The 228,249-nt window shown below is 62.3% G+C and carries 221 protein-coding genes and 2 tRNA genes (1 of these 223 cut by a window edge); 134 read left to right on the forward strand and 89 right to left on the reverse strand.

The window, feature by feature from the left end; all coding sequences use genetic code 11:
• Positions 1-119: 119 nt before the first annotated feature.
• Complete coding sequence (locus GJR96_RS11800) at positions 120-4,655, reverse strand: glycoside hydrolase family 15 protein (RefSeq protein ID WP_151163098.1); 4,536 nt, start codon at positions 4,653-4,655, stop codon at positions 120-122.
• A 173-nt stretch (positions 4,656-4,828) separates the two neighbouring features.
• Between GJR96_RS11800 and malA the strand changes: the two genes are divergently transcribed.
• From malA to GJR96_RS11815, 3 genes are all read left to right on the forward strand, one after another.
• Positions 4,829-6,847: an alpha-amylase MalA gene (gene malA, locus GJR96_RS11805; RefSeq protein WP_305037521.1), complete on the forward strand. Its 2,019-nt coding sequence runs from the start codon at positions 4,829-4,831 to the stop codon at positions 6,845-6,847.
• Between the two features lie 42 nt (positions 6,848-6,889).
• On the forward strand, positions 6,890-9,370 hold the full coding sequence (gghA, locus tag GJR96_RS11810) for a glucosylglycerol hydrolase (RefSeq protein ID WP_151163099.1): 2,481 nt from the start codon (positions 6,890-6,892) through the stop codon (positions 9,368-9,370).
• Positions 9,371-9,455: 85 nt separating this feature from the next.
• A complete protein-coding gene (locus GJR96_RS11815; RefSeq protein WP_151163100.1) occupies positions 9,456-9,953 on the forward strand; it encodes a redoxin domain-containing protein in 498 nt (165 codons plus the stop codon).
• 40 nt (positions 9,954-9,993) lie between these two features.
• On the opposite strand, the gene GJR96_RS11820 is transcribed toward GJR96_RS11815, so the two are convergent.
• From GJR96_RS11820 to GJR96_RS11860, 9 genes are all read right to left on the reverse strand, one after another.
• Positions 9,994-10,212, reverse strand: a complete 219-nt coding sequence (locus GJR96_RS11820; RefSeq protein ID WP_151163101.1) for a hypothetical protein — start codon at positions 10,210-10,212, stop codon at positions 9,994-9,996.
• 42 nt (positions 10,213-10,254) lie between these two features.
• Positions 10,255-10,422, reverse strand: coding sequence for a hypothetical protein (locus GJR96_RS11825; RefSeq protein WP_154326227.1), 168 nt, complete (start codon positions 10,420-10,422; stop codon positions 10,255-10,257).
• Positions 10,423-10,544: 122 nt separating this feature from the next.
• Positions 10,545-11,096: a fasciclin domain-containing protein gene (locus tag GJR96_RS11830; protein ID WP_154326228.1), complete on the reverse strand. Its 552-nt coding sequence runs from the start codon at positions 11,094-11,096 to the stop codon at positions 10,545-10,547.
• Between the two features lie 83 nt (positions 11,097-11,179).
• On the reverse strand, positions 11,180-13,468 hold the full coding sequence (locus GJR96_RS11835; RefSeq protein WP_151163102.1) for a DUF7846 domain-containing protein: 2,289 nt from the start codon (positions 13,466-13,468) through the stop codon (positions 11,180-11,182).
• A gap of 2 nt (positions 13,469-13,470) precedes the next feature.
• Entirely contained in the window at positions 13,471-14,628 is a 1,158-nt protein-coding gene (locus GJR96_RS11840; RefSeq protein ID WP_151163103.1) for an ABC transporter ATP-binding protein, read from the reverse strand.
• Positions 14,618-16,213, reverse strand: a complete 1,596-nt coding sequence (locus GJR96_RS11845) for an ABC transporter permease (RefSeq protein ID WP_151163104.1) — start codon at positions 16,211-16,213, stop codon at positions 14,618-14,620. Before GJR96_RS11845 ends, GJR96_RS11840 begins: the two co-directional genes overlap by 11 nt.
• Positions 16,214-16,227: 14 nt before the next feature.
• Positions 16,228-17,391, reverse strand: a complete 1,164-nt coding sequence (locus GJR96_RS11850) for an iron ABC transporter substrate-binding protein (protein WP_151163105.1) — start codon at positions 17,389-17,391, stop codon at positions 16,228-16,230.
• A 74-nt stretch (positions 17,392-17,465) separates the two neighbouring features.
• Positions 17,466-18,623: an alpha-1 4-glucan-protein synthase gene (locus GJR96_RS11855; protein ID WP_151163106.1), complete on the reverse strand. Its 1,158-nt coding sequence runs from the start codon at positions 18,621-18,623 to the stop codon at positions 17,466-17,468.
• A 120-nt stretch (positions 18,624-18,743) separates the two neighbouring features.
• Positions 18,744-21,095, reverse strand: a complete 2,352-nt coding sequence (locus tag GJR96_RS11860; protein WP_151163107.1) for a DEAD/DEAH box helicase — start codon at positions 21,093-21,095, stop codon at positions 18,744-18,746.
• 92 nt (positions 21,096-21,187) lie between these two features.
• On the opposite strand from GJR96_RS11860, the gene GJR96_RS11865 reads away from it, so the two are divergent.
• From GJR96_RS11865 to GJR96_RS11885, 5 genes are all read left to right on the forward strand, one after another.
• The gene (locus tag GJR96_RS11865) at positions 21,188-21,613 is read left to right on the forward strand and encodes a DCC1-like thiol-disulfide oxidoreductase family protein (RefSeq protein ID WP_151163108.1); all 426 of its coding nucleotides are present in this window, start codon (positions 21,188-21,190) and stop codon (positions 21,611-21,613) included.
• A 21-nt stretch (positions 21,614-21,634) separates the two neighbouring features.
• Positions 21,635-22,111: a GIY-YIG nuclease family protein gene (locus tag GJR96_RS11870; RefSeq protein ID WP_151163109.1), complete on the forward strand. Its 477-nt coding sequence runs from the start codon at positions 21,635-21,637 to the stop codon at positions 22,109-22,111.
• Between the two features lie 233 nt (positions 22,112-22,344).
• Complete coding sequence (locus GJR96_RS11875; protein WP_151163110.1) at positions 22,345-23,136, forward strand: helix-turn-helix transcriptional regulator; 792 nt, start codon at positions 22,345-22,347, stop codon at positions 23,134-23,136.
• A gap of 58 nt (positions 23,137-23,194) precedes the next feature.
• On the forward strand, positions 23,195-24,334 hold the full coding sequence (locus GJR96_RS11880) for a pyridoxal phosphate-dependent aminotransferase (protein WP_151163111.1): 1,140 nt from the start codon (positions 23,195-23,197) through the stop codon (positions 24,332-24,334).
• 254 nt (positions 24,335-24,588) lie between these two features.
• Positions 24,589-25,239 carry a hypothetical protein gene (locus tag GJR96_RS11885; RefSeq protein ID WP_225317736.1) on the forward strand — a complete coding sequence of 217 codons (651 nt, stop codon included), beginning with the start codon at positions 24,589-24,591 and terminating at the stop codon, positions 25,237-25,239.
• Positions 25,240-25,290: 51 nt separating this feature from the next.
• Here GJR96_RS11885 and GJR96_RS11890 read toward each other — a convergent pair whose 3' ends face one another.
• Together GJR96_RS11890 and GJR96_RS11895 are read right to left on the reverse strand one after the other, a co-directional pair.
• Positions 25,291-28,368 (reverse strand): FAD-binding and (Fe-S)-binding domain-containing protein, encoded by a 3,078-nt coding sequence (locus GJR96_RS11890; RefSeq protein ID WP_151163112.1) that lies wholly within the window; start codon positions 28,366-28,368, stop codon positions 25,291-25,293.
• A 105-nt stretch (positions 28,369-28,473) separates the two neighbouring features.
• The gene (locus tag GJR96_RS11895; RefSeq protein WP_151163113.1) at positions 28,474-30,219 is read right to left on the reverse strand and encodes an L-lactate permease; all 1,746 of its coding nucleotides are present in this window, start codon (positions 30,217-30,219) and stop codon (positions 28,474-28,476) included.
• A 373-nt stretch (positions 30,220-30,592) separates the two neighbouring features.
• Here GJR96_RS11895 and GJR96_RS11900 point away from each other — a divergent pair, with 373 nt between their 5' ends.
• The 5 genes from GJR96_RS11900 (at position 30,593) to GJR96_RS11920 (ending at position 36,386) form a co-directional block, all read left to right on the forward strand.
• On the forward strand, positions 30,593-31,237 hold the full coding sequence (locus GJR96_RS11900) for a helix-turn-helix transcriptional regulator (RefSeq protein WP_151163114.1): 645 nt from the start codon (positions 30,593-30,595) through the stop codon (positions 31,235-31,237).
• A gap of 122 nt (positions 31,238-31,359) precedes the next feature.
• The gene (locus GJR96_RS11905; protein ID WP_151163115.1) at positions 31,360-33,180 is read left to right on the forward strand and encodes an Nramp family divalent metal transporter; all 1,821 of its coding nucleotides are present in this window, start codon (positions 31,360-31,362) and stop codon (positions 33,178-33,180) included.
• Between the two features lie 104 nt (positions 33,181-33,284).
• On the forward strand, positions 33,285-33,788 hold the full coding sequence (locus GJR96_RS11910; RefSeq protein ID WP_151163116.1) for an LUD domain-containing protein: 504 nt from the start codon (positions 33,285-33,287) through the stop codon (positions 33,786-33,788).
• The gene (locus GJR96_RS11915; protein WP_151163117.1) at positions 33,781-35,982 is read left to right on the forward strand and encodes an LUD domain-containing protein; all 2,202 of its coding nucleotides are present in this window, start codon (positions 33,781-33,783) and stop codon (positions 35,980-35,982) included. The genes GJR96_RS11910 and GJR96_RS11915 overlap by 8 nt, the downstream gene beginning before the upstream one ends.
• Positions 35,983-36,092: 110 nt before the next feature.
• Entirely contained in the window at positions 36,093-36,386 is a 294-nt protein-coding gene (locus GJR96_RS11920; protein ID WP_058570725.1) for a PRC-barrel domain-containing protein, read from the forward strand.
• Between the two features lie 3 nt (positions 36,387-36,389).
• On the opposite strand, the gene GJR96_RS11925 is transcribed toward GJR96_RS11920, so the two are convergent.
• On the reverse strand, positions 36,390-37,847 hold the full coding sequence (locus GJR96_RS11925; protein ID WP_151163118.1) for a DHH family phosphoesterase: 1,458 nt from the start codon (positions 37,845-37,847) through the stop codon (positions 36,390-36,392).
• A 133-nt stretch (positions 37,848-37,980) separates the two neighbouring features.
• Here GJR96_RS11925 and GJR96_RS11930 point away from each other — a divergent pair.
• Positions 37,981-38,054 (forward strand) — tRNA-Lys (locus tag GJR96_RS11930).
• 96 nt (positions 38,055-38,150) lie between these two features.
• Entirely contained in the window at positions 38,151-38,381 is a 231-nt protein-coding gene (locus GJR96_RS11935; RefSeq protein ID WP_151163119.1) for a hypothetical protein, read from the forward strand.
• Here GJR96_RS11935 and GJR96_RS11940 read toward each other — a convergent pair.
• Positions 38,378-38,629: a hypothetical protein gene (locus tag GJR96_RS11940; RefSeq protein WP_151163120.1), complete on the reverse strand. Its 252-nt coding sequence runs from the start codon at positions 38,627-38,629 to the stop codon at positions 38,378-38,380. The two genes, GJR96_RS11935 and GJR96_RS11940, sit on opposite strands and share 4 nt — an antisense overlap.
• Positions 38,630-38,824: 195 nt before the next feature.
• Between GJR96_RS11940 and GJR96_RS11945 the strand changes: the two genes are divergently transcribed.
• The 3 genes from GJR96_RS11945 (at position 38,825) to GJR96_RS11955 (ending at position 42,814) form a co-directional block, all read left to right on the forward strand.
• Positions 38,825-40,132, forward strand: a complete 1,308-nt coding sequence (locus GJR96_RS11945; RefSeq protein WP_151163121.1) for an MFS transporter — start codon at positions 38,825-38,827, stop codon at positions 40,130-40,132.
• A gap of 159 nt (positions 40,133-40,291) precedes the next feature.
• A complete protein-coding gene (locus GJR96_RS11950) occupies positions 40,292-41,179 on the forward strand; it encodes a dihydrodipicolinate synthase family protein (RefSeq protein ID WP_151163122.1) in 888 nt (295 codons plus the stop codon).
• Between the two features lie 198 nt (positions 41,180-41,377).
• Entirely contained in the window at positions 41,378-42,814 is a 1,437-nt protein-coding gene (locus GJR96_RS11955) for an alpha/beta hydrolase (protein ID WP_151163123.1), read from the forward strand.
• Between the two features lie 18 nt (positions 42,815-42,832).
• On the opposite strand, the gene thrS is transcribed toward GJR96_RS11955, so the two are convergent.
• Entirely contained in the window at positions 42,833-44,761 is a 1,929-nt protein-coding gene (thrS, locus tag GJR96_RS11960) for a threonine--tRNA ligase (protein ID WP_151163124.1), read from the reverse strand.
• A 138-nt stretch (positions 44,762-44,899) separates the two neighbouring features.
• The gene (locus GJR96_RS11965; protein ID WP_191965856.1) at positions 44,900-46,429 is read right to left on the reverse strand and encodes a methyl-accepting chemotaxis protein; all 1,530 of its coding nucleotides are present in this window, start codon (positions 46,427-46,429) and stop codon (positions 44,900-44,902) included.
• Positions 46,430-46,538: 109 nt separating this feature from the next.
• Between GJR96_RS11965 and malQ the strand changes: the two genes are divergently transcribed.
• The 5 genes from malQ (at position 46,539) to GJR96_RS11990 (ending at position 51,028) form a co-directional block, all read left to right on the forward strand.
• Positions 46,539-48,029 (forward strand): 4-alpha-glucanotransferase, encoded by a 1,491-nt coding sequence (malQ, locus tag GJR96_RS11970; protein WP_151163126.1) that lies wholly within the window; start codon positions 46,539-46,541, stop codon positions 48,027-48,029.
• An 88-nt stretch (positions 48,030-48,117) separates the two neighbouring features.
• Positions 48,118-48,513 (forward strand): spore germination protein GerW family protein, encoded by a 396-nt coding sequence (locus tag GJR96_RS11975; protein WP_151163127.1) that lies wholly within the window; start codon positions 48,118-48,120, stop codon positions 48,511-48,513.
• Between the two features lie 48 nt (positions 48,514-48,561).
• The gene (locus GJR96_RS11980) at positions 48,562-49,506 is read left to right on the forward strand and encodes a mechanosensitive ion channel family protein (RefSeq protein ID WP_151163128.1); all 945 of its coding nucleotides are present in this window, start codon (positions 48,562-48,564) and stop codon (positions 49,504-49,506) included.
• Positions 49,507-49,587: 81 nt separating this feature from the next.
• Positions 49,588-50,502 (forward strand): DNA-3-methyladenine glycosylase family protein, encoded by a 915-nt coding sequence (locus tag GJR96_RS11985; protein WP_151163129.1) that lies wholly within the window; start codon positions 49,588-49,590, stop codon positions 50,500-50,502.
• A 112-nt stretch (positions 50,503-50,614) separates the two neighbouring features.
• Positions 50,615-51,028 (forward strand): DUF555 domain-containing protein, encoded by a 414-nt coding sequence (locus GJR96_RS11990; RefSeq protein WP_151163130.1) that lies wholly within the window; start codon positions 50,615-50,617, stop codon positions 51,026-51,028.
• 135 nt (positions 51,029-51,163) lie between these two features.
• On the opposite strand, the gene GJR96_RS11995 is transcribed toward GJR96_RS11990, so the two are convergent.
• Positions 51,164-51,400: a UPF0058 family protein gene (locus GJR96_RS11995; protein ID WP_058570713.1), complete on the reverse strand. Its 237-nt coding sequence runs from the start codon at positions 51,398-51,400 to the stop codon at positions 51,164-51,166.
• A gap of 251 nt (positions 51,401-51,651) precedes the next feature.
• On the opposite strand from GJR96_RS11995, the gene GJR96_RS12000 reads away from it, so the two are divergent.
• Entirely contained in the window at positions 51,652-52,059 is a 408-nt protein-coding gene (locus GJR96_RS12000; protein WP_151163131.1) for a translation initiation factor IF-2 subunit beta, read from the forward strand.
• 26 nt (positions 52,060-52,085) lie between these two features.
• Here GJR96_RS12000 and GJR96_RS12005 read toward each other — a convergent pair whose 3' ends face one another.
• From GJR96_RS12005 to GJR96_RS18540, 8 genes are all read right to left on the reverse strand, one after another.
• Positions 52,086-52,265 carry a DUF7836 family putative zinc-binding protein gene (locus GJR96_RS12005; RefSeq protein ID WP_082682085.1) on the reverse strand — a complete coding sequence of 60 codons (180 nt, stop codon included), beginning with the start codon at positions 52,263-52,265 and terminating at the stop codon, positions 52,086-52,088.
• 125 nt (positions 52,266-52,390) lie between these two features.
• On the reverse strand, positions 52,391-53,389 hold the full coding sequence (locus tag GJR96_RS12010; protein WP_151163132.1) for a transcription initiation factor IIB: 999 nt from the start codon (positions 53,387-53,389) through the stop codon (positions 52,391-52,393).
• A 217-nt stretch (positions 53,390-53,606) separates the two neighbouring features.
• Positions 53,607-54,590: a magnesium/cobalt transporter CorA gene (gene corA, locus GJR96_RS12015; protein ID WP_151163133.1), complete on the reverse strand. Its 984-nt coding sequence runs from the start codon at positions 54,588-54,590 to the stop codon at positions 53,607-53,609.
• Positions 54,587-54,739, reverse strand: a complete 153-nt coding sequence (locus GJR96_RS18150; RefSeq protein ID WP_191965857.1) for a hypothetical protein — start codon at positions 54,737-54,739, stop codon at positions 54,587-54,589. Before GJR96_RS18150 ends, corA begins: the two co-directional genes overlap by 4 nt.
• 85 nt (positions 54,740-54,824) lie before the next feature.
• Positions 54,825-55,475 (reverse strand): DUF6517 family protein, encoded by a 651-nt coding sequence (locus tag GJR96_RS12020; protein WP_151163134.1) that lies wholly within the window; start codon positions 55,473-55,475, stop codon positions 54,825-54,827.
• Positions 55,476-55,543: 68 nt separating this feature from the next.
• Positions 55,544-55,915 (reverse strand): hypothetical protein, encoded by a 372-nt coding sequence (locus tag GJR96_RS12025; RefSeq protein WP_151163135.1) that lies wholly within the window; start codon positions 55,913-55,915, stop codon positions 55,544-55,546.
• A 53-nt stretch (positions 55,916-55,968) separates the two neighbouring features.
• Positions 55,969-56,415 (reverse strand): hypothetical protein, encoded by a 447-nt coding sequence (locus GJR96_RS12030; protein WP_151163136.1) that lies wholly within the window; start codon positions 56,413-56,415, stop codon positions 55,969-55,971.
• Entirely contained in the window at positions 56,412-56,546 is a 135-nt protein-coding gene (locus GJR96_RS18540) for a rubrerythrin-like domain-containing protein (protein WP_151163137.1), read from the reverse strand. The genes GJR96_RS12030 and GJR96_RS18540 overlap by 4 nt, the downstream gene beginning before the upstream one ends.
• A 118-nt stretch (positions 56,547-56,664) precedes the next feature.
• On the opposite strand from GJR96_RS18540, the gene GJR96_RS12040 reads away from it, so the two are divergent.
• The 6 genes from GJR96_RS12040 (at position 56,665) to GJR96_RS12065 (ending at position 60,685) form a co-directional block, all read left to right on the forward strand.
• The gene (locus GJR96_RS12040; protein WP_151163138.1) at positions 56,665-57,504 is read left to right on the forward strand and encodes an NOP5/NOP56 family protein; all 840 of its coding nucleotides are present in this window, start codon (positions 56,665-56,667) and stop codon (positions 57,502-57,504) included.
• Positions 57,501-58,157: a fibrillarin-like rRNA/tRNA 2'-O-methyltransferase gene (locus tag GJR96_RS12045; RefSeq protein WP_151163139.1), complete on the forward strand. Its 657-nt coding sequence runs from the start codon at positions 57,501-57,503 to the stop codon at positions 58,155-58,157. Before GJR96_RS12040 ends, GJR96_RS12045 begins: the two co-directional genes overlap by 4 nt.
• 83 nt (positions 58,158-58,240) lie before the next feature.
• A complete protein-coding gene (locus GJR96_RS12050) occupies positions 58,241-59,317 on the forward strand; it encodes a glutamate--cysteine ligase (RefSeq protein ID WP_151163140.1) in 1,077 nt (358 codons plus the stop codon).
• A 69-nt stretch (positions 59,318-59,386) separates the two neighbouring features.
• Entirely contained in the window at positions 59,387-59,851 is a 465-nt protein-coding gene (locus GJR96_RS12055) for a winged helix-turn-helix domain-containing protein (RefSeq protein ID WP_151163141.1), read from the forward strand.
• A gap of 91 nt (positions 59,852-59,942) precedes the next feature.
• Positions 59,943-60,446, forward strand: coding sequence for a phosphopantetheine adenylyltransferase (locus GJR96_RS12060; RefSeq protein ID WP_151163142.1), 504 nt, complete (start codon positions 59,943-59,945; stop codon positions 60,444-60,446).
• Between the two features lie 29 nt (positions 60,447-60,475).
• Positions 60,476-60,685 carry a hypothetical protein gene (locus GJR96_RS12065; protein ID WP_151163143.1) on the forward strand — a complete coding sequence of 70 codons (210 nt, stop codon included), beginning with the start codon at positions 60,476-60,478 and terminating at the stop codon, positions 60,683-60,685.
• Here the strand turns inward: GJR96_RS12065 and GJR96_RS12070 are convergent, their stop codons facing one another.
• Complete coding sequence (locus tag GJR96_RS12070) at positions 60,686-60,994, reverse strand: cyclin (protein WP_058570703.1); 309 nt, start codon at positions 60,992-60,994, stop codon at positions 60,686-60,688. It lies immediately after the preceding gene.
• A gap of 76 nt (positions 60,995-61,070) precedes the next feature.
• Here GJR96_RS12070 and GJR96_RS12075 point away from each other — a divergent pair, with 76 nt between their 5' ends.
• The 6 genes from GJR96_RS12075 to GJR96_RS12100 all read left to right on the forward strand — a co-directional run bounded on the left by GJR96_RS12075 (position 61,071) and on the right by GJR96_RS12100 (position 66,341).
• Entirely contained in the window at positions 61,071-62,315 is a 1,245-nt protein-coding gene (locus GJR96_RS12075) for a PQQ-like beta-propeller repeat protein (protein ID WP_151163144.1), read from the forward strand.
• Between the two features lie 54 nt (positions 62,316-62,369).
• A tRNA-Leu gene (locus GJR96_RS12080) sits at positions 62,370-62,452 on the forward strand.
• A gap of 367 nt (positions 62,453-62,819) precedes the next feature.
• Entirely contained in the window at positions 62,820-63,629 is an 810-nt protein-coding gene (dacZ, locus tag GJR96_RS12085; protein WP_151163145.1) for a diadenylate cyclase, read from the forward strand.
• Position 63,630: 1 nt separating this feature from the next.
• Positions 63,631-64,443 carry a mechanosensitive ion channel domain-containing protein gene (locus GJR96_RS12090; protein WP_151163146.1) on the forward strand — a complete coding sequence of 271 codons (813 nt, stop codon included), beginning with the start codon at positions 63,631-63,633 and terminating at the stop codon, positions 64,441-64,443.
• Between the two features lie 98 nt (positions 64,444-64,541).
• Entirely contained in the window at positions 64,542-65,249 is a 708-nt protein-coding gene (locus GJR96_RS12095) for a hypothetical protein (RefSeq protein WP_225317737.1), read from the forward strand.
• Between the two features lie 66 nt (positions 65,250-65,315).
• Entirely contained in the window at positions 65,316-66,341 is a 1,026-nt protein-coding gene (locus GJR96_RS12100) for a sensor histidine kinase (RefSeq protein WP_151163147.1), read from the forward strand.
• Between the two features lie 36 nt (positions 66,342-66,377).
• Here GJR96_RS12100 and GJR96_RS12105 read toward each other — a convergent pair whose 3' ends face one another.
• Entirely contained in the window at positions 66,378-66,887 is a 510-nt protein-coding gene (locus tag GJR96_RS12105) for an acyltransferase (protein ID WP_151163148.1), read from the reverse strand.
• 93 nt (positions 66,888-66,980) lie between these two features.
• On the reverse strand, positions 66,981-68,267 hold the full coding sequence (gene purD / locus GJR96_RS12110) for a phosphoribosylamine--glycine ligase (protein ID WP_151163149.1): 1,287 nt from the start codon (positions 68,265-68,267) through the stop codon (positions 66,981-66,983).
• Between the two features lie 148 nt (positions 68,268-68,415).
• Between purD and GJR96_RS12115 the strand changes: the two genes are divergently transcribed.
• On the forward strand, positions 68,416-70,533 hold the full coding sequence (locus GJR96_RS12115; RefSeq protein ID WP_151163150.1) for a thioredoxin domain-containing protein: 2,118 nt from the start codon (positions 68,416-68,418) through the stop codon (positions 70,531-70,533).
• A gap of 24 nt (positions 70,534-70,557) precedes the next feature.
• On the opposite strand, the gene GJR96_RS12120 is transcribed toward GJR96_RS12115, so the two are convergent.
• A complete protein-coding gene (locus tag GJR96_RS12120) occupies positions 70,558-70,935 on the reverse strand; it encodes a thioredoxin family protein (RefSeq protein ID WP_151163151.1) in 378 nt (125 codons plus the stop codon).
• Between the two features lie 154 nt (positions 70,936-71,089).
• On the opposite strand from GJR96_RS12120, the gene GJR96_RS12125 reads away from it, so the two are divergent.
• The gene (locus GJR96_RS12125; RefSeq protein ID WP_151163152.1) at positions 71,090-72,010 is read left to right on the forward strand and encodes a PLP-dependent cysteine synthase family protein; all 921 of its coding nucleotides are present in this window, start codon (positions 71,090-71,092) and stop codon (positions 72,008-72,010) included.
• A gap of 27 nt (positions 72,011-72,037) precedes the next feature.
• Here GJR96_RS12125 and GJR96_RS12130 read toward each other — a convergent pair whose 3' ends face one another.
• The 3 genes from GJR96_RS12130 to thiI form a co-directional block, all read right to left on the reverse strand.
• Complete coding sequence (locus tag GJR96_RS12130; RefSeq protein ID WP_151163153.1) at positions 72,038-72,490, reverse strand: DUF5804 family protein; 453 nt, start codon at positions 72,488-72,490, stop codon at positions 72,038-72,040.
• Between the two features lie 42 nt (positions 72,491-72,532).
• On the reverse strand, positions 72,533-72,787 hold the full coding sequence (locus GJR96_RS12135; protein WP_151163154.1) for a hypothetical protein: 255 nt from the start codon (positions 72,785-72,787) through the stop codon (positions 72,533-72,535).
• A gap of 181 nt (positions 72,788-72,968) precedes the next feature.
• On the reverse strand, positions 72,969-74,144 hold the full coding sequence (thiI, locus tag GJR96_RS12140) for a tRNA uracil 4-sulfurtransferase ThiI (protein WP_151164033.1): 1,176 nt from the start codon (positions 74,142-74,144) through the stop codon (positions 72,969-72,971).
• 242 nt (positions 74,145-74,386) lie between these two features.
• Between thiI and ppk1 the strand changes: the two genes are divergently transcribed.
• The gene (gene ppk1, locus GJR96_RS12145) at positions 74,387-76,897 is read left to right on the forward strand and encodes a polyphosphate kinase 1 (protein WP_151163155.1); all 2,511 of its coding nucleotides are present in this window, start codon (positions 74,387-74,389) and stop codon (positions 76,895-76,897) included.
• On the opposite strand, the gene GJR96_RS12150 is transcribed toward ppk1, so the two are convergent.
• From GJR96_RS12150 to cyaB, 3 genes are all read right to left on the reverse strand, one after another.
• Complete coding sequence (locus GJR96_RS12150; RefSeq protein ID WP_191965858.1) at positions 76,898-78,961, reverse strand: hybrid sensor histidine kinase/response regulator; 2,064 nt, start codon at positions 78,959-78,961, stop codon at positions 76,898-76,900.
• 184 nt (positions 78,962-79,145) lie between these two features.
• A complete protein-coding gene (locus GJR96_RS12155; protein ID WP_151163157.1) occupies positions 79,146-80,354 on the reverse strand; it encodes a methionine adenosyltransferase in 1,209 nt (402 codons plus the stop codon).
• A 108-nt stretch (positions 80,355-80,462) separates the two neighbouring features.
• Entirely contained in the window at positions 80,463-81,020 is a 558-nt protein-coding gene (cyaB, locus tag GJR96_RS12160; RefSeq protein ID WP_151163158.1) for a class IV adenylate cyclase, read from the reverse strand.
• Between the two features lie 151 nt (positions 81,021-81,171).
• Here cyaB and GJR96_RS12165 point away from each other — a divergent pair, with 151 nt between their 5' ends.
• From GJR96_RS12165 to GJR96_RS12190, 6 genes are all read left to right on the forward strand, one after another.
• Positions 81,172-81,690 (forward strand): DUF6789 family protein, encoded by a 519-nt coding sequence (locus GJR96_RS12165; protein WP_151163159.1) that lies wholly within the window; start codon positions 81,172-81,174, stop codon positions 81,688-81,690.
• Between the two features lie 137 nt (positions 81,691-81,827).
• Positions 81,828-82,559, forward strand: coding sequence for a cytochrome c oxidase subunit II (gene coxB, locus GJR96_RS12170; RefSeq protein ID WP_151163160.1), 732 nt, complete (start codon positions 81,828-81,830; stop codon positions 82,557-82,559).
• The gene (locus GJR96_RS12175; protein WP_151163161.1) at positions 82,556-85,129 is read left to right on the forward strand and encodes a cbb3-type cytochrome c oxidase subunit I; all 2,574 of its coding nucleotides are present in this window, start codon (positions 82,556-82,558) and stop codon (positions 85,127-85,129) included. The genes coxB and GJR96_RS12175 overlap by 4 nt, the downstream gene beginning before the upstream one ends.
• Positions 85,130-85,139: 10 nt before the next feature.
• Complete coding sequence (locus GJR96_RS12180; RefSeq protein ID WP_151163162.1) at positions 85,140-85,400, forward strand: cytochrome C oxidase subunit IV family protein; 261 nt, start codon at positions 85,140-85,142, stop codon at positions 85,398-85,400.
• Positions 85,401-85,402: 2 nt separating this feature from the next.
• Entirely contained in the window at positions 85,403-85,633 is a 231-nt protein-coding gene (locus tag GJR96_RS12185; RefSeq protein ID WP_151163163.1) for a hypothetical protein, read from the forward strand.
• A gap of 81 nt (positions 85,634-85,714) precedes the next feature.
• Complete coding sequence (locus tag GJR96_RS12190; protein WP_151163164.1) at positions 85,715-85,918, forward strand: hypothetical protein; 204 nt, start codon at positions 85,715-85,717, stop codon at positions 85,916-85,918.
• A 36-nt stretch (positions 85,919-85,954) separates the two neighbouring features.
• Here GJR96_RS12190 and GJR96_RS12195 read toward each other — a convergent pair whose 3' ends face one another.
• Genes GJR96_RS12195 through GJR96_RS12210 form a run of 4 tightly spaced genes read right to left on the reverse strand, consistent with a single transcriptional unit; the run spans position 85,955 to position 88,848 of the window.
• The gene (locus GJR96_RS12195; protein WP_151164035.1) at positions 85,955-86,242 is read right to left on the reverse strand and encodes a DUF7410 domain-containing protein; all 288 of its coding nucleotides are present in this window, start codon (positions 86,240-86,242) and stop codon (positions 85,955-85,957) included.
• A gap of 59 nt (positions 86,243-86,301) precedes the next feature.
• On the reverse strand, positions 86,302-87,699 hold the full coding sequence (locus tag GJR96_RS12200; protein WP_151163165.1) for a hypothetical protein: 1,398 nt from the start codon (positions 87,697-87,699) through the stop codon (positions 86,302-86,304).
• Entirely contained in the window at positions 87,696-88,403 is a 708-nt protein-coding gene (locus GJR96_RS12205; RefSeq protein WP_151163166.1) for a DUF7546 family protein, read from the reverse strand. The genes GJR96_RS12200 and GJR96_RS12205 overlap by 4 nt, the downstream gene beginning before the upstream one ends.
• Position 88,404: 1 nt before the next feature.
• Positions 88,405-88,848 carry a hypothetical protein gene (locus GJR96_RS12210; RefSeq protein WP_151163167.1) on the reverse strand — a complete coding sequence of 148 codons (444 nt, stop codon included), beginning with the start codon at positions 88,846-88,848 and terminating at the stop codon, positions 88,405-88,407.
• A 153-nt stretch (positions 88,849-89,001) separates the two neighbouring features.
• On the opposite strand from GJR96_RS12210, the gene GJR96_RS12215 reads away from it, so the two are divergent.
• Both GJR96_RS12215 and GJR96_RS12220 read left to right on the forward strand, forming a co-directional pair.
• Positions 89,002-89,937, forward strand: coding sequence for an FKBP-type peptidyl-prolyl cis-trans isomerase (locus GJR96_RS12215; protein WP_151163168.1), 936 nt, complete (start codon positions 89,002-89,004; stop codon positions 89,935-89,937).
• Positions 89,938-90,006: 69 nt separating this feature from the next.
• The gene (locus tag GJR96_RS12220; protein ID WP_151163169.1) at positions 90,007-90,270 is read left to right on the forward strand and encodes a hypothetical protein; all 264 of its coding nucleotides are present in this window, start codon (positions 90,007-90,009) and stop codon (positions 90,268-90,270) included.
• 30 nt (positions 90,271-90,300) lie between these two features.
• Here the strand turns inward: GJR96_RS12220 and GJR96_RS12225 are convergent, their stop codons facing one another.
• From GJR96_RS12225 to GJR96_RS12245, 5 genes are all read right to left on the reverse strand, one after another.
• The gene (locus tag GJR96_RS12225; RefSeq protein ID WP_151163170.1) at positions 90,301-90,924 is read right to left on the reverse strand and encodes an RAD55 family ATPase; all 624 of its coding nucleotides are present in this window, start codon (positions 90,922-90,924) and stop codon (positions 90,301-90,303) included.
• 29 nt (positions 90,925-90,953) lie between these two features.
• Positions 90,954-91,547: a MinD/ParA family ATP-binding protein gene (locus GJR96_RS12230; protein ID WP_151163171.1), complete on the reverse strand. Its 594-nt coding sequence runs from the start codon at positions 91,545-91,547 to the stop codon at positions 90,954-90,956.
• A 111-nt stretch (positions 91,548-91,658) separates the two neighbouring features.
• Positions 91,659-92,033, reverse strand: a complete 375-nt coding sequence (locus GJR96_RS12235; RefSeq protein WP_151163172.1) for a YlbF family regulator — start codon at positions 92,031-92,033, stop codon at positions 91,659-91,661.
• 58 nt (positions 92,034-92,091) lie between these two features.
• A complete protein-coding gene (locus tag GJR96_RS12240; RefSeq protein ID WP_151163173.1) occupies positions 92,092-92,745 on the reverse strand; it encodes an alpha/beta hydrolase in 654 nt (217 codons plus the stop codon).
• A gap of 125 nt (positions 92,746-92,870) precedes the next feature.
• Complete coding sequence (locus GJR96_RS12245; RefSeq protein WP_151163174.1) at positions 92,871-93,116, reverse strand: hypothetical protein; 246 nt, start codon at positions 93,114-93,116, stop codon at positions 92,871-92,873.
• A gap of 191 nt (positions 93,117-93,307) precedes the next feature.
• On the opposite strand from GJR96_RS12245, the gene dph2 reads away from it, so the two are divergent.
• The 3 genes from dph2 (at position 93,308) to GJR96_RS12260 (ending at position 96,733) form a co-directional block, all read left to right on the forward strand.
• Positions 93,308-94,342, forward strand: a complete 1,035-nt coding sequence (gene dph2 / locus GJR96_RS12250; RefSeq protein WP_151163175.1) for a diphthamide biosynthesis enzyme Dph2 — start codon at positions 93,308-93,310, stop codon at positions 94,340-94,342.
• Between the two features lie 157 nt (positions 94,343-94,499).
• On the forward strand, positions 94,500-95,072 hold the full coding sequence (locus GJR96_RS12255; protein WP_151163176.1) for a hypothetical protein: 573 nt from the start codon (positions 94,500-94,502) through the stop codon (positions 95,070-95,072).
• A gap of 80 nt (positions 95,073-95,152) precedes the next feature.
• A complete protein-coding gene (locus GJR96_RS12260; RefSeq protein ID WP_151163177.1) occupies positions 95,153-96,733 on the forward strand; it encodes a hypothetical protein in 1,581 nt (526 codons plus the stop codon).
• 41 nt (positions 96,734-96,774) lie between these two features.
• On the opposite strand, the gene GJR96_RS12265 is transcribed toward GJR96_RS12260, so the two are convergent.
• Complete coding sequence (locus tag GJR96_RS12265; RefSeq protein ID WP_151163178.1) at positions 96,775-97,224, reverse strand: TIGR00725 family protein; 450 nt, start codon at positions 97,222-97,224, stop codon at positions 96,775-96,777.
• Between the two features lie 447 nt (positions 97,225-97,671).
• Here GJR96_RS12265 and GJR96_RS12270 point away from each other — a divergent pair, with 447 nt between their 5' ends.
• From GJR96_RS12270 to GJR96_RS12280, 3 genes are all read left to right on the forward strand, one after another.
• Entirely contained in the window at positions 97,672-98,505 is an 834-nt protein-coding gene (locus GJR96_RS12270; protein WP_151163179.1) for an MBL fold metallo-hydrolase, read from the forward strand.
• A 128-nt stretch (positions 98,506-98,633) separates the two neighbouring features.
• Positions 98,634-100,592 carry a hypothetical protein gene (locus tag GJR96_RS12275; RefSeq protein ID WP_151163180.1) on the forward strand — a complete coding sequence of 653 codons (1,959 nt, stop codon included), beginning with the start codon at positions 98,634-98,636 and terminating at the stop codon, positions 100,590-100,592.
• 82 nt (positions 100,593-100,674) lie between these two features.
• Positions 100,675-101,571, forward strand: a complete 897-nt coding sequence (locus GJR96_RS12280; protein ID WP_151163181.1) for a hypothetical protein — start codon at positions 100,675-100,677, stop codon at positions 101,569-101,571.
• Here the strand turns inward: GJR96_RS12280 and GJR96_RS12285 are convergent.
• The 5 genes from GJR96_RS12285 to GJR96_RS12305 form a co-directional block, all read right to left on the reverse strand.
• Positions 101,568-102,500 (reverse strand): hypothetical protein, encoded by a 933-nt coding sequence (locus GJR96_RS12285; RefSeq protein WP_151163182.1) that lies wholly within the window; start codon positions 102,498-102,500, stop codon positions 101,568-101,570. The two genes, GJR96_RS12280 and GJR96_RS12285, sit on opposite strands and share 4 nt — an antisense overlap.
• Positions 102,501-102,542: 42 nt before the next feature.
• Entirely contained in the window at positions 102,543-103,151 is a 609-nt protein-coding gene (locus GJR96_RS12290; RefSeq protein WP_151163183.1) for an ArsR/SmtB family transcription factor, read from the reverse strand.
• 185 nt (positions 103,152-103,336) lie between these two features.
• A complete protein-coding gene (locus GJR96_RS12295; protein ID WP_151163184.1) occupies positions 103,337-104,386 on the reverse strand; it encodes a tyrosine-type recombinase/integrase in 1,050 nt (349 codons plus the stop codon).
• Positions 104,376-104,822 (reverse strand): DUF5805 domain-containing protein, encoded by a 447-nt coding sequence (locus tag GJR96_RS12300; protein ID WP_151163185.1) that lies wholly within the window; start codon positions 104,820-104,822, stop codon positions 104,376-104,378. Before GJR96_RS12300 ends, GJR96_RS12295 begins: the two co-directional genes overlap by 11 nt.
• 1,306 nt (positions 104,823-106,128) lie before the next feature.
• Positions 106,129-106,836: an SOS response-associated peptidase gene (locus tag GJR96_RS12305; RefSeq protein WP_151163186.1), complete on the reverse strand. Its 708-nt coding sequence runs from the start codon at positions 106,834-106,836 to the stop codon at positions 106,129-106,131.
• 88 nt (positions 106,837-106,924) lie between these two features.
• Between GJR96_RS12305 and GJR96_RS12310 the strand changes: the two genes are divergently transcribed.
• From GJR96_RS12310 to GJR96_RS12330, 5 genes are all read left to right on the forward strand, one after another.
• Positions 106,925-107,680 (forward strand): ribonuclease H-like domain-containing protein, encoded by a 756-nt coding sequence (locus tag GJR96_RS12310; RefSeq protein ID WP_151163187.1) that lies wholly within the window; start codon positions 106,925-106,927, stop codon positions 107,678-107,680.
• Between the two features lie 90 nt (positions 107,681-107,770).
• Complete coding sequence (locus GJR96_RS12315; protein WP_151163188.1) at positions 107,771-108,094, forward strand: hypothetical protein; 324 nt, start codon at positions 107,771-107,773, stop codon at positions 108,092-108,094.
• Positions 108,095-108,162: 68 nt separating this feature from the next.
• A complete protein-coding gene (locus tag GJR96_RS12320; RefSeq protein WP_151163189.1) occupies positions 108,163-108,849 on the forward strand; it encodes a dolichyl-phosphate hexose transferase in 687 nt (228 codons plus the stop codon).
• 86 nt (positions 108,850-108,935) lie between these two features.
• Positions 108,936-110,069 (forward strand): DUF3179 domain-containing protein, encoded by a 1,134-nt coding sequence (locus GJR96_RS12325; protein WP_151163190.1) that lies wholly within the window; start codon positions 108,936-108,938, stop codon positions 110,067-110,069.
• Positions 110,070-110,149: 80 nt separating this feature from the next.
• Positions 110,150-110,956 (forward strand): hypothetical protein, encoded by an 807-nt coding sequence (locus GJR96_RS12330; protein WP_151163191.1) that lies wholly within the window; start codon positions 110,150-110,152, stop codon positions 110,954-110,956.
• A 9-nt stretch (positions 110,957-110,965) separates the two neighbouring features.
• Here GJR96_RS12330 and GJR96_RS12335 read toward each other — a convergent pair whose 3' ends face one another.
• Positions 110,966-111,169 (reverse strand): DUF5800 family protein, encoded by a 204-nt coding sequence (locus GJR96_RS12335; protein WP_151163192.1) that lies wholly within the window; start codon positions 111,167-111,169, stop codon positions 110,966-110,968.
• A gap of 123 nt (positions 111,170-111,292) precedes the next feature.
• Between GJR96_RS12335 and GJR96_RS12340 the strand changes: the two genes are divergently transcribed.
• The 6 genes from GJR96_RS12340 (at position 111,293) to GJR96_RS12365 (ending at position 117,007) form a co-directional block, all read left to right on the forward strand.
• Positions 111,293-112,144, forward strand: coding sequence for a polymer-forming cytoskeletal protein (locus tag GJR96_RS12340; RefSeq protein WP_151163193.1), 852 nt, complete (start codon positions 111,293-111,295; stop codon positions 112,142-112,144).
• A gap of 93 nt (positions 112,145-112,237) precedes the next feature.
• The gene (locus tag GJR96_RS12345; RefSeq protein ID WP_151163194.1) at positions 112,238-113,110 is read left to right on the forward strand and encodes a DUF4349 domain-containing protein; all 873 of its coding nucleotides are present in this window, start codon (positions 112,238-112,240) and stop codon (positions 113,108-113,110) included.
• 83 nt (positions 113,111-113,193) lie between these two features.
• Positions 113,194-114,369, forward strand: a complete 1,176-nt coding sequence (locus GJR96_RS12350) for a redox-regulated ATPase YchF (protein WP_151163195.1) — start codon at positions 113,194-113,196, stop codon at positions 114,367-114,369.
• Between the two features lie 282 nt (positions 114,370-114,651).
• Positions 114,652-115,656: a CapA family protein gene (locus tag GJR96_RS12355; RefSeq protein WP_151163196.1), complete on the forward strand. Its 1,005-nt coding sequence runs from the start codon at positions 114,652-114,654 to the stop codon at positions 115,654-115,656.
• An 88-nt stretch (positions 115,657-115,744) separates the two neighbouring features.
• Positions 115,745-116,158, forward strand: coding sequence for a DUF5367 family protein (locus GJR96_RS12360; protein ID WP_151163197.1), 414 nt, complete (start codon positions 115,745-115,747; stop codon positions 116,156-116,158).
• Between the two features lie 81 nt (positions 116,159-116,239).
• The gene (locus GJR96_RS12365; protein WP_151163198.1) at positions 116,240-117,007 is read left to right on the forward strand and encodes an Lrp/AsnC family transcriptional regulator; all 768 of its coding nucleotides are present in this window, start codon (positions 116,240-116,242) and stop codon (positions 117,005-117,007) included.
• A 45-nt stretch (positions 117,008-117,052) separates the two neighbouring features.
• On the opposite strand, the gene GJR96_RS12370 is transcribed toward GJR96_RS12365, so the two are convergent.
• Complete coding sequence (locus GJR96_RS12370) at positions 117,053-118,174, reverse strand: pyridoxal phosphate-dependent aminotransferase (protein ID WP_151163199.1); 1,122 nt, start codon at positions 118,172-118,174, stop codon at positions 117,053-117,055.
• 255 nt (positions 118,175-118,429) lie between these two features.
• On the opposite strand from GJR96_RS12370, the gene GJR96_RS12375 reads away from it, so the two are divergent.
• The 3 genes from GJR96_RS12375 to GJR96_RS12385 are packed head-to-tail and all read left to right on the forward strand — an operon-like array spanning position 118,430 to position 121,097.
• Positions 118,430-119,476: an ABC transporter substrate-binding protein gene (locus GJR96_RS12375; protein ID WP_151163200.1), complete on the forward strand. Its 1,047-nt coding sequence runs from the start codon at positions 118,430-118,432 to the stop codon at positions 119,474-119,476.
• Complete coding sequence (locus GJR96_RS12380) at positions 119,473-120,336, forward strand: ABC transporter permease (RefSeq protein WP_151163201.1); 864 nt, start codon at positions 119,473-119,475, stop codon at positions 120,334-120,336. Before GJR96_RS12375 ends, GJR96_RS12380 begins: the two co-directional genes overlap by 4 nt.
• The gene (locus tag GJR96_RS12385) at positions 120,333-121,097 is read left to right on the forward strand and encodes an ABC transporter ATP-binding protein (RefSeq protein ID WP_151163202.1); all 765 of its coding nucleotides are present in this window, start codon (positions 120,333-120,335) and stop codon (positions 121,095-121,097) included. The genes GJR96_RS12380 and GJR96_RS12385 overlap by 4 nt, the downstream gene beginning before the upstream one ends.
• A 6-nt stretch (positions 121,098-121,103) precedes the next feature.
• Here the strand turns inward: GJR96_RS12385 and GJR96_RS18155 are convergent, their stop codons facing one another.
• A complete protein-coding gene (locus tag GJR96_RS18155; RefSeq protein WP_191965859.1) occupies positions 121,104-121,253 on the reverse strand; it encodes a hypothetical protein in 150 nt (49 codons plus the stop codon).
• A gap of 120 nt (positions 121,254-121,373) precedes the next feature.
• On the opposite strand from GJR96_RS18155, the gene GJR96_RS12390 reads away from it, so the two are divergent.
• Positions 121,374-122,726: a DEAD/DEAH box helicase family protein gene (locus tag GJR96_RS12390; protein ID WP_151163203.1), complete on the forward strand. Its 1,353-nt coding sequence runs from the start codon at positions 121,374-121,376 to the stop codon at positions 122,724-122,726.
• A 35-nt stretch (positions 122,727-122,761) separates the two neighbouring features.
• Here the strand turns inward: GJR96_RS12390 and GJR96_RS12395 are convergent, their stop codons facing one another.
• Entirely contained in the window at positions 122,762-123,154 is a 393-nt protein-coding gene (locus tag GJR96_RS12395; RefSeq protein ID WP_151163204.1) for a transcriptional initiation protein Tat, read from the reverse strand.
• Positions 123,155-123,280: 126 nt separating this feature from the next.
• On the opposite strand from GJR96_RS12395, the gene GJR96_RS12400 reads away from it, so the two are divergent.
• Positions 123,281-124,783: a DUF790 family protein gene (locus GJR96_RS12400; RefSeq protein WP_151163205.1), complete on the forward strand. Its 1,503-nt coding sequence runs from the start codon at positions 123,281-123,283 to the stop codon at positions 124,781-124,783.
• Between the two features lie 21 nt (positions 124,784-124,804).
• On the opposite strand, the gene GJR96_RS12405 is transcribed toward GJR96_RS12400, so the two are convergent.
• Positions 124,805-125,341: a DUF7122 family protein gene (locus GJR96_RS12405; protein ID WP_151163206.1), complete on the reverse strand. Its 537-nt coding sequence runs from the start codon at positions 125,339-125,341 to the stop codon at positions 124,805-124,807.
• A complete protein-coding gene (locus GJR96_RS12410) occupies positions 125,338-126,279 on the reverse strand; it encodes an RsmB/NOP family class I SAM-dependent RNA methyltransferase (protein WP_151163207.1) in 942 nt (313 codons plus the stop codon). Before GJR96_RS12410 ends, GJR96_RS12405 begins: the two co-directional genes overlap by 4 nt.
• Positions 126,280-126,493: 214 nt before the next feature.
• Here GJR96_RS12410 and GJR96_RS12415 point away from each other — a divergent pair, with 214 nt between their 5' ends.
• The 10 genes from GJR96_RS12415 to GJR96_RS12460 all read left to right on the forward strand — a co-directional run bounded on the left by GJR96_RS12415 (position 126,494) and on the right by GJR96_RS12460 (position 137,047).
• Positions 126,494-128,080 carry a globin-coupled sensor protein gene (locus GJR96_RS12415; RefSeq protein WP_151163208.1) on the forward strand — a complete coding sequence of 529 codons (1,587 nt, stop codon included), beginning with the start codon at positions 126,494-126,496 and terminating at the stop codon, positions 128,078-128,080.
• An 84-nt stretch (positions 128,081-128,164) separates the two neighbouring features.
• A complete protein-coding gene (locus GJR96_RS12420; RefSeq protein WP_151163209.1) occupies positions 128,165-128,911 on the forward strand; it encodes a proteasome assembly chaperone family protein in 747 nt (248 codons plus the stop codon).
• Positions 128,912-129,050: 139 nt separating this feature from the next.
• Entirely contained in the window at positions 129,051-129,773 is a 723-nt protein-coding gene (gene grpE / locus GJR96_RS12425; RefSeq protein WP_151163210.1) for a nucleotide exchange factor GrpE, read from the forward strand.
• A gap of 89 nt (positions 129,774-129,862) precedes the next feature.
• Positions 129,863-130,639: an alpha/beta hydrolase gene (locus GJR96_RS12430; protein WP_151163211.1), complete on the forward strand. Its 777-nt coding sequence runs from the start codon at positions 129,863-129,865 to the stop codon at positions 130,637-130,639.
• A gap of 247 nt (positions 130,640-130,886) precedes the next feature.
• Positions 130,887-132,746, forward strand: a complete 1,860-nt coding sequence (gene dnaK, locus GJR96_RS12435; protein ID WP_151163212.1) for a molecular chaperone DnaK — start codon at positions 130,887-130,889, stop codon at positions 132,744-132,746.
• A gap of 167 nt (positions 132,747-132,913) precedes the next feature.
• Positions 132,914-134,062 (forward strand): molecular chaperone DnaJ, encoded by a 1,149-nt coding sequence (gene dnaJ / locus GJR96_RS12440; RefSeq protein WP_151163213.1) that lies wholly within the window; start codon positions 132,914-132,916, stop codon positions 134,060-134,062.
• A 135-nt stretch (positions 134,063-134,197) separates the two neighbouring features.
• On the forward strand, positions 134,198-135,286 hold the full coding sequence (locus GJR96_RS12445; RefSeq protein WP_225317738.1) for a phosphotransferase family protein: 1,089 nt from the start codon (positions 134,198-134,200) through the stop codon (positions 135,284-135,286).
• 69 nt (positions 135,287-135,355) lie between these two features.
• Positions 135,356-135,676: a cupin domain-containing protein gene (locus GJR96_RS12450; protein ID WP_151164039.1), complete on the forward strand. Its 321-nt coding sequence runs from the start codon at positions 135,356-135,358 to the stop codon at positions 135,674-135,676.
• A gap of 81 nt (positions 135,677-135,757) precedes the next feature.
• Complete coding sequence (locus tag GJR96_RS12455; RefSeq protein WP_151163214.1) at positions 135,758-136,471, forward strand: AMP-binding protein; 714 nt, start codon at positions 135,758-135,760, stop codon at positions 136,469-136,471.
• A gap of 39 nt (positions 136,472-136,510) precedes the next feature.
• Positions 136,511-137,047 (forward strand): GNAT family N-acetyltransferase, encoded by a 537-nt coding sequence (locus GJR96_RS12460; RefSeq protein ID WP_151163215.1) that lies wholly within the window; start codon positions 136,511-136,513, stop codon positions 137,045-137,047.
• 39 nt (positions 137,048-137,086) lie between these two features.
• Here GJR96_RS12460 and GJR96_RS12465 read toward each other — a convergent pair whose 3' ends face one another.
• Positions 137,087-139,081: an AMP-binding protein gene (locus GJR96_RS12465; RefSeq protein WP_151163216.1), complete on the reverse strand. Its 1,995-nt coding sequence runs from the start codon at positions 139,079-139,081 to the stop codon at positions 137,087-137,089.
• 144 nt (positions 139,082-139,225) lie between these two features.
• Between GJR96_RS12465 and GJR96_RS12470 the strand changes: the two genes are divergently transcribed.
• On the forward strand, positions 139,226-139,810 hold the full coding sequence (locus tag GJR96_RS12470) for a GNAT family N-acetyltransferase (protein WP_151163217.1): 585 nt from the start codon (positions 139,226-139,228) through the stop codon (positions 139,808-139,810).
• A gap of 8 nt (positions 139,811-139,818) precedes the next feature.
• Here the strand turns inward: GJR96_RS12470 and GJR96_RS12475 are convergent, their stop codons facing one another.
• Together GJR96_RS12475 and GJR96_RS12480 are read right to left on the reverse strand one after the other, a co-directional pair.
• Entirely contained in the window at positions 139,819-140,085 is a 267-nt protein-coding gene (locus tag GJR96_RS12475; RefSeq protein ID WP_151163218.1) for a hypothetical protein, read from the reverse strand.
• A gap of 65 nt (positions 140,086-140,150) precedes the next feature.
• Complete coding sequence (locus GJR96_RS12480; RefSeq protein ID WP_151163219.1) at positions 140,151-140,402, reverse strand: DUF7520 family protein; 252 nt, start codon at positions 140,400-140,402, stop codon at positions 140,151-140,153.
• A 191-nt stretch (positions 140,403-140,593) separates the two neighbouring features.
• Between GJR96_RS12480 and cdd the strand changes: the two genes are divergently transcribed.
• The 4 genes from cdd to GJR96_RS12500 all read left to right on the forward strand — a co-directional run bounded on the left by cdd (position 140,594) and on the right by GJR96_RS12500 (position 144,284).
• A complete protein-coding gene (cdd, locus tag GJR96_RS12485) occupies positions 140,594-141,016 on the forward strand; it encodes a cytidine deaminase (RefSeq protein WP_151163220.1) in 423 nt (140 codons plus the stop codon).
• Position 141,017: 1 nt separating this feature from the next.
• Entirely contained in the window at positions 141,018-142,106 is a 1,089-nt protein-coding gene (locus tag GJR96_RS12490) for a hypothetical protein (RefSeq protein WP_225317739.1), read from the forward strand.
• Between the two features lie 51 nt (positions 142,107-142,157).
• Positions 142,158-142,976 carry a nucleoside phosphorylase gene (locus GJR96_RS12495; protein ID WP_151163221.1) on the forward strand — a complete coding sequence of 273 codons (819 nt, stop codon included), beginning with the start codon at positions 142,158-142,160 and terminating at the stop codon, positions 142,974-142,976.
• 114 nt (positions 142,977-143,090) lie between these two features.
• Positions 143,091-144,284, forward strand: coding sequence for an NAD(P)/FAD-dependent oxidoreductase (locus tag GJR96_RS12500; RefSeq protein ID WP_151163222.1), 1,194 nt, complete (start codon positions 143,091-143,093; stop codon positions 144,282-144,284).
• 186 nt (positions 144,285-144,470) lie between these two features.
• On the opposite strand, the gene GJR96_RS12505 is transcribed toward GJR96_RS12500, so the two are convergent.
• Entirely contained in the window at positions 144,471-145,004 is a 534-nt protein-coding gene (locus tag GJR96_RS12505) for an Rrf2 family transcriptional regulator (protein WP_151163223.1), read from the reverse strand.
• Positions 145,005-145,169: 165 nt separating this feature from the next.
• On the opposite strand from GJR96_RS12505, the gene GJR96_RS12510 reads away from it, so the two are divergent.
• Entirely contained in the window at positions 145,170-146,090 is a 921-nt protein-coding gene (locus GJR96_RS12510) for an NAD-dependent epimerase/dehydratase family protein (RefSeq protein WP_151163224.1), read from the forward strand.
• Here GJR96_RS12510 and GJR96_RS12515 read toward each other — a convergent pair.
• A complete protein-coding gene (locus tag GJR96_RS12515) occupies positions 146,087-147,418 on the reverse strand; it encodes a TIGR00341 family protein (RefSeq protein ID WP_151163225.1) in 1,332 nt (443 codons plus the stop codon). The genes GJR96_RS12510 and GJR96_RS12515 overlap by 4 nt on opposite strands.
• A gap of 134 nt (positions 147,419-147,552) precedes the next feature.
• On the opposite strand from GJR96_RS12515, the gene rocF reads away from it, so the two are divergent.
• On the forward strand, positions 147,553-148,452 hold the full coding sequence (gene rocF / locus GJR96_RS12520) for an arginase (RefSeq protein ID WP_151163226.1): 900 nt from the start codon (positions 147,553-147,555) through the stop codon (positions 148,450-148,452).
• The gene (locus tag GJR96_RS12525; RefSeq protein WP_151163227.1) at positions 148,452-148,919 is read left to right on the forward strand and encodes an NUDIX domain-containing protein; all 468 of its coding nucleotides are present in this window, start codon (positions 148,452-148,454) and stop codon (positions 148,917-148,919) included. Before rocF ends, GJR96_RS12525 begins: the two co-directional genes overlap by 1 nt.
• 57 nt (positions 148,920-148,976) lie before the next feature.
• On the opposite strand, the gene gyrA is transcribed toward GJR96_RS12525, so the two are convergent.
• Both gyrA and gyrB read right to left on the reverse strand, forming a co-directional pair.
• On the reverse strand, positions 148,977-151,592 hold the full coding sequence (gyrA, locus tag GJR96_RS12530; RefSeq protein WP_151163228.1) for a DNA gyrase subunit A: 2,616 nt from the start codon (positions 151,590-151,592) through the stop codon (positions 148,977-148,979).
• Position 151,593: 1 nt separating this feature from the next.
• On the reverse strand, positions 151,594-153,513 hold the full coding sequence (gyrB, locus tag GJR96_RS12535) for a DNA topoisomerase (ATP-hydrolyzing) subunit B (protein ID WP_151163229.1): 1,920 nt from the start codon (positions 153,511-153,513) through the stop codon (positions 151,594-151,596).
• A gap of 216 nt (positions 153,514-153,729) precedes the next feature.
• Between gyrB and GJR96_RS12540 the strand changes: the two genes are divergently transcribed.
• Together GJR96_RS12540 and GJR96_RS12545 are read left to right on the forward strand one after the other, a co-directional pair.
• On the forward strand, positions 153,730-156,126 hold the full coding sequence (locus GJR96_RS12540) for a DNA topoisomerase VI subunit B (RefSeq protein WP_151163230.1): 2,397 nt from the start codon (positions 153,730-153,732) through the stop codon (positions 156,124-156,126).
• Positions 156,126-157,226 (forward strand): DNA topoisomerase IV subunit A, encoded by a 1,101-nt coding sequence (locus GJR96_RS12545; protein ID WP_151163231.1) that lies wholly within the window; start codon positions 156,126-156,128, stop codon positions 157,224-157,226. The genes GJR96_RS12540 and GJR96_RS12545 overlap by 1 nt, the downstream gene beginning before the upstream one ends.
• A 45-nt stretch (positions 157,227-157,271) precedes the next feature.
• Here GJR96_RS12545 and GJR96_RS12550 read toward each other — a convergent pair whose 3' ends face one another.
• The 3 genes from GJR96_RS12550 to ligA form a co-directional block, all read right to left on the reverse strand.
• Positions 157,272-158,105, reverse strand: a complete 834-nt coding sequence (locus GJR96_RS12550) for an alpha/beta fold hydrolase (RefSeq protein WP_151163232.1) — start codon at positions 158,103-158,105, stop codon at positions 157,272-157,274.
• A 52-nt stretch (positions 158,106-158,157) separates the two neighbouring features.
• The gene (locus tag GJR96_RS12555; protein WP_151163233.1) at positions 158,158-158,868 is read right to left on the reverse strand and encodes an MBL fold metallo-hydrolase; all 711 of its coding nucleotides are present in this window, start codon (positions 158,866-158,868) and stop codon (positions 158,158-158,160) included.
• A 72-nt stretch (positions 158,869-158,940) separates the two neighbouring features.
• Entirely contained in the window at positions 158,941-160,704 is a 1,764-nt protein-coding gene (gene ligA, locus GJR96_RS12560; RefSeq protein ID WP_151163234.1) for an ATP-dependent DNA ligase LigA, read from the reverse strand.
• Positions 160,705-160,822: 118 nt separating this feature from the next.
• On the opposite strand from ligA, the gene GJR96_RS12565 reads away from it, so the two are divergent.
• Complete coding sequence (locus tag GJR96_RS12565) at positions 160,823-162,352, forward strand: hypothetical protein (protein ID WP_151163235.1); 1,530 nt, start codon at positions 160,823-160,825, stop codon at positions 162,350-162,352.
• Between the two features lie 312 nt (positions 162,353-162,664).
• Here GJR96_RS12565 and psmB read toward each other — a convergent pair whose 3' ends face one another.
• On the reverse strand, positions 162,665-163,396 hold the full coding sequence (psmB, locus tag GJR96_RS12570; protein WP_151163236.1) for an archaeal proteasome endopeptidase complex subunit beta: 732 nt from the start codon (positions 163,394-163,396) through the stop codon (positions 162,665-162,667).
• A gap of 139 nt (positions 163,397-163,535) precedes the next feature.
• On the reverse strand, positions 163,536-163,709 hold the full coding sequence (locus GJR96_RS18160) for a hypothetical protein (protein ID WP_191965860.1): 174 nt from the start codon (positions 163,707-163,709) through the stop codon (positions 163,536-163,538).
• Between the two features lie 334 nt (positions 163,710-164,043).
• On the opposite strand from GJR96_RS18160, the gene GJR96_RS12575 reads away from it, so the two are divergent.
• Together GJR96_RS12575 and GJR96_RS12580 are read left to right on the forward strand one after the other, a co-directional pair.
• A complete protein-coding gene (locus GJR96_RS12575) occupies positions 164,044-164,400 on the forward strand; it encodes a DUF555 domain-containing protein (protein ID WP_058570622.1) in 357 nt (118 codons plus the stop codon).
• Positions 164,401-164,442: 42 nt separating this feature from the next.
• Complete coding sequence (locus GJR96_RS12580) at positions 164,443-164,982, forward strand: CBS domain-containing protein (protein WP_058570621.1); 540 nt, start codon at positions 164,443-164,445, stop codon at positions 164,980-164,982.
• 63 nt (positions 164,983-165,045) lie between these two features.
• Here GJR96_RS12580 and GJR96_RS12585 read toward each other — a convergent pair whose 3' ends face one another.
• Both GJR96_RS12585 and purM read right to left on the reverse strand, forming a co-directional pair.
• A complete protein-coding gene (locus GJR96_RS12585) occupies positions 165,046-166,347 on the reverse strand; it encodes a cytochrome P450 (protein ID WP_151163237.1) in 1,302 nt (433 codons plus the stop codon).
• A 42-nt stretch (positions 166,348-166,389) separates the two neighbouring features.
• Entirely contained in the window at positions 166,390-167,364 is a 975-nt protein-coding gene (purM, locus tag GJR96_RS12590; protein ID WP_151163238.1) for a phosphoribosylformylglycinamidine cyclo-ligase, read from the reverse strand.
• A gap of 415 nt (positions 167,365-167,779) precedes the next feature.
• Between purM and GJR96_RS12595 the strand changes: the two genes are divergently transcribed.
• Positions 167,780-168,016 (forward strand): hypothetical protein, encoded by a 237-nt coding sequence (locus tag GJR96_RS12595; protein ID WP_191965900.1) that lies wholly within the window; start codon positions 167,780-167,782, stop codon positions 168,014-168,016.
• A 240-nt stretch (positions 168,017-168,256) separates the two neighbouring features.
• Here GJR96_RS12595 and GJR96_RS12600 read toward each other — a convergent pair whose 3' ends face one another.
• Positions 168,257-168,880: a metalloprotease gene (locus tag GJR96_RS12600; protein ID WP_151163240.1), complete on the reverse strand. Its 624-nt coding sequence runs from the start codon at positions 168,878-168,880 to the stop codon at positions 168,257-168,259.
• Positions 168,877-170,553: a TraB/GumN family protein gene (locus GJR96_RS12605; RefSeq protein WP_151163241.1), complete on the reverse strand. Its 1,677-nt coding sequence runs from the start codon at positions 170,551-170,553 to the stop codon at positions 168,877-168,879. The genes GJR96_RS12600 and GJR96_RS12605 overlap by 4 nt, the downstream gene beginning before the upstream one ends.
• Before the next feature lie 53 nt (positions 170,554-170,606).
• Here GJR96_RS12605 and GJR96_RS12610 point away from each other — a divergent pair, with 53 nt between their 5' ends.
• From GJR96_RS12610 to dhaM, 13 genes are all read left to right on the forward strand, one after another.
• Entirely contained in the window at positions 170,607-171,929 is a 1,323-nt protein-coding gene (locus GJR96_RS12610; RefSeq protein WP_151163242.1) for a glycerate kinase type-2 family protein, read from the forward strand.
• A 69-nt stretch (positions 171,930-171,998) separates the two neighbouring features.
• A complete protein-coding gene (locus GJR96_RS12615; RefSeq protein ID WP_151163243.1) occupies positions 171,999-172,616 on the forward strand; it encodes an ArsR/SmtB family transcription factor in 618 nt (205 codons plus the stop codon).
• A gap of 105 nt (positions 172,617-172,721) precedes the next feature.
• Positions 172,722-173,165 (forward strand): bifunctional nuclease family protein, encoded by a 444-nt coding sequence (locus GJR96_RS12620; RefSeq protein WP_151163244.1) that lies wholly within the window; start codon positions 172,722-172,724, stop codon positions 173,163-173,165.
• A 55-nt stretch (positions 173,166-173,220) separates the two neighbouring features.
• The gene (locus tag GJR96_RS12625; RefSeq protein ID WP_151163245.1) at positions 173,221-173,706 is read left to right on the forward strand and encodes an acyl-CoA thioesterase; all 486 of its coding nucleotides are present in this window, start codon (positions 173,221-173,223) and stop codon (positions 173,704-173,706) included.
• Positions 173,707-173,780: 74 nt separating this feature from the next.
• Positions 173,781-174,236 carry a hypothetical protein gene (locus GJR96_RS12630; RefSeq protein WP_151163246.1) on the forward strand — a complete coding sequence of 152 codons (456 nt, stop codon included), beginning with the start codon at positions 173,781-173,783 and terminating at the stop codon, positions 174,234-174,236.
• Between the two features lie 202 nt (positions 174,237-174,438).
• Entirely contained in the window at positions 174,439-175,845 is a 1,407-nt protein-coding gene (locus GJR96_RS12635) for a DUF4397 domain-containing protein (RefSeq protein ID WP_151163247.1), read from the forward strand.
• 93 nt (positions 175,846-175,938) lie between these two features.
• The gene (locus GJR96_RS12640; protein ID WP_151163248.1) at positions 175,939-176,217 is read left to right on the forward strand and encodes an ArsR/SmtB family transcription factor; all 279 of its coding nucleotides are present in this window, start codon (positions 175,939-175,941) and stop codon (positions 176,215-176,217) included.
• Positions 176,218-176,263: 46 nt separating this feature from the next.
• Entirely contained in the window at positions 176,264-176,569 is a 306-nt protein-coding gene (locus GJR96_RS12645; protein WP_151163249.1) for a hypothetical protein, read from the forward strand.
• 30 nt (positions 176,570-176,599) lie between these two features.
• The gene (locus GJR96_RS12650) at positions 176,600-177,190 is read left to right on the forward strand and encodes a hypothetical protein (RefSeq protein WP_151163250.1); all 591 of its coding nucleotides are present in this window, start codon (positions 176,600-176,602) and stop codon (positions 177,188-177,190) included.
• A 440-nt stretch (positions 177,191-177,630) separates the two neighbouring features.
• Positions 177,631-180,762 carry an isoleucine--tRNA ligase gene (ileS, locus tag GJR96_RS12655; RefSeq protein WP_151163251.1) on the forward strand — a complete coding sequence of 1,044 codons (3,132 nt, stop codon included), beginning with the start codon at positions 177,631-177,633 and terminating at the stop codon, positions 180,760-180,762.
• A 105-nt stretch (positions 180,763-180,867) separates the two neighbouring features.
• Positions 180,868-181,869 carry a dihydroxyacetone kinase subunit DhaK gene (gene dhaK, locus GJR96_RS12660; protein ID WP_151163252.1) on the forward strand — a complete coding sequence of 334 codons (1,002 nt, stop codon included), beginning with the start codon at positions 180,868-180,870 and terminating at the stop codon, positions 181,867-181,869.
• A gap of 118 nt (positions 181,870-181,987) precedes the next feature.
• Entirely contained in the window at positions 181,988-182,686 is a 699-nt protein-coding gene (gene dhaL, locus GJR96_RS12665) for a dihydroxyacetone kinase subunit DhaL (RefSeq protein ID WP_151163253.1), read from the forward strand.
• Positions 182,683-183,069, forward strand: a complete 387-nt coding sequence (dhaM, locus tag GJR96_RS12670; protein WP_151163254.1) for a dihydroxyacetone kinase phosphoryl donor subunit DhaM — start codon at positions 182,683-182,685, stop codon at positions 183,067-183,069. Before dhaL ends, dhaM begins: the two co-directional genes overlap by 4 nt.
• Positions 183,070-183,087: 18 nt before the next feature.
• On the opposite strand, the gene ptsH1 (GJR96_RS12675) is transcribed toward dhaM, so the two are convergent.
• The 6 genes from ptsH1 (GJR96_RS12675) to glpA form a co-directional block, all read right to left on the reverse strand.
• The gene (ptsH1, locus tag GJR96_RS12675) at positions 183,088-183,363 is read right to left on the reverse strand and encodes a phosphocarrier protein HPr (RefSeq protein WP_151163255.1); all 276 of its coding nucleotides are present in this window, start codon (positions 183,361-183,363) and stop codon (positions 183,088-183,090) included.
• Between the two features lie 89 nt (positions 183,364-183,452).
• Positions 183,453-184,469, reverse strand: a complete 1,017-nt coding sequence (locus GJR96_RS12680; protein ID WP_151163256.1) for a hypothetical protein — start codon at positions 184,467-184,469, stop codon at positions 183,453-183,455.
• 11 nt (positions 184,470-184,480) lie between these two features.
• Positions 184,481-186,019, reverse strand: a complete 1,539-nt coding sequence (gene glpK, locus GJR96_RS12685; RefSeq protein ID WP_151163257.1) for a glycerol kinase GlpK — start codon at positions 186,017-186,019, stop codon at positions 184,481-184,483.
• A gap of 265 nt (positions 186,020-186,284) precedes the next feature.
• A complete protein-coding gene (locus GJR96_RS12690) occupies positions 186,285-187,595 on the reverse strand; it encodes an anaerobic glycerol-3-phosphate dehydrogenase subunit C (RefSeq protein WP_151163258.1) in 1,311 nt (436 codons plus the stop codon).
• Positions 187,592-188,860 carry a glycerol-3-phosphate dehydrogenase subunit GlpB gene (gene glpB, locus GJR96_RS12695; protein ID WP_151164041.1) on the reverse strand — a complete coding sequence of 423 codons (1,269 nt, stop codon included), beginning with the start codon at positions 188,858-188,860 and terminating at the stop codon, positions 187,592-187,594. The genes GJR96_RS12690 and glpB overlap by 4 nt, the downstream gene beginning before the upstream one ends.
• Positions 188,847-190,628, reverse strand: a complete 1,782-nt coding sequence (glpA, locus tag GJR96_RS12700; protein ID WP_151163259.1) for an anaerobic glycerol-3-phosphate dehydrogenase subunit GlpA — start codon at positions 190,626-190,628, stop codon at positions 188,847-188,849. The genes glpB and glpA overlap by 14 nt, the downstream gene beginning before the upstream one ends.
• A 357-nt stretch (positions 190,629-190,985) precedes the next feature.
• Here glpA and GJR96_RS12705 point away from each other — a divergent pair, with 357 nt between their 5' ends.
• Together GJR96_RS12705 and GJR96_RS12710 are read left to right on the forward strand one after the other, a co-directional pair.
• Positions 190,986-192,152: a Cdc6/Cdc18 family protein gene (locus GJR96_RS12705; protein WP_151163260.1), complete on the forward strand. Its 1,167-nt coding sequence runs from the start codon at positions 190,986-190,988 to the stop codon at positions 192,150-192,152.
• A gap of 30 nt (positions 192,153-192,182) precedes the next feature.
• Positions 192,183-192,854: a phosphoglycolate phosphatase gene (locus GJR96_RS12710; RefSeq protein WP_151163261.1), complete on the forward strand. Its 672-nt coding sequence runs from the start codon at positions 192,183-192,185 to the stop codon at positions 192,852-192,854.
• Positions 192,855-192,894: 40 nt separating this feature from the next.
• Here the strand turns inward: GJR96_RS12710 and cutA are convergent, their stop codons facing one another.
• Both cutA and GJR96_RS12720 read right to left on the reverse strand, forming a co-directional pair.
• Positions 192,895-193,197, reverse strand: coding sequence for a divalent-cation tolerance protein CutA (gene cutA / locus GJR96_RS12715; protein WP_151163262.1), 303 nt, complete (start codon positions 193,195-193,197; stop codon positions 192,895-192,897).
• Positions 193,198-193,222: 25 nt separating this feature from the next.
• Positions 193,223-193,411: an HEWD family protein gene (locus GJR96_RS12720; protein WP_058570585.1), complete on the reverse strand. Its 189-nt coding sequence runs from the start codon at positions 193,409-193,411 to the stop codon at positions 193,223-193,225.
• A 129-nt stretch (positions 193,412-193,540) separates the two neighbouring features.
• Between GJR96_RS12720 and GJR96_RS12725 the strand changes: the two genes are divergently transcribed.
• Together GJR96_RS12725 and GJR96_RS12730 are read left to right on the forward strand one after the other, a co-directional pair.
• Positions 193,541-194,095 carry a class I SAM-dependent methyltransferase gene (locus tag GJR96_RS12725; protein WP_151163263.1) on the forward strand — a complete coding sequence of 185 codons (555 nt, stop codon included), beginning with the start codon at positions 193,541-193,543 and terminating at the stop codon, positions 194,093-194,095.
• Positions 194,096-194,242: 147 nt separating this feature from the next.
• Positions 194,243-194,398: a rubrerythrin-like domain-containing protein gene (locus GJR96_RS12730; protein WP_151163264.1), complete on the forward strand. Its 156-nt coding sequence runs from the start codon at positions 194,243-194,245 to the stop codon at positions 194,396-194,398.
• A 44-nt stretch (positions 194,399-194,442) separates the two neighbouring features.
• Here the strand turns inward: GJR96_RS12730 and GJR96_RS12735 are convergent, their stop codons facing one another.
• The gene (locus GJR96_RS12735) at positions 194,443-195,411 is read right to left on the reverse strand and encodes a DUF368 domain-containing protein (protein ID WP_151164043.1); all 969 of its coding nucleotides are present in this window, start codon (positions 195,409-195,411) and stop codon (positions 194,443-194,445) included.
• A gap of 112 nt (positions 195,412-195,523) precedes the next feature.
• Here GJR96_RS12735 and aglM point away from each other — a divergent pair, with 112 nt between their 5' ends.
• Positions 195,524-196,816, forward strand: coding sequence for a UDP-glucose 6-dehydrogenase AglM (aglM, locus tag GJR96_RS12740; RefSeq protein WP_151163265.1), 1,293 nt, complete (start codon positions 195,524-195,526; stop codon positions 196,814-196,816).
• Between the two features lie 45 nt (positions 196,817-196,861).
• Here aglM and aglF read toward each other — a convergent pair whose 3' ends face one another.
• The gene (aglF, locus tag GJR96_RS12745) at positions 196,862-197,602 is read right to left on the reverse strand and encodes a UTP--glucose-1-phosphate uridylyltransferase AglF (RefSeq protein ID WP_151163266.1); all 741 of its coding nucleotides are present in this window, start codon (positions 197,600-197,602) and stop codon (positions 196,862-196,864) included.
• 133 nt (positions 197,603-197,735) lie between these two features.
• Positions 197,736-200,858: an oligosaccharyl transferase, archaeosortase A system-associated gene (locus GJR96_RS12750; RefSeq protein ID WP_151163267.1), complete on the reverse strand. Its 3,123-nt coding sequence runs from the start codon at positions 200,856-200,858 to the stop codon at positions 197,736-197,738.
• Positions 200,859-201,138: 280 nt separating this feature from the next.
• Between GJR96_RS12750 and GJR96_RS12755 the strand changes: the two genes are divergently transcribed.
• Positions 201,139-202,299, forward strand: a complete 1,161-nt coding sequence (locus GJR96_RS12755) for a DegT/DnrJ/EryC1/StrS family aminotransferase (RefSeq protein WP_191965861.1) — start codon at positions 201,139-201,141, stop codon at positions 202,297-202,299.
• Between the two features lies 1 nt (position 202,300).
• Here the strand turns inward: GJR96_RS12755 and GJR96_RS18165 are convergent, their stop codons facing one another.
• Positions 202,301-203,260 carry a hypothetical protein gene (locus GJR96_RS18165; protein WP_228717085.1) on the reverse strand — a complete coding sequence of 320 codons (960 nt, stop codon included), beginning with the start codon at positions 203,258-203,260 and terminating at the stop codon, positions 202,301-202,303.
• A gap of 223 nt (positions 203,261-203,483) precedes the next feature.
• Between GJR96_RS18165 and GJR96_RS12765 the strand changes: the two genes are divergently transcribed.
• Genes GJR96_RS12765 through GJR96_RS12790 form a run of 6 tightly spaced genes read left to right on the forward strand, consistent with a single transcriptional unit; the run spans position 203,484 to position 210,416 of the window.
• A complete protein-coding gene (locus GJR96_RS12765; RefSeq protein WP_191965863.1) occupies positions 203,484-204,476 on the forward strand; it encodes an NAD-dependent epimerase/dehydratase family protein in 993 nt (330 codons plus the stop codon).
• A 1-nt stretch (position 204,477) separates the two neighbouring features.
• Positions 204,478-205,545, forward strand: coding sequence for a GNAT family N-acetyltransferase (locus GJR96_RS12770; RefSeq protein ID WP_151163270.1), 1,068 nt, complete (start codon positions 204,478-204,480; stop codon positions 205,543-205,545).
• Complete coding sequence (locus GJR96_RS12775) at positions 205,545-206,585, forward strand: DegT/DnrJ/EryC1/StrS family aminotransferase (protein WP_151163271.1); 1,041 nt, start codon at positions 205,545-205,547, stop codon at positions 206,583-206,585. Before GJR96_RS12770 ends, GJR96_RS12775 begins: the two co-directional genes overlap by 1 nt.
• 40 nt (positions 206,586-206,625) lie before the next feature.
• Entirely contained in the window at positions 206,626-207,888 is a 1,263-nt protein-coding gene (locus tag GJR96_RS12780; RefSeq protein WP_151163272.1) for a sulfatase-like hydrolase/transferase, read from the forward strand.
• Positions 207,885-208,994, forward strand: coding sequence for a glycosyltransferase (locus GJR96_RS12785; protein ID WP_151163273.1), 1,110 nt, complete (start codon positions 207,885-207,887; stop codon positions 208,992-208,994). Before GJR96_RS12780 ends, GJR96_RS12785 begins: the two co-directional genes overlap by 4 nt.
• Positions 208,995-209,015: 21 nt before the next feature.
• Entirely contained in the window at positions 209,016-210,416 is a 1,401-nt protein-coding gene (locus GJR96_RS12790) for an oligosaccharide flippase family protein (protein WP_151163274.1), read from the forward strand.
• A 196-nt stretch (positions 210,417-210,612) separates the two neighbouring features.
• Here GJR96_RS12790 and GJR96_RS12795 read toward each other — a convergent pair whose 3' ends face one another.
• Positions 210,613-211,767, reverse strand: coding sequence for a glycosyltransferase (locus GJR96_RS12795; protein WP_151163275.1), 1,155 nt, complete (start codon positions 211,765-211,767; stop codon positions 210,613-210,615).
• A gap of 107 nt (positions 211,768-211,874) precedes the next feature.
• Here GJR96_RS12795 and aglJ point away from each other — a divergent pair, with 107 nt between their 5' ends.
• The gene (aglJ, locus tag GJR96_RS12800; RefSeq protein ID WP_151163276.1) at positions 211,875-212,783 is read left to right on the forward strand and encodes an S-layer glycoprotein N-glycosyltransferase AglJ; all 909 of its coding nucleotides are present in this window, start codon (positions 211,875-211,877) and stop codon (positions 212,781-212,783) included.
• A gap of 70 nt (positions 212,784-212,853) precedes the next feature.
• Here the strand turns inward: aglJ and GJR96_RS12805 are convergent, their stop codons facing one another.
• Complete coding sequence (locus GJR96_RS12805) at positions 212,854-213,180, reverse strand: hypothetical protein (protein WP_151163277.1); 327 nt, start codon at positions 213,178-213,180, stop codon at positions 212,854-212,856.
• Between the two features lie 132 nt (positions 213,181-213,312).
• On the opposite strand from GJR96_RS12805, the gene GJR96_RS12810 reads away from it, so the two are divergent.
• Positions 213,313-213,525, forward strand: a complete 213-nt coding sequence (locus tag GJR96_RS12810; protein WP_151138164.1) for a ribbon-helix-helix domain-containing protein — start codon at positions 213,313-213,315, stop codon at positions 213,523-213,525.
• A gap of 76 nt (positions 213,526-213,601) precedes the next feature.
• On the opposite strand, the gene GJR96_RS12815 is transcribed toward GJR96_RS12810, so the two are convergent.
• The 3 genes from GJR96_RS12815 to GJR96_RS12825 form a co-directional block, all read right to left on the reverse strand.
• Complete coding sequence (locus tag GJR96_RS12815) at positions 213,602-214,120, reverse strand: hypothetical protein (RefSeq protein WP_225317740.1); 519 nt, start codon at positions 214,118-214,120, stop codon at positions 213,602-213,604.
• On the reverse strand, positions 214,120-214,806 hold the full coding sequence (locus GJR96_RS12820) for a hypothetical protein (RefSeq protein WP_191965901.1): 687 nt from the start codon (positions 214,804-214,806) through the stop codon (positions 214,120-214,122). Before GJR96_RS12820 ends, GJR96_RS12815 begins: the two co-directional genes overlap by 1 nt.
• Before the next feature lie 199 nt (positions 214,807-215,005).
• Positions 215,006-215,293 (reverse strand): DUF5779 family protein, encoded by a 288-nt coding sequence (locus GJR96_RS12825; RefSeq protein WP_151163279.1) that lies wholly within the window; start codon positions 215,291-215,293, stop codon positions 215,006-215,008.
• Positions 215,294-215,732: 439 nt separating this feature from the next.
• On the opposite strand from GJR96_RS12825, the gene GJR96_RS12830 reads away from it, so the two are divergent.
• The 14 genes from GJR96_RS12830 to ptsP form a co-directional block, all read left to right on the forward strand.
• Positions 215,733-216,980: a LeuA family protein gene (locus GJR96_RS12830; protein WP_154326233.1), complete on the forward strand. Its 1,248-nt coding sequence runs from the start codon at positions 215,733-215,735 to the stop codon at positions 216,978-216,980.
• 364 nt (positions 216,981-217,344) lie between these two features.
• Positions 217,345-219,105, forward strand: a complete 1,761-nt coding sequence (gene ilvB / locus GJR96_RS12835; protein ID WP_151163281.1) for a biosynthetic-type acetolactate synthase large subunit — start codon at positions 217,345-217,347, stop codon at positions 219,103-219,105.
• Complete coding sequence (ilvN, locus tag GJR96_RS12840; RefSeq protein WP_151163282.1) at positions 219,102-219,758, forward strand: acetolactate synthase small subunit; 657 nt, start codon at positions 219,102-219,104, stop codon at positions 219,756-219,758. Before ilvB ends, ilvN begins: the two co-directional genes overlap by 4 nt.
• Positions 219,755-220,798 carry a ketol-acid reductoisomerase gene (gene ilvC, locus GJR96_RS12845; RefSeq protein WP_151163283.1) on the forward strand — a complete coding sequence of 348 codons (1,044 nt, stop codon included), beginning with the start codon at positions 219,755-219,757 and terminating at the stop codon, positions 220,796-220,798. The genes ilvN and ilvC overlap by 4 nt, the downstream gene beginning before the upstream one ends.
• Before the next feature lie 21 nt (positions 220,799-220,819).
• Positions 220,820-221,101, forward strand: coding sequence for a hypothetical protein (locus GJR96_RS12850; protein ID WP_151163284.1), 282 nt, complete (start codon positions 220,820-220,822; stop codon positions 221,099-221,101).
• On the forward strand, positions 221,094-222,515 hold the full coding sequence (gene leuC, locus GJR96_RS12855; RefSeq protein ID WP_151163285.1) for a 3-isopropylmalate dehydratase large subunit: 1,422 nt from the start codon (positions 221,094-221,096) through the stop codon (positions 222,513-222,515). Before GJR96_RS12850 ends, leuC begins: the two co-directional genes overlap by 8 nt.
• Positions 222,512-223,120: a 3-isopropylmalate dehydratase small subunit gene (gene leuD / locus GJR96_RS12860; RefSeq protein ID WP_151163286.1), complete on the forward strand. Its 609-nt coding sequence runs from the start codon at positions 222,512-222,514 to the stop codon at positions 223,118-223,120. Before leuC ends, leuD begins: the two co-directional genes overlap by 4 nt.
• The gene (leuB, locus tag GJR96_RS12865; protein WP_151163287.1) at positions 223,113-224,087 is read left to right on the forward strand and encodes a 3-isopropylmalate dehydrogenase; all 975 of its coding nucleotides are present in this window, start codon (positions 223,113-223,115) and stop codon (positions 224,085-224,087) included. Before leuD ends, leuB begins: the two co-directional genes overlap by 8 nt.
• A 250-nt stretch (positions 224,088-224,337) precedes the next feature.
• Entirely contained in the window at positions 224,338-225,105 is a 768-nt protein-coding gene (gene glpR, locus GJR96_RS12870) for an HTH-type transcriptional regulator GlpR (protein WP_151163288.1), read from the forward strand.
• On the forward strand, positions 225,102-226,019 hold the full coding sequence (gene pfkB / locus GJR96_RS12875) for a 1-phosphofructokinase (RefSeq protein ID WP_151163289.1): 918 nt from the start codon (positions 225,102-225,104) through the stop codon (positions 226,017-226,019). Before glpR ends, pfkB begins: the two co-directional genes overlap by 4 nt.
• A 105-nt stretch (positions 226,020-226,124) precedes the next feature.
• Positions 226,125-227,255 carry a fructose PTS transporter subunit IIC gene (gene ptfC / locus GJR96_RS12880; RefSeq protein ID WP_151163290.1) on the forward strand — a complete coding sequence of 377 codons (1,131 nt, stop codon included), beginning with the start codon at positions 226,125-226,127 and terminating at the stop codon, positions 227,253-227,255.
• 42 nt (positions 227,256-227,297) lie between these two features.
• Entirely contained in the window at positions 227,298-227,762 is a 465-nt protein-coding gene (gene ptfA / locus GJR96_RS12885) for a fructose PTS transporter subunit IIA (RefSeq protein ID WP_151163291.1), read from the forward strand.
• Positions 227,762-228,031 carry a phosphocarrier protein HPr gene (gene ptsH1 / locus GJR96_RS12890; protein WP_151163292.1) on the forward strand — a complete coding sequence of 90 codons (270 nt, stop codon included), beginning with the start codon at positions 227,762-227,764 and terminating at the stop codon, positions 228,029-228,031. Before ptfA ends, ptsH1 (GJR96_RS12890) begins: the two co-directional genes overlap by 1 nt.
• Positions 228,032-228,033: 2 nt before the next feature.
• A protein-coding gene (ptsP, locus tag GJR96_RS12895) for a phosphoenolpyruvate--protein phosphotransferase (protein ID WP_151163293.1) crosses the window boundary here: on the forward strand, positions 228,034-228,249 show its 5' end (the start). The gene runs 1,482 nt beyond the window's last position; the window shows 216 of its 1,698 coding nt (coding positions 1-216); it begins with the start codon at positions 228,034-228,036; its stop codon lies off the right edge, out of view.

The raw sequence follows: 228,249 nt of genomic DNA on the forward strand, positions 1-228,249 counted from the left end.
GCCGTGGACTGTGTGAAGAGAGGAAATCCAGTGATGCCCACGGGTCACCGCCAGACACGACTACCCGACCGATTGCACCTTACTGGAGACGTTGGAAAATACTCGCCCGAAGTGTATGCTTAGAGCGTGAACCGCGAGACGGTCGTTCCGGCCTTCGTCAGGTCGGTGTGTGTCGCGGCGGCGACGGTGACTTGATTCTCGCCGTACTCGATGGCGACTTCGACTTCGAACGACTCGTCTTCGGGTTCGACGAGCGTCGTCTCACCGGGCGTCTTCACCGCGGCGACGGCGGCGTCAGTCTGCCCGGAGACGACGAGTTTGTCGCCTTTGAAGCGGGTGCTCACGCGGAGACTCGGCCCGGACGGGCGGTCACGTTCGACGTAGCGTTCACGGACGAACGCCGGCGTCTCGACCGGTTCGCCGGCGTCGACACCGTGTGCGAGGCGAACGAACTGTGCCATCGACCACGCGAGTGGTGTCGCACTGCCGGTCCCTTCGCCGAACTCCCAGTTGAAGGCCGTCGAGTGTTCACGGTCCCAGACCTGTTCGGCCAACATTCGACCGGAGTTGGAGAACGCTGCCATCGTCCGGAGGAGGTTCTTCGGCGCGAGTTTGCCCGCTTCGGTTCCGGCGATGAGTTCGTACTCACCACGCTCGCCGGTGAAGATTGGCCAGAGGCGACCCTTGCCTTTGGCGTCGATAGACCACGGGGCACCTTCTTCGTCGCGTTCGCGCTCACCGTAGCCGTCACCGTTGTAGCGGTAGAACGCCGGACCGTGTGGCGTATCGACGCGAATCGTCTCGTCCGTCTCTTCGATGGAGTTGCGAATTATCTCGTCGTCGGCCGGTTTGATGCCGAGGCGTGTCAGTTCGAGGAACCCGCCGTCGATAATCTCGCGTTCGTCCAGCGTCGGGCCGTTGTTCGCCAGCGTCCGGAGGTGTCCGGCGTCGGGTTCGCCATCACGGGTGATGCGGACGTAGTACGGCGTGTGCGTGTGGCGGTCGGTGCCCGTGCGGGTCGCGGTCCAGTCGTCCACGCGCTCGGCCCAATCGTCCGCGAGGGCGAGCCAGACCAAGGCGTCCTCGTCGTGGCCCTCATCGAGTGCGACGGCGGCCGCGCAGGCGAGCCCTGCGATTTCGGCCGCGATAGACGACGGCGAGTATCCGGCTTCTTCTTCCCATCGTTCCTGTGCAGTCGGCGGTCCGTTTCGAGCGACGTAGTCCGCAGACCGTTTGACGTTGACGTAGTCGTAGTCCACGTCGTCGAAGGTCACACCGTGTTCTGTGAGCATGTACGCCATCACCTGCGGGAAGGAGATGTTGTCCATCTGCTCGCCGCCCCAGCGGGTCCGGCCGTTGAGGTAGGTGTTCTGCGGGATGAATCCCCGGTCGTCCTGCTGGTGCGTGTAGATGTATTCCAGCGCGTCGATGGACGTCTCGATGTCGCCGACAGCCTCGAAGACGGTGAAGACCTGATAGAGGTCACGCGACCAGACGAAGTTGTACCCGTACCCCTTCGATTCCTCCGCAGGGACGACTTCGCCCCACGGAACCGACGGTGACGCGATGCCTGCGCCGAGGTAGGTCTTGTCCTCGACTGCCCGGAGACTCATCAGACAGGTCTTGTACTGTGCCGTGAGGTCAGGGTCGCTCGCGACCGAATCTGGGAGGTCTTTGTCCGAGAGGAACTCCTCCCACGAGTCGGTGTACGCTCCGCGAACCGTCTCGTAGCCACGAGTGAGCGCACCGGCGGCCTCGCCGAGCGCGGCGGCGGTGTCGGCGTGTTCGGCCAAGCCGAGTGCGAGCGTCTCCGAGAGGTCGTCGCCGGTCCCGATTCGTCCGACGAGGACGACGTTCTCGTCGTCGACGCGTTCTTGTGCGGTCGGCAGTTCGCCCTTGGAGAAGAACTCCGCGAGGTACTTCGACCCGGCGACGCCGACGGTGGCCCACTCGAATCGTCCGGCAGTAGTCAGTGCGATGGCGACGCTGTACTCCTGACCGTTCTCGTCGATGAGGAGCGTATCGCGTCCTTCACCGGCATCGAACGCGCCGGCGTCGCGTGCGACGAGGTGGTAACTTCCGAGTTGGCCGAGACGGATACCCCGGTCTTTCGTTCCGGTGTTGGCCAGTGCCGTGTCGGCGACGGTGTACAGTTCGTACTCGCCGCCGTCGAAGGATTCGAACTGCACGTCCGCGAGCATCGCGTCGTGTTCGGGGTCGATGGTGTACTCGACGGTGAGTTCCCACTCGTGACCGCGGCCATCACCAGTCTCGGTGATGACGTGCCGGAACACGAGTGCGTCTTCGTCGACGATTTCGGCGCGTCGTTCGACGGTATCTGCGTGGTCGTCGCGTCGGGTCTCGTTGTGGGTCCGCGCCGTGTACTCGGCCTTCGGGTCGGCGTCGACGACGAGGAAGTCCAGCGTCCGGAGGTTCATCAAGTCGACACGCGGGAAGCGAACCTCGGTGAGTGCACCTTCGGTGAGCGTGTACCAGAGTCGCGAGGGGTCTTCGGACCCGTGGTCGGCGACGGTGCCGATTCCGTACTTCTCACCGGTCGTCCACCGGGGTCGGTTCTCCGGGCCAGTCGGCGCGGGTTTCGGTGCCGGGAGCGCGTCGATTTCTGCGAGGATGGCTGTCGTCTCCATCCGAATCGCGTGTGGCCACCCGAGCGGTGTCGCACTGTCTGGCGTCCCGTCGTCGAACACTTGTTCGGCGAGGTAGCCTGCGTCCGTCGAGAATGGGCCGTCGGGTTGGAGCAGTTCGTAGAGGTTCGTCGCACGTTCGACGAACCGGCGTCCGTCCTTGCCGAGTCGGTCACAGAGGACGCCGAACTTCGCGGCGGCGTTGGCACCCCACGAGGTGGCGACAGACCAAACTTTCTCGCCGTCTTGTCCACCGGCACGCCAGTAGTCGTCTTCGAATCGGACCAACCCGGCCACGTCGCCGCGGGGGTTCCGGTACAGTCCTTTCAGCGTCGCCGCCATGTGCTTGACGAGGCGGTTCGCCGTCTCGGAGTCCACCTCTTCGATGTCGGCGTAGGCGTCCACGGCGTCGACGAGTGCGAAGGTGGCGGAGTCGAGTCTGTCGTCGCGTTCGCCGTTTCGGTCGAGGCGGAGCGCGTACACCTCTCTGTCTTCGTCCCACAGTTTGTCCAGTCCCTCGTACACGAGGGCCGCTTGTTCGGCGGCGTGTTCGCGCAACTCCTCGTTGAGTGGCGCGGTGGCGATGGTTGCGTACGCCTGCAAGAACGTCGCGGCCGTGTGTGTGAACCGACCGGCCATGTTCTCCCACGCGTTCTGGCACGCCATCGGGAGGCCGTCGTCTTCCAGACTGCTGTCGAGTCCGGAGATGCCCGCCGCGATGGTCGAGCGGATGCGGCCGACGAGTTCGTCGTCGAGTTCGTCACGACGCTCCGTGAGGACAGTCGCGAGGTAGGTCAGCACACTCGCCGTCTGGTCGGCCTGATACTCCCCGTCGCCGGCACCTTCGACACGGCCGTGTGCCCATCCGGGCGCGATGCTCCCGTCGACGGCCCAGACGCGGTGTGGCCACGTCCCGTCTTCGAGTTGCGTACGACAGTAGAACTCGGCGCTGGTCGCGAGGCGGTCTGCGAGGCCGAGTTCGAACGCGTCGTCAGCGTGCGCGAGTGCGCGCGAGATTTCTGCGTCGTCTCGGAACCACGTGTACCCGTACCCACCCGAGTGGGCGTAGAACGGGTCGAACTCGGGGCCTGCGATGCGGGCGCCGCTGGGTGCAGTCAGGAGCGAGAGCGCACGGAGGTCTGACCGGACGATTCGTTCGCGGGGCGTCCCCTCGGGCACGTACACTTCTGCTTGTTCGCGTGCGGCCGCACGGAGTTCGTCGGCCGTCGCGTGTTGGAGTGCGCAGTGCTGGAGGTCCGCGAGTGCGTCAACCCGGTCCATCTCGCTGTGGTCGGAGAGTTGGGTGACGAGTGTCGTTCGTGCTGCCCGCCCATTCTGTTCGAGTGGGGCGCTGACGACCACGTCACCGGAGAGGTGCGTGTCTTCGTAGCTATTGAGGACTGCCTCACGGGGGAAGTCGAACACGTCGTCGGAGAGCATCTCGTCGAAGCGTTCGGGAATCTGGCCGCGAACGTCGTCGAGACCGGTCGATGCGGTGACGTAGTCGTGTTCGTCGCGATGGAACACCTCGACGGCTTGCGTCCCGTTGGGTCCGCCGTCCTGATGGATGAGTCGCCCGACTTGCGTCTCGCGCCCTTCGGGTGCGAGGGTGAGAAACGCGGTCAGGTGGGCGTCGGTCGGAATCGCACCGCGCAGTTCGACGTGTGTCACGTGCGCGCGACCGAGTGTCAGGTCGTACTGGTGGACGGTGTACTCGCCGGCGTCGTACTCGGTTTCGACGAGACTCGTCTCTCGATAGTAGTGCTGCCGGACGGATTCGAGTTCGTCGAACCAGTGTGTTTCGCCGTCTGTCTCGATACCGAACCGAGAGCGGTCGATTCCATAGAGGCCGGAGAGCGCAGACGAGTAATCGCGGAGAGACCCGTTGAGACCGACGAAGACGAGTCGGTCCCCATGGCCCGAGAACGCGCCATCCGAGGTCTGACACTCCTCTGGGAAGCGCCCACCCCGGTCACGCTTGAATTCGTTTAACGCGGTCCGAAGTCGCATAGAGGTAGACGTTGGTCTCGAACCATAAGTATTGGCCGCTCGTCGCCCATCTTACCTCTATTCTTAGTAAACTTTCGTACCCTTTCTGACGACGGGGTAGGGGCCGTCTGCCGACTAAACAAGTATTCTCACGGGAGTAAATACAAAGTCACCCGGTACGTTCTACTGTACATATGCATCACCCAGGACCGCCGCAGTTCATGGCTGTCGGTGAGTCAGTCCAACTTGCACCGCGCGACCCAGCACCCGACGCCGAGTACGCGTGGCGCGTTCGAAGCGCGCCCGTCGCCAGCAGCCTCGAACTCGCCGAAGACGAGGCGGTCGTCCAGTTCGACCCCGACGCCGCGGGAACCTACGTCCTCGAACTCGACGCCCCGGATGGCACCCACACGCTGACCATCCGTGTCTTCCCCGGTTCGTACCTTCCCGCGGGGTCGGTCCGAAGCGGGGCCAGCGGGATGAGCGGAATGAGCGGTTACAGCGGCCAGAGCGGGTCTGCCCGGCCGACGCAGGTCAGCGGTGGCGCGTCAGGGTCCGGAAGCGGTGCCGATGAGGCCCAGCGTGGCGACGGGGGGCGCCCACGCATCCGTCTCGATGCCACCGTCGAAGACGACGTGGTCGTCGTTCGTGCCGACCCACAACCGAACCCGAACAGTGAGACCGACCGCGACGACCTGGTTGTCGAGTTCGTCGTCGACGACCGGGACGAAGTAGACGAGACTGCCGTCGAGACCGACGGCTGGGAACTCCGTGTTCCGCTCTCGGCTATCGGTGACAGACTTCGCGTCCACGCCGTCGCCATCGACGAGACGTACAGCGTCCCCGACACCGTCACCGTCGAACGCGATGCGCTGACCGACGGTGGCGTCGCGGAGACCGAAGTTGAAGCGAAGAGTCAAGCCGACGGCTCTGGCGCGCAGTCAGCGTCCGTCTCCCGCCCCAACGACCCACCAAAGTGGGCACAGGAGGTGACCCTCTACGAGATTTACGTCCGGGGCTACGCCTCTGACGACGACGAGGCCGACAACACCTTCGAGGCACTCGAAAAGCGACTCGACTACCTCGAATCGCTCGGCGTCGACTGCCTGTGGTTGACTCCTGTCCTCCAGAACGACCACGCGCCCCACGGCTACAACATCGTGGACTTCTACTCCATCGCGGAGGACCTCGGCACCCGAGAAGACTACGAGCAGTTCGTCGAGGCCGCCCACGACCACGGGATGAAGGTCCTCTTCGACCTCGTTTTGAATCACTCGGCGCGCGACCACCCGTTCTTCGAGGACGCGTACAAGAACCCCGACTCCGACTACTACGACTGGTACGAGTGGCAGGACAACGGTGAACCGGGCACCTACTTCGACTGGGAGTTCATCGCAAACTTCGACCACCGGAACCTCGACGTTCGACGCTACCTCCTCGACGCCGTGGACATGTGGGCCGACGTGGCCGACGGATTCCGCTGCGACATGGCGTGGGCCGTCCCCGACACCTTCTGGCAGGAGATTCGTGAACGCGTCAAGTCGAAAGACCCCGAGTTCCTCCTTCTCGACGAGACCATTCCGTACATCGCCGACTTCCACGAGGGGATGTTCGACATGCACTTCGACACGACGCTGTACTTCACGCTCCGGCAGGTCGGCCGCGGCGACGAACCCGCCGAGCGCATCCTCGACGCCATCGACCAGCGTGCCGAAGTCGGCTTTCCCGACCACGCGGCGTTCATGCTCTACCTCGAAAACCACGACGAGACGCGCTACATCGTCGAGTGCGGTGAGTCCGAAGCGATGGCCGCCGCGGGCGCACTCTTCACGCTCCCCGGCGTCCCGATGGTCTACGGCGGCCAAGAGATTGGTCAGCGCGGACGCCGCGACGCCCTCGCGTGGAAGCACGCCCGCGACGACATCCGCGACCACTACGAGCGACTCATCGAGGTCCGCGACGAGACGCCTGCACTCCGATACAATGGGTCGTTCCGGCGCATCGACTACGAGGCTGACTCCGACCGCGTCGTCGCGTTCGTCCGCGACCACGACGACGGGTCGTATCTCTGCGCGCTGAACTTCAGCGACGACCCGGTCACGGTCGACGTCGGTGACCTCGCAGTCGACGCCACGGACATCGTCTCCGGCGACTCCATCGCCGCCGAAGGTGGCCTTCGCGTCGACGACGTTGCAATCTGCCCCCTCGCCTGAGTACCTCTCGACAACCCTCTGTCAGCTGTTCACCCATTCACGATGAGCACGAAATACGGCACCCCGACGCTCCTATCCGACCGTACGGACGACCTCGTCTCGTGGTACGAGACGGTCGTTGCGAACTACGACGACACTTTCGAGGCCGCGAAAGAACTCTCGACACGACTCGGTGCGCACGTCAGCGACGACGCCGTCGAGTTCGGCTTCTGGACGCCCGAACTCGTCGAAGACGGCGTTCCTACCGACGCCGTCGAACTCGAGATACTGACGCCGCCTGCGGACCTCGACCCCGGCGAGACTGACCACCGTCAGGTCTCCTTCCAGCGTGACCGCATCTCGATGGAACGCGCCGGCGATTACCACTGGGCAGTCGTCGAAGGCGTCCGCGCGGGGACACGCGACACGCTCGGGTCACTTTACCAACTCGTCTACGAGGACGACGACGGTGAGGAACACACGATTCAGGACCCTGTCTCCTACTCCGTCCCGTTCGGTGCGTTCGCGCCCGCAGAGGTGTACGACCTGACCGTTCTCGACGAGACGCGCGCCGACCGAGAATACTTCGAGGCCCTCGGTACCGACGACGAACGCGTTTCGACCACCGAAGACGACGGCCTCCCGCGCATCGGCCCCGCGACGAGCATGCTGGAGATTCACCCCGGAACCGCCACCGAACGCGGGTCGCTCGCCGGCCTCGCCGAGGTGTACGAAGACATCGCCGCCAAACAGCGCGCCGGCGACGACCTCGACCCGTGGGAACGCGCCTTCGCCGGGTACGACGGCATTCAGGTGATGCCCGTCGAACCGCTGACCGAGAACGAAGAAGAACACGACTTCTGGTCGGTCGAATCCACGTCCGACGACGCACTCGACGTCGAAGTCGCACGCCCCGAGATGATAAACTGGGGCTACGACATCGTCGTCAGCGCCTTTTCTGCGCCGAACCCGGCCATCCTCGAAACCGGCCGCCCGGACGAACTCGTGGACTTCATCGCCGCGTGCCACGACCTGCCGCGACCCATCAAAGTCGTCTTCGACGTGGCACTCGGCCACGCCGACGACAGAGGTGCGGAACTCCTCTCCGACCGATACATCCTCGGCCCGGGGATGTACGGCAAGCACCTCGACTACACCGAACCGACAGCGCGTGCCGTCTTCCTCGAGATGCAGCGCCGGAAGATGGACTTCGGCGCCGACGGGATTCGCGTCGACGGCGCGCAGGACTTCACCTCCTACGACCCCGAAACCAGCGAAATGTACCACGACGACGACTTCCTCGCCGAGATGGACCGCGTCACACAGGAAGTCGCCGGCACAGAGTACCGGCCGTGGATGGTTTACGAGGACGGCCGTCCGTGGCCACGCGAAGACTGGGAACTCGCCTCGTCGTACCGTGCGCTCATCGAACAGCACCCCCACTCGTTCCAGTGGTCGCCCATCACGTTCGCGCACAACACGCCCGCACTGCTCACGTTCTGGGCGACGAAGTGGTGGCGTGTTCGCGAAGTCGGCGAGTTCGGCGGCAACTGGTTGACGGGCGTCGCCAACCACGACACTGTCCGCCGCGGGACGCAAATCGACCCGACGGTGGAGTTCAACCAGTCGCCGGTCAACCCCTACCTCGGTGAGGACTACCCCGAGACGCTCGACGAAGCGTACGACAACGCCGCGTCGTCGATGCTGTTCCACTGCTTCCTCCCGGGCGTTCCGATGGACTTCGTCCACGCCAACATGCGCGCCCCGTGGGGTTTCATGCGCGACACCGACCCGACGTGGAACGTCAAAGTCGTCTCCGACGAGTCGAAGTTCCTCTACTGGCAGGTGCGCGACGAGGACTTCGAAGACGACCGGTTCTTCCCCCGTGTGAAGAACCTCGGATTCGAGTCGCGTGAGGAACTCCTGACGTTCATGAACGCCCTCTCGTCTGCCGTCGGTGCGACCGACTACGACCTCGACGTGATGGCCGACATGCTCTCGGCGATGGACCAACCGCTCGGTGACGACCTTTCTGCGTCAGACCTCGAAGCCTACGGTTACGCGTGGATGCGCGACATCCACGAGTTCGCCAACCTGAGCCACTGGCACGACGCCCAGGACGACGAGCGCTCGGCGTACCGCCTCCAGACGAGAGAATTCCGCCACGACCGCCCGTGGCTACTGGCCGACCTCGACGAAGACGAGGACTACTTCACCTACCGTCACCCGACCGACGGGACGGTCCTCTACTACGGATTCCGGAACTCCCCGGACGGGGTCTCCGCAAGCGAAGCGAGCGGAGGCTCGTCGGACTCGCTCCGCTCGTCCGACGGTGACGAACAACTCCTGTTCGCCGCGAACATGGAGGGCGTCCCGGTCGAAGTCTCACCCGAGTACCTCGCCGCCGACGCCGCCGAAGACGACAACGCACCCGAGATTCCGACCGACGGATGGGAACCGGCCCTCGTCGCGCCCGGCGTGGACGAGTCTACGGAAGTCGAAATCGCGAACGGGCAGGCAATCGTCTGGCGGCGCGAACCGTAGGTAGGCGCTCCGGCCCGTTCTCGGGTCGCTAGTGACGAAATCCACCGGGCGAACGGTTTACTCGCTGCGGTTGCAACTGCTCTCTATGCTCGACGTTGGCGACAGCGCGCCCGATTTCTCCGTCCCCATCGCAGGCGGCGAGGTGTACAACGACATCAGTTCGTTCACGCTCAGTGATGCACTCGGCGACGGGCCCATCGTCTTGGCGTTCATCCCGGCGGCGTTCACCAGCGGATGTACGACGGAGATGTGTACGTTCCGGGATTCGATGCACCGGTTCGACGCCCTCGACGCACAGGTCTACGGCATTAGCGTCGACCTCCCGCCGGCATTGAATATCTTCATCCAGCAAGAGGAACTCAACTTCCCCATGCTCTCTGACTGGAGACACGAGGTCATCCACGACTACGGCGTCGTCCTCCCCGACATGTACGACCTCTTCGAAGTCGCCAAACGGAGCATCTTCGTGCTCGATTCGACGGGGACCGTGACGTATCGGTGGGTCGAGGGCGAGGGCAAGACCGACTACGGCGCGGCTATCGACGCGGTGTACGACGCCGTCGCCGAGACTGTTTCCTCGTAACGCTCACCGACAGCGGCGCATACGTGGATGGCTCGCGCTCTCAGGAGAATCTGTGTGCGTTCCGCTCGGTGAATTCGTCCATCAGCAACTCGATGCGGCGAAAGAGGACGAGAACGTTCGCGACGAGCAAGTACAGGAGCACAACGGGACCGAGGTCGAAGGAAACCCGCCATCGAACCACGAAGAAGAAGGTAAACCCGACGACTGAGACCAGACCACTTTCTCCGAGGTACAGAACGGCGTGGCGGAGGTAGCCCATACAAAATGATACTGGGTTGTCAATATTGAGTCTACTGCCCCGTCACTGCCGTCGTTCCATCACTCGACCGACCCAGAGCCCGAGTGCCACCGCCCCGACGAGAATCGGAATCGAGTACGCTGGACCTGACGGCGCGACGAAAAACAGCGATTCGGCGACGACGATTGCGACGAGTAGACCGAGAACTCGAGCGCGAGTGACTGTGCTCACGAACTCACCCCGAAGCCGTGTCTCCCCGTCGCGTTCACCTCAGCAGAGACGTACGGGAAACGCTTGGCTGTAGCGACTCGCTCGGGCAAGACGACGATTCAGAAAAGAGTGGGACTGGGGCACTACGGCTGGAGCACACCGTTTATGACGTGGATGACGCCGTTCGAGGCCACGAGGTCCGTGCCGACGATGTTCGCTTGCCCGTCGTTCAGTTCGGGTCCGTCGACGCCGATTTTCGCGCCGTTCAGCGTGGGCAGTTTCGACACGGGCAGGACTGACTGCGCTGTGCGCCGACCGGGGACGACGTGGTAGAGGAGGATGTTCACCACGTCAGCGAGAGTCAAGCCACCGGGAAGGTTTCCGCTTTCGATTGCGTCGAGGACATCATCTTCGTCCAGGTCGTCCTCGGCGAGTTCGCTAAACAGGGTAACGAACGAATCGTCAGTCGGCGCGAACACCGTTAGCTGTCGGTTGCCGCTGAGTGCGCCGTCGAGTTCGGCGGCGACGACTGCCGCGACGAGAATATCGAACCGGTCGTCACCTGACGCGATATTCACGATAGTGGGCCCGTCACGAGGTGGTTTCGCACTCGCCACACCCGCCCCGCCTGCGAGGAGAAGTCCTGCGCCACCAATCGTCTTCAGCACCGCCCGTCGGTCAGGATTGAACGTCATTACGTCTCTCTTGACGGTTCTTCGAATCATATCCGCAGTACCTGACTAGTTAGGAACGAACCGAACTGATGTGAGACGGGGTTTCAGACGACTGTTGCATTCGTCTCGACCGACACGCCCGGCAGGTACTCGCCGTCAGGGCCGACCCACTCGCCTTCGGTTCCGCAGTCGGTGGTCAGTCGGCAGACGCGCGTCTCCGGTGGCCAGACGACGCGAACGTCGCCACCCGACCGTTCGACGGAGACGGTCTGTCGATACGTCACCGTCTCTCCGAAGTCGCCGACGTAGGTCACGAGGAGTGCGACTTCGCTCGCACCGGAGGGTATCGAGACTCGCTCGGGACCGGCCGCCTGCGGGTAGTTCGTCACGCGGACACCGTCAGTCGTGATATCCCACTCGATGGTGTGGGTCTCGCCCATCGGAACGTCGTACCGCGCGTACTCGTCGCCCGCTTCGACGCGGACGGAGACGGTGTTGCTTCCGGCGGGCGTGCCGAGCGTCGTCGTCGCATCGACGCGGTCACCCGAGAGAACATCCAGACGGGTCAACTCCGGTTCGACGGGGTCCACTGCCCCGGTCCACGCTCCTCGATACGTAAAGCGGTACGGCGTCCGATTCGTCGCGTCCACGACGGTGAAGTCCTGTTCGGCACCGTCGTCGATGGCGTAGACGACAGGTCCGTCGAATCCGGGGTCGTTACGGAGGGTCTGGAACGGATGGGCCGACCAGTCGCCGTACGGGTCGGGGTGGAAGACGAGTGCCTTCGTCTCGTCGTTACCGTCGCTCGCTCCACCTGTCCCGACTGCCGGAACCGACGGCGTCAGCGGTGGGTCTTCGAACCCTGCGTCGAGGAGTGGTTCGTACGTCGCTGCGAGGTTCTCAGTTCGGAGGCGATTCTCGTCGTACGGGTCGCCTGCGGCATCGAGAGTGACGCCGCCGGCGACGAGTGCCGAGACGAGCAGGACGGAGAAAACGACGCCACGCGCCTCAGAAGCCGAAAATCGGCGGTGTGCGAGGCGTCGCAGGACGCGAGCGAATCCGAGGATTCCGGCCGCACCGAAGGCGGCGAGTGGGACGAGGGCGTCGAAGTGGTAGAACGGCCCGAGGAGGTCGATGAGGCCGTTTCGGAGGCCGTTGTGCGTCCCCCAGAAGAAGGCGTTGCCGACGAACACCGAGACGAAGACGCCGAGCAGAATCGCCGCCAGTGCGTCGTCGGACAACTCAGCGAACGCCCTCTTGCGTCCGCCGAGGCCGTGGTAGCGCCGCCTGTCACTTCCCCGAAGGCTTCGGCCGGTCCGGTGTCGCCACCATCGCTGGGCCGTGAGGCCGAGGCCGACGACGGCGGCGACGGTTCCGAGCCACCCCATCGGTCCCCAGCGAGTCACGAGCAACCGGAGTGCCTCGATAGCAGTTTGGACACCCAGCGTGGGCGTGAACACGATGTCGTAGCCGAGTATCGCTCGCCGACCGAACCCGATGCCGTCGAGAGGGGCGAAGGCGATGTACGGGAACCTGAGGGGGTCGCCGGTCACGACGGCGTTGTACGCGAGGGTCAGGCCGACGAAGGCGAGTCCGGGGAGAGCGATGGCGACGTAGCGGCGGAAGACGGGCCACCCGGTTCCGGCCTGCCACGCACTGGCGAGTGCCCACAGCGAGTGCGCGATGAACGGAAGCGCGAACAAGACGGCTGTGTACGGGCGTGCGAAGAACGCGAGGCCGACGAGTGCGCCGGCGACGACGGCGTACCCCGACGAGTCGCGTCGGGCGGCCCTGACGTAGCAGACGGCGAACGCGAGGTTGAGCATCGTCGCCGGTGCGTACGCGAGGAACGTCGCCGACGTGAGGAGAAACAGCGGCGAGAGGACGAGCAGGGCCGCGGCGACGACGCCAGTTTCGCGGTCGAATACGTCTGCGGTAAGCGTGTAGACGAGACCGGCGTTCGCGGCAGCGACAGCACCCAAGACGAGGTTCGGCAGACCGACAGCCAACCCGAGTGCGAACATCGCTGGGACCACGGGCGAGTACTTCGAGTACATCTGCACGCCGCCGGGTGCACTCGTCGTCGCTTCGACGACGAAGAACCACGGCCTGACCGCGTCGGCGAGCGCACCGGGGTAGAGGAACACCTTCCCGTCCAAGAGCATTGCTGCCTGTGTGAGGTAGACGCCTTCGTCGTCGTTGACCGAGTGGAAGGGAAAGAGGTCCACTGCGAGCCACGTCACGAAGAGACCGACGACGAGCGAGACGACGAGCGCGACTGCTCGATGGCGCGTTCGCTCGCGGTCGAAATCGAACGAGAAGGGGTGGTCGAAACTGACGTCGAAGCCCAAATCGAGGTCGATGTCTGGAATACGGGACCCGCGCCGACCCATCCTCAGTCCGAGTAGAGACCGGTCTCAGGGCGCTGTTCGCGCGGGAACCACGCGAGTTCGTGGCCCGCGTCGAGGGTCACTTCGACGCGGCCGTCGGTCGGGACCGTCTCGTCGTGGTTGTGCATACACAGCAGGTTGTCGCCGCCGTCGAGGGCGACTTCGTAGAGAATCGTCGGTCCGAGGTAGCGCTTGCCGACGACTTCTCCGTGGCCCGCACCGTCGCAGGCGTGGGCGGACACGTCGTCCGGGCGGACGAGGATGTCGATGTCCGTCTCGTCGTACTCCGGGGCGAGGCCGTGAATCTGGTCGCGAGCGACCGGGCCGAGTTCGGTCTCGACCACGCCGCCGGAGATGCGACCGGGGAGGAAGCCAGCGTAGCCGAGGAAGCCGGCGACGAACCGCGACTCGGGGTGCTGGAAGACCTGTTCGGGTTCGCCAATCTGTTCGAGGTCACCGTCGTTCATCACGGCGACGCGGTCCGAGATGGACATCGCCTCTTCCTGGTCGTGCGTGACGGAGATAGCCGTCACCCCCGCTTCCTTGAGGATACGACGGACTTCTTCGCGCATCTGGACGCGGAGGTCGACGTCGAGGTTCGAGAAGGGTTCGTCGAGGAGCAAAATCGCGGGTTCGGGCGCGAGCGACCGGGCGAGGGCGACACGCTGCTGTTGGCCGCCGGAGAGTTCGTCCGGGTAGCTTCCGCCCTGCGCTTCGAGGCCCACGAGGTCGAGCAGTTCCTCGACACGGGCGTCACGCTCGGTCTCGCTCAGGTCCTTCAGGCCGAAGGCGATGTTCTCCGCGGCGGTGAGGTGCGGGAACAGCGCGAACTCTTGGAACACGACGCCGACACCTCGCTCTTCGGGTGCGACGAACGAACCGTTGCCCGACACGGGACTGCCGTTCAGGCGAATCTCGCCGCCGTTGGGCCGGTCGAGGCCCGCGATGAGGCGCAATGTCGTGGTCTTGCCGCACCCGGACGGACCGAGGAGTGTGAGAAGTTCGCCCTCTTCGACGGCGAGCGAGAGGTCTTCGATGACCGTCTCTGTCCCGTAGGACTTCGCGACGCCGTCCAGTTCGAGGACGGCACTGGTGTCGGTGTCTGTGTGCGACATCTGTTGGGTGTCGGAGTGTTCGGTGGTCGAAAGTGTACTATTTGACATCGTATCCCTCTTGCGTGATGATGACGAGCATCGAGAGCCCGGAGACGAACAGCAGGATGAGTGCGGGCACAGCGGCCTGCCCGAAGTAGCCTGCCGCGTAGGCCGTCCAGATGTGCGTCACGAGCGTCTTGAACCCCGCAGGACGCAGGAGGAGCGTCGCCGGGAGTTCTTTCATGGTGGTCAGGAAGACCAGCGCCGCGCCTCCGAGGAGGCCGGGCGCGACGAGGGGGAGCGTCACGTGACGGAACGCTCCCGACGGCGTCTCTCCGAGCGTCCGCGCCGCCTCCGGCAGTGCGGGGTCGACGCGAAGGAACGACGCGCGGAGCGACCCGACCGCTTGCGGGAGGAAGCGAATGACGTAGGCGAAGACGAGGAGATAGAGCGTCTGGTAGATGGGCGTCGCGTAGGAACTGCCGAAGAAGACCAGCGCGAGGCCGAGGACGACGCCGGGAACCGCATAGCCGACGTAGGTGGCGCGCTCGAACACCGAACTCACCCGAGATGGGTGGCGTGCGGCGAGGTACGCGACGGGGAGGCCCACCAGCGTCGCCGCGCCCGCCGTCGCAGCAGCGACGAGAACGGAGTTGAACGCGTATTCCGGTTGGAACGCGAGCGACTGACTCGTCTCGGCGACACCCTGTGCGAACCACGTGAGCAGGATGCCCAGCGGGACGACGAGCGCAACCGCCGCGACGAGGGCGGCGAACCCGATTGCCGGATACTTCCAGCGACCGAGGCGCATCACGCTGCCCGACCGGCCGCCTGTCGTCGTCCGCTCGTCGCCACGAATCTGCGATTCGAGCGTGAGGATGAGGAGCGTCACAGCGACGAGTTGCAGCGACAGGAGCGTCGCAGTGTCGCGGCCGAACGACCCGAACTCCACGTAGATGACGCGGGTGAACGCGTCGAACTTCATGATGGCGGGCGTCCCGAAGTCCGAGAGTGCGTAGAGTGCCGCGAGGAGCGCTCCGGCGGCGACTGCGGGCCGAATCTGCGGGATGGTGACCCGCTTGAATGCCTCTCCACGGGTGTGGTTCAGCGTCCGCGCGGCGTCGATGAGCGTGGTGTCCATCGACTTCAGCGCGGCCCGGGTGGTGATGAACACGTACGGGTACGTGTAGAGCGTCAACACTAAAACGGCTCCGGGAAGCCCGTAGATTTCGGGGAGCGATTCGACCCCGAACGGTTCGAGCAGGCGCTGGAAGACGCCTTGCGGACCGAACGCCGACACGAACGCGAACGCGCCGATGTAACTCGGGATGACGAGTGGGAGCGCGATGACGATAGTCCAGAAGCGCTTGAACGGCAGGTCGGTCCGGACGGTGAGATACGCCAGTGGGACGCCGAGTGCGACACACGCCGCCGTCACGAGGACGACGAGGACCGTACTGTTCAGGAAGACTTCGACTGTCGTCGGTCGGGTGACGAGCGCAAGTGCGTCCGAGAACCCGACGTCGAGCGCCGATTTGACCAGCCACAACAGCGGGACGATGACGGCGGCAGCGACAGCACCGCTCGCGATAGTCAGACCGAGCGGTTGCTCGTCTTCGCCGTCGCCGGTCTGCGTCTGCTGTTCGGTGGCCATCGTCTTGTCTTACCTCAGAGCACGCCCACCTCACGCAAGAGTCGCACGGTTCCCTCCAGGTCCGACAGTTGGGTCAAATCCAGCCCTTCTGGTGGGCTGAGTTCGTCGATACTCGGGAGTTCGCCGATTGGGTCCACGCCCGAGACGAGCGGGTACTCGAACGTCGTCCGCGCGAAGTAGTCCTGTGCTTCCGCGGAGAGCAGGTGGCGAACGAAGTTCGCACCGAGGTCCGCGTCGTCAGCGGTGTCGAGGACGAGTGCACCGGCGACGTTGAAGATAGACCCGGCGTCGCCGGAGGTGAAGGCGGTCCCGAGCGGGGCGTCTGGTCGCCCGGCGAGGATACGCTGGATGTAGTAGTGGTTCGCAAAGCCCGCACCGATTTCGCCGTCGGCGACGGCCTGCGAGACGAGGAACTCGTCGTTGAACTCGGTGACACCGAGGTCCTGCATCCCCTGGAGCCACTCCTTCGTCGCGTCGTCACCTTCGAGGACGCGCATCGCGGTGATGAACGCCTGGAACGACGAGTACGTGGGTGCCCACCCGATGTTGTCACGGAACGCTTCCGTCTCCGGGAACGCCATGATGTCGTCGGGAATGTCCGAGTCGTCGAACTGGTCGGTGTTGAACGGGACGGTCCGCGCGCGACCCGAGGTGCCGGTCCACTGGCCGTCTGGGTCGTGGAACTCGTCGCGGACGAGGTCCAGCACGTCGGTCGGAAGCGACTGCGTCCGGCCTTCGTCTTTCAGGGCACCGAGGGACCCCGCGTTCACGGAGAAGAACACGTCTGCGGGGCTGTTTTCGCCTTCCGTCAGAATCTGGTTGACGAGTTCGGTCGCGGAGTTGTACCGCGGGCGGACGGTGAAGTCGTCGTAGTAGTCTTCGAAGAACGAGATGAGTTCACCGACGAGTGCCTCGCCGCGCCCGGAGTAGAGCGTCAGTTCGCCCGAGAGGTCGGGCATCTCCGCTATCGAGACACCGCCAGTAATCTCGCGGTCGCCGAAGGGTGAGCGACCAGACCCGATTTGCTGGACAGAGTCGCCACCGCTGGTGTCGGTCTCCGTCTCGCTTTCGCCGCCGAGCCCGGTACAACCGGCGAGAGAGCCGAGACCGACTGCCGCCGCCGCCGTGATGAACCGGCGACGACCGTGGCCGCGAAGCTCCCGGTCGTGGTCTTGCATACATAGATTTAGGTCGCCCTAAATCATTTATATCTACCGGTTCAGCGGGCGACGAAGGACCGAAAAAGCAGGAGTCAGTCGTCCGCCGGGGCGGCGGCGCGGGGTGCTGCGAGGTGGTCCAGACAGTCCAGCCACGATTGCATATGCGCTCCGACGTAGTTGAAGAACTCGCCGTTTCGATAGTCGGACCAGTCGCCGTCGGCGAGTTCGTCGGCCATCGCTTGGAACACGCCGGCGTAGGAGTCGGCGTCACCGCCCACGGTGTCGACGATTTCCCAGAGGTGTTCGTTGAGTTCGAGACCCGGAACCTCGTTGTTCAGGTCGTCGAACGTCGGGCGCGCGGCCTTGTTGTGCTCACAGAGCGGATAGCCGGTGAGGATGTCCTTTTCGAGCACGTCGGCGGCCCGCTTGAGGAAGACGCCCGACCAGATGTCGTCGAACCGGCCGACTTCCCACTCGTTGTCGTCCATCGGCAACTGGTAGAACGCCGGGATGACTTCTCGCTCGAACGCGAGGTTCATCGAACAGACGGTGAGGTACTGGCCGGGTTCGGCGACGAAGTCGCCATCGAAGTCGCCGAAGTCGGTTCGGGTCTGTGCTTGTCCCTGCAGGTCGCCGTCCATCAGGATACGGACGGCGTCGAGGTCGGGGACGTTGGTCCACAGGCCCTGCGAGGCGACCACGTCTCGGAGTTCGCGGGTGTCGGTTTCGACTGTCTCGCCCATCGCCGAGTAGGGGTACCCGCGGGGGTACAGACCGTGTTCGTCGGCGTTCTGGTAGAGGACGTTCACCCACTGTTCGTCGCTCGAAACGGACTCCACCTCGTCGGTTCGGTGGAGGTTGTCCATGTGTCGGCCGAAGAAGTCCCACTCGTCGTGCGGAAGCGTGTCGTCGTCGATGAAGACGCCGTAGTCGAACTCGGGGTGTGCCCACATGTAGAGCAGGCCGAAACTCGTCTGGGCGTGACTCGCCGCGGGGACGAGGTGCGAGAACTCCTCGATTTCGTGCTCGTCGTACCACTCGTGCCGGGCCGTCTCGTCGAAGACAGCGCCGTCGACGCCCTCGTCGTCGAGCATCGCCGCCATCCCCTCGGTGTCACAGAAGTCCTCGGTCACGAGGAGGACGAACAGACGGTCGAGGTCGAAGTCGTGTGCGCGGGCGTTGTCGAAGTAAGACCGCATGCACTCGTACTCACGGATGGTGGGTACGACGACGCAGATGTCCGGTTCCATCGTCTGTATGAATTTAGGCCGACCAAAAATAGCTGTTGGTCCGCGACAGAACGCATCAAGCAGCCAATAACTTCGAGACGTGTTGGGCCTCACTGCTGAACGTTCTGGGCCTCGCCGGAGTCATTCTTGGGCCCCTGTCAACGACTCCAGCAACGTCACCGCCGTGTCTTTCGACAGTGGGTCGTTCGCGTTTCCGCACTGCGGTGACTGGACGCACGATGGACACCCGTCGTCGCAGTCGCAGTCGTGGATGAGCGCTGCTGTCTGTCGCATCAGACGTTCCACGATGTCGTATCCGGCGCGGGTCAACCCGACGCCACCGGGATGCCCGTCGTAGATGAAGATGGTCGATTGCTCGGTGTGTGGGTGATACGGCGTCGAGAGGCCGCCGATGTCGCCGCGGTCACACAGGAGCGTCAGCGGGAAGAGCGAAATCATCCCGTGTTCGGCGGCGTGGATACCGCCGTTGAACCCGTAGTCGCTGCCTTTCTCGTGGCCGCGACGCATCTCGCGCATCTCCGACTCGACGTCGCCGGGGACGGTGAAGTACAGCGCTTTCGTCCGCAGACTCGTCTCTGGCAGGTCCAGCAACTGTTGGCCGAGCGTCGTCCCGCGCTTCGGGTCGCGACGCTCGAACCCCGTAATCTGCTTTCGCATCGTCACCTCGGCGAACCTGACTTCCACGTCGGGGCGTGCAGACAGCGGTTTCGAGAGGATGTCCCGTTCGACGGTGATGTGTTTGTCGTGGAGGACGCGGGTGTAGTAATCTGCCCACGTCGGTTGCAGACGGGCCACGTCGCGGTCCAAATCGAGGTCCGCGACTTCGTACGTCTGGCCCTGATGGTGATACACTGCGCCGGGGTGAGCGTCGCGGAGGGCGTCGTCGAAGGCGAGTTTCGCGATGGTCTCGTTGTTCCGTGAGTCCATCAACTGAACCTCTCTGTCGGTGATGGTTCGGAGACTCATGGTGTGCTGCGGACTATTGTCGCCGTCGTGGGTCCAGCGGATTCCGTCGTTCGTCTCCCGGCGGGCCAGCGTTCCCGCGTCTTCGAGGTCTGAGACGACACTCGGGAACGTCTGTCCGAAGTAGGTGTCGTCTGCTGCTGAGAGCCAATTTTCGGCCGCCGCGCACGCGACGTGACTCGGGAGCAGATGGTCGTTTTCGGGGTCCGACACCGCCCGTTCCGGGTCGCCGTCGAAGAACTCCGCGGGGTGTGTCATCAGGTACTGGTCGAGTTGGTCCTCGCCGCCGACGAGGACGACAAGCGCGGGTCTATCGCCCCTGCCTGCACGCCCTGCCTGTTGCCACGCGGACATCCGCGTGCCCGGATAGCCGTCGATGAGGACCACGTCGAGGCCGCCGACGTCGACACCGAGTTCGAGCGCGTTGGTGCTCCAGACACCGCTGATGTCGCCGTCGTGGAGGCCTGCTTCTATCTCTCGCCGCCGGTCGTGCGTGAGGGCGGCCTGATAGGCGGCGACTGCGCCTGCCAGTCCGTGTTCGCCCCGCTTTCGCAGGTCGCTCGCACTCTCCGAGGCGTAGCGTTCGGCGGCCTGCCGGGCACGGGTGAACGCGAGCGTCTGATGGCCGCGGGCAACGAGGTCCACGAACAGGTTCTTCGTCTCGACGTGGCCGGACCGTCTGCGTCCTGACCCGCCCGCGTCGGGGTTCTCGTACTCGGGGGGATTCCAGAGCACCCAGTGCGTCTCGCCGGTGCCACTCGTGTCCTCGTCGACGAGTGCGAACGAGGTTTCGTCTTCCCCAGTGATTCGGGCGGCGTGTTCGACCGGATTGCCGATGGTCGCCGAACAGCAGACGAACTGCGGGTCGGACCCGAATCGTTCGCAGACGCGTTTGAGTCGGCGCAGTAAGAGTGCCACGTGGCTTCCGAAGACGCCGCGGTAACCGTGAACCTCGTCGATGACGACCGTCTCCAGTGACGAGAAGAACCACTCCCACAGGCGGTGTGCGTGCGGGAGCAGTGCGTAGTGGAGCATGTCGGGATTCGACAGGAGGACCGTCGGCCGCCGTTTTCGAACGTCGCGCTTCTCGGATTTCGACAGACGACCGGTGTACTGGTCGACCGAGACGCGACTCCCGAAGCCTAAGCCGTGTGCGAGGTCCGAGAGCGTGTCGAGTTGGTCGGCGACGAGGGCGTTCTGCGGGCCGAGGTAGAGCGTTCGACCGCCGTGGTCCATCGCTCGTTCGAACGCGGGAACCGTGTACGCCAGACTCTTTCCGCTCGCGGTCCGCGTGGCGAGGACCACGTTCTCGCCGTCGCGGACTGCTTCGACTGCCTGTGCCTGATGTCGGTAGAGACGGTCGATACCACGGTCCGAGAGCGCCGACGCCAACCGAGGTTCGAGGTCGATGTCGGCGAACGCGGGGTCCCGCGCGTCGAACTGGCGGTGTGCCCGAATCTGCCCCTCGTAGTACGGGCGGTTCCCAAGCCACTCGATGAGGTCGTCCACACGCCCTCTGCGGACTTCGGGACCCTAACGCTGTCGCCGGGGGCAGTCAACCCGCCGTGTACCTTTTGTCCGTCGCGTCCCGACAGAATCGTATGGACGTGGACGCCGTGCTCATCTACGACGGTGAGTGCCCCTATTGCTCCGTGGCCGCGACTGCGCTGAAACGTCTCGACGACGTGGAAGCAATCTCGTGGTACGACGACGCCGCGCAAGCGTTCCTCGCCGACCAGTTCGACGAGGTTCCCTTCGCGATGGTCCTCGCAGACCGGCGAGAAGAACGTGTGTACGCGGGTCGCGCCGCCGCGAAGGAACTCGCCGACAGGGCTGGTATGCCCGGCCTCGTCGGCAGTCTCGTCCGCGACAACTACGAGACGATTGCCCGTGTCGTCGGCGTCGCGAGTGGTCGTGGCCGCGACGCGGACGACGTTCACAGTCGCTACCGTATGCAACCCGAAGCACTCGCTCGCTTCGATGCACTCGTCGAACACGCTGAACCGCGCCCCGCCGGACTTTCGTAGTCCTCACAGCAACCCTCACTCGTGACCGTCTACTCGCTCGAACCCGACGTCCTCGCCACCGGCGACGACCCACTCGAACTCGACACGGAAGCACCGCGCGGAACCTACGCACTGGTTTTCGCGGTTCCCGAGACGACTATCGAGGTCGGTGCCCTCGGCGACTGTCAGTTCGACGCTGGCGGATACGTCTACGTCGGAAGCGCGTTCGGAACGGGAGGCCTCCGCCGCGTCCTCAGGCACCGACGCGTCGCCTCTGGAGAACACGACGCCCGCCACTGGCACGTCGATTATCTCGGTGGCACCCCCGACGTCGAACTCGCGCACGTGGTCTGTGTGACCGAACAGAACGTCGAATGTGCCGTGTCGTCTGCACTCGATGCGTCGGCACTCGACGGGTTCGGTTCGTCCGACTGTGATTGCGATGCACACCTCGCAGTGTTCGAAAATACGGAGACGGCGACATCGCTCGCGGTAGCAGCGTTCGAAAGCAAAGTGTGAAGGGGGGTCCCACCCCCTTCGTCCGCCCGAACCGGACCGGGCACCCCGGTTGAGGCGGTTTAGCCGGTTGTCAGAGGCACCCCGGCACGTAGAGATACACAGTGAAGACACTTTACCTCACCTCTTGCGGATACCGTGCACGACTTGAATACTGCTATATAAACATTTTTATCATTTATATGCTTCCTCCCGCTGCACGAGTCATTTAAGTGTCATAACGGCAAACGACAGGCATGGTTGGGTTCGACCCCGGTGAGGTATTCGACGTACTCACGTCGCGTAGGGAGGTGCTCGTCTCGCTCTCCGAAGGCGGGAAGAAACCGGCCGACCTGACCACCGAACTCGGCGTCTCTCGGTCGACCATCGACCGGAGCATACGTGAACTCGAAGGCGTCGGTTTCGTCGACGTGGTCGACGGCGTCGCTCACACGACGCTCTCGGGCCGGATGGCGCTCAGCACGTACAATCGGTTCGTCGCGCAGTTGGACGATATCGGCGAGGCCGCCAGCGCACTCGAATCACTGCCACCCGATGCGCCCTTCGACTCGGTGATGCTCGATGGGTGCGACGTCGTCGTCGCGTCTGATTCGGACGGCGAACAACCGCTCGAGAGACTCACGTCGCTCCTCGAGGACGCAGTGTCGGTGAGAGGGTGTGTCGTCGCCGCGCTCCCATCCCAAGTCGAGGTGTACTATCGCCGCATCGTCGACGACGACGTCTCGGCCGAACTCGTCGCCACAGAAGACGTGGTAGAGCGACTCGTCACGGCGTATCGACCCCAACTCGTCGAACTCTGTGCGACGGACTCGTTCTCGCTTCGCTCGATAGCGTCGCTCCCGTACAGTCTCCTCGTGGTCGAACGGCCGACCGGACCGGTTGCTATCGTCGAAACCTACTCTTCCCGCACGCTCGTCGGCGTCGTCTCCAACGACAGACCAGACGCCGTCGCGTGGGCACGCTCACAAATCGACCGCTGGGCGGCGGCCTCTACGCCGCTTCCTTTCTCCACAGCGCGTGAAGAGTAGACCAGGCGCCGGCCTCGCAACCCCAACGACTTACGAGGGGCACATCGAAGGGGTTCCAATGACGACGTTTCCCGCGATTCCGTATCTAGAGTGGATTGTCGGGCGCGCCGACGAGGCGACGTTCGACCTCGCGACGAGTGACCTCCGCGTCGCAGCAGACGACGGCGGAGTCGTGCCGCCGATTCTCGCCGGCCTCCCCGACCCCGTGGACGAGACACTCGTGTCCCAACTCGCGGCCCGATACGATGTGCCGGAATCGTGGGTGCTCGTCACGGCGGGCGCGTCGAGTGCGAACTTCCTCGCGTCGTGCGCCTTACTCGACCATCCGGGCCACCCCGGCGAAGCAGACGACGACCGCGGAGACGACTCTGAAGACCATCCACGGCCACAGGTCCTCGTCGAGAAACCGGGGTATCAACCACTTGCTGCGGTTCCGGAGGCATTGGGTGCGCGCGTCGACCGATTCGTCCGCCCACCGGAGTACGACTACGACATCGAACCGCCCCGTATCGACGGTGCGAAATCGGATACGTTCACGTACGCCGTCGTCACGAACCGGCACAACCCATCGGGGAGACTCGCCTCGCGCGCCGAACTCGCCGAGTTGGCGCACGTCGTGGGCGACGCCGGCGGGTCGCTCCTCGTCGACGAGGTGTACGCCCCCTTCGTCGACCCCGCTCACGACGGCCCATTTGGTGGTGAAACTGCGGCGGGCCTGCCGAACGTCGTCACCACGGGGTCGTTGACGAAGTTCTACGGTCTCGGCGGCCTTCGAATCGGCTGGATAATCGCCGACCCGGAAGTCGTCGAACGCGCACGCTCGGCGTCACTGTACCTGCCGTCGGTGGCCGACCCCAGTCGGAAACTCGCCCGCCGCGCCCTCCACCACAGTGACCGCCTCGAATCGACCGCCCGTGAGCACTTCTCTGCGAACCACGAACGACTGGCGTCGTTCGTCGCAGACCGGTCGAACCTCTCGGGTCGTATCCACGCCGGCGGCACGTTCGCGTTCCTCTCGCACGACGACTACGACGGCGACGAGGTGGCCGACGCCGCGTGGGAACGCGGCGTTCTCGTCGTCCCCGGCCGGTTCTTCGGTGCACCAGCGGCGTTCCGAGTCGCACTCGGCGGCACGCCAGACGAGATGGCCGCCGCACTCGACGTGTTCGGCGAGGTTCTCGACGACCTAGCGAATTGAGATGGGTGGCCCGGTGGAAGTGGCCGCTGGACTGTCGGAAGTGGCCGAGACGGGACGGGCGGGACGTCACGAACCGACGAATTTCTCTGCTTCCAGACAATCGTGGGGCATAGGTCTCAGCACACGGGAATTTGCGTACTCGGCTAAGTAGTTTCTTCGCATCGATTCAGGTAGTGGTGAACACCGTGTCAGTCCCATCTACAGAACGACACCGAGCGGAACCGACCCCTGAACCGACCACAAAGACGTCGCGGATGCGACGCGTTCGACGACTTGCGGGTCTCGCACTCGTCGGCGCAGCGTACTGGACCGTCGTCAGACCCCGGATGTTGAACTGGGGTGCGACGCCGACTGAGGTCCGACGCCCCTTGGCCGGCGACGCCCTCCTCCCAGAACCAGACGGGGAGTCCACGATGGCTCTCACCATCGACGCGCCCCCGGAAGACATCTGGCCGTGGCTTCGGCAACTCGGACAGGGACGCGGCGGATTCTACAGTTACGAGTGGGCGGAGAATCTCGTCGGTCTCGACATCCACAACGCCGACGAAATCATCCCCGAGTACCAGGATATCGCCCTCGGCGACGAGGTTCGACTCGGCAATCCCGAGCGGTACCCCGACACCAAACTCGAAGTCGCCGCAATCAGTCCCGAGCGAGCCCTCGTCCTCCAGAGTCCAGAAGACCCGCCGTGGTGGGTCTGGTCGTTCGTCCTCGACCCGGTCACAGAGACGGAGACGCGCCTCGTCGTCCGGTCACGGATTAGCCTGCCAGACAACCCGGCGCTTCGCGTCGCCAGTCAGTTGGTACTCGACCCGGTGACGTTCATGATGACTCGCGGGATGTTGCTCGGAATCAAGTCGCGGGTCGAAGCACCCGTCCGCGAGGAACCGTTACTCGACGTGTGAAAAATCGGTGTGTGACGGTGTTTCGCTCGTCTATTCGGCGCTTCGGTGCGCTTACACCTCGATGGCGCGGGCGAGCATCTCGACTGGGTGTGGCGGTTCTTCGTCCACACCCATGTCTTCGAGTTGCGACCGGCAGGACGCGCCGGGAGCGACGACGACGTCGCCCGGACTGTCCGCAACCTGCCCTTCGAGGATGTTCCCAATCGCCTTCGACATCGAGTAGTGTTCGGCCTCGTACCCGAACGACCCGGACATGCCACAGCACGTCGAGTCGAGTGGGTCCACGTCGAACCCGGCGCGGCGGAGGACGCCCACCGCGTGGTGGTCCTTCTTCGTGGACTTCTGGTGACAGTGGCCGTGGTAGGTCAGGTAGTCGTTCTGCGGGAGGAACGAGAGCGACTCGTCCAGTCGGAACGTGTCGACGTACTCCATGACGCCGTAGGAGTTGGCCGCGACGGCCTCCACGTCGTCGCCGGAGAGTAAGTCGAGGTAGTCAGACTGGAACATTACCGCGTCCGAGGGTTCACAGAGGACGATGTCCCACCCCTCTTCGACGAAGGGTGCGAGTACCTCGACGTTCTGTTTCGCGTCGGCCCGCGCTTTGTCGAGGAAGCCCTTCGAGTGCGGCGGTCTGCCGGACCCGGCAACTCCCTCGGGGATGCGAACGTGGACGTTCGCCGCTTCGAGTGCCTCGACGGCCGCTTTCCCCACTTCGGGGTGGTTGTAGTTCGTGTAGGTATCGGGGAACAACAGCACCTTTCGGTCGGCCTGCGCTTCGGCGATTGCCGCCGACCCGCGCGACGTGAACCACCCCTCGAAGCTCTGTGAGTGGAATTTCGGCAGTGACCGCTCTTTGGCGATGCCGATGGTCTTCTCCATCACCCAGCGCGCGCCGGGAACCTTCGTCGCGGCGTTGCTGACCGGTGCGAACTTCGACCCGAGTTCGGACAGCGAGTCGATGTTGGCGAATATTCGGTCGCGGAGACTGGAGCCATTGCGCTGGTGGTACTCGTGCATCACCTCGGCTTTCATCTTCGCCATGTCGACTTCGCTCGGGCAGTCTTTCGAACACCCCTTACACCCGACACAGAGGTCCAGCACCTCGTGGACGAACTCGTCTTCGAACATCTCGTCTTCCGGGAGGCCACCGCTCATGGCCTGCCGAAGCATGTTCGCTCGCCCGCGAGTCGCCTGAATCTCCTCTTCGGCGGCGCGGAACGTCGGACACATGACGCCACCGACGGTGGACTGCTGGCCGCGACACCCAGCACACCCGTGACAGAGTTCGACCATGCCCTCGAATCCGTTGTCGTTGTCCCAGTTCAGCGTCGTCTCGAATCCGGCGTCGAAGTCGTAGTCCGGTGAGAACCGGAGGTTCTCGGTCAGGTCGTAGTCGCCGCAGATGTTCCCCGGATTGAGCAACCAGTCGGGGTCGAACTCGCTCTTCAGGTCGCGGAAGACGTTCCAGAGGTGGTCCCCGTACAGTTTCCGGTTCCACTGGGTTCGTGCCCTGCCATCGCCGTGTTCGCCGGAGACGGACCCGCCGTACTTGACGACGAGGTCCGTCACTTCGTCGGCGATTTCTTCGAACGTCTCGACGCCTTCGACCGTCTTCGTGTTGACGAGAGGTCGAATGTGGAGGACGCCCGGCCCCGCGTGTGCGTAGTAGGACGCGAAGGTGTCGTGTTCGTCGAGGATATCCTGGAAGTCGGAGACGTAGTCCGGGAGGTTCTCCGCCGGGATAGCGGTGTCTTCGATGTACGCGATGTGTTTCTCGTCGGTCGTCCGCGAGAGGAGAATCGGGAGGCCCGACTTACGCATCTTCCAGAACTTCGCGCGGGTGTCGGCGTCGTGCGCCTCCATGAAGTCGGTCGCGCGACGGTCTTTGGTGGTCACCGAGGCGGACCCGCCGTTGGGTTCGAACGCAGTCCCGTCGGGGTCGATGACCCTGTCTTCGATGAGGTCTGCGACCTTCTGCTTGCCTGCTTCGTCGGAGTCGGCGTAGAACTCGACGAGGAGTGTCGAATCCGTGCCCTCGGGAAGCATCCCGACCACGTCGGCGAATTCGGCCGTGTCACGCGCCAAGTCGAGAAGCACGTCGTCCATGACCTCGACCGCCGCGGGTTCGTGTTCGAGGATGGGTGCCACGTCGTGCATCGCGTCGATGACGTCGTCGTACGTGAGGAGTGCGACGGACGCCGTCTCTGGGATGGGTTCGAGCGAGACAGTCGCCTTCGTGACGAGTGCCAGCGTCCCTTCGCTCCCGGCGATGAGACGGCCGAGGTTGACGGTGCCCGCGTCCCACTCGTCGTCGATGCCGGTGTCGTCGGGGGTCCGACGCTCACCGCGCATCTCGTCGACGAGCATGTCGAGGTTGTACCCCGAGACGTTGCGCTTCAGGTCTGGGTAGCGCTCGGAAATCTCGTCTGCCTCGTCGTCGAGCACCTGTGCGACTTTCGCGTAGATTCGCTGTTCGAGCGAGCCCTGGGGGTCGCCCTTCTCCCGGAGTTCGTCGACGCTCATCTCACCGAACGTCGTCACCGTGCCATCCGCGAGGACGACTTCGAGTTCTTCGATGTAGTAGTCGGTTTTGCCGTACTTCAGCGAGTGCGCCCCAGTCGAGTTGTTGCCGATTGCGCCGCCGAGGGCGGAGCGGTCACCCCACGCCGGGTCGGGAGCGAACTTCAGGCCGTGCGGGGCCAACTGTTCGTTGAGTTCACCGAGTCGAACGCCAACTTCGGCAGTCGCCGTCCGCGTGTCGGGGTCGACATCTGTGACCTCGCCCATGTGTCGGACGAAGTCGAGGACGACAGCCTCGTTGACCGTCTGGCCTGCGAGACTCGTGCCACCGCCTCGCGGGAGGACGGGTATCTCGCGCTCGGCGCAGTACTCCATCACCGCCGCCACGTCTGCCGTCGACTTCGGCATGACGACGCCGATGGGCATCTTCTCGTACGCCGAGGCGTCCGTGGCGTACAGCGTTCTTGTGTAGGTGTCGAATCGCACGTCGCCCTCGACGATGGATTCGAGGTCTTCGACCAGCCCTGGCCGCTCTACGTCGTCGTTGACGTAGTCGTAGTTACCCTCCAGTGAGGGGTCGGCGGCCGCTTCGTGCGTGTTAGATGCCATTGATTGGTCTCTCTAGTAGTGGATTTGTGTGAAACAATAAAGACACCCGGAAGAGGGTGTGTGTATTTTCATTCGTGAACGATTCTCCGTCCGAACGTCCACCGTTTAGAACACGCCGGGGAACAGCACGTAGCTGAACAGGAGCGTGAGGATGCCGGTGGCCGTCCCGTAGTAGACGAGCGGGATGAGTTCGAGGCGGATGACGCGTCCCTCTTCGCCGACGAGGCCGACGACTGCGAGCGCAGCGACGACGTTGTGGACGGCGATGAGGTTCCCGATGGCGCCACCGACTGCCTGCGCACCCAGCATGATGGTCTTCGGCGTGCCAATCTGGTCTGCAACACCGTACTGGAAGGTGCCGAACAGGATGTCGGAGACGGTGTTCGACCCCGCGAGGAACGCACCGAATGCGCCCACGTACGCGGCGAAGAACGGGTACGCCGAGCCAGCGATGCCCGCCATGCCCTCGGAGAGGACGATGAGCATACTGTCACTGCCCGTCGCTGCGCCGGACTGGAGCATAATCTGCACCGTGGCGACGGCGAACAGCAGTGCGACGACTGCGGGTCCGACCTTCTCGACGGTCTCTGTCCACGACGCCTTGATATCTTCACTCCGCATTCCGTGAATCGGAATCGTCACGAGGTGCACTGCGATGAACACTGCACCGGGCAGGTAGAGGAACGCGAAGTCGTTTCCGAGGCCCGTTCCGAGGATGTTGCTCCACCCGACGACGAACAGGTCACTGGTGATGAAGGCCTTGACAGGGTCCGCGACGCGGGTCACGACGAGCAGGAGCGCGACGAGCGCGTACGGCGTCCACGCCTTCAGCAGCGACATCTGACCAGCCGATGCCGGCATGGTGGACTGAACCGACCCACCGTCGGCGGCGACAGAGACGTTGTCGGTCGTCGATTCGCCCGGCTCGATGTCACCGACCCAGTGGTCGGGCCACGCCGACTCGGGCGCGAAGTCCCACTCTTCGTCGGGGTGGAAGAGGCCAGCCTTGAGCGCGCTAACGGTCACGGCCAGACCGACCATCGACCCGAGGAGACCCGGGAACTCCGGTCCGAGGAAGTACGCGGTCAGGAAGTACGGAACCGAGAACGACGCCCACGCGAACAGCGTGAGAGGCAGCACTTCGAGTGCCGGTTTGATGGACCGCTCTTCGCCGAAGAAGCGCGTCATCATGGCGACACCGATGAACGGAAGCGCGATGCCGACGACGACGTGGTGCATGGCAGCGAAGACGGCGATTTCGCTGACCCACGCGGCGATGGATTCGAAGTTTCCGGCACCGAGGACTTCGGTACTAATCGACTCGACGCCCTCGAAGATGTCGATCATCCCGATGATGAGCGGCGTCCCGACGGCACCGAACGTAATTGCCATGAGGTTACCCGTGAGGGCAACCACGACGGCGGCCAGTGGCGGGAAGCCGAGACCGACGAGAAGCGGACCGACGATTGCGGCCGGGGTACCGAACCCGGCGGCCGACTCGATGAACGAGCCCATGAGGAAGACGAGCAGGACGACCTGCACGCGACGGTCCTCACTGATGGACGCGAACCCGTTGTTGATGGAGTCGAACGCGCCCGTCTGCTTGAGCGTGTACAGGAGCAGGATGGCACCGAAGACGATGTAGAGGATGTTCGCTGCCGTGATGAATCCGTTAATCGTCGCGGCGGCAATCCACGTCGGGGTCATGCCCCACCCGACAACCCCTGCGCCGATGGCGACCAGCCATGCGACCGGCATCGCCCGCGTCGCGGGCCAATACCGGCCAACCATGAGGTACGCGATAGTCAGCAGCGGGAGCAGCGCAATGAGTGCGTTGGTCGCACTAACCATGCTGCTCACCTCCACAGCTCGTTCCAGCCGTTTCCATTCCAGATTCGTGCCTGATGCGGTACATCGTGGCATCTGCTACACAACCTTTGTGATAAATACCTATCGTTCGTTGCTATTCGTGACATATCCTCTGTCGATCCGGCCCCGGTGCTCGGAACCCAGTACACTCGTGTGCATATTTTCAATTTGGCCGTTTAAACGTCGAAATTCGGGGTTTCAGGGATTCGTGCCGGTGTTTCGTCGTTTGGGGTGTTCTTCACGAAAAGTGCCGTCGACCACCCTTTCCACACGTGTGAGTCGGCCACTACACACAAGTACAGTGGAATTTCACTCGTGTGCAAAGGCTTATGCCTTCGTGTATAGAGGGTGAACCATGGAGGACGAGTCTGGTGCGCGCGCTCGAAACGAGCACGGACAGTACGTGGGACGCATCTCACTGGACGCCGTGTTGGACGTATTCCGCGCCCGGGACGACGCTGCTCGTCCACTCACCGCAACGGACGTTTTGGAGGAACTCGATTGCTCTCGTCGGACTGCCCACAACAAACTGAACGAACTCGAAGAACGCGGTGACCTCGCCACGAGAAAGGTCGGTGCCCGAAGTCGCGTCTGGTGGATTCCGCTGACCGGGGACGCTAGCGTGGCGACTACGTCCGCAGAGACGAGTGGCGAGCGTCCGTCCACGAGAGAGTCACCCCACAGAGGGGCGGGGGCCGAGGGCGGACACGGCCTCGACCACCCGCCTGCAGTCTCGAACGCCATCGAACAGGCCGACTTGCCGGGAAGTGGGCCGATGCTCGACGCCCGACGCGAGGCACTCTCTGCCGCGTACGAGTATCTCACCGACCATCCCGAAGCCAAGAAAGCAGACTTCCTCCGCGACGTGTACTACGAGTACCCGGCGGGATTCGAGTCGGCGGAAGGATGGTGGAACGCCATCCAACCCGCGCTCAAGCAACTCCCCGGTGTGGACCCGCCCGAAGAACGTGGTCACATCTGGCACTTCCTCGGGGGATAACCCCGCTCGAAACAGGTTCCTGCACCCTACGAATTTATACGGCATCAGGCCACAGTCTCGGCCAACGTACCGATGTCAATCGATTCGCCGGCAGATAGAATCATCGCGGAGAGGGTCACTCGATGAGCGATGGTCGCGTCGGCCCAGACCCTGACGACCCGTCACGGGTGGAATCGACTGACGAAGACGGCACACGAGACGAACGACTCGAACCGAAGCAGGGTGTCACCGGTGGCGACGACGTGTACGCTTCGGAAGTCGAAGGAAAACAGTATCGCGGCACGTGGTACCTTCCGCTTCGCTACAGCGATTTACGAGAGGCTACCGAGTCCGACGAGTATCCCGAAGCGGGCACGGGTGGGTCGTTCCGCCTCGCCGACCTTCCGCGCGTCCCACGTGTCGGACACGTCGTTGGCCCATCTGCCATCATGCTCGGTGCCTCTCTCGGAAGCGGTGAGACGCTCTTTTGGCCCGTGTTGACCGCCCAATTCGGGTGGATGGTCTTCTGGGCGTTCGTCGTCGGCGTCTTCACGCAGTTCGTCATCAACACCGAACTTCAGCGCTGGACGCTCGCGACGGGAGAAAGCATCTTTCGCGCGTTCGCCCGCGTGGGAACATACTGGCCGTGGGCGTTCCTGTTCGGTGGCCTCGTCAGCCTCGGATGGCCCGGATGGGCCGCCGGGGCCGCACAGGTTGGCGCGACAGCACTGGGATTGAGCGGGTCACTCACCGTCCTCGGACTCGACGTCGCCACGTGGAAACTCATCGCAGTCGGCCTGATGGCGCTCATCTGGCTCTCGTACCAGACGTCGTCGGTCATGTACAACGCCGTCGAAGTGTTCCAAATCGGACTCTTGTTCGTCGCCATCGGCGCGACGCTGATGCTCGTCGGCGTCACCGGGTCGTGGGTGGAGTTCAGTAGCATCCCCGACGCCGCGCAATCTGTCGGGAGTCTCCCGGACGGTATCGACATCGCCGTCTTCCTCGGTGGTCTGGCCTTCGCCGGCGCGGGCGGCTATCTCAACCTCTCGCAGAGTCTCTGGATGCGCGAGAAAGGCTACGGGATGGGGAACTATCAGGGCCGCGTCAAGAACCCACTCCGGGGCGACGACCCAGAACCAATCGAGCGCGATGGGTTCACCTTCCGACCGACGGTGACGAACCTCCGCCGGTGGCGTGGGTGGTGGCGCGTCGTCCAACTCGAACACCTCCTGACGTTCGTCGTCGGACTCCTCGTCGTCGCACCGGCCCTGATGAGCGTCGCTATCCGCTACGCGCCCGGGACGACAACCGATGCCATCCAGATGTGGCTTGGCGACGTCGTCCCACTCCTCGGCCCCATCGGGTCGTTCCTCGTCTTCGCCATCCTGTTCGTCGCACTCTTCACCACCGAGTACGCCATCGTCGAGTCGTTCGTCCGCAACAGCGCCGACGCACTCTACGAATCGTACGGCCGTGAGGCGGGGTGGGACCTCCCGAAACTGTTCTGGCGACTGCTCACCGCGTTCTGCGTCTGGGGAATCGTCATCATCCTCGTGTTCACCTCGCCGTTCGAAGGGCGCGAACCGTTCTTCTTCCTCGTCGTCGGTGCTGCGATGTCGGGCGTCATGATGTGGCCCTACACTGCCCTCGTCCTCGTGATGAACACGACGCGACTCCCAGAGCACGTCCAACCGGGATGGGGCCGCGTCGCCGCCATGTGGTGGGCTTCCGGGTTCTACGGGTACTTCAGCGTCCTCCTCGTCGGGACGACGCTGGCCGAGTTCGGCATCGCGGCGTTCGAGACGGCACCAACGATTCTCGGAAGCGGTATCGGCGGGTATGGCCTCTGGGCAGTCTACTTCGTCGTACAAGCGTATGCAGTCGGGAAATCCGCGGCAGGAAAGCGTGACGCCGCCGGAACCGTCCCCGATGCAGACGAGGCGAGTGGCTGGTTCTCGTAACTCTCCACTGTGGGTTCTCGTGAACGCTCGAATCTTTCATCATTAACCGTATCAGGGCTGTAGGAACCCGAAGAACGATTATGCAGAACACGTAAGCCGTGAATATGTCAACCGGCACGGTTGCGACGTTCGAGGACTCACTCGAACGACTCGAAGTAGGCTGGACACACGCGTCGCCGGGAGAGGTGGCTACAGTCCTCCGTGAGGTCTGTGACGACCCTGCCGTCGGCGTCGAACTCCCTTACGACGGTGTGGAACTGCCGTCGTGGGTGAACACTGACCCGACACCTGCCGACCTCCGGGACGCGAACGCCGGAATCACGGCGGCGGGAATCGGCATCGCGGACTACGGGAGCGTCGTCGTGCAGGGCACGCCCGACGGCGTCGAACCCGTGAGTCTGTTCGGTGACCTCCACGTCGCCGTCCTCCGCGAATCGGACATCGTCTCGGGAATGCCCGAGGCGTTCGAATGGCTGGGCGAGGAGTTCCGAACCGGGCACGATTCGGCCATTATCGCCACCGGACCGAGTGCGACCGCCGACATGGGTGCACTCGTGAAGGGTGCGCACGGCCCCAAAGACGTCCACGTGGTGATTCTCGATGAGTAAGGCGCGCGAGGCGAAGGCGGCGAAGATTCGCCAGTTGATGGAGACGGAAGGCGACGCCGTCGGAACGAGTACCCGCGGGTTCAATCAGGGGCGCTACGACTCCGTCCAGACGCTCGACGACTACGAGGGCCTGAAAGCCGAGGCACGAGAGATAAAAGAAGACGCCATCGAGCGACTCCCCGAACTCCTCGGCCGACTCCGCGAGACCATCGAGGAAAACGGCGGGACGATGTACATCGCCGACGACGCCGCCGACGCGAACCGCTACATCCGTGAGGTCTGCGAAGACGAGGAGGCCGAACGAGTCGTCAAGTCGAAGTCGATGACTTCCGAGGAGATAGAGGTCAACGACGAACTCGAAGCGGCAGACGTGGACGTCGTGGAGACGGACCTCGGCGAGTGGGTACTCCAAGTCGCCGACGAGACACCGTCGCACATCGTCGCGCCCGCCATCCACAAGTCGCGCGAGGCCATCGCCGACCTGTTCAACGAGACGTTCGAACCCGCGGAACCGCTGGAGACGGCGGAAGAACTCACCATGTTCGCCCGCGAGCAACTCGGCGAACTCATCGAAGGTGCCGACGTGGGAATGACTGGTGCGAACTTCATCACCGCCGACACGGGGACGATGGCGCTCGTCACCTCCGAGGGCAACGCGCGTAAGACGGCCGTCGTGCCGGATACACACGTCGCCGTCGCCGGTGTCGAGAAAGTCGTCCCGACCGTCGAAGACCTCCAACCGTTCATCGAACTCATCGGCAAGTCGGGAACCGGACAGGACATCACCTCCTACATCTCGCTTCTCACGCCACCCGTCGAGTCCCCGACGGTCGATTTCGACGACCCCGACACCCCCATCACCGAAACCGAGACCGACCGCGACTTCCACCTCGTCCTCATCGACAACGGTCGACTCGACATGCGCGACGACGAGCAGTTGCGCGAGACGCTCTACTGCATCCGGTGTTCGGCGTGTTCGAACGTCTGCGCCAACTTCCAGCACGTCGGCGGTCACGCCTTCGGCGGCGAGACGTACTCCGGTGGCATCGGGACCGGGTGGGAAGCAGGCGTCGAAGGCCTCGACTCGGCCGCCGAGTTCAACGACCTCTGTACCGGGTGTAGCCGCTGTACGACTGCCTGCCCGGTCAACATCGACATCCCGTGGATAAACACGGTCGTCCGCGACCGGGTCAACCGCGGCGACGTGTCGGAAGTCGATTGGCTCGTCGAGGGCCTCACGCCCGACGAAGAACCCGGCGGTGTCAGCCTCCAGAAGCGCTTCTTCGGCAACTTCGAGACGGCCGCGAAGGTCGGTAGTCTCTTCGCCCCAGTCTCCAACTGGGCCGCCCAATCGTCTGTCTCGCGTGACCTCATGGAGCGCTTCCTCGGAATCGACGCGCGGCGTGAACTCCCGTCGTTCCAGCGCGAGACACTGAAAGACTGGTTCGACGCGCGGGACTCCCGCGTGCAGGACGCGACGCGAACTGCCGTCCTCTACCCGGACGTGTACACGAACCACGTACAAGTCGAACGCGGGAAGGCCGCGGTTCGCGCACTCGAAGCACTCGGTGTCGACGTCGTCGTCCCCGACGTTCGCTCGTCGGGTCGGGCACCGCTCTCGCAAGGGATGATTGCCACGGCCGAAGACCACGCGCACGACGTGTACGCCGGCCTCGCCGAGTATATCGACGAGGGGAGAGACATCGTCGTCATCGAACCTTCGGACCTCGCGATGTTCGACAGCGAGTACGAGAAGTTCCTCCCCGAGAAGTCGTTCCAGCGTCTCTCGGAGAACAGTTACGAGGTGATGGAGTACATCTTTGGACTGCTCGAAAACGGTGCACCTGCCGACGCGCTACAGACGGTCGACGGAGCGGAAGTCGCCTATCACAGTCACTGTCAGCAGCGAACTCTCGGCCTCGAAGGCCACACCGAAGCCGTCCTCTCGGACCTCGGGTACGACGTGGCCACGTCCGACGTGGAGTGCTGTGGGATGGCCGGGTCGTTCGGCTACAAATCCGAATACTACGAACTGAGCATGGACGTCGGGTCCGAACTGCGAGAGCAGTTCCAGACGGACGAGACGCGCGACCGAACCGTCGTCGCGAGCGGGACGTCCTGTCTCGAACAACTCGACTCGCTGTTGCGCAGACCGTCTCGCCATCCGGTCGAACTCGTCGCGCCGCGACGGTAGGTCCCCTCACCTGCCAGTTTTCGCCGTTGTCCGACGCCCGTCAGCCACGTGTCTGCGACGTGACCGGTGGGCTACGAACTATTAAGACCCGGCATCCCAATTTGGCGGATATGGACGGGACGCCCGAAGAGATTACGACGCTCGTAGGCCGTGAGGTCTACTCGAACAACGGCGTGTTCGTCGGCGAAGTCGAAGACGTCCGCCTCGACTTAGACCACGAGACGGTCACTGGACTCGCGCTGACGGCGCTGAACAACGAACTGTTCCGGAATCAAATCGAGCCTGGCAAGGGCGTACTCATTCCGTACCGGTGGGTTCGTGCAGTCGGCGACGTCATCCTCATCAACGACGTCATCGAGCGCCTGAAGAACCCCGAAGAAGACGAAGAGTCGCTTCTCGCGTAGGTTCTAACTCCCGTTTCCGCTCTCGCCGCTCTCCACTCCCATTGCACGGAAGAGCTTGCGCTTTACCGCTTCTTCAGTCAGTTGCAAGAGCGTATCGCGGTTGTCGTCGCTCGACTCGATACCGGTGAAGATGCCGAGCGGAATCTCGACAGAGCCCTGCGTGGAGTGGCCACCGGCTTCGCCGATACCCGTGAAGGCGTCGCTCAGAATCTTCCCGATGTTCATCCGGATGTCCTTCGAGCGAGCAGCGAGGTAGATGGTGTCGTCGGCGATGCCGAAGACGGCCGTGGTGGTGATACCTTCCAAATTCAGCAGGTGTTGGGCCGCCTGCGTCAGGGCGTCTCGGTCACGGATGAACCCTGCGTTCGAGACGAGGTGGGACCCCTGTACCTCCCGATTCTGGATGGCTTCGGCGAGCACGTCCAACGTCTCGGGTGACATGGACGGCGACTCGACTTTCTCCAGTGTGTCGTGGTCCGCGAACGGGTAGAGGTACGCCGCAGCGGTCAAGTCTGCGGGCGTCGTGTCGCGCTTGAAGTCGAGCGTCTCGGCACGGATGCCGTACAGGAGCGCCGTCGCGACCGCTTTCGAGGGGCTGAGGTCGAACTCTTGGATGTACTTCGTGAGGATAGTCGACGTCGACGAGACGTTCGGGCGAATGTCGGTGAAACGCGCGTCGATACCCTCGTCGGGTTCGAAGTGGTCGATGAACACCGTAATCTCGGCGTCGCCGAGGTCCGGCATCCCGGACTTCATGTGGTCGACGAGGGCGACGGCACCGTACTCTTCGAGTGGTTTCGCGTCCGACCGCGGCGTGAGTTCGATGCCGAGGATGTTCACGAACGCCCGGTTCTCCTGGTGGCCCATGTCGCCCGAGTAGAGGATGTCGGCTTCGATGTCGTACTCGAGGGCGATGGCCTGTAACGCGATTGCCGAGGCGAGTGAGTCGGGGTCTGGGTTGTCGTGTGTGAGGATGGCCAGTCCGTGGTCCGTCTCACGCAGGATATCGGCGAGTTGTCGGGCTTTGTATTCGAGTTCGCCGGACTCGACGCTTCGGAGTGCGGAGTCGGCGATGACCTCGGAGGGGTTGATGACCACGTCGGCACCAAGTTTCGTGAGTTCGTCTTCGGAGACGGGGTCAGACGCGCGGACGACGACGAACTTGTCGTCTTCTCGCTCACGGATGGTCGACACGGCGGCCTTGTTCGCTTCGACGTCCGACGAGAGGATGAGGACCACGTCGCGGTCGGCGACGACGTCGGCGAGTTCCGGTTCGGCGATATCGGTCGTCTGCGCGTTCAGGTCCTGGTCGCGCAGGGCTTCAACGCGACTCTCGTCCTTGTCGAGGATGAGGACATCCTTGCCCTCGTCCGCGAGTTCCTCGGCCACGGCGTGCCCGACGCTCCCACATCCGAGAATCGCATACGTGGACATCGAAGAGACACTGACCCCTGCACTCATTGTTGCCCGCAACTCCGGTCGGCCGACACTTAACACCACCCGTTTGCCGCCTCTCGGAGGGTGTGTGCGTCCCTGTCGTCGTCGTACAGAAAGGAAAGTCATTTTACCTACCACGGGTTACGGGAGATTGCAAGGGCCGGTAGCTCAGTTAGGCAGAGCGTCTGACTCTTAATCAGACGGTCGCGTGTTCAAATCGCGTCCGGCCCACTACCTTCCTTCCCGAAGCTAATTCCTCCGGTAGAGAGTTTTCTGTCGGTCAGACTGTCCGACCAACTTATCCTGCCCCACAGAGAGCACACCAGTATGAACCAGAGCGACCGAACCGAGATTACGCTCGTCTTCATCACACTCCTCGTCTCGGTAGTGTTCGGACTCGCTATCGGGGTCAGAGACCACCTCAGTGTCGACCGGTTCGTCGCCGCGCTCACACCTGACCTCGGTGTGTTGTTCGGTTCCGACGTCGTCGCGGCGACTGTACTCGTCGTTCTGTTCGGCGTCCTCTTCACCGGCGTAAAAATCCTGCTCGGACCTTAGTTTCGCAGGACGACCCACGAGTTGCCACGACCCGGGGCCGGTGCGATACGAAGTGGCATTTCGGTCCCTCTCCGTGCATCTTCGAGTCGGTCTCGAAGGCGCGGTGACTCGTACTCGACCACCGTGCGTAGTTCACCTGTCTGCACGACGCGAACCGTCATCGCACCGTGGTCGTTCATCTCTCGTTCGATTCTCACTAACCGTGTTTCGGCACCCCCCACCACAGGGCCACCACCGAGCTGTGCCATGTTGGCACATGGTACTGGAGCCGCTAAAATCGAATCCCTCGTATGATTGGTTCTTTATGTCGTTCGGTTCCCCGAACGTGGGCTATTCAGGGCGATTCAGTCCTTCGGTAGGCCGCCCCCGTCGTTCGAATCGTGGATTTTCCGAGTGGCACCTCGTTTCGGAACTTCTTTTCGGCGGTTGCCCACAGTCTCCCTATGGACCGCACCCGTCTGAGGTTCTGGGCGTTGTACCTCACCCGATTCGCCGGTGGATTCGGGTTCATCACGCTCGTGACTCTCCTTCCGAAGTACATCAACGAACTCGACCCGACGGCGGTGGTGCTGCCCGAAGTCGCACTCGGTGGCCTCGTCCTCGGGGGTCTCACCCTCTCGAAAGGGTTCGTCATCGGGATGTACACCACTGGGTTCACGCTTGCGCAGACCGTCGCTGTCGTCCCGCTCGCGTGGGCGGGCGATAGATACGACAAACGCCTCGTTCTCGCGGGAACCGTCGGCTTGGGTGCGCTCGTCTACGCCATGTTCCCGCTCGTCGATTCCAGCCTTTCGTTCGTCGTCGCCCGCGCAGCACAGGGAATCGCCGTCACCGGGGCCGGGTTGATGTCACTCGCGTTAGTCGGTGAACTCGCCCGCGAGGGAACGCGTGCGAATCACATCGGGAAGGCGAACGCCGCACGGTTCGCGGCGTCTATCCTCGGCAGTCTCAGCGCCGGATTCCTCTACGACGCGTTCGGGTTCACGCCCATCTTCGTCGTCATCACGGTTCTCCTGACTATCGCTACCGTCGCCATCTGGGTGTTCCTCCCGCCGGACGAGACGACAGTTCACGGCTTTCCGTTCACCAATCTCGCGCTCAACGAGCGAATTCTGACCATGGCGACGTTCCGCGTGCAGTACGCCGTCGCCGTCACGCTCGTCAGAACGTGGGTACCCATCTACGCCGGAGTGTCGGCCGCATCGGGTGGACTCGCCTACGGCGGCATCGCCGTCGCCGCAACCGTCGTCGCAGAGAAGTTCACCAACATGCTCTGCCAACCGTACACCGGGCGTATCTCCGACCAGTACGGCCGCGCGCGATTCGTCTTCGTCGGCGGCGGCCTCTACGGACTCGTCGCGCTCGCTGTCCCCTTCTCGCCTGCAATCGGTCAGGCACTCGCGCTTCCCGCGGTGTTCCCGGTTCTCGGACCACTCTCACCCGCGTTCCTCCCACTCGTCGGCTTTGCCGGACTCCTCGGAATTGCAGATAGCCTTCGGGAACCCGCCAGTATGGCCCTCTTTGCCGACGAGGGAACTGGCGGTTCGGGTGTCGCCAGCAGTTTCGGCATCCGTGAACTCCTCTGGCGTCCGGGAAGCGTCGTCGCACCGCTTCTCGGTGGCTACCTCATGGCCGACGTTGGGATGCAGTGGGTGTTCTACGTCGGTGGCGCGTCCGCTCTCACTGGGGTCCTCGCGTTCCTCGGCGTCCTCGTGTGGTCGCACGGGACGGGCGCGCTGACGCAGTGGTGAGTGGGCGCTCTTCGCTCGTCCGATGATTCTGGCCCCGGTTTCGTACGTAATCCTTCACACCCGCACATGCCAGAGGATTCAGCACAGCCGCTCGTCCGCGACTGACAGCCGAGTGGCACACAGAAAGTACCAACACCCCGCCGTGAGACGGTACACCATATGTCAGTATCCACCCTACGAGGCGTCCTCTGTCCGCTCGTCACACCATTCGAAGACGGAACAGTAGACGAGGCGAGTCTCACAGCGCTCGTCGACTGGGTCATCGAACGCGACATCGACGGTGTCGTCCCGTGCGGAACGACGGGCGAGTTCGCAAGTCTCTCTCCCGACGAGTTCCGAACGGTTGTCGAGACGACTGTCGAGGCCACTGACGGCCGAGTGCCCGTCGTCGCCGGCGTCGCAGGGACGGACAGTTCCACCGTCACTGACCGTATCGAGTTCGCCGCCAGCGTCGGCGCTGACGCGGTGCTTCTGACACAACCGTACTTCCACACTGCACCCACCCCCGAAGGAAATCAACAGTTCTTCGAGACCATCGCTGCGTCGAGTCCGCTTCCCCTCGTCCTCTACAACATCCCAGCGTGTACCGGACAGGCTATCGCGCCGGAGACTGTCGCCGCACTCGCAGACCACGACGGAATCGTGGGCCTCAAAGACTCCAGCGGCGACTTCGACTACTTCCTCGAACTACTTCGCGTGACAGACGACGACTTCTCCCTCCTCGAAGGGTACGACCAGCACTACGTCTCGGGCGTTCACGCAGGGAGTGACGGCGGCATCAACGCCCTCTCGAACGTCGTCCCCGAGGTGTTCGCGTCGATTCGCGACGAGGCGTTCGCGGGCGAGACGGAAGCAGCGCTCGGACGCGAACAAGCGGCCCTCCCGGACCTCTTCGGCTACTGCATGGAGTACGGATTCGCGTCGGTTGCGAAAGTTGGCCTCGAACACCGTGGCGTTATCGCGTCGAGCGAGGTTCGCCCGCCGCTCACCCCAGTTCCGGACGACGCTGTCGCTGAGATTGTGGAACTGACCGAGCGCCTCGCATAGTCCGTCACCGAGTGTCAGCGGCAACTCTGACTTCGCGACCCCTCTCTTGTATCACGTCGTGAACCGTAGGTACCGCAGTGTAACGTCTACCGGCCCATTTCATATAGCTGTATTTGGTATATCTGTCGCATTTCACCCGATTCCCACGCACTGACAGACCGGGGTAGGGTCAATATGGTGTCAGTCGTATCACAGACTATGGACTACCTCCAGACACCGGCCGTCCATCGGATTATGACGTCTCCCGCCGGGCGACTGCTCACATCTCGCGTCTTCGAGACCATCAAGACGCGCTCGATACCTCGCGAATTCGGCGTCGTCCGCGCCCGTGCGGCCGCCGACGTGGCTCTCGGTGAGGGACCGGAAGCGTACCTCCGAGAAGTTGGCGCACCGCCTGCCCCCCACCTCCACGACCGAATCGAGCGTGCACTGGCCGAGTACGCGCAGATTCGAGAGGAGTACGACGAGACGATGGAGCGGTGGAATAGCGTGTTCTGGGGCGGGTACGAGTCCCTCCCGGACGAACGTGTCGCCATCGAACGCGACCGGCGAGAAATCTCGCAGCGTCGGGCCAAGCCGAGCGACGTCTTCGGGTTCCTGGCGAAAGAACACCTCGTCCCACCGGTGAAGTTCTCGACGCCGAACCCCGACGACGCACTGACTCGCTGGCACCACGAACTGGCAGAACCCGAGCGACTCTATGGATTCGCGGAATCGCGTGCCTCCGAAGAGTTCCCCCGCGTCGAACGCTCTGCAACCGTTCGTGGGCCGGGGACGGTCGAGTTCCTCCTTCGGTTTACGTCGCCATCGCCCCACCTCAGCGACAAAGCGACTGCTCGGGTGTACGAACCGGCAGACGCAGATGGCGACCTGCCGACGATTGTCTTCCACTCTGGATGGGGAATGTTCGACGACCAACTCGCCTACTGGCCGGAAGAGGAGTACCTCGCACGTGCGCTCGCACCCGAGGGGTACCGGGTCATCCTCCCCGACGCGCCGTGGCACGGCCGACGCGAACTCCTCGGTCACTATAGCGGCGAACCATACATCGCCCGTGCACCAGTCGGATTGTTCACGCTCTACTCGGCGGCGGCGCTCGAAACCGGCGTTCTCGTCGATTGGGCGCGAACCGAAGGCTCCCCTGTCGTCGGTGTCGGTGGCATCAGCCTCGGCGGGACAATCGCGCTCCACGTCGGCGGGCGGTGCGGTGACTGGCCCGAGTCGATGCGTCCGGACCTCCTGTTCCCCGTCGGCATGCCGGGTGCGATAGACCAGACGCTCCTTTCGTCCGACCTCTCTGACCTCCTGGACATCGAGAACGCTCTCGACGCTGCTGGATGGACCGGCGACGTCCTTCACGAGTTTGCCCCACTTCTCAACCCCCCGAAGACGCCGTGTCTCTCGCCAGACCGCGTCTTCCCGTTCGTCGGCACGCGAGACACGATGGCCCCGACGCAAACCGCACGGGCACTCTTGGACGAGTGGGGCGTGCCCCGACCAAACCGCCGCGAGTGGGACTGTGGACACTTCGGTGTCTTGGCCAACGTGATTCGCGGCGACGAGTTCCGCCACACGGTCAGACGCGAACTCGACAGGGCGACACGCGACGAACGTCGAAAAACAGTCTCGGTCTAACCGAGTCGAACAGACGGGTTATCGGTCGTCGAGGAAGTCGGGTTCGACGCGCTTTTCGTCGTATTCGGCGCGGAGGTGGTCGCGGAACTCCTCGACACTCACGTCCTGTGCCTCGCGTTCCTTGCGGTCACGCACGGAGATGGTGCCTGCTTCTTCCTCGTTGCCGCCGACGATGACCATGTACGGAACACGGTCTTCCTGTGCCTCGCGAATCTTCCGACCCAGCGTCCACGAGCGGTCTTCGATGTCGACGCGGAAGTCGCCGAGTTCGTACTGGAGTTTCTTCGCGTAGCCAATCTGGTCGTCCGAGATGGGCAGGATACGGACCTGTTCGGGGGCGAGCCAGAACGGGAACTTGCCGTTGAAGTGCTCGATGAGGACCATGAAGAAGCGCTCGTAACTGCCGTAGAGCGCTCGGTGAATCATGACTGGTTGGTGGTCCTCGTTGTCCTCGCCCGTGTAGGTCAGGTCGAAGCGGTCGGGCATGTTGAAGTCGAGTTGGACCGTCGGACCGTCCCACTTACGCCCGAGGGCGTCCTTGAACGCGAAGTCTATCTTCGGGCCGTAGAACGCACCGTCGCCGGCCTCGATGCCGTAGTCGATGCCGCTGTCGTCGAGGACGGCGCGCAGTTGCGTCTCGGCCTGTTCCCAGATTTCGTCGCTGCCGACGCTCTTGTCGGGGCGCGTCGCGAGTGCGACTTCCGCGTCGAGACCGAACGTGTCGAAGACGCTCAGGATGTTCTCGATGATGAGGTTGATTTCGTCTTCAATCTGGTCGGGGCGGACGAACAGGTGGCCGTCGTCGATGGTGAACGCCCAGACGCGCGAGAGTCCCGAGAGTTCGCCGCGCTGTTCTTTCCGATACACTTTGCCGTCTTCGAAGTAGCGGACCGGCAGGTCACGGTACGACCACGACTTCTGGTCGAAGATGGTCGCGTGACCGGGACAGTTCATCGGTTTCAGGCCGTACTCCTCGTCGTTCACGTCGAGGAGGAACATGTCGTCGACGTAGTTGTCGTAGTGGCCCGACTTCTTCCAGAGTTCCGTGCGGAAGAGGTGTGGCGTCTCCACGGGGTCGTAGCCCGCGTCGAGGTTGAGTTGCTTCGCGTAGTCCGCGAGTTCGTCGAGGATACGCTTGCCGTTCGGCATGTACAGCGGAAGGCCCGGTCCCGTCGTCTCGTCGATGGCGAACAGGTCGAGTTCTTGTCCGAGTTTCCGGTGGTCGCGTTCTTTGGCCTCCTCGCGCATGTCGAGGAAGTCTTCGAGGTCCGACTCGGACTCGAAGGCCGTCCCGTAAACGCGCGTCAGCGTGTCGTTCTCCTCGTCGCCGCGCCAGTAGGCGGCCGAGATGTTGAGGAGTTTGACCGCGCCAATCTCGCCCGTCGATTCGACGTGCGGGCCCTTACAGAGGTCCTCGAACTCGCCTTGCTGGTAGAACGAGAGTTCCTCGTCACCAGCGGCCTCGTTCTCGAGGATGTCGCGCTTGTAGGGGTTGTCGGCGTACTTTTCGAGCGCCTCTTCGCGGTCGACGAGGACGCGTTCGATATCGAGGTCCTCCTCGACGATGTCGCGCATCTCGTCTTCGATGGCTTCGAGGTCCTCCTGTTCGAGTTCGACGTTCGTCACGTCGTAGTAGAACCCCTCGTCCGTCCACGGGCCGATGGTCAGTTTTGCCTCGGGGTGCAGACGCTGGAGAGCCTGTGCGAAGACGTGGGCCGCCGAGTGGCGGAGCACGGACAGATACTCGTCGGACTGGTCGGTGACGATGACGAGGTCCGCGCCGTCTTCGAGCGGCGTCTCCTTGTCTACGAGTTCGCCATCGACGACGCCGGCAACGGTGTCCTTGCCGAGACCGGGGCCGATTGCGAACGCGGCGTCTCGCACCGTCGCACCCTCCTCGACGGAGAGTTCCGTTCCGTCTGGGAGGATGACAGCGATTTCACTCATACGCGCACGAAATCGACGGGGGGGAATAAGTGTTGTTGAGACGGGCACGAAAGACGCGCCGACGCGCCCGAAATCGTGGTTACTGCTAGCATATTCTCACGCGGAGCACCCCCGAATCTGGCGGTTCCCTGCCGCGTCTCAGTGACGAACGCTCGACACCGAATCCGACACGGTTCCGTCTACGGATTGTCTCGCCGACTCGGACGTTTCCAGTTCGTCCACGAGTGCCTCCAGTTCTGTCGCCTCTTCGGCGAGTGAGTTCGCCTCTGCTGTCACTGCACTCGCGAGGTCGGTCTGCTCGTCTGCAGAACGCGAGACGGCAGTCGCGTTCGCGCGTGTCTGTTCGGCGATGGCACGAATCTTCTCCGTCCGCTCGTCGACGCCCTCGATGGCGGCTGTCTGCCCGTCGGCGGCGTCTCGAATTGCCTGTACTTCGGCGTCCATCGTCTCCGCGTGGACGGCGATGTCGTCGAGCGTTCCGAGGGCCGCTTCGACTGTCTCGCCGCCTGCGCCGACGAGGTGGTCGAGTTCGCGTATCGCGCCGACTGAGCTCGTCGTCTCGTCGTCGACTGCCGCCGCGAGTTCGTGTATCTCGTCGGCGCTCTCGTTCGCCTCGTCGGCCAGTGATTTGACCTCCTCAGCGACGACGGCGAACCCGGCGGCATCGCCGCTGCGGGCGTGCGCCGCCTCGATGTTTGCGTTGAGCGCCAGGAGTCGCGTCTGGTTCGCCACGTCGCCGATGGTCGTCGCTACTTCGTCCATCTCGTCTACGCGCGTCTGCAACCGTGAAACCGTGTGGAGTGCCGCTTCTGTCTGGTCCCTGATTTCTTCGAACGTGTCGAGGCCTTCGGTGGCGGCAGCGCGGCCCTGTTCGCTTCGTGCGGCGACTTCTGCGGAGGTGTCCGTCGCGACGTCCGTCGCGTCTCGGACTCGGTCGATGGCAGCCGAGAGGTCGGCCACTCCTGCTACGATGTCGTCGAGGTGTTCGGTCTGCCGGGCCGCGTCCGCTGCGATTTCACCAACGTCTTCGTTTACCTCCTGACTCCGGTGTTCGACCGTCTCTGACTGTCGAGTGACCGTCCTGCTCTCGTCGGTGACCGTCCCTGCGAACCCTTTCACGTTGGCGATGGTCGGTTCGAGTGAATCGAGCATCTCGTTGAGCGAGTCGCCGACGTGGCGCATCGCCTCGCTCTCCACGTCGGTATCGACCCGGCGGGTGAGGTCACCGTCGGCGCACGCTTGCATCGTCTCGCCGTAGGACGCTGCGACGTGTTCGAGTCGGGCGGTCGATTTCTCAGCGCGTTTTCGGTGTCGCTCTCCTTCGTCCAGCGAGTCCTGCAGTGAGTCGCGCATCCCCGCGAACGACTCGTACAACTCACCGATTTCGTCGTCTCTGTCGGTCGTGAGGTCCACGTCGAGGTTGCCACGTTCGATGGCGGTCATCTTCTGTCGCAACGTCTCGACTTCGCGGAACACCGTCAACGCCGCCGCACCGATGACGCCCATCGTCACGACGGTGGCGACGAGCGTCACGCCCAGTAACTGTGTGCTGCCCGTTTGAACGTACGAGAAGACGGCGACCGACCCGCCGGCGACGCCGATAGCACCGACCCCGGCGCCGATTTTGGGCTTCAACCCCCGCAGCGACAGTCCAAGCGAGCGCGACATAGGTGTCAATTCGCCAATTCGTTTGAAATAACTGTGCGTGTCGGTATCAGAATTGAAAACTACTGTCCCGACCCAAAGTACCAACTGGGTTGCAGGCCGATTCGAGGGTATGCGATTCTCTCGACAGAGTGGCGTCTTCATGCACATCACGTCGCTGCCGGGTCCCCACGGCATCGGTGACCTCGGCGATGGCGCTCGCGCGTTCGTCGACTTCCTCGCCGACGCAGACCAGTCGATGTGGCAGTTCTGCCCGCTCGGCCCGACCTCCCCTGCGATGGCCAACTCACCGTACCAGTCGTCGTCGTCGTTCGCCGGCAATCCGCTGTTCATCGACCTCACCGACCTCGTCGCACACGGCTGGTTGACCGAAGACGACCTCGAACCGGTCCCCGAGTTCGACGACCACGCCGTCGAATACGAACGCGTCGGCAACTACAAGCGCTCACGGCTTCGCACGGCCTTCGAGCGTTTCGAGGCCGAGGCCTCCGAAGACGACCACGCCGCCTTCGACGCCTTCTGCGAACGCGAAGACAGTTGGCTGGAAGACTACGCTCTTTTCGCCTCGCTGAAAGACGAGTTCGAGGGTGCGTGGATAGACTGGCCCGAGGAGTTGAAGACGCGCGACCCGGACGCACTCGCCCACGCACGCGAAGAACACGCTGACGAGATTCGCTACCGTGAGTTCGTCCAGTTCTGTTTCGACGAACAGTGGCACGAACTCGCCGACTACGCCGACGAGAAGGGTCTCACCCTCGTCGGCGACCTGCCTATCTACGTCGCCCTCGACAGCGCCGACGTGTGGGCCGCCCCCGAGGCGTTCGACCTCTCGGAGTCGCACGAACCCGCTGTCGTCGCCGGTGTTCCGCCGAACCCGAACGACGATGGACAGCGCTGGGGCAACCCGCTGTACGACTGGGAGACGCTCCGCGAAGACGGGTACGGCTGGTGGCTGGACCGCCTCCGTCGCCTCTTCGACCTCGTAGACGTGACCCGCATCGACCACTTCAAAGGCTTCGACGAGTACTGGGCCATCGACGCCGCCTCCGACAACCCTGCAGACGGCGAGTGGCGAGACGCACCGGGCCACGACTTCTTCGAGACGGTGGAGCGCGAACTGGGCGAACTCCCCTTCGTCGTCGAGGACCTCGGCTTCCTCGACCCGTCGCTCGTGGACCTTCGCGACCGGTTCGCCTTCCCCGGCATGCGAGTCCCGCAGTACGCCGACTGGTGCCGCGAGGGTGACATGTACCAACCGATGCACTACCCCGAGAACTCCGTCGCCTACACGTCGACCCACGATACAGACACCTTCGTCGGGTACTATCAGTCGCTGGACGACCACACGCGCGACTGCCTGCACTACAACATCGGGGCCGACGGGTCGGACATCCACTGGTCTATCATCGACGCCGTCTGGAACTCGGCGTCGGTCCTCGCCTTCACGACGATGCAGGACGTTCTCGGCCTCGACTCGCACGCCCGTTTCAACACGCCCGGAACCCAGACCGGAAACTGGGAGTGGCGCGTCACCGACGAGGGCCTCGACGCCGACGTGGCTACCCGTCTCGCTCAGTTGACGGACCTGCACATCCGTAACTGAGGCTGCGTCGGAGGTCACGAGACACGACGTTCTCCCGCGCTGACCACTCACGTCGGTTGTTATCCCGCCTGCGAGCGTACTGTCTCTCATGACCCCAGAAGACGCGTCGGGCACCGGTGCTCACGAAATCGAGGTCGAAGCGACCGAGCGACGACTGCTGTCGCCGCTCGAATCGATTCTCGGAACTGACGCCAAAACCGTCTACGGCGACCCAATCACCGTTGGCGAACGGACGGTGGTCCCCGTTGCTCGCATCGCCTACGGTATCGGGATGGGTGGCGGGTCGGGAATCGACGAGTCGGGCGAAGAAGGTGGCGAAGGGTACGGCGGCGGGGGCGGCGTGCACGCAACCCCGGTCGGTGTCGTCGAAGTGACGCCCGACGAGACGCGCTTCGTCAGGTTCGGAACCGGTCGCCGACTCGCGGGCGTCCTCGCCGTCGGTATCGGTCTGGGCCTCGCCCTCGGCCGCCTCCTGCGTCGCTGAGTCGGTGACTGGTACACCTTTTTCCGTCATCCACTCGACCAAACCGGTATGTCTCGCCGTCTCGGTCTCGGTGCATTCGTCACCGGACTGCTCGCCGCGGTTCTCGCGGCCGTCGTTCGAGCGACCACACCCTTGTCGGACCTCGCAGTTCCGAACGCCGACGTGCTCCTCGCGAAAGGGTTGTCGGCAGTCGGAGTCGCACTCGTCACCTACGGTATCTACCGGTTCGTGATGAGCGTGTTCGTCACGCGCGTCTCCGACAGACGTCGCGCGCACGACCTGCGAAACGTCCTCAGACTCGTCCTCGGACTCGTCGCCCTCGTCGGCGTCCTCGGCGCGTTCACGGACCAATGGCTGGGCGTCCTCGTCTCCTTCGGCGTCATCGGGTTCGCCGTCACCTTCGCCCTCCAACAACCGATTCTCTCGCTCATCGGGTGGGTCTACGTCGTCATCAAGCGCCCCTACGCCATCGGTGACCGCGTCAGCATCGCCAACGTCTCGGGCGACGTAGCCGAAGTCGACTTCCTCGTCACGACGCTCTGGGAGACGGGTGGGTCGCTCACGTCGAACCAACCGTCGGGTCGGACGGTCACGGTGCCGAACTCGCTCGTGCTCTCTTCGGAAGTCGTCAACCACGGGGCATTGTTCGACAGAATCTGGACGGAAGTCCCCGTTCAGGTCTCCTACGAGACGGACCTCCCGTTCGTTCGAGACTTGTTGCTCGACGCGGCCGAGGAGGAACTCGGAGACGAGATTCGAGCGGCGATGGAACGGTATCAGACCCGTCTGGACGCGTCGCCACTGGAGTTGGAGACGCCGAACGGCGTGTCGGTCAACATCGCCCAAGAGGAGTCGTGGGTCGTGTTCAAGCTCCGAGTCCTCGTCCCGCCAACCGGTGCGCAGCGCGCCCGCAACCGACTCTATGAGCGTATTATCCCGCGCCTCGCAGCACACCCAGACCGCGTCGGGTTCCCGGTCGGTCGCAGTCGTTGACGCGCGGCACCCATCTACGCTGTCTCTTCGCGGCCGTTCGCCATCGAAACCCGCAAATCCCTCGCGCCCAAGGTGGAAGCGATGGAGACGGGTGTCATCGACCTCACGACCCTCGACGGAGCGTTAGACCTCCAGTCGACACTCGAGAGTGGTCAGTCGTATCTCTGGGACCGACCAGACGGCCGGATGTACGAACGCGACGCCGCCCACGGTGGCGACGCGTGGTATCAGACAGTCGTTCCCCCGCTCGACGGTGTCTCCGACGAGACGGCCGTCGTTCGCGTCCGACAGGTCGACGGTGTGCTGGAGTGGGAATCGAGCGTCGATGCCGTCCCGATTCTAACGCACCTGCTCCGCCTCGACGACGACTTGGACGCAATCGTCGATTCGATGCCCGACGAACCACTCGTCCGCCGCGCGTACGACGCCTATCCGGGGATGCGACTCGTCAGCGACCCGCCGTTCGGGTGCCTCGTCTCGTTTATCTGTTCGGCGCAGATGCGCGTCTCGCGAATCTTCGGGATGCAAGCGCGCCTCCGCGAGACGTACGGCGACCGAGTCGAGTTCGACGGCGAGACCTACTTCGCATATCCGACGGCAGAACGCCTCGCCGACACCACGGAAGACGACCTTCGTGACCTCGGTCTGGGCTACCGCGCGCCCTACGTCCAACGAACGGCCGAGATGGTCGCGTCGGGCGAGGCCACGCCCACAGCGGCGATGGGCCGCGACTACGAGGACGCCCGCGACTATCTGACGAACTTCGTCGGCGTCGGCGACAAAGTCGCTGACTGCGTCCTCCTGTTCTCGCTCGACTACCTCGAAGCAGTCCCGCTCGACACGTGGATTCGCTCGGCAATCGAGGACCACTTCCCCGACTGTGACCGCGGCAACTACACCGACACCTCACGGGCAATTCGTGACCGTCTGGGCGGCGAATACGCCGGGTACACGCAGACCTACGTCTTCCACTATCTCCGGTCTGGCGGCGAGTGAGTCGGGCGACCCGCGACGTACACCGGCGGCCCGTAGTGGGGCGGGCGTCCCGCCTCGTTCACTGGCCGGGCAAGAAGGTTGATAGCGCTCGCGGCACAAGTTCTCACTGACCATGGACTGCAGAGTCGTCGTCGAGGCCGCGGTCCCAGTGTACGACGTGGAGACAGAAGACGAGGCGATTCGCATCGCCATCTCCAAGACGGGTGAGATGCTCAACCCCGACCTGAAGTACGTCGAAATCAACATGGGTTCCCGCACCGGTCCCGACGGTGAGACGCTCCCACCGGCATTCATCGCAGCAGACGAGGCCCTCGTCGCCCTCGAACTGGAGATGACCGTGTTCAACGTCGAGCAAGAAGAACACGCGTCGCGCATCGCTCGCAAAGAGATCGGACAACGTCTCGAAAACATCCCCCTGAAGGTACTCTCGGTCGAAATCCTCGACGACGAAGCGACCAAAACAGACGGTGACGGGACCGACGAAGAACTCATCCCGGACTTCGACGACCTGGTCGACGACCACTAACTGACCACTCACTTCTGCTCGGTACCGAACACGCGATTTTAGATACCTGCGGCGAGAGCGGAGCGTCCATCGCAGGAGAGGGCCGTCGCTCGTAAACTGTGATTTCGTGGAGGAGAACGCGTCTCTGTTCGTCGTTCAGTCGGCTTGTGGGGCGACTGGTTCTGGCTCTGCGTCGCGCATTGCCCCAGTGATTCCTTTTGCCAGTTTAAACACGGCTGCCTTGTGGTCAGTCTTAGATTTGTGGATAGACGTCGGTCGTACGCCAAGTGTGTCGTACTCGGAGAGTTCGATCTCCTCGTCTTCCCACGCTTCAATCTGAGTGTGTACTTCGGCGAGCAGGCCGTGCAGATGGATGAGTTCCTGCTTCTTCATGAGCAAACACGGCTTGAAACCGGAGGGATATAGTATTATCTTGAGTCACGTTAGCATCCAACTCTCTTAAACGCCCGATTATGGGGGTCTCAGCCGAAATATCGTGTTTGTCAGCTTTCAATTCGTTGTATGTTTCTGGGTTCGTTTCTCGAAATGGGTGAAAATCTATCGAGGACTTTATACCGATATGTAGCGCGCGCTCCAGAAACGGGTCGTGAGTATTTTAGGCGCCGCCATTTGTACACTGCCGTATGGACTACGACGAGCAACTGGACCGGGCGCTCTCGGAGGCGCCCGACGTGGCCGAAGGTGGCGACCGATTCACCGTTCCAGACCCGGTAGTTCGTCAGGAAGGGAACGTCACCGTCTACGAGAACTTCGCGGAGACACACGACCGGTTGGCGCGCGAACCAGACCACCTCCAAAAATTTCTCCAGTCGGAACTGGGGACGAGCGCTCAAATCGACGACAAGGGGCGCGTCCGGTTCACCGGAGAGTTCAAACAGCGCCGCGTCGCCGAGGCCCTCGACGAGTACGTCGAGTCGTTCGTCCTGTGCAGTGAGTGTGGGTCTCCCGACACCCACTTCGTCACCGAGCAGGGCGCGAAGGTGCTGAAGTGCGACGCGTGCGGTGCACTCTCTGCGATTCCTGACCTGTAAAAAACACTCTGGTGGGACGTCCGTCTTCAGTCGAACTGCTTGAGCGTCTGTAAGTCGCGCTCTGTCCGCATGAACTCGGCAGTGCGCCGTGTCGCACCACAGGATTGACACGAGAAGTTGTCCCGGTGAGCCGGAAGTGACGTCGGATTAGTCTCCCAGTCCTTTCCACATTCGGGGCACAAGAGCCGGACGAACGCTTCGACCATACCCAGATATGCTCCGGGAGCGCGGATAAATCTTGTCACGAGTTAGCACATTCGAGACAGCGTAGTCGCTCTCGACAGTGTGAAACGAAAAAACAGCGTGGGCTACCACACCCAACCGAGCGCGCTCAGGCGAACAGGTTTCCGTCCTGTACTTCGAGGAGCTCTTTGTAGCGGTTGCGGATGGTGACTTCTGAGATGTCTGCGACAGTCGACACCTCGCTTTGCGTCACCTTCTCGTTGGTGAGGAGGGCAGCAGCGTACACTGCCGCGGCGGCGAGTCCGACCGGCGACTTACCGGAGTGAACTCCGGTCTCCTTCGCGCCGCGGAGGAGTTGGCGCGCCTGTCGCTCCGCCTCGTCCGAGAGGCCGAGTTCGCTGGCGAACCGGGGGACGTACTGCTCGGGGTCGGCGGGCTTGATTTCGAGCTTCAGCTCGCGGACGATGTACCGGTACGTCCGGGTCAGCTCCATCTTGTCGACGCGAGAGACTTTCTCTAGTTCGTCGAGCGACCGGGGCGTTCCGGCCATCCGGGCCGCCGCGTAGAGCGACGCGGTGGCGACGCCCTCGATGGACCGGCCGGGGAGCAGGTCGTCGTTGAGCGCGCGGCGGTAGATGACTGAAGCGGTCTCACGGACGTTCTCCGGGAGGCCGAGGGCCGAGGCCATGCGGTCGATTTCGCCGAGCGCCTGCTTGAGGTTGCGTTCTTTCGAGTCACGAGTGCGGAAGCGCTCGTTCCACGTGCGGAGGCGCTGCATCTGCTCACGCTGACGCGGCGACAGGGACTTTCCGTAGGCGTCCTTGTTCTGCCAGCCGATGTTGGTCGACAGTCCCTTGTCGTGCATCATCTTGGTGGTGGGCGCACCGACGCGGGACTTGCTGTCTCGCTCGGCGGAGTCGAACGCGCGCCACTCCGGGCCGCGGTCGACGACAGTGTCCTCGACGACGAGACCACACTCACGGCAGACGGTCTCGCCGTGTTCGGAGTCGTGCACGAGTTGGCCACTGCACTCGGGACAGAGTTGCTCTTCCTCTCGCTGTCGCTCGTCTCGCTCGGACTCGCGCGACGTTACGTCTCGAGCCTTCGCGTCGGTGCTGTACGTTCGGGTGGTGGTGGTATCGCTCATTATGGGTGGCATCGACACGTCTCTGCCGGTAGAGGGTGAGAAGACGAAAGAAATATCCGGCGGGGACGGGCCTTACCATCAGTAAGCCCGAAAACTATATAAATGTTTCCCCAATTGCGTGCTCCCAAATCGCACGATGTGGATGATTTGTCGTGATGGTTGGGACACGAAAATAGCGATTCTGCTGGCTATCGAATAATAAATCTCTTTCGTCCAGTTAGAGCCACCGTTGGTGGCGGAAATAGACCAATAAGATACCAGAAACGGCCGCCATTCCGAGCATCGTGGCGACGTATCCGTACTTCCACAGCAGTTCGGGCATGTTGAACGCGGAGACTGCAGGGTCGAAGTTCATCCCGAAGATGCCGACGACGAGCGTGAGTGGCAGGATGATGGTCGCCACGACGGTGAGTGTCTTCATCACCTCGTTGGTCGACTGTGAGAGTGTGTTGAGGTAGATGTCGCGCGCGCCGCGTGCGAGGTCGCGGTACGTCTCTGTGAGGTCCACCAACTCGACGAGATGGTCGTACACGTCGCGGTAGTACTTCTCTGTCACTTCGCGGACGTACTCGGGGTCGCCGCGGGCGAGGACACCGGCGGCCTCTCGGGTCGGCCACACAGTCTTTCGGAACGAGAGGACGTCGCGTCGAATCGCGTTCAGCCCTTCCAGAACCGTCGGGTCTGGTCCTTCGAGGATGAAGTCTTCGATGGTCTCTATCTCCTCTCCCACCTCGTCTAAGAGGTCGAAGTAGTCGTCGACGATTCTGTCGATGATGCGGTAGGCGACGAAGTCCGGACCGAACCGGAGGATTCGCGACTCCTCCGATTCGACGGCGTCCCACACCCGGTCTACCGGGGTGAGAGTTCGCCGCGTTAGCGTCACCAACCAATCGTCCCCGAAGCACAGTCCGACAGGTCTCGTCAACACCTCCTCTTCGAACACCTGTTCGCCCACGCGGAGCGACGCCCTCCGGACGATGACGAACGTGTACTCGTCGTACATCTCGGTCTTCGGACGGGCATCGTTTCGAACGTCCTCGACTGTGAGCGGGTGGATGCCGAACGCATCGGCGACGCTGGCAAAGTCCGACTCGGACGTCGCGCGAACCCACGTCGTCCCGTCGGCATCACGCGCCTCAGTCAGGTGTTCCTCGTCGTAGGAGGTCACTCCGCCATCGTCGTAGACGAGTGCCGAAATCACAGGTGCCCTCCGACGGCCCAGAGGGTGATTCCGGCCATGACTGCCGTAAGCGAGAAGGCTCGCCCCGGATAGACGACGAGTGTTCCGGCGACGTATCCGGCGACGCCGAATACCGTCACGACGACGCCAGCAGTTCGAACGCGATTCATAGCATCACGAACCAGACCCGCCGACAAAAAGTCTCACCCGAGGACACCAGACCCAAAACAGTCGAATCGTTCAGGAGATGGGGTCTTACGCTTCGGACGGATGTTCGATAGACCGCATCATCTCGAGGATGTTGTCCTCTTCCCCGTCGAGTTGCTGCGGGTAGACACCCACGGCGACGATGAAGTCCTCGTTGTGTCGGACCTTGGTCACGTGGACGTACACGTCCACCTGTCTGTTGTCGGCGAACGTCGCTGTGGCACTGTACTTCGTGACGTTGGCGGGTTCACCGAGTATCTGGACGGTCCGAGAGTTCACTTGTTCGACGTCGTTGAGTCCCTGGTACCGACTCTTGACGAGGCCAACCAACTGGTCGTTAGAGTAGTCACCGATAGGGTTGAGCGTCTCGCCAGCGACGTCCACAGCGGGCGTCGAGATGACGCTGAAGACACCTAGTTTCGCCTCGAAGAAGCCGAGGTCTATCTTCTTCTCGTACGTCGTGATGTGGTTGCTCGCGACGACTCTCGGTTGTTGCCCCGCGACGTCGAACGTTCGGTTCACTTCGAACGCCTGCGTCCCGTTCGTCTCGTATCCGCCGTTGGAGGCGACTGTCGCGTCGGTCGTAGCCGGGTCAGATTCGAACCTGACCGACTCCTCGCCCGTGAGCACACCGAGACACCCACTTATGAGAACGAGCGCTGCGAAGGCGAACGCACCGACTGCGTGTTTGGAGACCATTGCGGAGGATTTTCACCTCGTCTGGTATAAGTTAGGTGGCCCGTCAGTCAGTCAGTCACGCTGTGTGGTCACTCGACCAACTCACGCGAGTCGTTCTCCCGCCGGATGACGCGTCCGCTGTAGAGGTAGTACGCCGGTGCGACGAACGGGAGAGCGAACGCCGCGCCGAACCAGAGGTGCCGTGAGAATCCCCAATCGATGCCCTGCTGTTGGAGTGACTTGATGTCACCGCGGATGAGTCCGGCGTAAAACAGGTGCGTGACGAGGTAGACGGCGAACGCTGGTTCCGGGCCGATGAACAACGAGACGACGGTGAAGATGACGAACCCAATCGCGTAGATGACGGGGAGTACACCGCGGTATCGGCCGCTTGCACGGCGCCGTTTTTGCTGGCGCTGGCGTTCGACCTTCTTCCCGCGGCGGTACTCGTCGGTACTCATGTACGCACCGTCGAGTCGGCACCGAAAAAGTGGTTCGCTCCACGGAAACCCGCTCAACCGAGGTACTTCACGGCAACTTCGTGGCCGTCTCCCGTCGGAAACTCGACAGTGTCGCGGAGGTGTGACCGAACAGCTGTCCGCCACTCGGAGACCGCCGCTGTGTGACGTTCGTGGTGTGTCTCTACTTCGTACGGGTCAGGACGAGTGTCGTCGGCTTCGGGATAGTTCGGGGCGGAAGCGTCGAAGAACGACTCTGGGTCGAGGTGGAGTGGAGGCGACTCTGTGTCGTCAGTTCCCTCGCCGCCGGCCACGTAGTCAGTTCCTTCGCCGCCAGTCAGGTGGATGCGCGCCCGCATCCGCCCGTAAAACGGCGGCGTCACGCGGAGAACGACGTGTCTACTCGCTCTTCGATTGGCTTCGAGTGCGGAGACGACGTCCTCGGTGGTCACTGCAATCGAGCGCACGACGGTTGGGTCCGACGACCCGTACGTCTCGTTCAATCGCCGGCCCGGCGTCGACCGGTCACCGACGAAGGTCGAAGTTCGCCACTGCACTCGGGACACGTCGCACGGTACGATGCAGGGCTCACGGTTGTGTGACACTCACGACAAACGTACGATGTCCTCTCCATCGACAAGTGGTAAGGGATTGGGTATGTTAAAACTTACCACGGGAGTTCGACACATACCCACATCAGTGTCGACAGACGGTCCGTACCCTTTTACCCGAATGGGGCGCAACCGGCCACCATGACAGACGCATGGTTCGCCGACGCGAACCCAGAGGACCCCTCGTCTGGGGCACATCGTATCCGCGAGGGGCACGCCGACGCCCCGGCGGATTGGCCGGCCGTGGCCGTCGAATCCGAATTCGCCGACGACGAGGCCGACTACTACGAGAAACTTCGCGCGGCAACGCTCACTGCCGCACGCGACGCCGTCTCCGAACGAGAACGCGCTGACGACCTGCAACTCGCACACGCCGTTCGCTCGATGGACGACGCCGAACGCACTGCGAACGAACTCGCCGAGCGAGTCGTCGAGTGGGCCGGAACACTGTACGAAAACGTCCCACGTGGTCTCGATGGCGTTCGAGACATCGCCGCTCGGGACCCGACGACTGCCGGAGAAGAACGTGTCGTCTCCTATGCGACCCGGGCCGTTGATTTGCTCGACGAACGCGATGACCTGCGAACGTTCATCGAAGAACGCGCACCCGACGTCGCGCCGAACCTCTCCGAGATGGCCGGTCCCGTCCTCACCGCACGACTCATCTCGCTCGCGGGGAGTCTCGAACGTCTCGCCAAAGCACCGAGTGGAACGGTGCAGGTCCTCGGTGCCGAAGACGCTCTGTTCGCCCACCTGAAGGGCCGCGCGACGTCCCCGAAACACGGCGTCATCTTCACGCACGAGTACGTGCGCGGCACGCGCCCACAGGACCGTGGGTCCGCCGCCCGTGCCTTCGCCGGGAAACTCTCTATCGCTGCCCGTATCGACTACTACTCCGGCGACTACCGCCCCGAGATTCACACCGAACTCGCCGAGCGCATGGCGACGATTCGCGCCCGCGCCGAGGAGGGGGACGAATGAGCGACGACCACCCAACCGACGACGGCCTGCCAACTGGCGTCGAACGCCGGACCTTCGATGGCCGCGAGCGACTTTCCACACAGGGACCCACGGTCTACGGAGAACCGGCCGACGGCGACGGGTGGCGCGCGTGGGACGCCAGTCGGTCGAAACTCGGCGGGATGCTCGAACTCGGGATGGACACCGGACTCGTCGGCGGTGAGACGGTCCTCTACCTCGGTGCTGCGGCGGGGACGACAGTCTCGCACGTCGCCGAGTTCGCCGGCCCGACGTACGCCGTCGAGTTCGCGCCGCGTCCGGTTCGTGACCTCGTCGGCGTCGCCGAAGACCGAGACAACCTCTTCCCGTTGCTGAAAGACGCACGCGACCCAGCGTCGTACGCGCACGTCGTCGAGTCAGACGTCGACTGCCTCGTGATGGACGTCGCGACCCGCGGACAGGCCACCGTCGCCATCCGCAATCGCCAGTTCTTGGCCGACGACGGTCGCCTCTTGATGGCGGTCAAGGCCCGGAGCGAAGACGTGACGGCCGACCCCGACGACGTGTTCGACGACGTCCTCGCAGACCTCGAATCCGCCTACGAGGTGCTCGAAACCGCCCGTTTGGACCGATTCCACGCCGACCACCTCGGCATCGTCGCCCGACCGAAGTGACGAGTCGACCGACTGACGCGATTATGCGTCCCGTTCGCCGGGGTCCACGATGTTTTTAATTCGGGGCATCTAACGCCGTTGCGATGGAACTAGGGTCGGCGGATGCCTTCGACCGGATGGGGACGCTCGGCGTCGAGGAGGAGTTCTATATCGTCGATGCCGACGGGCGTCCCACGTCGGGAATCGACGATTTGGTCTACGGACCGGAACCCCCGGAACCGCTCGTCGGGCGACTCGACCACGAACTGTTCGAGTTCACGATAGAGACACAGACACCCCGTATCGAAGACCCTGCCGACGTAGCCGACGCCGTCACGTCGGTCCGCGAGGCACTCGTCGAACACGCGGGGAACCACGGGTATCGCGTCGCTGCGGCGGGTCTCCACCCGGCGGCCAAGTGGCGCGAACTCGACCACGCGACGAAACCCCGGTATCAGGCACAACTCGACCGGATTCAGTACCCACAGCACCGTAACACGACTGCGGGACTCCACATCCACGTCGGCGTCGACGACGCCGACAAGGCCGTCTGGATTGCCAACGAACTTCGGTGGTACCTCGCGCCACTCCTCGCTCTCTCCGCGAACTCACCGTTCTGGAACGGGTTCGACACGGGTCTCGCCTCTGCGCGGTCGAAGATATTCGAGAACTTGCCGAACACCGGGATGCCGACTGCGTTCGACGACTTCGACGACTTCCAGACGTTCGAACGCCGGATGGTCGAGTACGGGTCGATAGATGACCGCGGTGAACTCTGGTTCGACGTGCGCCCGCACACGGGCCACGGAACGGTCGAAATCCGCACGCCAGACGCGCAGACCGACCCCCAACGAGTCGTCGACTTCGTCGAGTACGTCCACGCACTCGTCTTGGACCTCGCCGACCGATACGAGGCAGGCGAACCGAGCCACGACATTCGCCGCGAGATACTGGACGAGAACAAGTGGCGGTCGACGCGGTACGGCCGGGACGCGAGTTTCATCGCTCCCGACGCCGAAGGCGTCGTCGAACTCGACACGTTCGTCGAAGACGAGTCTGAACGTCTCGGTGTGGACGGCCTCCGGTCGCTCTTCGACGCCGAGTCTGGCACCGACATCCAACGCCGTATCCACGAGGAATCCGGTCTCGACGCGTTGTGTGAGTATCTCGCACTCGAATAACCACTGTCGACTGGAACCTGACAGGAAACATTTTTTACCGCCTGTGTTTTGACCTTCTCCGTAGAACAAATGTCCGCGGACCAGAGCACTGAGGGACAAGTCGAGTCGTCAGAGGAAACACACACCGAAGGAAAAGCAGACCGCGCAGTCGCAGAGTTCGACGATGGGTTAATCGACCTCTTGGCGTGGATTCTCGACACCGAGACGCGAGCGCGAATCTACGTCTTCCTTCGACAGAACTCCTATTCGACGAGCGAAGAGGTCGCAGAAGGGACGGGACTGTACCCGAGCACCGTCCGTGAGGCACTCGCGGAACTCACCGACGACGAAACCGTCGAACGGCGCAAGCGCAAGAGTTCGGGCGCGGGGAACAATCCCTACGAGTACGTCGCAATCGCACCGAGTGACCTCGTCAGACGCACCACAAGTCAGGTCCAGACCCAGTTGAACGCCGTCTTCAACCTCGACCGGCGTCTCGGAACCGACGGCACTGACGAGACGGAACCGGTTACCATCACGGTTCGCGAAGAGTAACCCGTTCGTTCTGCGCTCTCTCTCCGGCAATCGACGCCCGCCGTTAGTCTAACCCGACCCGCTTAAGTCACGGGGCCACTACCGCGAGAGTATGCACGTCGCGCTGGGCGGGACGTTCGACCCTGTCCACGATGGACATATCGCGTTGTTCGAGCGCGCATTCGAGTTAGGCGACGTCACGGTGGGACTCACGAGCGACGAACTCGCACCGAAGACCCGTCACGTCGACCGATACGTCCGTCCCTTCGAGCAACGGAAAGCCGACCTCGAAGCGGAGCTTCGACCGTTGGCCGCTGAGCACGACCGGGAGTTCGAGGTTCGCAAACTCGACGAACCGACCGGCATCGCGACCGAACCGGGCTTCGACATCCTCATCGTCTCGCCCGAGACCAAGTCGGGCGGGGAACGAGTCAACCAAATCCGTGAAGACCGCGGCCTGAAACCCCTCGACATCGAAGTCGTCGAACACGTCCCTGCAGCGGATGGCGACCGCATCTCGTCGACTCGTATCGTCATGGGCGAAATCGACCGCCACGGAAACCTCACACCGGACCGTGAGGGTCGCGGTCGGACGCCGCCCGATTCCGAGGAATAATTTTCTGGGATAAGGTTGTAGTGTCGTCCATGCGCCACCCGCTACTCGCCAGTTTCGCGGTTGGTATCGTCGCCGCCCTCCTCGTCGGTGTCGCAGTCACCGAATTCGCCTCGCACTGGATATTCTTCTCGCTGTTCGTCGGGATTCCAGCGGGTCTCGTCGCAGGTGTCATCGCCATCGCCGCCACCTACGCGGTACTCACGCGCCGCGGACTCACACCGTCGGACACGAGCGACTGACTACCAACTCGGTGGCCGAAACCCCGCCTCGGTGAGCAGGTCTTTCCAGCGCTGCTGGATACTGAGTCGAGAGACGTCCATCGCGTCGGCGACGGCGGATTGTGAGCGCTCTTCACCCGCGATGAGTGCGCCGGCGTAGAGACTCGCGGCGGCGACCGCCTTCTTCGAACGGTCTTCGTCGGGCAGTTGCGTGAGGAACATGTCCGAGGCGTACGACCGGGCCTCGCTGCCGAGTTCGAGACTGTCGGCCGCGGCGTCGATGCGGGCCAACCACTTCTCGTTGTCTCGTTGGTCTCGGGCGCTGTACATGGTCGGCGTTGTGGGTGGAGCGACATAACCTCCCCGGCAGGACACCTTTTTGTGTCAACTCTTCTGATTTTACCCAATGGTCTCCAGACGGACGTTCCTCTCCACGCTCTCCGTGACTGTGGCGGGGTGTACGAGTACCTCGTCACCCGACCCGGTGGCTGAAACGTCGCGGACGACGGTCACACAGACGACCACCTCCCCGCCGACCACGACTGAATCAGCAACCAAAACGACGGAGACGACTCGTGAACCGGCGTGCGACGGTCGCTGGTCCCCGACAGTCCAGTGGTCGCTGGAAACCGAGGTTCGAGCGTTTCAACCAACGGTGGCGGACGGCGTCGTCTACGCAGGGAGTCAGGACGGGACCCTCTACGCCGTCGCGGCGGGCACTGGCCGCCTTCGCTGGCGCGTCCCTTCAGACCCCGGGTTCGGGACCGTCCCCGTCGTCTCGGGGCAGACGGTCACACTCGCAGGCTACGACGAGGTAGCGGCCTACGACGTCGCAACCGGTGACGAACGCTGGTCGTTCACCCCGCCGGGAGAGTACGCGTCGCTCACCGATTCGCACGGAGACGACGGGGACACCGTGTTCGTCGGCGCGTCACAACGACCGACGCCGGAAACGGACCCCGACAACGTCTACGACCGTGTGTACGCCCTCGACCGGGTCTCAGGTAACCGGCGGTGGCAGGTTTCGATTGCCAAGAGTGACGACCCCGACGCGTGGGCAGTGCCCGACGCCGTCGTCGTCGATTCGGGTCGCGTATTCGTCAGCACCGAACAGAGCGAACTGGTGGTCCTCGACGCTTCGGACGGGTCGGTCCGCTGGCGGCGACGATTCGGAGACAGCAATCACCGCCTCGCGTTGCCCGTCGTCGCCGGCGACAGCGTCTACCAGCAGGCCTCTCGCACAGGGTACGTCCTCGACGTCGAAACCGGTACAGAACGGTGGCGTGCACCCGCCGAACGCAGGCCAGCAGTCGCCGGGGACGCGTCCTACTGGATAGACGGGCTGACACTCGTCGCGCGTGCCACCTCGGATGGGTCGGTTCGCTGGAAGCGTGCGATTCCGACCGAAGGCTGTCCACGAACACCGAGGGTGGGTGACGGCGTACTCTACGTTCCGGTCGGATGCACCGACTCGAACGCAAGTATCCACGCGTTGGACCTCTCGAACCTGTGTTGGGTGGGGTCGTTCGAACTCGACTCCCGAAACGCGACGACGCCCGTCGTGTCCGATGGGTCGGTGTACGTCGGTGGGCTCAACGGGGCCGGAAACCTGTGGTCGCTCTCGGCAGTCGGCACAGACGACTCCTCGTGACGTTTATATGTTGGTGCGGAAAATGTGCGGTCGAAGGGCGTTAGTGCCCGACATGCGCGGGTAGCCAAGTGGCCAAAGGCGCAGCGCTTAGGACGCTGTGGTGTAGACCTTCGCAGGTTCGAACCCTGTCCCGCGCATTTTCTGTCCGAACGGTAGTGAGGACGAAAATCGTAGCAAGAGTTCGAATCAGGGAGCAACGCGGAGCGTTGCGACCGTGGTTCGAACCCTGTCCCGCGCATACTATCTCGAAAACCGTGAGAGACGTGTCTGCGCACAATTGGATTCGAATCAGTGAGCGACCGCGGTTCGAACCCTGTCCCGCACATTTTCTGTCCGAGCGGCTGCGAGGACGATTAATTCGGCCCTTCTTTGACCCGTCTACGTTTTCACAATCGAAACCGTCCCCGACCCAGCACAGAAAAATCCGAAATCACCCCCGAGAATCGCACGCCACACGTCAGACACGACACAACCCTTTTTCTCACCCGGTGTGTGTCTCCACCAATGGCGGCGTTATCCGAATTATTAGGCGACATCGTGACCGATGTCGATGGGCTCTTCCTCTTCACGCCGAGTCACTCGCACTACGAACGGTTCGAGGAGGCAGAGGTCCCGACTGTCGTCATCGCACCCGAGAACACTGTCGACGCGGAGACGTTCGTCGAACTGCCGTTGCAGTTCCAGAACGTCAAAGACCGCATTCGATTCGGTGTCGAGGGTGCGATGGAACAGAGTATCGTCGAAGCGGGCGACACGATTGCGTGCAACGTCGGCATCTTCGGTGGCGACCCGGACTCGGTCGTTCGGGTTCGCGTCGAGGAGAACATGCGCTCGGGCATCTACGACCTCTTCGCGAACTCCCGTGCCGACCCCGGCGTCATCCGCGACGTGTTCGGGGTCGCAATCGAACTCGGGAAGAAGGGACAGAAGGGTGAACCAGTCGGCGCACTGTTCATCGTCGGCGACGCGGGCAAAGTGATGAACAAGTCCCGGCCACTGTCGTACAACCCCTTCGAGAAGTCGCACGTCTACGTCGGCGACCCCATCGTGAACGTGATGCTCAAGGAGTTCTCGCGTCTCGACGGGGCGTTCGTCATCTCCGACTCGGGAAAAATCGTCTCGGCGTATCGGTACCTCGAACCCTCCGCCGAGGGTGTGGACATCCCGAAGGGCCTCGGCGCACGGCACATGGCCGGCGGCGCGATTACCCGCGACACCAACGCGACTGCAATCGTCCTCTCGGAGTCCGACGGCCTCGTTCGGGCGTTCAAGGGCGGGAAGATGATACTCGAAATCGACCCGGAGGACTACTGAGATGATGGGGTTCGTCTCGCCCCTTCCTCTCCAATCAATCGGAAGCCTCGTCGAGCGCATCGTCCAGACCGCCGGACTCCGGTTTCTGGGTGTCCTCGCCATCCTCGCGTTGGGGTTGGTCCTCGCGTACACTGCCGGGTCGCTCGTTCAACGACTACTGGTCGGTTTCGGCGTCCCCGACTCCATCGAAGGAACCGCGTTCGAGCGGACCGCGCGCGACTTCGACACGTCGACAGTGGAGATTCTGTCGTGGTTGACGCGATACTTCGTTCTGGGTCTCGCCGTCTTCGCCGCACTCTCGTTCGTCGGCATCGACTACGTCGACCGGTTCTGGAGTGTCGTCATCGCTATCCTCCCGCAACTGTTCATCGCCATCTTGGTCCTCATCGTCGGCATCGTCGTCGGCGACAAAGTCGAACTCCTCGTCGCCGAACGGTTCCGTGGTGTGAAACTCCCGCAAGTGAGCATTCTGCCATCACTCGCCAAGTACACCGTCTTCTTCCTCGCGTCGCTCATCGCCCTCTCACAGGTTGGTGTGGCAATTGTGGCGCTCATCGTCCTCCTCGGGGCGTATCTGTTCGGCCTCATCGTCCTCAGCGCCGTCGCGTTCCACGACTTGCTCAAGTCGGGTGCGGCGGGAACGTACCTCCTGTTCATCCAGCCGTACAGTATCGGCGACGAGATTGTCGTCGGTGACGTACAGGGTGTCGTCCAAGAGTTCGACATGTTCGTCACCTACGTCGAGGCGGAAGACAGAGAGTACATTCTGCCGAACGCCCGCGTCTTCGACGAAGGCATCGGGCGAATCCGCTGAACCCTGTTCACCCGTCTCGGCGGTTCTTCTCTCAGCAATCCGCCATAACAGTTTAGAAGTGGACCGGATATTGTCTCATATCGGATTCCCTGAATGCGATGACGAGAAACCTCCCCGCGCTCGACGTTTCTGCCCCTTCTCCTCGCGCTATCGAGGCGGCTGAGACCCTTCTCAGGGGGTTTCACTACCAGGACATGCGGGAGGCGTATCTCACCGACTGTGACTTCGGTGCCGCCCGGACCGCGGCGACGAACGCGACTGCGTACATGTCGGAGGCGTTCGAAATAGACTTCCCGAATCTGGCCGCAACCCGGGCCCACCGCGCCGGGGAACTGTTCATGCGCGCGTTGTTTCTCCAGGACGAAATCGAAAACAGGGCGTCGTTCTACGACTGCCTTGAACACCAAGTCCCGGACGGAACCTTCGTCGACGTTGCCCAGACCGTCCCCGAGATGTCTATCAACGATGACCCTCGGTGGCGGGACGTTCGGGCACTCCTCGAAGCGGTGTGTGACGAAGTCGACGTGAGTAGAGAGTACGCCGTCCTCCACGCTCGATTCTGGCGACTGCACGGCCAACGCCGCGATGGATGGCGCGGTATCGCACGACGGGCACACCGCATCAAACTCGCTCGCATGGTGCCGTCGGCGTCGGCGACAGATATCGACAAACTCGCCGAGTATTTCGTCGCCGGGGTGGACGACCACGACGACTGGCGGCGGGAGAGTCTAGAGCGTGACATCTCGTCCACCGTCGACGTCGTCGCACGGTACTATCAACGGGTGTTCGACTTGAGAACAGGTTGACATTTATACGGCCGAACGACCGCGGATAATAAGTATTCGTGGTGTAATTCTACCGCAAGAATCAGGATGGAGGATACCGACCCGGAACTCTACCGTGAAGCCTTCAGAAGTACGGATATCCCCATGCTGATTGCCGATACGAATTTCGCTTTTCGGGATATCAACGACGCTGGCCTCGACTTTCTCGGCTACGACTACGACGAGATAATCGGTGAGTCAGTCGGACTCATCGCGGGCGACGAAGAGGTCTACTACGAAATCATCGAGCACATGCTCGCCGGGGAATCGTGGTCTGGTGAGTTCGTCGTACGCCGGACAGACGACCGAGTCGTCTACGGTCACGGCTTCGCGACACCCATCGTCGTCGAGGGCGAGGTTCAGGGATTTCTCGCGTTCTTTCTGGACACCACGAAACAACAGCAGTACGAGAACGTCTCGGAAGTTCTCAGCCGACTCCTTCGCCACGACTTGCGTAACGAGTTGAACGTCATCTACGGCTATACGCAGCAAGTCGCGAGCAGAATCGACGACGAAGAGGCACTCGCCGAACTCCAATTGGTTCAGGACAAGGTCCTCGACATCGTCCACAAATCCGAACGGGCGCGTGACCTCCGCGACTTGCTCGAACGGTCGCACGACCGGTCGAACCGACCCGTTCGACTCGACACAGTCTTGCAAAAGCGGACCGTCGATGCGACGATAGACTATCCCGATGCCGAGTTCACCTTCGAGAACTTCCCTGAGGTGGAAGTCGTCGCAGACGACTTGCTCGGAGAGGCCATCGAGTGTCTCCTCGAAAACGCGGTCACCCACAACGACAAGGAGACGCCAGTGGTCGACATCTCCGTCGAGCGAGCAAACGGGAGTGTCTACATTCGCGTCGCAGACAACGGGCCCGGAGTTCCCGAAGCACAACGGGACCTCATCTTCGGCCGCGAAGAGTACGACCAACTCCACCACGGGACGGGCATCAGTCTCTTCTTCGCCGACAACGTCATTTCGTCGTACGACGGTGACCTCTGGGTCGAAGACGACGACGACGAGGGTGCGGTCTTCTGTATCCGTCTCGAGGAACAGGCCACAGACGAGTGACGTCTGTCGACGGCCGTTCGTCTCACCTCGCGTCTGTCACTCGGTGTCCGACATCGGTCGGGCCGGGACGCCGGCGACTGTCGTCCCCGGTGGCACGTCGCGGGTGACGAGCGAATTCGCCGCCACCTGTGCGCCTGCGCCGATTCGAACACCCGGCAGGATGGTCGCCTTCGCGCCAATCATCGCCCGTTCACCGACGACGACTTCACCAGTTCGGTACTCGTCTTGCAGGAACTCGTGACAGAGGATGACCGAGTCGTACCCGATTATCGCGTGGTCCTCGATAGTCACGAGTTCCGGCCAGAACACGTCCGGCGTCGCCTCCAACCCCCACGAGACGCCCGTTCCGACGGTCACTCCGATTCGTCGGAGCGCCCAGTTTCGAATTTGCAGCGACGGCGCGATGCGGGCGACGAGGACGAACAGGTAGTTGAGCATGACGCGCCAGACTGGTTTGGCGTCGGTCCAGTACTGAAGCGAGTTCAACGGCCCGGGCGTCGGGTGGTGTTCGATTCGCTCGTGTCGCGGGGTGGAGTCGTCGGTCACGGCAGTCGATTAGACGGCAGGGGTAAAAGCGCCCACGCCGTGTCGGCGCGAATTCGAGAAAATCGGTGTCCGGGGTCGTCGGTGCCCGTTCGGTTACTCGCCGCGAATCTCGGCCATGTGGTCGATACGACGCTGGACGAGTGCCTCGGTGCCGATGTCGTGACGGATGTGGAACCCGTCGCCGGCGTCGGCGAGGGCGCTCTCGGCTATCTGTTCGGCCTGCGAGATGGTCTCGGCGTGCCCGACGACGGCGAAGGACCGAGAGGTAGTCGTGTAGAGGCCATCGTCTCGGGCGTCGACGCTCGCGTAGAAGAGGAGTGCGCCACTGTCTTCGTCGACTTCCACCGTAATCTGTGCGCCTGCTTCGGGGTCCGTCGGGTAGCCCTCGGGAACGGCGTACTTGCAGACGGTCGCTTTCTCGGCGAAGTCGAGTTCGGGAAGCGACTCACCTTCGCGTGCAGCGACGAGCACGTCGAGGAACGGGGTTTCGAGGACGGGAAGCGTGTTCATCGCTTCGGGGTCGCCGAACCGGGCGTTGAACTCGATGACCTTCGGTCCCTCGCTCGTGAGCATGAACTGGCCGTAGAGGATGCCCTTGTAGTCCGGCATCGCGTCGACCACGGCCTCGATGACCTCGACTGCCGCGTCGTAGTCGCCGTCTGCCATGAACGGGAGCGACGGCGTCACGTCGGTGTAACTGCCCATGCCGCCGGTGTTCGGTCCCTCGTCACCCTCGTAGGCGCGTTTGTGGTCCTGCACGGCGGGACTGACGCGGAACTCGCCGTTGGCGACAAACGCCTGAATGGTGAATTCTTCGCCGACGAGTCGCTCTTCGAGGACGACTCGGTCGTAGTCGGAGTCGCGGAGGTACGCTTTCGCTTCCTCTGGCGTCACTTGGTCGCCGATGACCTTCACGCCCTTTCCACCCGTCAGACCAGCGGGCTTGACTGCGAGGTCACCGTCGTACCCGTCGATGTAGTCGCACGCCGCCTCCACGTCGTCGAACGTGGCGAAGTCGGGGTTACCCGGAATGTCGTTTTCCTGCATAAACTGCCGCTGGAACGCCTTGTCCGTCTCGATGCGGGCCTCGGCCTCCTGCGGGCCGAAGGTGTAGATTCCGGCCGCGTCGAGGGCGTCGGAGACGCCCGCCGCAAGCCCCGACTCGGGACCGACGATTGCGAGGGTTGCACCGACGGACTCGGCGTACTCGACGATGTCGTCGGCCGCCGTCTCCGAGATGGTCTCGAAGTCCTCGGCCAGTTCGGCGATGCCGGGGTTCCGATTACTCGCGCAGGCGTACAGGTCGCAGTCGGGGGCCAGTGCACGGGCAATCGCGTGCTCGCGCCCGCCGCCACCGACGAGAAGGACGGTTTCGCTCATACTCGCATACCTTGCGCACGGGAGTGTAAAGATTGCTCTTCAGTCATCGAAAAATGGGCATGTTTGTGAGTACTCGCGTCGCTGGAGCAACGCCGTCGACGTAACCGTCTCCACGCCGCTTTAGTTCTCGGAGTGCCGTACTCGAACTATGACCGACCCGGTGGGACGCAACCGACTCGACGAGGAGCAAAGCCCATACCTCCGCCAGCACGCGGACAACCCGGTCAACTGGCAACCGTGGGACGAGACGGCCCTCGAAGCGGCCCGCGAGCAGGACAAACCCATCTTCCTCTCGGTGGGCTACTCAGCGTGTCACTGGTGTCACGTCATGGCCGACGAGAGTTTCTCCGACGACGGCATCGCCGAGATTCTTAACGAGCACTTCGTCCCCGTCAAAGTCGACAGAGAAGAACGCCCAGACCTCGACCGAATCTATCAGACCATCTGCCAACTCGTCACCGGCGGGGGAGGGTGGCCCCTCTCCGTCTGGTTGACGCCGCAAGGCAAGCCCTTCTTCGTCGGGACCTACTTCCCACCGGAACCGCGCCGCGGCGCACCCGGATTCCGCGACATCGTCGAGAGTTTCGCCGAATCGTGGCAGACCGACCGCGACGAAATCGAGAATCGCGCAGAGCAGTGGACGCGCGCCATCACCGACCAGTTGGAAGAGACGCCAGACGTTCCCGGCGAAGCGCCGGGGTCGGAAATCCTCGACCAGACTGTGCAAGCGGCACTTCGGGCCGCCGACCGCGACCACGGCGGATTCGGAAGCGGCGGACCCAAGTTCCCCCAACCCGGTCGTATCGACGCTCTTCTCCGCGGCTACGCTATCTCCGGCCGGCGCGAGGCGCTAGACGTTGCCATCGACGCCCTCGACGCCATGGCGAACGGCGGCCTGCGCGACCACCTCGGCGGCGGGTTCCACCGATACTGTGTGGACCGCGAGTGGACCGTCCCGCACTTCGAGAAGATGCTCTACGACCAGGCGGGACTCGCACCGCGCTACCTCGACGCCTACCGTCTGACTGGAACTGAAGAGTACGCTACCGTCGCCGCAGAGACGTTCGAGTTCGTCCGTCGCGAACTCGGACACGACGACGGCGGCTTTTACGCCACGCTCGACGCTCAGTCCGGTGGCGAGGAAGGGACGTTCTACGTCTGGACGCCCGAAGACGTGCGGGAACTCGTCCCAGAACTCGAAGCAGACCTCTTTTGTGACCGCTACGGCGTTACGCCCGGCGGAAACTTCGAGCACAAGACGACGGTGCTGAACGTCTCGGCGACGATTCCTGAACTCGCCGAAGAGTACGACCTCGGCGAGAACGAGGTTGAAGAGCGCCTCGAAAAAGTACACAAGGCGCTCTTCGTCGCACGCGAAGGCCGCGAACGACCCGCCCGCGACGAGAAGATTCTCGCTGGGTGGAACGGTCTGATGATTTCGGCCTTCGCGCAGGGTGCGGTCGCACTCGAAGACGACTTGCTCGCCGACGACGCTCGCCGGGCGCTCGACTTCGTGCGCGAGTACCTCTGGGATTCGGACACTGAAACGCTCTCGCGGCGCGTGATGAACGGCGAGGTGAAAGGCGACGGCTACCTCGAAGACTACGCCTTCCTCGCGCGCGGCGCGTTCGACCTGTATCAGGCGACCGGTGACCTCGAACCCCTCGCGTTCGCGCTGGACCTCGCACGGGCGACGCGCCGCGAGTTCTACGACGACGAGGCCGGAACGCTCTACTTCACGCCCGAGAGCGGCGAAGCACTCGTCACGCGCCCGCAGGAAGCGACCGACCAGTCCACGCCGTCGAGTCTCGGCGTCGCCACCTCGCTGTTCTTGGACCTCGAACACGTCGCGCCCGACGCGGGGTTCGGCGAGGCTGCAGACGCCGTCCTCGAAAGCTACGCGAACCGCATCCGCGGAAGCCCACTCGAACACGTCTCACTCGCACTCGCCGCCGAGAAAGCCGCCAGCGGTGTTCCCGAACTCACGGTGGCCGCCGACGAGATACCCTCCGAGTGGCGCGAAACGCTCGCGTCTCGGTACTTCCCCGGTCTCGTCGTCTCACAGCGACCTGCGACGGACGAGGAGTTGGACTCGTGGCTGGACGAACTCGGACTGGACGAGGCCCCGCCAATCTGGGCGGCCCGCGAGGCTACCGACGGCGAACCGACCGTCTACGCCTGCGAAGGATTCACCTGCTCTGCGCCGACGCACGACCTAGACGAGGCGCTGGCGTGGTTCACCGCGGGCGACGAAGACGACGCGTGAGGCGGTAGTTGCGTGAGACGGTAGTCAGGAGAGTTGGTCGGCGAGGAAGACGGCAATCGGAACGGCCTCTTCCTCGACGAACCGTGCGACTTCTTCGCCGTCTTTCTCGACGACGACGGTCGGAATGAGTTCGACGTCGTACTCGTCGACACGCGGGCCAACCTTCGACCCGTCTTCTGCTTTCTCGACGGGGTAGTGTTCGATTCTGTCTGTGTCGACGCCGGCGGCGTCGAGTGCGGCGGCGAAGTCGGGCAGTTGCCGTCGGCAGTCACCGCACCAGTCGCCGCCCCAGACTTTGAACGTGTAGTCGTCTGCACCCAGTGCGTCGACGGCGTCCGCGTAGGAGTCGGCGTCCCACGCCGGATTCGGTTGCATCGTCTCGAGCGTCTCTGCTTCGGCCATGCGGCGGACTAACGCACGAACCGATTTAACGGGTACGCTCGCGGCGGTGCTCGCCAGTGTTGGAGACGGCCCGAGTGGTGGGTTTGTCCGCAAACAGTGGCCGAATCCACCGACTCCGCCAGTCGTTTACGCACGCACCGAGAACCGGAGGGCGATGGACGACAGTATCCTCGATGCTATCGGGTCGCCGCTGGTCCGTGTCGACTCCCCGGCGGGGTCGACCATCGCGGCGAAGATAGAGTCCAAGAACCCCGGCGGGTCGGCGAAAGACCGTCCGGCGCTTTCGATGGTCGAAGCGGCCGAGGAGGCCGGCGACATCGAACCGGGAGACGAACTCGTCGAACCCACCTCGGGGAACACGGGTATCGGACTCTCGGTCGTCGCCGCCGCGAAGGGATACGACCTGACTATCGTCATGTCTGCGTCGATGTCGCCCGAGCGCCGTCGAATCATGCGCGCCTACGGCGCGACTATCGAACTGGTCGAGGGCGATATCTCCGACGCGAAAGACCGCGCCGACGAACTCGAAGAAAAAGAAGGCATGTACCAACTCCGTCAGTTCGAGAACCCGGCGAATCCGGAGGCACACTACCGGACGACGGCCGAGGAGATTCTCGAACAGGTCGGCGACCGGGAAATCGACGCCTTCGTCGCCGGCATCGGGACGGGCGGAACTATTTCCGGGAACGGGCGACGACTCAAAGAGGAGTTCCCGTCGATGGACGTCGTCGGCGTCGAACCCGCGGCGAGCGCTGTCCTCTCGGGCGGCGAAGTCGACACCAACGAGTTTCAGGGGATGGGACCGGGATTCGTCAGTCCCAACCTCGATACCGACCTCTTGGACGACGTCGAAGTCGTCGAGTTCGACGATGCTGTCACCGAATGTCGCCGACTCGCCCGCGAGGAAGGCATCCTCGTCGGACAGTCGTCGGGGGCATCACTCCTCGCCGCGAAACGTGTCGCCGAGCGAATCGCAGACTCCGACGCAGAAGACGGAGACGAACCGCTCGTCGTCACGGTCTTCTGGGACTCCGGCGAGCGCTACATGTCGACTGGCATGTTCGACGAGGAGTAAGCGAACAGTCGTTCTTTCCGCGAGGAGCTATCTGCCGAATTCGTCTTCTGCGACGCGAACGATTACCGTCTCGTCTACGTCTCGCAAGTCGTAGGAGGGAACCGACCCGTCGAGACGCGTGACGTACATCGGTTCGACGAGACGCCCGTCTTCGACACCGTATATCGCGAGGTGGTCGCCCGTCTCGTCGGGGTGGACCTGCCCGTCTCTGACCTGACGTGCGAGGTCACGTGACAGCCATTCGGTCTCGGAGATAGACGGTTCGAGGACGAGAGAGAACGCGGCGAAGCGCACGAGGTACCAGTTGAGGTCGTTCAACAGCGAGACTGCCGCACCGATACTCACCGTCTCGACGGCGAGCGAGTTCTCGAACGGTTCGGTGATGTCGTACGTCGAGAGCGCCGCACGGGCGGTGTCCCTCGACAACAACTCGTACTGGAGGTGACTCCCTTCGGACCCGACGATACAGACCTGCGTCACGTCGAAATGGACGGGTGGGGTTCGGTAAAGCGGTTCCGGTACTCAGACGTGGCGGGACCACTCGTCGGCGCACGACTCGTCACAGAAGACGACACGCTGCCGTTCGAAGGTGAGTTTCCCGGGACCGTCGATATCCCGGTCCAAGACCATCTGATAGTGGTCTTCGCGCATGTCGACGCGGGCGTGACACGCGGCACACCGCTCGACACTGTCGGTCCAGTCGGTTCGTGGTGCCCGGTGGGACACGCGCCACTCCGGACCAGGGTGACTGCGGCCGAGGCGCGATGTTCGTGACATACGAGGAGTCTGGAGCTGGACGTGTATAAATCCATTTTTGTTCAATTGAACATGCGAAATAAATCAATACGTTCGTGAATATTCAAATGTGGTGGACGTTTGCACACCGCTCGTGTAGTGAACTGCCACGAGGTGAGCGAGTCCCCGTCACCTGCGCGACTGTCGAACCACCCCCACGCGGTCAGTCCTGCGACACAGACACGAGACGCCGATTCCGGGCCGCTTCGGCGGCGAGTTCGAACAGGTCGTCTGGTTCTGCTGCCTCGACGGCGGACAACGACGCGTTCGTCTCGGGGAACGACGGAGCGACCCGTTCGCACCCGACGGGGAGCGTCGAGTCGTCGTACGTCCCGATTTCGCGTGCCTCGGCGACGATATCGGTCTTGTCGCGCGTAAACAGCGGTCTGTGGACGGGGTAGTCGACGGCCGCCTCTGTGACGGCGATGTTCTCGCCGGTCTGGCTCGACTTCTGGCCTAACGACTCACCAGTGACGATGGAGTGGGCGTGTTCGTCTTCGGCCACTGTTGCGGCGATGGTGAGCATCACTCGACGCAACGAGAGCATTCGCGTGTCTTCGATGGTGTCCATCAACCGCTGGACGACGTCTTCGCCGGGGACGACGTGGACGCGAACGTCGAAGTTCGGCGCGCGACGTGCGATGGTCCGGACGGTTTCGAGTGCTCGGGCCCGGTGGTCTGCACCGCCGTAGTCGCCTAAGTCGACGTAGACGGGGACGATTTCGCACCCGCGGCGCATCATCTCCCACGCGGCGACGGGCGAGTCGATACCCCCGGAGACGAGGACGACTGCGTTCCCCTGTGTCCCGAGTGGTAAGCCACCGGGGCCGTCGAATCGCTCGACTGAGACGTAGGCGGCGTCTTCTCGACACTCGACGCGATACGTGACCTCCGGGTCGTCCAAATCGACGGGTGCGCCAGTCACTTCGACCACGCCAGAACCTGCCTCGCGTGCGATGTCGCGCCCAGAGAAGTCGTGGGCGTCTTTCGGGCCGACGCGGTCCTCGTCGATGGCGAAACTGGCACCATCGGGGTGGTCTGCGGCGAGGCTTCGGCAGACGGCGACCATCTCGTCCAGCGTCGGGTCACAGACCACGCTCGGACGGGCCCAGACCACGCCCGGAACCTCGGCGCAGGCGGCGGCGACTGCTTCGGGGTCGTCCGTGTTTCGGACGTGAATCCGCGACCACTCCCGTTCGACGCGTCCCGAGAGGGACCGGTCGTCGAGGACGGCCTGGAGGTTCTCACAGAGGCGGACCTCCATCTTCGCTCGAACGCTCGAACTCTTGGTCCCCATCTCGCCGTATCCGACGAGGACGACGTGCGCCGACTCGTTCACACGCATCGTTCTCCGTGTCCGCCCTTTAGATTCTCGTTCTGGCCCCGGAACCACCCGACCGTGTCATATGCTAACTAGGATGTTATATATCTCAACGTAGTACCATGTACCAGACTAGAGGGCCAAGGGGACCCAATATAAACCCCTTAATACGCGCTTTCCACTCTGTCTCTCATACTCGCTCGAACTACCGGCGACAGAGTCCGCCATAACACCCCACTGTCCGACCCCCATCCGAAAAAATGACTGACGAGTCGCCCGACGACATCGACCTCTCAGACCCACAGTACTACCTCAACCGTGAGTTGAGCGAACTGGAGTTCCAGTCTCGCGTCCTCAACGAGGCGTTGGACGACCGGAACCCGCTTCTGGAACGTGTTCGGTTTCTCGCCATCTTCACGAAGAACCTCGACGAGTTCTTCATGAAACGCATCGGTGGACTGAAACAACAGATAGACGCCGGCGTCACGGAGTGTACGGCCGACGGCCGAACCCCACGCGAACAGTGGGAAGAAGCCATCGACAAGGCCCGGCCGATGTTCGAACAGCAAGCGGCCTGCTACCGTGAAGAGATACGTCCCGCACTCGCCGCCGAAGGAATCTGCATCTGTGACTACGGGGACTTGACGCCCGACCAGCAGTCGCAGATGCGGGCCTATTTCGAGACGTCTGTCCTGCCGACGCTGACACCGCTTTCGTTCGACCCCGCACACCCGTTCCCGTTCATCTCGAACCTCTCTCTGTCCCTCGCGGTACTCACCCGCGACGACGACGACCAGACGTTCACCCGCGTGAAGATTCCGCAGAACCGCCCGCGACTCGTCGAAGTCGACGCTGACGGCGACGAACGGCGATTCGTCCTCCTCGAAGAGGTCATCCGCGCCAACCTCGACTTGTTGTTCCCGAACGTCGAGGTTCTCGACACGGCGGTGTTCAAACTGACCCGCAACGCCGAAGTCCGGCGTAACGAGGAGGTTGCAGAGGACCTCATCGACATGATTGAGGAAGTCCTCGAACAGCGACGGTTCGCAACCGTAGTCCGCCTCGAAATCGAAGCGGACGCTCCCGAGTCTGTTCGACGGCTCCTCGTCGAGCAGTTGGACCTCGACGAACGGGAGGTGTTCGAACTGGAAGGACCACTCGACTACCGCGAGTTCATGGACCTCACTGACCTCGACAGACCGGACCTCTCTCTGGATTCGTGGACGCCACAACCACACCCTCGCCTCACGGGACTCGCTGCCAGCAACGTGGGAACAGATGGAGCAGACGAGACCATCTTCGACAGGATTCGCGACAAGGACGTGCTGTTGCACCACCCGTATCACTCGTTCGGTGAGACGGTCCAGGAGTTCCTCGACGCCGCGGCGAACGACCCGAACGTCCTCGCAATCAAGGCCGCAATCTACCGGACTGCGGCCGATTCGAAGGTCATCGAGTCACTCATCGACGCCGCCGACAACGGCAAACAGGTCGCCGCGATGGTCGAACTCAAAGCCCGGTTCGACGAGCAGAACAACCTCGAATGGGTTCGCAAACTCGAAGAAGAGGGCATCCACGTCGCCTACGGGACCATCGGCCTGAAGACGCACACGAAGACGGCACTCGTCGTCCGCGAGGAAGAAGACGGTGTGCGTCTCTACTCGCACGTTGCGACCGGGAACTACCACTCGGGCACCGCGAAAGGCTACGTCGACCTGGGCGTCCTCACGGCGGACCGAGACATCGGACAGGACCTCGTGAAGGTGTTCAACTTCTTCACCGGCCCATCGCTCGACGAGGAGTTCCGGAAACTCCTCATCGCGCCCGTCACCATGCGCAACGAGTTCACGAAGTGCATCAGGCGCGAAGCGGAACACGCTCGCGCGGGACGTTCGGCGCGCATCGTGGCCAAGATGAACGCGCTCGAAGACCCCGGCATCGTCGAGGAACTCTACCGCGCGTCGATGGCAGGCGTCGAAATCGATTTGCTCGTCCGCGACATCTGTCGCCTCCGACCGGGTATCGACGGCCTCTCGGAGACAGTCTCCGTCAGAAGCGTCGTCGACCGTTTCCTCGAACACTCGCGCATCTTCTACTTCGAAAATGCGGGTGCCCCCGAGTATTACGTCGGGTCGGCCGACTGGATGACGCGCAACCTCGACAAGCGTGTGGAGGCCATCGCACCGGTCGAGGACCCGGACATCCGGGAGCAACTCAGGTTCGTCCTCGAACTCGGCTTGGCCGACAACCGGAAGGCGTGGGAGATGAACCCCGACGGGTCGTACGAGCAACTGACGCCGGACGGTGACCGCACTATCAACATGCAGTCGATTTTGATGCAACAGACTCTCGCCGCACGAAAGCGCAACGACGTGTACCGCGGTATCCCGGCGTCGCACCCGGACGTCCCCGAGACGCTCCTGGTCGAACCGAATCCGACCGTCATGCGGCCTGCAGACGCCCCCGACCCGCAGTCTCTCGCCACCGAAACCGTCTCGGCCGTCACCGACCGCAGTGAGTCGGCAAACGGGAGCGAGAGGGGAACCGAACAGGACGCTTCGACCGAGGCCAAATCGACCGCAGACGACGCACCCGCCGCACTGGGCAACGGCGACCCACAGCGAATTCTCGACCGATTCCCGAGTAAGTGGTACGTCCCGGACAGCGAACACTACGAATACGCGGTCCGGACGCCGAACGGCGACCGAGCGTACCGAAAGACGCCCACCGCGGCGGCGAACTTGGTGCGAAAATACTACGACACGCGGTAATCAGTCGGAGACGACTTCGACGCCGCGGAACTCGAAGACACTCCCGCCGAGGTCCGAGTTCAGCGTCACGGTCCAGCAGTGGCCCGACGCGATGCGTTCGACCAGTGCCAATCCGAGTCCGGCCCCGTCGTTGCCGGAGACGCCGACTGCCCACGGGTTATCTGCCACGTCGTCCGGGAATCCCGGCCCATCGTCGGCGACGGTAAACCCGTCCGCGCACCGACCGACCGTCACTCGAACACCGTCGTCACTGTGCTCCACGGCGTTCCGGAACAGGTTTTCGAGGAGTTGGACCAACCGCGACTCGTCGGCCATGAGTTCCCAGTTCGGGTCGATGTCGAGCGAGAGCGTCGCGTCGTCTGACGCGACGTGTCGCCACGCCTCCTCTGCCGCCTCGGCGACAGAGACCGGTTCGAGTTCGCCGGTGTCTTTTCCTTTCTTGGCGAGGTCCAACATCGAATCGACCAGTTCGTTCATCCGGTCGAGTTGGTCAGAGACCGTATCGAGACGCTCGATATCACCTTCTTTGGCGAGTTCGAGGTTGCCGCCGGCGATAGCCAACGGGTCACGCAGGTCGTGTGCGACGCTGTCTGCGAACGTCCCGAGTCGTTCGTTCCGCCGAGCGAGACGTCGTTGACTGCTCTGGAGTGACCGGATTCGCTCGTGGTTGCCCGTCACGTCGGCGTTCACCGCCACGAACGCGTACCGCTCGCCGCGGTCGTTTTCGATGGGCGCAATCGTCTGGTTGGCGACGTACTCGTCGCCGTTCTTCTTCCGGTTGATGATGCGCCCGCGCCATACGTCGCCGTCGAGGATGGTCTGCCAGAGGTTCTGATAGAACGCGGACCCGTGGACGCCAGACTTGAGGACACTGGCGTTCTTCCCGACGACTTCGTCGGCGTCGTACCCGGTGACCTGCTCGAACGCCGTGTTCACCCACTGGATGGTGCCAGTCTGGTCGGTCAGGTAGATGGTGTGTCCTGCCCGATTGACCGCTTCTTTGTATCCACGGAGACGCGACTGCAGTTCGATACGGTGGAGTGCGTGTGCGATATCGTTCGAGAGTTCGACGAGTAGTTCGCGCTCCGGTCCATCGAAGACGTTCGGGCGTTCCGCGTAGACTGTGAGGACGCCCCACTCTTCGTCCCCGCGCGTGAGGGGGACGCTCAGACTCGACCGTAACCCGTGTTCGAGTGCGTCGTCGCGCCACGGTTCGAACGATGGGTCTGTCTCGATGTCGGCAGTCGCCTGTGGTCGGCCACTTCTGAGGACGCGGCCGATGGGTCCCCGACTCTGTGCACCGCCGTCAGTTTCGACGACCATGTTCTCCACGTACGACGTGCCGGTCCCAGCCATAGCAACCGGGTCGACGCGGTTAGTCTCGGGATTTGGTTCGCCGACCCACGCGAGCGAGCAGTGACCGTCGTCGACGAGCGTCTCACACACTTGCTCGAAGAGGTCGGTGTCGGAACTCGCTCGGACGAGTCGCTGTCCGACCTTCCGAACCGTCTCGGAGAGTCTGGCCCGTCGTTCGGCCTGTTGGCGAGTTCGTCGCTGTTCGACCGCGTGACGAATCCGGTTGGCGAGACGCATCGCGACGGCCGACCCGCGGTCTTTGAACATGACGTCGGTCGCTCCTGCGTCGATGGCGGATTCGACGAGAGACGCGTCGCGACGTCCCGTGAGGAGGACGAGCGGAATGCCCGAGTCACGTTCTCTCAGCGACGTGAGTAACGAGATTCCGTCTTCGGGATGCATCTCGTAATCGGAGACGACACAGTCGATGTCGGTCTCGTCGAAGACCTCCCGTGCCTCGGCCGCCGACGAGGCGAACTCGAACTCGAACCCATCTTCGACGCGTCGCACCTGTGCCGCGACGAGTGAGGTGTACGACTCGTCGTCGTCGACGAGGAGGACACGAACGTGGTCTGCCCCGCCCGCGCCTCTCGTGTGTTCTGGTCGTGGCCGTACCTGTCCACCGTCCGTCTCGATTGTACTCTCCCGTCGCTGTTCGACTGTCCGACGTGCCCGGTGGTCGTCTGCCTGTGTCGTGTCTCTGACCATCCCTGATACTCCGTAAGCGGGGTGCCACCGCCTACCACTTACGTGGACGATTGACCACGAGGGCATAAAACTAGCTAGAAAAACTGGACAAAAAGCCAACATAAACCCGAATATTTGGGCTAATTATAGTGGGTGGGTTCGACGACGGGGGCCGTCGGTCGAGGTCGGTGAGTGAATCGCCCGGTCAGAACGTCGAGAGTTCGCCCTCGATGGTGCGCCGCGTGATGTCGGTCACGTCGGCGAGTTCGCGGTCGATTATCGCGACGACTTCGTCTTCGATGTCGGCGACGGTGACGCCGTCCTCGGTGATGACTTTCGCGTCGGCGACGTGGGGTTCGTCGATAGGGCGGCCAATCTGCGAGAGCAGGCGGACCTGCAAGTCGCGAATCCCTTCGACTTCGGCGACCACAGTCTCGGCGATGTGAGTCGAGAGGAGGTTGTAAATCTTCCCGATGTGGTTGACGGGGTTCTTGCCCGACGTGGCTTCCATACTCATCGGCCGGTTCGGCGTGATGAGGCCGTTGGCACGGTTGCCACGTCCGACAGACCCGTCGTCACCCTGTTCGGCGGACGTTCCGGTCGTCGTCAGGTAGATAGAGCCTGCTTCGTAGTCGTCGGCGGTGTTGACTTCGACGTTGACCTCGCGGTCGGTGTACTCACTGGCGAGTTCGGTGACGAACGCACGGACGTTCTCGACGGCGTCGATGTAGTCGTCGATGTCGTCGATGTAGGAGTCTATCATCGCGGCGGCGACGGTCACGTCGATAACGTCGCCCTCGCGCTTGCCCATGAGTTTGATGTCCTGTCCGAGCTCGGGGTGGTCGTCGCCGTAGCGTGCCCCGTTGAGGGCGCGTTCTGCTTCGAGGACGATTTGCTCCGTCTCGGTGAGTGGGGCGTGTCCGACACCGAAACTCGTGTCGTTGGCCATCGGGACTTCCTGCGTCTCCTCGCCGAACACGTCTTGGAGGTCACCGGACCCCTCGCCGAGTTTCACGTCGACGATAATGTCGGTTCCGACGTCGAGTTCGGGGATGTTCTCGTTCAGGTACTCGCGCGCGGCCCGGAGGGCGGCCGAGTCGACAGGGAGTTTCTTCCCGTCGTACTCCTTGGTCGCCCGGCCGACGATGAGCAGGTAGATGGGTTCGATGACCTCGCCGCCACCGAAGGCGGGCGCAGCGGTCCCGGCCACGAGTTGCGTCTCGTCGGTGTTGTAGTGGAGGACCTTGCCGACGCGTTCGAGGTAGAGGTTCGAGAGCGCGCGGGAGACGCTCTCGGCGATGCCGTCGCAGATAGAGTCGGGATGACCGATTCCCTTTCGCTCGACGATTTCGACCTCCTGGTCCTCGACCGCGCGCTTCTCGGCGGATTCGAGGCGGATGTTTCGGTCAGTCATTGACGGGACGTACCCAGCGGGCGGTTCTATAACTTGCGGAAACCTTGCTGGCAATGTGTATTACTACCACGTATCGACAGACGGGTGGCGATGCGGTTTTCCCCGGTGTCACTCCTCGGGTGCACCGAGGAGCATCCCGAGATAGGAGGTTCGAATCTGGTCGTCTGGGTCGAGGCCGAGTGTGTCGAGGACCGAAAACGCGCCTTCGCGTGCGCTGTCGACACCGTCTTCGACTTCGATTTCGACTTCGACGAACTCGCCGAGGCCGGAGACGGTGTCGAGTGAGACGGTGTACCCGTCGACGACGAAGCGTTCGCGCTCTTTTTCCACCGTCGCTGCGGGTTCGAACCCGACGGCCGTACAAATCGCATCCATCGTCTCGCCATCGTGGACGCCGGTTTCGTACTCACGCCGGGTCTTCGAGGAGTCGTCGACGAGTGGTCCTTTGTAGGTGACGTTGGTCTCCTCGCCGACGACGTCGTCACCGTCGAAGCGCGTCTCGCGCCGGAGGCGAAGCGCCTCGTCTGTCTCGGCGAAATCCTTGTGTGGTGCGTCGTAGTAGGTGTCCGTCTGGGCGACTCGGTTCACCTGCGTCGCGTCTACCGCTTCGAGTCGTTCGCGGACGACGCCGTGGTCGGCGCGGACTTTGACCTCGACTTCGTACATCGTCCGCTCTGTCGGTTCGTGCGACAAAAACGTCGGCGACTCGCCGGTATTCCTGTCGCGTTCGTGAATCCTGATAGAGGACGATACTCTCGGATATATCATTATTAATTGTTACCCTTTATTGTGAGGGCCGTTGTAGTACGACGGGACGATGAGTCAAGAAACGCCGAGTACCGCGATAGGCGAAGTCGAACAACCGGCCGGAGAGACCATAGAACCCGCGATTACCGGGCGCGTCGTCCTCACCGCGATGACGGGCGGGCTAATTGGAACGGTGCTGATGCTCCCGATTCTCGTCGGTATCCCCGAGTTACTCGGTCTATTCTTGACCGAACCAATCACGCGATTCGCAGGCATCGCGTTGTTCTTCGGGTTCGAACCGAGTGTCGCACTGGGCGTCGTCTTGTTCGGCATGGGCGGCGTCTTCGTCCTCCCCATCACGTTCGTCGTCGTCGGGGCCTTCCTCCCGCCGGAGGAACCCGAGTACCTTCGAGGCGTCTCGTTCGCGACGCTGTACTGGGTCGGGTTCGTCCCGGCGTTCTGGCCAGACCAGAGCATCGCCGTCGTCGCTTCGTTCTTGTTGTTCTCGCTGGCGGCGCACTGGGTCTACGGACTCGTCCTCGGGTTCACACTCGACCGGTTCGCTGAAATCCCACAGCACGAGGTCTGAGTACGCTCTCGTCTCTCTCGATTCACGCGGTACTCGGCCCCTACCTCCAGTCTTTCGCACTCGACGACGAGTGGACGCCGTTCGCCGAAACAGTGATTATCATGAACGTTAATTAACATAGACGGGAGATGTTACCAATGGGCACGCCACTCCTGCTCAGTCACTCGGTATTTCTCCAGTCGGGGCTCGTCCCGCGGGGAACGCGCGTCATCGTCTTCGAGAGTATCTTCGAGGTGTTCCTCGTCCTTGGGTCACTCGTCGGCGTGGTCGTCATCGGCTACATGCTCTACAACGCCTACAAGTACCGCTCTGGGTCCAGCTACGGGTCGGACGACGAGGCGGACCGACCCATCTTGGGTGAACTCCCGATGGGCGACTCCGGTGGCCGAAAGTTGGCAACCTCGTTTTTCATGAGTATGATTATCGTCGTCTCGTTGGTGTCGTGGACGTACCTGACGCTTCTGTACGTCGAAGAGGGGCCGGCAGACCAAGAGTCGCTGGACATCCAGGTCGAGGGCTACCAGTTCGGGTGGCGATTCACCTACCCGAACGGTCACACCACTGACGGCGTGCTTCGCGTCCCGGCGGACCAACCAATCGAGTTGCAGGTGACGTCAGCCGACGTCTTCCACAATTTCGGTATCACAGCGTTGCGTGTGAAGACGGACGCAATCCCCGGACAGCAGACTGAGACGTGGTTCGTCGCCGACGAACCGGGTACCTACACCGCACAGTGTTTCGAACTGTGTGGGGCGGGTCACTCGTACATGTCCGCTGAGGTCATCGTGATGCCGCCCGACGAGTACGAGGAGTGGTACGAGAGCACCGGCAACGAGACTGAATCCGCATCCATGGAGGTTCCAACATGACCGAACAGAACCCCGAGCGTACAGACGGTGGCACAGAAGTCGGACGCGACGTCGTTCCCGCGGCACACGACCACGACGACCACCACGACTTCCCCGGAACGGGGAGCATCAAACGCTGGTTCGTCACGACGAATCACAAAGACGTCGGCATCCTCTACATCGTCACGTCCCTGTTCTTCCTCGTCCTCGGCGGCGTCCTCGCGTGGTTGATGCGTATCCAACTGTGGGCACCGCGCGCCCCCGGTGAGACGATTCTCGCCCCCGTCGCGTACAATCAGGCCGTCTCCGCACACGGCCTCTTGATGGTGTTCTGGTTCCTCTCGCCGTTCGCGTTCGGCTTCGCTAACTACGTCGTCCCGCTCCAACTCGGTGCGAAAGACCTCGCGTTCCCGCGACTGAACGCGCTGAGTTACTGGCTGTACCTCTTTTCGGGCATCCTCTTCGGCGTCTCCTTCTTCCAGGGGGGCACCTTCTCCGGCGGGTGGACGATGTACGCCCCCTTGAACGTCCCCACGTTCACACCCGACGTGGGGGCGTCGACGGCAGTCTTGGCGCTCGTCTTGTTCGTCGCCTCTGTCACCGTGTCATCGGTCAACTTCTTGACGACGATGCATCGGATGCGAGCAGAGGGGCTCACACTCCGCAACATGCCGCTGTTTAGCTGGACGATTCTCCTCACCGTCTGGATGATGCTCTTCGCCTTCGCAGCACTCCTCGCCGCGTTGATGGTCCTCTCCGCTGACCGCCTCCTCGGGACGACGTACTTCGCGATGGAGTCACCGGCCGGGTCGCTCCTGTGGACACACCTGTTCTGGTTCTTCGGCCATCCCGAGGTGTACATCGTATTCTTCCCGGCACTCGGTGTCATGGCCGAGGTGTTCCAGACGTTCACCGGTCGCCGCATCGTCGGCCGGAAGTGGTTCATCCTCGCGATGCTGCTCGTCGCCATCCAGAGTTTCGTCGTCTGGATGCACCACATGTTCCTGACGAGCATCAACCTCCAGGTGAAGACGCTCTTCATGATTACGACCATCGGCATCTCGCTGCCGTTCGACCTGATGGTGTTCGCACTCATCTACACCATGCTGAAGGGGAAGATACGCTTCACCACGCCCTTCCTCTTCGTCTTCGGGGCGCTCTTGTTGTTCATCATCGGTGGCATCACCGGCGTCTTCCTCGGCGCTGTCGTCCTCGACTACGAGTTCCGCGGCACGTACTGGGTCGTCGCCCACTTCCACTACGTGATGGTCGGCGGCGTCACGGCACTCGTCGGGGGACTCTACTACTGGTTCCCGAAGATGACCGGCCGCATGTACGACGAGTTCCTCGGAAAGGTCCACTTCGCGACGTACTTCGTCGGGTTCAATCTGCTGTACTTCCCGCTGTTCGTCGCGTGGGAGACGCCGCGCCGCGTCTTCGACTACGCGCCGGAACTCGCGCCGTGGCACCAAATCGCCACCATCGGCGGGTTCATCCTCGGATTGTCGTTCCTCATCATGTTCTACAACCTGTTCAAGAGCGCATTCGACGGCGACCCAGCACCCGACAACCCGTGGGAGTACGCGACGACGGCCGAGTGGGCCGTGTCGTCGCCACCGCCGTTAGAGAACTTCGAAGGGACACCGACCTACCGGGACGGCCACCTCTCGTTCATCCTCGACCGTGACCCGGACGGACCATCTGGACCGTCGGCCACTGCGGACGGTGGTGTCGCCGACGGCGGTGTCGCAACCTCGCCGCATACGGCGGTGACGAGGGAGTACGAGGTTGTCGAGACGACGGAAGCGGAGGTCGAAGGCCCGAGTCACGCCAGTATCTGGCCGTTCGTGCTGTCGCTGGGGGCGTTCTTCGTCCTCCTCGGTATCTCGCCGATGCAAGACGCGGCGTTCCCGAACGGGACGATGGGCGCGGCGTACGTGACGACGGCGGTGGCCGGTGGTGTCATCACACTCGGGTCACTCGTCGCGATGGGCCTCGAACCGTTCCACGGTCCGGTCTTCGAGGAGGGCGAAGCGTGGCCCTTCTCCGGCATCGACAACGGCAAGGTGGGGATGTGGATATTCCTCGCCTCCGACGTGGTACTGTTCGGTGGGTTCCTCGGCGCGTACATCTTCACGCGCGTCGCGTTCGGCTGGACCGTCTGGGAACCAGTTCCGCCGGACCCGATTCCGGGCCTCGTCAACACGTACATCCTGTTGACGAGCAGTTTCACCGTCGTCCTCGCACTCGTCGCGGCCGAAAAGAAGCACAGGCTGGGTGTCGTCACGAGTCTCGCGGCGACGTTCGTCCTCGGGGTGGGCTTCCTCGTCAACAAGGGACTCGAGTGGCAGCACCTCTTCCACGAGGGCCTGTGGCTCTCGACGAACGTCCAGACGTCGACGTTCTTCCTCACGACGGGCCTGCACGCCGCACACGTCGTCGCAGGCCTCGTCATCACCCTGTATCTGGTCGCTCGCGCGTGGGGAGGTGCGTACCTCGAAGACAACCGGTCGGTGGAGTACTTCGGCCTCTACTGGCACTTCGTCGACATCGTCTGGTTGTTCCTCTTCCCGCTGTTCTACATTCTGTGAGGTGACCAAGATGGTATCAACAAAATTCTATACAGTGATTTACGTGGTATTGTTCGTCTCGGCGACGATTCAGGTGCTCGTGGAGTTCGCGGGGCTGAACTACTGGACGGCGTTCGGCATCATCCTCGTCCTCTCGGCGGCCAAAGCGGTGCTGGTCGCGGCGTACTTCCAGCACCTCCGGTTCGAACCCCGCTCGCTGACGTACCTCGTTGGAATCGGACTGGTGGCCGCGCTCGCACTCACCGTCGCGGCGTCGTATTCGCTCCTGTGACCGTGTCTTCCACCACTTCGTCACCGGACGCAGACCGTCGCTCGACGCTCATCGCCGTCGCCTACGCACTGCTCTTTTCGGTGCCCGTCGGTGTCGGCGTGACCGTCATGATGACGCGCGTCGTCCCCGGCCGACTCACGACACCGCTCGTCGTCGGCCCCGGCCTCGTCCTCGCCCTCGCGGTGTTTCTGCTCGTCGTCGTCGCGGCACGAAGCGGCGAGAACGCGGCCTGAGTCGACTATCTGTGTCGTCACCTCCTTTCCGACTCCGAACTCAGGCATACTTTCTTGCTGGCTGGGGTGTTACCACTGTGCATGGATGGGAACTCGTTCGCGCTCGTCACCTCGTTCGCAACCGTCGTTCTCGGATTGGCCATCCTCCTCGGGTCGGAGGCACTCGGCATGAGTGAGGTGTTCGTCGTCGTCGGTGGTGCAGTCGCACTCGCCGGCGTGGGTATCCTGACAGCAGTCGTGATGTGCTTGCCGAAGGAACCGGGGTCCGAACACGACCACGCCTGAGACGACCACGTCGAGTCGAATCCGACGACGCCCGTCTCAGAGCGTGAATCCGACGATAGCGAGTAAGAACAGTATCGCGTAGAGAGCACCGAGTCCACCGGCGACTTTGAGGTGGTACGTGAACAGGTCTTCTGACTCGGCTTCTCTGGCGACTTCGTACGCCGCCCGTTCGTCGGCCGTGCAGTTCTCGTGTCGCTCACCGACGTGTAAGTCGCGAAGTCGCTCCCGTGTGAACGGGCGGTCGCAGTACGGACACACTGCGTTCGGGTTCGACCCTGTGGGGGGAGCCGTCTCCGGAGTCACTATCGTCCCGTCGTCGTCCACGTGGCAACGCTCTTCGTCTCGTCCAACGCGCGCCAGCGTGTCATCTCGGTCGACTCGACTCATCCTGCGACCCCTCCGATGGTCGGTTGCGCGACGACCCACAGACTCGTCGCTGTGTAGCAAATCGTCACGACGACGAACGGGTACTGACTGCGGAGCGGTTGGAGTCGACCGGGGAAGATGTCGAACGAGCGCGTGTGCGCTACCCAGACCGATAGCAGGTGTCCGAGGACGACGAACGCGAGTTGGACGCCACCGAACCAGTCGGGGACACTCACGACCGAGATGGCGGCCGGGGGCGACAAGGGAGCAGTCGCCACGGCACCCAGCGCGGGTGCGAGACCAATCACGTATCCCGCGAAGTGCGCGAGGTGATATCCTGCGGCGATTGGGACGAGTGCGGGCGCGAACCACCCGGCGATGAAGTCGCCGGTGACGTACGTATCGGCGGTCCGTCGAGCGGCGATTGCGGCGCGTCGGTAGACGACGAAGAAGAAGAGGAAGCCAGCGACGATGCCGAACAGGTTCACACTCCACGAGGGAACGGGTGCGACGGCGTCGAGGAGTTCGCTCCACGCGACAGTCGCGACGAGGCCGTCGAACGTCGTCACCCACAAGAGCGCGACGACGAAGGCCACGTCGTCCGCGTCCATCGACGTTCTGACCCGGGCCAGTGCCGACCCGGGGAACGAAATCGAGAGTCCTCCATCGGTTCGCTGAATCGGGGCGAGTAGTCCGTACAGTCGGAACACACGTGAGAGCGGGTCGACGTACTCGAACCAGTCGTCGCCGTAGACGACTGCCCCAGCGAGGGTCACGACGGTGTAGCCGGCGACGACGACGGCGAGTGCGCGAGGGGTCGCTGCCAGCGGACTCACGACTTCCACCCAGACGAGTCCGAGGAGGCCGACGACACTCGGCCACGACCCGACGCGTTTCGGGAGTATGCGAGTGTCGGCGCGATGCACTGTCCGGAACAGTCCGCCGAGCGTTCGCCACGGGTTCACGACGGGCCACACGTCGACGACGAGGTAGGTGAGCATCGTGAACCCTGCCCACCACCCGACCCAGACGAGGAGGACGCCGAGATTGGCGATAGCGACTGGTGGACCGAAGAGCGTCGACCCAAAGACGACCAGCAAGCCGAGAACCCCGCCGATGCGGAGTGCCGTCGCGACGAGTTCGACCGACTGACCGACGTAGACGTGTCGACGAGCGAACGCACCGAGTGTCTCGTCGTCGGTCACGAACGCCGAGACGAGGAACGAGAGGCCGACGATGCCGCCGCCGGAGACGACGACCAACCAGAACGGTGCCGGGACCGACCGAAGCGACCCACCGAGCGACCCTGCGTGTGCCAGCGCTGGACGTGTGGCGAAGGCGAGGGTGACGAGCAGACTGGTCCCCAGACTGACGAGGGCGACCAGTGCGCGTCGATGCCGTCGCTCGTGGCTCATTTCCCCGTCTCGCCATCGGTACTCGGTCGGAACGCGAGGACGACGACGGCGGCGACGAACACGACCGTCGAGAGGTCGATAGAGAGCGTCTGAAGCGCGCTCACGACACCCGTCCCACCGGCGAGTCCCGCAGTGAGGCCAGCGACCACCGGGAACGTACAGCCGATGCACGAGACGAGGCCGAGTGCGCCCGAGAGAACCGTCCGCGCCGTGTCGAGGACTGCCGCGTACACGAGATACGACAGCGCGAGATAGCCGACCACACGGTACGGGACGAACGCCGCAGAGACGACGTCTCCCGTGTACCCGAACCGTGGCCCCCACCCCGGTGCGGTAAGCGTGAACTGCCATCCCATCGTGTGACCGCTCCCAGCGTGCGCGTGTCCGCCGCCCAGGAGTGCGCTGAAATCGACCGAGACCAACCCGGCGAGGCCGGCGAGTACGAAGAAATACGCGATTGCGACGGTGCCTGCGACGAGTTCGAGTCGCCGACTCGTCTCGGGCGGGTTCGTCCAGAGGACCGCGGCGAAACCGACGTTTATCCAGACGAACGGGTAGAGCACGTAGCGAAGGCTCTCGACGCGTACTGGCGTCGCGAGGAGGTAAACGCTCACTGCGAGTGCCTCCACCCAGCAGAGGACTACAAGCCATCGAACCACTGGAACTCGAAGCGGCGCGGTGAGACCGACGTGCCGTGTGCTCATCTCAGAGGTAACCGAGCAATCTCAGTGCCACGCCGCCGACGAACAGTAAGCCAAGCACCCACGACCCGACGAGCGCCGCTTGCGAGCGTTGGAGTCCTCGACTGCGGGCGGTATGGTACGTCCCGTAGAAGAGGTACCCGACCACGACGAGGAGCGTTGCGGTGACGAGAGCGACACCGGCCGCACTCGCCATCTCCGCCGAGATGCCGCCGCCACCCATGAATAGGACCGCTATCGCCCCGAATCCGAGGGCAAGGAGCAAGAACACGACCGAGAGAACGGTCGGGTCGTCCGCCCAGTCTGCGACGCGACTCGCTCGGGTCTCCGTCTCACCGACCGGGGAGTCAACCGAGTACCGTCGTCCACCCCGCCCGGTGATGGCTACGACGAGTGCGAGCAGTACGACCCCGACGACGAAACCGACGAACAGACTCGTTTGTGCCATGTCCACATGCCTCTCGTATAATTAATCGTGATAATTATATAAACGATTCGACGTAGACAGTTCGACGAGGCCGCGACTCGGCCGAAATCTCGCTCGAACGAGTCTGCGGCGGGAAACGTGATTCTTAAGGGTCACACGAATCACGTAGCGTGTATGAGCGACGAACCGCAGGCGGAGGCCGAGCAGGTCGATGAAGAGGTCGAGTCCGGTATTCAGGACGGCGACTTCGTCCGCCTCGCATACACAGTTCGAACGACCGAGGACGGCGACGTCGTCGACACAACGAGTAAAGAAGTGGCCGAAGAGGCCGAAATCGACGTCGAGGGCTACGAGTTCGAACCTCGCGTCGTCATCATCGGTGCAGGCCACGTCTTCCCCGAAGTCGACGACGCCCTGAAGGGTGCCGAAGTCGGCGACGAAGGCACCGTCGAAATCCCCGCCGCGGACGCGTTCGGCGAGTACGACGACGACGAAGTGCGCACGGTCAGCGCCAACAAGATTCCCGAAGACGACCGCTACCCCGGTGCGCAGGTCACCATCGACGGCGACCAGGGTCGTCTCGAGACCATCATCGGTGGTCGCGCCCGCGTCAACTTCAACCACCCCCTCGCGGGCAAGGACCTCGAATACGAGTACGAGGTTCTCGAACTCGTCGACGACCGCGAAGAGCAGGCCGCCGGCCTCCTCGGGATGTACCTCCAGCAGGCCCCCGAGGTCTGGGTCCAGACCGACGAAGTCGAAGAAGAGCAGGTCGTCGAGTCCGACGACGACGACGAAGACGCAGAACCTGAGACGGAGACGGTCACCGTCGAGAAGGACACGCTCTACATCGAGGCGACGCAGCAGATGACGATGAACCAGCAGTGGATGTTCTCCAAGCAGCAGATTGCGCAGGACATCATGCAGCGTCTCGACATCGACCGTGTCATCGTCCAAGAGACCATCGAGGGCGGCATGGGCGGCATGGGCGGCCTCGGCGGTATGATGGGCGGCGCTGGCGGTGCCGACATCGAAGAGGCCATCGAGGACGTCGACATCGACGCCGAAGAACTCGCCGCGGAACTCGACGCGGACGAGTCCGAAGAGTAAGCGAGCACCTCCGCCGCTTCTCGTGAATCGGCGGCTTCTTGATACTCGCCTTCCGACCGCCTCGTAGCTATGGCTTCGTCAGACGCTTCGGCGTTCGAGTCGCTCGATTACTCCGACGTGACAGTCGCACTCGTCGCCGGACTCTGTACCGTCGGTCTGACGCTGGCGCTGGAGCTCGGCGTCGGCGTCGACGTCTCGTTCGTCTACCGACTCGTCCCGCTCGTCCCGTACTTCGGCTACGTCTTCACCCGCGGTGCGGGTCTCTCCGTGCGCGCGTGGTCGGCACTCATCGCGGCCGTTACACTCGGTACCTTCGGATTCTTCGCGTTCTAAGGAGCGACCGTCGCGCCGGGACCCACCGGTTCAGGCGATGTCACGACTGGTGTCGACGGTGACCTGGTCGGCCAGACGGAGTTTGATGGTCTCGTTGAGGGCCTGCCCGCCGCGGAACTTCGGAACCGCGAGCCGATTTTCTATCTCTGAGCCGTCTATCTTCGTGTCGAGGTCGAACACGATGTCGGCCATGTGTTCGGTCAGGTCGCGGTTCTGTGGGACAGACTCGCCTTTCAGACCGTGGAGGATGGTGAGGCCGCGCGTGTTGACCATGTGCGTCTGGAGACCGTTGAGGAACTTTCGGTAGCGCGGGGCCTCGTTGCGCTCTAAGATGTCCACCACGTCGATGATGAGGTTCGCTCCCTCGGGCAAGTCGCGGACGAGTTTGTTGGCGGTGTCCAAGGGGGCGTCGCCGCCAACGTCGCGGATGGTCGGGCTTCCCGTCGGACTGACACAGCGGTCCAGTGCGTCGCTGACGGCGACTTCCGACCGAAGTGTCGTAATCCACAACGTCCCGCGCGTCGTCGTCAACTCGTTCAAGAAGAGTTCCGACTGGCTTGCGGGGTCTGCCGCGAGGAGAACGACGCTCCCTGCCGGGATGCCACCGCCGAGTTGACGGTCGAGCACGTCGATACCCGTAGCCAGCCGAGACATACACTACCAACTGACCTTCAGTCATATTATTAATTCCGGCCTAACGTGTTCGATATCCGACGATATGCGGCTCGAACGGCCGGTTGCGCCAGCACGGGCGATTGCTCGTCGGGGACGGTGCCGAGGACTGGCGCGCCGACGAGTTCTTCGACCGAATTCGGAGCGACGCGAGCACGGGAGACGACGCATCCAACGACGGGCGTTCCGAGTGCGCGCGCCATCGCCGCCGTCTTCGCCGCGTCGCGGAGGGCGGGGACGCACAGTGGACTGACGACGACGACAGCGTCGGCGACGCGGAGGGGTGCCGCGGCGTCGGGACCTGCCCCCGCGGGGCAATCGACGACTACGTCACGATGCTCTGCAGCAACCATCCGAAGCCATCGCTCGAAGGCGTTGTCGTCTGCCTCGCTCGGCGGTGACAAGATAGACACGGTGGGGTCGCTGGGGTGCGGCCGAACAGCAGGCGTCTCACGCTCGCGTCGCTCTGTGCCGGCCATCGAATGCAAGTTGGGCATGTCCCTGTCTGCGTCGACGGCGAGGACGGGTCCGTCGAACGCTCGTGCCAGTCCGAGTGTCGTCGTGGTCTTCCCGCTGCCACCTTTGCCGCCCGCGATTGCCAACATAGCACGGGATGGTCCCGTGTTCGTACTTGAACCTGCGGGGAGTGAGCGACGTGACTACCGAGAGGGGAGTGCCCGAACGGGAGAAGCGACGCAGCGAAAAATCTGTTCGCGTCAGTCGTTACAGCACCCACCGGCCTCGCCGCCGAAGTCGACGGCGAGTGGGTCGGAGATGGCTTCGTTGACCTTCTCCAGTTCGCCGACCATCTCGGCCTGTGCGAGGAGGAACTCCTTCATCACGGGCATCGAGTGAAGTTCGTCCTGTTTGGCCTGCACCTTCTGGAGGCCTTCCTGCGTCGCCTCGCCCATCTGTCGAGCGACGTTGAACTCCTCGCGCAGTTGGTTGAACTCGGTGATGAGTTCCTGCGCCTCGTCGTCTGCTTCGACCGCGGCCTTCGCCTCCTCGTACGCCTCGTACTTCGGGTGGTCGGCGATGGCCTCGCCGAGTTCACGGCCGAGTTCTTCGAGCCGCGTCGTCTGCGTGCTCATGGTCGCGCTTTAGGAGTCGAGCGCTTTCAACCTGCCGAAGGGGGACGTATCCGAGGGTTCAGACGTGCGTTTCGACGAACGAGACCACGTCCGCTAGTTCGTCCGGGCCGACCCCGTGTGGGGCGTCGTACACCTGCACGGTGACGTTGGCACCGAGTTCGCGGAGGCGGTCTGCGGCGTGTTCCGCCCGCGACGCGGGGATGATACGGTCCATCGACCCGGCACCGACGAAGACGGGTTTGTCGGCGATTCCCTCGGGTTCGACACTGGCGTGCGACTCGGCGAGATAGCCGTGCAGCGCGACCACCCACGCGTAGTCGTCGGGGTCCTCCACGAGAAGTGAGAGACTCGTGATAGCACCTTGGCTGAACCCGAGGAGGCCGATTCGGTCGGAGTCGAGGCCGTACTCCTCGATTGCGGCGTCGATGGACGCACGGACGAGTTCGCGCGAGCGCTCGAACTGTTCGGTGTGGGGTTGACTCTGGTGCAAGCCGCCGCCGGAGAGGTCGAGTTCGTACCACGTGTAGCCACCTTGTAACCGGTCGGGGGCGCGGAGGCTCACGACGTGGAGGTGGTCCGGGAAGTGCTGTGTGAGTTGGAGGAGGTCCTGTTCGTTCGACCCGCGTCCGTGGAGCAATACGACGGCAGGAGCCGACCCATCGACCGGTTCTGATGGCTCGACGTGGACGTGTTCGAGCGGAATGTCAGTCATGAGCCTCGCTAGGCCGTCGGCGTTCTTGAAACCCCGAGTGACGGCAGGGTAACCGGGTGACAAAGCTGGATGCCGGCCGTTTCACCGACCGGGTTCAGGCGTGTCGTTCGATTCGGCCGTGTCGTTTACTTCTGTCGCCGGCGGACGCCGAGTGTCGCACCGCACCCTTTGCACATCCAGAGGTCGTTCTTGCTTCGGCCCATCATGACACCTCGACCGTCGACCGTAGTCAGTTCGGGTACCGTCTCGCCCTGTTCGAGGTCGTCGATGCCTCGGATGGGTTTCCCACAGGCTGGGCACTCGGTGAGTTCGTGTTCCTCACTGGCCTCGTGTACGTGCTCATATTCGTGTGTATTGGTATCGCTCGACATACCATCCGTACGACGGCCAACAGGTAATGCGCACTGCGGTTTGGTCCACGCGACGCACGAGAGGTCGGCGTATCCCAGTTCGCCGCGCGACGTGACCGCCCGTCTTCGACAGACACGTCGTATGCGGGTGTGTGACGCCCACTCGTAGGGAAGCGCCGCCGTTATACCTCTTCATCGGTAAGGGGGCGTCAATGAGTCAGGACGCCTCCTCGGAGGGAGACCTTCGGAACACCGGGATGTCGCTCAAGCACGACCGGGAGTGGGACTACGAACTCGAACGAATCATCGACGCCATCGAAGAACGCGACGCCAAACGCGTCGGCCTGCAGTTTCCCGAAGGCCTGAAGCGTCGCGGCCCGGCAGTCGCCGACGACCTGCGGCAACTCTGTGACGACGACGTGACATTCATGCTCTCGGGGCAACCGTGCTACGGCGCGTGTGACCTCGACACCTACCTCATGCGCCGGACCGACGTGTTCGTCCACTTCGGGCACTCGCCGATGAAGGAGTCGGACAAGATTATCTACGTCCCGTTGTTCTCCAACGTCGACCCGTTCCCCATCGTGGAGGAGGCCTTAGACGAAATCGAGGGCGACGAAGTCGGACTCGTCACCACCGCCCAACACATGAACCGCTTCGACGACATGTGCGATTGGCTCGAAGAACGCGGCTACACTGTCCAGACACGGAAGGGCGACGACCGACTCACCTACGAAGGGCAGGTTCTCGGGTGCAACTACGCCTCTGCGGACATCCCTGCGGACGACGTACTCTACGTCGGCGGCGGGAAGTTCCACCCACTCGGCCTCGCGATGGAGCACCCCGACAAGAACGTCGTCATCGCCGACCCCGTCAACAACGTGGTCACCATCGCGGACACGCGCAAGTTCATGAAACAGCGCTACGCCTCGGTCCACAAGGCGATGGACGCCGAGAAGTGGGGCGTCATCTTCTGCACCAAAATCGGGCAGGGACGCATGGAAATCGCCGAGAAGATTCTCGAAGATAACCCGAACGCCTACCTCATCACCATGGACGAGGTGACGCCGGACCGCCTGCGAAACTTCGACATGGACGCCTTCGTCAACACCGGGTGCCCACGCATCACCACCGACGACGGCCCGCGATTCCACAAACCGATGCTCACCCCGCAAGAGTACCGCATCGCAGTCGGTGACGAACCCCTCGACTCCCTCGAGTTCGACACCTTCCACGGCACGTGGTAAGCCGGTTCGACGCCGTCACAGTGTGACGGCCGTCGGGCGTCCACTCACGATTTTGTTTCGAGATTCTCTTCGGTGACCACGTCGATTCCGCGGTGTACGCTCGCCCGGAGAAGTGTCATCCAGAACGACTAAAACGTCCCCGTGTGCACACCGCAGTATGGTCCCCCTCCGAAAGCCTCTCACCGCGAGTCTCGGACTCGTGTCTCTCCTCGCGTTCGCGGGCGTCACCTCTGCACAGACTGTCGAAACGACACAGCAATTCTCGCCCGTCTTCCGTGGCCTCACGACGTTCTTCGTCGATATCGTCGTCGGTGGAATCCTCGTCGCGGCGCTCCCCGCGTACACCCGTGACTCTCTCTCCGAGATACGAAACGACCCCGGCGGGTCGTTCCTCTGGGGCCTCCTCGTCGGCATCGGCGGCCTCGTCGTACTCGTCGTCCTCGCCATCACGATAATCGGCTTGCTCGTCGCTATCCCGGGGCTCGTCGCGTTCTTCGTCGTCGCGCTCGTCGGCGGCGCGGTTGGGACTGTGTTCCTCGGATCTACTGTGGCGCGGCTACTCTCTGGCAGTTCACAGTCGCGCTCGTCGCTCGGTATCTCTCTCGTCGTCGGCGCATTCGTCGCCGCGGTGTTGTCTGTCGTCCCCCTCGTGGGTGGGCTCGTCCTGTTCGTCGTGGACACGCTCGGCCTCGGCGTCGTCGGGCGCACCCTCTACCGGTCGTACGCCTGAGACGGCCGGCCTCTTTTTGACACGCGGGTGCCACGAGTCACCACAACATTCAGGGTACCGGTAGCGAATGACTCAGACAGATGCCGACGACCCACCTCTCCGTCCTCGGACTCGACGTCCAGCGGGTCGTCACCCCGCTCGAAACAGGCGACTTCGACGCCGACCGGGTACGTCTGGTCCGTGACGAGGCCGACCCCGAGCAGGGTCGCGACCCAGACGACTGCGCCGAAGGCACATCGCGAGCGCGCACTCGCGCCGCACGAACAGTCTCAGAGACGTTCTCGAAGCGCCTCGACGTCTCCGTCGACGAAGCACGGCTCCCGTTCGGTGCGTCGTTCGCGACGCTGTACGCGGCCACGACCGACCTCTTGCGGGAGTCAGTCGCCGATGGCGCTGTCGACGTGAACCTCACGAGCGCACCGCCACAGGTCGCCGCCGCGTTCTACGCCGCCAGAACGGCGCTCGTCGACACCGGTGTCGCGCCCCACGATGCCATTACGCTCTACGCCATCCCGGCGGACGAACGCACCGACCTCGCGGCAATCTCTGACCTTCGCACCATCGTCTCTGAAGTCGAGACGGCGAACGCCGCGTTCGACGAGTTCCGGCGCGTCGCCGACGGCCCCGCGGCAGACGCCGTCGCACAACTCCTCCGAACCGCGCTCTCTGACCTTCGAATCGCGCTCGCCGACGCGAGCGGTGACACGCCGAGAGGACGCGGGGGGAGCGCGACGTACACACAGCGGTCGAAGACGGACTCTCCGTTCGGGTCGATGTCCGCGTACGTCGGCCGGGCACGCGAACAACTTGCAGACCTCGTAGACGCCGACCAACATCGCCCGGCACCCGAGGACACGCGCGACCCGAACGCCGTCCTCGACGCTCTCGACGAGTGGCTCGACGCCGAAACCGGCCTCCTCTCACCCGTCGAAGACGACCCGCACGAACTTCTCGTTCGGTTCCGAGAGAGTTGTGTGGCGCGCTTCGGGAAGTTCGAAGACGACGCGACGATAGCGCTGTTCGACACTATCGACCGCTTCGACGCACAACTCGACGCGTATCTCGACGCACGGACCCACCTCTCCGGTGCCTTCAGTCCAGTCACCGAGGCGACGGCTGACCTCTCGGCGGCGGCAGACACGTCGTCTGCGCACCTCGACGAACTCCACGACGGCGGCGTCGCTCGAGGTGAGGCGATGATGTCTCTCGATGGACACTCGCTCTCACCGCTCGGGGACCTCGAAGCAATCGCGCTCCACGTGTTGACGACAGGCCCACCGCGTTCACGTCCCCGAACTCGACGAGCGGTGACCGCCGAACTCCGCGAACGGGCAGAACACCACGGAATCGTGGCGGGCGCGCGCGACGAAGATTCGTGGTCCACGTTCGACACCTTCTGTGTCGACATCGCTCGGAACGCCGCGGAGGGCGATGCCTTCGAGAAGCGTCTCTCGAACGAACTCCGCCCGCGCCTGGAGGTTGCCGTCGAAGCGTTGCTCGCCGACGGATACGTGCAGACGAAACGACGTGAGACCGGTCGAGACGCGCTCGAACCGAGCGACTCGGCGCGACTCTGGGCAGCGACCACCGACTGGGACGAGTTCCGTGAAACTGTCGTCGACGACGTGCTCCGTGACTGCGTCGAACGCGAACTCGACTGACGCCGACTGACCCCTATACGCCTCGTCTACGACGTACGCTACTACGATTCGTCTTCGACGTACGTGACGGCCGCTTCTGGTGTCTTGCACGCGCGGAAGCGGTCGAGTGCGCCGAGGTTGTGAGTCCTGATACCGGCGACCGGCCGGTCGTAGACGGCTCCGAATCCAATCTCTGAGAGCGTCCCGCCCGCCCCGTCGATGGCGATGACGGCGTCACCGTTCATCACGACGAGTGCGTTTCTCGCGTGTCTGAGGCCGGTGACGATGCTGACATCCACGTACTCGTTTGCCTCGTCACGCTCTTCACCGGGGAGAATTCCGATGGTCGTTCCGCCGGCGTCTTTCGCGCCGCGACAGGCGGCCTCCATGACGCCCCCGAGACCGCCACAGACGACGGTGTGGCCACGTTGCGCGAGGAGTCGGCCGACGTCCTCGGCGAGTTCGTCAACCGGGTCGGGAACGACGCTCCCACCGACGACGCTCACGCGCATGGCGCACCTCGCAGGCCAGCGTCGTCTGCAGTTCCGTCTTCGGCGTTGCTTCGTCTGTGCATGTGACACAGCACACTGTCAGCGTGCATAAACGACTGGGCATCGTCACGATATTGCCCGGAAAACGGAGCCGAAGTATCAGAAATCGTCCATTCGGTACGCGTCGTCTTGGAGGGGCGAGACCGGTTCCCAGGAGCCGCATGCACGCATCGTCTTGGCCATTGCCGAGAAATCCGCCGTCCGTTTGTGAGTGAATGGCATGACACTCGATTTGACGAGTGCCAGTAGTAAATAGCTTCCCGGGGGAGGACCTTATATTTCCATTATTGTTCGGTAGTCTATTGTGGCATACATTGCCGCGGATTTGCCGTTTCGTCGCCAGTCCGCCGTCTTCGTGGCATCGCCGAGAGCGCAACGCTTAGCCCCCTCGCACAAGGACTCGTCTACATGACGCGAAGTGATTGGAGCGATTGGCTTCCGCGGGCGGTCGAAGCGGCCGACCCGGAAACGGTCGCCATCTGGTACCTCGGTTGTAACGGGTTCGTACTCAAGGGAAGCGAGGGAACGACAGTCTTCATCGACCCGTACGTCGGTGTCGGTTCCCCGCCGCGGACGATTCGGATGGTCCCCATTCCGTTCGACCCCGAAGACGTGACCGAAGCAGACGCAGTCCTCGCCACGCACGAACACACGGACCACGTCCACGGCCCGAGTCAGGCACCCATCCTCGAAAACACGGGCGCGACGTTCGTCGCCCCCGACGATTCCCTTTCGGTCGCCTACGACGACGAAGCGTGGTTCGACGACTACGACCTCACCGAAGACCAGTTCGAAGAGGTCACCGAGGGCGACACCGTCGAAATCGGCGAGTTCACGGTCCACGTCGAACCCGCGTCCGACCCCGACGCGACGCACCCGGTCTCGTACGTCTTCGAACACGAGTCGGGGACGTTCTTCCACGGCGGCGACACTAAACCGTCTGAGGAGTTCTCCTCCCTCGGCGAGACGTACGACATCGACCTCGGCGTCCTCGCGTTCGGGACGGTCGGCAACATCGCCGACAAGCAGACGGGCGAACCCGTCCGCACGAAGTGGTACAACGACGAGAACCAGATAATCGAGGCGGCAAGTGACCTCGACCTCGACCGACTTCTCCCGTCGCACTGGGACATGTGGAAGGGTATGACGTCTGACCCGAAAGTCCTCCACCACCACGCGAAGAGTTTCGCTGCACCGCGGTCTCTCGAACTGGTCGAAATCGGCGACCGAGTCGACCTCTAGTCGACCCGAACCTGTCTGTCGTCACGCACAGACGGCAAGCGAATCAAAAACGCTGAATCGACGGACAGCGGCGGGGGAGGGTCCGATTCCCCGGTTGTTTTATATTGCATGTACGGAAAGTGGCGGCCATGAGCCACGAGCCTGAAGGGGTCATTTCCGTCTCTGACGGTGAGGTCACAGTGGAGAAGACCTTCGCCGCGGACGAGTTCCCAGTCCCTGCAATCAAATTCGTCATCGCCTCGACGCGCGACGAACCGACGCGCGTCCGGGTCATCGACCGAATTCCCGAGTCGTTCACGATGGAGAGCGTCGGCTTCCATCCCGAGTACGACAGCGAGAACTGGACCGCGTACAAGGACCACCGCGTCGAGTACGAGCGAACGCTCGAACCGGACGAAGAAGTGGTCACGGTCTACGGTATCCGCCTCACCGACGGCCACCAGCGAGAGGACTTCCTCGAAGAACCGACCCTCGAACGCATCCCAGTCGACGGGGGTATCGACCCCGAGGATATCGACGACATCCTGGGTGAAGACCGGAGCCAACTCGTGCGCGACGTCCTCGCTGGCAACCGTGACCCAGTCGGCGACGACGGGGACGACGACGACGAAACCGAAGGAAGCACTGGGAGCGACGAAGTCCCCTCTGACGAGGACCTCGCGGCCGCGTTCGAGGACGTCGACGACGAAATCGAGGGAGACGACACCAGCGCTGAGAGTGTGGTGGAAGGCACCGAAGACGAAGTCGATGCGGACGACGCCGAGACGGACGAGGGGAGCGAGTCAGATGGCGGCGAAACGGCCGACGAAACGGCCGTCGCACTCGGTGCGGCCGACGAAGACGACGCCGTCATCCTCGACGACGACGTGGACGAGGACGAAGACGGCGACGCGGGCGACCAACTCGATGCGTCTGTCGACGATGCCGAAATCCTCGGCGACGACGGGGACGACGAAGAGACGGAAGACCCCGTCGTGGAATCTACCGAAGAAGTCGAAGTCGAGTCCGAACACGAGCCTTCGGGTCCGCGAACTCTCGCCGACGACACGTCCGCTGCGGTGACCGAGTATCTGGACGACCCAGAGGAGTTGACCGGTGACGACGCGGAGGACACAGTCGACGCCGAGGGTGGACTCGTCGCCGCCATCGCCGCGGAGATTCGCGAAGGCGATGTGGACGACGACGACCTCGCAGTCGTCAGAGAGGCCGTCGAAACCGAGACACGGCGGAGCACTGACGTGCGCATCCAGCGCCTCCAGTCCCAGATGGAAGACCTGGCGGCGTACTCCGACGCACTCGCTGCGTTCATCGACGAAGAAGGGACGGGACAGCAACTCGTCGCGGAGTTCCGCGAGGAGATGCAAGACTTCCGCGCGGACATCGACGCACTCGACTCGATGGTCGGCGACGCGGTCGAATCGGTCGACGACACCGCCTCGCGCCTCGACGCCGCCGAGGAGACGCTCGCTGCCGTCGACGAGCGCAGCGAACGTGCCCAGTCGAAGGTCGAACGCGTCGACGGTCGTCTCGACGCCCACGATGGCCGTCTGGACGACCTGTCCACCAGCCTCGAAGACCACGACAACCGCCTCCACGACCACCACGAACGACTGGAAGACCACGACAGTCGTCTCGACACTGCCTCTCGAAACATCGACGCCGGTGCCGCGCGCCTCGACACCGTCGAAGAGACGCTCGAAGAACGGGCCGAGGAACTCGGCGCGATTCACGGCACCCTCGACGAACTCGCTGGTCGTCTCGACGAGACGGTCGAACGCATCGATAGCGTCGAAAGCGAGACGGAAGCTACCAGTCAGACGGTCTCGAACCTCAACGAGGAAATCGGCGAGATTCGCGAGGACATCGCGTCGCTCGACGGCGACATCGTCGAGACCCGAGACTCGCTCGAATCGCGTCTCGCGGACGTGCAGTCGAACATCGAGGACGCCGCAGCAGAGGACGAAATCATGACGCTGCGCAAGGACATCGAGGACCTGAACGAGAGCGTCGCCGAACTCGATACGTTCCGCGAACGCCTTGCAGGTGCGTTCGGCACCGGAATGGGCGGCGAACCGGCGGACGAATAGCCGACTGCGTCACCATTTTTTCGCGCGAGAGACGTTTTCCCGAAGCGCAACCTGTTTAGCGGGCCACCACGACCATCCGATGATGACAGAGACGGTGCGCGTCGCCGTTCCGCGGAAGGGACGCCCCCTCGAAGCGGTGCTCGAACGGTTCGCTACGACCGACAGCATCGCCGAGGTGGCAGACGAAATCATCTCGACGCTCAGGTTCGAGAAGTCCGTTACGAAGGGCCATACCCATCCGGAACGAGACGTGTACGAACGCCTCGCTGATTACAGCGACCTTTCGGACCCGACGTCTCCCGAGTATTCGCTCTTACGCGACGACCGAGAGGGCATGCCCCGTCGAATCGTCTTCGACAGCGTCGTCTTCGAAATCGACGGCGTGGACATCCATCTCGTCGGCCGCGAAGAACCATTCCGCGCCCTCCGGACCCACGAGTTCGGTCTCGGATTCGACAGCGCCGACCTCGTCCTCGAAGAAGTCGTCACACTCCAACCCGACGGCATCGGCAGTATCGAAGACGTGAACGCTCGTATCGACCCGATGGACACCGACGTTCGTGTCGTCTCCGGTCTCGGAGATACGGTCTACCACACGCTGATGGCCGACCCCGAGATTCTCCCTCCGGGGTCCGACCTCGACCGGGATTTCGTCGCCGACTACGCCGGTGACCTCTGTATCTCGCCGCGATACGAGCGTCTCGTCGAAGCGGTGCTCGGGACACGGTGTCTCGACGATGTCACGTTCGCGTACCCCGACGAGGGTCCCGAAGAAGAAGCCGCCATCGCAGAGACCGGTCTCGGCGTCTACCTCACGATGACTGGGTCGACTGCGCGTGAACACGGCCTCGTCCTCGGGGAACACCTCTTCCCGAGTGAGACGGTGTTGATGGAGAACGTCGCAGAGACGACAGACGCCGCCGAGACGGTCAAAGACGCTATCGAATCTCCCGAATTAGAGACCGAACTTCGGGTCTAACCCGACGCCTCGGGCATCTCTTCACCGCAAGCCATCAGCGTCGAGAGGGTCGTGGCCTGCATGCCACCGTCGTCGTTCAGTGCGACGACTGTCGTAACCTCGTTACAGTCGAAACTCGACGGTTCGATGGTGACCGTCTCGGACGCGTCGTTCTCGGTTCTGACGACACGAGCCACGAACTCCCGTTCCTCGGTCAGTGTCACGTCTATTCGCGCATCCGGTTCTATCTGGAACGTGCCACCGAACGCGACTGCTTCTGCGTCGTCTTCGAGACTGAGTTCGACTACGTCGGTCGACCCGGTCGGGTTCACCACCGAGAGCGTTCGTGGCTTCGTCTCCCCGTCGGGGAGCGACCTATCCCCAACTGAAACCGACAATGGTTCGTCTGCTGTGACGACCGGCGGTGAACACGCCATCCGCGTGGCCGCACCACTGACCGAGATGTCTCCTTCCTCGGGTGAAAACGTCGTCCACGACCGATTACAGTCGAAGTTGGCCGGCGTGACGACTTCGGTCGCCGTCGCATCTGTCTCGATGTCGGTGACAGTCACTTCGTAGTCTGCGGGGAGTCTGAGGGAGAGAGAAACCTCGGCGGTGGGGTGCAGTTCGTACGTCTCGTGGTGCCCATCCCCGACGGTAGGCGCTACTCTGACTCGAACGGTCCACGGTTCGGATTCGGTGGGTGTCAGACGGACGTGGTGTGGTTTCACAGCCCCGTCGTCGGGTGAGGGGGCGTCGCCGACGACGGCCGTGAGTCGTTCGCCCGACTCGACGACGACTGCGTCGACTGGTCCGGGGGTTGGGTCCGGCGTCGGGTCGGGGGTCGGGTCGTCGTCCTCGTCCGTTCCGTCGTTCGCGCTTGCGGTACAGCCAGCGAGTGCCGCCGCGAGACCGGTACCGGTCGCGGCGAGGAAGGCTCGTCGTTGCACACGCTCCCCGAAGAAGGGGGAGACCTTCCCCCTATGTGTAACTCAAAGACGCCTTTGAGTCCACACGGTAGCGAGGCTCACGGCGAGCGTCAGGAGTACGCCCACGGCGAGGACGATAGCCCCCGGTCCGTCGACGTACCCTGCGAAGAATGCGGGGGAGAAGACGTCTGGAGTTCCGGGCGTCCGCAGCACTTGCGGACGCGGTTGCTGGTTCGTCCAGACGACCTGTACCAGCACGCTCGCGACCACCGAGAGACCGACGCCGGTGACGAGGTTTCTGAGGCCGGTGGCGAGGCGTTCTGGTCGCTCCACACCCGCGAAGAGAACGACGGTGGAGTTCGTCGGACCGTACACGGTCATCTCTCGACCCTGCGCCGAGACCCAGGTCGTCACGGGTTCCACTAACTCGGCGTCGACCAATCGGTCGAGGTGGTAGCTGACGGTCTGGAGAGTCGTGTCGAGCACGTCGGCCAGCTCAGACGCGGGGCGAGGGTCGTCGTAGATTTCTGCGAGGAGGGACCGCGCAGTCGACGACGACAGTGCCGCGAGAACGTCGTCCGCCGCGGGGTCGTCGAGGGAGAGGAGGAGTGGGGCTATCTCTCGGTCGCCAAGCGATTCGGCAGCGGGTTTGAGCGGTAACAGCGAACTCACGTTTCGTCCGAGAGAGTCGGTCGATGGCTAAAGAGGCATCTAAGAGTCAAACGGCCGTTTGAGCCAACCCCTTGCCCGAACCTGTCTGACGGTCACGGTTCAGCCGCGTTCCACGACCGACTGACACTGATTGGATATCGCGACATACAATTCATAAGTCGTGCACCGGACACCCGATTCACCACTCAGAGGAGTGAATAAATGTTCGATTCGTACGTCTCTCGCACTCTATCGCCCCAATTGTGGGTGTAGGTGTCGATGATGTCGCCGGCGACGTCGCCACGGAGGTACTTGACGATACCTCGGTCACCGGTCCTGTCGCGAAGGTGGGTGGTGAAGAAGTGCCTGAAGTAATGCGGTGTCACGTTCTCTTCGCGGTCACCACCCCTGCGGTACCACCCTACATCGGTGGCGTGCGAGGTGACGATGTGGTGGACCGCATCGGGAGTCAGGCGTGTACCCCACCCCGACGACGTCCCCACGAACAGCGGTTCTGCGGGTGACTTGGAGTCCGGTCGGACCGCTAGCCAGCGGAGGAGCACCGTCTCTAACTCGTCGTCGACGGGGACGACTGTCGAGCGTTTTCGCTTGTTCGAGGCGGTACGAGTCTCGCCATTCGTGACCATCCCGACGCTCGGTTCCGACGAGACGTATACCGACGGCCCCCGTCCATCGAGTGCTGCACGGGTCGATACACCGTCTACTGGTGTGTCGACAGAGAGTGACAGGTCACGGACGTCGAGGTTGCACAGTTCACCGACACGCATTCCGGTCTTGAGCAGGGTGACGACGAGTGCGTGCTCCAGTGGATGGCGGATGTCACGGACGAACCCCCGCATTTGTGAGACCGAAACCTCTCTCCGGGCGGGGTTCGAGTCGATTTTCTCGTCCATCTCCTCCATCACGAGGCCCATCGGGTTGGAGTCGAACACGCCGACCTGGGCCATATAGGCGTAGAACCGGTGTAAGTAGGAGGCATAGGTCGCCACGGTACTGGGTGCGACTGCCCGGTTTCGAAGCGTGTGAATCCACGCCATACAGTCGCGATGGCTGGCGTCGTCGACGGATTTCGCAGTTCCAGTGGGGTTTCGAGAGGGGTCACCGAGGAACGTCTCGAACTCGCGGAGGACGCGTTCGTAGGCACCGCGGGTTCGGTCTGTCTTCCCGTGATAGGTCATATCCTGGAGGAAATACCCGACGGGGTCTTCCACGTCTGCCGGTCGTTCAGCGGCCATCGTCCTCCGCTAAGGTGTACCCACCATGTCGCCCACTGTACACAACTCTCCCCTCTGATTGGAGGTCTTGCAGGGTCGATTCGAGGCGGTCTTCGATGTCGTCTGTGAGCGCCGAGACGAGGTCGTCCCACGACTGGTGTGATTCGGCCGTGAGTGTCTCGACGACACGGGCCGTGAGCCCATCGTTGTTTTCACCCGAAATATTATGATTTGAACTCTCGGTCTGGAGGGCCGTCTTCTCCCCCTCTACCCCCGGAGTTACGTCCGTCTCATTGCCCCTCGAAGGGACCTCGAAATCTGCCCGACCAGCCTGTACCATCGTCCTGACAAATTCACTCTGACTCATGTCGAGTCGGTCGGCGTGGGCCTTCCAAATCTCCTTCTGGTGGGTGGGGACGTAGGTCTGGACTGTCGCCCGGTCGTCCTCGTCGCTCATACCGGGTCGACTCGGGGGCCGATATTCAATCTACCGGCACTGTCCAGAATAAGGGACTTTATCTGAAATTGTACAAGTAGATTTTTGGCGAAATTCAGAGGTTATCGTGAATAGTGCAACCATCAAATTGCCATACTGCAGGTATAATTCCGAATATAGATATCTGCTCAACGACGTCGATTTTGACCGTTTCGAGCGAATCTGGGAGTAGTGTGACAATCTGTACTGAGGCAAACGACAGAATCGCTGCACAGTCATCTCAGATTCAGTAAGCGTCACGTAAATTAGATGGGTGTTTGTGTGGTGTTTACCCTTGGAGTCAGACACCGAAGTTGCTGTTCCAGCGGGTCCGTTATTCCACAACAAAATAGTATGAAATATTATGTTACCTCGAACGATGGTCTCGTTCCCTTGTCTTTAATCCTGGTAACTATAATTCGAAAAAATATGTGTCGGGTGCCTGTGATAACAGCATAATATTACTCATCGATAAAATTGAAATATATATCCGAATCCCTCACTATCTATCCCGATTCGATTACTGAAAATTAGTCGATGAGTACAGGCGTATTTCGAGCTGAATAAATTGATACTACTCGTTCGGAAGTGCTTCGAAACAAAGGGCCGATTTCTAACTCAAATAGAGGGCACTCCCGGCAGATAGTGTTGTACGAGAACAACACGAGAGTAGTAGAAACTCTGTCGCCGTTCGGGAGTCGACGACAGGGCAATACAGAGGAGGAACGCCCGGATATGACGCCCGGTCTGACCCGCGTAGATGTGAGCAGAGTGACGTCGATGGTGTGGGACTGGGCCAATCCACTCAACGGGTGAGATACCGCTCAGCGCCCCGCTGTGGCGTTTCAGTGCGTCTCTTTCGCCGGGTGACCGCATCTTCGACCATCGATCCCGGAGGGGACCTCGACAGACACACCGGTAGTGAACGCACACTGCACACTCCGTCACCAGCGTGACACCCATCCAGCGTGTACTGGTCCCGCGATAGTCTGATGAGGGCTCACTTCGCACTCAGTGCAGTCTGCTGCGGTACCAACGGAATATCTCGACCCACCACAGACACACTCTCTCTTCGTCTTGACGAGAAATCGCACCGTCCACGAGTGAACTGAGGAATTCCAGCGATTTCGGGTGCGAGCAGTGGTTTCACTCGACGATAGCGCTGTTCGACGGACAACCCGTATATCGTATATCGCGATACACAATACTACTTTCTCGACCCCGCTCGTCGAGATGAGAATTCACAGCGATTCGACCGGGAGAGATGATTCTCCCGATGTTCTCCGTGCTACACCTCGACTCGCTGTATCAAGTCCGCCGCGTCGTTCGCGGGACTGTTCACGCTGGTCGAAACCGGGTACGCCGTCAACTCGTCGTCTGGGTACGAGTCGAGGAGCGTCGCTGCCTCGTCGGCGTCGCCGTGAAGCCACGTCTCTTCTTCGTCGGGAGCGAGGACGACGGCCATCCGGTCGTGTAACTCCGAGATGAGGTCGTTCGGTTCGGTCGTGACGACAGTGAACGTCTCCAGTGGTTCCTGCTCGCGAGAGGGCCCACCGCTCCCGAAATCACCGAGACCTGTCTGTTTCGTCGACGGCACCCATCGCTCCCAGAGGCCGGCCATTGCGAACGGTCGGTCGTCTTGGAAGGCGACTCGGTACGGTTGTTTGCCCCCACTGCCGGTCTTCGTCCACTCGTAGAACCCGTCCGCGGGGACGAGACACCGCCGCGATTCGTACGCGTCCGCGAAACTCCGCTTCTGGCGAACCGTCTCTCCGCGGGCGTTGATGCGGTCGTTCCCGACTTTCGGACTGTCGGCCCACGACGGGACGAGACCCCACTTCAGGAACCGAAACTCGTCGGGTGCCTCGTTCGTGACGACCGGGAGTTCTTGACCGGGTGCGCAGTTGTACCGCGGTTCCAACGGCCGTGTCGGTTCCGCACCGAACCGCTCTCGGAGGTCTTCTGGAGGCGTAAACAGCGTGTATCGACCACACATACCTTCGACGTAGGTGCGGTGTGGGTAAAACGCCCGCGGCGGTCAGACGACGACGCATTTAGGGTTACCCCGCTCTCCGATACGATACATGCGAATCGAGAACAGTTTCATCCCCGTCCGTGGCGTGGGAGAACGGACGGAACGCAATCTCTGGCAATCCGGGGTCACACACTGGGACGAGTTCGACCCGGCACTCGTCGGCGGCAAGACGGCCGACCGAATCGAGTCGTACATCGCGGAGGCGACGGCGCACCTCGACGACGGAAACTCTCACTTCTTCGACGACTCCTTCCCGTCCGGTGAGCGGTGGCGACTCTACGAGAACTTCCGCGACGAGACGTGTTTCTTCGACATCGAGACGACGGGTCTGTCACCCGAGCGAGACGCTGTGACCACCGTCTCGTTCTACCACGACGGCGAGACGACGACGCTCGTCCGCGGCGATACCTTGACTGCCGACGCCCTCGCCGAGCAGTTCGCCGATGCCAAACTCATCGCGACGTTCAACGGCGCGCGGTTCGACGTCCCGTTCCTCGAAACCTCGTTCGACGTCGATATCGACGTTCCACACGTCGACTTGATGTATCCGTGCCGGACGCTCGACCTGACCGGCGGTCTGAAGCAAATCGAGACGGACATCGGTATCGAGCGTGACCGCCCGGATATCTCGGGCCGCGACGCGGTTCGACTCTGGCGCGAGTACGAACGCGGTGACGAATCGTCGCTCGAGACACTCGTCTCGTACAATCGCGAGGACACCGTCAACCTCGAACGTCTCATGGAGACGGTCACTGACCGACTTCACACGCGCGCCTGCGAAGGGCTGGACACGACGTTCGCCTGATCTGTTTCCGTGTCGTGGAGGCGTTCGTGGCCGATTCCTCTCGTCGCAGAATCACACCCCTTTTTTGCCCCCCGTACCCACCCGGCGCACATGACCGAGGACCCCGAGGCCGAGGACGCCGGCACAGACCCCGACGTAGAGGCGGACGAATCGGCCGACGACGCCGCTGTCGACGGTGAGACCCAGCAGGCCGCCGACGGCGGCACGGACGACGACGAGAACGGGAACGGCTATGGCGACGACGAAACCGTCCCGCACGTCGAACTCGAACTGTACGAACTCTCTGTCCGCGTCAGCGGACAATCGACCGACGAACTCGAAGACGTGGAGTCGTCTGCGACTCGTCTCATGAACTTCCTCATCGACCAGGCGAAGCAACTCGAAGACGAACCCGACACGCGCGGACTGAGCTAAATCTCCGGCTGTAGTGCTGTTTTTGGCGAACCTAAAAGTTCAAGTCGAGGCGACGGTAATCCCGCCCAATGAACGCGTACACTTTCGACGACGTGGCCGTCGTGATGGGGACGTACAACGAAGAGCAAGCCATCGGGTCGGTTCTGGCCGACATCGACCGTATCACCGATGGACGGGCAGAAGTCGTCTGCGTCGACGGGTCTGACGACCGAACCCCGCAAATCGCGCGGAAGATGGGCGCTCGCGTCATCGAACAGGAACCGCAGGGATACGGCGTCGCGGTGGAGGCTGCGGTTCTCGCACCTGACCGCTCCGTCGTCGTCACCACTGACTGCGATGACACGTACCCGATGGAGTACCTCCCGAAGTTCCTCGACCTGATAAACGACGGGTACGACGTGGTCTCGGGTGACCGAATCTCGATGGGTGCCGAGACGATGCCACGACTCAATCGCCTCGGAAACGTCGCGTTCGCCCGCCTCGCGAGTTTCCTCATGGGTGCGACGGTACACGATACAACGACGGGAATGCGGGCGTATCGACGCGAGGTGCTCCACGACATCGACTGGACAGAGAACACTGGCCTCTCCGCAGAGTTGCTCATTCGCCCCGCGATGCGTGGGTACAAGATTGCTGAAGTGCCCATCCCGTACCGCGAACGCGCCGGTGAGACCAAACTCGACCCCTTCGCCGGTGGCGCGGCAATCGCGAAGTCTATCGTAACAGTCGCGCTCGAAGAGCGGTTCCGGTTCTAAGCTACCGCGATTTCACTTCTCGGTCGGTCGTGCGAACTGTCACCAGACCGCACGTCGTTCTTACGTGATTCGAACGAACGTGGAGTATGAACCGTCGCCGTTTCCTCGCCACACTCGGGTTCACGTCTGCACTCGCGGGGTGCCTCGGGAGTGACCCACCGGTCGCAGACGACGCCGACGCGAGTAACTCCGGTACCACTGCTGGTGGCACCGAATCCCCCCGCACCGGACCGTTCGACCTCCCAATCCCCGAAGACGAACTCCGTCGAGGGGCACCGAAAGACGCGATTCCGGCCATCACGGCTCCGGTCTTCTCCGACGACTGGTCCGGGTTCGACGAGGTCAACGTCGAACTCGGCGACTCCTTCGAGGTGGTCGGCGTCGAACTCGACGGTATCGTCCGTGCCTACCCACTCGCCATCCTGAACTGGCACGAAATCGTCAACGACACGTTCGATGGTCGTCCTGTCGTCGTGACCTACTGTCCTCTCTGCGGGAGCGCCGTCGTCGCGGACCGACTCGTGCAGGGCGAAGCCACCTACTTCGGCGTGTCGGGGTTCCTCTGGATGTCCGACCTCGTGATGTACGACGACCGGACGAACTCACTGTGGAGTCAGGTGCTCGCTACCGCGATTCGGGGCGAACTGACCGGTGACACACTCTCGCTCCTCCCGGCCACCATCTCGACGTGGGGTGAGTGGAAGGCGTCGCACCCCGATACCGAAGTGTTGGTCCCGCCGCCCGTCTCCGGGACGATTCGTGGCCGGCAGACCCGCCGCTACGAGGTGAATCCGTACACGAGTTACCAGCAATCCAGTTCGATAGGCATCGGTTTCAACGACGACGTCGACGAACGATTGCACCCCAAGACGTCTGTCATCGGCGTCACCTCAGGCGGCGTCGCGCGTGCGTATCCATTCGACCCGGTGTCGAAGGCCGGCGTCGTCAACGACCGGGTTGCCGACCTTCCAGTCGTCGTCGCCGCCACGACAGACGGCACGCTGGTCGCTTACGTCCGCCGCGTCGATGGCACGGTTCTCGAATTCGAGCGAGATGGCGAGTTCCTCGTCGGGGGTGGGTCGCGGTGGGATATCGTCACGGGGCGTGCACTCGACGGACCGCACGAGGGGACGGCCCTGACCCGTGCTAACGACCGCTCGCCGATGTTCTGGTTCGCGTGGGCCGACTTCAACCCCGGAACTGAGATTTACGGCACGTAACCCAGACAACGATAACCTCTTCGATGGGTGTACTCGTGTGACAAGAGACTTATACTCGCACCTAGCACCTCTGTGCTACCGTGTCCCCTCGTACCCGCGTCGTCGTCGCGTTCGTCCTCCTCCTCGGCACACTCGGCACAGCAGCGTCCTACGGATTTGCGTACGATTCCCGTCTCGGTCAACACGCCGTCAGTGTCGGCTTCGACCCGGTCTCCGGTGACGTTCCCGACGCCGCCGAAGTCACTCCCGTCGAGCGTCTCCCGTCCGAGGCGGCCGATACGGTCCGAACCGGTGTCGAAGATAGCTACGTCTCCGTCTACAGAGACGACAGAGACGACCTGACGGACGCACTCGAATCGCTCTCGGGGTACGTCCGCGTCGACGGCGAGGTGTACCAAGTGTTTCAGGTGGCCGACGAGAACATGACGCTGTTCGGCCCACTGCTCACGTTGACTGCGATGTTCCTCTCGATGGGACTCCTCGGATTCGGCGTGGCCGCACTCCGAACAGGCGGATTCAGACCGCTCTCCGTCACGGCATCGCTGTCGATTCCGGGCGTCGCGCTCGCAGTCGACGTTGCCGCCACTGTCGCCGACTCAGTTGTGACGTTCTCGGGCGGTGCGGACCTCCCAGTCGTCCCCGCAGCGACTGGCCTCGCAGTCGTCGGCGTCGCGGTTCGGAAGCGCGACTGGCGACTCGCACTCGGTGGCTTCGTCGTCGTGATGGCCGTCGCCTCGTTCGCCGGACGCCTCGGTGGTACCTCACTCGGTCCGCTCGGCACGCTCCTTCCCGGTATTCCGCTGTTCGTCCTCGGGTACGTCGCCGGCGGTGGCCACGCACCTACCGACCGGTCCGAGACTGCGGTTCGCAGAGAAGAGGCGGCGTGAGAGAGACGACTACGCCGAGTTGAGGATGTCGCGGACACGACGCGGTTCGCCACCGAGAGACGGGTTCTTTTCGACGATTTTCAGCACTTCGTGGTCGGTCACGTCGGGGTAGGATTTTCCAACTGCCTCCTCGATGAGTTCCTTTTCGAGACGGAACTCCGTGCCTTCGTAGACCACGTCTACGCCATCGTCGTCGAAGGAGAGAATCGTCATATCTGGCATTGCTCTCTGCACGTATTTAAACGCACGCTCCCGAGTTCGCGAACCGAACGACGGCAAAACGTCAGACGTGTGTCTTGCGGACCGTTTATTATGGACCGCGTGTTGGGTCGGGACGTGTCACTGGGGACGGACCCACTCGAAGCGCTCGAAATACCCGACGAGACGACGGTCGAAGAACACGACCTCGTGACCGACGGCGACGTCGTCGTCGGTGGGCAGAGTACTATCGAGTTCGGAGTCCGTGGCCGAAACGTACTGGCCGGCGAACGCGTCACGTTCGGCGGCGATATCGAGGCAGAAGGCGACTGTCGACTCGATTTGTTGAACGACGTGGCCGGGAACGTTCTCGTCGGTGAAGACGCGTACCTCGGCGAACGCGTCCACATCGGTGGCCGACTCATGGTCTCCGGCGACCTCGACATCGGCGACGACGTGGACATCGAAGAGGGGTTCGAAGCCAATGGATGGATCGTCATCCGCAACCCGGTTCCCACGCTCGTGTTCTACTTCATCGTCCTCTCGCAACTGCTTCGGCTCGGAGAAGACGAGGCAGCGGACGAACTCGCCGAGACGCTTCGGGGCGAATCGGCGAACGACCCACTCGTGATTCCCCGGAACGCCACCGTCTCGGACGACGCGTGGCGTGTCTCGACGCCGGCGGAAATCGGGTCCTCGTGCCGTATCCACGGGAACATTCGCGCGAAGTCTATCGAACTCGGCGAAGACAACAACGTCTTCGGAAGTCTCCGCGCCCGCAACGACATCGTCGTCGGGTCGGGAACCCGAATCCACGGCGACGTGACGACTCGAAACGGCGAGGTCATCATCGAAGAGGGTGCACGTGTCCTCGGCGACGTCTCCTGTAAGGACCTCTTGCTCGAAGAGGGTGCCCTCGTCGATGGGACGATGCGGGCCCGTGGCGAGATGCGTATCCATCGCGACAACCTCGAACGAGATATCGAGTGACTCGGGCCTGACAGCGGTGGCCCCTGCGCGGTAAGAACAAATCGCTGTTTGTGTCTACCCAACGATTAACCCACGACAGAGAGACTGTCGTCTATGGACAAACGACTGAAATTTCTCGCAGTCGCCCTCCTCGTAGTTCTCGCTGGGTGTACCGGCGGGAGTGCTGGTGGCGGCGGTGATGCCGCCAGCGGTGAGAGCGTGACGCTCTCTGCCGACGCGACTGGCGGTGCGGAAGTCGAGCAAGCAGACGGTGGGAGCGACGACGTTCTCCAGATAGAACAACGCGCCGTCATCAAAAACGGCTACGTCAGACTGACCGTCGACGAGTTCAACACCTCTCGCGACGCCGTCGAGTCGACGGCCGAATCCTACGGCGGGTTCGTCAGCGACTCGAACGAACGAGTCAACCGTCGAAGCGGTGGCACGTACCGTTCTGGCGAACTCGTGGTTCGCGTCCCTTCGGACAACTTCGCGGCGTTCGTCGAAGAGACGAAGACGCTCGGCGAAGTCGAACGCGTCGAGACGAATTCGGAAGACGTGACCGACCAGTTGGTCGATATCGAAGCGCGTCTGAGCAACCTCCGCGCGCAACGTGACCGCCTTCGGGCACTCTACGAGCAGGCGAACACGACCGAAGACATCCTCGCCGTCGAACGACGCCTCACCGAAGTACAGACCGAAATCGAACGACTCGAAGCACGACAGGCGTCGCTGGAAAACCGCGTGGCCCTCTCGACGGTTCGTATCTCCCTCTCTGAGGAACCGCCCGGCCCGGCCCAGTGGTACGATACGCCGGTCTTACAGGCGTTCTCCGAGTCGGTCAACGGCGCATTCGTGGCCCTCCGCGCAGTCGTCGTCGCGTTCGCCTACGCCCTGCCGTACATCGTCGTCTTCGGTGGTCTCTTGGCACTCTTCGGGGGCGGTGTGGTCGTCGCTGGTCGGGCGGCGTACAGGCGGTTAACCTAACTCACCTGTTGGCCGGTTGTCGTTCTCGTTTTCGCCCCCGCACGCGGCGAGCGTTTTTCCGCCTCCGCGACGTTCGTCAACGCATGCTCTCACTCGCACTCGCCGGAAAACCGAACGCCGGCAAGTCGACGTTCTACACTGCTTCGACGCTCGCGGAGGTGGACGTGGCTAACTATCCCTTTACGACTATCGACGCCAATCGGGGTGTCACGCACGCGCGAACGCGATGCCCCTGTTTGGACCGCGACGAACGCTGTGGAAACTGCGAAGACGGGATTCGGTACGTTCCGGTCGAACTCGTGGACGTCGCAGGCCTCGTCCCCGGTGCGCACGAGGGGCGTGGCCTCGGCAACCAGTTCCTCGACGAACTGACGAACGCCGACGTCATCGTCAACGTCGTCGACGCCTCCGGCGGCACGAACGCCGAGGGTGAACCCGTCGAAGTCGGGACGTTCGACCCCGTCGAGGAAGTCGACTTCATCGAAGAGGAACTCGAACAGTGGTTGGCAGGTATCGTCCACCGAAACTGGGAGTCCGTCGTTCGGAAGTCTCGCTCTCCCGATTTCGACCTCGACGACGCCCTCACAGACCTCTTGACCGGCGTGGGTGCGACCGAACACGATATCGCCATCGTTCTGCGCGAACTCGACTACTCACCGAATCCACGCCAATGGACCGACGACGACCGAATCACGCTCGCGCGCGCGATTCGCCGCCGGACGAAACCTATCGTCCTCGTCGCCAACAAAGTCGACATCGCCCCCGAAGAGAACCTCGAACGCCTCGCTGACACGGGCAAACCCGTGATTCCGGCGACTGCCGACGGTGAACTCGCGCTTCGACGGGCGCGTGAGGCAGGTCTCATCGACTACCATCCCGGTGACGACGACTTCGAACTCGTCGGCGACGTGAGTGGGCCACAGGAGAACGGTCTCGAACGAATCCGAGACCTGATGGCCGAACACGGTGGAACCGGGACCCAGACTGCCATCGACACCGCCGTCTACGACGTACTCGACCACATCACGGTCTACCCGGTCCAAAACGAGTCCAAGTGGACCGACGGAACGGGCAACGTCCTCCCCGACGCGTTCCTCCTCCCGCGTGGGTCGACACCCCGTGACCTCGCGTACGCGGTTCACTCAGACATCGGCGAGGGGTATCTCCACGCCGTCGACGCGCGGTCGAAACGTCGCATCGGAGAAGACCACGAACTGAGCGAGGGCGACGTCATCAAAATCGTCTCGACGGCCAAATAACTGGCAACAGACTGTCTTTTCTGCGATTTGTGTCGGCTCGGAGCGGTCAGTTCGACGTCTGCTCAGCTACTAATAAACCATATATTGCGATACAGAATTGATGGTCTCGACGAGGTCGATTGTGTGTAGGATATGCCTCGAAATGCCGTGCGTGCGCTCTCTCCCGTCCGAATCACGTGCTCTTCCCAGATTCGTTCCAAAATTCGTGAGAAGTGTTGACCATGGTCAACTACGTCTCTCTCGTATGGTGTGTCTCAGCGACGGACAGTCTGGGTGGTTCCGGTGACCGAGACGCTCAGACTCGGGTTCACGGGCGACGTGATGTTCGGCCGATTCGTGAACCAGCGACAGGAGCATCGGCCTCCGCACGCGGTGTGGGGTTCGATGCGAGAACGACTCGATTCACTCGACGGCCTCTTCGTCAACCTCGAATGTTGCCTCTCGACGCGAGGCAGGCAGTGGACGCTCACACCCCACCCGTTCCACTTCCGCGCCGACCCAGACTGGGCACGTCCGGCGTTGCAGGACGTCGGCGTTACGTGGGCGACACTGGCGAACAATCACGTCCTCGACTACGGACAAGACGCCCTCGAAGACACGTTTTCGGCCCTCGAAGCGGGGGGAATTCCGTACACCGGTGCGGGACGGACCGAGACGCACGCGTGGGAACCGAGTCACGTCGTCGTCGACGGACTCGACGTTTCGCTCGTGGCTTTCACCGACAACACACCCGAGTTCGCCGCCGACGGCGACTCACCGGGGACGGCGTACGTCGATATCGACCCGAACGACGAAGCGTGTCTCGAACGAGTAAAGACCACGCTCGAACGCGCCCGAGAGGAGAACCCGGACGTTCTCGTCGTGTCGATGCACTGGGGGCCGAACATGCGCGAGTACCCGCCGGAGTCGTTCCGCGCGTTCGCACACTGGCTAGTCGACTCGGGCGTCGACATCGTCCACGGTCACAGCGCACACGTGTTTCAGGGGGTCGAAGTGTACGACGAGTCGCTGATTCTCTACGACACCGGCGACTTCGTCGACGACTACGCCGTCGACCCAGTCCTTCGAAACGACCGGAGTTTCCTCTTCGAAATCGAGGTATCCCCGACGGGCAGTCTCTTCGACCTTCGGATGGTTCCGACCAAAATCGCCGAGTTCGCCGTCTATCGGGCCTTCCCGACGGTGGCCGAGTGGTGTCGAGAGACGATGCGGCGTCGGTCTGCCGAGTTCGGGACACAGTTCGACGTCGAAGACGAGGCACTCGTCGTCCACGTCGGCGGGCAGTGAGTCGTGGTGGTACGAGACGGGTGACACATGCTCGCCCACCGGCCAAACGGCGGGAACGCTGATACCGGTGGTTCGCGTAGTACCGTGCATGGCAACTCGCTCACAGGTCGCCGCACAGACACGACTTTCCGTGTCTGAGACACGGGTCCTCCTCGGTATCGGACTCGCTATCGCCCTCGTCGCAGGCCTCGTCTTCCGTATCGTCGGCCAACTCGTCTTGGACCCAGCAAATCCGCTCGTCGTGGCGGCCGTCTTCGTTCTGACCGTCCCGTCGATGTGGGTGCTCGCCGTCGCTATCTTCCGGTGGCGTGGTCTCTCTGGCGTCGAGAAACGCGAGGCAGCGGTTCTCCTCGTCGTCCCGGGGATGCTCGTCGACGCGTTCTCGACGGCGCTGTTTTCGGTCGTCTATCCGAACATGAGTCTCGCCGCTGCAGGCCTCTTCGGGGGACTCTTGCTCTTGGCGTACGCGACGGTTCTCGTCGCAGGGTTCCTCTCTCGATGAGGCGACCCGTGCGTATTGTCTTCAACACCCACAGCACTGCGGAACGGGAAACATGTTTTACCCCCGCGTTGACGCAGTGGTATGGGTCACCGCCTTGACGAGATTGACAGGCTTATCCTCCACGCCTTGATGGCCGACGCACGCGGTACCTCCGCACCGATGATTGCCGACGAGGTGAGCGTCTCTCCGGGGACGATTCGCAACCGCATTCGCCAACTCGAAGACGCTGGCGTCCTGACCGGTTACCACGCCAACGTCGACTTCGAACAGACCGGTCACCGCTTTACCAACCTCTTCGTGTGCACCGCACCGGTCCCGGAGCGTGAACGTCTCTCCAAACTCGTCCGCGAGATATCTGGCGTCGTCAACGTCCGCGAACTCCTCTCTGGCCGGGGCAATATCCACGTGCTCGCCGTCGGCGAAGACATGAACGACGTGACACGCATTGGCCGGGAACTGTCGAACCTCGGCCTCGAAATCGAAGACGAGAACCTCGTCCGCCGGGAGTCGTTCGAACCCTACAGTCCGTTCGGACCGAACGAACGGCCCGGGTTCGGTGCGCTAGCCGACGTCGTGAGTCTCGCCGGCGGGTCCGAAGTGGTCGAACTCGTCGTCGCCGAAGACGCCCCAATCGTCGGGAAGACACTCGGTGAAGTCGGTGACGACGACTTGCTCGACGACGACGTACTCGTCGTCTCTATCGAACGCGACGACGACGTGCTCACGCCTCGCGGCGGGACGACTATCGAACCGGACGACGTGGTCACCTTGCTCTCCCGACGCGGTGTCAGTGAGCGCACGATTCAGCTCTTCTCGTCGCCAGACGACTCCGAATCGACCGAGGAGTGAGTTTTCTCCTCGTCCCGAATCGTCTCCGTGAAGGCGGGTATCCAGTCAGACGACGGCGTCGTACGCTTCGCCCATGACCTCGATAGCCTCGCGGAGGGACTCGGTGTCCGTCGCGTACGAGAGGCGGGCGTACCCCGACCCGTTCTCGCCGAACGCCTCGCCGGGGACGATGATGACGCCGCGCTCGATGCACTCGTCGACGAAGCCTTCGGGGACTTCGGGCATCGCGTAGAAGGCACCCTTCGGTGTGGGGACGTGCAGACCGATGTCTTCGAGGCCCTCGACGACGAGGTCACGTCGTTCGCGGAACGTCTCGGTCATCTCGTCGATGCGGTCCTGTGGGCCAGTCAGTGCCGCTTCGGCGGCGAACTGTGCCGGTGCCGACGCACACGCTTGGACGTACTGGTGGACGCGGACCATGCGTTCGACCCGACGCGACGACCCGTGGACCCACCCGAGTCGCCATCCAGTCATCGAGAAGAGTTTCGACGCCGAGTTGACGACGACGACGTTGTCCGTCTCGGCGTACTCGACAGGTGAGCGGTGTTCGCCGTCGAAGACGGTGTACTCGTACACTTCGTCGGAGATGCAGAGCACGTCGTGTTCGTCGGCGATGCGGGCGAACTCCTCGATGTCTTCCGGCGGTGAGACGGCACCCGTCGGGTTTCCGGGACTGTTCACGATGAACGCGGCGGTGTTCTCGGTGAGGGCCGCTTCGACGGCGGCGGGGTCGAGTGTCAGGTCGTCGCGGAGTGCCACCGGGACGGGTTCCCCGCCAGCGAGTTTCGTCAGTGCGTCGTAGGAGACGAATCCGGGGTCGGGGATGATGACCTCGTCGCCCTGATTCACGTGGGCCTCGATGGCGATGTGGAGCGCTTCGCTCCCACCCGCGGTGGCGATGACGTCGTCCGGGTCGAGGTTGATGCCCTGGTCGCGGCGGTGTTTCTCGGCGATTGCTTCGCGGAGACTCAGAATTCCTTTGTTCTCGGTGTAGCCGTCGGCCGCACCCGAGTTGATGGCGTCGATTGCTGCCTCCCGTGCGTGGTCCGGCGCGGGGAAGTCCGGTTGCCCCAGACCGAGGTTGATGGCGTCCTCGCTCGCCGCTTCGAACACTTTGCGGATACCGCTGATGGAGATGCGCTCCACCCGGTCGGAGAAGTGTGTCATACTCTACTCGCCGTCGGCATTCGGGATAGTTCTTCCCACGCATACTCGACCGAAATCGTCGCTCAGTCGATGAGTTTCGGGGGTGAAACCGGTCAAATATTCCTGTATCTGTGAAGGGTTCGATAGTCGAATTCGCGGGTTCTTCGGCCTGCGACGGGCGGAGGGCGAACCTCTGCCGATTTTTCGGCAACCCACGACGCGTCTATCGTTACCGCGTGCGTGCCCCGAATAAGGGTGTAATTCGTAATCGAGGCAATGACAGAGGCACCACGACCGACTTCGACGACCCGCAGACGATTCTTGCAGACCACCGGTCTCGCCGCAACCGCCGGGCTTGCAGGGTGTCTCGGCGGGTCTGGTGGGAGCAGTCTCGACGAACTCAATGTCGCCTACATGCCCATCTACCCCGACATGCAGTACTTCGTGATGCAAGAAGAGGGGTTGTTCGACGAACTCTCCGTCCCGGTGTCGGGCAAGAAGTTCTCCGACGGCCCGAGCATCGTCCAAGCCTCGGCGAAGGGCGACTTCGACGTGATGATGTTCGGCATCGTCCCGGCGATGATTGTCGTCGACAAGGGAATCCCCGCGAAGATAACCGCGGCGAACATCAAGAACGCGATGCAGATTCTCGCCACCGACGAGTTCGCCGCGCTGTACGACGAACACGGAAAAGCGGCGTTCACGAAGTTCGAGGAAGAAAACGGCCGCAAGTTCACCTTCGGTACCTTCCCACCGGGGTCGGTCCCCGACATCCTGCTTCGATACTGGGTCCAGAACACGCTCGGCCTCGACCCAGAAGAGGACGTGAACATCAAGGGCCTCGGCGGGGCGGCGGCAGTCCAACAGGCCCTCCTCTCGAACAAGATAGACGGCACGAGCATCATGGAACCCGTGCCGACGGTGGTCGACGCCAACGATGCACCCTTCCAGTCAATCGCGTGGGCCGGCGACTTCATGCCCGGCCAACCGGCGGCGGTCACGCTCATGCACGACCGACTCCGCGAAGAGAACCGCGAGGTTGCAAGCGAGTTCGTTCGACTCCATCAGGAAGCGACGCAGTTCGTCGCCGACAACCCGCAGACGGCCGCCGAACACGCGAGCACGGTCATCGGTGAGAGCGCACTGCCGGTCGACACCGCTCGTGCAGCGCTCGATTCGCCCGCGTCGGATTTCATCACGAACCCCCACGACATCGAAGGTGGCGCAGAGATTTTCGCCGACTACGCGCAGACGCTCGGCAAGACCGAGGCGCAGTTGACCGTGGACGAACTGTTCGACTACGGTATCTACGACTCGCTATGAGCAACGACGAAGTCGGCACCGGCGTCGTCCTCGGGGAGACCGACGAGCGACTACTCGACCGACTCGCGGCGTTCTCCTCCGAGCAGACGGGCCTCGCGGCCGCCGGTTTCGCTGGCTTCCTCGCCATCTGGTACGTCGCGGCGCTGTTCCAACCGACCTACCTCCTCCCGTCGCCCGTCGAAGTCGCCGCGGCGTTCGTCACCGAACTCACCGCGCCGGCGACGCTCGGGATTCCGTTCACCGGCGTCGAACTTCCGGCGACGCGACTGCTCGCGAAACTCGTCCAGAGTCTCTATCACTACGTCCCGGGTCTCCTTATCGGGACGACGCTCGGCATCACCGCCGGTATCGCCATGGGATGGAACGACCGCGTCGATAGCGTGTTCACGCCCGTGACGCGCATCCTCCGACCGATTCCGCCGCTTGCGTGGATTGGTTTCGCGGTCATCTGGCTCGGCGTCAACCACCGCGGTGCGACGTTCATCGTCGCCATCGGGTCGTTCTGGATTAACTTCTACAGCGCCTACGGCGGCGTCGAAGGCGTCTCGAACGACCTCAAGGAAGTCGCCGCGACGCTCGGCGTCGACGACGACCTGACCATGATTCGGAAGGTCGTCGTTCCGGCCGCCAGTCCGTCTATCATGACCGGTATACGGACGAGTATCGGCCAGTGTTGGATGATTGTCGTCGCGGCCGAACTCATCGTCGGTGTCGGCGTCGGCTACGAGATTCTCAACACGGCACAGAACCTCGCGATGGACGTGTCTGTCGCCTACATGCTCGTCATCAGCCTCGTCTTCCTCGTGAGTGATGGCCTCTTCCGCCGGGTCGAACGGCGGGTACTGGAGTGGAGAGCATGAGTGAACAACTGCACGCTGAGACGACTGTCGCAGTCGAATCGCTCGGCAAGACCTACGAATCCGACCGCCGAACCGTCGAAGCACTCGCCGACGTGGACTTCACCGTCGACGAAGGCGAGTTCGTCTGTATCGTCGGTCCATCTGGCTGTGGCAAGACGACGCTGTTCCGCGTCATCGCGGGCCTCGAAGAGGCGACGACTGGTGCGGTGAAACTCGGCGGCGACCCTGTAACTGGTCCCGGCACCGACCGCGGGATGGTCTTCCAGGAGTACGGCCTGTTCCCGTGGCGAACCGTCGCCGAAAACGTCGCCTTCGGCCTCGAAGAGCAGGGCGTGGAGGAACCAACGCGCTCGGCCCGCGTCGACGAGATGCTCCGTCTCGTCGGCCTCGACGGCTTCGCCGACGCCTACCCGAGGGAACTCTCCGGCGGGATGAAACAACGCGTCGGCATCGCTCGCGCCCTCGCCGTGGACCCCGAACTCCTCCTCATGGACGAACCGTTCGGTGCGGTGGACGCGCAGACCCGCGACATGCTCCACGGCGAACTCCTCGACATCTGGGCGGAGACGGACAAGACCGTCCTCTTCGTCACTCACGACGTGGAGGAGGCCGTCACGCTCGCCGACCGCGTGGTCGTCATGGCCGCGAATCCGGGCCGCGTCCGCGAAATCGTCAGTGTCGATATCGAGCGTCCGCGGGAGCGAACCGACCCCGTGTTCGCAGAGTACGTCGAGCGGATTCGTGGACTCATCGGGGAGTGAGTGCCCTTACTCGCGCGCCTCGCGCAGTTCGTCTACCGCGGCGTCGATGACCGACAGCGTCGCGTCGGCGTCCACGTATCCCTTCTCGTACTCCGACATCGCGCTGTTGTAGTCGCTGAGGAACTGTGCCACTGCGTCGTCCAGTTCGTCGCTCATACACGTCCGTTGTCCCGCCATCTGATTTGAACCTTCGGCACGTGGACGAAGCGACGACCTGCTCCGGCAATCCGGGCCCGGACCGTCGATTTATCACCACGCCTCGCCAACGCGCCGGTAGTGACGACACTCCGCTTCGAGGACGGGACTGTCCACATTGCGACCGAGGACGAACGGGTCGGTGCCGCACTCGCCGGTCTGCCGAGCGTCGAATCCGACCCGCGGAGCGGTGGCTACAGAGCGCCCGCGATGCAGTACGCCGCGATTCGTGACGCCATCGAGGCGGTCGGAATCGACCCCGACGACCGAATCGGAACCGGCGACGACCTCTCGCTGTCGACCGCCTACGACCTCCGCGAGTACCAGCAAGCGGCCCTCGACGCGTGGCTCGACGCCGGCAGTCGCGGCGTGGTCGAACTCCCCACGGGCGCGGGGAAGACAGTCCTCGCCGTCGGTGCGATGGTCGCGCACTCGGTGCCGACGCTCGTCGTCGTCCCGACCATCGACCTACAGGACCAGTGGATACGCGAACTCGAAACCGAGTTCGACGTGCCAGTCGGCCGGTTCGGCGGCGGCGAGCAACGACAGGAGGCTATCACGGTTTCGACGTACGACTCGGCGTACCTCCGTGCCGACGCCGTCGGCGGCGACTTCGGACTCGTCGTCTTCGACGAGGTTCACCACCTCGGCGGCGAAGGGTATCAGGACATTCCGCGCTTCCTCACGGCACCCGCGCGACTCGGCCTGACGGCGACGTTCGAGCGACCTGACGGCGCACACGAACGCGTGGCGGAACTCGTCGGCCCGCGAGTCTACCACCTCGACGTGGACGACTTGGCTGGCGAGCACCTCGCCGACTACGAAGTCCGCCGAATCGAGGTCGAACTCACGTCCGAGGAACGCGAGACGTACGACGAGGCGCAATCGACCTTCGTGAACTACCTGAAGTCGTCTGGGCTGTCGATGCAGTCGGGGAGCGACTACCAGAAACTCGTAATGCGTTCGGGGAACGACCCGCGGGCACGGGAGGCCCTCCTCGCCAAGCAACGTGCCCGCGACGTGATGATGAACTCCGACGCGAAGGTGGACAAACTGGGCCGACTGCTCGCACGCCACCGCGACGACCGAGTCATCATCTTCACCGCTTCGACGGACCTCGTCTACCGAATCGCGCGGCGATTCCTCGTCCCGCCAATCACGAGCGAGACCGGAACCAAAGAACGCAGAGAGATACTCGCTCGCTTCCGCGACGGCACCTACGACACCGTCGTCGCGGCCAACGTCCTCGACGAAGGGGTAGACGTGCCCGACGCGAACGTCGGAATCCTCCTCTCCGGGTCAGGGTCGGAACGCGAGTTCACCCAGCGACTCGGTCGGATTCTCCGCCCGAAGGCCGACGACTCGACGGCGTTGCTCTACGAACTCGTGAGCGTCGAGACGGCCGAAGAACGGGTCGCAGACCGGCGACGGTAGGATGAGATGGTTGATGGTTGGCAGGGGACGGCAGCCTAGACCAGTGATACGTCTATCTCGCCGTTGCTGACGAAGGCGTCGTACTCGACGTCGAACTCGACACTGTAGGGTGTGGTCTCACCCGACGGAACCGTCACCCCGACGTCCTGAATCGACTCGGTCCCATCGACGACGATTCGGACTCGAACCGTCGCGACCCGTTCGGACCCCGAGTCGTTGACAACCTCACCGAAGACGCGGAGACGGCCATCGTCGGTGGCCTCGAAGTCGAAGTTCGCGATGCGGACGGGTGGCACCTCCGGTGTGTTCCGCGGTTCACCGGCGGGTGCCTCCGGTGGGTTCCGCGGCCCCGTCGCGTTCGGGAGTCCGCTCAAACACCCCGACGAGAGACCGACTGCGACCAGTCCGAGGAGGCGTCGTCGCTCCATACGCTCCGGTCCGGCGCGGGGGCCATGAACCTTGTCGTCCACGTCGGCGGGCGGGTCACCACTTCGAGACGACGGCCGGACCGGAGGCCCGAGGTGCTTTTGTCTCGCGCTCTCTACGTGTCGATAGTGCTGACGAAGGACCTGCTTCGGGTGTCACGCGCGGGTGGTGGGTATCACCCGCAGTTCGCCGGCAGAGGTGACCGACCACTCGCCGCGAAGACCATCGGCGTCTTCCAGCGTCACGTCGGTGACTCGCGGGCCAGTCTCGACGATTCACTCGCGGCGCTCGAATCGGAGGCCGACGACTTCAAACTCGCCAGAGGGTTCGCGTCGCTCCTCGACCGCGAGGCGGTGTTCGGGACTGACGCGCCGCTTCCACCGGTTCGCGCCCGACGCGCCGCGTTCGAGGCAGCGATGGCGACTGGTGGCGTGACGACGCCCGAGGAACGCGACACTGCGCTCGACCGTGCGGCGTCGACACTCGGGTCGACTGCCGAAGTGGTCGATTCGTCGCTCACCGCCGACCGTGAGGTCGAACAGGTTCTCACCGACTTCGACCCGCGATGGACGCCGGACGAGTTGCTGGTGCAATACAACTTATCGCTCGCCCAGACCGCGCTCTTCGACGCCACCGAGGTTCGCGTCCGTAGTTCGGACCCGAAAGCGCTGGTCTCCGCAGTCAAGCGCTTGCGACTGATGTACGAGATTCGGAAGACCGACGCCGGCCGCGAAGTCGTCGTCACCGGCCCTGACGCGCTGTTTCAGCGAACCCGACGCTACGGAACCGCCTTTGCGCGTCTGCTTCGGTCTGTCGCGAGCGCGGGCGAGTGGCGTCTGACGGCGACTATCGACGACAGAGGCCGCGAACGCGAGATGGTCCTCACGAGCGACGACGTGTCGGTTCCGGGCGTCGAACCGATGGCCGAACCCGGATTCGACAGCGACGTGGAGTCCGACTTCGCCGCCCGCTTCCGTGGTCTCGACTTCGACTGGCGACTCGTCAGGGAACCCGAACCGCTGGAGACCGGAACGAGCGTGATGATTCCCGACTTCGCCTTCGAGTACGAGTACGGCGACTTCCGCGTGTTCTTCGAAATAATGGGCTTTTGGACACCGGAGTACGTGGAAAAGAAGTTACGACAACTCGCCGACGTGGAGGACGTTGAACTCGTCGTCGCCGTGGACGAATCGCTCGGTGTCGGCGAGGAAATCGCCGCCCGCGACCACCGCGTCGTTCCGTATTCGGGGTCCGTACGTGTGAAAGACGTCGCAGATGTCCTTCGAGATTACGAGGCGGACCTCGTCGCCGATGCGGCGTCGTCGCTCCCGGCGGAACTCACACCAGACGCGGACGTGGTGTCGCTCGCGGACCTCGCTGCGAGGCACGGTGTTGCCGTCGACGCCCTCGACGACGTGGTGTTTCCTGACCACGAACTCGTCGGGCGGACGTTGGTCAGGCCGTCCGTCCTCGACTCGGTCGCTGCTGCGGTCGAGCCGGGAACGTCCCTCTCCGAGGCTGAATCTGTGCTCGACGAGTGGGGTCTCGACGACGCGAGCGCAGTCCTCTCTCGACTCGGCTATCGTGTCGAGTGGGAGGGACTGACCGGCGGGACGCTCCGCGAGAAGTGAGAAATCGAGGCGCAGAACCCGTCAGTCGAGTTTCTTCAGGTCTTCTTGGCGACCCTTCGGAACCGTCGAGCGGAGTTCGCCGTGGAGGTAGAGTCCGACGCCGAGCGGTTCGCGTTCACCGGCGAGTTCGTGGGCGGCGACGAGGTATCCCCAGTCGCCTTCCCACCAGTCGAGTTGTTGGTCGTGGCCGGCGACGAACGCCTTGGCCTCACCCGGACTGAGTTCGATGACGTTCTTCGTCGCGTCGCGGCAGAACCGCTGGACCGCGTTGGTCGATGGCTTCCAGTGTCGCTGTCGCGTTCGGAGGATACGCATCCCGAGGCCTTCGACCTGAATCGGGTCGACCATCTCGGCGGGGAACGCCCAAATCTTCCCTGCGCCTTTCTCCCAGAACGTGTAGTGGTCGAACGTCTCCGGGTCGAGGCCGAAGCGCTCTTCCCACCAGTCGACGACTTCCTGTCGCGAGGGACGGCCTTCGACCACGCGGTCTTCCGGGGTCTCCGGGAGACGGTCGAACTGCTGGCCCCAGTTTTCGTCTTCGGCGGTTTCGTCTCTCATCCCTGCACCTCCAGTTTCGCGGTGAAGAACCCGCCCGTATCGTTCTGGTGGGGATAGACGCGGCGTGCCTTGGTGACCGAGGGGTCGTACTCGTCGTCTTCCCACTCCGTGACGCCCGGCGACGCTTCGAACGCGTCGGGAACGTCCCACTCGACGAGTTCGCAGTCTTCGCGTTCGAGGACGAAGTCGAGGACTGCTTCGTTCTCCTCGGGTGCGAACGTACACGTGGAGTAGACGACGCTCCCCCCGGGTTTCGTCACCTGCACGGCGCGGCGAAGGATACCCTTCTGGATGCCGGCGACGCTCTGGACGTGGTTCATCGTCCACTCGTCCAGCACGTCGGGGTTCTTTCGGCATGTTCCCTCGCAGGAACAGGGGGCGTCTACGAGGACGCGGTCGAACTGGTCGAACGCGCCCGGTTTCTCGGGGTTCTGCTCGCCGAACGGTTTCATCGAGAAGTTACGCGCGTCCTGATTGGTCACGACCAGATTGGTCACCCCGAGTCGCTCGGCGTTGTGGCGGAGCGCCGAGAGTCGCCCGAGGTTGTTGTCGTTGCCGACGAGGACGCCCTCGTCGTTCATCATGGCGGCAATCTGGGTCGTCTTCGACCCCGGTGCCGCACAGGTGTCCCAGACCCGTTCGCCCGGTTGTGGGTCGAGTGCGATGGCCGGAAGCGCCGACACTTCCTCTTGGCCGTGAAGCCATCCGTGGAAGTAGGGCCAGTTCGTCCCTGCCGTACTGTCTTCGAGTTTCAGGATACCGGGGTGCCAGTCCGTCTGTTCGTAGGCGACGCCCTCGTCGTCGAGGGCCTCGCGGGCACGCTCCACCGTGGTCTTGATGGTGTTGACCCGGACGACTGAGGGGAGAGGCCGCTCACAGGCCTCGAAAAATGCCTCCTCGTCGTCGACGAGTGGCGCGTACCGCTGGAGCGGGTTCATACAACTCGATTCTGTGGGGGCGCGTTTGTCGGTTTCGGAGTGGCGGGAACGCACCCGTGCCCGACGTGGATGCAAACCGTGGGGGGCACTCCCCGAAACATATCGGGTTATTTTCCCTGAAATGTCAATAACTGGCCTTTTAACGTCTCAAACGAGATAATTGGGAGATTACACTTATCTCTGATATTGTTAGTAAGTAGCACAGTTGGGTACTATGAACGCGAATCAGACGGGGGCCGGTGATGGGGTGTTGATTACGAGCGAAAAACGACAGTCTGTGGACGGCAGGGCGCTCTGTGCCGAAATCGGCATCGACGACGCGGAAGTCGAGTGGCGAAAGGAGTTCACGGGGTTCACCGACGCGGACGCGGCACGCCTCGAAGCACTCTCCGAGACGTTCGCCGACGTGGCCGAACCAGTCGTCGACGAGTTCTACGACACCATTCTGGCCGACGACGTGACGACGTCGATTCTCGACCGGTCCACGAAGTCCGTTGAGGCGCTCAAAGGGTCACAGCACGCCTACCTGTCAGACCTCACCGACGGCACGTACGGATGCGACTACTTCGAACAACGGGCGCGAATCGGGAAGATTCACGACATGCTCGGTCTCGGGCCGAAAATCTACCTCGGTGCGTACTCGGTGTACTACGAGGGGCTTCTCGGGGCAATCGTCGAGGACGCCAAAGCCAAACTCGCCGATGCCGAGTCGGCCGATTCGCCGGAACAACCGTCGTTGAGAGCGCGGTTCACGGGGAAGAACGCCGCGACAACTGGAACGGCCGAGCGGGACGACAACGAACTCACGCCCGAAGAGGCACTCGACGAGGTGTACGAGAACGTTATGTCCGTCCTCAAACTCGTCAATCTCGACCAGCAAGTCGCGATGGATACGTACATCCACTCGTACAGTCGCCAAATCGAAGACGAACTCGACCGACGACAACGCGTCACGAAAAAGGTCAGAGAGACCGTCGACGAACTCTCCGAAGACGCTGAGAAGGTTACTGCACGTGCGGAGTCCATTCGCGAGTCCGCGACGGTGCAATCCGAGAGTACGCGGTCGGTCGCCGAGGAAGCGTCGTCGATGAGCGCGACGGTCGAAGAGATTGCGGCGACGGCCACGGAAGTCGAGACGACGAGCGAACGCGCGGAGACGCTCGCTCGACACGGGCAAGAAGCGGCCAGTGAGGCACTCGGTGCGATGGCGGAGGTCAGTACCGCCGCAGGCGGTGTCGCCGACGACGTCGACCAACTGCGAACCCGCGTGGACGAAATCGACGACGTCGTCGAGATAATCACGGGCATCGCCGACCAGACCAACCTGCTCGCACTCAACGCCTCTATCGAGGCCGCACGCGCGGGCGATGCTGGAGAGGGGTTCGCCGTGGTCGCAGAAGAAGTCAAATCACTCGCCGAGGAGTCGAAAGCGCAGGTCGGCGAGATAGAGTCGGTCATCGGTCGGATTCAAGACGACACCGACGAGACGGCCGGGAACATCGAACAGACCACGGTCAGATTAGACGAAGGAATCGACGAAGTCGAGTCGGCGATGGACAGTCTCGGTGAAATCGTCGCCGCCGTCGAAGACACCGCGGCGGGAATCCGCGAGGTGTCCGACGCGACGGACGAGCAGGCCACGTCGATGACCGAGATTACGAGTATGATGGACGAAGTCGCGTTGCGTGCGTCAGAGATACGAGAGGAAGTCGCAGCCGTCTCTGACGCGAACCAGCGACAGGCCAGCCAAGTCCGTGCTATCGCGGAATCTGTCGAACGTCTCTCCGGCAACACACGGTAGGACCGCCACTGAGGACATTCGTTCGATGTCACGTTGGTGCACACCCCCGTCGGATTTACCTCTCACCGGCGTTCATGTTCACTCATGGCACGAATACGCGTCCTCGCCGAGGAAGTCACCGACCAACTGGAGTCACCGACGCTCGTCGAGGGACTCCCCGGTGTCGGCCTCGTCGGAAAGATTGCGGCGGACCACCTCGTCGAGACGTTCGACATGACCCACTACGGTGACGTGTTCTGCGGTGGCGTCCCGAAAGTGGCGGTGTACATGGAAGGCTCTCCGACGCTCCATCCGCCGGTTCGCCTCTACGCAGATACCGACCGGGACCTGCTCGTCCTCCAGAGCGACATCCCGATTCGACCCGACTCGGCGACTGAACTCGCAACGTGTCTCGAGACGTGGTTCGACGAACTCGACGTGACGCCGATTTACCTCTCCGGTATCGCGCGAGAGAAGACCGAAGACGTGCCGGCGCTCTACGGCGTCGGGTCCGACGGTGTGCTCCCGCGCCTGCAAGACGCGGACATCGGGACGCCGACCGAAACGGGTCTCGTCTCGGGGCCGACGGGTGCGATGCTGAGTCACGCCGTACAGTCGGGACGGCCTGCGCTCGCACTCGTCGTCGAATCCGACCCGCAGTTCCCCGACCCGGAGGCCGCCCGAATCATCATCAAACACGGCATCGAACCACTCACGGGTATCGAGGTGCCGGTCGACGACCTCGTGGACAGTGCGACCGAGATTCGACAGGCGAAAGAGCAGTTGGCCAAGCGGATGCAACAGGCCGATGAAGAGAGTACGCAGGCGCGACCGCTGGGGATGTACCAGTAACTGACGACGGTCTGTCCCAGTACCCGGCGGCGAGGTGTTCGAGGGGCCGACTCGCCGCCGCAACTCACCCCAACAGTGAGAATGTTTCGGCCGGACGCCAGTCTACACTCTTAAGCCATATCAGGCACTTTTCCCGCCCATGAGCGACGACCCTGCCGAGTCGGTCACGGAACCAACTGCAGAAGGCGACACTGAGACGGCCTCCGACGCCGAAGCGTCGGGGTTCGAGGACGCAGAGGTAGTCGATGCCGAGGCCGAACCGGACGACTCTGCGGCCGACGCGCCCGAAGACTCCGCTGCTGACGCAACTGCGGAAGCTGAGTCGGGCGAACCGACCGCAGTCTCCGCCCGCGTAGCCGAGTACGACGACGAACTCGCGTCGGAGGTTGCGGCGCTCGAAGCGCGCGTTTCCGACCTCGAAGCCGAGCGCGACGAAGTCGAAGAGACGGCGTCCGAACTCGAACGCCGCCTCAAGCGAACACAGGCCGACTTCCAGAACTACAAAAAGCGCGCCAAGAAGCGCCAAGACCAGATTAAGGACCGCGCGACGGAGGACTTCGTCGAACGCGTCGTCACGGTCAGAGACAACCTCGTGCGCGCGCTGGACCAAGACGAGGACGCCGACATCCGCGACGGCCTCGAATCGACGCTCAAGGAGTTCGACCGCATCCTCGAAGACGAGAACGTCGAAGTCATCGACCCCGAACCGGGTAGCGACGTGGACCCGAACCGCCACGAAGTGATGATGCGCGTCGACAGCGACCAACCCGTCGACACCATCGCCAGCGTGTTCCAACCCGGGTACGAGATGGCCGACAAGGTCATCCGCGCCGCGCAGGTCACGGTCAGCAAAGACGAGTAACCACCGTCGTACCGGTCGAACGACGGATTCACCGCCATCTCGTGCGAATCCGGGGAGGACTTTTCTCCTTACCGCCCCTCGGTTCGAACATGCGATTTCGTCCCCGTCGACGCCGTCCGACGGTTCGGGTCACCCAGCACGGGAACCCGCTCGACGACGGTCTGCTGTTCGTCCTCGGGTGGGGGAACAAACCCACACACCGGAGTGTCGAATGGCTTATCGACCGACTCACCTACGACGGCTATCGCGTCCACGCCGTCGAACTCCCGACGAACGGGTGGGCGTTCGAACAACAGTACGTCGCACCGGTCAGAGCCTACGCACTCGACCGGGACCTCGACCTCGTACTCAGTCACAGCACCGGTGGTCTCGTCGCGTCGCACCTCGACCTCGCCGTCCGAAACGTCTTCTTGAGCCCGTGGTGGGGGATGGCGCTCGACGGACTCGACCGACTCCTGTACCCGGTCGTCAGGAGACTCCCGACGAAGCGACCACTCGCCCCGAGTGGTATCTCCCGAACCGACCTCGGCGAGATGAAACTCGAAGCGGAGATGGCCGACGCGCCCGACAGGGTGTCGCCGGCCTTCCTCCGGATGATAGAGAGCGCACAACGAACACTGCCACCGTTCCGGGAGACAGATGTCGTCTTCTACTCGCCGACCGACCGGGTCGTCGACGTTCGGGCCATCGGCGAACAGACGCCCGCATCGAATCTCGTTCCCTACGACGGTGGCCACGAATTCTTCGCCAGCGAGGCCCGCGAACGGACGTTCACGAAGGTTCTCGCAGCACTCGACGACGGCCCCGACGCAGTTGGTTCCGCAGCGAACTCCCACGTCGAAGAGACAGAGCAGTCCGCAGACTGACTGAGAGAACGGTGCGTGACGGTGTCGCCCCAGAGCGAGCGGAGTGACAGAAAACCCTGTGATATCGGTGGTCCGAGACGACGGTGCGTGATGAGCGCGGAGAACACGGTGGGCGGTTCTACATAAATCGACCGACCTGTTTCGGCGCGAGAACACAAAATCGCAAGACAGCGGTGACCTCGTGTCACCGTGTGTGTCGCAGTATCTAGTAACCTTTAACCGGCAAAGGCCGGTATCTGTGACCAAGATGGCGAGTAACAAGATTCTGGGTATCGACCTCGGCACCACGAACAGCGCGTTCGCGGTGATGGAGGGCGGTGACCCGGAGATTATCGTGAACGCAGAAGGCGACCGAACGACCCCCTCCGTCGTCGCGTTCACCGACGATGGTGAGCGCCTCGTGGGCAAGCCGGCGAAGAACCAGGCTATCCAGAACCCCGAGCGAACCATCCGGTCTATCAAGCGCCACATGGGGGAAGACGGCTACACCGTCGACATCGAGGGTGAGGAGTACACACCCGAGCAGATTTCGGCGATGATCCTCCAGAAAATCAAGCGCGACGCCGAAGACTACCTCGGCGACGAGGTCCAGAAGGCCGTCATCACCGTCCCCGCGTACTTCAACGACAAACAGCGACAGGCGACGAAAGACGCCGGCGAAATCGCCGGTCTCGAAGTCGAACGCATCGTCAACGAACCGACCGCCGCCTCGATGGCGTACGGCCTCGACGACGAGTCGAACCAGACCGTGCTCGTCTACGACCTCGGTGGCGGGACGTTCGACGTCTCTGTCCTCGACCTCGGTGGTGGCGTCTACGAAGTCGTCGCCACGAACGGGGACAACGACCTCGGTGGCGACGACTGGGACGAAGCCATCATCGACTGGCTCGCACAGGAGTTCAAGAACGACCACAACATCGACCTCCGCGAGGACCGACAGGCCCTCCAGCGCCTGAAGGACGCGGCCGAAGAGGCCAAGATCGAACTCTCCTCGCGCAAGGAGACGACAATCAACCTCCCGTTCATCACGGCGACGGACTCCGGCCCGGTCCACCTCGAATACGACCTGACGCGCGCGAAGTTCGAGTCCCTCACGAAGGACCTCATCGACCGCACCGTCGCCCCGACGGAGCAGGCCCTCGAAGACGCCGATTACTCGAAAGACGACATCGACGAGGTCATCCTCGTCGGTGGGTCGACCCGCATGCCGCAGGTCATCGACAAGGTCGACGAGATGCTCGGTTCCGAGCCAAAGAAGTCCGTCAACCCCGACGAAGCGGTCGCACTCGGTGCGGCGATTCAGGGCGGCGTCCTCGGCGGCGAAGTCGACGACATCGTCCTCCTCGACGTGACGCCGCTCTCGCTCGGTATCGAGGTCAAGGGCGGTCTGTTCGAGCGCCTCATCGACAAGAACACGACCATCCCGACCGAGGAGTCGAAGGTCTTCACGACGGCGGCCGACAACCAGACGACGGTCCAGGTCCGCGTCTTCCAGGGTGAACGCGAGATGGCCGCCGACAACGAACTCCTCGGCGAGTTCACGCTCTCTGGCATCCCGCCGGCACCCGCCGGCACGCCGCAAATCGAAGTCGGATTCAACATCGACGAGAACGGTATCGTCAACGTCTCCGCAGAGGACAAAGGCTCCGGCAACGCGGAGTCCATCACCATCGAAGGCGGTGCCGGTCTCTCGGACGACGAAATCGACCGCATGCAGCGCGAGGCCGAACAGCACGCCGAAGAGGACAAGGAACGCCGCCGCGCCGTCGAGGCTCGCAACGAGGCCGAAGGCGCAGTCCAGCGTGCCGAGACGCTCCTCGAAGAGAACGAAGAGAACGTCGACGACGAACTCCAAGCCGACATCGAAGCCGCAATCGACGATGTCGAAGCGACCCTCGAAGACCCCGAAGCGTCCACCGAGGAACTCGAAGACGTGACCGAACACCTCTCGAAGGAACTCCAGGAAATCGGCAAGCGCATGTACCAGCAGCAGGCGCAGGCACAGGCCGGCGGCCCCGGCGGCATGGGCGGCGGTGCCGACCCCGACCCTGAGGACTTCGTCGACGCCGACGCCGACTTCGACGGCGAAGAAGAAGACGACAAGTAACCAACCACCGCGGAACTCCCCTCGTCGGGGTTCCTGACGCAGTCGGTCGAATTTCTCTTCTATCGCGCACCGACCTCCGCAGAGACACCCACACACGAGCCACAGAACTCCCCAGATACTAGAGGCGCACTTTTCAAATACCTCGACGGATTACAAGGCAGTAACCGATGAGCGAGGACTTCTACGACGTGCTCGGGGTCTCGCGGGACGCCTCGAAAGACGAGATCAAGAACGCGTACCGCAAGAAGGCCGCTAAGTATCACCCCGACGTCTCCGACGAAGACGACGCCGAGGAGAAGTTCAAGAAGGTCCAGAAGGCCAAGGAGGTCCTCACGGACGACGAGAAGCGCCAGATGTACGACCAGGTCGGCCACGAACGCTTCAAGCAGGCCCAGAAACACGGTGCCGGCGGCGGTGGCCGCGGCCAAGGAAACCCGTTCGGAGGCGGTGGAAACCCCTTCGGTGGCATGGGTGGCGGCGGATTCGAAGACCTGTTCAACAACCTGTTCAACGGCGGGCGGGGCCAACAGCGCAACCGGCCGCAACAGGGTCGTGACGTCGCCCAGCGCATCACCATCGACCTCGAAGACGCCTACAACGGTATCGAGCGCGACGTGACGATTCGTCGCCGTGAGGTGTGTCCAGAGTGTGACGGTGCGGGCCACCCCGACGACGCCGACGTGAACACCTGTTCGGAGTGTGGCGGGTCCGGTCAGCAGACTACCGTCCAGCAGACACCATTCGGCCGCGTACAGCAGACGACGACCTGTCGCGCCTGTGGCGGCGAGGGTGAGACCTACAGCGAGGATTGTTCCGAATGTCGCGGCAGTGGGCGCGTCCGCCGCACCCGCGACGTGACCATCACCATCCCGGCCGGATTCCGCGACGGGCAGCGTCTCCGGTACCGCGGCGAGGGCGAACCCGGCGAGAACGGCGGTCCGAACGGCGACCTGTTCGTCGAGGTCACCGTCCGTGACCACGAGGAGTTCGACCGAGAGGGTGACGACCTGTACTACACGCACCCCATCTCGTTCCCGCAGGCTGTCTTCGGCGCAACCGTCGAAGTCCCGACGCTCGACGGCGACGAAGACCTGAAGGTTCCCGCGGGCACGCAGAGTGGGTCGACGTTCACCATCTCCGGCGCGGGGATGCCTCACCTCGACGGACGCGGGTCCGGCGACTTGCACGTCGAAGTGCACGTCGTCACGCCCGAAGACCTGAACAAAGAACAGCGTGAAGCACTCAAGCAGTTCGCCGAGGCAGGTGGCGAAGAGGTCAAAGAGGGACTCTTCCAGAAACTGAAGAACTCGCTGTAACGGGTCCTCCCGACTCGGTGTGGCGAACGCCTCGTTCTCGATTCGGTGTGTCGTCTGGGTTCTGAGTCAGCGGTGACGAGGTGTCGTCAAAACACCAATAAGCCGTCGCCGTGAACGCGTCTGGCAACAATCAGCATGGACGACACCGGCATCTCGGACCAGATAGTCACCGACATGGTTCGGCATCTCGACCCGTCGTGGCGCGTCGTCGAAATCGACCGCATCGACGACGGCGTGAACGAAACGACACGCCTCGACGTCGAAACACCGACCGAGAGACGGCGAGTCGTTCTCAAGGCATCCACGAGTTCCTCCCCGTTGGCCGAGACGCGTGCACAGGTCGAACCACGGATGATTTCGCTCGTCGGTCGGTCGACGGAGATGCCGGTTCCGAGCGTCTCCGGTGTGTGCGACGACCACGAGACGTATCCCACACCCTTCTTCGTCATGAGTCACGTCGACGGTGAGACCTTCGACCACGCTCGCGCCTCTGACCTGCCACCACACACCCGCGAGACCATCTTCCGTGAAGCAGGCGAGAACTTGGCGCAACTGCACGCACTTGGCCCTCTCCCGGCGGTGGGTGAACTCACCTACCGCGACGGCGACGTCACTATCCTCGACACGACAGACCACCCGAGGTACGACGACTTCCACGACTGGTTGCTCGACACCTACGAGGAGACACTCGACCGAATCGAGGAGGACGGCGGGTACTTCCCTGACCTCACGGAGGACCCAACTCGGTTCACCGACCTCGTCCCAGGGATTCGGCAGTACCTCAGAGAGACGATTCCAGACCTCCCGTCACCGGAACCGCCGACGTACTGTCACAAAGACTATCGGTACGGTAACGTGGCCGTGGACCCGGAGACGGGGGCCACGCGAGCAGTCCTCGATTGGGGGATTCTCATGTCGGCCCCGCCGGCGTTCAACATCGCGATGACGGAGTCGAAACTCTTGAAACCGGACTACAACGACGACGCAGACCCGGACACCGGTCGTGCCGGTGCGTTGCGTCAGATACTGCGGGACGCCTACGCCGAGACGCGAACCCAGTGGACCTTCGACGAGGAGACGCGAGAGCGAATCCGCCTGTATCGACTGGTCTACCGGTTAGACGCGATGGCGTGTCTCCCGTTGTGGTACCGTACCGACCCTACGTTGAGCGACCGGGACACTCGCGCCGCCGAGCACCGAGCATTCGTCGAGCAGTACCTCTGACGCCCATCGACTGCGACCCAATGACCTATCGCCGACACGTTGAGGGTCCTCGCGGCCGATTGCTAGATGATGTCATACACCAAGGCCAACTACCGCGAGGTGGACGAACTCGGCGGCGGCCTCCACTTCATGCGCGACGTGCTCGAAACCGAGCGACTCGGGTTCACCGTACTGGAGTGCGACCCGAACTGGACCGGGAAGGCGCACGACCACGCCGAAGAGGACCACGAAGAGGTGTACTTCCTCGTCTCTGGCGATGCGACGCTCGTCGTCGAGGGCGAGAAAATCCCGCTCGAAACGGGCGATGCCGTTCGGGTGTCTCCAGAGGATACCCGCCAGTTCCGAAACGGGGACACCGAGAGCTTCGTCGTCGTCGCCGGGTCGCCCTGAGTCACTGGTCCTCGTGGTCACTGGGTAAGGGCCGGCGAACACCTCGGCGCCTTTTTTCACACCCACTCCGTAGGGTCGCGTATGGACGTCATCGGCGACCTCATGGCTCGCGACAGGCGAAGTGACCACCTCGCCCTGCGAGTCGACGGCCCCGGTCGGACCTACACCTACTACGACCTCGTGACCACGTCGTATAAAGCGGGGAACGTCCTCCGCTACCTCGGCGTTCGAAAGGGCGCACGTGTCGCCATCGAACCGGCCGCGCTTCCCGAACCGATACTGACGTTCCTCGGGGCGGCCCAACTCGGTGCCGTGACAGCCTTCGACCCGACCGTCGAGGCTCGGGCCGTCGTCGTCGACGTCTCCCGCGAGGGCGAGTTCGACCTCCCACCGGGCCACAAACTCGCCGTCTACAACGGCCCGCCGAGTTCGCCGGCGACTACCCACTGGGAGAAAGAAGTGTGGAGCGAGAACCCGGCGGTCCACCCCGAAGTGGTCGAACCAGACGACGTCGCCCTCGTCGCCGACGACCACGAGTACACCCACGGTGACGCCCTCGATGCGGCAAAGCGGGTCGTCTCCGACTACGACCTCGACGCCGACGACACCGTGGCGGTCCGGTCCTCGCTCGCACGTCCGGGAACCGTCGTCGCCGGGATTCTCGCACCGCTTCTCGCCGGCGGAACGATTCGCGTCCCGGATGGCGACGACCCGGTGGACGCGGCACTCTCAGTGGGCGACAGCGTCCCCGAGCCTCGGTCGATTTCGCCCGACGACGCCGTGTCGAGCCGGTGAGTGAGAAAGTACTTATCGGCATCTGTCTTGCGGACAGCCATGACTGAGACGACTGTCGTCGAAAGCGACCGTGTCGCGCTTCGCCCCGTAGAGCGCGACGATGCCGCACTCCTTCAGCGGTCGACGACCGACCCCGATATTCGCGTTCCGCTCGGTGCGCCCGCGCCCCAGAACCACCATCAGGCGACCGAGTTCATCGAACAGACCGTCGAGGAGGGCGACAACATCGCGTTCGTCGCGGAAGTCGAGGGCGACGCAATCGGGTTCGTCATGGCCGAGATTCGTGACTACGGTCGCCCAGAACTCGTCTACTGGCTTCTGCCCGAATACCACGGTCAGGGGTACGGGACGGACGCAGTCGGGTGTCTCGTCGACTACCTCTTTCGCACCGTCGAGTGCCACGGACTGCAAGCGATTACGTTCGAGTTCAACGAGGCGTCGCGCGGCGTCCTCGAACGACTCGGGTTCGTGAACGAAGGACAACTTCGTGAGGCGGCGTTCATCGACGGGTCGTACGTGGATGTCGTTCGGTTCGGCTTGCTCCGCCGCGAGTGGGAAGAAAATCAGTCGGACTGACCGAACCCGACCGCCGCGAGTGAACGGTGTGTCCTGCTCTCAGGACGCGTCTTCTATCTTTTCGAGCGCTTCTGGGTTCTCGATACTGCTCATGTCGCCGAGGTCTTCGCCCGTGTAGATGGCGGAGATTGCGCGGCGGATAATCTTCCCCGACTGCGTCTTCGGGAACTCGTCCACGAAGAGAATCTCGCGTGGGCGGAACGGCTTCCCGAGTTCCTCGCCGACGACGCCACGAAGTTCCTCACGCAGGTCGTCAGACCCTTCGACACCGTCTTCGAGGACGACGTAGGCGACGACGGCGGTTCCCGTGGTGTCGTCGGGGACACCGACGGCGGCGGCCTGATTCACCGCGTCGTGTTCGATGAGTGCGCCCTCGACTTCCGCGGGACCGACCTTGCGCCCGGCCACGTTGAGTGCGTCGTCGGCGCGGCCGTGGAGGAACCAGAAGCCATCTTCGTCCTTCTGTGCCCAGTCACCGTGGTCCCAGAGGTCGTCCCACGACGACCAGTAGGTGTCGAGATAGCGCTCGTCACCGTCCCAGAGGCTCTTGGTCATCGACGGGCAGGAGTCGCGGGCGACGAGGAAGCCGCGTTCGTGGGTGTCGGCGATGGACTCGCCCGAGGAGTCTACGATGTCGATGTCCATCCCGATGCCGGGCCCACCGAGCGAGCACGGTTTGAGTGGTTGGGTCGGCATCGGCATGAGGAAGCACCCGCAGATTTCGGTGCCGCCGGAGATGTTGATGATAGGTGCTTCGCCGCCGCCGACGTTCTCGTAGAACCACATCCACGATTCTGGGTCCCACGGTTCGCCGGTGGACCCGAGGAGGCGGAGACTCGACAGGTCGTGCTTCTCGACGTATTCGTCGCCGTACTTCCGAAGGGCGCGGATGGCGGTGGGCGAGATGCCGAAGGTGGTGAGACGATGGCGCTCTATCATGTCCCAGAACCGGTCGGGTTCCGGGTAGTCTGGCGCGCCTTCGTACATGAAGATGGTTCCCGCGAAGGTGTGGTTCCCGATGAGCGTCCACGGGCCCATCATCCACCCGATGTCAGACACCCAGAAGAAGCGGTCTTCGGGTTTCTGGTCGAAGCCGAAGTGAATCTCTTTGGCCGTCTGCATCTGGACCCCCGCGTGCGTGTGGACGATGCCTTTCGGCTTGCCCGTCGTCCCCGACGAGTACAGGAGCATGGACTCGGCGTCCGACGGGAGGTGCTTCGTCTCGTACTCGCTTTCGGCCTCGCCGACGGTGTCGTCCCACCATTCGTCGCGTTCGTCGTTCCACGGGACTGCTTCGTCACTGTCGTCGAATCGCTGGTAGACGACAGTGTGTTCGACGCACCCCGCTTCCTCGATAGCCTCGTCGGCCGTCGGTTTCAGACGGACCTCGGACCCGCGACGGTAGAATCCGTCTGCCGTGAACAGTACCGAGCACTCGGGGTCTTCGAGACGGGTCGCCGTGGCGTCGACGCCGAACCCGGAGAAGATGGGGACGGCGATGGCACCGACTTTGAAACACCCGTAGAGAATCGAGATGACTTCGGGGACCATCGGCATGTAGAGGCCGACGGTGTCGCCCGTGCCGACGCCGTAGGATTCGAGGACGTTGGCGACGCGGTTTGCCTCCTGATACAGGTCGTGGTAGGTTCGCTGGACGACGTCACCGTCTTCGCCTTCCCAGAGACAGGCGACGCGGTTTCGGTTCGGCGAGTCGACGGCGGCGTGGCGGTCCAAGACGTTGTGGGCGACGTTGAGTTCACCACCCGGATACCAGTGTGAGAACTGTGGACCCTCGGTGTCGTCGCGCACCTCGTCGTAGTCTTCGTAGAAGTCGATACCGAGGTAGTCGACGAGTTCGTCCCAGAACCACTCGACGCCGGACTCGCCGACGCCGGGTACCTCTGTCGTGGTTCGTTCGATGAGTTCGTCGTAGTCTGCGATGTCGTACTCCCGCATGAATTGCGTCACGTTGGCGTCTTCGACGAACGCCGGGTCGGGTTCGTGTACCACCGTGTCGGTATCGGGTACGTCCATAAATCGACGTACTCCAACCGGGAGTATGAATCTTTACCGTTCTATCATGTGGGTGCTCGCCGATTATCCCGTCAGGCGGACGCCGTCTCTCGAATCTGCTCACTGGCCGAGGTGTTTTTACCGACCGGAGAGGTATACTCGGGTATGTACGTCCGGGATGCCAAGAACCGAGACGAGGCCTGGTTGCTCGACGCACTCGAGGACCTGGAACTCGACGATGGCGCGTTCCGCTCCCGCGACTACGTCATCGCACTCGACGAAGAGACGAACGAGAAGGCCGGGTTCGGCCGGATACGCGTTCACAAGGGTGACGAGTCGTTCTGCGAGATTACCTGCGTGGGCGTCCCTGAGCGGTGGCGCAACCAAGGTGTCGGTGCGCACGTAGTCGAGCGACTGGTGGACCGTGCGACGGCCGAAGGATTCGATACTGTGTACGGGTTTTCGTCAGAACACCGGTACTGCATGCAGTTCGGATTCGACCCTGTCGACGCCGCCGACCTGCCGGACCGGGTCGAAACTCGCTACGAACAGGTCAAAGCGCGCGACTCGGACGCGATTGCCGTCCGACTCGAAAACGACGAGTTCATGATGTCGGACCGGGCCCGCGAACGGTTCAAAGTCGCCACACCGGCCCCGAGCGGCGACGACACGGAACCAGAACTCACGGCCGAAGACTTCGGCTACGACGAAGAGACACCGACGAAGTATTCCACCAACCTCCGACGCTGACAGACCGTTCAGGTCCGCCCTTCGAGGAAGTCCGTACTGAAGACAATCCACGTCAGCACGCTACAGAAGAGAATCGGCGGGAGGATGGCAAAGCCCCAGAGCGGTTCGAGTCCTTGCATCAAGATGAGGACCACGTCCGCGAGTCCGAGTGCGAGGAACGGAGCAGTCGCCAACGCGGCACGTTTCCGGTTCTTCCCACCTTCTTCTTCCGGAAGTGGGCCGGGTGAAGGCTCACCGGCCGAAGACGACGTCGATGTCGACGAGGGCGCGTCCATAGTCGTCCCTCTGGCCCCGACGAGCAAAAACGGTCCGCCTTTTTGCCGGTCTCGTCGCGACGCGGTCAGGCCTCTTCGAGACGAGAGACGAACTCGACGAGACCGAACAGCACCGCGAGGACGAGCGCCGAGACGACCATCCCGTAGAGACTGAACGCCAGCGGTGACGTCGGCAGCGAGAGGATGCCGAACAGCGTTACTGCCTCGGTGACTTGCCCGCCGTTCTCCCCGATGAAGACGCCGAGAATCCCGGAGATGACCACGACGCTCGCGCCGACGAGGAGGAGGATGTTCTGACCGCCTAACGTGTCGTTCACGATGCCGCGTTAGGACTGGACGGTATAGTCGCTTGCGGGACGGGCCGGGACGAGACAGGATGGAATAGGACGGGCCGGGAGCGAATGGAACGGAGTGAGTCGGTGCACCGGTGGGTTCCTGACAGTCGGACGATAGTGACAGTCAGGGAGACGAACGAACTAAGCCACCCCGCACGAATCACGGCCACACGATGCCCGAATCACTCGTCGAACGCGCCCGAGAAGCGCTCGACAACGCCTACGTCCCCTACTCTGAGTACACTGTCGGTGCCGCGCTCAGAACCGCCGATGGAACGGTGTACGTCGGGTGCAACATCGAGAACGCCAACTACTCGAACAGCCTCCACGCTGAAGAAGTCGCCATCGCGGAGGCGGTGAAGAACGGCCACACCGACTTCGACCGTCTCGTTGTCACCTCGGGTGCCCGCGACGGCGTGACGCCGTGCGGGATGTGTCGCCAGACAATCGCGGAGTTCGCCGACGAAGACCTCGATATCGTCTGTGACCTCGGCGACGGTGAGACTGCCAAGTACACGCTGGGCGAACTCCTCCCCAACACCATCTCCCTCGACACGCTCGAAGCGGCGGCCGAGAAACGCGAACGCGACGAGTAACGTGCCATCTGCTGCCGACCACTGGAACAGTTCGCTCGCACTTGCGGTTCTCGTCCTCCTGTCGGGGTGTACGGGAACCTCTGCCGTCCACGCGGTAGATGGTGCACTCTTGGACTCGTCGTCTACTCCTGACCCTTCGGCGACACAACAGGCAGCGAACCCGTGGGGCCACGCTCCCATCGTCGTCTCGGTGGACGCGCCCGACGACGGCCGTGACTACGCGTCACTCATCGAATCGGCAGTCTCGTACTGGGTCGAGAACAGCACGAACACCTCCTACGACCCGCGATTTGTCGTCAGGCCGAACGCGTCCGACCCGGACGTTCGCGTCTCCATCGTCGACGATATCGACTCGTGCGGTGAGTACGCCGGCCAAAACGCCGTCGGGTGTGCGCCACTGTTAGACGGGTCGAAGACGCAGGTGGGACAGAACGCCACGCCGGTTCAGGTCGCCGCAGGCTACGACGACGACACGACGACGACTGCCCTCACCCACGAGTTCGGTCACCTCCTCGGGGTGACCCACGACGACGCCGAGGCACATCCCGTTATGAGTCCCCGAATCGAGACGACACGACTGCCGGCCACGAACGCCACAGTCCGCGAGTCTCCGTACCGGACCGAGACACTCCGGGTCTACGTGGACCTCTCGAACGTCTCGGTGACGGACCGAGACGCGTACGAGGCCGAAATCGACCACGCGCTCACGTACTACGACTCTGGTGCCGCCGGATTCACCCCAGACGACCTCTCGATAACTCGTGTATCCGACCCGTCTCGCGCGCACGTCGTCGTCTCGGTCACCGACTTCGAAGACGGACACTCCGGCGCCCGATGGCGACGAACTGGCGAGTCGGTAGACGACGACGCCGCCTTCGAGTGGTACACGGGCGGCGACATCGTCGTCGACGCCGGGATGGGGCCGACACTCGTCGATTGGTACGTCGGGTCGAGTTTCGGATACCTGCTCGCGGCAGAGGACCGGTCGGAGTTACCCCCTCCGTTCCGCGACAGTGACTTACGAGACGACCCGCGGTGGCGCGGCGTGGTGAACGAGTCGGCTCTCGGACCGTCGCAGACTGCTCCGTAGTGGGGTTTCGGAGAACGCAAGAATTTCCACTGTCCCGGTGGGAGTACATCTATGAACGACAGTGAGGACCCGAACGCCGAGGTCCAGTACCACCTCGAAGTTGGACCATCGGACCTCGCCGATGCGGTCTTACTCCCCGGAAACCCAGAGCGCGTCGACAAGATAACTGCGCTGTGGAACGACTACGAAGAGAAGGCCTACCACCGCGAGTACCGTACCGCGACGGGGACGTACGACGAGACGCCCATCTCCGTCACGTCGACGGGTATCGGCAGTCCATCGGCCGCCATCGCCGTCGAAGAACTCGCTCGCGTCGGCGTCGAGACGTTCATCCGCGTCGGGTCGTGCGGTGCCATCCAACCCGAGATGGACGTGGGTGACCTCGTCATCACGTCCGGTGCGGTCAGACAGGAAGGAACCTCGAAGGAGTACGTCCGCGAGGACTACCCGGCCGTCGCAGACCACGAAGTCGTCTCAGCCCTCGTCGCCGCCGCAGAACGACTCGACTACGACTACCACGTCGGCCTCACGATGAGTGCGGACTCGTTCTACGCTGGACAGGGTCGTCCCGGATTCGAGGAGTTCCGTGCCGCAGGGTCCGAATCGCTGGTGAAGGAACTACAGGACGCGAACGTCAAGAACATCGAGATGGAGGCGTCCGCGCTCTTGACCATCGCCAACGTCTACGGTCTGCGCGCCGGTGCCGTCTGCTCAGTCTACGCTAACCGCGTTACCGGCGAGTTCCGTACCGAAGGTGAGTCCAGAGCGTCAGAAGTTGCGAGTCTCGCGGTTCACCTCCTCGCCAAGATGGACGAGGCCAAACGTGAGGCCGGCGTCGACCACTGGCACGCCGGTTTGACGCTGGAATAGTCCGACGAACGTCGAACCCGAATTTCGACGCGTCGGGCCGCATACCCCACAAATACGCACATCTCGGGAGACGGTTTCAAAGCCCCTTTATCTGATGACTGCACAGACGACGACATGAGCACGCAGGTCGTCGTTCTCGGCTCGGGCTACGCCGGGGCCGGCGCAGTAAAACGCCTGGAAGCGGAACTCGGTCACGACGCACAACTAACGTGGGTCGCCGAACACGACTACCACCTCGTCCTCCACGAGGTCCACCGATGTATCCGTGACCCGAGTGTCGAGTCGAACATCGCCATCCCCATCGACGACGTGAAATCCAGCGAGACGGACTTCGTCAAGGGGCGCGTCACCGACGTCGACGTGGACGAACGCCTCGTCGAACTCGAAGGCGGCGACACCGTCGACTACGACTACCTTCTGGTCGCCATCGGGTCGTCCACCGCGTTCTTCGGTATCGAGGGCCTCGAAGAGTACGCCCACCAACTCAAGGGCCTCGACGACGCTCGCGAGATTCATCAGGACATCAAGCAGGCCTCCGCAGACGCCTCCCGCGACGACCCTGCACAGGTCGTCATCGGCGGTGCCGGTCTGTCTGGCATCCAGACGGCCGCGGAAGTCGCCGAGTACCGCGACCTGAACCGCGCCCCAATCGACATCAAACTCGTCGAAGGGATGGACGAAATCTTCCCCGGCAACGACCCAGAACTGCAGGGTGCGCTCCGTCGCCGTCTCGAAGCCCTCGACATCGACATCCTGACCGGCGACTTCATCTCGAAAGTCGACGAGGAGACGGTCTTCATCGGCGGTGGCGAGGACGAAGAACCCGCCGAGCTCGCCTACGACGTGCTGGTCTGGACCGGTGGCATCACGGGTCAGCCAGAGGCACAGGACCTCGAACTCGAACAGGACGAGCGCTCCCACCGCTTCTTCGCGGAGGACGATTTCCAGACGAGCGACGACCGCGTCTTCGCGGTCGGTGACTGTGCACTGGTCGAACAGGGGTCCGACAACGTCGCACCGCCGACGGCGCAGGCCGCTTGGGACGCCGCCGACGTCGCCGGCGAGAACGTCGCTCGCGCCATCGCCGGCCGTCCGCTCAAGCGCTGGTCGTTCACCGACAAGGGGACGGTCATCTCCATCGGCGAGGACGCCGTCGCCCACGGCGTCAAATTCCCCGTCGTCGGCGAGTTCCCGGTCAACGTCTTCGGTGGCCCCCTCGCCAAGATGCTGAAGAAGGGTATCGCCGCCAACTGGATTGCCGACGTGACCTCCGTCAACCGCGCACTCTCGGCGTGGAGCGACCTGTAAACTGACCCGTTCGGTACGCACTCGACACTCCTCGATTCGTCACGTCTTTTCCCCACTTCTCTTCGTCTGCTGTTCTCGCGCACGTGAGGACAGTGTTCTCACTACCGAATCGCCGTGTTAGCGCTCAGACGGTGCGCACGCTGTTGCGGTCGTTCGCAGTAGAACAGAGAAGAGACGGCGAGAGAGTTAGTGCGACGGTTCGCCGACTGGGGCCTCCATATCGTCGATACGGAGGATGAGGATGTTGCTCGTGTCGTCCTTGCCGTCGAGTGTGCCGTCGATGACGAGTTTCGAGAGCGGCGTCGGACCGACGCGAATCTTGTCTCCTTCGTGGAAGTCACGAACCGAGCCCTGCACGTGAATCTCTGCGCGGCAGAGTTCGGGGTGGTGGACGCTCGACAGGTCGATTTCGTCGACGTTCACGCCTTCGACCTGCTCGTCGTTGTGGAACAGCGGAACCGACGCGGGTTCGTCCATCTTGTCTACGTCGAGTGCCTCGTAGGCGTTCGCCGTCGGCTTGTAGCCACCCTTTGGGCCGGGTACACCCTCGACGAGCTGGAGCGCTTTCAGACTCTGCATCTGGTTGCGGATGGTGCCCGGATTACGGTTGACCTCCTCCGCAATGTCTTCTCCTTTCACCGCATCTTCGGAGTCTCGGTAGAGATTGATGAGTGCGGTAAGGATAGTTTTCTGACTCGAAGTCAGCTCGATTGACGACATGGAGAGTGGTTCGCTACATACGTCCTTAAATCCGATGGATGGTGGGTCGAATATTCTGTTCGGTCCCGTTGTAACGAACACCTTTTCAAGAATGTCAAAGTGGGACAGACGTTCATCGAGTTGGTGTCGATAGCCCTTTACGCTTCACGGGAGTGCGGTCGAATCATGAACGGGAAACGAGTGCTCGTCACCGGCGGTGCAGGGTTCATCGGTTCCAACCTCGCGAACTCGCTCGCCGGAGACAACGACGTCGTCGCCATCGACGACCTCTACCTCGGGACGCCCGAGAACCTCGACGACGCAGTCGAGTTCCACGACGTGAGCGTGCTCGACGACGACTTGCCGACCGAGGATGTGGACGTGGTGTTCCACCTCGCGGCGCTGTCGTCGTACAAGATGCACGAAGATGACCCGGCACGCGGTGCCCGTGTCAACGTCGAAGGATTCGTCAACACGGTCGAACAGGCCCGCAACGACGGGTGCGACACCGTCGTCTACGCCTCCACGTCGTCGATTTACGGGTCGCGGACCGACCCGTCGCCCGAAGACATGCCTGTCGAGGCGCGGACGGGGTACGAGGCGTCGAAACTCGCACGCGAACGCTATGCCGAATACTTCCACCACCACTACGACATGCACCTCGCCGGCCTGCGTTTCTTCTCTGTCTATCAGGGATTCGGCGGGGCGGAAGAACACAAAGGCGAGTTCGCCAACACCGTCGCACAGTTCGCCGACAAGATTGCCCACGGCGAACGACCCGAACTCTTCGGGGACGGGTCACAGACGCGCGACTTCACCCACGTCGACGACGTCGTCCGCGGCATCGAACTCGCCGCCGACCACCGACTTCAGGGTATCTACAACCTCGGGACGGGCGAGAGTTACTCGTTCAACGAGATGGTTTCGATGATAAACGACGCTCTTGGAACCGACGTGGACCCTGCGTACATCGAGAACCCACTGGACGTGTACGTCCACGATACGATGGCCGATTGCACGAAGATTCGCGAGGCGACCGGATGGGAACCGGAAATCTCGTTCGACGAGGGCGTCCGTCGCGTCTGCGAACCGTACCACTCCGACTAACTCCCCGACGCCTCCGGCGCCGGTGACCGACTTCGTTCTTCGAACTCCACGTTCACGGTGACGTCTCGCTGCGTCGTCGCACGTATCTCGTTCCCGAACCGAGATGCTAACTGAGGATACTGTTCACCGACTGGGTGCTGGACAGTGACCGTGACTTCTCGGGGGGCGTCACTCAGTCCCGCAGTTCCGAAGTCGACTCGAACCGAGAGGAGTTCGAGCGAGTCGTACGTCGGGTCGTCCAGGACGGTCTGAACCGCCGCTGTCGATTGATTCTCGAACACGATGTGTGAGGTAAGCAGGGCCCCCGGTCCGAGTACCGTCAGCCCGAGCAGTGCGATGGCGACCCACGTCGTCCGGTTTCCGACGAGTGTCCGGACGAACGCGCGCGTAGACGATGCCGAGTCCCAGTCGGTGGGACGGTAGCCGAGATACCACAGCGAGAGCGTTCCAGCGAAGACGATGCCGACGATGTTGACCACGAGTAGCGTGAGTGCACCGACAGTCACCGTCGGAATGCCCCACGCGACGCCGATGCCGACTGCCGCCGCGGCGGGAACGGTCGCAGCAGCGACGGCGACACCAACAATCGAGACTGGAAGTTCGGTGGCGAGGCCCACGCCTCCGGCGGCACCGGCACAGAGTGCGACGAGCAACGTCAACAGGCCCGGCGACGAACGACTCGCTATCTGCTGGACTGTCGTCACGTCCAGCGACGGAGGGACGAACTGTGCCGTCTTGAGTCCCCACCCGAGGAGGGCGGCAGCGACGGCGGCGACGGCGAGTCCACTCACCGTCGACCGAATCCCTTGTGTGAACATCGTCTCGTCGCCGAGTGCCGCACCGACGCTCCCCGTGAGTGCTGCTCCGATTTGTGGTGCGATGACCATCGACCCGACGACGAGTGCGGGCGAGTCGAGCAACAACCCTGCTGTCGCGACGAGGGCGCTCAGAATCGTCATCAGGTAGTACGCCGTCGGTTGCGGGTTGAGGTCGTGTGCCTTCGTCTGAATCTCTTCGTTCGAGACGCGCTCTTCTTCTTCGTGGCCTTCGACGAACCGCTCGACGAGGTGGTCGTAGTTCGGTGTGTTCGCCGACTCGGCGTTGCCGATGACGAGATGGTCTTCTTCGAATCCCGTCTCGGCGAGGTTGTCTCTGATTCTATCGACTGCCTCTGTCGGCACCGGAAAGACGACGAGGAAGGCCCGACTCTCGTCGTCTGCGCGTTCGTCGTGAATCGGGAGTGCCACGGGGTCGATGTTCTCGTCTCGAAGTGTGCCGAGGACCGCGTCGAGGTGGCCACTCCCGACGCGCATCTGAAGGAGACGCATGCCGTGGGATACAACGCCTCGCCGCAAAAATCGGGATGCTGTCTGGTCTGTTCACCGGACGGTCTGCCGTTCCGAGGTGTCCGCATGAGTGTGGTTTCCGATGCCACTAAACACCCGCACCGAGTGATTCGACTATGGAACGGAACGTTCGAATTCTCGGTGCACCGACTGACTACGGTGCAAACCGTCGTGGTGTGGACATGGGTCCTTCTGCGATTCGATATGCGGGACTGACGGCGCAACTGGAGTCTGCGGGTGTCTCGACGACGGATGCGGGTGACCTCAGCGTCCCCCACCACGCGACGCGCGACGCCGACGCAGGTGCAGAGAACGCAAAACACATCCAGGAAGTCGAAGAGGTGTGTACCGCACTCGCCGACACTGTCTCGACTGCGCTCGCGGACGGGGCGACGCCGCTCGCCCTCGGCGGCGACCACTCTATCGCAATCGGGTCGATGGTCGGCAGTGCCCGCGACGCCGACATCGGTGTCGTCTGGTTCGACGCCCACGGCGACTTCAACACGCCGGGAACCTCACCGTCGGGGAACGTCCACGGGATGCCCCTCGCTGCGGCCCTCGGTATCGGCGACTTCGACGGCGTCGAATGGGCGAACGCCGACGGCCTGAACGAAGAGAACGTCGCCATCGTCGGCCTCCGCGACGTGGACGAAAACGAGACAGCGGCGATTCGCGACAGCGACGTGACTGCCTACACGATGTCCGACATCGACGAACGTGGCATCACCGAGGTGACGCAGGACGCACTCGACGTTGCCACGAGTGGAACGGACGGTATCCACATCAGTCTGGACCTCGATTGGCTCGACCCCCGCGAAGCACCGGGTGTCGGGACGCCCGTCCGCGGCGGTGCCACGTACCGAGAGGCACACGCGGCGATGGAACTCGTCGCCGAGTCGGAGGCGATGCGGTCGTTCGAACTCGTCGAGGTCAACCCCATCCTCGACCAGCACAACGAGACGGCAACGCTCGCGACTGAACTCGCCGCCAGCGCCTTCGGCAAGCGCATCCTCTGATGGCAGCGCCGAGAGAAGCACCCGCACCGCACGACTTGGCCGCCGGCGTCGTCGTCATCCGTGACGACGCCATCCTCGCGGTGTACGAGAAGGACCGCTGGGGACTGCCGAAAGGCGGGTCCGAACCCGGGGAGTTCTTCTTCGAGACGGCCGCCCGCGAGGCAGCAGAAGAGACTGGCATCCCGGTCGAAATTCAGTCGCTCGCCTTCACGAGCGAGATTCGCGGCCCGGACCGCCGTATCTACCTCCAGCGGTTCTATCACGCCGAGGCGCAGGACGACGCCGATCCGTCACCCCGCGACCCGGACGACGAAATCGAAGAAGCAGCGTACCTCCCACTGTCCGAACTGGGGTCGACGCTCACGTACCGTCCGCGTGTCGAACCCCTCCGTGAGTGGTTGCGGGACCGGAAACCCCGGCACTACACGTACGACCTGACGAGCGAACCGTCGCACGTCGACGAGTAGCCACTCGGAGACCGATTTTTTGAGAACAGGAACGAGATGGGAAACCCCTATTAGCGGTTACTCTTCGTCCGCTTCGGGTTCTTCGTCTGCGTCGGGTGCAGCGCTCACTTCGTTCGTTTCCGCTGTTTCGTCTGCATCGCCTGCGTCCACTGCGTCGTCTTCGAGTTCCTCGTCTTCGGTCGTCATCGCCGGCGGAATCACGTCGACAGAGGCGACGGTGTCGCCCGCGTCGAGGTCCATGACGATGACGCCCATCGTGTTGCGACCGACCGTCGAGATGTCTTCGACGGGCGTCCGGAGTATCTGGCCCTCGTCGGACATGACGACGAGGTGGTCGCCTTCGCCGACGGTGTTGATGGCGCAGACCGGGCCGTTTCGCTCGTTCGTCTTGATGTCGATGAGCCCTTTCCCGTTACGGGATTGCGCGCGGTACTTGTCGAGGTCGGTCCGTTTGCCGTACCCGTTTTCGGTGACGGTGAGAATCCAACTGTGGTGGGCTTCGTCGATGGCGGCGACGCCGGCGACCTGGTCGTCGCCGGTGAGTTTGATGCCGCGCACACCGCGGGCCGAGCGACCCATCGCACGAACTTCGTCTTCGTCGAAGCGGATGGACATTCCCTGTTCGGTGCCGATGACTAAGTCGTGCGCACCGCGGGTGACCTCCACGTCGACGAGTTCGTCGCCGTCGTCCAGTTTGGTGGCGATGATACCCGTCGAGAGGATGTTCTGGAAGCGGTCCATGTTCGTCCGCTTGATGTACCCGCTTCGGGTCACCATCGTCAGGTAGCCGTCTTCTTCCTCTAAGTCGTCACAGTTGACGACGGCGGTAATCTCCTCTCCGTCGTCGAAGTCAAGCAGGTTGACTGCGGACTTGCCGCGGGCGGTGCGGGACATCTCCGGAACCTGGTAGGTCTTGAGTTGGTAGACCTGCCCGTGGTTGGTGAAGCACAACAGGTCGTCGTGGGTGTTCGTGACGAATACCGACGACACCTTGTCGCCTTCCTTCAGGTCGGTGCCGATGATGCCTTTGCCACCGCGGTGCTGGGCGCGGAAGCGCGAGACGGGCATCCGCTTGATGTAGTCGTCTTCGCTGACGACGACGACGACGTCCTCTTCGGGGATGAGGTCTGCGCGGGTGACTTCGCCGGTGTTGGCGACGAACGAGGTCCGCCGGTCGTCGGCGTACTCGTCTTTGATGTCGAGGAGTTCGGATTCGATGACGGCGTCCAGTTCGGACGCGTCCCCGAGGATGGTTTCGAGGCGCTCGATGGTCGCCTGCACGTCCTCGTACTCGTCTTCGATTTCGGCCGCTTCCATCGAGGTGAGCGAACCGAGTTGCATCGAGACGATGTGGTTCGCCTGGTCTTCGGAGAAGTCGAACGCCGGAAGTGGTTCGCCGTCGACCTCGACGGTCACCTCGCCACGGAGTGCGGCCTTCGCGTCGTCACGACTCTCGGAGTTTCGGATGGTCTCGACCACGTCGTCGATGTTGTCGAGGGCCTTCAGGCGGCCTTCGAGGATGTGTGCCCGGTCTTCGGCCTCGGCGAGTTCGTACTCGGAGCGCCGACGGACCACGTCGCGGCGGTGGTCGAGGTAGTGCTGGAGCGTCTCTTTGAGCGTCAGCACTTGGGGTTGGCCGTCCACGAGGGCGAGGTTGATGACGCCGAACGTGGATTCGAGGTGGTTGTCGAGCAGTTGGTTCTTGACGACTTCCGCCATCGCGCCGCGCTTGAGTTCGATGACGACGCGGATACCGTCGCGGTCGGACTCGTCGCGGATGTCGCGGATGCCCTCTATCTTGCCGGCGTTCACGTCGTCGGCGATTCGCTCGATGAGGCGGGCCTTGTTCTCCTGATACGGGAGTTCGTTGATGACGATACGGCCTTCCTCTTCGTCTACATCGTAGTCGGCGCGGACACGGACTCGCCCGCGACCCGTCTTGTACGCCTTGTGGACCGCGTTTCGGCCGACGATGTTCGCACCGGTTGGGAAGTCCGGCCCTTTGACGTGCTCCATCAGGTCGCTGACGGTTGCATCGGGATTCTCGATGAGTTCGACGGTGGCGTCGATGACTTCACCGAGGTTGTGCGGCGGGATGTTCGTGGACATCCCGACGGCGATACCGGACGACCCGTTGACGAGCAGGTTCGGGAACGACGACGGAAGGACGGTCGGTTCCTGTTTGCGGTCGTCGTAGTTCGACTGGAAGTCGACGGTGTCTTTGTCGATATCCGCGAGGAGTTCCTCCGCGATGGAGGACATCCGCGCTTCCGTGTACCGCATCGCTGCCGGCGGGTCACCGTCGACAGACCCGAAGTTCCCCTGTCCGTCGACGAGGGGGTAACGCATGGAGAAATCCTGTGCCATGCGCGCGAGAGTGTCGTAGATTGCGGAGTCACCGTGCGGGTGGTAGTCACCCATCGTCTCGCCCACGATGGACGAAGACTTCCGGTGTGAGGAGTTGGAGGTCACACCGGCCTGATGCATCGCGTAGAGGATGCGTCGGTGGACCGGTTTCAGGCCGTCGCGGACGTCCGGAAGAGCACGTCCTGCGATGACCGACATCGCGTAGTCGATGTACGACTGTTCCATCTCGTCTTCGATGCGAGCGTTGCGAATCTCCGCCGCGATGCCCGCGCCGGGTTCGAAGGAATCAGGTGCGTCAGAACTCATATTAGATGTCTACCCACTCGGCTTCGGTCGCGTGTTCTTTGATGAACTCTTTTCGAGGTTCGACAGCGTCGCCCATCAGAATGCTGAACATCCGGTCGGCGGCGGCGGCGTCCTCGATGGTGATGCGCTTGAGGACGCGGTTTTCGGGGTTCATCGTCGTCTCCCACAGTTGGTCGGGGTTCATCTCGCCGAGACCCTTGAACCGCTGGACCTGCGTGGGGTTACCGTTACACTTCTCTTCGATGATGCGGTCCCGCTCTTCCTCGTTCATCGCGTCGTAGGTGTTGCCACGGTAGCGGACGCGGTAGAGTGGGGGTTGCGCCGCGTAGACGTAGCCCGCTTCGATGAGGGGGCGCATGTGGCGGTACAGAAGCGTGAGGAGCAGGGTTCGAATGTGTGCCCCGTCCACGTCGGCGTCAGTCATCAGGATGATGCGGTTGTACCGCGCGTCCTCGATGTCGAACTCGTCGCCGATGCCCGCCCCGATGGCGGTGATGAGTGCGCGAACCTCGTTGTTCTGGAGGATGCGGTCGAGACGGTGTTTCTCGACGTTCAGAATCTTCCCACGGAGGGGGAGAATCGCCTGGAACTTCCGGTCGCGGCCCTGCTTTGCAGACCCGCCTGCGGAGTCGCCCTCGACGACGAACAGTTCGGACTCGGAGGGGTCGCGCGTCTGACAGTCTGCGAGTTTGCCCGGCAGTGCGGTGGATTCGAGCGCCGACTTGCGGCGAGTGAGTTCTTCGGCCTGTTTCGCGGCCTTGCGGGCGCGTGCGGCCTCGACGGCCTTCATGATGATGGCCTGCGCCACGTCCGGGTTCTCCTCGAAGTACGTGCCAAGTTTCTCGTGCGTGACACTCTCGACGATACCACGAACCTCGGAGTTGCCGAGTTTCGTCTTCGTCTGGCCCTCGAACTGCGGGTCGGGGTGCTTGATGGAGATGACGGCGGTGAGGCCTTCACGAACGTCCTCGCCGCGGAGGTTGTCGCCGTCGAGGTCCGAGAGCATCCCCTCGGAGTTCGCGTAGTCGTTGACGACACGGGTGAGTGCCGTCTTGAACCCGGTCAGGTGGGTTCCGCCTTCACGGGTGTTGATGTTGTTGGCGAAGGCGTGGATGGAACCCTGTAACTCGTCGGTCGCCTGCATGGCGATTTCGACGGCGATGCCGTCTGACTCGTCTTCGTAGTAGATGACGTCCTCGTGGAGTGACGTCTTCGTCTCGTCGAGGTACTCGACGAACTCACGGATTCCACCCTCGAAGAGGAAGGTGCTCGACTCGCCGGTTCGCTCGTCGGTGAGCGCGATTTCGACGCCGGAGTTGAGGAATGCGAGTTCCCGAAGCCGGTTTTCGAGCGTCTTGAAGTCGAACTCGTCCGTCTCGAAAATATCGCTGTCGGGCCAGAACGTGATGACCGTCCCGGTGTCTTCGTCCGGTTCGAGGTCACGAACGCGTTCGAATCCGTCCGGGAGTGGTTCGCCGAGTTCGAAGCGGTGACGCCAGAGTGCGCCGTCGCGCTTGACTTCGACTTCCAGTTCCTTCGAGAGTGCGTTGACGACGGAGACACCGACGCCGTGCAGACCTCCGGAGACCTGGTAGGATTTGTTGTCGAACTTCCCCCCCGCGTGGAGGATGGTCATGATGACCTCCAGGGCAGGTCGGTCGTACTGTTCGTGCGTATCTACCGGGATACCACGGCCATTGTCTGCGACACTCACTGACCCGTCTTCGTGAAGAGTCACTTCGATAGCGTCACAATACCCCGCGAGTGCTTCGTCGATGGAGTTGTCGACGACTTCGTAGACGAGGTGATGGAGTCCGCGAGAATCGGTGGACCCGATGTACATCGCCGGACGCTTTCGAACGGCTTCGAGCCCTTCGAGGACCTGAATCTGTCCGGCCCCGTACTCGTTATCCTGAGACATCTGAAGTGGCCTAGGATAGCCCGTCCCTTAAAGGCTCGCACGCGCGGGCGCGAACTACTTACAGGAACGCTGCTTCGAGCCACCAACGGCGGACCTGTCGTGCAATTTTCGACCGGTTCTGACCTGCAACCGCGGTCACGATTCGCCAGCCCCGTTCACTTTCACCCTGGTGCCGGTGAGTACTTAACGCGGGACTGGGTAGATGCGGCACAGGAAATGACGTCGTTCCAGTCGACGCTCGGTGAAGACGAGGGGATCGCAGAGGAGTTGGCGAAAGGCCAGCGAGAGATCTCCATCGCCGAGTTCTTCGAGAAGAACAAGCACATGTTGGGCTTCGACAGTGGAGCCCGCGGGTTGGTCACCGCCGTCAAGGAGGCTGTGGACAACGCGCTCGACGCCACGGAGGAGGCGGGCATCCAGCCCGACATCTACGTGGAAATCAGCGAGGTACGCGACTACTATCGCCTCGTCATCGAAGACAACGGGCCGGGCATCACGAAAGAACAGGTGCCCAAAGTGTTCGGGAAACTCCTCTATGGGTCTCGTTTCCACGCACGCGAACAGTCCCGCGGTCAGCAGGGTATCGGTATCTCTGCGGCAGTTCTCTACTCGCAACTGACGAGCGGGAAACCCGCGAAGATTACGAGTCGGACGCAAGGTTCCGCGGACGCCGAGTACTTCGAACTCGTCATCGACACGGACAAGAACGAACCCGAGATTCGCACGTCGAAGACCACGTCGTGGGACCGGCCCCACGGCACGCGAATCGAGTTAGAGATGGAAGCGAACATGCGGGCGCGCCAGCAACTCCACGACTACATCCTCCACACGGCAGTCGTGAACCCGCACGCACGCTTCGAACTTCGGGAACCCGGCCTCGACGAACCGATGAAGTTCGAACGGGCCACCGACCAACTTCCGGAACAGACCAGCGAGATTCGGCCACACCCACACGGGGTCGAACTCGGGACGCTGTTGAAGATGCTCACTGCGACGGAGTCGTACTCCGTCTCCGGGTTCCTCCAAGAGGAGTTCACCCGCGTCGGTGCGAAAACGTCGAGCAAAGTTATCGACGCCTTCCGTGACCGACACTTCGGCCGCGAGATGACGTGGAAGACGCCGGCGACACACGAATCGGACGAACTCGTCGCCGTCGTCGAAGATGCAATCGCGAACAAAGGGAAAGGCCCGACGGCCGCGTTCGCCGAGGAACTCGTCGATATCGTCGTCGGCAAAGACCGCATCGCCCACGAAGAACTCGTGACTATCGTCGGCAACGTTGCCGAGTCGGTCGGTGCCGAGACGGACACCTCGTTCGGTGACACGGTTCAATCGAACGTCGTCGAAGCCCTGTGGCCCGTCCTCACCGAGGACCGCGAAGGCGACATCTACAGTATCGTCGACGAGGTGACGACGACGAAGAAGAGCGACGCCGGCAAAGTGTCGATTTCGCGTTCTATCGCGACGCAGTTCGCCGAGACGACCGGACCCGCAGACCGCGCCACACACGACGACATCGACGAGTTCGTCACGTGGGCGGCGGAACGAACCAAAGAACGGCAAGACGAGACGTACGGCGAGACGGCCCGCGAGAACATCGTGGACGCACTCTGGTCACGCATGCGAACTGTCTCGGACGACGTACCGAAAGTCCGTGACATCGCCGACGACCGGGACGTGGCCCGCGACTTGCTCGAAGGCATGCGCGAGACGGACATCCTCGCGCCACCGACGGACTGTCTCTCGCCCATCACGGCCGAACTCGTCGAAGAAGGGCTGAAAAAAGAGTTCGACGCCGACTTCTACGCCGCGGCGACGCGTGACGCGGAAGTCCACGGCGGCGACCCGTTCATCGTCGAAGCGGGCATCGCCTACGGCGGCGAACTCAAATCCGAGGGGAGCATCGACCTGCTTCGCTTCGCGAACCGCGTCCCCCTCGTCTACCAGCAGGGCGCGTGTACCATCACGCACGTCGTGAAGGACATCGGCTGGCGGAACTACGGCCTCGACCAACCGGGCGGGAGCGGCATGCCGAACGGTCCCGCCGTCCTCATGGTCCACGTCGCATCCACGAACGTGCCGTTCACGAGCGAGTCGAAAGACGCACTCGCGGACGTGCCGGCGATTCAAGACGAAGTCGAACTCGCCATCCGCGAGGCGGCCCGCGACCTCAAGTCGTACCTCTCGAAGCGTCGTTCGCTCCAGAAGCGCCGGAAGAAGCAGGACGTGCTCGGTCGCATCCTGCCGCAGATGGCGACAAAACTCTCGGAAGTCACCGGACGCGAGGAACCCAACATCGAGGGCGCACTCGCTCGCATCATGAACAACGTGAGTGTGGACCGCGACGTCGACGACGGCGAGGTGACGCTCACAGTGAAGAACTACTCGAGTACGAACGAGGCACCCGACATCACGGACATCGTCTCTGCGGAACCGAGCGGTCTCAACGGTGACGCTACGGTGGTCGACCTCGACGGCGAGTGGTTCGTCAAGTGGAGTCCGGAGGTGTCTGCCGGCGAATCGGCGACGCTCACGTACTCAGTCGCACAGGACGCGTCGTTCGACATCAACGTCGACGGCGTCGAGACGGAGAAACTCACGGTGAACGCATAATGGCATCCGAATCCAAGACCTCCGAGGAGATTGCCCGCGAACGGCTCATCGACCTCGCAGCGGAGTTCTACGACCAGTTCGACCGCGGGGAGATTCCCGAGATGAAACTCCCGACGCGGACGAAGAGCAACATCGAATACGACGAAGACTCGCACGTGTGGGTCTACGGCGACCGAACCTCGACCCGGTCGGCGAACAGCGTCCGCGGCGCGCGGAAACTGCTGAAGGCCGCCTACACTATCGAGTTCCTCGCCCGGCAACTCGACGAAGACCGCTCGTCTACCCTCCGTGAACTCTACTACCTCTCCGAGTCGTGGGACGCAGAAGAGGCCCACTTCTCCGACCAGGACGAGTCGAACCAACTCGTCGAAGACCTCGAAATCGTCTCGAAGGTCACCCGTGAGGACTTCCACATGCGACCCGAGGAGTCGGGTGCGACGCTCATGGGGCCACTCCAGATTCGCGAGCAGACTCGCCGCGGCGAGCGCGAAATCCACTGTCAAGGTGACGTGGGCGAAGGTGGCTATCAGATTCCGAACAACCCGGACACCATCGAGTTCCTCGACCACGACATCGACTTCGTGATGTGTGTCGAGACCGGTGGTATGCGCGACCGTCTCATCGAAAACGGGTTCGACGAGGAGTACAACGCCCTCATCGTCCACCTGAAGGGACAACCCGCACGGGCGACCCGTCGTATCACCAAGCGACTCCACGACGAACTCGACTTGCCCGTCGTGGTCTTCACAGACGGCGACCCGTGGTCGTACCGCATCTTCGGGTCCGTCGCGTACGGGTCCATCAAGTCTGCACACCTCTCGGAGTACCTCGCGACGCCGGAAGCCCGGTTCGTGGGTATCCAACCGCAGGACATCGTCGACTACGACCTGCCGACCGACCCGCTGGCAGACTCCGACATCAACGCGCTCAAGTCCGAACTGGACGACCCGCGCTTCATGACCGACTACTGGGAGGAGCAGATAGAACTGCAACTCGACATCGGGAAGAAGGCAGAACAGCAGGCACTCGCGGCACGCGGTCTGGACTTCGTCACCGACGAATACCTGCCCACGCGTCTGGACGAGATGGGCGTCATCTGACTCGGCGAGGCACGTTCCGGCCCCGCTTTCGTTTTTCGTGCCCGCTTACGGATACAGTCCGTCACCGCGGAATCCGTCGAAGAATCGACTGACGACGCCGTTGAGTTCTCTCGGCGTCCCGGTCGCAAGGTTGTGCCCGACACCCTTGAACATCGCCAGCGTCGCGTCGTCGATGCCATCTTTCACCTCGCGGATGCGCGGTTCGGGGAACAGTCGGTCAGCGTCCCCCGCCGCGACGAGCGTAGGTGCGTCGATTGTTTCGAGAATCTCACGTGAGTCGTGTTCGAGACAGGCGGTACACGAAAGAACCACGTCGGCGGGAACCTCCGGACGGAAGTCGGCGACTCGTCCGGCGAGTTGGATGAGTGGCGGAGCGATGCGCTTCTCGTACCCGTCTGCTACCTCGCGTTCGGTGTCCGCGAGTACGTCGCTCCACTTTCCTTTGCCCGCCCAGTTCCGCCACCGTTTCAGTGCCGTTTCACCGTGGCCACCGAGGCGCGTTCCCGCCGAGACGATAGCCACCGACCCGACGTAGTCGGGGTAGTCGGCGGAGAGGTACTGCGCGACGAGGCCACCCATCGAGACACCGATTACGTCGGCAGGCCACAGGTCCTGTTCGTCGATGATGGTCGCGTACGCCGCGGCCATGTCGCGGGTCGAAGACCCGACGGGGAGGTGGCGGCGTCGGCCGACCACCCACACGTCTCGGTCGGAGAACTCTCGGTAGAGTCCGGTCAGTGCCATCGCGATACCACGGTTCGGTTCGCCGCGTTGGAGGGCGTCGGAGAGGCCGGGGAGGACGAGGAGGGGGTCACCGTCGGTGTCGCCAAACCGGTAGTAGGGCCGCCGGCCACCGAGCATACCATAGTCGAGGTCCATGCGTCGATACACGGTGCGATGCGGCAAAACCGTTCTGTCTATTTACACCTTCTCAGATTTGGTCCGGGTCGTCGAGGACGACCGGAATTCCGCGCGTCGCCACGTCGACGACGAACGCCGCTTCGTCCGCTTCGAGGAGGGGGATGGTGTCGTAGTGGATGGGCAACACGAGGTCTGGGTCCAGTGTCTCTGCGAGGTCCGCGGCCTCGTGACGGTCCATCACCACTGTCCCGCCGATGTTGGCGAGGAACAGCGACACTTCGAGGTGCTCGAATCCTTCCAGCACGTCGGAGTCACCGGGCCAGAAGATGGTTCGGTCGCCGAGGGAGATATGGTAGGCACACCCGAGTCCGCGCGGATGATAGGGTTCGCCGTTGTCGCGGAGGTGTGGCCCGTCTGGGTCGTTGAACGCGGGAAGCGTCCACACGTCGGCGTCGCCGACCGTGAGGTAGTCTTCTTCACCGACACGAATCGTCTCGTAGGGCAGGTCTTCGACAGGTGTCACGTCGCGGTCGATGTTCGACGCGTCGACACCCTCGAAGGCGACGACAGTCGCGTCAGTGTCGGCCACCTGCTCGATGGCGTCGGAGTCGTAGTGGTGGTCGTGGGTGACGAGAATCAGGTCGCCGTCGCGGGCGTAGTAGTCGTCGAGGACGCCGTACCGACCGGGGTCGAAGTAGACGACGAAGCCGTCGGGTGACTCGATGCGGACCGTGGCGTATCCAAGCCACGAGACGTCGAGGCCGTCGTGTTTGATGCTCATGGACGTGAGGTGGACCCGCCGCATGAAAAACGCGACTACTGCGAGTGGGGAAGCCTCCGACCCGGACCCCGTCTATTGCGACTCGGCCAACCGTTCGACGCGTTCGAGTGTGTCCGCCGTCTCCGCCGTCTTGTCTTCGCGGACGGTGACGAACCGCGGGAATCTGAGCGCGTACCCCGACGAGTAGGTCGGTGACGCCTGAATTTCCTCGTACCCGACTTCGAAGACGACCGATGGACGAATGTCGACTTCCTTCCCCGACTCGCGTTCGATTTCGGGTTCGAGCAGGTCGGTGAGTTCGACGAGTTGCTCGTCGGTGATTCCCGTCGCGACCTTACCGATGGTCTCGAACCCGTCTCCATCACCTGTGTCGCCCTCGACGCGGGCCGAAAGCAGGAACGTCCCGAGGAACTTCGCGCGGCGACCTTCACCCCACTCTGCGCCGGTGACGACGAGGTCCAGTGTCTCCACGTCGGGTTTGCGCTTCAGCCAATTCTTCCCGCGGTCACCCGGTGAGTACGACGCGTCGGGGTTCTTCAGCATGATTCCCTCGTGGCCGTCGTCGAGGGCGTCAGCCTCGTAGGCGGCGATTTCGTCGGCGTCGTCCGAGAGGAGTAGGTCAGATACCGCGTCGGATTCGGGGCCGAGGACCGTCGCCAGTCGGTCGTGTCGCGTCGTGAGCGGTTCGGTCAACAGGTCGTCGCCGGCGGCGTGGAGACAGTCGAACGCCCGAAGTTCCACGCGGACCTCTTCGCGCATCCGCCCCACGTCGTGTTTGCGTCGGAAGCGACGCAGAATCTCCTGAAACGGAAGCGGGTCGCCGGCGTCGTCCATCGCCACGACTTCGCCGTCCAAGATGACCATTTCGTCTACCGTCGCTTCGACGAACTCGACGACTTCGGGGAGCGCCTCCGTCACGTCCTCCATGTTTCGTGAGAAGAGCGACACGTCGCCGGAGTCGTCGTGATGGACCTGCACGCGAGCGCCGTCGAACTTCGTCTCGACTCCCGCGGACTCCCATTCTTCGAGGGCGTCTGCGGCAGTCCCGGCCTGCGCGAGCATGGCCTGAACCGGCCGGCCGACTTCGAGACGTACCTCGCTGAGGCCGGATTCGCCCTCATCGCGGGTGACTTCGGCGACCATCCCGTAGTCGTTCGAGACTTGCAGTGCGCGGGCGACGTGTGCGATGGCGTCGTCGCGTCGTTCTCGTGCCGCCGACTCTGTTTCTGCGTCCACGTCGTCGTCGCGGATTGCCGCGGCGTCTTCGGGTGCGACGAGGAACGCTTCGGCGATTGCGTCGCGGACGCTGCCTTCGCCGACGCCGATTCGCATCTCCGAGAGGACGAGACGCGCGAGGAATCGCGCCTCTTCGGGTTCGGTCCGGTTGAGCAGACCGTAGAGCGTCTTGAGTTTCGTCTCTTCGCTTCCCGACCCCGAGGCGGCGGCGAGCGCTCGGAGTTCGGAATCGACTTCGGCGACCGTGAGGCCGTCTTGGCCACCGCCACTGCCGAACGCGGCGAGTCCGCGTTGGCCGCCGAAGTCGTAACTCGCGGCGACAGCGCCGATTTCGCCGAGGTCGGCGAGTCTCTCTTCCACGTCGTCCGCGGAGACGTTCGGTCCAGCGGCGCGGGCAATCGCCTCGTGGCAGAGGCGGGGGCCGATGTCGAGCGTGGTCGAGTCCCACGCTGGGAAGACGCGGCCTTGCACGAATCGGGCGACCGTCGAGAGGTCGTCACCCGAGTCGCGAAACAGGTCGGCGAGGAGAGAGACGATGGCGAGGTCCGCGCTCTCTGCTTCGATGTCGGCGGCGCGGGTTGCGAACTCGGCGAACTGCATCGAGCGTGAGTATCCCCGCCCGCCCCAAAAGCATCTCGACAGTCGTCGGGAGTGTGATTCGCTGCCGAACGACTGCGCTGCCGGGACGTTCAAGGGTCTCGGCGTCCCAGCGGTGGGTATGAGCGACGACCTCGCAGAGCGCGTCGAAGACGTGCTTGCGGTCGACGCGGCCGAGTTCGAAGCACAAGCGAAAGCCGACGGTGAGGTTCTCAAGCGCGAACTTCGCGAGGGGACCTTCGACAATCACCAGTCTATCGTCGGGCTGGAGTACGAGTTCTACGCCGTCTCGGACGGTCGATGGTCCGCGAGCGAAGACGACGTTCACGCGCTCATGCGGGTCCCGCGCCGTCTGCTCGGACTCATGGGCTTCGAGAAGGAATTGGGCCTTCACAACGCCGAGATGACGACGAGTCCCCAACCGCTGAACCCCCACGGCCTCCGCGCACAGGAGTCGGAGGTCCGCGCCCGACTCGACGCGGCCCTCGACACCGCCGCCGCCGAGGGGATGCGCCTCGTCTCCGACGGGATGTGGAGCATCCCGCCTGCCGGCGAATCTGCCCGCGAGTACCTCACGGATTCTATCAGGGACGGTGGGGTCCGCCTCGCGACGAACATGAGTAACTCGGTGCGGTATCACGCGATGGCGAACGGGCCGACTGCACCGCCGTCGTTCGAACTCGAGGCACCACACGTCTCGCTCGAAGCGGACACGGTGATGCCCGAGGCACTCATCACGTCCATCCAACCGCACTATCAGGTGCCGCACGCGGTAGACCTCCCTCACTTCTTCAACTACGCACTCCGGGTCGCCGGACCGCTTCTCGCACTCGGCGTCAACTCGCCGTTCTTCCCCGCCGACCTCTACGACGACGAGGCGACGGCCGAGGAGATACTGGACGACGGGTGGGACGAACACCGCATCGCCGTCTTCGAGTCGGTCCTCAACTCCGGCGACCACGAGAAAGTCACGTTCCCCACCGACCTCGACACCGTCGAAGATGCCGTCGACCGGGTCGTCGCCGACTCGACGATGGTCCCGATGTCCGTCGCGCGCGGCGACCGCTTCGACGACGAGTTCGCCACACTCCGTCGGAAACACGGCACCTACTGGCGATGGGTTCGTCCGGTGTTCGACGGGGCATCACGGTCGTCGGCAAACGCACGCATCGAGTTCCGGCCAATCGCCGGGCAACCGACTGTCCGCGACTCCGTGGCGTTTCAGGCCGCGTTCGCGGGTCTGATGGAACGCCTCCCGCGTCAGGACCACCCGGTCATCGACCTCGACTGGGACGTCGCGAACGAGAACTTCTACACCGCGATGCGCGAGGGACCGCACGGCGACTTGCAGTGGATAGACGCCGACGGCGACGCGGTATCGGGGGCCGAGTTATACGAGGACCTGCTCATTCACGCCCGCGACGGCCTTCGACTCGCCGGGTGTTCGGAAGAAGAAGCCAACTACTACCTCGAACCCCTGCGAAAGCGCGTCGAGACGGGTGTCACCCCGGCCGACTGGAAGCGCGAACGCGTTCGTGAACACCTCGACAACGGTGCCGACTTCGAGGCCGCACTTCACCAGATGCAACGTGAGTACGTCGAACAGCAGTCGGACACGCTCCTCGAAGGGGCATTCGCGGACTGGTTCTAAACGGGCGAAGGCAGTCTCCGTCTCCAGTCAGCAGTTTCGGTCCGTGGGCGGTGCGAAGTACGTGTAATCGCCTAATTTGTGCGTAATCTCTTCGAGAGATGGTTCTTCGCACCTACTGCACCGTACCGGTTCTTCGGGGTCTGCGGTGACGGTGCCACACCGACCACACGCGAAGAATCGCAATCCAAGCACGGGTGCTGATAGGGGTGACGAGAGATAAGCGACGCCCCGTGCTTCTCGACTGTGTTGACTCACCGGACGAGTCCAGCGGGTACGCGGGTCGCTGAAAGCGAAGAGAAATCGAGAGGGGCCTTATTCGAGGCCTTCGAAGTTCTGGTGGCGCTGGATGTCGACGCCGTCTTCGGTGACGACGGCGATGTTGATGCCGTTACCCGACGCGAGGTCACGCTCGACTGCCGCGCGGATGGCGTTCGTGGCGACCTGCTTCGCTTCGTCGACGCTCAGGCCGTCGCTGTACTCGCGTTCGAGGACACCGAGGGCGTACTGACTGCCGGAGCCAGTGACGGTGTACTCTTCTTCGAGGACGGACCCTGCGGGGTCGATGCTGTAGATGTGGCCGCCTTCTTCGTCCACGCCGCCGAGGATAGGCTGGACGATGTAGAAGCCACCGGAGCGCAGGAAGTTGCCGACGAGCGTCGACAGTGCCTGCATGCTCATGTCTTCGCCGCGGCGGGCCTCGTAGAGGCGGACTTCCGCGCGGAGCGAACTGATGAGCGACTGGGCGGCAGAGACCGACCCAGCGATGGTCAGTGCGCCCGTCGGGTGAATCTCTTCGACCTTCTGGACGTCCTTCGAGGAGACCATGTAGCCCATGCTTGCGCGCATGTCGGTCGCCAGGACGACGCCCTCTTCCGTTTTGATACCGACGGTCGTGGTACCGGTCTTCGTCTCTTTGTCACCGAGTGATTCGGCGCGTCGCTCGGCGTGTGGGAACTCGCCGAGTTCGGGGCCGAACACGTTCGAGTGGTCGCCGTTGAGCGAATCGAGACGGCCGGAGAACTCGTCGTGAGTCGGGGTACGCATTGTCTGCGATTGCACTTCGGCGCTGATAAATGCAACCCTTCACCTCGCCGTTGCCGGTGTCGTGCTGTCTGACGCCTGTCGGCGGCGTCGTCGCTCTTCGGCGATGGTGCGTCTGTCAAAATGTGGCGTGTGGGCCGGGTTAGCGGGCCGCAGCGCGTTCGTATGCGTTTCCAGTCGTCTCGACGAGACGACGGATTGGGAGGGTCACGCCCATCCGGCGGGCGGCGAGGGCAATCGGCAGGAGTGCGATGCCTGTCGCGACCGACAGTTGATAGGCGGCGAATAGGACGTACTTCGTCAGGCGGGGTGTCATTTCCGTGTCCTCAGTCGTGGCTCCAGATGCCCTCGGATATAAGCTTTGCCACCTCGGGGAATTACTACCCCGACGCTGTCTGGCGATTCAACTACACTTGTACATACTCCAACAACAGCGACTATTCCGCGTGGGTAGTCTGTGGCCAGTCGGGGGGATTCTCGTAACTTATGGCGATAATATCGATGGCATGCGCAGGCCGTGCGCGTTCTGGTCTGAGTTCACGACTGTCGCGGATGACGGTCCATCGACTGCATCGCGTGCGGGTGGAACTGTCTACCATCCGTCCGCGCGAACCACAAGACACGAAACCCCACCGGCGCGTAACAGGTGTATGAGCAACTATCTCGTCGCGATGGAGGCGGCCTGGTTGGTACGGGACGTCGAGGACATCGACGACGCCATCGGCGTCGCCGTCAGCGAGGCTGGCAAGCGACTCAACGAAAAGAACAAAGAGTACGTCGAAGTCGAAGTCGGTGCTACGCCGTGTCCGGCCTGTGGCGAACCGTTCGACTCCGCGTTCATCGCGGCCAACACCGCACTCGTCGGACTGCTCCTCGAAATCAAGATTTTCAACGCAGACGGCGAGAAACACGCCTCCCGCATCGCGAAGAGCGAAGTCGGCGGCGCACTTCGTGACGTCCCCCTCGACGTCATCGACGTGATGGAGTTCGACGAAGAAGAGGCCTGAGCGACCAGAACCTTTTTTTCATAACCGTGGGTTATCCCCGGCATGGAACTCCCCACGCCGCAGGACCTTCGGGAACGCCGTAAGGCACTGGAGTTGACCCAGAGTAAACTCGCCGACATGGCGGGTGTCTCACAACCACTCATCGCCCGCATCGAGGGCGGAGACGTCGACCCACGGCTTTCGACGCTGAGACGCATCGTCGAGGCACTCGACGAGGCGGAGGGGCGTATCGTCCGCGCAGAAGATATCATGAACACGCAGGTTCGAAGCGTCGCACCGGACAACTCCGTCCTCGAAGCACGCGACATGATGCTCGACGCAGGATTCTCTCAGTTGCCCGTCATCGAAAATGGCCGCCCGCTGGGAATCATCTCGAACGCCGACATCCGCCACGTGCAAGAGGACAACGTCGCAGAGCGCCCGGTGAACGAAGTCATGTCCGAGAGTATCACGACAGTCGAACCCGAGACCACGCTGGACGAAGTCGGCGTCTACCTCGACCACAACTCGGCGATTCTCGTCGTCGAAGGCGGCGAGACGGTCGGTATCATCACGGAAGCGGACATCGCCGCGCACATCTGACGTCGCAGGGCGAAATCGACAGCGGACGACCACCGACGCTATCGACGGCAGGCGATGACGACGCTATCGGCGGCGAACGACGAGGGGAGTCGAACCCTTCGGTTGGGTCGTCATCTCGGGAGTGACTTCCAACGGCCCGTCTGCACCCCAGTCGACGTCGAAGTCTCGGAGAATCGTTGCGAGAGCGAGCTTTGCTTCGGTGAGGGCGAACGCTCGGCCGAGGCAACTCCGTGGTCCTGCGCCGAACGGGAGGTACGCATATTTTGATCGCTCTTCGTCCTCGTCGGCCCACCGTTCGGGACGGAACGAACCCGGGTCGTCGTACCAGCGTTCGTCCCGGTGGAGACGGAGTATCGAGAGGTGGACGTCGGTCCCCGCGGGGATGGTTCGGTCACCAACCGAAAACGGTTCGCTGGTCTCACGTGGAATGGTGTGGACCGGCGGGTACAGTCTGAGACTCTCTTTGAGGACGCGTTCGAGTAGTGGTAGTCGCTCGGTCGTTTCGGCTGTCACCGGTCCGTCGCCGACGACGCGGTCGACTTCCTCGACGGCGCGTTCACGCACGTCCGCGTGCGTCGCCAAGAAGTAACACGTGAACGTGAGCGCCAGCGCAGTCGTCTCGTGGCCCGCGAAAATCATCCCGACGAGTTGGTCCTCCATCGACTCGACAGTCTGTGGGTACTCGCTCCCGAGAGCGTCGGCGAGTCTGGCCGCGAGACTGTCTTCGTTCGCCGTCTCTACGAGGTCCCTCACTTCCTCGCGGAGGATTCGGTTCGACCGGTCGAACCGACGGCGACTCGGTGTCGGAACCCAACTCGGAAGAACCCAGGAGGCGGGGGAGAATCGTCCGTTGAGGCCATCGGCGGCGGCGCGGATTCGTTCGTCGCCGTCGACGTCGAGTTCGCGGCCCAGAATCGTCGCGAAGATGATATCCAGCGTCAGGTTCTTCATCTCCGATTCGAGCGGAACCGTCCCCGAATCGGGCCACGTTTCGAGTCGCCGCTCGATTTGTCGACTCATCTCGGGCGTGTACGTCTCGACTTTGCCCCAACGGAAGAACGGGTCGAGCGTCGACCGCTGTCGCTTCCACTCGTCTCCCTCGACGGCGGTGACGGCGTCACCGAACGCGGCTAGAAACTCGTCACCCTTCGAGAACGCGTCTCGCTCTGTGACCAGTGCTCGTTCGAAGTGGTCGGGGTGAGCCAGCACGTACAGGTCGTCCATCCCGAGTACGTCGAGGCCGACTACGTCGTCGACGCCGTGGTCCGCCAAGAGGTCGGCGACGTATCCGAACGGGTCGACAGCGAAGCCGATAGTGTGTCCCAAAACCGGGAGACCGTCGGGTGTCGGTGGTCGTCGTGTCACACTTCGATAACGAAAAACAGCGCTTAAGAATGGTTCGCCTCGTTACAGGTCGAGGCCGCGAATCGAGACGCCCGACCCGTCTTCGACGTGGCCGATGATTCGCCCGTCCGTCGCCTCGACGAGTGCCTCGGCGTTTGCCTCGGGGACGGCGGCGACGAATCCGGTTCCCATGTTGAACGTCTTGTGCATCTCTTCGTCGGAGACGCCGCCTCTCTCTTGGACGAACTCGAAGACCGCCTGCGGGTCGAACGCGTCGTCGACGACGTAGCGGAAGTCGCCCATTCGTTCAAGGTTCGTCCATCCACCGCCAGTGACGTGGGCCGCCGCGCGAGTCTCGGCGGCGCGCAGGTCGTCTAAGAGGTACGTGTAGAGGCGCGTCGGTTCGAGAAGCGCCTCGCCGACCGTCTCGTACTCGTCGCCGTCCCACTCGTCGTCGTAGTCACCTTCGCTCGTGGCCGCCTTGCGCGCGAGCGTCAGGCCGTTCGAGTGGATACCCGACGACGGGAACCCGACGAGGACATCGCCCGATTCGGCCTCTCCGGGGAAGATAGCGTCTTTCTTCGCAAGGCCGGCGCACGTTCCTGCGAGGTCGAGTCCGTTGATGACTTCGGGCATGACCGCCGTCTCGCCGCCGACGAGTTCGATATCCGCTTCTTCGGCACCGGCGGCGAGTCCCTGTCCGACCTGTTCTGCGAAGGTTTCGTCCGGGGCGTCGACTGCGAGGTAGTCCACGAACGCGACGGGCCGAACGCCCGCAGCGACGAGGTCGTTGGCGTTCATCGCGATGCAGTCGATGCCGACTGTCGAGTAGTCTCCGAGTGCCTCGGCGACGAGGAGTTTCGTGCCGACGCCGTCGGTGGCGAGAGCGAGGTATCGGTCGCCGATGTCGAGCAGTCCGGCGTAGTCGCCCGACCCGCCGCCGACCTGCGCGACGAGCGCTGCCGTGGCGGCCTCACTCGCCTCGATATCGACGCCAGCCTCGGCGTACGTCATCCCCTCGGAGTCGTCTTTCGTCATGTTCGTGTACGAGATAGGCCGAAATATAAAATCACAGGGTCTCGATTATGCATGCACTTGGATATGTCCGTTACCGCAACGGGTGGTGAACGCCGGAGTGCGTCGTCGCCGCGACACGCGTCCGAGAACCGTCTGCCGAGACAGGCCAACCGTAACTGGTTCCTGTTACGTTGGGGTGGGTGTGAATTGGTGGAGCAGTGGCCGATTTCTCCTCGGATTTGGCAATTTTCTCCCGAACAGTCGAAAAAGACCGAGAAGCGATTATAAACCGTCTCGTGCGCTCTGAAGTGTTTGTAAAACGTTTCAAAAACGTCCTAACCGGGTTCGTTCGGGGATAAAGAGTGAGAAAAGCGAGCGAATTCACCGTAACGCTCGGCCCCTTATATGATGGTCCCAGTTGTATGGATGAATGACGATGTCCGGAATCCCCTCCACCACCGACTCGATCGCCCTCGACTTCGCCTCCACGGTCGGTCGCCTCGCGTACCAACCGATAGAAGCCGTCGCGTTCTGGTCAGCCGTCGCCCTTCCAATTGCATACTTGCCCCTCCTCGCGAACGGTCTCACCTCCGCTGACGTGCCTCTATTCGTGGGTCTCTTGGCGCTCCACGCGACGATGCTGGTCCTCGGACGCGGACACGCACAGGACTAACCCGAGACATCCGCTACGGTACTGCGTTCGACTCCACTCTGGACTCGTCTCGGACCCCGAGACGTCTGCTGTTGCCCCAGCAGGCGTCGATTGGTCCCACTCCCTTCACGCTGCAACTGCACCTCCACTCTCCATGTTTTTCACCTGTTGAGCCTCAGTTCTCACGATTCACTCGACGGCACGTGAGCGAGTGAGAAACGAGGTCGGTGAGTACAACCGACCGACGGTGGTGACGCGAGTTCAGAACCCGACGAACAGGAGGAGTCCCACGGTCAAGAGAATCGAGAGGACGAGGACACCCGCGAAGACGGGGGTACTCCACGCTTTGACCGTCCGACCGTCGAGCGACCCGAACGGGAGCATGTTGAACGCCGCGAGGAACGCGTTGATGACGAGTCCACGCGCGCCGATGAGTTCGATGACGCCAGACCCGAGGACGACCCCTGCGACGAAGAGGGGGGCGAAGGCGACGAGGAGCAGGAGGTTCGTCGCTGGTCCGGCCAGCGCGATGAGACCGTGTTCGCGTTCGGTGAGCATCCCGCGGTGGTAGACGGCACCCGGTGCGGCGAAGATGAACCCGACGAGGGCGCTCATGATGGCGATGCCGAGCATACTGTAGTCGGCGCGGAACTCGGCGATTTGCCCGTACCGAACGGCGACGACTTTGTGGGCGACTTCGTGAAGGAGGAAGCCCACACCGGCGGTCAACAGACTCACGACGAGTGCGAGGCCGAACGACCCGCCGAGGAGCATCGAAATCGCTCGCTGGCCGCCACCGGCGAAGAAGATAGCGAATGCGAGACCCAGCGCGACCCACGCGACCACGAGGTCACGCAGTTCACGCGACGAGAAGGTGATGTTCACGCGAGCGTCCTCCAGATGAGGTCGGCACTGTTCGCCGCGCCTTCGAGCATGAGGTTCGTGACGCCCGTGATGCCGCCGAGGTCCGCCGCGATGACCGGGAGGACGTACGTTACGAAGAGGAAACTCGCGATGATGCTCCCGATGTTCGTCATCGCCACGACCATGATGAGTTTGAACAGTGGAACGTCGAACATCTGGCCCACGAGGTCGGCGATAGGCGTCTCTTCGTCGGAGAGAATCTCGTTCAACTTGCCGATGTCGCCGACGTTGACGGGCGTGTGGCGGAGTTCGACGTAGCCAGTGAACCATCCCGGAGCGAGAAGCGGGTTGATGGAGGTCATCCACGCGACGGCACCGCCGACGAGGGCGGAGGTCCAGCGCGCGCCGGCGAGTTTAGCGAGGCCAGCGGCGAAGATACCGTTGATGAGGAACCACGCACCGAAGATGGTCAGGAGGCGCTGGTTCCCGACACCCGCCATCGCGAGGAGGACGAAGAACGCGACGAACACGGCGGTGATGCCGAATCCGACTATCTTCCCCCACGGGAACCCGTCTTTCTCGGCGACGCCGACGAGTGACTCCATCGGGGGAAGTGTCTGCGGGTTCTCGAGGTAGCCTTCGATACCGGCTTTGTGGCCAGCGCCGACCACGGCGACCACGCTCCGACCCGACTGGCGAAGTGCGACGAGTTGGTGGGCGATGTAGGCGTCACGCTCGTCGATGAGGGCTTCGGCACCGCCCGGACTGAACCGGCGGAACTCTTCCATCATCGCAGAGACCACGTCGCCGTCGGTCAGGTCGGCCATGTCGAACTCTTCGACGTCAGTTCCCTCGGCCGGTGTGAACAGGCCGACGGCGTTCAAGACGGTCCCGACGGCGACACCGACGGCGACGCCAGCGAGGATACCGACGACGAGACTGCCGACGATGGTCGTCCCGAGACCACCGAGAATCGACGTGACGAGACCGGTCCCATATCCGAGTCCGAACCCGCCGATGAGTCCAACCGCCGCGCCCCCACCGAGTCCAGCGAGCAGGGCGTCGTCGCCGCTCAGGGAGAACGACGCGAGTGTGTAGAGGAGATACGCCGCCGCCGCGCCGACGACTGCGCCGGTCGCTGCGCGCGTCAAGAAGAGGTCCGAGATACCGACCACGTCGCCGTAGAGGCCGACGAGTGGCCCGAGGAAGACGCCGACGGCGATGCCAGCGATAGCACCGACACCGCGTGCGTCGGCGACGCCGAACGCGAGGTCACCAGCCATACGCATCTTTTCGAGCGTCCCCATCCGTCGCCAGAAGCGCTGGATGGTCGTCTGGATGTCACGGTCGACGAGTGCGACGTCGAGACCTTCTTCTTCGGCCGTCTCGACCGCCGCGAGCATGTCTGCACCGGGTTTCACGTCGAACTTGTCTCCCATCCGTGACTGGACGTACGAGAGCATCCAGTAGGCGATAAACTGGAAGACGGTGTTACCGCGGAGCAAGTCGCGCGCTTCGATATCGTCTGGCGTTCCGCCCTTCAACTGTCGGTACCGACCCTCGTCGAGTTCGACCGCGACAACGTCTGGGCGTTCCGATTTGACGGTCTCTTCGACCTCTCGGACGCTGTCGGCCGAGACGTGGGCCGTCCCGACGACGTGGACGTGGCCCTCGCCGGGCGACGAATCGTTCATCGCCGGGTTTACCGGCCCACGGTTTTTATCCGTGTCGGCATCACCCACGAACCATGCAGGATTTCGATGCGCGAACGCCGACCCGTGCCCACGAGACGGCCGTCGAGTGTCTCCGTGGGGGCGTCGAGGCCGTCCTCCCCGAACGCGTCGTCAGCAACTCCGTCTCACTCGACGACGACGTGCTCTCTATTGCGGACTCTACCTACGACCTCTTCTCGTACGACCGAATTCTCGTCGTTGGCGGCGGAAAAGCGGGAGACGGCGTGGCGGATGCACTCGAAGATATCCTCGGCGACCGAATCGACGCGGGCGTGGTCGTGACGCCGAATCCGGGCGATGGAGACCGAATCGACCGCCTGCCCGGTGACCATCCGGTTCCTTCGGAACGCGGCGTCGAGAGTACCCGCCCCCTCGTGGACCTCGTCTCCGACCTCGACGAACGAACCCTCGTCCTCGTCGCCGTCACCGGTGGGGCGAGTGCGATTCTCCCGGCCCCTGTAGACGGAATCTCGCTTTCGGACCTCCGCGAGACGACGGACCAGTTGCTCGCGAGTGGTGCGGAGATTCACGACCTCAACGCCGTCAGAAAGCACCTCTCGACGCTCAAGGGTGGCGGCCTCGCCCGCCTCGCGTCGCCGGCGACTGTCGTCGGACTCGTCCTCTCGGACGTGGTCGGAAACGACCTCGGCGTCATCGCCTCGGGGCCGACGGCCCCCGACGAGACGACCTACGACGACGCCCTCGACGTGCTGGACCGGTTCGACCTCGACGTTCCGAAGTCGGTTCGGACACGCCTCGCTCGTGGGTCTGCGGGAGACGTACCAGAGACGCCCAAACCCGGCGATTCGGTGTTCGACCGGGTCGAGAACCACGTCCTCGCCGATACGTTCACCGCGCTCGATGCGGCCCGTGAGGTTGCGACCGACCGCGGGTACAACACCGTTATCCTCTCGTCTCGCGTACGCGGCGAAGCGCGAGAAGCGGCGAAGACGCACGTCGCCGTCGCCGAAGAGGTTCTCGCCACTGGGAATCCGCTCGATACCCCTGCCGTGATTCTCTCGGGCGGCGAGTGCACGGTCACCGTCAGGGGAGACGGGTCGGGCGGCCCGAACCTCGAATTCTGCCTCGCCGCCGCGCCCGAACTCCCGGTGGACGTGGTCCTCGCCAGCATCGACAGCGACGGAAAAGACGGCGGAACCGGCGTTGCCGGTGCCCTCGTGGATGCGCCGTCCGTCTCCGCACGGGACGCACACACCGCGTTGGCCAAGAACGATGCACTGCCAACGCTCCGCGCCGCCGACGCACTCGTCGACACGGGACCGACTGGGACCAACGTCAACGACTTGCGGGTGCTGGTCGTCGACCCGAGCGAGTAACGAGGCGTGGTCGACTGGGCTGACCGTCGGGACAACAAGTTTGTAACCTCCCGTGTAGTATCGGCTGGTATGGCAGGTTTGCTGCCCTCCGCTCCAGACACCTCCTCTGCAGACGAGGCCGCGCCCAGAGTCATCGGACTCGGCGACGACGAGGCCTCTGACCTCCTGTCGGCGCTCTCGTCTGCAACCGCCCGTCACATCCTCGCTGCGCTCCACGAGCAACCCACCAACGCCGCGGACCTCGCAGAGCGTGTCGAAACCTCCCTCCAGAACGTCCAGTACCACCTCCGAAAACTGGACGCTGCCGGTCTCATCGAAGTGGTCGACACCGTCTACTCTGAGAAGGGACGAGAGATGAAAGTGTATGCCCCCGCTGACAGACCACTCGTCGTCGTCGCGGCAACCGAAGAGACAAGGTCGGGAGTCGCGAGTATCCTCAGTAGCCTCCTCGGTGCCGTGGCAGTCTTGGGACTCCTCTCTGCACTCGTCCAGTGGTTCGCGATGCGCGGCCTCCGTGAGATTGCACCGGTCGCCCAGTCCGGCGGTGCAGAGGCGGACGCCGTGACGACAGTGGCCACCGAAGCGGCCCCAGCAGTCGTGCAGGGATTCCCGCCGGGACTGGCGTTCTTCGCGGGTGGCCTCGTCATCCTCCTCGCAATCGCAGTCGTCCAGTTCTCCCGTCGGTGACGAGCGGTTTCGCCGACCTTCTAGAAATATGACTGGTTCTCGCGCACCTGTTTTGGGAATCGTCGGTGGGGTAACTATTCGTACTCCGCGAAACTACAGAGTAGCATGAAACACCGTGCCGTGGTCCGTGGTATCGGGGTCGGTGTCGGTGAGGACGGGTCGAGCGTCCCCGCAGTCATACTAGAGGCCCGCGACGAGTTCCTCCCGATTGTCATCACGTCGGACCAGGCTCAAGCCATCCAACTCGGTCTCTCAGGCGAGCAGTTCGAGCGTCCGCTGACACACGACTTGCTCGTCGAGATGGTGACTGAGTTCGGTGGCGCTATCGACAGTATCCGAATCGACGACATCTCGAACGGGACGTTCTACGCGAAAGTCGACGCCGAACGCTACCAACACGGGGAGGCACAGACGTTCGTGTTCGACGCCCGCCCGAGCGACGCCATCTCCCTCGCGATCCGCGTCGACTGCCCGATTCTCATCTCCGACGGCGTCCTCGACGCGGCGGGCCAACCGCCCGAGGCCTTCGACGTCGACTTCGACGAGTGACCGCGGTGCGGTCAGGTCCTACGATTTCAAGCCCCCTCGGTGCGACGCCCCGTTCATGAGCGAACGTACTGCGACCCTCGCAGAGTCTCAGACGGAGATGACCGAACTCCTCCTTCCGAACGACACTAACAACCTCGGACGCGCCCTCGGTGGGGCCGTCCTCCACTGGATGGACATCTGCGGCGCGATTGCCGCGATGCGCTTTTGCAACCGCCAGTGCGTCACCGCCTCGATGGATCACGTCGACTTCATCGGTCCCATCGACCTCGGCGAAGTCGCGGTCATGGAGGCGTACGTCTTCAACGTCGGTCGGACGAGCATCGACGTAAAAGTCGACGTGCACGCGGAGAATCCGAAGACCGACGAACGACGCAAGACGACCACCTCGTTCCTGACGTTCGTTGCCCTCGACGACGACGGCACGCCGACCCCGGTTCCGCGACTCGTCTGTGAGACCGAAGCGGAGAAAGAACTCCGCGCGGAGGCAGTCGCCGCCCGTGCCGACCAGTTGGAGTCCGTCATCGAGCGGATGGAAGAGTGACTCTGCGAGTCAGGTGACGCTCGTCGGGGGCGAATCGGCTAACCCTTATCCGGGAAGACGCCTCACCCTCTGTCATGCTCGACGTTTCCGCCCCCGACCCGCCGTCGCTCCCGAAGGTCGACCCGAACCAGTACGAGGACGCTCAGGTCGCGGTCGACGCCGACTTCAAACGGACCGAACTGGAGGCGTTCCTGAACGAGGGTGCGTGGGAAGATGCGTTCGAAGAGTGGACGGCAGAGACGCCCGTCACCGAAGACCAGTGGCAGGTCGTCCTCGAACTCGACCTGCTCTCGTACTTCGACTTCTTCTGGGACGACTTCGCCGACCGCGTCGGGTATCACGCACCGGGAATCCCCGAAGACTGGAAGGAGCGACAACTGCACCCCAAACTGACCTCGTGGGGGCAGGTGTCGTCGATAAACGCGGGCCTCACCGAACTCGGACAACAGGTGTGTGACGTGCTCAAAGACGACTACATCGACTGGGAGTCGTCGTACGAGGCACCAGACGACCTTCCAGACTTCGACTGAGCAGGGACGGGACACCCCGATGGGAGCGCGGGTCGCAGGTCGTATTCGCCCCGGGCGCGTGAGCTAATTCCAGACAGAGACGGTCGCAACTAACGCTGCCGCAGGGTGACAGCAGGGAGACACTTGGGCGGCATCCGGTGACATCAGGGTGAGATTTGGGAAAACCCTCAAATATGCACTGACGATTCCATCTTTCGTCGCTATGACGAATCTAAAGCGCCGTGAGATGCTGCGTGGAATCGGTGGTGTAGCCATCATCGGTGGCCTCGCCGGTTGTACGGGAAGTGGAAATACTGGTGGCGGAGACGACTCCGAGACAACGACCGAAGCCGAGATGAACGAGACGACGACGTCGCCGACGCCCGAACCGGAGATGGCGATGGTCCGCGTCGCGCACCTCTCGCCCGACGCCCCGAACGTCGACGTATACGTCGATGGCGAAGTCGCCCTCTCGGACGTTCCATTCGGTGCCGTCAGCGACTACCTCTCGGTTCCAGTCGGAACTCGGATGGTGAAGGTCACGGCCGCCGGTGACGAATCGACCGTCGCCTTCGAAGGCGACGTTCCGGTCGAAGAAGCGACCTACACCGTCGCCGCCGTCGGCGAACTGGGAGAAGGCACGTTCGAACCGCTCATCCTCGAAGACGACGTCTCGCTCCCCGATGCCGACATGGCCCGCGTCCGCGTCGTCCACGCGTCTCCCGACGCACCCGCCGTGGACATCACCGCCGGCGACCAGACGCTCTTCGACGGCGTCGAGTTCACGCAGTCCGGCAGTGTCGAAGTCCCCGCTGACACCTACACCCTACAAGTCAGAGGCGACACCGAGTCGAACGATGGCGACGCAGTCGCCGAGTTCGACGTCCAACTCGCCGGCGAGACGGTCTACACCGTCTTCGCCGCAGGCTACCTCTCGCCCCCCGAAGACGCGATGGACAAGGCGTTCCGCCCAATCGCCGTCGTCGACGCCGGCATGGGTGGCGGCGGTCTGTTGGACGTGGACCTCCGCGCAGCACACCTCTCGCCTGACGCCCCGAACGTGGACGTCCTCGTCGACGAAGAAGTCGCCCTCTCCGACGTGCCCTTCGGTGCCGTCAGTGACTACCTCGGACTGACCTCCGGCATGCACCAAGTGACGATTCGCGCGACAGAGGCACCCGACACCGTGGTCTTCGACGCGGAACTCGACTTGATGGCCGGTGCGTACACCGCCGCCGCTATCGGCGAACTCGAAGACGGCGCGGAGAACGCGTTCGAAGTCGTGCTTCTGGAAGACGACCGGTCTGCCCCCGCTGACGATATGGCCCGCATTCGTGTCTTCCACGCCTCGCCCGACGCACCCGCCGTCGACGTGACCGTCAAATCGGCCGACCTCACGCTCGTCGACGGTGCCGCGTTCGGTGACACGGCGACGGTCGAAGTCGCCGCCGGCGAGTACACCCTCGAAATACGCGGCGACACTGAGATGAACGATGGCGACGTCGTCGCCGAGTTCGACGTCGCACCCGAGGGCGGCCGTGCGTACACCGCCATCGCACAGGGTTACCTGACGACGGACGACGAACCCACGGACGCTGCCTTCGACCTCCAACTCGTCGCCGACAACTAATCGGGATTCGAACTCCCGTTAGCCGGCGACTTCGACGGGTAACCTCTCAGATAGCCGATGTGCTTAGGTCGGTATCTGACGTAGTACGGGGCGATGGAGGGCGTCCTCTGGTACGTGCTGACCGGCACGCGCGGCGGTGCAAATCGCATCAGAATCCTCCGCGAACTCTCGGAGCGCCCACGAAACGCGAACCGACTCGCAGAGGAGTTACACCTCGACTACAAGACGGTCCGCCACCACCTCGACGTCCTCGTCCAGAACGGCGTCGTCGAACACAGCGGAACCGGGTATGGCTCTGTGTACATCCCCTCCGGGCAAACGAGACAACATTGGGACACGATAGAACGGATAATCGCGCAGGTGACCGAATGACGCCCACGACACCGTGCTGGGAGTCTGCCAGAGCGGAGCGGCGGCGATGAGTATCTGGGTCGATATCGCCCGCCTCTCCGTCGGGATGAGCGCCGCCTTCCTCGTCGTCCTCCTCTTCATCTGGGGTCGAAACCTGCTCACGTTCCGCTCGAAGCACGCACTGGGATTGGTCGTCTTCGGGTTCTTCCTGCTCGCACAGAACCTCTTTGCCCTCTACTACTACCTCGTCGACCCGACGCTCTCGGTGTGGTTCGCCACCGAGATGCCCGATATCGCGTGGCAAGTGCTGATGGGCATTCATGTCCTCCAAGCGGTGGCACTCGCCGTCCTCTTGTGGGTGACGTGGGACTGATTTATCAGGGGCTTGTCCGAATTGGCTGGCATGCGCCGTCGCGCCCTCCTCGCCAGCGTCGCTTCACTCTCTTTCGCATCGACCGCCGGTTGTCTCACAGACGCACGTCGCACCGTGAGCGGCCACATCTATCAGGACCACGGGTACGCAAATCTCCACGCCGCTGACGAACAGTACGTCTGTGGCTCGTTCCCCGACGACACCGACGTCCGGGGATGGCTGTTTCCCGACCCTCCGGACGACCAGCGAGACGTTCTGACAGCACGGGCGATGGAGGGAGAATTCTCGAACGACTTGCTGTGGGCAGAAGGCAACTCGTTCGTCCTTCTGTTCGAGGTCCGGATGCCGCGCGACGAGGCGGCCTTCTACAACGTCGGCGGCCCGGTTCGATGGACGGGATGGAACACGGCCGAGATATCGATTCGACGGTCTGAAACTCACTTCAGCGGTGACGACGACGCCCAGAAACTGGTCTGTACCGCAATCACGAAACTCGATGCCGAGAACGGTGGTGTGCCTTCGGAGGTGACGCTGGCTATCCGCGACCAAGACACCGGAGAGTCGTACGGTCGATACCTCCTTCGCGGGTGGACGAAGCAGTGTAGTGCCCCGTCAGAGTGAGGAACTTCTGGGACTCGAACCGCCGAGGTGTCCGCTCCGGAGTAAGCGTTATTGCCGAGGCGACACTTCTCTCGGATACGATGCGACGCGACGAGACGTCTCCGACTGGCCGCTTCGAGCGTCACCAGTCGAAACGCTCTGTCGTCGCCCAGTCGTCCATTATTGCGGGGCGCTAGCCTCGCATTCATCTCATCCTGACCGTTCGCTGAATCGCCGCTGAGTGCCAGCAGTACATCGTCTGGAGCGACACGTACACCACATGGACCAACACACGCACGACACACGATTGGAGTATCGACGACACACGAACCCCACATCCAGACACACGAATCCCGCGCCCAACGCGGAGGAAGACCATGTCTGAGAGTGACACGGCTGAACGCCCGACGGACGCAGACGAGACCCGCCGTTTTGATATATATCCACGAGAAGGACGGGGTATGGAAGACATCGCAGACCAGTACACGCCGGCGGACGTCGAGTCCGTCGTCGGCGAGTACTGGGACGAGAACGACGCGTACGAGGCGACGAAGGAGGCACACGCCGACGACCCGTCGTTCTTCTTCGTCGACGGCCCGCCGTACACGTCCGGACAGATGCACCTCGGGACGGCGTGGAACAAGACGCTGAAGGACGCAGTCATCCGGCACAAGCGCATGACGGGGCATCAGGTCACCGACCGGCCCGGATACGACATGCACGGCCTCCCCATCGAGGTCAAAGTCGAAGAAGAACTCGGCTTCACCACGAAGCGCGACATCGAGGAGTTCGGGATGGAGGCGTTCATCCAGAAGTGTAAGGAGTTCGCCGTCCGCAACCGCGAGGCCATGGACGAGGACTTCCAGTCTATCGGGACGTGGATGGACTGGGACGACCCCTACGAGACGCTGTCCCCCGAGTACATGGAGGCCGCGTGGTGGGCGTTCTCGAACGTCGCTGACAACGGACTCGTCGAGCAGGGCAAGCGCAGTGTCAACTACTGCCCGCGCTGTCAGACCGCCATCGCCGCGAACGAAGTCGAGTACGACGAGATTACCTCGCCGTCCATCTACGTCAAGTTCCCACTGAAGGAACGCGAGGGCAACCTCGTCATCTGGACGACGACGCCGTGGACCATCCCGGCGAACACCTTCGTCGCCGTCGACGGCGAGATGACCTATCAGGCCGTCCGCGCCGAGAAAGACGGCGAGAGCGAAGTGCTCTACCTCGCCGAACCGTGCGTCGAGGGCGTCCTGAAGAAGGGCCGCTACGAGGACTACGAAGTCCTCGACGAACTCACCGGCGACGAGATGGTCGGCTGGGAGTACGACCACCCCCTCGCGGACGTGCTCGGCGAGTACGCCGACTTCGAGGGTGCTGGACAGGTCTACACCGCCGACTACGTCGAAGCGGACCGCACGGGTCTCGTCCACTCCGCACCCGGGCACGGTCAAGAGGACTTCGCCCGCGGACAGGAACTCGGCCTCGACGTGTTCGTCCCCGTAGACGACAAAGGAGAGTTCACCGAGCAAGGCGGCGACTACGCGGGCACGTTCGTCCGCGACGCCAACCCTGCCGTCATCGAGGACTTAGACGAGCGTGGGAACCTGCTCCACGCCGGCGAACACGACCACCGCTACGGTCACTGTTGGCGCTGTGACACGGACATCATCTTCCTCGCCACAGACCAGTGGTTCATCACAGTCACAGACGTCAAAGACCAACTTCTCGACAACATCGAGGAGTCTGAGTGGCACCCACAGTGGGCGCGCGACAACCGCTTCCGTGACTTCGTGAGCGACGCGCCCGACTGGAACATCTCCCGCCAGCGCTACTGGGGTATCCCGCTCCCCATCTGGGTGCCGCAGGACCCCGACGCCGAGGGCGCAGAAGAGATGATTGTCATCGGCACGCGCGAGGAACTCGCCGAACGCGTCGACCAGGACATCGACCCCGAGACGGTGGACCTCCACCGACCGTCGGTCGACCCCCTCACCATCACCGAAGACGGCGTGACCTACGAGCGCGTTCCCGACGTGTTCGACGTGTGGATCGACTCCTCGGTCGCCACGTGGGGCACGCTCGACTTCCCCGGCGAGACGGAGGCCTACGAGGAACTGTGGCCCGCCGACCTCATCATCGAAGCGCACGACCAGACCCGCGGGTGGTTCTGGTCGCAACTCGGCATGGGAACCGCCGCGACGGGGCAGTCTCCGTACAAGGAGGTCATCATGCACGGGTTCGCCAACGACAAGGACGGCCGCAAGATGTCCAAGTCCGTCGGCAACATCGTCACGCCCGAGGAGGCCATCGAGCGTGCAGGCCGCGACCCGCTTCGCGCCTACCTCCTCTCGCACGACCAGCAGGGCGTCGACCTCTCGTTCGAGTGGGACGGCCTCGCCGACACGCAGTCGACGCTCAACATCTTCTGGAACGTCTTCCGCTTCCCGCTGCCGTACATGGACCTCGACGGCTACGACCCGGCCGAGGCGGACCTCTCGGAGGGTGAACTCACCGTCGTCGACGAGTGGGTCCTCTCGCGTCTCCAGACCGTCAAAGCCGAGATGCACGAGGCGTGGGACGACTACGAGGTCCACACCGCGCTCAACACGCTTCTGGACTTCATCACGCAGGACGTCTCGCGCTTCTACGTGAAGGCAATCCGCGAGCGGATGTGGGACGAAGAAGAGTCCGACTCCAAACTCGGTGCGTACGCGACGCTCTCGACGGTGCTCGCAGAGGCCATCCGCCTCATCGCGCCCTACACGCCGTACATGGCAGAGCAGATGTACCAGCGACTCGACGGTAGCGAGACCACCGTCCACATGCTCTCGTACCCCGAGGTGGACGAGGACCTCCGCGACGAGGACCTCGAAGCTAACATGGCCGTTCTCCGTGACGTGGAAGAGGCGGCGGCACACGCCCGCCAACTCGGCGGCCGGAAACTTCGCTGGCCCGTCTCGCGCATCGTGGTCGAGTCCAACGACGAAGGCGTCGCCGAGGCCGTCGAAGCACTCTCGGACCTCCTCTCGGAGCGCGTGAACACGCGGTCCGTCGAAGTCGTCGAGGTGTTCGACGAACTCGTCGAGACGGCCGAACCCCAGATGAGCGTCATCGGACCGGAGTTCGGTACCGACGCGCAGAAAATCATGGAGGCCGTCGAAGGCCTCACGCGCGCCGACGTCGAAGCGGGCGTCGAGGTGGACGGCGAGACGTACGACCTCACCGACGAGATGGTCTCGTACCGCGCCGAACCACCGGAGAACGTCGCCAGCGCCGAGTTCGAAGGTGGGTCCGTCTACGTCGACACGACCCTCTCCGACGACATCGAGTCAGAAGGCTACTCCCGCGACGTCATCCGCCGCATCCAGGAGATGCGCAAACAACTCGACCTCGACGTCGAAGAGGAAATCGACGTGGGCGTCGTCGTCGACGACGACCGTGTCGCCGGATTCGTCGAAGAGAACGCCGGCCTCGTCGCCGACGAGGTTCGCGCCCGCGAGTTCGAACTCGGCACGGCCGAGGGCGACACCGTCGAAGAGTGGGACATCGAAGGCGTGTCTGTGACCATCGCGGTCACGCGACTCGACTGAGCCGTCACCTCCCCGAATCGACAGCGGATTTTTCGGTGCAATCCCCGCGTAGCCTTCAGTTTGACCAACACTTTTGGTCGAATCACACGTGTGGTAACACGAGGCATGAAGAAACTAATCAACGAACCCGGTGACGTGGTCGACGAGATGCTCGATGGCATGGTTGTGGCGCACCCAGAACTGCGCCGACTCGACGGGACGAACGTCCTCGTACGCGGCGACGCGCCGGTCGACGGAAAGGTGGCCGTCGTCTCGGGTGGGGGGTCCGGACACGAACCGACACACGCGGGGTATCTCGGTGACGGGATGCTCGACGGTGCCGCCGCGGGTGAAGTGTTCACCTCGCCGACGGCCGACCAACTGAACGACATGATTCAGGCAGTCGATGCCGGCGAAGGTGTCCTCTGTGTCGTCAAGAACTACGAAGGCGACGTGATGAACTTCGACACCGCCGCAGAGATGGCGGGGATGGAAGACGTCGACGTCGAGCAAGTCGTCGTCAACGACGACGTAGCGGTCGAAGACTCGTTGTACACATCGGGTCGACGCGGTGTCGCAGGGACCATCTTCGTCCACAAGTGCGCCGGCGCGAAAGCGGCCGAAGGCGCTGACCTCGGTGAGGTCAAGGCCGTCGCCGAGAAGGTCATCGACAACGTTCGAACGATGGGGATGGCCCTCACGTCCTGCGTAACGCCTGATAAGGGCGAACCGACCTTCGACCTCGGTGAAGACGAGATAGAACTCGGCATCGGCATCCACGGCGAACCGGGGACCGAACGTGCCGACATCATGAGTGCCGACGAGATTACCGAACACCTGACCGAGAACGTCCTCGACGACCTGGAGGTTGGTGAGGGTGAGGAAGTCGTCACGATGGTCAACGGGATGGGAGGGACGCCCCTGTCGGAACTCTACATCGTCAATCGCAAACTCCAGTCGATGCTCGGCGACCGCGGTATCGAGACGTGGGACGCGTGGGTCGGCGACTACATGACCTCGCTCGACATGATGGGGTGTTCCGTCTCTGTCCTTCGCGTGGACGACGAACTGAAAGACTTGCTCGGCGCACCCGCACACACGCCGGCGCTCACCGTCGCCGAGGAGTAGTCCTCGCGACTCGCGTCTCGCCACTGCGGACAGCCGCGACCGACCGACGAACTCATTTTTCGCGGCAGAACGTTTCATCGGGGCAAGGGATTAACGACAAGCGGCCGAAGGAGACTCCATGGCCGACGTTGACACACAGCGCGATGCGGTGATAGCCGCCCTCGACAATGTCGCAGAGCGACTCACAGCGGAGAAATCGTACCTCACCGACCTCGACTCTGCAATCGGTGACGCGGACCACGGGTCGAACATGCAACGTGGGTTCTCGAAGGCGGCAGAGAAACGCGACGAGTTCGCCGACATGGACCCCGACGACATCGTGAAGACCATCGGAACGACACTCATCTCGAACGTCGGCGGAGCATCTGGTCCGCTCTACGGCGGGTCGATAATGTTCGCCAGTCAGGAACTCGACGGCGGTATCACGGCCGAGACGTCCGTTGCGTTCGCCGAGGCGTATCTGGACAAGGTGAAAGACCGTGGTGGGGCACAGGTCGGGTCGAAGACGATGGTCGACGCACTCGTGCCCGCCGTCCACACCTACAAGAAATCTATCGAACAGGACGACCTGCCGCCACTGGAAGCCCTCGCGAAAGCGGTCGATGCTGCCGAGCGCGGTGTCCAGTTCACCACGCCCATCAAGGCGCTGAAGGGGCGCGCGTCGTTCCTCGATTGGCGCTCTGTCGGCCACCAAGACCCCGGTGCGACGAGCACGCTGTTCATCATGGAAGAACTGCTTGCGACGGCCGAAGAGTACCTCGACGGTGACGTCGAACGCGACGCCCGTGCGGCGGACGCCGTGCGGAGAGACGAATGATTGGACTCGTCGTCGTCTCGCACAGCGCGAAGGCGGCAGAGGGAATCGCGGACGTCGCCGCACAGATGGGCGGTGGGAACGCTCGAATCGTGCCTGCCGGGGGCGAAGACGGCGGCATCGGCACGTCGCCGGACACCATCCGCGAGGCAATCGAGGAGGCTGACGACGGTGACGGTGTGGTCGTCCTCGTGGACCTCGGGAGTGCAGTGATGAACACGGAACTCGCCATCGAGATGGCGACGGACGTGAACGCCGCCATCGCAGATGCGCCGATTCTCGAAGGCACGCTCAACGCCGCGGTGGAGACGACCAGTAAGAAGGCGACGCTTCAGTCTGTCGTCGAACGCGCCGAAGAGGCGCGTGAGTACCGAAAACTGAACTAAACGGACGCTGGGAGAACGCTATTCTTCGTCTCCCGATTCGGGTGTCGAGAGCACTTCTTCGAGGGCGTCGAGTGCGGATTCTGCGTCGTCACCGTCGGCGACGAGGCGCACTTCTTCGCCGTGTGAGACGCCTAGTCCCGTCACCGCGAGCATACTCGCCGCGGGGACGAGTTCGTCGTCGCCGGCGCGGCCCAGTTGTACGTCGGCGTCGAAGGAGTTGGCAGTCTCGACGAAACGAGAGGCAGGGCGCGCGTGGAGGCCGTCTTTCGGGACGACAGAGACGATTCGTTCCATGCCTCTGCTTCCGACTGCGAGGCGTTATCGCTGACGGTTGCGGAAGCCGTGTCAAAAAAATCGAAGGGGCTGTGTGTTCGTGTCGCTGCTTAGAGGCCGAGCGTGGCGACCCACGACGAACTCGGGAAGATTCCGGCGATGGCGAGCATCGCGATGAGGAACGTCCCGAAGACGATTGCTGCCGCCGGCGGGTCCCAGTGCGTGTCTCCGTGTGCGTAGAAGATACGCTGGAACACTTCACCGAAGAGCGCGCAGATGAGGCCGAAGAAGCCCCCGATGAGGAGTGCAACGACACCGAGTTCTGCGGCCCCGGACGTCCACGCCAGCGCTGCCGTCGAACCGGGAAGCGCCATGTGGTGCGTCACCGGGAGACGCTCGACGCCGAGGTTCAAGAACAGCAGTGTCGCCGCCGAGATACCGAACGCGAGGAACGGACTCCCGGTCACGAGGGCGATGTACGCCGACGAGATGCCGACGACGACACCGATAGCGGCCACTTCTTGCCACTTGTACATGTTCGGAAGCCACGGTTCGACGCTCAGGCGGGCACCTTCACCGCCGTCTGCGACTGCGCCGCCGCGGGTCTGCCCGCGTTCGAAGGGCGACATGTCGAACAGACCGTCACCGCGGACTTTTCCGACGATGTCGTAGCCGAAGGCGACGCGGTGGAGGAGCGCTGAGAGCGTCACACCCATCGCGATGTGGTCGTACGGCATGCTGAACGACGCCGAGAGGACGGTCAGCCAGTAGCCGATGATACCGAAGACACCACCGACTGCGAGCACGTCGGGCTTGGAGCCGAGTGCGAAGCCGATGTCCTTGGCCTTGTGGTAGTCGAATCCGCTGTCGATGTAGCCACGATTGGCCGCGTAGGCCGTTGCGGCCGCACCGCCGGCGAAACTGATGGCAGGCGAGAACGGAACACCGAACGCGACAGCACCGGTGATTGCACCTGCGTCGGCGTCGACGTAGGATGCAACCTCACCTGCGATGACCGCGAAGCCAGTGAAGATGAAGACCGGGAGCGCACCGATTGCTGCCCCGAACGCGCCACCCGCGAAGGCGGCGATAATCATCTCGATGGCCCAGAGTTCGTTGAGTGCCATGCAAGCTCACCTCATTCCTCGGTGTCCCGCGCCCAGTCGAGCGACCGGTCGACTGCTTCTTTCCAACGGCCGTAGCGGTGTTCGACGTTCTGCGGGTTCGACGGTGCGAACTCTCGGTCGACCTGCCAGTTCTTGCGGAGTTCGTCCATCGTCTCCCAGTACCCGACGGCGAGGCCGGCGGCGTACGCAGCACCGAGCGCCGTCGTCTCGTCGACTTCGGGACGGACGATTTCCGTGTCGAGGATGTTCGACTGGAGTTGGCAGAGGAAGTTGTTCTTGACTGCACCGCCGTCGACGCGGAGCGTCGAGAGGTCGATGTCGCTGTCGGACTCCATTGCCTCGGCGACGTCACGCGTCTGGAACGCGATTGCTTCGAGCGTCGCGCGGACGATGTGCTCGCGGCGGGTACCGCGGGTCATGCCGACGATGGTCCCACGGGCGCGCTGGTCCCAGTGCGGGGCACCAAGGCCGGTGAAGGCAGGAACGAAGTACACGCCGTCCGTCGAGTCGACAGAGCGGGCGAGTTTCTCGGACTCCGCGGCGTCCTCGATGAGGGTCATGTCTTCGAGCCACTCGATTGCGGCACCCGTGATGAAGATGGAACCTTCGAGTGCGTACTGGACAGGTTCGCCGGAGCGCTGGAAGCCGACGGTTGTGAGGAGGCCGTGTTCGGACATGACCGCCTCTTCGCCGGTGTTCATCAGCATGAACGAACCGGTCCCGTAGGTGTTCTTCGCGTCACCCGCGTCGAAACAGGTCTGGCCGAACAGCGCGGCCTGCTGGTCACCGAGCGCACCCGCGACGGGAATCTCGGCGCCGAGGAACCCACTCGCGTCGGTCGACCCGTAGTGGTCGTCGTCGGACGACGGGCGGACTTCCGGAACCATCTCTCTCGGAACGTTGAACTCGTCTAAGAGTTCGTCGTCCCACTCCATGTCGTGGATGTTGAACAACATGGTCCGGGAGGCGTTCGTGACGTCCGTGATGTGGTTCCCCGTGAGTTTGTAGATGAGCCACGTGTCGATGGTACCGAACGCGAGTTCCCCCTCTTCGGCGCGTTCGCGAACGTCTGCGGGTCGTGCGCGCTGAAGCTTGATTGGGTCAGAGTTGTCGAGCAACCACTCTGCCTTCGTCGCAGAGAAGTAGGCGTCGGGTTCGAGACCCGTCTTGTGGCGAACGTCGTCGGTCTTGCCGTCTGCTTCGAGCGTCTCGATTCGGTCTGTCGTCCGTCGGTCTTGCCAGACGATGGCGTTGTGAATCGGTTGTCCTGTCTCACGGTCCCAGACGACTGTCGTCTCGCGCTGGTTCGTGATACCGATTGCTTCGAGTTGCTCCGGTTCGAGAAGCGCGTCGTCCAGCGCCTCCTGAATTACCTCCTTCGTGTTCTCCCAAATCTCGTTGGCGTCGTGTTCGACCCAACCGGGTTCGGGGTATATCTGTTCGTGCTTTTCGTAGGCGTTCGCGACCACTTTGCCGTCGTGGTCGAACACCATGAACCGCGTACCAGTGGTGCCCTGGTCGATGGCACCGACATACGTTTCTCCTGACATTGCTAACCAACCTCGAATCGAACTCTCCGCTGAGAGTCCAACCACTACAAACATGTACAAATAATATGATAAATGTTTCTTTACTCGTGAGTTACTACCGGTGATATAGATTCCGTCTGATTGGCGGGGCTAACCTCCTAGAAAACGCAAATCATTTCGTACTACTGCTGGTAAATTGTTCCATACGTGTGTCAACGGTGCGCATAGAAGAACACACGAAAAACGTGTAATCGCACCACCAGATAGTGGTGCGACGAGCGTCGACTCAGACCAGCGCTTCTTCGAGGAGTTGGAGTGGGTGTTTGATGTCGTACCCAGTGCCGTGTTCCATCTGCATCGAACAGGTCGGACACTCCGTCATACCGACGTTCCCCTCGGCGTGCTCCATGTGGTCGAACATGTCCGAGCCGATTTGCATCGACTTGTCGTACTTCTCTTCTTTCCACCCGTAGGTGCCGGAGATGCCGGAGCAAGAGTCGCCGACGTCTTCGATGTTCACACCGTCGAGTTCGCGGAAGAGTTCGACTGCTTGCCGGTCGAGGCCTTGATTCCGGCCGTGACACGGGGCGTGGTAGGCGAACGACTGGTCGGACACCGACGCCTCACGAATCTCACTTTCGAGGTCCTCGTGGATGCGGAGGTATTCGAGCGCCTCGTACGTGTGTGCAGAGAGGTCTTCGATACCGTTGATGTCGAACAGTTCGGGGTACTCCTGTCGGAGCGACATCGAACAGGAGGTACACGACGCGATGATGTCGTACCCCTCCGGAATGAGACCGGAGAAGTTCTCGACGTTGATGCCGGCGGCGCGTTTCGCGTCGTCTAGCATCCCGTTTGCGAACATCGGCGTCCCCGAACAGCGTTGCTTGGGGACGACGACTTCGTAGCCGAACGACTCGAAGATGCGCACCATCGCCTTCCCGACTTCGGGGGTGTTGTAGTTAGAGTAACACCCGTGGAAGTAGGCGACCCGCTTTTCTTCGGAGCGGACCTGTGGACCACCGCGTTCGTTCCACCACTCACGGAACGTCTGTGTGGCGAACTCGGGGAAGTCGCGTTCGGCGGTGATGCCGAGGACTTTCTCGTTTATCTGTTGGACGACCGAATTCCCCATGACGGCGTTCGTCAGGCGGGGGAACATGCTACCCAGTTGGGCGAGCGTCCCGTAGTTCGCGAGGATGCGGTTGCGGACGTACTCACGCGAGAGTTTGTCCATTTCCTCGTCGACGTACTCGCCGCGGGCCGTGTTGTGCATCTGGCTGAGCGGGACACCCGACGGGCAGGCGTCGTCACAGCGCATGCAGTTCGAACACGACATGATGGAGTCGTCGACGGCAGCGTCGTCTTTGCGCTTCAGACGCCACTGTTCTGGCCCCTGGAACTTCGGCCCGGGGAACTCGTCGTCGACTTCGGCGACCGGACAGGACACGTCGCAGGCGGTGCACTTGTAACAGTTGTCCGCGCCGGGACGGAGGTCCATGTCGGTGCTCTCTGCAAACACGTCGACTGCTTCGAAGTCGTCTGTCTGTGCATCCGGGGTGAGTGTCGGGTTCGTCGGTGATTCTGCGTCGCTCATTGGGTAGCCTCCTCGCCTGCGAGTCGCCCGGCGACGGCACCCGTCGCCAGCGAGACGCCACTCGCGGACTTCTCTCGCGCCACGTCGGCGCCGCCGACGACACCGCCCGCCGCACGCAGGTTTTCGAAGTGTGGTTCGCCGTCTTCGCCGGTCGGTCGCAGTTCGTCGTCGGGGACGACGCCGAACCGGGCGAACGCGTGGTCGCCGAACGCTTCGGGGTCGGACCACTCGTAGCGGTCCTCGGGGTGCGGGACGTGGCACCCGAAGACGGGTTCAGTGACCTGTTCGCGGTCGGAGTCGAGTCCCTTCCCGACGAGTCCGCCCGTCGCGAGGACGATTTGGTCGGCCTCGTACGGAGTCAGGCGACTCTTCTGGTCGACCAACACCGTGTCGATACGGCCGTCGTTCGCCTCGAAATCGACCGCCGGATTCCCCGACGAGATGCGAACGCCCGCGTCGTCGAGGGCGTCGAACAGCATGTCTTCGAGTTTGAGGCCGAGGAGACTCGGCGGTCCCGTCGGGACCTCGAAGACTGGCACACCGAGTCTGTCGGCGAGTTCGTCGCGGACTTCCTCGTCGTGGTCGTCGCCGAGAATCGCCGGGAACCCGACACGGGTCTGACCGTCCATCTCGGCGGCGACGGTGTCGGCCAATACGGACCGGACGGTTCCACCGGACACGGATTCGTCTCTGTCGAGTGCTTTTGCGAAGCGCGTGACCTTCGCGTCCGAGCGGAACGACTTGGGGTACCTGACGGTGACGCCCCGCACGTCGAAGGGGACGCCTGAAGCGGTGAGGTGGTCGGCGGCGACCGGTGCGTCGAAGTCGGTCAACCCCTCGAACCCGACGAGGAGCATGTCCCCTGTCGAACTTGCGAGGCCCGTCGCGACCGACGCTGGGTAGCGAGCGGTCGGTTTCACGGTGCCGCCGTACGTCACGACGAGGGCGTTCGTGTCGGTGTGCCCGCCCCGGTAGGTGTCACCGACCGCCTCGTCGAAGATTCTGAGGCCGTCGCGGATGCCGTCCTCGCCGACGACGTGATACGGGTGGTCCGCGGGGAGCGAGTCGAGTGCGTCGAATGGGTCGGCGGACGGCCCTCCGTCGCCGATGTACCCAAGCACGTCCACGAGGCCACTGGCCTGCCGGAGCGTACTCTTTTTGTGTGCCAGTAGGCGAACCCGCGCACCGGTCTCTGCGGCCGAGAGCGCGGCCGTACAGGCGGCGATACCGCCACCGACGACGAGAACGTCGTCAGTTATCGCCATCGGCACCTCCTTCGTGCTCGTCGTCGGCAGCACGGCGCTTTTGGCCGCCATCGGCGACGGCACTGTCTGAGGACGCACCTGCGGCGTCTCCACCCTCCGAGGAACCGTCGTCGAACGCCGCGAAGTCGATGTCTTTGTCCACCGTCGCGGGGTCTCCGTCGCGGTTCATCGTCGTGACGTGGAGCATGTGTTTGAGCGCCGTCTGAGAGAGTTGTTCGCCCCACATCGCGTGGCGTTCACCCTTCCAGCGTTCTTGATAGAGGTCGTCCAGCGACGCGCGGACGGTCTCTTCGTCGTACTCGGGGGCGAGTTCGTTCGCCATCCGGTGACAGCATATCGCGCCCTGACAGTTCCCCATCGAGGCGCGCGTCTGGATGCGAACCGAGTTGAGGTCCGTCCCCGCTGTTTCCAGCGAGTCTCGAATCTCGGCGCGGGTGACGGCCTCACACTCACAAACGACCGGGTTGGGGTCGACGCTGGTGAGTACCTCGTCGGCGCGCGACCCGAGTCGCTGAACCGACCGGCGGCCGATGGGCGAGCGCAGATTGAAGTCGTCCATGTAGTCACGGAGGACGGAGAAATCCTCGCTCCCCGGGAGCGGGACGTCGGCGGTGCGACACTCGGAGTCGACGCCGAGTTTCTCGCAGACGTGGTCCGAAATCTTCTCGGCCATCATCCGGTAGGTCGTGAGTTTCCCGCCGACGATGCTGGTCATGCCGGGTAAGTCGTCGCGCGACTCGTGGTCGAGGAGGAAGAACTCGCGTGTGATATCTGTCGGGTCTTCCGTCCCCGTTCCCGGCGGTTCGTAGAGTGGACGGACACCCCAGAACGACCGAATCGTCCGCGCTTCCTTCAGCATCGGGACGAGTTCCGAGAGGGTGTCTATCATCAGGTCGACTTCCCACCCCTCTTCGGGGTAGTCTTCTGGGTCTTCGACCTCTTCGTCGGTCGTACCGAGAATACACGTCGTCTCGTGCGGGACGATGATGTCGGCGTCACCCTTCGGCCGACAACGGTTGACGACGGTGTCGACCTGCCGGGTGTTCATGATGGTCATGACGCCCTTCGACGGTCTGACTTCGACGTCGACGCCGGCGAGGTCACCGACTTGTCCCGCCCACGCGCCCGTCGCGTTGACGACGTAGTCGGCGTATATCTCTTCGACTGTCCCGGGTTCACCGTGGACGTACGGGCCACTCCCGGTCTGGTGGGTCACTTCGACGCCGACGACTTCGCCGTCTTCGACGAGGACGTCTGTGACCTCGGAGTGCGTCTCGATACGGGCACCGTGTTCGACGGCGCTCGCGGCGTTCGCGACACAGAGTCGGAACGGGTCGATAGCGCCGTCGGGAACTTTGATAGCCCGTTTGATATCTTTGGCAAGGTACGGTTCTACCTCGCGGGCCTCTTCGGCCGAGAGAACTTCGGCGGGGATACCGCACTCGCGGCACCCTTCCAACTTCTTCTCGAAGTACTCGTCGGAGTCTTCCGGGCGCTGGACGAACAGTCCGCCCGTCATCTCGACACAGTGTCCCGCGATTCGTCGGAGGACGCGGTTTTCTACGATGCACTCCCTCGCAGATGGCTGGTCGGACACCGCGTACCGACCGCCACTGTGGAGCAGGCCGTGCATCCGCCCCGTCGTCCCGTGTGTGAGGTTCCCCTTCTCGACGAGGGTGACGTCCAGTCCACGCATCGCGAGGTCTCGCGCGATGCCTGTTCCGGTCGACCCCCCGCCAATGACGAGGACGCTCGGCGATTTGTTCATTCGTCTTTCGTGAAGTAGGACCGCCTGCACTTTATTTTACCTTCACTCGTCGACTCCGACGTTCGTCTCAACGTCAAAATCACTATTTGCTGATACGATTGGTTCGATATCCCCTCGAATACCGGAGCACACCGATTCTGGCTTGATGTAAAACGACAAAGACAATTCAAAATCATCGTTCGAATTAGTTACGCTCGATACTTCTCGTATCGGGGGTGACCCCTGCTGAACGTCCCGGTAGCGGCCCCTCGGGCGGCAATATTTGTGACTCATGTTCACACCTGACACGCCATCTGGCGACAGTGGGTCAATTTTTACACTTGCACCGGCTACCGTCGGGTCGAGACGTTTCACCTCATGCGACTCGAAGACCGAATCACACGACGGCGCCGACGTGGACGGACGCGTCGGGTCGTCCGCGACTTGAGTGCCCTGGACCCGACTGCCCACCCGGACGAACCGACGGGTCGTGGGCCAACACTCGAGCGAATCCTCGACGTTCTGGACCCCGTCTTCGACGGGTCGTTGCCGCCGCACGCGCACATCTACGGCCCGAAGGGCGTCGGAAAGTCGGCCGTCGTGACCGCACTCTTCGAGCAACTTGCGCGTGCGATACCCTCCCAGCAGTCGGTCATCTACACGACGACGCGAACGGCCGGAACACCGGCTACCTCGTTCGCGTACGTCGATGCACGGACAGCCTCGACCGAATTTGCACTTCTCCACGCGACACTCGACGCCCTCTCGGAAGAACGGGTTCCGTCGCAAGGCGTCGGTATCGAGTCGCTGCGGAGTCGTCTGTCCGACCGCGTCTCGCACGACGAGCGAGCAGTCGTCGCTGTCGACCACGTCGGCGAACCGGAGACGTACTCGGCGCAGACTGCAATCGACTTGCTCGACGACGTATCGCCCCACTTCTCGGTGCTCACAATCGGCCGCGACCCGGTCGACGGCGTCGGCGACGGCGTCGAAACGGTCGAAGTTCAGGCGTACGAGCGACACAACCTCGTCGACATCCTCGTCGAACGCGCCTCCGACGGTATCGCACGGAACGCACTCACCCACGAGGCGACGAGCGAAGTGGCAGCGTGGGCCGACGGCGACGCCCACGACGCACTGTCGGCACTGTACGGGGCGGCGAGACTCGCGGCGGCAGACGGTGCTGAGACGCTCGACACGGACCTCGTCACCGCCGGCATCGACGCAGTCCCGGAGGACGGGTGTTCGTTGGGCCGCGTGTTCGCGCTCTCTGAGAGTCGAAGACAGGTCCTGCAGACGTTCGTCGCCCTCGACGACGCCGACAAATCCTCCGTGACCGCTGCGACCGAGAGCATCGCGGCGGCACCGTCTGTCTCGCTGTCGGCGACGACCATCAGACGCGTCCTCTACGAACTCTCTGACCTCGGACTCGTCCGCCGGGTTCCGGTGGCCGAATCGGCCGACGGCCCGGGCCGCCCGGCCACGCGCCCCATCCCGAACTTCTCTACGCTGGCGTTTCGCGGCCTGAACGACACGGACCGCTGATTCTTTTTCCCCGGTGCACGAAGCGCCCCTATGATTCCGCCGCTGGTACTCGATATCGATGGGACGCTCACCGACGCGCAGGGCCGACTCGACCCGCGCGTCTTCGAGGTGCTGCCGTCGTGGGACGCCCCTGTCGTCCTCGCGACGGGCAAGGCGTTCCCCTACCCCGTCTCGCTGTGTCACTACCTCGGACTCCCGCAGACGGTCATCGCCGAAAACGGCGGCGTCGTCCTCGTCGATGGCGAGGTGACGTTCGCAGGCGACAGAGAGGCCGCCCAGGCCGTCGCCGACGAGTTCGTCTCACGGGGTGGCACGCTCGGCTGGGACGCCGCCGACACCGTCAACCGCTGGCGCGAGACGGAGATTGCCGTCAGTCTCGACGCGGACGAGGCACTCCTCCGGGAAGTCGCCGCAGCGTTCGACCTAGAGGTCATCGACACGGGATTCGCCTACCACGTCAAGTCGCGCGGCATCGAGAAAGGAATCGGTCTCGAACACGTCTGCGAGACGATGGACTACGACCCGGCGGACTTCGTTGCAATCGGTGACAGCGAGAACGACGCGTCGACGTTCCGTGTCGTCGGTCAGTCCTACGCCGTCGCCAACGCGGACGAGGTAGCGAAAGACGCGGCGGACGAGGTTCTCGAACAGTCGTACATGGACGGCACGTTCTCGGTGCTCGAATCGTTGCAGAACTCGTAATCTGTCGGCCGTCGGGTCGGCTATCCCGCCCCGGCGTCTCCTATCGCACTTCGTCTTCGACCCACGTCGCGTACGCTTCTAGGACGTGAGATTCGTCGAACCGCTCGATGCAGGGGACGTCGTAGGGGTGGAGTTCGACGACTCGTGAGACGAACTCTTCGTATCGTTCGTCGGTCGTCTTCGCGAGGAGGATGACCTCGTCGCCGTCGTGGACCTCGCCCTCCCATCGGTAGGTAGAGCGACAGGTGAGGCGGTTCACACAGGCGGCGAGACGTTCTTCGACGAGCGCTCGAGCGAGGTCGTCCGCCGCAGCAGGCGGTGCTGTAACGTAGACGGTTGGCATGAAATCGAACGGGTACGTCGGACGCTCAGACCGCTTCTTCGAACGGTGCGAAGCGGCCGTTGATGTCCCACTCGTGGATGCAGTAGGGGCTTCCGACCTGCTTCTCGCCGTCTTCCGACGCGATGCGCCACGTCGCCACGTCGTCGTCCCAGCGTTCTACTCGACCACAGCGCTCACAGGCGCGTCGGGTCGGCCGTCGAAGGTGGGGTTCCATACGTGAGAGAGTGCGTGTCAGTATGCAAAAGCCCATCGCCGACGGCAGTTTCGCGGCCGTTATTGTACGCAAGTCGAACGACCGTACACAAACCGATGGTACTTACCTCTCACCGACCCGAGTCCGTCTATGGGCTTTCACACCTTCGACGCCGACGCGGCGGCGAAACTCGACGACCCCGCGAGGTACCGCTACGTCTCTCGGGAGGAACTCCTCTCGTTCCTCGGCCCCGGTTCTGAAGACGTGGTCGCCGACCTGGGGAGTGGCACCGGGTTCTTCACCGACGACGTGGCCCCCTACGTCGACGAACTCCACGCAGTCGACGTACAAGAGGAGATGCACGACTTCTACCGGGAGAAAGGCGCACCCGAGAACGTCACGTTCGTCACCGCCGACGTGGCGTCGCTCCCCTTCGACGACGACTACCTCGACGGCGCGTTCTCGACGATGACCTACCACGAGTTCGCTACCGACGACGCGATGGCAGAACTCGCGCGCGTCGTCCGTCCAGGCGGAGTCGTTGTCGTGGTCGATTGGTCCACGACTGGTGAGGGACAGGCCGGACCGCCGACAGACGAACGATTCGGCCTCGCAGACGCCATCGACGCCTTCGAATCCGTCGGGTTCACCGTCACACACGGCGAGTCGCGACGCGAGACGTTCGTCTGTGTCGCTCGGCGCTGAGACACGAGCGGAAAGTAACATACTATTCACGATTGTTCGTTACAGATTGGTTTCAGAGGAGTTCTAACGCCAATCGTACTAGTTTCCTAGAACAATCTAGTGGATTTCAGGACAAACGTTATATCGGGCAGTGTGCTACGAATTAGCATGACAGTACACAACTCGACCATCGACAACTATCGTGCCACCGAAGGGTACTTCGAGTGCCGCTCCTGTGGGTCGCGAACGGTCAGCGACGCACATCTCGGTTCGTGTCCCAGTTGTGGCGGGTCGGTACGGAACATCGCCGTCGCCCGCGAATAATCAGTCTCCGTTTTTTGGGCTGGCTACTGTAACCAGCGGCGTCCTCAGGGCTCGATAACCATCGTGTAGCGGTCGACCAGAAGAACGAGTATCGCACCGCCGAGCGCTGCGAGCGCGAAGATGCCGAACAGTTCGACAGACCACGTCTGGCCCAACTCCGCGAGTTTCTCACTCGTCTTGACGACGGGTGCGCGGAGTGCACCGGCGATGAGACTCACGAGAAACGCGAGCGTCTCACGGCGATAGTGTTCGAGCGCCCACCGGACGATATGGGCGATGGTGAATAGTCCGACGAGTGCACCGGCGATGAAGGCGACGACGATGGTTCCGGGTTCGACGAGCGCCGACACTGGACCACCTCTCGCCACGTCGATGAGCGTGTCGACGAATTGGCTGAGAGCCGTGGTCATGTACTCGTACTGGCCGAGAAGCAACAAGAGGAGCGACCCCGAGATGCCGGGGAGAATCATCGCACTCACCGCGATTGCCCCTGTGACGACGGTCACCGGGAGTGAGTTCCCGAGTGCACTCCCGACGGTTCCCGACGCGACGAACGCGACGGTGAATCCCGCGGCTGCTGCGACGAGTTGTCGAGGCGAGTCGAGTGAGACCTGCGCGTACAAGACGACGGCGGACGCGGCGATGAGACCGAAGAAGAATCCGAACGTCGGCACTGGTTGTTGGTCGATTGCGACGGTGAGGACGCGGGTGACGGTGATGATGGCGGTGGCGATTCCCGCTCCGAGGACGATGAGGAACCCCACGTCGATTTCGCGTAAGGCCGTTACCGCGTCGTTCCGGTGCTTCGGCGAGATTCCGGTCAGTACCCGACGAATTCGCTCGGGTGTGATGGCAGTCACCGCACTGATGAGTCGTTCGTAGATGCCTGTGACGAGAGCGATGGTCCCACCGGATACCCCGGGGACCGCGTCTGCTGCACCCATGCAGACACCCTTCAGGTAGAGGACGAGCCACGAGAGGAGGGCCGGACGCTCGTCTGTGTGCGTCGACATTTGGTTGTGCGATTCTTCTTTGGGACCCATATCAGTCCACCGTTCGACTTCGTGTGTCTTCGAAGGCGCGACGCGGAAAGAATCAAACCGTCGGGCGAAGACGTGTTGGATAATGGAACTCAGCATCATCGGCAGTGGGTACGTCGGCACGACGATTGCCGCGTGTTTCGCTGACCTCGGCCACGACGTGGTCAACGTCGATATCGACGACGCCATCGTCGACTCGCTGAACGCCGGCCAGGCCCCGATTCACGAACCCGGCCTCGACGAACTCGTCGAGACACACGCCGGCGACCGACTCAGGGCGACGACAGACTACGACGCGGTTCTCGACACGGACGCGACGTTCCTCGCCCTCCCGACTCCCTCGAACGACGACGGAAGTATCGACCTAAGCGCGATGAAAGCGGCGGCGTCGTCGCTCGGTGAGACACTCGCGCAGAAAGACGACGCACACCTCGTCGTCACCAAGAGTACGGTCGTTCCGACGACGACGGTGGAAGTCATCGGACCACGAATCGAGGAGGCATCGGGGAAGACTGTCGGCGAGGAGTTCGATATCGCGATGAACCCCGAATTCCTCCGCGAAGGGACCGCTGTCGAGGACTTCCTCTCCCCCGACAAAATCGTCCTCGGTGCACAGAGCGAACGCGCGTACGAGCAGTTAGACGAGATATTCGCCTCGCTTGTCGAACGCGCGGGCGACCCGCCGGTCGTCAAGACCGGAATCAGCGAAGCAGAGATGATAAAGTACGCGAACAACGCCTTCCTCGCGTCGAAGATTAGCCTCGCGAACGACCTCGCGAACATCTGCAAAGAGTTCGGTGTCGACTCCGAGGAGGTTCTCGATGCAATCGGTCTCGACGCTCGCATCGGGTCGGCGTTCCTCGGTGCAGGTCTCGGATGGGGTGGGTCGTGCTTCCCAAAAGACACGGCCGCGATTATCGCCGCCGCTCGTGCACGGGGCTACGAACCACGCCTTCTGCAAGCCGCCGTCGACGTCAACGACGAGCAACCGAAGCGGATGCTCGAACTCCTCGAAGACCGATTCGACCCGGAGGGAAAGCGTGTCGCCGTCCTCGGCCTCTCGTTCAAGCCCGGCACCGACGACGTTCGAAATTCACGTGCGATTCTCCTCATCGACCACCTCCTCGACGCGGGTGCCGACGTCGTCGGCTACGACCCCGTCGCGACCGAGAATATGCGTGCGCACTTCCCGAATATCGACTACGCCACGTCTGCCGCAGACGCACTCGTCGATGCCGATGCCGCACTCGTCGCGACCGACTGGGACGAGTTCGCCGCACTCGACGCACAGTTCGACGAGATGCGCGAGCGAGTCGTCATCGACGGTCGCCGTATCGTGACCCGGCGTGACGGACTCGACTACGAATCGCTCGTCTGAGAGCAATTATTATACCGAAAACCCCAGTTCAGCGTTGACCCTCGCTCAGTCAGAGACTGCTTCCGTCGACTGGATTTCTTTTTGGAGTCTTCGTTCTGCTTCGTCGCGGTCTTCTGGATAGCCAATATCCAGTCGCCACCCGTCGAGACGAATTGCATCGATTGTTCTGCCAGACCTGATGAGGAGGTCGATTGCTTCACTAATCTCGTACTCGCCCCGATTAGACGGTTGGACGAGGTGGCAGGCATGGAATATCGAGGGTGTGAACGTGTAGAATCCAGTCATCACGAGATTCGACGGTGGGTCCTCGGGTTTCTCGATGACTTCGATAATCTCTCCGTAATCGTTCGTAACGCACACACCGTAGCGCGAAGCTTCGTCCCACTCTACTTCCTCGATCAGGAAAGCTGCATCTGCTCGCTCTTCGCGTTGTCGTCGCACCACATCGTCGAGATTCGCTTGAAAGATGTTGTCTCCTAACATCAACATAAAATCGTCGTCGATGTGTTCTTCGACGGTTAAGAGCGCGTGCGCAAGCCCTTTCTGTTCCCGTTGGTGGGAGTACGTAATCGGGATACCGCGGTATTCGTCGCCGTAGTGGCTGATAATCACTTCTTTTTTGTAGCCGACGACGACCACGATTTTGTCGGCACCGAGTTCGACTAGCTGGTCGAAGCAGTGCGTTAGAATTGGCTTCCCGTCGACCTCGACCATTCCTTTGGGCTTCTCTTTCGTGAGTGGGCGGAGACGAGTCCCCCTCCCTGCGGCCAAGACGACTGCTTGCATAGGCCTCTGTTCAGCAGTGACACGTATATCTATGGAGTCAGAAACACCAAATAAACAGAATATAATTCTGATTTTTGGATGTGTTCAAAGAAAAGTCAGGGGACGTTTGGAACGCGATGCGCGGTCGCTGACGTTACGCGACCACGGTGGTCCGAACTGCGCTGGCGTCGATGGAGGCTGACTCGTTCGATGTCGATTCGTTACCAGACTGTTCGGTAAACGTCAGTTCCTGTTCATTGCGTTCGAGGGTAACCTCGATGGTACCGTCTTCAGCACCGTTGACGAGGCCTTCGTCGACGCTGACATTCTGTGCCTGATAGGCGACGATGGTGTTGTTCCCTTCGAACGACGTTGGGCCAGTGAACGTGTAGTCGCCCGTCGCACGGACGCTCACGTTGGTGTACCCGTTCTCGGGACCGTAGTCGTCGTAGCCAGTCGTCGAGTACGGGAGCGTCATGGTGAACTCGCCGTTCCCGTCGGTCTGGACCTGCTGCGTGTAGGTGAACGTCGTGTTGGTCGTGAGGTCACGCATCTCGACCTGTGCGGTCACCGTCGAGTCGGCCGGGGCACCGGACCCTTCGACTGTCGCGCCGGGGACGCGTTCGAACGTCTTGACCCACGCCGGGTTGTTGTCGAGGAGGACCTGCGGTTGGATGCCAAGAGTGTTCCCTGCGCGAATGAGGGAGTTCTGGTAGGAACCGGACCGAAGTGACGAACTGTTCGACGACTTCACGAGGCGGTAGTGTTCCAGGGCAGGGACACGCTCTTCAGGGAACGCGGCGATGCCGCCAATCTGCGAGGTTGGGTCGCTCTCGACGTACGCCTCGGCGGCGCTCATGTTCTCGAACGTCTTGATCGCCTGCCCGTCGGACGGCGTCACGCGAATGGTCTGCGTGTCGGAGACCGGACGCTCGTCCCAGTCGACGACGACGGGTGATGGGTCACGGGCACTGCCGTGGTACTTGTAGAGGCGAATCATCATGCTCTCGTAGTACCGCTGGTCGTGGACTTTGGTCTGGGAGAACCCAGTTACCTGCCCGTCCTGTTCTTGCAGGCGGTACACGGTGCTGTAGAAGTCCGACGTCGAGACATCTTCTTCGTCGTAGAAGACAGTCGGTGCACCGAACTTCGAGTCGGTCGAGGCCATCTGCCAGTCGACCATCACGTAGCGCGTCTGGTCGCCTTCCTCGCTCTGTCCGGTGAGGACGTCGTTGGCCTGTGCTTCGTTGGGTGCGAGAAGATAGTTCGCCGCAGAGGTTGCACCTTCCTGGAACGGGTTCGCGTTCGGAATCCGTTCACCGAGGACGGTAATCCAGTGCCCGTAGTCCCACCAGGACATCACACCGTAGGTGCCGTCCGCGTATTCGTAATCGCTCGTGGCTTTGTACGTCCCGTAGTACTCCATCTCGTTGGATGCGCCACCGAGCGTTCCTTCTTCAGGAGTGTTGTTTTGCATCCATTCGAGTGATCCTTCCCACTCAGTAACCGTCCCCGGTCCAGTCTGTGACGCCTCAAGAGCGTTGTCGCTCGTGCCAGCGTTCCCAAGTTGAATCGGGACGAGGAGGACTGGAGTGAGGACCAGCAGGAGAGCGACTACAACGGCCGCGACTTGGCCGTAGGAGACATCCCCCACGCGCTTCACGTCCGCGAGTCCGATGAAACTGAGACCGAGAACTTCGCGGAGGAGGTATGCGTTCATCACCGCGACGACGACTGCGAGGTAGTAATTGAAACGGACTTGGGTGAACGCCGCCGAGGTGATGATGGCTGCCCAGACGAGAACGAACAGGTGTTCGCTCTCGTAGTCAGCTTGCAACACTGCACCGACGACCAGTGCCGTGACGATTGCGAGGCTGACCAGCGACGAGTCGATTCCGACGAGGCCACCGACCCCAGCTGGGACGGCCGGAATCAAGAAGATGAGCCCGATAACAGCGAGACTTCCAGCAACGTACCCGATTTTTCGAGAGTCTCCGTCGTTGACGAGCGGTTTCGCGACGAACCAGACCGTCGCGACGACACCGGTGAAGAATGTGAAGCCGTATTCTGACATGATCCGCTCGACTGCGGACATGCCAGTCGCTTGGAGTGTGTTCGCAGCAAGGAACGGTTGTGCCTCACCGATAGTCCGCGTTGCTGCGCCGGCGCTAAAGCCGACGGTACGGAGGAAGTTGGTGCTAATTTGGTTGAAGACGTTGGGGAGAACGAATGCGGTAAAGAGGATTCCAACGACTCCGAGAACACCGACTGCCGCGGGGTATCCACGGTCGTCGACGTCGTTTGCTTCCCACCAGCGGGCCATCGCTGCGAGGACGACTGCCCCGGCACCGATGCCGAACGAGAAGAGCGGCTGGAGGAGGCTGAACTGAGTCACGCTGAACGACGTTTCAGCGAGGGGAACGAACATCAGCACTCCGGTGACGAACATCGACACAGCACCGACGAATGCGACGTGTTCGGGGGACCGGCCACGGACGTAGTCCGAGACCATCGTGAGGACCAAGAACAGGCCGAAGATACCTACGAGGAGAATACCTGGCGGCCACGACCACATGTAGACTGCCATCGCGACGCCAGCGAGGGCGGACCACGTGAGTGGCGTTCGAAGCGCGTCGAAGTCACGGGCGTCGACGAGTTCCCAGACCGGTTTTTCGCGGTCTGCGACGGCGAGTGCGACCATGACCGCGAGGACAGCGAAGCCCTGGAAGAACGGTTCGGCGATGTTGTGGTCGGCAAAGCCGACGAGGCCACGTCGGAGGAACGTCCCCGGGAGGAGCATCAAGATGAGTGCTCCGAAGAGACCACCGAGACGCCCACCGAGGCGTCGTCCGATCAGGAACGTTGGGATGACGACTAGTGCTCCGAAGACTGCGGGGGCAACGAGGAGCGTCTTCGCGACGAGGTCAGCCGATGGGCTACCGAGGCCGACGATGAGGGCGGCCGTCGCAACTATCTGGTCGTAAATCGTCCCGAACTGACCGACACTCGTCCCGAATGGGAAGTAGGTCCACGGGTCGAACGGCATCGTGCTCGGCCAGTGACGGACTGTGTACGACACCTCTCGGAGGTGGTACCAGGCGTCGTTTCCGGAGAACAAGACGCTCCCATCTGTGATGAAATTGCTGTACGACTTCAGACGAATAGCCAACATCGTGACTAGTACCACGAGGAGGACGGGGACGTGGTACCAGTCTTTGAACAGTTCGAGGACCGACGAAGAGTCAGGGCCCTCTGTGTGTTCAGAGTCTGTACTCATTGGTTTGTGCGACTGGGAAAACGCGTATAAGCCTTGTGATGGATGGTTGCTGATTCACTGGTTCCTGATTTCAAACGTAATGTCGGTCTCCGCCGATTCGGGTAGTAATTGCGCAGACCAAACTAAACATAATTAATAGCACATTTGTCCACAATTTTGAACGAGGGAATTGTTGCTATGTTACTTGATTTCGAACGGTTCGGTGACTCTCGTGGTTTCTTATGTCAACATCGTTTTTCCAATCGCAGTATTCTTGTCGGCACAGACAATGGTGGGTCATATGACCGACCGCTTCGTTAGTGTTGCCGAGCCGATAATCGGAGAGGAAGAACGAGAAAATATCAATCGGGTGTTAGACAGTGGACGATTTCTTCAGGGTCCATTAGTAGAAGAGTTTGAAAAGAAATGGGCAGACTACGTGGGTACTAAACACGCCATCGCTGTGAGTAACGGCACAACTGCAATACAGCTTTCGCTAAACGCGCTCGGTCTCGAGCCTGGTGACGAAGTAATCGTTCCAAGTCTTACCTTTGGTTCAACAGCAACTGCGGTCGTACACCAAGCCTGTGTGCCTGTTTTCGCTGACATCGATAGAGAAATTTATACGCTCGACCATACCGACCTCGAACGATGTCTTTCAGATCGCACAGAAGCTATTCTTCCTGTCCATCTTTATGGCCACCCAGCAGAGATGGACAAAATCCGCTCGTTCGCAGACGAGCACGATTTGGCAATCGTCGAAGATGCGGCTCAAGCACACGGCGCTTCATATAAAGGAGACCCTGTTGGTAGCATCGGAGACGTTGGTTGTTTCTCTTTCTATGCGACCAAGAACATAACTACTGGAGAGGGTGGGATTGTCACCACTGATGACGATGACATTGCAGAGTCTATTCGCCTATTGCGGAGTCACGGTATGGCCAACCGTGACGAGCACGTGTCTCTTGGGTATAACTATCGAATGAGTGAACTCAATGGCGCGATTGGTTCCCCGCAAGTTGACCGTCTTCCTGATTTCAATCGTCGCCGTACCGAAATCACAGAACGTCTTTTCGCTGAGCTCGATGATCTCGATTGGATTCGCCCTGCGACGGTTAGGGATTATGTTGACCACGCGTACTTTTGGGCACCGTTCGAACTTGATACAACTGCGATAGGAATGTCCGGAAAAGAGGTCTGGAAAAAATTAAAAGAACAAGGTGTTGAAACCCGCCATCGATATGTGGATCCACTGTATAAACAACCTGTTTTCACCGAACACCGCGGGTTTAATTCTGATTTCCCGTGGTCGGCAAACGAGCATACCCACGATTACGGTAACCTCTCTTTGCCGAACGTTGAAGCAGTCGCCGGAAAGACAATCGGTCTTCCAAACCACCCCGGTTTAGACGACGAAGAAGTCGATTACGTTATCGAGACCGTCCGCGGGTTCGATTCATGAGCTACTCTGCATAGCCGAGCATTCTGAGTCGCTCGTGCGCTACATCCATGTCTTCGCTGGCGACCTGTTGTGGTTCTTCGGCAATTATCTGTCTTCGCTCTCCGCATTGATGTTCGAAGTATGGCACGCTGGTTAGTGCAGGGATATAAACACCAAGTGGGTGACCATAAACACGGATGGGGAAGGGTTTCGCGAACTCGCCAAAAGCGTTTCCATGATCCGCAGTAACGACGGTTTTCCCTTCGACTTCGGTGAGCAATTCACGAACCGGCGGAAGTGCTCTCTCCAGATTCAATCGATATGCTTCCCACACCTCTTCTTTTTCCAATTCACCTCGGTCCAACCGTTCGAACGCCGTCGCTTTTCGTTCAGTGTTGTCCTGCGTTTCCTCGTTCAACGCTTGCCGTCGAATTGCACTAAACTCGCGTAGCCCGAGTTTCTTTTTGCCGATAAACGGTTCGTGTGGTTGAACAAAGTGGAATATCAATCGCTTATTTGGATATTCTTTGGCAACTCGTCTCGCAGTGTCACACATCGCTTCTGGGGTCACGGTCTGAACGTCGTCGTCCCAATTCTCTTTCCAAACCGGAATGACATCGTGAAACTGGTCCGGAGACAACAGCGTACTGACATAAGCATTTCCAGTGACGTACACCGTGTCGTGGAACGTTCCATCACCAAAGTTTTCTCGCAGGAACCCCGGTGTCCCCGATTCGAGAGATTGTCTCTTCGAGAGCGTTCCGGGAAGATCGAAATCTGAGTAACAGTCCTCGAATAAATCGTACCGGCAGGCATCAAGGATGATGAGGTTATCCCAATCACATTCGTGAATGGGACGGGAATCTGATTGACGATATCTCCTGAAGTACTTACTAGCGACGTTCGACAAGAACCGTTGACGCCACCAGTGTCTGCTTGAGCCGTTCTTTTTGATTTCCGCAAGTGCGTATCTAGGGTTCATGTTGTTTGACTCTAACCAACCGGGGTATTGATTACAACGGTTACGTGTGAAGGCCCGACGACCATAGTATTCCACGGTGAAAGCTGAGGTGATTTTGTGAACGTATTGTGCTTCACTCAAGAGACAATTGATGCAGTGCAGTATCGCAGAAATGAAGGTGCAATCTAAGCACTGCAATAATTACGGAAGGAATTTATTGGTGTCTGTAACAGGTAGTCGTATAATGCGTGTACTCGTTACAGGCGGTGCTGGGTACATCGGTAGCTACATTGTTGAAGAACTACTCCAGAACGGACACGATGTGCGCGTTCTTGACTCCATGCTGTGGGGAGATGATGCTTTAGAGCCGTTTAAAGATGATGACAACCTCGAGATTCGTGAGGGTGACATTCGTCACATAGAGGATCTCTCGTACGCCATGAAAGGTATGGACGCGGTCATCCACATGGCAGGTATCGTGGGTGATCCTGCGTGTGGAGTGAACGAACAGGCCACACAATCGGTCAATGTCGAAGCCACAAAATCTCTCGTCGAAATCGCCAAACTCCACGATATCGACCGCCTAATCTTCGCGTCCACGTGTAGTGTTTATGGAGCTAGTGAATTGATGGAACTAAACGAAGGGTCGTTCCTCAACCCACTCTCTCTCTACGCCAAGTCAAAGATTGACTCTGAAGAGATAATTCTACACGAGACGCATGACAAATTCTCTGACGACAATATCACGTCTACAATTCTACGGCTTGGCACAATCTTCGGTTGGTCCCGTCGGATGCGTTTCGACCTTGTTGTCAATATCCTCACAGCAAAGGCAGTTCTCGAAGGCGACATCCCCGTGTTCGGTGGTGAGCAGTACAGGCCGCTCGTTCACGTTCACGACGCTTCCCGTGCGTTTGTTGCTGTCCTCGAAGCAGATGAAGAGAAAGTCGACCACCAAATATTCAACGTTGGTGACAATGACTTAAACTACCAGATCAAAAAGGTTGGCAAAATAGTTGAAAATACGATTGATGACGCGGAAGTTCGATTCGTCGAACACAAAGAAGACAACCGCACGTACCGCGTCTCCTTCGACAAAATCAATCACATACTCGGCTGGGAAGCGGAAAAAGACATCACTGACGGCGTCGAGGAAATTAAACAGTGGATGGCTGAGGAAGACATTACTGACTACTCTCGGGAAGATATGCGCAACTCCGAATATTCGTACATGTGATATGTCTGTAACTGTCCTCTCACAGGAGAACATTACCGAATGGCGAGAGTGGTTCGCGTCACTTCCCGAGGCGGGGCCTTACCACGACCCCGATTATTTGACGCTACTAAGCGGTGGGTTCGAACAAGAAGAAGAAGTTGCTGAGGCGTTCGTATACGCCAACGGTGACCAATTCGTATACTACCCGTATATTCGACGTTCACTGTCGGAGGTGCCACATAGTGATGAACTCGACCAAGATATCGAAGACTACTCCGATATCGTCTCGTCGTGGTACTATGGCGGACCGATTCTCTCGACGGAAACTGACACGGACATTACCGCAGAGTTTGCCGAGGCATTTTCTGAGTACTGTGTCGATGTGGGAATCGTCTCTGAATTCCTTAGATTTGACCCCAACTTACAGAATGCGACTGACTTCGAAGTCCTTAACCCGCGCGTCGAGCGTGAAACGGTCTACGTTGATTTGACCCAGAGCCACAACGCAATCTGGGATAATTTTGAGAAACGAAACCGGAATGCGATTAGACAAGCACAGGAAACTGACCTCGTCGTTGAGCCCACGAGGGACCATGCCGACTATCGCGCGTTCTACGATATCTATACGAACGCGATGGACGCAAAAAACGCTTCAAAGCACTACCGGTTCCCATTCTCGTTCTTCGAAAAATTATTTGGACAGGAATCGATGTCTACACTCCTCGTCGCTCGACACGATGAGGACGTCGTTGGAGGTGCAGTCGTCGTCCACGACGGCACTGTTGCTCACGACTACCTCCGTGCGTCGAACCCAGACTATTGGGACATGCGGGTCAACAACCTCCTCTGCTACGGTGCGCTGATGCAGATGAAAGAGACTGGTCGCCAACTGTTCGACTTCCAAGGTGGCCGACCCGGTGTGTTCCGATTCAAAAAAGGGTTCTCGCAGACCGAGCGTGGTGAGTTCTCTGTGGCAACTCGGATTCATATCCCTGAGGTTTACGACTCACTAGTGGGCGCTGCCCGAGACGAAGGAGTCGATACAGACACGGGTTACTTCCCTGCGTACCGTGTAGCCCAGTCAAACTGATGATTCCATTAGGCTCTCCACAAATCGACGAACAAACTGTCTCCCGTGTGAAGGGCCTCCTCGAATCGGGTCTGCTATCGACCGGCGAAGTGGTTTCAGAGTTCGAATCGGAACTCTGTTCTCTTGTCGGTCGGTCGTACGGTGTCGGAGTCTCTTCTGGGAGCATTGCACTTGAGATGGCTCTGGAGAGCGTATTCGAGTCGGGTGACGCAATCGCAATCTCTCCGTACAATTGCGGTGCAGTGTTGTACGCGACTCTCCGTGCTGGTTTGGAACCAGTGTTCGTCGATGCCGAACCGGAGACGTGTTGTATCGACCCTATGCAGCTGGCAAATGTTGAGACAGAACTCGATGGGATTCTCGTGGCCCACCTGTTTGGTCAGCCTGGAAAGATGGACCAACTTCTGTCCGTCGGGGACGACTTAGGTGCAACGGTCGTCGAGGATTTTGCACAAGCACCCGGTGCTTCGTATCGCGGGCAGCCTGTCGGGTCCTTCGGTGAAGTGAGTGTTTGCAGCTTTGGTGCGACGAAAAATCTCACAACAGCAGAGGGTGGTATCATCGTGACGGATAACCAAACGCTCTCTCGCCAAGTTTCGTCTCGCCGCTCCAACACGAGTGACACTGCTTTCCTCCCCCGAAGCGTGCGAATGAACGATATCGAAGCGGCTATTGGTCTTGGCCAACTTCGAAACTATCCTCGGGTAGTTGAACAGAAACGCCGTGTTGCAGAGGTCTACCTTAATACTATTACCACAGGTAAATTGCCAAAAACCATCGATGGCTCTACGCACGTGTATCACGGATTTCCGCTTCGACACTCCGAGGCTGACGAACTCGCAACCCATCTAGAAAAGAATGATATCGGGACGTCTCGACTCTATTCAAACCCTCTTCACAAATACAAAGCGAGTCCAATTACCGACGAGTCGTTTTCGGTGGCAGAACGATTATCAGACGAGATTGTGTTATTGCCGATACATGGGGGTATAAGTCTCTCTGAAGCCGAAACTGTCTCTTCAATTGTCAACGCATTTTGAACCAATAATTTAAATATCATCGATAGATTTCTGAGTAACAATGAACGTAGTTCTCGCATCGATTGATTGTCTTAGACCTGACGCTCTTGACAGTCGATTCCTTGATGGACAAAAAACCAAAGGTTCTTTTTATGACACGTGTATCGTTCAAGCCCCATTTACTAGTCCTTCCCACACTTCGATGCTTACGGGACAGAACCCTCACAATCACGGGGTTCGGTGGCTAATCGATTACCATACGGATGCGACGACGCTTCCAGAGGTCCTTTCGGAACAAGGATACAACACTGCGGCATTCATTGGCGGCTATCCGCTTCCCACCGGAAACCTAGATGAGGGGTTTGACACGTTCGAACACATCACTTCGATTAAAGACTGGAAAGAAGGCCGACAAGAGTTCGGTCCTGCAAACGTCCTAGTAAACCGCGCAATTAATTGGCTTGACGAACACGAGGGTGAGGATAATTTTGTCTTCCTACACTTTTTTGACCTCCACTTCACACTTCGTTCAGAGTTCGGCAAGCGCGAGCGTCCGGATTTTGATGGTGATCACATTTACAAGAACGTTGAGCAGTACATCGGCCGACAGAAGCGCCGGTACTACGAAGAAGCCGAGTTCGTTGGTCGCCAACTCGAAATTCTTCACGAACTTGTCGATATTGACACGACCGTAATCACTGGGGACCACGGTTCGAAAATGCCTGGTGAACACGGCTACCCGTGGGTGTACGACTCGAAAGGAAACAGGGTCGGTTCGCAGTTCCGTGCTGTTGAACTGTACGATAACATCATTCGAGTCCCGCTCATGTTCACCGGCGATGCGTTCTCCAGCCAGACGGTTCACAAGCAGGTCAGGTCCATCGATATCGTACCGACTCTCCTCGACGCATTGGACGTTGAACACGACCCTGTCGATGGAATTTCGCTCCTCGACGGTGAATTGCCGGAATTTGCGTACTCCGAAACGTACCATGGGCAACTCACGAAGGAGAATAAGCTCACACACAAGATGAATGAGAACTACGACTTCGGGTGGAACGAGCTGGACTCGCTCGTTTCGATCCGCTCGAACGAATGGAAGCTTATCTGTACGGCCAATGGTGACCTCGAACCAGTTGAACTGTACAACATCGCCCAAGACCCTGGTGAGCACCAGAATTGCATCGACGAACAGCAGGATATCGCCGAAGAATATTTCGACAAACTACTGTCTCTCATCGGAGACGACGACCAACGGTATGCAACGGCCGATGAGGTCGATAGTGAAGTTCGCCAACATCTCGAAGACCTCGGGTATATATGAACACTGACGGTCAGAAGGTCTTGCTACTCTCTGACCACCGTTTTTCTGACCCCGGTGGACGGGCAGAGCGGTTCCGAACCCGAGCGAAGCACCTCGAAGAGTGCGGTTGGCAGGTCGAACTCGGGTACGTATCCGAACCGTACGTACTTCGGTTCCCAATAGAAGTCATCCGCCTCGTTCGAAAGGCTCGACGTGAGAAGGTCGATGTGGTCAATTCAGTTAACCACCCGTTCCATCTCCACGTCATCGGATTCATCGTTGCACTCGTAGCGGGAGTCCCGTGGCTTGTCGAATTCCGCGACCCGATGGTCACACACCCCGATATCGAAGACGACGTACTGCTACCTCTCCGACGGTTTGTCGAGTGGTTGTCTGTCCACTTCTCTGACAAAGTTGTTTGGGGAGACGGTATTCAAATACCTGATAATTACTACGAGGAAACGTACGCAATCCCTGAAGGAAAAGTGACGAGGTTGCCCTTTGCAGGGTACAATGCTGAGGCATTCGAGAGCGCAAGCACTCGACAGTACAGCAGGTTTACTGTGACGTACGCTGGTTCGTTCTACGAGGGATGGATTGAACCGTACGAGTTCTTAGCAGGCATCGAACAGTATGTGGCCCAATACGACCCAGAACCATTCACAGTCCAGTTCTATGGGGATTGGTCGAGTGAGTACCAGCGTGAAGTCGAAAAGCGGGGACTTGAAAAATATATCAAGGTTCACGATTTCGTACCACACGACGAGATAATTCCAGTCTTGAAAGGGTCCGACGTTCTCGTGTATCTCAGTGGAACTAAAACGTGGAACCAGCAAAACGTTCCGTCGAAGATTATGGACTACATCGGAGCCAAGCGGCCAATACTTTCGATTTCTCCCGAAGAATTCCGCGTCTCGAAACTCATCGAAGAACACCAGTTCGGTATCGTCTCTGACCCGACAGACCCGGAAGATATCGCGGACAAACTCCATGCGCTCCGACGCGGTGAACGCCGCTTCAGTTCAACGGAGGGCGATGCTGACGACTTCACACGTCGAAAAAAGAACAAGCAACTAGTCTCGATACTTAACGAAATGGTTGGAACTGAAAACGGGCATGCAAACTAGAAGTACCTCAACCAAAAGCCAATGAGAATCGGACAGAATTCGATCATCGCGTTCCTCTCGGATTTTTTGTCTACGATTCTGGGCTTCGTCTCTACGATACTCATCGCCCGATTTCTCGGTGCAGATGTCCTCGGTATCTATGGGTTGTTCGTGTCTGTTGTGATTTTCACGGCGAGTATCTGCTCGTCTGGGTTCAATATCGCTATTAAAAAGCGGATTAGTGAACCTGGCGACAGTGGAAAGATACTCACTGCAGGATTTGTTTCAGAACTCGTCTTGTTCCTGTTTTTCGCGCTACTTGCGTGGATATTCCGCAGCGCAATCGAACAGTACTTACGAGGAGTGAGTGTCGAAATTCTGATTGGGATTGTCGCTGTTTCTATGCTTTCCGGGTTGGTTACGAGCGTACTCGACGGTGAAGGGAGCGTCCATATCTCGTCTTTACTCCGACCGGTCGAAACGGTCGTTCGGAGTTCGTTGCAGATCGTCCTGATTCTAACTGGCTTCGGCCTGACTGCGCTCATAATTAGCTACTTAATTGCGCTGTCGGTCTCCTCACTCATCGGCATATACTTCATATCGATACGTGCTCAGGTTCCCTCCCGAGAATCATTCACGTCGATTTTTTCGTTCGCTAAATATTCTTGGATTTCGAACCTCAGAAACCGTGCCTTTAGCTCGATGGATATCTTGATTTTAGGGTTCTTCGTCTCTGAGGGACTTATCGGGATTTACAAAGCAGCGTGGAATGTCTCGCTAATTCTCGGACTGTTCAGCAATGCCGTTAGCCGTGCAATCTTCCCCCAAGTGAGTCAAATCGCGAATGCAGACCCCCGGAAAGCAAAGCAACTGGTCCAAAATGCACTCCCATACGCTGGATTTCTCATAATTCCTGGCCTATTGGGCGGTGCTGTTATCGGAAAACAGGTGTTAGCGCTATATAGCCCTGAGTTTACCATCGGATACAATATTCTTCTGCTCTTGATATTAGCACAACTATTGTATAGTTTCTCAACAATTCTCGAGACCGGAATCAATGCTTTCGACAAACCAGAGGTGTCCTTCAGAATCAACGGACTGTTCATTGTTGCTAACTTCATCCTCAATATCTTGCTGATTCCCATCTTCGGATGGGTAGGTGCGGCACTGGCAACATTCTCTTCGGGTGCCATCTCCCTGTTGGGATATTGGCACGTCTCTCGTGAGATTATGCCAGTCTCGTTCCCGAAGCGTGATGTTTTCCTACAGCTCATTTCTGCACTGTTGATGGCCATCGTCGTTTTTCTCTTTGAACAGCTCGTTCCCCAAGGTGAGATATACACCGTAGTGATTGCTGGAATTGGTTCTGTCTGTTACTTCGGAGCACTCATGACACTATCACCGAGTTTCAGAGTCATCGTCCGGTCAAACCTCCCAATATAGCATCCAAAAGATGGCCGTCCTCATCAGTATCGAGTGTCGTCACGGTTGTTGGATGGGGAGTAAGTCACATGGTGAATCTTCTGTTCCTGTTCACTGCAGCGCTGGGGTCTCCCAAACCACGTCGAATAGATAGGGACGTGGTAGGGCCCTGATTATACTTGACGAAAAAAACCGTGTCCTCGAATTGAGGATGTGGCTACTCGTACTGGTCTCGAAGTTCTTCGTCCACTTCCCAAATCGCACTGCCTTCTCCGCGGAGCAGTTTCACACTGGCAAACAGCAGTGACACCTGCGTGTCGAAGAGTGCGTAGGCCGGTTGGAGCGAGCCTAACTTGTCACGCGACCCGAGAGAGACGAACCCTGCGAGTGCGCCGGGGACGACGAGACCAAGCGGGCCAGAGAGTGCGAACCCTGCCAGCGTCGTGACGGCGAGTGCACCGGCGAGAAGCCACGGCGAGACGATCATGAACCACCAGTTGAACGGCAGCACGACACCGCCGTACAGCCCATAGCGACCCAGTGCATCTCGGTGGTGTGCGAGGAGGCGGATGAGACCCATCGCGCGACGGTCTTTCTGGGTCCGGCGCTTCGAGAACTCAGAGTGCGACGCCTCCTTGTACCGGATGTCTGGGTCGAAGATGACCCGCTTCCCGTTGCGTCGAATGAGCAGGGCGAGTTCGGTGTCGTCGGCGATAGAATCGGGGTCGATGGGGACGATTTCGTCGTTCTCGAACGCCGAAAACGGTCCGTGGAAGATGAGCGTCGAGTCGAGGTGCGATTCGAGTGTCTGGATAGTCGCTTGGATGCCGCGGTAGCCTTCTTCGACGCCGCTTCCACCGAGCACGTCGGCGTTGCGTCCAGTGACTGCACCGACGTCGGGGTCGGCGAGGTTCGCGGCGGCGACGCGAAGTGCGTCGGGTGCGACTTTCGAGTCGCAATCAGTCTTGACGACCATCTCGTTCTTCGCGGCGGCGTAGGCATCGTTGAGGGCAGGCGCGAGGCCACGTCGCTCGTCTTCTTCGATGAGGTTCAGCGTCGGGGCGTCTCGGCCGTCAAACCAGTCACGGATGATGTCTCGAGTCGAGTCGTCGCTCGAATCGACGATGACGACTTCGACCTTCTCCATCGGATAGTCGAGTGCGAAGATGTCGTCGAGTTTGTTCTCGATGATTCGTTCTTCGTTGTACGTCGGGAGGACGATACTGACCGTCGGTTCGGATTCCTGCTTGTTCGCCGGCGACCCCTCGGGGTCGATGAGGTAGTAGAGCAACCCATAGACCAGGTACGGGAGTCCTGTGAGCGAAAGGAGGAACATCGCCCCTTTCGACAGACGGCGAGCGAGAGTGCGCATACCCCCGGTTGAACGACGGTCATAAAAATAACACGGGTCTCTCGGTTGTCGTCGCCAGAACACGAATTGAGAAGTCCTTTTATATTGCCCGTCTGTTTTGCCGCGTAATGGATTACGCCGACGTGTGCGTCCTCATCCCCACCTACAACGAGGCGGAGACCATCGCCGACGTCGTCGCCGACTACCGAGACGAGGGATTCAGCAACGTCCTCGTCATCGACGGTGACTCCACGGACGGGACGCGTGAACTCGCCGACGAGGCCGGTGCGCGCGTGGTCGTTCAGTCCGGCTCCGGGAAGGGCCAAGCGGTCAGAGAGGCCGTCGAGAAGTACGTCGAGGCAGAGTACGTGCTCATGCTCGACGGCGACGGAACCTACGAGGCGGCGGACGCGACGAAGATGCTCGAACCGTTGGAGGAGGGGTACGACCACGTCATCGGCAACCGGTTCGCCGACATGCGAGCAGGGGCGATGACGAGGTTGAACCAGATTGGAAACAAAATCATCAACCGGGCGTTCGGACTCATCCACGGACAGGACTTCAGAGACATCCTCAGTGGCTACCGGGCGTTCACGCGCGAGTCGTTCCTCCAGATGACGCTCACGTCGGACGGGTTCGGTATCGAGACGGAGATGGCCGTCGAGTGTGCGAAACGCGGGTTCAAGACGACTGTCGTCCCCACGACGTACTACCCCCGACCGAGTGGGTCGAACACGAACCTTCATCCAATCCGCGACGGCGGAATCATCTTCCTCGAACTGTACCGACGGGCGAAGACCAACAATCCGCTGTTCTACTTCGGGAGTGTCGGACTCGCGTCGACGGCGGCCGGTCTCGGCCTCGCACTCTACGTCGGATACGAGTGGGTCGTCCGCTCGATTTCACACGAGGTTATCGCTGTCGTCTCCGCGGCGGGTATCCTCTTCGGCGTCCAACTGCTGATGTTCGGTGTCCTCTCGGACCTCATCCTCTCACTCCATCGGGACCAGATGAAGCGTATCGAAGAACTGGAGTGACGCGCGCCGTCGGTGTCGGATTATCGCGTTACTGACGCTGAATCGAGGGGTACTGCCGTCTCCGTTCCCTTCAAAATGGGACGAGAGACCGAAGTCGTGCGACGAGACTCTTCGACGCCTTGGCGCGGAACTGCTCGAACACCGGGTGCAGTGACTCCAGCAGGTCACGACGCGACTCGAACTGTGATTTCTGAGTTTCTTCGAGCACCTCGTCTATCGTGACCGTGTTCCCCGCGGCGTCGATGGGGACGGCGACGTGGTCGAGCGCCTGCGCAATCGTCTGCGCGTCGGCCGGGTAGTCGATATCGGCGGCGTCGACATCGTCGGACAGTGCCGCGATGCCGAACTCGATAGTGTCAGGGTCCGACGTCTCGTTCTGCGGCGGTCTCGCTGCCATCAGATAGAACTACGAAGTGCGGACGGGAAAAACCCCCGACCATTCGTGACGACTTCGTGTCGTCCAGTTCATCTGTGCCGCACCGGTCTTCGCACCGTTGGGATTAACCCCCACGAGCGCCAGGTGCCAGCCATGACCGAGTACACGACGGTTTCTATCCCGAAAGAGTTGGCCGGGCGCGTCGAGGAGACGCTCGAAGGAACGACGTTTTCGAGTACGAGTGACCTCGTGCGGTTCCTCTTGCGAAGTATCGTCATCCAGCACGAACGGTCGGGCGGCGAACTCTCCGAATCCGAGTTCCAAGAGATTGCCGAGCAGTTGACCGACCTCGGGTATCTGCGGTAGGCGCGACCGACTGGTCTCGTTTCGAGAGGAGACCACGCGGAGAGGACACTCGTCCAGCGCGAGGTGCGTTCCGTGCTCAGGCGAGTTCTTCTTCTGGTGGTTCCGCGTCGACGACGACGAGGTCGAGTTTCCGTCCTGCGCGGTCGAACGCGGCGAGGGTCTCTTCATCCCACGGTGGGACAGCGAGGAGAACGACGGCGGCCAAATCGTCGCGCTCGGTGAGTTCGAACGGCCCTTGCGGGTGCGTGATGAAGCGTGCACGACCACGGCCTGCCGGCGTTCCGAGGTCGACACCGAAGATGGCGCTGACCGACCCGCCCGCTTCGGCCATGTAGAAGTGCGTGAGCACGGGAGTCTCGGGGTCGATTCCGAGGTCGTCGTCGAAGTCTCCGGCGGGCGTCGGCGCGAGCACCAGATTCGTCTCCTGTGGTTCGGCCGCTTCAGCCATGTCGAGGAGGACCTCGACCAGTCCCCGAGTCACGTGGATACGCCGGCGGGAACCCGGGCTATCTGGTTCGACTGCTGTCGAGTGAGCCGAGTCGCCCTCGTCGGTCGTGTGGCCGCCATCACCGACGACGCGCCGCTGGTCAGTCATCAGTCTGAAACCATCGTCTTGAACGCTTGGACGTACGCACTGGGGAGGTTCTTCCGCGCGTTCGCGAGGGCGGTTCGAAGTTCGTCACCCGCGTTCTCCATCACTCCAGCACCGTGACCGACGAGCAGGCGTTCAGGGTCGAACGATGAGAGCAGTCGGCGTGGTGGGAACGGTCGGAGCATCGGATGGACACCGAGTCGCTCACCGGGCGCGCAGTAGTACCCAACGGTCCCGACCGCTTCGGGAACGACGAGTGTGTCGAGTTCCTCGTGGAAGAACCCGGCTTCTTGCCACGGCGGGACCGTCTTATCGACGACACGGAACGTCTGGAACCCCGAGTCGGCGAGTTCGCTTCCGAATCGTTCGACCGTCACGTCAAGTTCGTTGGCGACTCCCGTCATCCACGACGCGACGTAGACCGGAACCTCGTGGCGGTTCGCCACCGCTGCCGCATCGCGTTTGTGCCGGTCGAGTCCGACGACGACGCCAGCGACGTCGCCAAGGTCGTCGAGCAAGTCGTCGACGCCCGGTGCATCGACTGGGTCGAACACCCACACGTCGCCGTCTACCTCGACGGCGTGGCTGGCCCGTTGCATGGCCTCGTCAGGATACGCAAGCCACCCGACGCCGTGGTCCCATCGGTCGATTTCACGGAGCTGAGAGCGTCCGCTACCTTTCATCGGCATGATAGTACCGTAGGCCGGAACGCGCATAAGCCCTCCTCCACCGGTGGTTGCGCCCGGTTTCTCTCACGTTCGCGTGCGGAGTTTCGAACTGTGTTGTCGATAGCGGAGTGCAGTCGGGTTCGGCGTCACTGCGAGACACAGAGACCCCCGAGAAGAACGGGGCGGAGGAAAGGCCGAGATGGGGACGACGACCCGACTGTTAGAGGTTGTCCGTGTTGATGTCGACGCCCGGCGGCGTGACGACGAGGAACTTCCGGAAGTGCATCAAGTTCCCACCCATGTCTTTCACGTCGCGTGCGAATCCGGCGGCGAGTTTGTTGAGGTCACCTTCGATGGCGAGAAAGAGCGTGTTACCCCGTGCGATGGACTCGACCCACTCTTGGGGGGGTGTCGACCCGTCGAGGACGCCGAGGACGACGTCGCCTTCGGCGTCGTCTTCGTCGAGGTGTTCTTCGGCCGTCTGCAAGTTGAGGTTGAAGTCGCCCATACCCGGTCGGTTGTCGAGCGACGAGAAAAGGGTTCGGTCACCGTCGGTGGCCGGTGTCGTCTCGGGGAGCGTGGCGGGACTAACTTAGGGGGAGTGTGGTCGGGTTGCCGACTCGTCCAGTGACGGCAGAACCGGCGGTGTCTCACCGATAGTCACCGTCCGACTCGTGTCAGGTGTTACCATTCAATTCGGACAACATTCGTCCAATCGTGAGTGCGCGAAACGGGGTCGAATTATCGTTTCTAAACCCAAAGGAGTTAATTAATTACTTGGTTGGGGGTGGATGCTGTGACGCTGTATCAGGACAACATATGACATGATATCGTATAAGGTCGTTTAGGTACTGCGATTAGGGGTGTGTGGTACACTCACAGTGTTGCTGGTGAACGACCGTGATACTGTCTGGGAGAAACATTTATATACGAGTTCCCACACCTGACTGACACGATGTCTCACAACGACACGGAGGATTCGTCGGGTTCCCCGGCGGGTCGAGTTCTTCCAGGGCACATTAGCCCAACAATCTGAAATCGAAGACGTACGAATCTTCGACACGACACTCCGCGACGGCGAACAGTCACCGCGAACCTCGTTCAGTTACGAGGAGAAGCGCGACATCGCCGCCACCCTCGACGACATGGGCACCCACGTCATCGAGGCAGGGTTCCCAGTGAACTCTGATGCGGAGTTCGAAGCAGTTGCTGATATCGCTGCTTCGGCGGACTATTCGACGACGTGCGGGTTGGCCCGCGTCGTCGACAAGGATATCGAAGCCGCGCTGGATTCCGGCGTGGACATGGTTCACACGTTCGTGAGCACCAGCGATGTCCAGTTGGCCGACTCGATGCACGCCTCTCGCGAAGAGGCTGTCGAGCGGGCCGTCCGAAGTGTCGAACGCGTCCGCGACGCGGGCGCCGAAGTAATGTTCTCGCCGATGGACGCCACCCGGACGGACGAGGAGTTCCTGATAGAAGTCGTCGAAGCGGTCTCTGAGGCCGGCGTCGACTGGATCAACCTCCCCGACACGTGCGGTGTGGCGACGCCGACTCGCTTCGCCCGGATGGTCCGGACGGTCCGCGAGCACACCGACGCCAAAATCGACGTGCACGCGCACGACGACTTTGGACTGGCATCGGCCAACGCGATGGCCGGTTTCGAAGCGGGTGCCGCACAGGCACAGGTGTCGGTCAACGGCATCGGCGAACGTGCCGGTAACGCCGCCTACGAGGAGGTCGTCATGGCCGCAGAATCCCTCTACGGCGTCGACACCGGCATCGACACCACGAGAATCACCGAGTTAGCTCGCATCGTCGAGAAGGCGTCCGACATCCCGATTCCGGCGAACAAGCCGGTCGTCGGGCGGAACGCCTTCTCCCACGAGAGCGGCATCCACGCCGCCGGCGTCATCGAGAACGCCGACACGTTCGAACCGGGTGTCATGACCCCCGAGATGGTCGGCGCCACGCGCGAGTTCGTACTCGGCAAACACACGGGGACGCACTCGGTTCGCAAGCGCCTCGCAGATATCGGGTTCGACCCCACGGACGCCGAGGTCCGTGAGGTAACCCGCCGCGTCAAAGACTACGGCGCGGAGAAAGAGCGCGTCAACGACACGACGCTCGAGGCGTTCGCCCGCGACGTCGGTGTCACCCACGAAGACGAGAGAGAGGAGGAGGTCCGCGCCTGATGGCGCCGGGCTGTGGCCCTACTGGGCGACCGCCCTGCACTCTGTCCCGGCCGGCGTGCAATCGTTGCCCGCCGCGCAACAGTTATTATGACCCGGGAGTACGTGTGCCATACGATGAACCAGCACGACGCACGGTTGGCATCCGCTTCGCCGCAGTCAGCGGCGAGCGCCGCCACCGTCGGTGCTGTTCGGTCGCTCATTATTGTAGGGGCATAGCCCCCTCACACTCCATCTCTCAGTCCTCGGGTTCGAACCGTTTTCAGACACTTCAGCAGTCCCCAACCATGGAGCACCAGTACCACGCAACCGACCGACAGCACACGCATCGATATCGACGACCAACACACCGCCACGGAGGCCACACATGAGTGAACGCACTGCCGCGACGACCGACGCAGACGCGTCGTCACAGTCCGACGACGAACCGACCCAGACCGAAGTCACGTCGGGCGCGACCGCCGTCGTCCGCGCGCTCGAAAACGCCGGCGTCGAGACGGCGTTCGGCGTGCAGGGTGGAGCAATCATGCCCATCTACGACGCCCTGTACCACTCCGACATCCGTCACGTGACGATGGCCCACGAGCAGGGCGCGGCCCACGCCGCAGACGCCTACGGCGTCGTTCGCGGTGACCCCGGTGTCTGTCTGGCAACCTCGGGTCCCGGTGCGACGAACCTCGTGACCGGCATCGCCGACGCCAACATGGACTCCGACGCGATGCTCGCACTCACCGGGCAGGTCCCCTCGGACATGGTCGGGTCCGACGCGTTCCAAGAGACGGACACGACGGGCGTCACCGCCCCAATCACGAAGCACAACTACTTCGCTTCGTCTCCCGACACTGTCGGCGACACCGTCGGCGAAGCGTTCGCACTGGCCGCGGAAGGCCGACCCGGCCCGACACTGGTCGACTTACCGAAGGACACCTCCCTCGGTGAGACTGACCGTGAACCCGGCGACGCACGCCCGCCAGAGACGTGCCGTCCACGGACCGACCCCGACGACGCACAGGTCGAAGCGGCCGCCCGCGCAATCGAACAAGCAGAGAATCCACTCCTCCTGTTCGGCGGTGGAGTCGTCAAGGGTAATGCGACCGACGTCGCCCGGAACTTCGCGACCGAGCACCAGATTCCGGTCGTCACGACGATGCCCGGAATCGGCGCGATGCCGGAAGACGACGAACTCTGTCTCTCGTGGGCAGGGATGCACGGCACCGGATACGCCAACATGGCTATCACCCACACCGACTGCCTCATCGCTATCGGGACGCGCTTCGACGACCGCTTGACCGGCGGCATCGACACCTTCGCGCCCGAAGCGGAAGTCGTCCACGTCGACATCGACCCGGCGGAAATATCGAAAAACATCCACGCAGATTACCCAGTCGTCGGCGACGCCGGTACCGCCATCGAGCGCATCGGGGCAGAGATGGAACACAGTCCGGACGCCCGCGAATGGCGCGAACAGTGTCTCGTCTGGAAAGACGAGTACCCGATGGACTACGCGGCACCAGAGGACGAACCCCTGAAACCGCAGTTCGTCGTCGAAGCGCTGGACGAAGCGACCCCAGACGAGACCATCGTCACGAGTGGGGTCGGCCAACACCAGATGTGGGCCGCCCAGTACTGGACGTTCCGCGAACCGCGCCGGTGGGTCTCTTCGCACGGCCTCGGCACGATGGGGTACGGTCTCCCGGCCGCCATCGGTGCTCGACTCGCCGCTGACGACGACGAGACTGTCGTCTGCGTCGACGGCGACGCCTCGTTCCTGATGACGATTCAGGAACTGTCCGTCGCCGTGCGCGAGGACCTCGACATCACCATCGCCATCCTGAACAACGAGTACATCGGGATGGTTCGCCAGTGGCAAGACGCCTTCTTCGAAGGGCGTCGCATGGCCGCCGGCTACGAGTGGTGTCCGCAGTTCGACAAACTCGCCGAGGCCTTCGGTGCCCGCGGGTGGACTGTGGACTCCTACGACGAGGTTGCAGACGCCATCGAAGAGGCACTGGCCTACGACGGTCCGTCGGTCATCGACTTCCACGTCGACCCGGCGGAGAACGTCTACCCGATGGTCTCCTCGGGCGCACCGAATGGAAAGTTCGCACTCTCGGAGGACCAATTATGAGTGACAAACAGAAGGGACTGCAAGGGCCCGCACCAGACGAACGACCCCACCCAGCAGGCCGACGCAACTCGCAAGGTATCCGTATCGACCCCGAAGTGGAGTCAGAACCCGAACGACGCCGCACGGTGCTTTCGGCCATCGTTGAGGACGAACCCGGTGTCCTCTCGCGAATCGCCGGCCTCGCCGCACGGCGCCAGTTCAACATCGAGAGTCTCACGGTCGGTCCGACCACCGTCGACGGCCACTCGCGTATCACGATGGTCGTCGAAGAACCGGACCCCGGCATCGACCAGATAGAAAAGCAGATTGCGAAACTCAAGCCCGTCATCTCCATCGGCGAACTGGACGACGACGCCGTTCGCGCGGAACTCGTCCTCCTGAAGGTCCGCGGCGAAGACCCCGACAAGGTCCACGCCATCACGAAGATGTACGACGGCACGACCCTCGACGCCGGTCCGGAGACCATCACGGTCCAACTCACCGGCGACGAGCGGAAGATAGACGACGCCGTGGACGCGTTCCGCCGATTCGGCATCATCGAAATCGCCCGAACCGGCCAGACCGCCCTCGCCCACGGTGCGAAGAAGACAGTCCCCGGAGAGGAACCCGGAACCTCCGGCGAACCGACGAAACCGACGACAAATACCCAATGACCGAACTCAATACAACTGTATACTACGACGACGACGCAGACCGCTCCCAAATCGACGACAAGACCGTCGCCATCATCGGCTACGGGAGTCAGGGCCACGCCCACGCACAGAACCTCGCCGACAGCGGCGTCGACGTGGTCGTCGGCCTCCGTGCCGACTCCTCGTCGCGCGCAGCAGCACGCGAAGACGGACTCCGCGTTGCGACGCCCGCCGAGGCCGCCGCGGAAGCCGACATCGTCTCCATCCTCGTCCCCGACACCGTCCAACCGGCGGTGTTCGAGGAGATTCGAGACGGACTCGAAGACGGCGACACGCTCCAGTTCGCCCACGGGTTCAACATCCACTACAACCAGATTCGCCCACCGGAGAACGTCGACGTGACGCTCGCCGCGCCGAAGTCCCCCGGCCACCTCGTCCGCCGGAACTACGAGGCTGGCGAAGGGACCCCCGGCCTCATCGCCGTCTATCAGGACACGACCGGCGAGGCGAAAGAAGAAGCGCTGGCGTACGCCCACGCAATCGGGTGTACCCGTGCCGGTGTCATCGAGACGACGTTCCAAGAAGAGACCGAGACCGACCTGTTCGGCGAACAGGCCGTCCTCTGTGGCGGTGTCACCTCGCTCGTCAAGCAGGGGTACGAGACGCTCGTCGACGCGGGCTACTCCCCTGAGATGGCCTACTTCGAGTGCCTGAACGAACTGAAGCTCATCGTCGACCTGATGTACGAAGATGGACTCGGCGGCATGTGGCACTCCGTCTCCGACACCGCGGAGTTCGGCGGCCTGACCCGTGGTGACCGCATCGTCGACGAACACAGCCGAGAGCGCATGGAAGAGGTCCTCGAAGAGGTCCAAGACGGCACCTTCGCCCGCGAGTGGATTCTGGAGAATCAGGCGGGTCGCCCGTCGTACACCCAGCTCAAGGAAGCCGAAGAGAATCACGAAATCGAGCAGGTTGGCGCACCGCTCCGCGAGTTGTTCGCGTGGGGTGACGACGACGCCGACGACACAGAGAAAGCAGAAGCACCAGCAGACGACTGACCAGCCAGCAGCGCCCCACACATGACACGAAACGAAACACGAGACGGCACAGCCGAACGAATGGGAGACATCAGCCACACGAATCCCTATACGGGAGAGACCTTCACGACGGTCTACGAGCGCGGTCCGGCCGCCACCGACGGCGGCGAAGTGGCCGGCACCACGCCGGAGATGACCGGCGGGTCCGAGACGATGGAAGACGTCGACCACACCCCGCGCAACGGCGCGGATGCAAGCGAAGTCTGGAAACGCGGCCGCGACGACGGCCCCGCTCGAACGGTATCGGGTGACGTAGATGAGTGAGGGAACGCTCTACGACAAGGTGTGGGAAGAACACACTGTCTCCGAACTCCCGACGGGCCAGACGCAACTGTTCTGCGGCCTGCACCTCATCCACGAGGTGACGAGTCCGCAGGCCTTCGGGATGCTCCAAGAACGCGACTTAGAAGTCGCGTACCCCGAGCGAACGCACGCGACGGTAGACCACATCGTCCCCACGTCGGACCAGTCGCGGCCCTTCCGTGACGACGCCGCCGAAGAGATGATGGCCGAACTCGAACAGAACGTTCGCGACGCGGGCATCAACTTCTCGGACCCGACCTCTGGCGACCAGGGTATCGTCCACGTCATCGGGCCAGAGCAGGGCCTCACCCAACCCGGCATGACCATCGTCTGTGGTGACAGCCACACCTCGACCCACGGCGCGTTCGGTGCGCTGGCGTTCGGTATCGGGACGAGCCAGATTCGCGACGTGCTGGCGACCCAGACCGTCGCCATGGAGAAGAAGAAGGTTCGAAAAATCGAGGTCACGGGCGAACTCGGCCCGGGCGTCGAAGCGAAGGACGTCGTCCTCGAAATCATCCGTCGCCTCGGAACCGAAGGCGGCGTCGGCTACGTCTACGAGTACGCCGGCGAGGCCATCGAGAACCTCGAGATGGAAGGGCGGATGAGTATCTGCAACATGTCCATCGAGGGCGGTGCTCGCGCGGGCTACGTCAACCCAGACGAGACCACCTACGAGTGGCTGAAGCAGACCGATTACTTCCAAGAGAACCCCGAGAAGTTCGACGAACTCAAGCCGTACTGGGAGTCCGTCCGCTCCGACGAGGACGCCGAGTACGACGACGTCGTCACCATCGACGGGTCGGAACTCGAACCCGTCGTCACGTGGGGTACGACACCCGGACAGGGAGTCGGCATCACCCAACCAATTCCGGCCCCCGAAGACCTGCCCGAAGAGAAGCAGGACACCGCTCGGATGGCCCAAGAACACATGGGCGTCGAACCCGGCGAGACGATGCAGGGCTACAAAATCGACGTGGCGTTCCTCGGGTCGTGTACCAACGCCCGAATGCCCGACCTGCGCCGTGCCGCAGAAGTCGTCGAGGGCCGGCAGGTCGCCGACAGCGTCCGCGCGATGGTCGTCCCCGGCAGTCAGCGCGTCAAGGCCGCCGCCGAAGCGGAAGGCCTCGACCAGGTGTTCGAAGAAGCCGGCTTCGAGTGGCGAGAAGCAGGGTGTTCGATGTGTCTCGGCATGAACGAAGACCAGTTAGAGGGCGACGAGGCGTCTGCATCCTCGTCGAACCGCAACTTCATCGGTCGGCAGGGGTCGAAAGACGGCCGCACCGTCCTGATGAGTCCGCGCATGGTCGCCGCCGCGGCCATCACCGGGGAAGTGACTGACGTACGCGAACTGAAGGAGGTGAACACGGCATGACCGACGAGATTCCAGCGATAGATTCCGCCTCCGGGTCGGGCGTCCCAATCCGTGGGAACGACATCGACACGGACCAGATTATCCCGGCGCGGTTCATGAAAGTCGTCACGTTCGACGGCCTCGGTGAGTTCGCGTTCTTCGACCAGCGATACGACGAACACGACGAACCCAAAGCCCACCCGATGAACGAGGCGCACTTCCAGGACGCCTCCATCATGGTCGTCAACGCCAACTTCGGGTGTGGGTCGTCGCGCGAACACGCCCCACAGGCGCTCATGCGTTGGGGTATCGACGCCATCGTCGGCGAGTCGTTCGCCGAAATCTTCGCCGGCAACTGTCTCGCACTCGGCATCCCGACGGTCACGGCAGACCACGAGACCATCGTCGAACTCCAGGAGTGGGTCGACGAGAACCCCGACGGCGACATCGACGTCGACGTGGAGAACGAGACGGTCACGTACGGAGACACTACCGTAGACGTGACCGTCGACGACGCACAGCGAAAGGCACTCACCGAGGGTGTCTGGGACACGACGGCGCTCATGAAGTCGAACGCCGACGCCGTCGCCGAGAAAGCCGCCGCTCTCCCTTACGTCGATGACTGAGGAAATCGTCGTCATCCCCGGTGACGGAATCGGGAGCGAAGTCATCCCCGCCGCCGTCGACGTGCTCGACGCTGTCGGCGACTTCGAGTTCGTCGAAGCCGACGCCGGCGACCACGTGAAGGCGGAGACGGGCGAGGCACTCCCACAGGAGACGTACGACCTCGTTGCCGAGTCGGACGCGACCCTGTTCGGCGCGGCGGGCGAGACTGCCGCCGACGTCATCCTCCCGCTTCGAACGGCCGTCGATTCGTTCGTCAACGTCCGCCCGGCGAAAGCCTACCCCGGTGTGGACGCACTCCGTCCGGAGACAGACCTCGTCTTCCTGCGAGAGAACACCGAGGGCGTCTACTCGGGTCACGAAGACCGCCTCTCGGACGACCTCTCCACGCTCACGCGCGTGGTGACGACGTCCGCCTCGGAACGACTCGCCGAGTACGCCTGCGACTACGTCGGTGGCGAAGGCGGCAGTTTCCAGGTCGCCCACAAGGCGAACGTCATGCGCGAGACGGACGGACGCTTCCGCGACGCCGTCGTCTCTGTCGCAGACGAACGCAGCGTCGAGACCGAAGAAGTCCTGATGGACGCCTTCGCGACGCGTGTCTGTCTCGACCCGACGCAGTTCGACACTATCGTCTGTCCAAACCTCGCGGGCGACGTCCTCTCGGACCTCGCCGCCGGTCTCGTCGGCGGACTCGGACTGCTCCCGTCGGCCAACATTGGCCCGGACAGCGCCCTGTTCGAACCGGTTCACGGGTCTGCCCCCGACATCGCCGGCGAGGGTATCGCAAACCCTGCGGCTACCATCCTCTCGGCCGCCATGCTACTCGACTATCTCGACTACGAGGACGAGGCCGAGCAGGTTCGTGCGGCAGTCGAAGGCGTCCTCGAAGACGGTCCGCGGACGCCGGACCTCGGCGGCGACGCGTCCACTGAAGACGTGACTGTGGCCATCCTCGACCGCCTCTAACCGACCGGTCGCGACTGGTCGCCGACCAGTCTCATCACTCTGCGGTACGCTGCGTACAGTTGTGCCCGACTGTACGATGATTTTCTCCCGTCTCGCCCCTGCCCAACCACGCCCGACGTGCAGTTCGTCGGTAACCTATTTTCGTTCCTGTTCGTCCTCCACCCGGTTTCGAACACATACGAACGGAATCCAACATAAACAATTAACACTACTCGTCACCCACTTCCCATCTAACGAGGAATCGTTACAGATGTTACCAGCAGAGCGAAAACGCCGTATCGTCGAACTCGTCTCCGAGTCCGACGGCCGCTCGGTCGAGGGACTGTCCGAGGACCTCGGGTACTCGAAGGCGACGATACGTCGTGACTTACGCGAACTCGAAGACCGCGGACTGGTCGAACGGTCACACGGTGGGGCCGTTCCCGTGACCTCCGTCGGCCAAGAGCAGACCTACGGGCAGAAAGAAGTACAGAACCTCGACGCGAAACGGGCAATCGCCAAGCGCGCCATCGAGGAACTCGCCGAGGGACAAGTCGTCTTCTTCGACGCGGGGACGACGACGATGGAAGTCGCCCGGACCGTCCCGAAAGACGGCACGATTCTCGCCGTCACGAACTCGCCACGACTCGCCATCGAACTGAACGACGAGGACAACGAGGTCAAACTCACCGGTGGGACCCTCCGCCGCCGGACGCGCGCACTCGTCGGTCCAACTGCAGAATCGTTCATGCAACGGACGAACTTCGACGTCCTCTTTCTGGGAACGAACGCACTCGACGTCGAGTCGGGGCTGACGACGCCGAACGAAGACGAGGCCCGGATGAAAGAACTGATGGTCGAGAAGGCCGCAAAAGTCGTCCTCGTTGCCGACTTTTCCAAACTCGGTCGCCGGAGTTTCGTCCAGTTCGCAACGCTCGAAGACGTCGACCTGTTCATCACTGACGGCGAACTCGACCCCGAGACGCGCGAGGAGATAGAGAGTGCGGGCGTCGAAGTCGTCGACGGAGTTTCCCAATGATTCTCACGATTACACCGAACCCTGCGGTAGACCACACGATTCACTTCGACGAACCACTCGAACCCGGTGTCGTCCATCGAACCGACGAAGCGGTGTTCACCGCCGGCGGGAAAGGCATCAACGTCGCAAAGTACGTCTCTGCGCTCGACGTCGAGGCGACAGCATCCGGGTTTCTCGGTGGTCACTTCGGGACGTTCGTTCGTGACCGACTCGACGCGGATGGCGTCCCGAGCGACTTCGTGAACATCGACGACCACACTCGATTGAACACGACTGTTCTCGCCGACGACGGCGAGTACAAACTCAACCACAACGGCCCGCACATCACGGACGCCGACGTGGACGAACTCGTCGAGGCGGCACAGGCGAACGAACCCGAAACGCTCCTCGTCGGCGGGAGTCTCCCGCGCGGAATGGCGCTCGAATCGGTCGATAGACTCGCCCGGGCGGGTGACTGGCGAACGGCAGTCGACATGGGCGGGAAGTACCTCGCAGAACTCGACGCCGACTACTTCGTCTGTAAACCCAACCGGTCGGAACTCGCGGAAGCGACTGGGCGAACCGTCGAGACGAACGAAGACGCGATTGCGGCGGCAGAAGAACTCCGTGACGGGCAGTTCGAATACGTGCTCGCCTCCCTCGGGGGCGACGGTGCCGTCCTCGTGACCGAAGACGCAATCCTATCTGCGCCGGCACTCGACGTCGACGTCGTCGATACCGTCGGGGCGGGTGACGCGATTCTGTCTGGATTCCTCGCGGCACTCGAACGCGGGATGAGCGATTCTGATGCCCTCCGAATGGGGATTCTCACTGCTGCACGTGTCGTCGGCGTCGCCGGAACCCGAGTCCCCCACCTCGAAGACGTGCTCACGAACGAGACACACGTCGACGTGAGCACTGTCCGGGCTCGCTGACCTTTCGGATGAATGTTTATTAAGGACTAAAACACTCAGGAACATTCATATTCGAAAGGGTTTTTGAAGATATACGTGTAGAAACGATAACGGGGTGGCAACACTATGGCAAACGATGCAGAAGACGCGGTTCGGTCCTACCTCACGTCGGTGAAGGAGGACCTCATGACAGGGGTATCGTTCATGATTCCGTTCGTGACCATCGGCGGAATCTTTCTGGCACTGGGCTACGCGGTAGCCTCGCTTTCGAACAACGTACAAGACGTGTTCAGTAGCACTGGCACGGCAGGCTGGTTCCTCGCGCAAATCGGTGTCGCGGGACTTACACTCATGGTCCCGGTTCTCGGGGCGTACATCGCGTACGCAATCGCCGACCGTCCGGGCCTGGCACCGGGGTTCATCCTCTCGTACATCATCCAGCAAGGAAACGTCCTGCAGGCGGCAGGTGACGTCATCGGTCTCCAGGGCGGTTCGGCCGGTGCCGGCTACCTCGGCGCAATCGTGGCTGGGTTCCTCGCCGGTCTCGTCGCTCGCTGGTTCAAGCAACGCAACGTGCCGGAGTTCGTCGCACCGATGATGCCGGTGCTCCTCATCCCGGTGGCGACCACCGCCGTCTTGACGCCGATTATGCTGTTCGTGCTGGGCGTCCCGATTTCCATCGCCAACGCTGAACTCACCGCGTTCTTGAGCAACATGCAGGGCGGCAGTCAGGCCATCGTCTTCGGTGCCCTCGTGGGCGCGATGATGGCGTCCGACATGGGCGGCCCAATCAACAAGGTGGCGTACGTGTTCTCGGTCGGCCTCATCTCCGAGGGCGTCACCGCCCCGATGGCCGCCGTGATGATTGCCGGGATGGTCCCACCAATCGGCCTCGCGCTCTCGAACTTCATCGCACCGCAGAAGTACGCAGAAGAGATGTACGAGAACGCCAAGAGCGGTGTCCTCCTCGGCTTCTCGTTCATCACCGAGGGTGCGATTCCCTACGCAGCAGCAGACCCCGCACGCGTCATCCCCAGCGTCGTGGCTGGCAGTGCAGTCGCGGGGGCGGCCTCGATGGCACTCGGCGTGACGATGCCTGCTCCCCACGGCGGCATCTTCGTCGTTCCGCTGTCGAACCAGCCGTTCGCGTTCATCGGCTGTATCCTGCTCGGGTCGCTCGTGACGGCAGTCATCGCGACGGGCATCAAGCCCGACTTCGAAGTCACGGCGGGTTCGGCACAGAGCAGCGACGACTGACCACGACACCTAACCAATCTTTCCATACCCGAACGAAGTACCATGGACGTAGCAGACATCAGCACCATCACACCGCTCGAACTGATTTCACTCGAAGAGCCCCCGGCGACCAAGGACGGAGCCATCGAATTCCTGCTCGACCTGGCAGTCGACGCAGGCCGTGTCGAGGACCGTGAGGCGGCACTCGACGCACTCCTCGAACGAGAAGAAGAGGCGACCACCGGTGTCGGCTTCGGCATCGGCATCCCGCACGCGAAGACGGACGCAGTCACCAAGCCGACTGTCGCATTCGCTCGTTCCACCGAGGGAATCGACTTCGACGCCATGGACGACAAGCCGGCACGCCTGTTGTTCATGATTCTCGTCCCTGCCGAGGGTGGCGAAGACCACCTCCAGATTCTGAGCGCACTCTCTCGGTCGCTCATGCACGAAGACGTGCGGGAGAACCTCCTCGAAGCAGAGAACGAGGAGACGGTTCAGGACATCCTCAGTGAGGTGGTGGCCTAATGGAACGAATCGTCACCGTCGTCCCCGAAGACGGCCTTCACGCACGACCAGCCTCGAAGTTCGTCGAGACGGCCAACGAGTACGACGCGGACGTGCAACTCGGCCGTGCAGACACAGACGACTTGGCACCCGCCGCGAGCATGCTCGCCGTGACGGGACTGGGCGTCTCTGCCGGCGAAGACGTACGTCTCGTCGCCGAAGGCGACGATGCAGAAGCGGTTCTCGACGCACTCGAAGATATCCTTTCGACGCCTGAAGCCGAACACTGACCATGGCCGAACGAACCCTCTCTGGTATCGGCGTGACACCGCTCTCCGGGGTCGGAAAGGTCGTCTGGTACCGTCCAGACGCCGACCTCTCGGACCCGCCCGCCCCCGAGGACGTCGATGCCGAGAACGAACTCGCACGATTCGACGAGGCGCGGAGCGTCGCCGAAGACGAGTTGCAGGCAGAACGCGCACGGACCGCCGAACGCGTCGGTGAAGAA

Origin of the sequence: Haloferax litoreum (genome assembly GCF_009674605.1) — an archaeon.
GTDB lineage: Archaea > Halobacteriota > Halobacteria > Halobacteriales > Haloferacaceae > Haloferax > Haloferax litoreum.

What these genes read in the sequence shown, in the direction of transcription:
- GJR96_RS11800 (WP_151163098.1), bottom strand. Translation starts at nt 4,655, where the DNA reads ATGCGACTTCGGACCGCGTTAAACGAATTCAAGCGTGACCGGGGTGGG.
- malA (WP_305037521.1), top strand. Translation starts at nt 4,829, where the DNA reads ATGCATCACCCAGGACCGCCGCAGTTCATGGCTGTCGGTGAGTCAGTC.
- gghA (WP_151163099.1), top strand. Translation starts at nt 6,890, where the DNA reads ATGAGCACGAAATACGGCACCCCGACGCTCCTATCCGACCGTACGGAC.
- GJR96_RS11815 (WP_151163100.1), top strand. Translation starts at nt 9,456, where the DNA reads ATGCTCGACGTTGGCGACAGCGCGCCCGATTTCTCCGTCCCCATCGCA.
- GJR96_RS11820 (WP_151163101.1), bottom strand. Translation starts at nt 10,212, where the DNA reads ATGGGCTACCTCCGCCACGCCGTTCTGTACCTCGGAGAAAGTGGTCTG.
- GJR96_RS11830 (WP_154326228.1), bottom strand. Translation starts at nt 11,096, where the DNA reads ATGACGTTCAATCCTGACCGACGGGCGGTGCTGAAGACGATTGGTGGC.
- GJR96_RS11835 (WP_151163102.1), bottom strand. Translation starts at nt 13,468, where the DNA reads ATGGGTCGGCGCGGGTCCCGTATTCCAGACATCGACCTCGATTTGGGC.
- GJR96_RS11840 (WP_151163103.1), bottom strand. Translation starts at nt 14,628, where the DNA reads ATGTCAAATAGTACACTTTCGACCACCGAACACTCCGACACCCAACAG.
- GJR96_RS11845 (WP_151163104.1), bottom strand. Translation starts at nt 16,213, where the DNA reads ATGGCCACCGAACAGCAGACGCAGACCGGCGACGGCGAAGACGAGCAA.
- GJR96_RS11850 (WP_151163105.1), bottom strand. Translation starts at nt 17,391, where the DNA reads ATGCAAGACCACGACCGGGAGCTTCGCGGCCACGGTCGTCGCCGGTTC.
- GJR96_RS11855 (WP_151163106.1), bottom strand. Translation starts at nt 18,623, where the DNA reads ATGGAACCGGACATCTGCGTCGTCGTACCCACCATCCGTGAGTACGAG.
- GJR96_RS11865 (WP_151163108.1), top strand. Translation starts at nt 21,188, where the DNA reads ATGGACGTGGACGCCGTGCTCATCTACGACGGTGAGTGCCCCTATTGC.
- GJR96_RS11875 (WP_151163110.1), top strand. Translation starts at nt 22,345, where the DNA reads ATGGTTGGGTTCGACCCCGGTGAGGTATTCGACGTACTCACGTCGCGT.
- GJR96_RS11880 (WP_151163111.1), top strand. Translation starts at nt 23,195, where the DNA reads ATGACGACGTTTCCCGCGATTCCGTATCTAGAGTGGATTGTCGGGCGC.
- GJR96_RS11885 (WP_225317736.1), top strand. Translation starts at nt 24,589, where the DNA reads ATGCGACGCGTTCGACGACTTGCGGGTCTCGCACTCGTCGGCGCAGCG.
- GJR96_RS11890 (WP_151163112.1), bottom strand. Translation starts at nt 28,368, where the DNA reads ATGGCATCTAACACGCACGAAGCGGCCGCCGACCCCTCACTGGAGGGT.
- GJR96_RS11895 (WP_151163113.1), bottom strand. Translation starts at nt 30,219, where the DNA reads ATGGTTAGTGCGACCAACGCACTCATTGCGCTGCTCCCGCTGCTGACT.
- GJR96_RS11900 (WP_151163114.1), top strand. Translation starts at nt 30,593, where the DNA reads ATGGAGGACGAGTCTGGTGCGCGCGCTCGAAACGAGCACGGACAGTAC.
- GJR96_RS11905 (WP_151163115.1), top strand. Translation starts at nt 31,360, where the DNA reads ATGAGCGATGGTCGCGTCGGCCCAGACCCTGACGACCCGTCACGGGTG.
- GJR96_RS11910 (WP_151163116.1), top strand. Translation starts at nt 33,285, where the DNA reads ATGTCAACCGGCACGGTTGCGACGTTCGAGGACTCACTCGAACGACTC.
- GJR96_RS11915 (WP_151163117.1), top strand. Translation starts at nt 33,781, where the DNA reads ATGAGTAAGGCGCGCGAGGCGAAGGCGGCGAAGATTCGCCAGTTGATG.
- GJR96_RS11920 (WP_058570725.1), top strand. Translation starts at nt 36,093, where the DNA reads ATGGACGGGACGCCCGAAGAGATTACGACGCTCGTAGGCCGTGAGGTC.
- GJR96_RS11925 (WP_151163118.1), bottom strand. Translation starts at nt 37,847, where the DNA reads ATGAGTGCAGGGGTCAGTGTCTCTTCGATGTCCACGTATGCGATTCTC.
- GJR96_RS11935 (WP_151163119.1), top strand. Translation starts at nt 38,151, where the DNA reads ATGAACCAGAGCGACCGAACCGAGATTACGCTCGTCTTCATCACACTC.
- GJR96_RS11940 (WP_151163120.1), bottom strand. Translation starts at nt 38,629, where the DNA reads ATGGCACAGCTCGGTGGTGGCCCTGTGGTGGGGGGTGCCGAAACACGG.
- GJR96_RS11945 (WP_151163121.1), top strand. Translation starts at nt 38,825, where the DNA reads ATGGACCGCACCCGTCTGAGGTTCTGGGCGTTGTACCTCACCCGATTC.
- GJR96_RS11950 (WP_151163122.1), top strand. Translation starts at nt 40,292, where the DNA reads ATGTCAGTATCCACCCTACGAGGCGTCCTCTGTCCGCTCGTCACACCA.
- GJR96_RS11955 (WP_151163123.1), top strand. Translation starts at nt 41,378, where the DNA reads ATGGACTACCTCCAGACACCGGCCGTCCATCGGATTATGACGTCTCCC.
- thrS (WP_151163124.1), bottom strand. Translation starts at nt 44,761, where the DNA reads ATGAGTGAAATCGCTGTCATCCTCCCAGACGGAACGGAACTCTCCGTC.
- GJR96_RS11965 (WP_191965856.1), bottom strand. Translation starts at nt 46,429, where the DNA reads ATGTCGCGCTCGCTTGGACTGTCGCTGCGGGGGTTGAAGCCCAAAATC.
- malQ (WP_151163126.1), top strand. Translation starts at nt 46,539, where the DNA reads ATGCGATTCTCTCGACAGAGTGGCGTCTTCATGCACATCACGTCGCTG.
- GJR96_RS11975 (WP_151163127.1), top strand. Translation starts at nt 48,118, where the DNA reads ATGACCCCAGAAGACGCGTCGGGCACCGGTGCTCACGAAATCGAGGTC.
- GJR96_RS11980 (WP_151163128.1), top strand. Translation starts at nt 48,562, where the DNA reads ATGTCTCGCCGTCTCGGTCTCGGTGCATTCGTCACCGGACTGCTCGCC.
- GJR96_RS11985 (WP_151163129.1), top strand. Translation starts at nt 49,588, where the DNA reads ATGGAGACGGGTGTCATCGACCTCACGACCCTCGACGGAGCGTTAGAC.
- GJR96_RS11990 (WP_151163130.1), top strand. Translation starts at nt 50,615, where the DNA reads ATGGACTGCAGAGTCGTCGTCGAGGCCGCGGTCCCAGTGTACGACGTG.
- GJR96_RS11995 (WP_058570713.1), bottom strand. Translation starts at nt 51,400, where the DNA reads ATGAAGAAGCAGGAACTCATCCATCTGCACGGCCTGCTCGCCGAAGTA.
- GJR96_RS12000 (WP_151163131.1), top strand. Translation starts at nt 51,652, where the DNA reads ATGGACTACGACGAGCAACTGGACCGGGCGCTCTCGGAGGCGCCCGAC.
- GJR96_RS12005 (WP_082682085.1), bottom strand. Translation starts at nt 52,265, where the DNA reads ATGGTCGAAGCGTTCGTCCGGCTCTTGTGCCCCGAATGTGGAAAGGAC.
- GJR96_RS12010 (WP_151163132.1), bottom strand. Translation starts at nt 53,389, where the DNA reads ATGAGCGATACCACCACCACCCGAACGTACAGCACCGACGCGAAGGCT.
- GJR96_RS18150 (WP_191965857.1), bottom strand. Translation starts at nt 54,739, where the DNA reads ATGAATCGCGTTCGAACTGCTGGCGTCGTCGTGACGGTATTCGGCGTC.
- GJR96_RS12020 (WP_151163134.1), bottom strand. Translation starts at nt 55,475, where the DNA reads ATGGTCTCCAAACACGCAGTCGGTGCGTTCGCCTTCGCAGCGCTCGTT.
- GJR96_RS12025 (WP_151163135.1), bottom strand. Translation starts at nt 55,915, where the DNA reads ATGAGTACCGACGAGTACCGCCGCGGGAAGAAGGTCGAACGCCAGCGC.
- GJR96_RS18540 (WP_151163137.1), bottom strand. Translation starts at nt 56,546, where the DNA reads ATGGAGAGGACATCGTACGTTTGTCGTGAGTGTCACACAACCGTGAGC.
- GJR96_RS12040 (WP_151163138.1), top strand. Translation starts at nt 56,665, where the DNA reads ATGACAGACGCATGGTTCGCCGACGCGAACCCAGAGGACCCCTCGTCT.
- GJR96_RS12045 (WP_151163139.1), top strand. Translation starts at nt 57,501, where the DNA reads ATGAGCGACGACCACCCAACCGACGACGGCCTGCCAACTGGCGTCGAA.
- GJR96_RS12050 (WP_151163140.1), top strand. Translation starts at nt 58,241, where the DNA reads ATGGAACTAGGGTCGGCGGATGCCTTCGACCGGATGGGGACGCTCGGC.
- GJR96_RS12055 (WP_151163141.1), top strand. Translation starts at nt 59,387, where the DNA reads ATGTCCGCGGACCAGAGCACTGAGGGACAAGTCGAGTCGTCAGAGGAA.
- GJR96_RS12060 (WP_151163142.1), top strand. Translation starts at nt 59,943, where the DNA reads ATGCACGTCGCGCTGGGCGGGACGTTCGACCCTGTCCACGATGGACAT.
- GJR96_RS12065 (WP_151163143.1), top strand. Translation starts at nt 60,476, where the DNA reads ATGCGCCACCCGCTACTCGCCAGTTTCGCGGTTGGTATCGTCGCCGCC.
- GJR96_RS12070 (WP_058570703.1), bottom strand. Translation starts at nt 60,994, where the DNA reads ATGTACAGCGCCCGAGACCAACGAGACAACGAGAAGTGGTTGGCCCGC.
- GJR96_RS12075 (WP_151163144.1), top strand. Translation starts at nt 61,071, where the DNA reads ATGGTCTCCAGACGGACGTTCCTCTCCACGCTCTCCGTGACTGTGGCG.
- dacZ (WP_151163145.1), top strand. Translation starts at nt 62,820, where the DNA reads ATGGCGGCGTTATCCGAATTATTAGGCGACATCGTGACCGATGTCGAT.
- GJR96_RS12090 (WP_151163146.1), top strand. Translation starts at nt 63,631, where the DNA reads ATGATGGGGTTCGTCTCGCCCCTTCCTCTCCAATCAATCGGAAGCCTC.
- GJR96_RS12095 (WP_225317737.1), top strand. Translation starts at nt 64,542, where the DNA reads ATGACGAGAAACCTCCCCGCGCTCGACGTTTCTGCCCCTTCTCCTCGC.
- GJR96_RS12100 (WP_151163147.1), top strand. Translation starts at nt 65,316, where the DNA reads ATGGAGGATACCGACCCGGAACTCTACCGTGAAGCCTTCAGAAGTACG.
- purD (WP_151163149.1), bottom strand. Translation starts at nt 68,267, where the DNA reads ATGAGCGAAACCGTCCTTCTCGTCGGTGGCGGCGGGCGCGAGCACGCG.
- GJR96_RS12115 (WP_151163150.1), top strand. Translation starts at nt 68,416, where the DNA reads ATGACCGACCCGGTGGGACGCAACCGACTCGACGAGGAGCAAAGCCCA.
- GJR96_RS12120 (WP_151163151.1), bottom strand. Translation starts at nt 70,935, where the DNA reads ATGGCCGAAGCAGAGACGCTCGAGACGATGCAACCGAATCCGGCGTGG.
- GJR96_RS12125 (WP_151163152.1), top strand. Translation starts at nt 71,090, where the DNA reads ATGGACGACAGTATCCTCGATGCTATCGGGTCGCCGCTGGTCCGTGTC.
- GJR96_RS12135 (WP_151163154.1), bottom strand. Translation starts at nt 72,787, where the DNA reads ATGTCACGAACATCGCGCCTCGGCCGCAGTCACCCTGGTCCGGAGTGG.
- ppk1 (WP_151163155.1), top strand. Translation starts at nt 74,387, where the DNA reads ATGACTGACGAGTCGCCCGACGACATCGACCTCTCAGACCCACAGTAC.
- GJR96_RS12150 (WP_191965858.1), bottom strand. Translation starts at nt 78,961, where the DNA reads ATGGTCAGAGACACGACACAGGCAGACGACCACCGGGCACGTCGGACA.
- GJR96_RS12155 (WP_151163157.1), bottom strand. Translation starts at nt 80,354, where the DNA reads ATGACTGACCGAAACATCCGCCTCGAATCCGCCGAGAAGCGCGCGGTC.
- cyaB (WP_151163158.1), bottom strand. Translation starts at nt 81,020, where the DNA reads ATGTACGAAGTCGAGGTCAAAGTCCGCGCCGACCACGGCGTCGTCCGC.
- GJR96_RS12165 (WP_151163159.1), top strand. Translation starts at nt 81,172, where the DNA reads ATGAGTCAAGAAACGCCGAGTACCGCGATAGGCGAAGTCGAACAACCG.
- coxB (WP_151163160.1), top strand. Translation starts at nt 81,828, where the DNA reads ATGGGCACGCCACTCCTGCTCAGTCACTCGGTATTTCTCCAGTCGGGG.
- GJR96_RS12175 (WP_151163161.1), top strand. Translation starts at nt 82,556, where the DNA reads ATGACCGAACAGAACCCCGAGCGTACAGACGGTGGCACAGAAGTCGGA.
- GJR96_RS12180 (WP_151163162.1), top strand. Translation starts at nt 85,140, where the DNA reads ATGGTATCAACAAAATTCTATACAGTGATTTACGTGGTATTGTTCGTC.
- GJR96_RS12190 (WP_151163164.1), top strand. Translation starts at nt 85,715, where the DNA reads ATGGATGGGAACTCGTTCGCGCTCGTCACCTCGTTCGCAACCGTCGTT.
- GJR96_RS12200 (WP_151163165.1), bottom strand. Translation starts at nt 87,699, where the DNA reads ATGAGCCACGAGCGACGGCATCGACGCGCACTGGTCGCCCTCGTCAGT.
- GJR96_RS12205 (WP_151163166.1), bottom strand. Translation starts at nt 88,403, where the DNA reads ATGAGCACACGGCACGTCGGTCTCACCGCGCCGCTTCGAGTTCCAGTG.
- GJR96_RS12210 (WP_151163167.1), bottom strand. Translation starts at nt 88,848, where the DNA reads ATGGCACAAACGAGTCTGTTCGTCGGTTTCGTCGTCGGGGTCGTACTG.
- GJR96_RS12215 (WP_151163168.1), top strand. Translation starts at nt 89,002, where the DNA reads ATGAGCGACGAACCGCAGGCGGAGGCCGAGCAGGTCGATGAAGAGGTC.
- GJR96_RS12220 (WP_151163169.1), top strand. Translation starts at nt 90,007, where the DNA reads ATGGCTTCGTCAGACGCTTCGGCGTTCGAGTCGCTCGATTACTCCGAC.
- GJR96_RS12225 (WP_151163170.1), bottom strand. Translation starts at nt 90,924, where the DNA reads ATGTCTCGGCTGGCTACGGGTATCGACGTGCTCGACCGTCAACTCGGC.
- GJR96_RS12230 (WP_151163171.1), bottom strand. Translation starts at nt 91,547, where the DNA reads ATGTTGGCAATCGCGGGCGGCAAAGGTGGCAGCGGGAAGACCACGACG.
- GJR96_RS12235 (WP_151163172.1), bottom strand. Translation starts at nt 92,033, where the DNA reads ATGAGCACGCAGACGACGCGGCTCGAAGAACTCGGCCGTGAACTCGGC.
- GJR96_RS12240 (WP_151163173.1), bottom strand. Translation starts at nt 92,745, where the DNA reads ATGACTGACATTCCGCTCGAACACGTCCACGTCGAGCCATCAGAACCG.
- GJR96_RS12245 (WP_151163174.1), bottom strand. Translation starts at nt 93,116, where the DNA reads ATGTCGAGCGATACCAATACACACGAATATGAGCACGTACACGAGGCC.
- dph2 (WP_151163175.1), top strand. Translation starts at nt 93,308, where the DNA reads ATGAGTCAGGACGCCTCCTCGGAGGGAGACCTTCGGAACACCGGGATG.
- GJR96_RS12255 (WP_151163176.1), top strand. Translation starts at nt 94,500, where the DNA reads ATGGTCCCCCTCCGAAAGCCTCTCACCGCGAGTCTCGGACTCGTGTCT.
- GJR96_RS12260 (WP_151163177.1), top strand. Translation starts at nt 95,153, where the DNA reads ATGCCGACGACCCACCTCTCCGTCCTCGGACTCGACGTCCAGCGGGTC.
- GJR96_RS12265 (WP_151163178.1), bottom strand. Translation starts at nt 97,224, where the DNA reads ATGCGCGTGAGCGTCGTCGGTGGGAGCGTCGTTCCCGACCCGGTTGAC.
- GJR96_RS12270 (WP_151163179.1), top strand. Translation starts at nt 97,672, where the DNA reads ATGACGCGAAGTGATTGGAGCGATTGGCTTCCGCGGGCGGTCGAAGCG.
- GJR96_RS12275 (WP_151163180.1), top strand. Translation starts at nt 98,634, where the DNA reads ATGAGCCACGAGCCTGAAGGGGTCATTTCCGTCTCTGACGGTGAGGTC.
- GJR96_RS12280 (WP_151163181.1), top strand. Translation starts at nt 100,675, where the DNA reads ATGACAGAGACGGTGCGCGTCGCCGTTCCGCGGAAGGGACGCCCCCTC.
- GJR96_RS12295 (WP_151163184.1), bottom strand. Translation starts at nt 104,386, where the DNA reads ATGGCCGCTGAACGACCGGCAGACGTGGAAGACCCCGTCGGGTATTTC.
- GJR96_RS12300 (WP_151163185.1), bottom strand. Translation starts at nt 104,822, where the DNA reads ATGAGCGACGAGGACGACCGGGCGACAGTCCAGACCTACGTCCCCACC.
- GJR96_RS12305 (WP_151163186.1), bottom strand. Translation starts at nt 106,836, where the DNA reads ATGTGTGGTCGATACACGCTGTTTACGCCTCCAGAAGACCTCCGAGAG.
- GJR96_RS12310 (WP_151163187.1), top strand. Translation starts at nt 106,925, where the DNA reads ATGCGAATCGAGAACAGTTTCATCCCCGTCCGTGGCGTGGGAGAACGG.
- GJR96_RS12315 (WP_151163188.1), top strand. Translation starts at nt 107,771, where the DNA reads ATGACCGAGGACCCCGAGGCCGAGGACGCCGGCACAGACCCCGACGTA.
- GJR96_RS12320 (WP_151163189.1), top strand. Translation starts at nt 108,163, where the DNA reads ATGAACGCGTACACTTTCGACGACGTGGCCGTCGTGATGGGGACGTAC.
- GJR96_RS12325 (WP_151163190.1), top strand. Translation starts at nt 108,936, where the DNA reads ATGAACCGTCGCCGTTTCCTCGCCACACTCGGGTTCACGTCTGCACTC.
- GJR96_RS12335 (WP_151163192.1), bottom strand. Translation starts at nt 111,169, where the DNA reads ATGACGATTCTCTCCTTCGACGACGATGGCGTAGACGTGGTCTACGAA.
- GJR96_RS12345 (WP_151163194.1), top strand. Translation starts at nt 112,238, where the DNA reads ATGGACAAACGACTGAAATTTCTCGCAGTCGCCCTCCTCGTAGTTCTC.
- GJR96_RS12350 (WP_151163195.1), top strand. Translation starts at nt 113,194, where the DNA reads ATGCTCTCACTCGCACTCGCCGGAAAACCGAACGCCGGCAAGTCGACG.
- GJR96_RS12360 (WP_151163197.1), top strand. Translation starts at nt 115,745, where the DNA reads ATGGCAACTCGCTCACAGGTCGCCGCACAGACACGACTTTCCGTGTCT.
- GJR96_RS12365 (WP_151163198.1), top strand. Translation starts at nt 116,240, where the DNA reads ATGGGTCACCGCCTTGACGAGATTGACAGGCTTATCCTCCACGCCTTG.
- GJR96_RS12370 (WP_151163199.1), bottom strand. Translation starts at nt 118,174, where the DNA reads ATGACACACTTCTCCGACCGGGTGGAGCGCATCTCCATCAGCGGTATC.
- GJR96_RS12375 (WP_151163200.1), top strand. Translation starts at nt 118,430, where the DNA reads ATGACAGAGGCACCACGACCGACTTCGACGACCCGCAGACGATTCTTG.
- GJR96_RS12380 (WP_151163201.1), top strand. Translation starts at nt 119,473, where the DNA reads ATGAGCAACGACGAAGTCGGCACCGGCGTCGTCCTCGGGGAGACCGAC.
- GJR96_RS12385 (WP_151163202.1), top strand. Translation starts at nt 120,333, where the DNA reads ATGAGTGAACAACTGCACGCTGAGACGACTGTCGCAGTCGAATCGCTC.
- GJR96_RS18155 (WP_191965859.1), bottom strand. Translation starts at nt 121,253, where the DNA reads ATGAGCGACGAACTGGACGACGCAGTGGCACAGTTCCTCAGCGACTAC.
- GJR96_RS12395 (WP_151163204.1), bottom strand. Translation starts at nt 123,154, where the DNA reads ATGGAGCGACGACGCCTCCTCGGACTGGTCGCAGTCGGTCTCTCGTCG.
- GJR96_RS12405 (WP_151163206.1), bottom strand. Translation starts at nt 125,341, where the DNA reads ATGAGAGACGAAACCGCCGAAGACGAAAACTGGGGCCAGCAGTTCGAC.
- GJR96_RS12410 (WP_151163207.1), bottom strand. Translation starts at nt 126,279, where the DNA reads ATGAACCCGCTCCAGCGGTACGCGCCACTCGTCGACGACGAGGAGGCA.
- GJR96_RS12415 (WP_151163208.1), top strand. Translation starts at nt 126,494, where the DNA reads ATGAACGCGAATCAGACGGGGGCCGGTGATGGGGTGTTGATTACGAGC.
- GJR96_RS12420 (WP_151163209.1), top strand. Translation starts at nt 128,165, where the DNA reads ATGGCACGAATACGCGTCCTCGCCGAGGAAGTCACCGACCAACTGGAG.
- grpE (WP_151163210.1), top strand. Translation starts at nt 129,051, where the DNA reads ATGAGCGACGACCCTGCCGAGTCGGTCACGGAACCAACTGCAGAAGGC.
- GJR96_RS12430 (WP_151163211.1), top strand. Translation starts at nt 129,863, where the DNA reads ATGCGATTTCGTCCCCGTCGACGCCGTCCGACGGTTCGGGTCACCCAG.
- dnaK (WP_151163212.1), top strand. Translation starts at nt 130,887, where the DNA reads ATGGCGAGTAACAAGATTCTGGGTATCGACCTCGGCACCACGAACAGC.
- dnaJ (WP_151163213.1), top strand. Translation starts at nt 132,914, where the DNA reads ATGAGCGAGGACTTCTACGACGTGCTCGGGGTCTCGCGGGACGCCTCG.
- GJR96_RS12445 (WP_225317738.1), top strand. Translation starts at nt 134,198, where the DNA reads ATGGACGACACCGGCATCTCGGACCAGATAGTCACCGACATGGTTCGG.
- GJR96_RS12450 (WP_151164039.1), top strand. Translation starts at nt 135,356, where the DNA reads ATGTCATACACCAAGGCCAACTACCGCGAGGTGGACGAACTCGGCGGC.
- GJR96_RS12455 (WP_151163214.1), top strand. Translation starts at nt 135,758, where the DNA reads ATGGACGTCATCGGCGACCTCATGGCTCGCGACAGGCGAAGTGACCAC.
- GJR96_RS12460 (WP_151163215.1), top strand. Translation starts at nt 136,511, where the DNA reads ATGACTGAGACGACTGTCGTCGAAAGCGACCGTGTCGCGCTTCGCCCC.
- GJR96_RS12465 (WP_151163216.1), bottom strand. Translation starts at nt 139,081, where the DNA reads ATGGACGTACCCGATACCGACACGGTGGTACACGAACCCGACCCGGCG.
- GJR96_RS12470 (WP_151163217.1), top strand. Translation starts at nt 139,226, where the DNA reads ATGTACGTCCGGGATGCCAAGAACCGAGACGAGGCCTGGTTGCTCGAC.
- GJR96_RS12475 (WP_151163218.1), bottom strand. Translation starts at nt 140,085, where the DNA reads ATGGACGCGCCCTCGTCGACATCGACGTCGTCTTCGGCCGGTGAGCCT.
- cdd (WP_151163220.1), top strand. Translation starts at nt 140,594, where the DNA reads ATGCCCGAATCACTCGTCGAACGCGCCCGAGAAGCGCTCGACAACGCC.
- GJR96_RS12495 (WP_151163221.1), top strand. Translation starts at nt 142,158, where the DNA reads ATGAACGACAGTGAGGACCCGAACGCCGAGGTCCAGTACCACCTCGAA.
- GJR96_RS12500 (WP_151163222.1), top strand. Translation starts at nt 143,091, where the DNA reads ATGAGCACGCAGGTCGTCGTTCTCGGCTCGGGCTACGCCGGGGCCGGC.
- GJR96_RS12505 (WP_151163223.1), bottom strand. Translation starts at nt 145,004, where the DNA reads ATGTCGTCAATCGAGCTGACTTCGAGTCAGAAAACTATCCTTACCGCA.
- GJR96_RS12510 (WP_151163224.1), top strand. Translation starts at nt 145,170, where the DNA reads ATGAACGGGAAACGAGTGCTCGTCACCGGCGGTGCAGGGTTCATCGGT.
- GJR96_RS12515 (WP_151163225.1), bottom strand. Translation starts at nt 147,418, where the DNA reads ATGCGTCTCCTTCAGATGCGCGTCGGGAGTGGCCACCTCGACGCGGTC.
- rocF (WP_151163226.1), top strand. Translation starts at nt 147,553, where the DNA reads ATGGAACGGAACGTTCGAATTCTCGGTGCACCGACTGACTACGGTGCA.
- GJR96_RS12525 (WP_151163227.1), top strand. Translation starts at nt 148,452, where the DNA reads ATGGCAGCGCCGAGAGAAGCACCCGCACCGCACGACTTGGCCGCCGGC.
- gyrA (WP_151163228.1), bottom strand. Translation starts at nt 151,592, where the DNA reads ATGAGTTCTGACGCACCTGATTCCTTCGAACCCGGCGCGGGCATCGCG.
- gyrB (WP_151163229.1), bottom strand. Translation starts at nt 153,513, where the DNA reads ATGTCTCAGGATAACGAGTACGGGGCCGGACAGATTCAGGTCCTCGAA.
- GJR96_RS12540 (WP_151163230.1), top strand. Translation starts at nt 153,730, where the DNA reads ATGACGTCGTTCCAGTCGACGCTCGGTGAAGACGAGGGGATCGCAGAG.
- GJR96_RS12545 (WP_151163231.1), top strand. Translation starts at nt 156,126, where the DNA reads ATGGCATCCGAATCCAAGACCTCCGAGGAGATTGCCCGCGAACGGCTC.
- GJR96_RS12550 (WP_151163232.1), bottom strand. Translation starts at nt 158,105, where the DNA reads ATGGACCTCGACTATGGTATGCTCGGTGGCCGGCGGCCCTACTACCGG.
- GJR96_RS12555 (WP_151163233.1), bottom strand. Translation starts at nt 158,868, where the DNA reads ATGAGCATCAAACACGACGGCCTCGACGTCTCGTGGCTTGGATACGCC.
- ligA (WP_151163234.1), bottom strand. Translation starts at nt 160,704, where the DNA reads ATGCAGTTCGCCGAGTTCGCAACCCGCGCCGCCGACATCGAAGCAGAG.
- GJR96_RS12565 (WP_151163235.1), top strand. Translation starts at nt 160,823, where the DNA reads ATGAGCGACGACCTCGCAGAGCGCGTCGAAGACGTGCTTGCGGTCGAC.
- psmB (WP_151163236.1), bottom strand. Translation starts at nt 163,396, where the DNA reads ATGCGTACCCCGACTCACGACGAGTTCTCCGGCCGTCTCGATTCGCTC.
- GJR96_RS18160 (WP_191965860.1), bottom strand. Translation starts at nt 163,709, where the DNA reads ATGACACCCCGCCTGACGAAGTACGTCCTATTCGCCGCCTATCAACTG.
- GJR96_RS12575 (WP_058570622.1), top strand. Translation starts at nt 164,044, where the DNA reads ATGAGCAACTATCTCGTCGCGATGGAGGCGGCCTGGTTGGTACGGGAC.
- GJR96_RS12580 (WP_058570621.1), top strand. Translation starts at nt 164,443, where the DNA reads ATGGAACTCCCCACGCCGCAGGACCTTCGGGAACGCCGTAAGGCACTG.
- purM (WP_151163238.1), bottom strand. Translation starts at nt 167,364, where the DNA reads ATGACGAAAGACGACTCCGAGGGGATGACGTACGCCGAGGCTGGCGTC.
- GJR96_RS12595 (WP_191965900.1), top strand. Translation starts at nt 167,780, where the DNA reads ATGTCCGGAATCCCCTCCACCACCGACTCGATCGCCCTCGACTTCGCC.
- GJR96_RS12605 (WP_151163241.1), bottom strand. Translation starts at nt 170,553, where the DNA reads ATGAACGATTCGTCGCCCGGCGAGGGCCACGTCCACGTCGTCGGGACG.
- GJR96_RS12610 (WP_151163242.1), top strand. Translation starts at nt 170,607, where the DNA reads ATGCAGGATTTCGATGCGCGAACGCCGACCCGTGCCCACGAGACGGCC.
- GJR96_RS12615 (WP_151163243.1), top strand. Translation starts at nt 171,999, where the DNA reads ATGGCAGGTTTGCTGCCCTCCGCTCCAGACACCTCCTCTGCAGACGAG.
- GJR96_RS12620 (WP_151163244.1), top strand. Translation starts at nt 172,722, where the DNA reads ATGAAACACCGTGCCGTGGTCCGTGGTATCGGGGTCGGTGTCGGTGAG.
- GJR96_RS12625 (WP_151163245.1), top strand. Translation starts at nt 173,221, where the DNA reads ATGAGCGAACGTACTGCGACCCTCGCAGAGTCTCAGACGGAGATGACC.
- GJR96_RS12630 (WP_151163246.1), top strand. Translation starts at nt 173,781, where the DNA reads ATGCTCGACGTTTCCGCCCCCGACCCGCCGTCGCTCCCGAAGGTCGAC.
- GJR96_RS12635 (WP_151163247.1), top strand. Translation starts at nt 174,439, where the DNA reads ATGACGAATCTAAAGCGCCGTGAGATGCTGCGTGGAATCGGTGGTGTA.
- GJR96_RS12640 (WP_151163248.1), top strand. Translation starts at nt 175,939, where the DNA reads ATGGAGGGCGTCCTCTGGTACGTGCTGACCGGCACGCGCGGCGGTGCA.
- GJR96_RS12645 (WP_151163249.1), top strand. Translation starts at nt 176,264, where the DNA reads ATGAGTATCTGGGTCGATATCGCCCGCCTCTCCGTCGGGATGAGCGCC.
- GJR96_RS12650 (WP_151163250.1), top strand. Translation starts at nt 176,600, where the DNA reads ATGCGCCGTCGCGCCCTCCTCGCCAGCGTCGCTTCACTCTCTTTCGCA.
- ileS (WP_151163251.1), top strand. Translation starts at nt 177,631, where the DNA reads ATGGAAGACATCGCAGACCAGTACACGCCGGCGGACGTCGAGTCCGTC.
- dhaK (WP_151163252.1), top strand. Translation starts at nt 180,868, where the DNA reads ATGAAGAAACTAATCAACGAACCCGGTGACGTGGTCGACGAGATGCTC.
- dhaL (WP_151163253.1), top strand. Translation starts at nt 181,988, where the DNA reads ATGGCCGACGTTGACACACAGCGCGATGCGGTGATAGCCGCCCTCGAC.
- dhaM (WP_151163254.1), top strand. Translation starts at nt 182,683, where the DNA reads ATGATTGGACTCGTCGTCGTCTCGCACAGCGCGAAGGCGGCAGAGGGA.
- ptsH1 (WP_151163255.1), bottom strand. Translation starts at nt 183,363, where the DNA reads ATGGAACGAATCGTCTCTGTCGTCCCGAAAGACGGCCTCCACGCGCGC.
- GJR96_RS12680 (WP_151163256.1), bottom strand. Translation starts at nt 184,469, where the DNA reads ATGGCACTCAACGAACTCTGGGCCATCGAGATGATTATCGCCGCCTTC.
- glpK (WP_151163257.1), bottom strand. Translation starts at nt 186,019, where the DNA reads ATGTCAGGAGAAACGTATGTCGGTGCCATCGACCAGGGCACCACTGGT.
- GJR96_RS12690 (WP_151163258.1), bottom strand. Translation starts at nt 187,595, where the DNA reads ATGAGCGACGCAGAATCACCGACGAACCCGACACTCACCCCGGATGCA.
- glpB (WP_151164041.1), bottom strand. Translation starts at nt 188,860, where the DNA reads ATGGCGATAACTGACGACGTTCTCGTCGTCGGTGGCGGTATCGCCGCC.
- glpA (WP_151163259.1), bottom strand. Translation starts at nt 190,628, where the DNA reads ATGAACAAATCGCCGAGCGTCCTCGTCATTGGCGGGGGGTCGACCGGA.
- GJR96_RS12705 (WP_151163260.1), top strand. Translation starts at nt 190,986, where the DNA reads ATGCGACTCGAAGACCGAATCACACGACGGCGCCGACGTGGACGGACG.
- GJR96_RS12710 (WP_151163261.1), top strand. Translation starts at nt 192,183, where the DNA reads ATGATTCCGCCGCTGGTACTCGATATCGATGGGACGCTCACCGACGCG.
- cutA (WP_151163262.1), bottom strand. Translation starts at nt 193,197, where the DNA reads ATGCCAACCGTCTACGTTACAGCACCGCCTGCTGCGGCGGACGACCTC.
- GJR96_RS12720 (WP_058570585.1), bottom strand. Translation starts at nt 193,411, where the DNA reads ATGGAACCCCACCTTCGACGGCCGACCCGACGCGCCTGTGAGCGCTGT.
- GJR96_RS12725 (WP_151163263.1), top strand. Translation starts at nt 193,541, where the DNA reads ATGGGCTTTCACACCTTCGACGCCGACGCGGCGGCGAAACTCGACGAC.
- GJR96_RS12730 (WP_151163264.1), top strand. Translation starts at nt 194,243, where the DNA reads ATGACAGTACACAACTCGACCATCGACAACTATCGTGCCACCGAAGGG.
- GJR96_RS12735 (WP_151164043.1), bottom strand. Translation starts at nt 195,411, where the DNA reads ATGTCGACGCACACAGACGAGCGTCCGGCCCTCCTCTCGTGGCTCGTC.
- aglM (WP_151163265.1), top strand. Translation starts at nt 195,524, where the DNA reads ATGGAACTCAGCATCATCGGCAGTGGGTACGTCGGCACGACGATTGCC.
- aglF (WP_151163266.1), bottom strand. Translation starts at nt 197,602, where the DNA reads ATGCAAGCAGTCGTCTTGGCCGCAGGGAGGGGGACTCGTCTCCGCCCA.
- GJR96_RS12750 (WP_151163267.1), bottom strand. Translation starts at nt 200,858, where the DNA reads ATGAGTACAGACTCTGAACACACAGAGGGCCCTGACTCTTCGTCGGTC.
- GJR96_RS12755 (WP_191965861.1), top strand. Translation starts at nt 201,139, where the DNA reads ATGACCGACCGCTTCGTTAGTGTTGCCGAGCCGATAATCGGAGAGGAA.
- GJR96_RS18165 (WP_228717085.1), bottom strand. Translation starts at nt 203,260, where the DNA reads ATGAACCCTAGATACGCACTTGCGGAAATCAAAAAGAACGGCTCAAGC.
- GJR96_RS12765 (WP_191965863.1), top strand. Translation starts at nt 203,484, where the DNA reads ATGCGTGTACTCGTTACAGGCGGTGCTGGGTACATCGGTAGCTACATT.
- GJR96_RS12770 (WP_151163270.1), top strand. Translation starts at nt 204,478, where the DNA reads ATGTCTGTAACTGTCCTCTCACAGGAGAACATTACCGAATGGCGAGAG.
- GJR96_RS12775 (WP_151163271.1), top strand. Translation starts at nt 205,545, where the DNA reads ATGATTCCATTAGGCTCTCCACAAATCGACGAACAAACTGTCTCCCGT.
- GJR96_RS12780 (WP_151163272.1), top strand. Translation starts at nt 206,626, where the DNA reads ATGAACGTAGTTCTCGCATCGATTGATTGTCTTAGACCTGACGCTCTT.
- GJR96_RS12785 (WP_151163273.1), top strand. Translation starts at nt 207,885, where the DNA reads ATGAACACTGACGGTCAGAAGGTCTTGCTACTCTCTGACCACCGTTTT.
- GJR96_RS12790 (WP_151163274.1), top strand. Translation starts at nt 209,016, where the DNA reads ATGAGAATCGGACAGAATTCGATCATCGCGTTCCTCTCGGATTTTTTG.
- GJR96_RS12795 (WP_151163275.1), bottom strand. Translation starts at nt 211,767, where the DNA reads ATGCGCACTCTCGCTCGCCGTCTGTCGAAAGGGGCGATGTTCCTCCTT.
- aglJ (WP_151163276.1), top strand. Translation starts at nt 211,875, where the DNA reads ATGGATTACGCCGACGTGTGCGTCCTCATCCCCACCTACAACGAGGCG.
- GJR96_RS12805 (WP_151163277.1), bottom strand. Translation starts at nt 213,180, where the DNA reads ATGGCAGCGAGACCGCCGCAGAACGAGACGTCGGACCCTGACACTATC.
- GJR96_RS12810 (WP_151138164.1), top strand. Translation starts at nt 213,313, where the DNA reads ATGACCGAGTACACGACGGTTTCTATCCCGAAAGAGTTGGCCGGGCGC.
- GJR96_RS12815 (WP_225317740.1), bottom strand. Translation starts at nt 214,120, where the DNA reads ATGACTGACCAGCGGCGCGTCGTCGGTGATGGCGGCCACACGACCGAC.
- GJR96_RS12820 (WP_191965901.1), bottom strand. Translation starts at nt 214,806, where the DNA reads ATGCCGATGAAAGGTAGCGGACGCTCTCAGCTCCGTGAAATCGACCGA.
- GJR96_RS12825 (WP_151163279.1), bottom strand. Translation starts at nt 215,293, where the DNA reads ATGGGCGACTTCAACCTCAACTTGCAGACGGCCGAAGAACACCTCGAC.
- ilvB (WP_151163281.1), top strand. Translation starts at nt 217,345, where the DNA reads ATGAGTGAACGCACTGCCGCGACGACCGACGCAGACGCGTCGTCACAG.
- ilvN (WP_151163282.1), top strand. Translation starts at nt 219,102, where the DNA reads ATGAGTGACAAACAGAAGGGACTGCAAGGGCCCGCACCAGACGAACGA.
- ilvC (WP_151163283.1), top strand. Translation starts at nt 219,755, where the DNA reads ATGACCGAACTCAATACAACTGTATACTACGACGACGACGCAGACCGC.
- GJR96_RS12850 (WP_151163284.1), top strand. Translation starts at nt 220,820, where the DNA reads ATGACACGAAACGAAACACGAGACGGCACAGCCGAACGAATGGGAGAC.
- leuC (WP_151163285.1), top strand. Translation starts at nt 221,094, where the DNA reads ATGAGTGAGGGAACGCTCTACGACAAGGTGTGGGAAGAACACACTGTC.
- leuD (WP_151163286.1), top strand. Translation starts at nt 222,512, where the DNA reads ATGACCGACGAGATTCCAGCGATAGATTCCGCCTCCGGGTCGGGCGTC.
- leuB (WP_151163287.1), top strand. Translation starts at nt 223,113, where the DNA reads ATGACTGAGGAAATCGTCGTCATCCCCGGTGACGGAATCGGGAGCGAA.
- glpR (WP_151163288.1), top strand. Translation starts at nt 224,338, where the DNA reads ATGTTACCAGCAGAGCGAAAACGCCGTATCGTCGAACTCGTCTCCGAG.
- pfkB (WP_151163289.1), top strand. Translation starts at nt 225,102, where the DNA reads ATGATTCTCACGATTACACCGAACCCTGCGGTAGACCACACGATTCAC.
- ptfC (WP_151163290.1), top strand. Translation starts at nt 226,125, where the DNA reads ATGGCAAACGATGCAGAAGACGCGGTTCGGTCCTACCTCACGTCGGTG.
- ptfA (WP_151163291.1), top strand. Translation starts at nt 227,298, where the DNA reads ATGGACGTAGCAGACATCAGCACCATCACACCGCTCGAACTGATTTCA.
- ptsH1 (WP_151163292.1), top strand. Translation starts at nt 227,762, where the DNA reads ATGGAACGAATCGTCACCGTCGTCCCCGAAGACGGCCTTCACGCACGA.